The organism is Erysipelotrichaceae bacterium 66202529 (genome assembly GCA_017161075.1).
Lineage (GTDB): Bacteria > Bacillota_I > Bacilli_A > Erysipelotrichales > Erysipelotrichaceae > Clostridium_AQ.
The window spans coordinates 1,787,814-2,018,499 of sequence record CP046174.1 but is presented as its reverse complement, the minus strand read 5'-3'; the positions used below and the strand labels follow the sequence as shown (position 1 = coordinate 2,018,499).

Below are 230,686 nucleotides of genomic sequence, written 5' to 3'. Positions count from 1 at the left end.
AATGGTATAGTTTTTTTCTGTGCGTACAGAATCATTATGCCAGGTGGGGATCACGCTGCATCCGATTTTGGCAACCCCCTGTTTCAAAGTATCCAGGTCTCCTTTTGCAACAAGTTCTAGTATTTTATTTTCATAATAGAAGGCATATTGCTCGGATTCAAAATCCTGAAAAAAAGGTCTCTTTAATGCCTGACTTTTTAATTCCAATTCATTCCGATAAACTTCTATATGAAGCCTTCTGGAATAAATTTCTTCCAGGTCGATATTTAAGATTGCCCCCAGCAGTATGACGAAATCACGAATATCCCCTAATGCGTAGATCGGTAGATTTTCATAGTAAGAAAACCACTCCTTCCCTGTGACAGAGGGCTGCGATTTCATTTTATCTCCTTCCACAAGTTTCTCGATTTCTTCCGACTCCAGATGATTTGTTAAAAACGGACCAAGCGTGATAATAACATCCTTATGCCGGACAAATATAAAGATTTCTTTCAGCCAGCCATACTCATACCAGATAAGATCTCTGCAGTCCGTGTTTTCAGAATGGATACGGGAGAAATCATAAGGGATCTCATACCGGTTCCCGGAACTGTACACTTTGAGCAGCTTGAAACAAAGATCATAGATATGCACAGGTATTTTCGTTGTCACATGGAGTGCTTTTATATTCTGCAATTCTTTTCCTGTAAGTTTCATCAAACTCAATCCTCCTCTATATTGGCGGTTTCTGTCATATGAGGTCAAATCCCGCAAATCACAATAAAAAGACGAAATTTACTTAAGTATAAAATAGCATAATTAAACGATAAAACACATTTAATTGATAAATAATATTAAAAACGCATCAATTATACAATTAAATTGGCCTTTTATACATTTATCAAATATTTTATTTAGAGATGCAGAATCTACAGAATCCTACCATACTTATACATGCCCTTTTCATCCATTTTGATGTACCGCTATAAAGAAAAAGAACGCAGTTTTGCCGATATTTCTTTTCAAATATATCATGATATGTTTTTTATGTATATTTGATTAAAACAGTAGTATAAAACAACCTTTTTTGTAAAAATACTGTCATAATATTGGATATTTTGGTTTTGTATCTTAGAATAGTCCTAATAGTAGTTTCTTTGACACATCATCAGGAAACAGGAAGACTTTTTATAACGGAAGGGGTGAGCTTGCATTCTGCTGTCTTACAGAAAGAACATGCAGTACATATTATGATAAAAAGATATCTGGATTTGAATGTATATGAAGCCTTATTGGAACGATTCCATTTTATTTTCCAGGAATTCGATTCCATTTATATTTCTTTTTCCGGTGGAAAAGACAGTGGACTGCTGCTGTATCTTCTGCTTGATTTTCGGGATTGGAACTATCCGGATAAAACGATTGGAGTATTCCATCAGGATTTTGAAGCCCAGTATTCAGCCACGACAAGATATGTAGAGGAAACCTTCCAGATGCTGGAAAAACGCCCTCATGTAGAATTGTATTGGATCTGCCTTCCTATGGCTACACGTACGGCACTGAGCAGCTATGAAATGTACTGGTACCCTTGGGATGATAAAAAGGCAGACAGCTGGGTACGTCCAATGCCGGAACATGATTATGTGTTCAATTTGACACATAATCCCATGACGACCTATCACTATAAGATGCACCAGGAAGACCTTGCAAGACAATTTGGCAGATGGTATCGCATATCCCATAACAATAAGAAAACGATCTGTCTTCTGGGAATTCGTGCCGATGAATCCTTACAGCGCTACAGCGGTTTTCTTAATAAGAAATACGGCTACAAAGGACAGTGCTGGATCACCCATCAGTTTAAAGATGTCTGGACTGCGTCCCCTCTGTATGACTGGTCGGTCAATGATATCTGGCATGCCTACTATCGCTTTGATTATCCATATAATGAATTATATGATTTATTTTACAAGGCCGGCCTGACGGTTTCCCAGATGCGCGTAGCCTCCCCTTTTCAAGACTATGCCAAGGATTCGCTGAATCTTTATCGGGTCATCGATCCCCAGATATGGACAAAGCTGCTCGGGCGTGTGCAGGGCGCAAATTTTACTTCTATCTATTCAAAAACAAGAGCTATGGGATACCGTAACATCACGCTTCCCGAGGGTCATACGTGGCAATCCTATACCAAATTTTTGCTGGCAACGCTGCCGAAACGCCTGCAGAAAAATTATGTCGATAAGTTTAATAAATCTCTAAAGTTCTGGCATACTGTTGGCGGCGGATTAGAGGAAGAGACCATTCAAGAGCTGATAGAACATGGATACCATATCAAGAGAAACGGCATATCCAACTATACGATATTTAAAAATTCACGCATTATTTTTCTGGATAAGATTCCAGATCATACAGATGATATCAAGTCTACAAAGGATATACCAAGCTGGAAACGGATGTGTTTCTGCATTTTAAAAAACGATCATATCTGCCGTTTCATGGGATTTGGTTTGACACGTGAACAGCAAAAAAAGTTAGATTACTTAAAAGATAAATATAGAACTGTGGAGGAACTAAACGATGACAAAAAGTCCCGTATATGACATACGAGCCGTACCTGTTGAAAAGATTCATCCCAATGATTACAACCCCAATGCAGTAGCACCACCGGAAATGAAACTTCTCTATGACAGTATCAAAGCAGACGGCTATACGATGCCGATTGTATGTTATTATGATAAACCAAACGATGAGTATATCATAGTGGATGGCTTTCATAGATACCGGATCATGAAAGAATATCCAGATATCTATAAGCGGGAACAGGGTCTATTGCCTGTTTCTGTGATCGATAAACCATTAGATCAGAGAATGGCGAGCACCATCCGTCATAACCGTGCAAGAGGTAGTCATGATGTAGATTTAATGAGCAATATCGTCAAAGAACTGCATGAATTCGGACGCTCAGATACATGGATCGCAAAACTTGGAATGGATCGAGATGAGATATTACGTTTGAAACAGATTACTGGGTTGGCTGCTTTATTCAAGGAAGTTGACTTTGGAGAATCCTGGGAACCGATAGAAGATCTTCCTTTTGAATCAGACAATATGGAGAAATAATTCCTGTAGGTATGTGAATATCTAAAAATAGTGTTATCAATATTCATATTGTTTCAAGCATTGTATAAAACGTGTTTTTAATGTAATAATCGGGCCAAATGCAATATAGTATACGGTAAACAGCGAGTTATAATTACAGGTGTAGAAATCAAAAGGAGTGAGCCAAATGTCAGACAAAGGATTTACAGACAAAGTAAAAGGTAAAGTAAAAAAAGCTGTTGGTGATGCAACAGGTGACAATTCTGCGTATTTATGCTTTTTGCAAAAGGTGTACTTTTTGATAGTTCAGGAATATAGCAAAAGATGTGTAAATAGTAAAAAGCGGGTAAGAATGTAGATACGAAACATACTTACAGGAGGAAAAATACTATGAACACATCTTTTATTTCGACAAAGCAGATCAAGGACCTTGTGAATGAACAAAAGTTTACATCAACACAGGACATTATGGAGTGCATGAAAGGCATGTTTGCGGATGTATTAGAACAGACCTTACAGGCTGAAATTGATCAGCATTTAGGCTATGATCGCGCTGAAAGAACGACATGTGAAGGCAAGAAAAACTATCGCAACGGATCTGTAAAACGCACAATGAAAACACAGTTAGGTGAAGTGGATGTGAATGTACCACGTGATCGTAACGGTGAATTTGAACCTCAGATTATTGGAAAATATCAGAGAAATGCCGATGGCATTGAGAAACGCATCCTTTCCTTGTATGCTACTGGAATGTCCACAAGAGATATCAGAGACCAGATCAAAGGACTGTACGATGTAGAGATTTCAGAAGGACTGGTAAGCAAGATCAGCGAGCGCATTCTGCCCGAAGTAACAGAATGGCAAAACAGACCCTTAGAAGCCTTCTATCCATTCATATTTATGGATGCGATCCATTATAAAATCAGAGAAGATCATCAGGTCGTGACTAAGGTTGCATACGTTGTTTTGGGCATCAATAACGAAGGAATGAAGGAAGTTTTAGGATTATGGGTAGGAGCCAGTGAATCTGCGAAATACTGGATGGGAGTGCTGAATGAGTTGAAAAGCAGAGGGGTTAAGGATGTTTCCTTATTCTGCGTAGATAGTCTTACAGGCTTCAGAGAAATTATAGGAGCTGTCTATCCAAAGGCACGTATTCAGCGTTGTATTATCCATCAAATTCGCAACAGCACACGCTTCGTGAGTTATAAGCATATCAAGGAGTTCATGAGAGATTTAAAAACTGTTTACCAAGCAAATACAGAGGAACAGGCACTGAATCAGTTAGCAATTTTCAAGGATAAATGGGGCAAGCAATATCCAACCGCAGTACGTAGCTGGGAAGAGAATTGGGATATACTAAGCACATACTATGATTATCCAGTTGAAATCCGCAAAATCATTTACACGACAAATGCGATTGAAGGATTGAACAGACAGTTCAGAAAAGTCACGAAAACAAAGACGGTTTTCCCAAATGATGACAGTTTGAGAAAGATGCTTTACTTGGCTATTCAGAACCTCAGCAGCAAATGGACACAGAGATGTCGAAACTGGGATATGATTCAAAATCAACTTGCCATTATGGAAGCAGTAGAAGCATAATGAGTAATGATAAAGGCATATAAAAATTAGATAATAGAAATCAAGCCTAAATTTCAGAAAATATCACTTCATTATCAGTAGATCACTTGTCTACGACAAAAAGATGGAATCTTCCATTTTTTTGAAAAATATGTATAATATAAATAGGCTATCTTTGAAAGATAGTGTTGTTATTGCACATACTGTAAATGATTTTAGCTAGTTTAGCGGTACATGCAACCTTGGCGGCTTATGAATTTAACGGGTTCAATTGCTGCCTTTTCTTTTGATAAAACTGATTGATGGGATTTACTTTCTTTAACCTTATATTACATGTGACCGCTAAATACAGTAGACATCGTAATTGCTTGTTTCCCTTCTTTGAGATAGATAAAATGATCACCATCCAGTTGTCCTGATTGACTGATATTTGGATCTAAGCCAAGATAAGCTATCAATGCTTCCCGTGTCTTAAATCACTTTATATCACCTATTTCTGCCAATATTCTAGATGCCAGGTTAGGACCGATTCCATCTATGCTTAAAATATGCTTAAAATATGCTTAAAATAAGATAATATTCATTTATCGTTTCCGCTATCTGAATTATTTTCCGTAGGGTTTTATCCGCATCGTTTCTGATCATCTCAACTTTCTCTAACAGGTCCTGTAATATCTTGACTTCAATATTATCATAATCGCATCCAGGGTATGTTTCATTCGCAAAAATCAAGCTTGAGTTTTTTTAGAATGGATACCTTCTTTTCGTTTTCTGGCAGATTCTAGCGGCGAAATGATATATTGTTTGATATCATTTTTTCAAGAAATCTTTGAAGTGGATGTGTGTATACACCTGTAGCTTCATAAACCACACAGACTTTCTCGCCAACTTTATCAGAAAGAATTTTAATATCTGTTTTTAAACGAGCGAATCCTTCAACATCATGGTTGATTTTATGTACTCCTCCAACTTTCTTATTATTCTTCTCAAAAAGAATATAGTGACTGTTTCCATTGGATACATCAATACTAATTATAGGTCCTTCCATCACTAGTTCCTCCTCACTAATATCATAGAGTTTACTTCCTGTATCTTGTTCCATATAGTTTCGTTGTACATACTGACTGAATCATAAACGATCGTCGTTTTAGATATAAGCTTATTCATAAACAAGAATAGGAAGAATGATGTTTTTTATTACTAACTCAAAGGTTTATAAAGCAAGCACGTCATTTCTTCTCTATCGACTTTATTCTGTTTGTATGCAACAAAAAGATAAAGCCAGGAATAATTATACACCCTGGCTTTCTATCATGAATATCAAATTTATAGTTGATTCTCTTTCCTACAGAAATTATTCTTTCTATTTCATATGGGTTATTCAATTCTATATTAAGCAGGTTGTTTTTCTTCCTGCTTTTATTATACGAAAAATCAGTATAACCCTTGATGAATTGGGCATACTGATAATACATAAACAAATGATGATTAGACAAGATTCGTCATCTACTATCTATACCTGTCGATTTTTACTTACACATAATTCTTCACATTCCTAATAGTTCAGTACAGATCATTGCTGTTTCAACAAGCGATATTTATTAAACATCATTATACTAAAAAGACCGTAATACGAGGATTGTTTTATCCAAATATTACGGTTCCTTTTTGAGATTCGAGACCGTTTGTTGAATCAGCAATCACCTATTCCTAGTTACAGCACCTCAGATCATTGATAAAGCGGGTATCACTTTTCATTTAAATTCATGAAAATCACCACGTTCAATCAAATCTGAAGGATTTAAAAGGAATATTCCTGCTCTGCAAGAATCACTTGCTGCATCTCTCCTTATTTCATAGTCTATCGATCTCTCAATGCTTTCTTTTTCTTCCATACCGCCAGGATAGCGATACATACTACACTCATTTCGAACAGAGAGGTATAGAAGCTTATATTGGTTCGATCTCCTGTTTCTACACTACCTGTATCTTTGTTCTGCTCATCCGTATCCGGTTTATTTATATCTGCTTTGAATTCTTTATCCTTTACGGTGATCGTTATCGTCTTCGTTGTGGACGCTCCTTCACTGTCTGTTACTTTATATGTAACTTCATATGTTCCGGCTTTTGTCATGTCTACTGTATTCTTGGCGATCTCGATCTTAGCAGTGAGGTCGCCATCTTCCTTGTCAGTAGCTGTCACATCCTTCTTTGGATCAAATGTGTCTCCTACTGTAAGTGTTTTATCTTCTGCCTGAATAGTCGGAACTTCATTCAATTTTTCCATTTTTGGATTGACAGTGACTGTGATCGTCTTCGTTGTGGACGCTCCTTCACTGTCTGTTACTTTATATGTAACTTCATATGTTCCGGCTTTTGTCATGTCTACTGTATTCTTGACGATCTCGATCTTAGCTGTAAGGTCGCCATCTTCCTTGTCAGTAGCTGCCACATCCTTCTTTGGATCAAATGTGTCTCCTACTATAAGTGTTTTATCTTCTGCGTTGATTTCAGGGACTTTGTTTAATGGCTCCATCCTTTTCTTCCATGTTGCTACATATGTCGTAGAAGCGCTCACAGTCTCACTGATTTCAGGTGTCCATCCGGTAAAGAGATATCCGGTTCTTTCCGGAGTCCCTTTGAAGGAAGGCGTTTCAGCTCCATAGACCAGATCAGTCGTAATCTGATTTTCAAACACTTCTTCATCCTCTACTCCATCTGTATATGTTACAGTATAACGCGTTTTGACACCTTGTCCTGCCGGAATAGGAAAATAAACTTTTTCCCCATCTGCCAGTGTGATATATGTTTTTCCATTGAGTGGATACCATTTTCCTTCATCGAAATCAATAGCATCTGCATTCAAGGTCACTTTATAAGTTAATCGATACGTATAATATTTTTTATTTCCCTCAGTGGATTCTTCTGCATTCTCAAGCTTCCATGTAAAACCTTCTTCATCTTGTACGATCGATTCGGGTAATCCACTTACTGAAACGAATGGCGCAGAACCATCGAATACAGATAATCCTTTACCGTCAAGACCGCTCGTGATCGTTTCTGTAATCGCCTTAAACGCATCCACCAGATCATCAGAATCATCTGCATCATAAGCATTCTTCATTTCACTGGCAATATTGTTTTTTAAATATGCAGAGACTGTTGGTCCTCCCTGATAGGTCATTTCACGACTCGCACCGTAACAGATCGTATAGACAGTTGATTTGCCTTTGAGTGTTTTTGCTTCAGCAGCAGTAGCGTCGTTGATCGTTTCACTTCCTTTATCTCCGTCACCACCTACATGATATCTGGTGTTGGAGATGGTTACATGTGTATAAAAGATACAATTGATATCAGAGGTACAGTTCTTCAAATAATAAGTTGGTGCACCATCTGTCAGTACGATCGTATTCTTGCTCTCAATATCCTGAATCGCAGTATCATCAAATAGTTGGCTAGCCTGTTTGATACCTGCGTGTAGATTTGTTCCGCCATCCGCATATAATTGATTTATAGCATTATCTGCAGACGCTTTCCCATCTGCAGATGAAACATCCGTCCAATTTAAGATAATATTCGTGTTAGTAGCAAAATTCACGATAGCGAGATAACGTCCACTATCCGGCTCATCTCCTGCATACTTTTTAACGAACTCCTTGGCTGTGTTCTTTGCATTTATCAATCGTTGATAATCTCCCATACTTCCTGATGTATCTATCACGAGGATCGTTGCAGATTTCTTCGTGAGCTTGCTTAGATTTTGTTCTGTTACGACTTCCAAAGTAATATCGTAAGTGTTGTCGTCGTTTTCACTTTTGACAGCTGTTTTGTTAACGGAATGGATACCTTCTGGTAATGCTTGATCCAATTCACCCTCAACCCAAGTATTAGACTCGTTATAATAGCCGTTTTTAACTGTATCAGCATCGTTCATTGCCATTAAATCAGTTGGCAAAAACGATAAGCATAGGATACATGTAAGAAAAATACTAAAAAGTTTACTCATTTTCAATTTTCGCATAATTTCCCTCCTTAAATTTATCAATAAGTAGACTTTTTGAAATAAGTTATAAAAATTATTTATGTATGCCGATATTCTTATTTAAAGATAAAAAAACACTGGTAAAATTTGTAAATTTGTTTTAATATAGATGAAGAGAGGAGGTGTCAAAAGGTCTACTTTATGACACTTTGCTTTTCATCCTATATTCTTTTAAGCGTCTATAAAAGGTTGCTTTACTTATTCCGCATACTTTTAACACCTCCTCTATCGGAAGTTTTTTCTTTTCCCATTCGGAAACGAGTTTTCCAAAATTATCTGGTAATGCTATTTCTGGTCTGCCAAATTTTATTCCTTTTTCTTTGGCAACGGCAATACCCTGAGCCTGTCTTTTCCTTATATTTTCACGCTCATTCTGTGCTACAAATGATAGTATCTGCAACACAAGGTCAGCAATGAAAGTTCCCATCAAATCTTTTCCATTTCGTGTGTCCAGTAAGGGCATATCGAGCACACATATATCGATTCCTTTCTCTTTAGTTAGAATTCTCCATTGTTCCTGTATATCCAGATAATTTCTGCCTAGACGGTCTATACTCAGAATATAAAGTAAATCGCCGTATTTTAATTTTTTAACAAGTCTTTTGTATTGCGGACGTTCAAAACTTTTTCCAGACTGTTTATCTATGAAAATATTACTAGGAACTACGTCTCTATGTGTTAACTCAACTATTTGTCGTTCCTCATTCTGATCTATACTTGAAACTCTTACATATCCATAACTTTGTGCCATACTTCTTGGTCCTCCTTTTTGATGTAGTAATATATGAAACACTAAAAATAAAAAAACACCTCACCATAAAAGTAAAGTGCTTCGTCAATAAATATTATATTGTTTACAAGGAAAGTTTTTTCAAAGGAAAAACAAAAGAAAAAAGCAAAATGTTCCATCAGAAAATAATTTACTTTTAGAAGACATTATAAAAAAGATGATTAAAAAGGTAAATCAGCAATATAAAATCAGATTTCTGTTTTTCAATTTCTTTCCTTTTTATTATACACAATCATAACGCCATTGCATCTCAGATATTCAAGCAGTTTTCGTGTTTTTTTCTTGTAATCGTAGGTTGCTAATTCATCAGCAATTTCGGCTTCAGCACACTTTTCATATCTTATTTAAGTTATTTGCTTTAAACATTCAGTTTCCATTATCATTGTATTCTCTCCTCAACTATCTAAAAACTCCATGTAATGGCCAAATAGACAAAGTGAAGTGTCATGATGAAATATATGTGTGATAAGAGCTCTCCAATTTTTCTTAAAAAGAGGAGCACGAATAAGCCTTTGTGTCATGACCTTCACAAGTGAAAGCAATTAACTGTATTCTAATGATATGCTAAAAAGAAGATGTGTTCTTAATCTCGCTCTCTTTCCGCAAACGCTGAAATATATAAACGGAGATTCCGACTATACCTTTGGGCAATACGGAAAAAAGAGCAAGAAAATAACCCACACATAACATGAAGAATATATGAGCTAAGATATTAAAATATTCAGTTATGGTAGTACATGGGGCACTGTTTAGTCGTTCTTGAGTTTTTGGTAAATTGCTTAAAACACTTCATACACAATCCCTCGTATAATAGCATATAACCATTACCTTCAAACAATGAATACAACCTAATTTTGAAAACTGATTATTTCTTTTTCCATCATTGGATAAGATATGATTTTATCAGAATCTAAATCTTCCTTAAACATATCCACACCTATAATTTGGTGTCCGTTATACGTTGTGTAATAATATATTCCATTATACAAGTCGCAGCAAGAAGAATAGATGGTATATTCATATTCACCTTCACTCACCTCGCAAAGTCCCTTTTGCTGCTCTACTGATCCAAGGATATGAAAGAACTGACTCAAATCATTTTCGTCGCTTGTTGCATTGGATCGAGTAAAGGCAACACGAACAAATCGAGACGGACTTGATAAATCTCCAGGCAATCCAAATGCACCAAATCCGCGTGAATACGGGGCAAGATTTAAATCCTTTGAAAATGTATTTTCTGGTTGCTTATTGGTCAAATACATGTAGTCATTCAACCTAGAAATCTGTTCTTTAAATGGTGGATTGTTGGTTAAAACATGTGTAGGATTATCATATATATGCATACCATCTTTCATACATTCTATAACAATGCTGTCTGTGTCATCGCTAATCATATAATGCAATTGTGCAGGTGGAAGTTTACTGTTGAAGGCGGTATTCACTACATTAGTATGTTCAAGTAATTCCTTGACTTCTTTAATATTCGCACATTGAGACAATACCCATGGAATAAACTCAAAGGATGTAATGTTATCCCTTCCATCTACATGAGCATTAAAATATGTATTTCCGACAAAATTTAATCCTGCCATTCCTACTCCTTTTTCGTTTATGGCATCGTAGTATAATGGATAATCTCCTACAATATATGCCATACCTATTATAGCATAATGTTTTCCTTGTTTATTAGTATGGCGAAACTTAAAATTATAATTTCTGGGCGAAACGGTAATTTTCTCCCCATAGGAAAATTCGTAGTCTAAATTTCTTCCAAAAAATTGTTTAAATCTCAGTGCTGTACACATTGTTGATTCCTCCTTACGCTTAAGCTTAACATATTGAATTAGTACTGCTTACCAGAACTTCAGGGTAGATGAAGTCTAATTGTCTTGGATGCAATAAAATAATAAAACCTCTTTAATATAATGTGATTTTGAAGCCCTAGATTCTTCTTTTCTCAATTCTCCTCAACGTCATTCTGCTTACCATAATCATGTATATCAGCCATACTGACTTATTCTCTTACCATTGAGCGTCTTCCTGAAACACCAGAGGTAATCTAGCTTATGGCTAAGAAGATATGATTAAAAGTAGAGAAAATGGCACAGTCCAGACGGAGCCTGCAATTGTGTCAAAAAATATTTGTGATTTGAATATAAAAATGAAGCAGTTAATATTTCCAAATAACACACCCTATTTTTAAAATATAATGAATTGCTTTTTAATTTTTTTTGTTGTTTCATAAGATAAATCTCCTTTTAGTTCTAATCTCAATTTAAAAGCTGATTTACTACTAACAGGAATTGTTCTCCATAAAAGTTTTAATAACCAAAGGTGTGGTGGCATTAGTATTTACAATATTGTCATTTATATTCAAAGGTAACCAATTACATAAATCAACACTTGAATGGGACAAATATTTTTTGAAAATAGAATCTACTTTCAAAAGTATCTAATTTACTATTTTTACCCTGTCTCAAAGATGATTTGCTTGACATTTTTTCTTAATATTTGTATTATGATGATGTATTCCTTAGAATACACCTACTGGTTAGTTCAATCAAAGCATCCTTGTAGATTCATACGTGGATGCTTTTTTTGTCCTAAAAAGCAAATAAAGGGCGGAGATATATGGAATATAATTTTTCTCTTCATATGTCAAAGAAAGGAACTTTGACATATGAGATAAAAATCATCCTCAGAAAGTGTGTGATATTCTCACACGAAGGAGGAAAAAACTATGAAAGTATTTGGCTATGCCAGAAGAAGTTCGTCAGAAAAAAGTAAATCGAACTACAGCATAGAATCACAAAAACGTGTATGCAATGAGCTTGCTGCAAGAGATAACAGGACGATTGAAAAATGGTATATTGATGAAGGATATTCCGGAACAACCTTAAAGCGTCCTCACATGCAGGAAATGTTGAAGGCCATAGCTGCAGCGAATCAAGAAATAATCATCTATGTCTGGTTAGCATCCAGATTATCCAGAGATGCGAATCATTGCAACTCTCTTCGTTATGTTTTTAGCAAGTACAATGTCACCGTCATCTCTGATAATAGAGATTGGGCTAGTTTAGAAGATATCGAATTACATCCGGATAAGACGATCGGTCCACGAATCATTACACTTTCCGATGAAACAGAAGTGCATCGTGATCGTAAGAGAACACGTATAGGTCTAACCACATCAGCTTACAAAGGTAATTACACAAAAGGAGGAAAGACGCCACCTACCGGATATCTATTTAAGAATAATCCAGGTGAGAATGCTAAAGGAAGAAAAGTAGAAATCGATATTGCATATGTCGAAACGATGCTATATATCCTAACTCAGATTCATGATTACAAAAGATCATTGGACTCACTGGCAATCGAATTAAATTCCAAACAGGCTTGTGGAGTACACTGGTCTTATACAAAAATCTACAGAGCAGTCACGGATCCTATCATATATGGAAGACTCTTGACATCGTATGTTGACATACGAGATCATTCTCCGGCATATTGTTCACAGAAATATTACGAAGAGATACAGAAAATATTGCATGGGAGAAGGAAAGAATATCATTACAAATATCTATTCAAAAATCTAATCAAATGTGAAGACTGTGATTGCTGGTGTAGTGAGATTCCTACGATCCACTATCCGCGCAACGGAAATAGAAAAGGAAGAAGAGTCTATAAATATTATTATTGTCCTAGTTGTAAAAAGAGGATCAACGAACAGATCCTTTTAAATAAAATAATCCATCATATCAATGAAATTCTGGATGAGACTACGAATTTTGAAGTTGTAGAAGGTATCTCCAGAAGGATAGGCAAAATAGGGAAACGATTAAAATTCCTTGACTTTGAATATGAAGAGGGTTACCTCGATGATGATTCTTATATCGCAGAGCGCAAGAAACTGCTATCTAAGAAAAGGAATCTAGATAAGGATATGAAAAGATTGAGAAATAAAGCAATAAAAAAATTCAATGAGTATACATATTTAGAACAAAAACAGATCATCAAAAGATCATTCCTTTGTATTCATTTAGATTTAAATACCAAGACCATCATCAAAATTGAAAAATTAGAGAAGTGAATAACAGAAGGCAGATGCAGATATTGCCATTTTAATTTTTTGAAAAAAAGGTTTACAATTCTATATATAGGGTATAAAATGTAGTTGACCAGAGGTGTCGAGGTCGAGGAGATAATATTTTGTTTTATCATCCGTTCTCCCTCCATGTTACTAATTAAGTCGATATCTATCGGCTTTTTTTATACTTTATATATCTCTGACCACCAGCTTGACCAACAAATGGATAGAAAACATAACTCTAAATGTCCGCAAACAGAAGCATAGCAGCAACGATTCAACAAGCAAACTACTGAATGAGCTCCCTTTTTGAGTCCGTACAGACAACAGGAAAAACTAATCACAAGTCAAATCATTCCCTGTACAAACACATACAGGCTCGATTTGAAAATATTTTGCATCCAATGGAAACAAAGCAAGCAGGCTCACACCTGCTTTTTGTTTTATACCTGCTATTTTCTTCTCATGTTGTCCTTTTGATAAATACGGTACGTAGAACGCCCGGAACGCTTGGCTTCATAAAGCGCGATATCCGCATTCTGATACAACTGCTGAAAGTCTGTTCCATCCTGCGGATAAAAGGCGATCCCCATACTGCAGGATACGGTCCCTCTATCCGGATACATTCTGTTTAGCTTCTCACAAAGTGCTGCGATTCTTGGCTGAACATCCCTTTGCGAGGATATCCCGTTCAGAAACAGCATAAATTCATCCCCGCCCAATCTGCCACTGAAATCATATGCTCGAAGGGATGACGTTAAAATGCGTGCTGTATCCCTAATAACCAGATCTCCAAACTGATGTCCGTATGTATCATTATGCTGTTTAAATTCATCAATATCCAGCAAAATAAAGGCATGGCGCACCACATAGTCTTTCGTCATCAGGCACTCATTAACCTTACGGATGAAGGTCTCCCTTTTCAGTAAACCTGTCATTTCGTCTGTTTCAGCCAGTTTTTGCAGACGCATGGTTTTCTGCTTTTCCCGATCGATATTCAACGTCATCATAAACATTTTTATATGCCCTGTATATGGATCTTCCACCATTCGTACACTGGCGCGTACCCAGTAAACAGCATGCTTACTGCATCTTCTGTATTCAATTTCTGTTTCATTTTGTTCGTCATAAAACAAGGTGAGCAGACGGTTTCTATCAAAAAAATGATAAAACATCTCACGATCTGCCGGATATACAAAATGCTCTGCGATATATAAAACGGTTTCTGTATACCCCTTCAGATTTTCCAGATATTCAGGTGGTGTATCCCCTGCCCCTTCGATTTGCTGATCCATGCTCAGGTCATATTCATAATACCCGATGGTCTTTCCCTCCTGAGCCTGAAAATACTGTTTCCATTTGGAATAGACAAGCTCCTTTTCCCGCTGCTCTGTTATATCCTCACACGAGATAATGGAGCGTTTGGGTTTTCCATAGGTATCATATATCAGCTGATAATTTGCTCGGTACCAGCGAAAGCTGCCATCCCTTCTTCGCTTTTTCACCTCGGAAACACCTTCCGGTACACCATGCATCATCGCTGTATAAAACCGTATAAATTCATCAACACTATTCTCATCAATAATATTAGCGGCAATAATGCTTTGCGGAACTCCATAAACTGTATGAGGAAGATTAAATTCCTCACTCACCTGTTTTGGAAGCGTAAGACGGCGCTCCTCAATATCGAAGGTATACAGCATTTTATCCGTTAACTGAAAAGCCATCCTGCTTTCCTCCATACTCATACGCAGCTCATCCTCCAGCTTCTTATGCACTGCGATATCCATAAGTACACATAGGATACTGTCAGCTCTTGCCGGATCATACGTACAGCGCACCAGCAGCCAGAGCGGCTTCTGTGAGCGGTGCACTCCCTGATACTCCAACTCAAAAAAGCGCTCCTTATGCTCAATATACGTCATAACCTTAGCGTGCACTTCTGAAAAGACAGGCTCCGGTAAAATATAGCTGATTGAATGAAATCCGATGTCGTTTGCTTCCTCACAGGTGTAGCCGTATATATAATAAAAAAACGGATTTGCATACAGCAGAGTAAATTCCTCATCCAGCGCTACCCGGCAGATTCCACAGGCAAGAGAATGAAACATAGCTTGATATTGTTCTAAATTCGGCATACTACCACTCCTTTATGGACAAATCAGTCGAATTATTCCTTTATTCTACCACTATGTGTAAACTTTTTCTATCCCTGATAACTACAGGCTTTCTATGCAGCTATCAAGCAATGTGATTCCTGACGAATTTTCACCTGTTATCTTAATTCATCCTGCGTATACATATGAACGTATGGAAGCTTAAGCTTTCACGTTCACATGGGAGATAATATCGTGAATAACGTGCTGGCTCGTATAACAAAGCAGCTATTTCCAAAGCAAAAAGTGCTGCAGGAAGTGTTAAATCTTCAACAGAATAGGAAAAGACGCAGCTTCATCCAATGTGGAATCCTTTGCGTCTCATCAGTCATACTGTTTATTTTTTTCCTGTATGGAAGTCTTAAAGAGAATATGAATAGATTTCCAATTATCGCAGCATGGTTTTGGCAGCTATGGCAAGCACCTTCGGATTTCTGTTATATGGGGTAACCGGACATATTTTCTTGTCGATTCCAAGCAGACCATAGACAGCCATACGGGCAGCACGTACAGAATATTCCTCTGTAAATACCATATCCTCCGGAATCTCCACAAATTGTGAAATCATAGCGAAGTTTGTAGATCCGCTTGGTATCACCATAGGACGATCACTCATCGCCCTTGGCTGGAACTGGGAATCAATATACGGCATCATGCAAGGAATCACATTAACAACAGACTCCATGATATCCTTTGTACTTTCTTCAAAATGCAAATGATGGATCAATTCCATCAGGATTTCTTCCCCGCTGCATTCCCGCATCGGCTTTTTCACATAATCGCCAATGGCATCCGTGTACAGACCATATCCCCAGAAAATCGTCGTATTAGCATCCTGTGCCTTGAAATGCGGCTGTGCAGCTACAACAATGGACATCAGCCAGCTGGAATCCTTAAAGGTCATCAATGCTCCGCTGCCTGGAATATTGCCAGAGAACTGCTCGATCATCTTCAGCATTTTTGATCCCTTCATCGTGACAGTAAAGCTTTCCCAGTTTGTTTCTTCCGGTTTGCCAAAGAATGGTGTCGGATCACCCAGTACCGGCTTCTTTTCCGCCACTCTGCGCCATAGCTGTGCAGACATCGCCTCCTGCGGCTGATACGGGGCAGGTGTTTTGAAATCACCAAGTGTTGCGCAATCGGTCATGCAGCCATTTGTCATGATACACAGATCATTTTCCTCCAGATGGATAACACGCTGTTTCCCGTTTTCAGTTATATGGATATCGGTAACAGTGACACTGTCCTCCTTAAAGTCAAGATCCTCCACTACCGCACGGATACTGAAGTCAACGCCGAAGCCCTCCAGGTATGCCTTGATTGGCAAAATGACAGATTCATATTGATTATATGGTGTTCTGGTAACTCCCTCCAGCGTTTCAATACGCGGGAATTCCAAAATCATACGATTCATATAACGACGGAATTCAAATGCACTTGACCACTTTTGAAATGCAAAGGTGGTTTGCCACATATACCAGAAATTCGTTGTAAAGAAATGCGGGCTATCCTTGAACCACTGTTCAATCGTAACATTATCCAGCTTTTCCTCCGGTGTCGCAAGCAGCTTTGTCATCAGCAGGCGGTCTGTGTTATTGAATTGCATACTGCGAACATCCTGAATCACGCCATAGCGGTCAACCAATCTTGCCTGTGCATGCGTTGGATGCAGATGATCAAAGTTCAGTATTTCCTCAGTTACGCTTTTTCCAGGCCAGTCAAGGGAAGGAATGGTAGAAAACAAATCCCAGAAATTCTCATAGGTTTCCTCATTCAGCATTCTGCCGCCACGGCATACAAAGCCGTTTTGCAGGGTACCCGCTCCATCATTGCTGCCACCCAGCACATTCATACCTTCCATGATATGGATGTTTTCTCCATGAAAGCCGCCGTCCTGAATGAGATAGGCTGCGGCGGATAAGGATGCCAAACCGCCTCCGATCAGGTAAGCCTGACGTTCTCCTTCCCTTCCATTGCTAACCATGCATTGTGCATTTTGTTCTCTTTTTTTCACCACACTGCGGACAGCCGCAGTTGCCGCAATACCGGCAGCCGCAGCTGCAGCACCGGCTGCAATTTTCTTCGTTTGTTTCTTCATATGATATCCTCCTATGTCTTTCTATTGGATATACGGGTATAAAATGCTTTTCCGTATATGCTATCTGGTTTCAGTATACTGCTTTTTATATTGTATGTATTTATACAGATTTCATACTTTGTCTGATTTTCAAACAAGAAAAAAGCGAAGGGCATTCCCCTCCGCTGTCAGATATTCAATTTTTTACGCATACGCTCTGAATTACCGGCATACATCAGGGCTGTTTCCTTATCGATGCGACCGGCCTCATACAGCTTCATCAGACTTTCATCCATGGTGATCATCCCCTGATCCTTTCCTGCAATCATAGAATTTTCCAGCTGATGAATTTTTCCTTCCCGAATCTGCGTCCGGATTGCAGGATTTACAATCATGATTTCAAAAACAGGCACAATACTGCCGTCTATCGTCGGCACCAGCTGCTCACTGATTACAGCATGAAGCGTCATAGACAGCTGTACACGAATCTGCTGCTGCTGTTCGCTTGGAAACACATCGATCATTCGGTCAATCGTGTTCGCTGCTCCCATCGTATGTAGTGTAGATAAAATCAGATGTCCTGTCTCTGCAGCGGTGACCGCGGTGTTGATCGTTTCCAAATCGCGCATCTCCCCGACCAGAATCACCTCCGGAGCCTCACGCAGTGCGGAACGAAGGGCATTTAGATAATCCTGTGTATCGTGGTAAACCTCACGCTGGGATACAATGCTTTTCTTATGCGCATGCAGGTATTCAATAGGATCTTCAATCGTAATGATATGTACATTGCGGCTTTCATTGATTTTATCAATGATGCAGGCAAGTGTCGTGGACTTTCCACAGCCGGCAGGCCCACTGACTAGAATCATACCCTTTTTCACAGAGGAAAGGGAGGTTATGACCTTTGGTATATTCAATTCCACAGGATCCGGCAATTCAAATCTGACCACGCGCAGTACAGCAGCCTGCGAGTTTCGCTGCAGATAAACGTTGCAGCGAAAGCGCCCGACATCCGGTATGGAAAAAGAGAAGTCATCATCCTTTTTATTCAGAAAGTCCTCATAGGAATTCTGAAGTGCATAGCGATAGATTTCCTGTATCAGCCGTGCGGTATCCTTTGGCATCAGCCGTGTTTCCTGCATGGAGTGTATCTCTCCGTTTATTTTAAACGCATATGGATGTCCTGCCACCAGAAATATATCGGAAGCATTCATAGCGATAGCTTCCTTCAGCATCTGTTCAATCGTTACCATCCGATGCATCTCCCTTCGTTATTGTTTTCCAAGCCCTTATCAGCAGGCTCTTATTCTGCTTTTGCAATCTTAGCTGCAGCTGCTGATCCTCCTGAACCGGTATGTTGACAAGCAGCTCTGCCTGGCTCCATTTCGTTTCCATGTGGTATTCCTCCAGCAGCTTTTCTACCTGTTCCAGCTTCAGAAGCTGCTCCAGACGCAAATCCGCATGCTGACGCATCTCATTCACGAGCAGCTGTGCCCCTGTATCACTTCTTGCATACGCCTCCTGATACAGCTTTTCCCGCTGTGCGATTTTCTCATTCTGCAATGCCCGCGTATAGGATAACACAGATAAGATCATCATGCATAAAACGACAAAAATCATAAAGATGCTGGAAGCACCCAGACCGATCTGTATTCCCCGTTTTTCATTTCTCACTTCTGATTCCCCCTTCCAGAAGGAAGGGCAGACGCACCAGCTCCCTGTCCTTGCGATATATACAAAGCTCACAAAGAGTCATTTGACCATCCTTTGATGGCTGCTTCTGTGCTACGACCACACGGTAATAGCCTGCCTTTTTCGCTACACTGTTCCCATCCTCATCCAGATACAGCGTTTCTTTCTGCAGCTGTTGCAGCACAGCCGTCTCGTTTCTTTGGGCAATCAGATTTTCACCATACTGCAAAGCATTTCTCGTATCTGCAGCTATATCGTTTTTATCCTTTGCCTTACCCAGTACAAACACACAGATTGCACTGGCAATCGTGAAGAAAAAGAGAACAAAAATGAGCTCCATCAGAAACGATACTGATTTGTTTGCATGACTTTCCCGCATAGCGTTTCCTCCTTACTCACTTTTTACCTCCACGACGATACTGCCTGCCTTCCCCTGCAAATCGTGCAGGCTGACATGCAGCAGGCTGTTTTGCATCACTGCCTCAAAATCACGAACATCGAACAAGGCAGTACCTGCACGAAGCATCGGCTCCACTTCCTCACTCATATACAGCTCACAGAGCTTTCCTTCATATGCATAGATATACGTTACTGTTTTTTCCTTATGATTACGCAGCTCAATGGCCGTAGTATTTTCCAGCTTTGTAACACGGATACCGCCATCCTCATCTGCACTTCTGATTTTTGCGCGCACATAGGCAAGTGGTGTATGCTGACGTTCTGTCTGCTCTCCCTGTGCTATGATTGAACGGTAACTGCCTGTCTGAAACAGCAGCACCAGAAATGCACAGATCACAAATACGGTAAACAGCGATAAAGAAAACAGAATATCAATAGAATGTCGTTTCCTCATGGCTGCTCACTCCTTGGATATACATCCATATCCGGCATGATATTGGCTCCGATATACTGATAACGAATCCGATAGGCTGATTCCTGTACATACAGACCGTAATGCTTTTTCAGATATTCTAATGACTGCGGGTATGCACCTTCAATGCTGTAGCACTCCAGTGCCGCCTTCTGGATTGCTTCCTTTGCCCGTTGTGTATCCTCCTTGCCAAGTCCCTGATCTGTGGATGTGAATCCATAGACCAGAATGGATAAAATCCCCAGAAACAGCAACAGCTGCAGACTCAGCATAATTCCTCTTCGCCTCATCATCCAAGAGATGACATAATGCTCATCAGCGGCAGCATTACAGAGAGCAATATGATTCCGACAATCACAGACAGAAGAATTACAATAACAGGTTCAATCGTATTCAGAAAGGTAGAGATACTCGTATCCACATCCTTCTCATATAAGGAGCTGACCTTTTGCATTACCTCATCACTTTTCCCGCTGTGAAATCCGGTAATGATCATGCTTGCATAAACTCCCTGGTACAAGGCGGTATCCTGCAAACACTGTACAAAGCTTTTCCCCTCCTGCATGCCGGTTTGACACGCATCGATTTTATGCTGTGTGGCTGCATCATCCACCACATCCTGCAGATAAGTAAGCGCCTCCTCCATTTCATATCCACTGGTAATGAATAAGGATAATGCATAGGTTATCTTTGCCATCACCATATTATGGTAAAGCCGTCTGGTTATGAATAGACGGGACAGCAACGGCGTTCCCGATGCTTTTCTGGAGGACAGCACCATAACGACGACAGTCAGCAGGAGAACGGTCAATACAATAAAGGACACCAGAGCAAACACCTGTCCAAAGCGCATCATAGAGGCTGCACTTCCCTGCAGAGGAACACCCATATTCATTAAAACCTTCTCAAATATCGGCAACACCTTCCACACGATAATACCGACAACCGCCCACATCATGAGCAGCAGAATGGAGGGATAGGTCAGTGCCTCCTTCAGGGACTGCTTCAAATCACTGTTTCGTTCATAATATAGAGCAAGCTCCTTCATTACACTGTCCAGATGGCCGCTGATTTCACCGATTTCCACCATTTTCTTTGCATAGGTGTCAAAATACGGTTCCCCCTTTAATGCAGCGTGAAAGGAACCGCACTGCGGAAGCTTTTCCAACAGCTTACTGCAGGCTTCCTTCATATGCGGATTTGCAGTATCCTCCGAAATGATTTCCAGCCCCTCCTCGATTGACATGCCTCCCGCAAGTATCATCGACATTTGCGTACAGAAATCAAACATCTCCTCTGAACGTAACGTTGAATGTGTCATAGCATTCCCTCCTCTTAATAGTAATACTTATCTTCGTATTCATCCTTGTAATCAATATCGCTGGATGCAAAGGTTGGATCCATACGGCTCCATTTCTTTTCCTGCAGGAGGATATCCGGAGTAATCCAGCCCTTTCCTTTTATATATACCTCGATCCAGGCATGGTATTCAATGGTTGTATTACCGGTTACCAGACGGGTCGGTATCTGCTGGCTGCGCAGCATGGCAGTAAGCAGCGCTGCATAATCAAAGCAGATTCCCTTTTTGCTTTCCAGTGTTTCATCGACAACGGGAAGCACATAAATATCCTCGACTTCCTTCGCCTTTTTTTCATCATAGCTCACATTATCGACAACATAATGATAGAGTGTTGCGATGCGTTTCAGTACAGTATCATCATCCTTGGTCAATGCAAAGGCTTTTTTTACAGCCGCCGAATGCTGATCATAGTTTACCGTCTGATTCGGATACAGAAACGGTATCTGTTCATTTTCCAGTTTAACATCCAGTGACAGCGTTAAGGTGATCGTATAGGTTTTTCCGGAACGGTTTTCCAGCACCTTTACGAGATACGTACCGCTGCCTAATTCAAAGGGAAAGGTTTCATATTCATTTTCTTTTGTAAAATCATATGCAAGATTTCCAACACCGTCCTTGGTTATCTGTAGCCGCATGCGCTTTTCGGGCTTTCGCAAAAGCTTTGCCTGCAGATATCCGCTGGACGTATTGCTGTAGTCGATCTGTACAAGGCCTGTTGTGTCCACTGCCACCTGGTCTCCCGGACTCTTTGGCAGATGAAGCTCAGACATTGTCGGACTCGGTGATGTTTCATATTCGCTTGGATAATTCTTTTCGTCTTTCATGCCTGAACAACCACTTAATAGTAACAGGGTCATCATCGCGCACAGAAAACGTCTGAAGTTCATAGACATACCTGCTTTCTCCTCATTTCGATAATTATAGCATTGTTTTCATCTGGTGAAAAGTTTTCTTGACAGATTCCTACAATCAAAACAAAAGAATACAAGCTGCAGCCCTATTTAACATTGCCAGGCGATTCTCTGCATATAAAGAGTTTAAAAACACGATTATATAGTATTATTAAAATTCATAGCATTTGCAATGTATCCTGCATATACATACGAGAGCTTTACATGCTTTTCCCTATATTTATATGTTTATATCCTAATCCATCTTATATCCTTTATCAATACCATAATCTTATCATGAAGCTGTTCCTGCGACAAATTCTAATCTTCTATATAAATACCTATTCCTCTTCTCCTTCAATTCATAGGATACAGGGAAAGGAGGCTGATCTATGGCAAAGGTTATTGTTTATGATGTATATACACAGGCACTGGAAACGTTTTTTCTGGAAGAAAACGATCCCATGCCTTATGTATATGACCGCACCATGCTAGTCAGAGAATTCAGAGGATCCTCGCGCTCCAGTGTTCTCTGGACAACGAATGCCGCAATGGAAGCATGGAATGCCACACGCAGAGCCTATGGAGCTCCGATACCATTCCGCTATGCATTCAAGCGTATCTGGGAAGGCGGACACGGAAAACAGTCACAGCATTATGCAGGTGTCTCCTTCGATGTGGGACAGGCGCTGACACAAACAGAGAGAAACAGAATTTGGAATACGGCAAATAATCTGGGTGTATGGGTCTATGTGGAACCTATTTATATGACACCGACCTGGGTACACTTTGACAAGCGGTATGGCACACCGGCATGCAGCGCAGGCTTTCCAGTACTGCGAAACGGCAGTCGCGGTGTTTACGTTTTGATTCTACAGGATGCATTGAATGCATTAGGGTACAGTACCCGTACACTGGACGGTGTGTTTGGCAATAATACCCGTAGTGCTCTAGTAGCTTATCAAAGAGAAAACGGACTCAGTGCGGATGGTGTAGCAGGATGTGGAACCTGGACGAGAATTGTGAATGAGGTAGTAGGAATCGGAAGAACCCCGACAGTTATTGATCCTTAAACAAAAACGTGAGTAGAAATTTACTCACGCTTTTGTACATAAGGCTTTATCATTCAATAATTGAAACATTAAATAAATCAATTGCTTTTCTTTGAATTTTTATTATTTATACAAAACCATATATAAACTATCTGAAAGAGATATTTCCTTCACCACTTAATCCAGATTACTTCCCTGTGAAGCAATAACTTTTTTATACCAGTAAAAGCTGTCTTTGCGGCTTCTTTCAAACGTTCCGTTTCCTTCCTCGTCACAATCAACATAAATAAACCCGTAACGTTTTTTTATCTCCCCTGTACTCGCAGAAACCAGATCAACACAGCCCCACATTGTATATCCCATCAGGTCTATACCATCAAGATTGATTGCATCATCCATAGACTTAATATTTTTGCGCAGATAATCAATGCGATAGGAATCATGTATACGTCCATCCGCATCTTTCTTATCATCCCATCCTAAACCGTTTTCTACGATCCACAATGGTTTATGATAACGGTCATACAAATTATTCAGGGCAATCCGCAGACAATGCGGATCGATCCCCCATCCCCATGCATTTGTTTCAATATATGGATTCTTCACACCTATGAGAAGGTTCCCCCCCTGAGATCCCTCAACATCCTTGTGTGTAGTGAATGCTTTTGAGCCATAGCATGAAAAACTGAGAAAATCTGCAGTATAGTTTTTTATCAGAACGAAATCATCCGGCTCTGTTTCCAATACAATACCCTTTCTTTCATATTCCTTTAATTTAAAAGCAGGATAGCTTCCGCCCACTTGCACATCAGCAAACCAATAGGTCGCATGCATCTTTTCTATTGCTAGCAGTTGATCCTCAGGATCACAGGTATATCCATAAATCAACTGGTAAGCAAGCATCTGTCCGACCATCATTTCCGCGTCTATTTCATGAGCGAGCTTTACTGCCTTTGCACTTGCGACAAATTGATTGTGTGCACCCTGTGCTTTTGCTTGTTCACTGGTATCAAGTAAACCTCCGCCATATAATCCACTCCACTGCATAACATTGATTTCATTAAAGGTAAGCCAATATTTTACCTTTCCCTTATAACGTTCAAATACAGTTTTTGCGTAGCGTTCGAAAAAGTCGATACATTTACGGTTCTTCCAACCGCCATATTGAATGGAGAGCTGCAGCGGTGTTTCATAATGTGATAGTGTAACAAGCGGCTCAATTCCATACTTTTTGCACTCATCAAATACATGATCATAAAACTGCAGCCCCTTTTCATTTGGAGCTTCCTCATCACCGTTAGGGAAAATTCTCGCCCAGTTCATACTCAACCGGAATGTTTTGAATCCCATTTCTCCCATATAGGCGATATCCTCTTTATAATGATGATAGAAATCGGTAGCGACATGACTTGGATAATTTTGTCCGTCAGCAATCACCGGAATAGCACCTTCTGGAAAATAGGTCTCACTCGTCAACCCGTTTCCTGTATATCCAGTTTCCTTCGTTACTGGATTTTCCCAGTAAATACGGCGCGGCTGGGTATGTGTACCGGATGTCACTACGTCTGCCACACTAAGACCTTTTCCATCCTCCAGGCATCCGCCTTCATATTGATTGGCTGCAGTTGCGCCACCCCATAAAAAATCTTTTGGAAAACTCATATTGTATTGCTCCTCTCATTTGTAATATTGTATTCTTAAACTTCATATGCTAACAGTAGGCAGTATCTATAACCATATTATTCTGATTATTAAAACAGCACGGTAATCAATTCATCGCCGTTATTGATATTCTTACTATCTGTCTCAATAACGTCTAATAAATCATTGCTGTTTGTAATGATAACCGGTGTATCTGTACTGAACCCCGCTTTCTGTATCGCATCAATATCGACATCCAACAGGAGCTGGCCTTTTTTCACTTTATCTCCCTGCTTCACATGAGAAATAAATCCCTTACCGTCAAGTTGTACGGTATCAAGTCCGATATGAATCAAAACCTCAACACCGCTGTCCCCGGTTATTCCAATAGCATGTAGAGTATGAAATAAGGTTGTTATTGTACCGTCAATTGGAGCAGTTACTCTACCATTTGCAGGCACGATACAGACACCTTTTCCAAGTGCACCCTGTGCAAACGCACTGTCCTTTACAGATGCAAGAGGCAAAACCTCTCCAGCTATTGGAGAAACAACAACATCCTTATCTGTTTTGAATTTAGAGAAAGCATTTGAGGGTTCCTCAATGACAGGACTCTCATCATTCCAGAAAAAGAAGGTCAGTACAAAGCCGATCACCATAGCTACTGCTATACATATAAAGGAAGCATACATACTGCTAGGATCACCTTCCGGAGAAATATAATTCAAAACACCGAAGAAGCCAAAGCCACCCGTAGTATACCGTTTCCCCTCTAATACCGCAAATATCAGACCACTTACACCTCCACCAATCATAGAGAACAGGAACGGTTTTCTCGCTGGTAAAGAGAAACCATAAATAGCAGGCTCTGTAACACCCATGAAACCGGAAACCACAGCAGATAATGCAAGGCTTTTTTTCTTTTTATCTTTCATCTTGATATACATTGCCGTCATAACTGCCGTCTGTGCAAAGGAGCAGCCAAAGGAAGGAGATAACAGCATATCAAAGCCGTTTGTCGTCAGATTGATTAGCAGCAACGGTGTGAATGCCCAATGCAATCCAAACATAACTAGAATCTGCCAGAAAAATCCGATTACGGCTCCGGAAATAATAGGAGAGAAGTTGTACATTGATGTTACTGCTTCAGATAAAATACTTGTTAATATAGAAACAACAGGCCCAATTACCATTAGACCGATTGGTAAGCTTATAATCAACACAAAGAAAGGCACAAATAATCCCTGCAACATTTCAGGAATAAATTTCTTTGCAAGCTTTTGCAGATATCCGGCAAATGCCGCAATGCAGACTACAGGAATCACTGTACTGGTATAATTACCAGCTACAAATGGAATTCCCAGAAAGTCAATATAGTAATCTCCCAGCATTGGAATAGTGCCCATAATGTCTCCAGCTGCTGCCAGAGTTGATTTCTGAATTGACGGATAACATAATGCTGCACCAATAATTATGCCAACGACTGGATTCAGCTTAAATTTCTTAGCTGCAGAGTACCCCAGCAGGACAGGCAGAAAGTAAAACACCGTATCTCCGATAGCATTTAAAACAGTATAAGTTCCACTATTGGAATAGGCTGTTCCCAACGCAAAGATCAGGATTGCATTGATACCTTTAATAACACCGGCTGCAGATAAAGGTCCCAGTATTGGCTGAAAGCATCCACTGATAATATCAATGAATCTGTTTAGAAAGCCCTTAGTTTCATCTGTATTCTCTGCTGGAGCATCACCATTGATTCCGGCCACCTCGCAGACATCCGCGTACACATTTGGAACATGATTTCCGATAACCACCTGATACTGTCCGGCAGAATGCATGATAGTAACAACACCATCCATGTTTTTAAGCACATCATCATTTGCTTTCGATTCATCCTTCAGCTTAAAACGTAAACGCGTAATACAGTGTGTTACTGAGTTGATGTTACTTTTGCCTCCGACATTCTTTATAATGTCTTTTGCTAATTGTTCATATTTTCCCATGTTTTTTCCTCCATTTTCTTATAAACATTGAATATGAAGGTTTGGCCAACTAAATGTCACCATCCGAATTTGAATATGAAATACTACAATGATTTTAACCTTTTTGTATACGCAATCCTCCTTTTCTTACTCTATAATCATCATCAATTTCTGATGAATAATTACCGTTCATTTTCATATACAACACGTGCAATGTGAATGGTCAGATATAACATTTCCTCATCACTCAGCACATAATCATACTGGTCTATCAGGTACTTCTTAATGGTTTCGACGCAGCCATACGCATTTTTGTATTTCGCCTTTATAACATCCAGCAAATCATCCTCATCATTTTCCTTATATGTCTTATTGGTAACCAGACGCTGTGCAAAAAATTTCAGATGCGTCACAAAACGATAATAGTATACAGATTCTTCGTTAAATTCAAATTTGAAATAATATTTCACGATATTGGATATTTCCTGCATAACCTTAGTAATTGTATACATATCCTCTATCCTATCCGGATTCTCCTCCATCTCAGAATTTACAAAATGAAGGGCGATAAATCCTGCTTCATCATCAGGAAGGCGTATCCCTGTCTGCTTTTGAATCATTTCCAATGCCTGTAGTCCGATACTGAATTCCTCTTTGTAAAAACGTTTGATATCCCAGAGTAATGCATTTTTTACTTCGATTCCTTCTTGATGTCTTGTAATAGACATAAAGATATGATCAGCCAGAGAAATATAAATAGAATCATTGATTTTCTTTCCAATATTCGTTTTAGCAAAGCTGATGATATCCTCAACAAGCAGCATGTAATCCAGAGGAATACTGGCGACAAGCTCCTGAAATTTATTATTCGTGTCTGGATTATGCATCGTGAAAACCTTATCCACTGCTTTCGGATCAATCTCATCCCCACACTTTTTTTTGAAAGCAAGTCCGCGCCCCATAACAACCTGCTCTTTGTCATTGCCGTCCAGTACAACAACAACATTGTTGTTTAGAATTTTATGTATCCTCATTCTGCATCCTCCCTTTCAGGTATATAAAAAACCTATCTACACACCAAATAACAAAGATATCTTCTTTTATTGGTTCTTGTAAATAGGTTTAGCTTGTATTTAAACAATCACTATCCGTTTGATTACAATTTCATCATACACTAACTATTTTTCTTTGTCAACGCTTTCATAGTTTTTTCACATTTTTCGATTATGACTAATTGCTAAAATAAATTTGCAGCATTGCTATATAAGGATGTACACAGCCTGTATGCTTCTTGATTTTCCACCACTATCTCACAACAAAAAAACAGCAGCCACATGAAATGACTACTGTATACTTTATATGCAATATTATAATGGCAAATCCTTCTTAGAAAATCGGACAGCACCATACGCATAGCAGGCAACCGCAATCCCTGCCAGAAGCAGCAGCTTCCATGCGAAGGTGAAATCCACACTGGCTGTGCCAATTGTTGCCAGTGAATCCACATCATATAAACCAACCAGTGTCAGCTTATTGAAAATACTCAATTCTTCTACTCCCATACCGGTATTGACCATATTCTGTGATCCAAACAGTCCAATCATGGATGCCAGAAAGAACCAAACCGCAAGACCGCCGCCAAATGCCATGGATTTTCTGCTCTGTGAAAACAGACAGCTTCCCATATAGCACAGCCCACACACTGCCTCTACCAGGACATACATACCGGCAAACAGTGCAATCATACCGGCGACATTAACCTCATCATAAAACATAAAGGAGGTTCCGATACGGGTCGCACATACAACCGAGAGCATTAAAAATGGAACGACGATCAGGAATACCATCTGCGTAATAGCAACTGCCGAACGCTTGGTCGGTGTTGACAGTACATAGGCCATGGAGCCTCTGTCCACCTGATCGGCAATCAGAGAATTTGCCAGAATGACAATCAGGATAAAAATCGGAAGCAGTCCCATCGCTGTATAATACATCTGGTTCATCATGGATGCCGGATCCATCTCACTCATCTTCTCCACCATATCGGAGGATACCCCCATCATATCCAATGTGATGTTCAGCATTCCGGAAGGCGTCAGCTCCTCCTTATCAAATACACCCTCAGACTGCTTCAAGGCATAGGCATACTCAAACTGCTTTACATATTTATCCATATGGATACCGGATTGTGACAGGCCTTTGATGGCTTCCTCAAAGCCCTTCGTGCTGAGCTTCATATCCGTTTGTTTACTCAGCATTTCAAAGGCGTTCTCATAGGCTGCTTTATTATCCCCCTTCACGAAATCAGCATAGGACAGCTCCTGCTTTGTCATAGTATCATAGGTCGCAAGTGCTCCCAGGTACGTATAAAAGCTTTCCTGATATTCTGTGACATCGACATCACTGCGTTCCGTTGTCATCATACTCATTGCATAATTCATTACATTGCCAAGCAATACCATCACCAGCAGGATGGCAAGACACAATCCCCAATTGGATTTGATGGTCTGCTTCATCAGCGGCTTGGAAAAAAATCGTGCCGTCTTTTTATTTGTTTCCATTACGTGCAAGTCCCTCCTTATATGTGCTCATAAACTGCTCCTGCAAAGAGCGTCGTATTTCCCGAAAATTCGTAACCTCCATACATTTCAGCGTATGGAACAGATCATCCAGCTGGGAAATATCACATTGCATTGTACAGCCCAGCGCATTTCTGCTTTCCGACTGAAAGCGCGGATCGTCAAGAAATCTCTTTTTATCACGTTCCTGCGCAAATTCCACTATAAAGTTCTTGATGGAGGGATGGCGCAAATCGTACAGAGATATGGTATCAATGATATGGCCATCCTTGATCATTGCCACCCTGTCGCATACTGCTTCGATTTCTTCGAATATATGACTGGACATGAATACAGTATGTCCCTTTTGCTTTTCTTCTCGTATCAGATCCAGAAACGCCTCACGCATCAGCGGATCAAGACCGGTTGTTGGCTCATCCAGCACAAGGATATCCTTTTCCCCCATCAGTGCCGCAACGATTGCTGTTTTCTGCTTCATTCCCTTAGACATTTTTTTCAGATTGGCGCTAGGATCCAGCTGCAGTAATTCAATAACGTGATTCATATAGGTAAAATCACGGACACCGAGATATCCTGCCTGAGTTTTTAAAAATTCCGTACCGGATTTCAATGCCGGAAACGCAATTTCTCCGGGTACATAGCTGACGTTGTTCATGATTTCCGCAGATTTCGTCCAGGAATCCAGATTCTCAACCATGGAATGCCCATGATCAGGCTTGATAAAGCCCATCATATTGCGAATGGTAGTTGTCTTTCCGGAGCCGTTGGTTCCGACAAAGCCGAAAACCTCACCTTTGTGCACTTCGATATTGATATCGAATATGCCGCGTCCCTTGCCGTAATCCTTTGTCAGAGAGGTTGTCTTTATAACAATATCCTGCATTACTTCACCCCCTCAAATACCTTATCCTCATGATAAAATTGCATGAAGTAATCCTCCAGCGAAAAAGGAAATTCTGTGAAATCCTTAATATGAAAATTTGAAATATCCGCCAGGAAGGAAGGTATGTCACGATTCTTCAGCTGAATTCTCGCACGCAGCTTATACTTGTTAATAGAGGTAAATTTATAATTATGCGTTGTAAATTCCCGCCACTGTGCTTCATCATCAAAGGAAACGCGATATATCTTGTCACTTTCTCTTTTCAATACCTCCGGATCAAATTCCGAAACGATTTTACCATCACGAATAATAGCAATTCTGTCACATAACGCATCAACCTCGTGAAAAATATGAGAGGATAAAAATATCGTTTTTCCCCGCTTTTTCTCATCAAGAATGTAGTCGATAAAAATTTCCTGCATGATGGGATCCAGGCCGGAGGTCGGCTCATCCAGAATCAGGATAGCAGGATCATGCAAAAAAGCCGTAACGACTGCAAGCTTTCGCCTTGTGCCAAGACTCATCTGCTTTAAGCCGATATGCGGATCCAATTCAAATTTTTTCAGAAGCTTCTGCAAATACGTATCATCCGATAATCCCCGCATCTGCATTTGCATTTTTAAAAACTGCGCTCCGCTCATACCTGTCGGAAAAGCGATTTCCCCAGGCAGATATCCAACCATGCGCTGAAGCTCCGCTGCATATTTCCAGCTGTTTCTACCATCAATCACAGTTGTTCCACTCTGTGGCTTCGAAAAGCCCATCAGATGACGGATGGTCGTGCTTTTTCCTGCGCCGTTGGGCCCGAGAAAGCCATAGCACTCCCCTTCATCCACATGAGCCGATACATCAAATACTCCTCTGCCATATCCATAGTCCTTCGTTAAATGACTGACTTCTATTACTGACATTGTATCACTCCTTTTTATACAACAATATGTTGTATGGCTTTATCATAAAGATTACCACCTGTTTCATCAAGTAACAGATTCTCATAATTTGTAGCTTGATGGATACGACAACACGTTGTATGATAGGATTATAAACACAATCCCTCCATTCATCAAGCAACAATATGGAACAGGATGTAGCATAATCGTGTGTGAGCGTAATTATAAAGTCAGATAAGGGGTAGATGCATGAAAAAACAACCAGAAGTAACTGCTGCGACAAGAAAGAATCTCATAGATGCCTTTTGGACATTATATAAGGAAAAAACGATAGATAAAATAACGATTGCCGAAATCACAAGGCTGTCTGGTAATAACCGGGTTACCTTTTATCATTATTTTAAAGATGTCTATGCTGTTCTAGAGCATATCGAGGATAATCTGATCAAAGATGTGTGCAGTGAGGTAAGGGCTGCCTTAAACGACCATGTATTTCAGGCTGATGCAAGGGAAATCAATTATCTTTATACTGTCAGTATGCCGATTTTCAAACGGCATGCAGAAAAAATATTCACACTGCTTGGAAAAAACGGAGATCCGAGATTCACAAATGAATTCAGAAGAACGATGCGAACCATGCTGATTCAATTCTGGAATCTTCCGCAGGAATTAGAACATCTGGATTATATGATTGAGTTCAGCTATTCTGCCATGATTGGTCTGATGGCCAAGTGGTATGAAAACGGAAATGATCTAACGGATGGTGAATTCTTTAAGCTGGCACAGGGGTTGGTCGCTAACGGTGTACTGGGATATCTGAATCAGGAGGTGCATGACGAAAAAAATAGTTAACTGCCTGTAAGTAAAGCTACTAGCTCCCATACCATCATATGTACATCTTTATCATTCATCATCCTTATATAAATACAGCATAAGTCAGCTAATGAATTCCTGCATAGTGTACAGCTGACTTTTTTACGATTTCAAAACACAGGAAAGCCGTTTATCATAGCTGTCTGTGTTTTTTAGCTGTTTTTGATACACTGCCTTTGTAAGCACATGTAAAGAAATAAGCTGCATGATTTCACACATTTAAAGCCTTACCTTAAAAGGGTTTCAAGGCAATGCTGGATTATGAGTTTTGGCTGTGCTCTGTACTCATTCGGTTATGCTGCAGATACTTCGCATACGCAAAAAAGCTAAACATGTTAAAGTGAATTTTCACCATATGGCTGTCTTTTTTCCAGACCGCATTCGGTTGGTTGTATTTCTTTTTGTTTAAGTGGTTCGTTTGTGTAAATACTAAGGTATGCATACACACAGAAAGGATGAGCATGTATGAATTTGGTTGAAATATTTCTTCGTGTTGTAATAACCATAGCAGTAATGCTGCTTATGGCACGTATAAACGGCCCAAAGCAAATTGCACAGATGAGCTTTTATGATTATGTTTCCGGAATCACTGTCGGCTCCATTGCAGCAACCATCAGTATAAACTCCAGTGTATCCTTTTTCGCTGGCTTATTCGCAATCATTCTGTTTCTTGGAACAAGTCTGCTATTAAATAAAGCTACGCAGGTCAATCTGACTGCAAACACCATATTGACAGGAAAGCCTATTTGTTTAATGGAACAGGGTACTATAAATGAAAAGGGTCTTCGTAAATCAAAGATGACTGTTTCCGAGCTGCTGAGTAATCTGCGCTATTGCGGATATTTTAATATCAATGATGTATATACAGTCTTACTGGAGCCTACCGGTAAATTATCCGTGCAGCCCAAGGAATACGCTAGGAATGTGCGAAAGGAGGATATGCATTCGGTAACCATTGAGCCTGTACAGGTTTATTCTGTAATACTGGATGGTGTAATCCTGCATGAGAATCTAAGCAAGCTGAAAAAGGATGAACGATGGCTTTATAGAGAGCTTGGAAAGCAGAATACCGATGCGTCGGAATTAGAAGATATCCTTCTTGCCGTCCTGGATGAACAAGAGAAGCTGACGGTGTATAAAAAGGAATGCTAGCGTAGCTATAGAGGATTTCAGGGAAGATTTTTCTCGTCATGATCCTGTGCATGAATACTCACACATAATGCTTTACAGTCCTTCCCAATTTCATTCTGAAAAGCTCTATTACCTTATTCTTTATAGCCCCTGATTATATATCCTATAAGGTTTTATTACCTTCACCTATACATTCAGATTGCATAAAAAAACGATACATTCTTTTCTGTAGATTGTATCGTTTCTAAATCCGTATATGCCGATTACCCCCATGAAGAAAGCTGCACCAATAGCTCTTATCATAAACAAGAGCATGGCCTTCTATCACAGATTATGCATAATACTGCAACCTTAGCACAGCAATCATTCCGCAGCTTTACCGGATGGCATATCGACTTTTGCGCCTATTACTATATTACCCTGTATGCAGGCTCCCTGTTCAACACTGATTGAGCCTGCTTCTATATCACCGATAATCTGTGATTCCGAGCTCAGTCGCATAACATCTGATGCGATAACATCACCATGGATACTGCCGCCGTTTTCCAATGAAGCTGTTATAATATTTCCTTCCACCTTGGTCTCCTGAGAGATTTTCAGAGTATTCTTACACTCAACATTCCCATTGATACTCGCCTTTACGACGACAGCTTCCTGACAGATAATATCACCCTCAACGCTGCCATATAATTGGATACTGCGGCTGCACTTGATATTTCCTTTGATACACCCATAAATAATGAGATCATCATCTGTATTCAAATCACCTACCAGCTCTGTATGCTCTCCTACCGTGGAGGCTTTCCATTCATTTTCATTTCCGTCATTCATTTTGTTTTCATCCATAATAGCTTCCGTCTCCCTCTTATTTGTAATATTGCCCAGCCATTTTTCTGCTTTTCGCTGTATTCCTATATCAGATTGATGAATTGATTCTGCATTGTTCAATTCCTCTGCGTGGACTTCGTTATCCTTCCGTTCCTTAATCTGCTGTTCATCAGACTCTGGTCGTTTTGATTCATATTCTTTTTTTTGACGCTGATACCAGTTCACGGACATTCCTCCTTATTTCTTTCTTTTTCTATGACTCATGATACCATTAACCGGATTAAAAATAAATACAAAAAAGTGTGAAAAATGCCTTTTTTTAAGGCTTTTTTCGATATCGTTTTATATATCTTGTCCTTTATAGAATTCCGCTGTTTTTAAGGAAGAAAAACATCTTTACCATCATGTAGGATACCATGATTATTTTATAAATCGTATATTTTTAAAAACTGAAAAAATAAGTAATACTATTTTATGAGTTCTCTCAAAATTTATGATTAGATGTTGCATTCACAGACTACCTTGTATCATAAGGAACAATAGTTCGTACTTCCTCTGTTCAAAAAAGACAAATACTTTTTGCCGTACCAGAAGCTTGTATCAGAAGCTATTCTGCCTGCATTTTCAGAAGTATAAAATATCATTGCCTTTATTTAAGGAAGATGCAGGATACCTTATCACGATATATCAAATATAGCCGTCATTTATGTACACGTTATCAATCGACTGCTCACTGTATGCAGGCTCCTCCCTATAAAATCCCTGCCTTCCTCAATTCTGATAAAAACACGCAGCTCCCACAAAAAAACTGCAAAGAAAAGGACTTCAGACCATCTCCTGAAATCCTGTTTCTTCAATCCCTCATCCTGGCAATGAGTGTTTGCTTATTTTTTATTACTGACATAGACCTGAATACCGTTCTTGAGCGGTGTCAGAAAAAATCCTGTAATCACGCCAAGCAAAAACGCATTCATCAGATATACCGCCTTATGCTGCTTATTCATAAAAGCTCCTCCCATGCAATTATCTACACAATAGCATGATTTTCATGTATACGCAAGCACAACCGCAGCATGTATAAAAATCATTCGCTGCTTCATTTGATAAGGACCCTGTTCCTTTCCTTTGTATATACCTTAAATGCCATATACAGGCAAGTATATACAACCCTACCTCGTAAGATAAAGTGATTTCAAAAAGTCCCGGATAGATTTTCGATATATACAGCATATCGCTGATTTCCTGTTTCATACCGGTAGCGGCCTTTCAAAAGCTGCAGTTCATCTATTTTTTCAAAAAACGAATTTCACACTCCAGCTCATATCCGCTATGTGCCTTCACCGTCTCCTTCACCTGCTGGATCAGCTCCAGAAAATCCTGACTGCTTGCGGCATTTTGATTGATCAGAAAGCCTGCATGCTTTTCTGATACCTGTGCATCCCGGATATGATATCCCATCAACCCGGCATCACGGATCAAAGCAGAGGCATACGCTCCCTGCGGACGCTTAAAGGTGGAGCCTGCACTGTACGCATCAAGTGGCTGCTTTTCCCTTCTGCGGCGCATCAGCTCCTCCATGTGCTGTATGATCTCCGTTTGATTTTTCGGCTGTACCTCAAATACTGCCTCCAATATGATTCCCCCCTGCTCGCTAAAGCGGCTGTGGCGGTATCCCAGCTGCAGCTCAACTGCGCTGCTTGTATGAAGCGCTCCCTGCTCATCCATCCACACAGCCTCACACAGCACATCCCTGGTTTCTTTGCCATATGCCCCGGCATTCATATACACTGCCCCGCCTACACTGCCCGGAATTCCGCAGGCAAACTCCAGACCGCTTAACGCGTGAGCGGCACAAAAAGCACTCACAGCCTTTATAGCTGCACCACTTTGCGCACGCACATGCACTGCATCCTCCAGCACAATGCTGTGAAAATTCGATGATAGAACGATCACCATTCCATCAAAGCCTTCATCCATGGCAAGCACATTACTTCCATTTCCCAGCAGATACCAATCAATGCGATATTGCTTACATACCGCTATACACTGCTGAATCTGCAGGATACTGGAGGGCTCTGCAAGAATCTGTGCCTCCCCGCCTATGTGCAGAGTTGTATATTCCTTTAATGCTATATGTCTGTTTGCTTCAATTCCTACATCACAAAGAAATTGAAAGGCTGTTTCCAGCTTATCCATAATCATCATCCTCTCCCCTCTATTATATGTGGATTCTGATAATGTTAAATAGAAATGCCCGAAAATAAAAAGACTACGATTGTAGTCAGTCTACACGATGGATAGGGGTGCCCTGCAGATAGGCTTCTATATTCTCAGCCACCAGCCGCAACAGCCGCTGTCTGGTCTCCAAACCTCTCCAACCCATATGCGGTGTAACAATGACATTGGACATCGTATAAAGAGGATTTGTGGCATCCATTGGCTCATTCTCCTGAACATCCAAGCCGGCTCCGGCTATACCTCCCGCTTGCAGGGCTGCAATCAGTGCCTGCTCATCGATCAAAGCACCGCGGGCTGTATTGATTAGGAACGCTGATGACTTCATGAGAGCCAGCTTTTCTGCATCCAGCAGATGATGCGTAGACGCATTTAAGGGACAGTGCAAAGAGACATAATCACTTTCCCTCAGCAACTCCTCCAGAGAAACAAAGCTCACATTCTCCGTATCCCTGCGGGCTGTTCTCGTAGAAACCAGAATTTTCATTCCCAGTACGCTTGCAATCCGTATCACTTCCTGACCGATGCTTCCATAACCGATGATCCCGAGCGTTTTATCATTGACCTCCGTGTGATCCACCAGCATATGCTCTGTGAAATTACGGTAATCGTGTTTCTCCAGCATTTGCAGCTGCTTTCGCATAGAGCTGCTCAGATTCAGAAGCAGCATCATAGCAGTATGCGCCACCCGTTTTGTGGAATAAGCCGGCGTATTGCATACCATGATTCCCTTCTGGCGACAGGCCTCCAGATCAATATTGTTATAACCGGTTCCAGCTTCACAAATCAGCCGCACACTGTCAGGGAACTGTTCAAGCAGACTTCGCGGTAATGCAAGCTCCTTTGTGACAACGATTTCACAGCCCTGCACCCGTTCCAGAATTTCATCAGGCCCGCTTTCCTCATAGCATACAGGATTCCCCTGGATACAGCCTGTATCCAGCTTGTGATCGTAATTGATGCAGCCAATATTCAAAATACAAATTTTCCCTTTCATAAAGTATCCCTTTCCTTTCTCTTTTTTACCTCTGACAGGCACAGGTCTTTTTGCGGTAAGCGTTTGTGTTAACACACAAAGGATATCCGGTAAAAGCATCCCTGCAGCCGATAACACATAAATATTTCTGACAGTATTTTATCATATTTCCCCGTGATATCTGTTATTTTTCATAAATTTGTAGTATTCTTATGGTTAAGAGATTACGATTCACGACTTCTTAAGCACTGTAAAAAAGCGATAATGCCTTTAACACTACCGCATCTTCAATGTACGCCAGCTGTTGAATCGTTATCATAACATAAGAGGGATTGCCATGAAAAACTGGATGAAGCATATCGGAAAGTATACACTGCTGATACTTTTTGTTATATGTATGCTGTATTTCAATATCAAAGACCATACTGCAGATATATTGCAGATTTTGCAGCATTTACATCTGTTTGATATCCTCCTGCTCATAGGAATCAGTGCCTCGGTTTATGTCATTGGCGGCATCGGTATCCGTGTTTTATGCAGAAAAGTGAATCCTGATTATTCTGTGACGAGCGGGATATCCAATTCCTTTATTGCTGTATTCCTAATGAATGTCAGTGCCTCGGCCCTGGCAAAGACGGCACAGATGCTGCTGTTCAAGGTAAAAGGCATACAGTGGGAGCAGGGCTGCAGCATTCTTGTCATGGATCAGATTTTATATCAGCTCTCCTATATGGCACTGAGTGCCTGCGCAGTGCTTATCAGCTATGATCATCTGTTTTCCCTGTTTCCTGAAGAAAGCATACTGGCGCTTACCGGCTTTGTGATCAGCATCTTTCCTATCGCTGCAGTTGCCATGCTGTTTTTATGGCCAAGGGTTTTCACATGGCTGATTGCATTTGTCAGCGTTCTCATAGATACCATTCATCTGCCCTTACAAAAAGACAGCATTCAGCATGGCCTGCAGCACTTCAGTGATTCCCTGCAAACTGCAAATGATCTTTATAAGAAGGATTCCCGATTGCTTATGAAGGTGCATCTACTGAATACGGCGAAGCTGACGGTACGGCACTCTCTGCCGCTGCTGATTGCATTCTGTTTGAAGCTTGATATCCATCTGCAGGATATTCCTCTGTTTTTCTCGGCCTCCTTTTTTGTAGATCTGATCTTATCAGCGCTTCCGGTTTATGGTAAGCACGGGGTTGCCGAAACAACCTTCACCCTCGTATTCACACCGTTCGTCGGTGCAGCGGGAGCAGCCAGCATGATGCTTGTATGGAGAGTGGTTACCTTTTACACCAATACGATTCTTGGCGGTATCGTCATGATTCTCTCTCCTGATATCAGCCGCAGCAGTTTAAAGGCACTGAAGAAAACCACGTAAGTCCTCCTTTTATCTGTATAAGGCTGTATAAAGCATCGGCATGCGAAACGCTGTTTCCTGTGACACTCAATTATGGCAAAAACCGCTTTCTTCACGATCAATCTCTGCCCTATCTCATACAATGTCGGCAAGCAGCATACAAAAAGCCTCAAACGAAATCACAGAACGCTGTCTGCTTTTTCACCGGTTAAGCAAAATCACAAACGATAAAGCATTGCATACATAAAACGCCTGTACAAAACTATTGCGACAGGCGTTTTCTATGTATATGGTTTCACTGATACAGCAAAGCCTAGTTATTGATCATCAGCCGTATGATTTCATCATCTGTTTCCTTCATACCGTCTCTTGCCAACTGACCAACCCCCATGATGGTCTCCTCAATATCCCGGCATACAATCCCTTCTCCACGGTAAAACTGCTTACCCTTCTGATACATCATGCAGCCCATAATTCCGGCATCGACTGCAGTTGCAATTTTCGCTGCACAGGAAGGCTTGGCACCATCACAGATCATGCCGGAGGTAATCGCCAGCGCATTTACAATCGTGTGGCAGATATGCTCATAATCGCCTCCTAATAAATACGCAATGCCAGCTCCTGCTCCCGCACCGGCACTCACTGCACCGCAATAGGCAGACAGTCTGCCGATAAACTTTTTCTGATACAATGTGGATAAATTGGAAATCAGGAGGGCCCGAAACAGCTGCTCCTCACTGGAATGCAGCTCCTTTGCATATGCAATCACAGGCAGGGAACAGGTCATCCCCTGATTACCGCTCCCGCTGTTAATAATGACAGGCAGCTCACACCCGCTCATCCTTGCATCACTTCCTGCCGCAGCCAGTGCACGCGCACGAATCTGTACACGGTCTCCGTAGGTGGAAAGCAGTACGGAACCAATATTTGCCCCATAGGAATGTTCCAGCCCTTCCTTGGCAATGGCAGTATTACACGCAATCTGGCGTTCCAGTATAGCTCTGACATCCTTTATGTCAGCCATACTGGCAAATTCATATATTCCCTTCATGGAAAACTGTACAGCATCCGGCAGCTCCTGTGCATCCTCCTGTGCTTCTTCATCAAGAATGCATATGCCATCCTCTACAATGCGAACAATATGAGAATGCTCATTCTGAATACATACAAGAACAGAATGCCCCTTCCCGCTCACCTTTACACCAACCTGCAGGGCACAGCTGCACTGCTCATGATGGACATGAAATGCAGCCCGGTTCAAAAGCTCCTCCATTTCTTTGATCTGTTCCGTGCGGACGTGGGAAATTACCTCCAGTCCCAGATCAGGATCACCTGCAACGATACCGATTGCGGCTGCGCTTTGAATACCCTTGCGCCCTCCGGTATTCGGCACTGTGACACTTTTCACATTTTTGATAATGTTTCCGCTGGCATAAATATCAACCTGCTCCACTTCCCCCTGTAACCGTGCTGCCGCCTGTGCCGCCGCATACGCGATTGCGATCGGCTCTGTGCATCCCATCGCCGGAACAAGCTCTTTTTTCAGCAGATTGACATACGCTGTATATTGTGCATCGTGTCTTTCCATAATTTTTCTCCCTTTTCACGTTTCACGTTGACTTCTTGGTAAATGTATTATATCATCGTCATATAATTATGAAAATTTTATATATTTTATGAGATAGTTAAATTATCTTTATGGGAGGATTTATGGAACTGCGTACATTGCGAACATTTCAACGGGTGGCTCAGCTCAAGAGCTTCTCAAAGGCTGCCGCAGCATTGGGATATACACAGGCAGCCGTCACAATTCAGATTCAGCAGCTGGAAAAGGAGCTGCATACCAGATTGTTTGACCGATTTGGAAAATCCATTTCCCTTACGCAGCAGGGAGATATCTTCTATGCCTATGCGTGCCGTATTTTAGAGGAGAGTGAAAAAGCCAAGCTCGCTTTGCAGGAGGCACAGGAGTTAGCGGGACATTTACGAATCGGTATGACCGAATCCCTTTGCGCATCGTCCTTTCCCAAGCTGCTCCATGCGTTTCATAAAGCGTATCCGCGAATTACTATCAGCGTGGAAACCTCATCACCGGAGATTTTGCTGGATATGATGAATCATAACGAGCTGGATATCGTTTATTTTATTGACCGCCGTCAGTATCATCACGACTGGATCCGTGTTGTGGATGAACCGGAGGAAATTGTGTTTGTATGTCATCCGCAGCATCCTCTCACACAAAAAAAATCCATTCTATTAAAGGATATACTGCAGGAGGAGCTGATTCTTACGGAAAGCGCTGCCAGCTACCGCTATGAACTGGAGCAGTACGCCTTATCCATGAAGCAGCAGGTTCACCCGTATCTGGAAATCGGCAATACGGAATTTATCATAAGGGAGCTGCTGAGTGAACCGGAAATTTCGTTTCTTCCTGCCTTCTGTGTGCGGCCCTATGTGGAGCAGAAGCGTCTGTCCATCCTTCACCCAAAAGACTTCCAGCTTCATGTATACCGGCAGATCGTCTATCACAAAAGTAAATGGCTGACGCCGCATATGAATGCTTTTTTATCCTTTGCGGATACAGAGGGAAGAAGAAAGAAGGCGTAGGCTTTATATTCCCCTTACTATGCAGACTTTTCAAAGCAGGTGCGTATTTCAGATATATCGCTTTCTGAAAGCATATCACTGGAGCAGGCCTCCAACAGCAGCATTGCAAAACAAAGGAGCTGTTCCTTTACACTTCTTAAAAAGTGTTTGAAACAGCTCTTTTTTAGTTTTCAAAATATCTTGGGGACTTCCCTACCGGTATCACTATCTCATCTCCACTGCCTGCACACCGGTAATGATGCCGATGGAATATATCGTATCCACACTTGCTCTTCTTGTCAGAATATTGACCGGCTTACGCAAGCCCTGCAGGATCGGTCCAAACATGGTAAAGCCGCCAAGCTCCACTGCAATTTTATAACCGATATTCCCGGCATCAATATTAGGAAAAATCAAGGTATTCATCTTTCCAGCAATGCTGGAATCCGGTGCTTTCACCTTTGCGACAAGCGGGGATATGGCGGCATCTACCTGAATTTCTCCGTCAACTGCAAAATCCAGCGGCATGCGTTTCAGATGCTCAGCCACAACACGCACCTTGTCAACGCTTGCCCCGCTACCTGAGCCAAAGGTGGAATAGGATAAAATCCCTACCCTTGGTTCAATACCGAACTGCCGTGCTGTACGTGCGCACTGCAAGGTGATTTCCACAAGCTCCTGCACATTCGGATCCACATTCAATGTGCAGTCCCCCATGATATAATGAACATTCTCCTTCTCCAGCAAAACACAGCTGGATACCGTACGCTCTCCTTCCGCTGTCCGAATCAGCTGCAGGGCCGGCCGCATGGTTTGTGCGGTAGTCGCCACAACACCTCCAACCAGGCCGTCGATATAGCCAAGCTCCAGGTACATCGTCGAGAAGTAGTTAACATCCTGCAGCTTTTTTTCACATTCCTCCTGACTCCAGTCACCGCGGCGGATCATCAGCATACGCGCCACCATTTCATGCTTATTCGCAAAGCTCTCGATATCGGCTATTTCCACACCGCTAACATCCACGCCCATTTCCTTCGCATGCCAGAGAATCTCCTTTTTATGTCCAATCAGAACAGGTAATATAAACCCATTTTCCACATGCCGTATGGCTGCCTGTATCACATCGGGGTTGGCTCCCTCCGCAAATCCGATTCTGGGATGCTTTCCCAGCAGATGATGCTCCAGATTCTTCATATTATCATCACACTCAACTTTCCTCTGTAGCTATTCTACCACCTGTGGAATCGCTTTCAAATAAAAACTTTATGAATTTTTTCACAACACGAAATTAAGGATTTCTCTTGCAAGTAGCTGCCGTTGTGTCGTACAATGACCTTAACAAAAAAAAACAGAAAAGAGGTATGTTCATGAACGTGGTATTTCACATTGATGAAGAAAAGCGGTGGCCGCTTGTGCAGGGAAATGTTACGCATATGCTTGCATACTGTGAACAATCAGGTGAAGCATTTCACATCGAAATCGTTGTCAACGGCAGAGCTGTCCGCCAGCTGCGCAAGGAAGCAGCAGTCCAGCTGGAATACAGCGATATCTTTTGTGACTTTATGAAGCGCGGTGTCGTCATTGCCGCCTGCCGTAATGCGATGAAAGGGCAAAAGGTAGAGGAGCAGGAGCTGTTAGACGGTGTTGCCACCGTGGCAAGCGGCGTTGTTGAGCTGGCACTAAAACAGCAGGAGGGATATTCCTACATCAAACCATAATCCGGCACAGGTCGGATTTTTTTATTGAAAGAAATGGAATTTCGTACTATAATAAATACTATTCGTAAAAGGAGGATGCCTATGCTTAAAAAAACAGCAGCCTGGATCAGAGAGCATCCCTATTCTCTGTGTCTTCTGTATTTTATTCCCTATTTAATTTATTTTGAGCTTCTGGAAAACTTTGCGGTTCCCAGATTTATCATACACTGTCCGCTGGACGACTGGATTCCCTTTCATGAGGGCTTTGTAATTCCTTATTTTGCATGGTTCCCCATGCTTGCAGTATCCCTTGGCTATTTTCTGTTTCACTCGCGTAAGGATTTTCTGGACCTGTGCTTTATCATGTTCAGCGGTATGACCATCTGTCTCATAATCTATACCCTGCTTCCCAACGGCCTGCAGCTGCGTCCGGTTGTGGAGCATGACAACCTGCTTGCCAAAATCGCAAGCCTGCTGTATGCCATTGATACGCCGACCAATGTCTGTCCTTCCATTCATGTTTCCAGCACGGTTGCCATCATGATGATCGTACAGCGTTATCAAAATTTTCGCCATCCTGTACTGATCAAAGGCATTACGATATTCACCGGTATTGCCATCTGCCTGTCTACGGTCGTTTTAAAACAGCATTCTGTCATCGATGTAATTCTCGGACTTATTCTGACGCTGCTTTTATATCGTGTCTGCATGCAGACGGACTGGCTGAGATATATGCAAAGAATACCATATAAACGGCTTCTTTACCGCAACGCAAAAGATGCAGAGTAGCCTCACTCTGCATCTTTTTTCATACCCGTATATTATATTTGATATTGCATCTTTCTAGGTGATGCTGGCATCGTAAATGGACTGAATGGATTCCTTTAACAACGCCTCAAATTCCTCATCACTCTGCGTAACACTGAGCCCCTGTGACAGAGCACGGGAGAAGCTGGCAATCAATCCTGGGTTTCTTGCAAGACGCGCGTTTGCTTCATCTCTTGTATAGCCGCCGGATAATGCGACAACACGCAGTACATGCGGATCCTCCATCAGCTCACTGTAGAAACCGTCAACACTTGGAATACTCAGCTTAAACATGATGATTTCATCGTCCTGCAATAACGCCAGATGCTTTTTGATTTCCGCTTTTAACAGGATTTCACAATCTGCCTTATCCGCTGCATTGATATCCACCTCAGGCTCCAGAATCGGAACAAGACCTGTAGCACAAATTCTCTTACCGATTGCAAACTGCTGTTCTACGATTGCACGGATACCATCAGTATTGCTTTCCTTAATGATAGAACGCATTTTCGTACCGAAAATATGGCGTTCCTTTGCTCGTTCAAGCAGTTCATCAAGCTGTGGCATCGGCTTCATAAGCTGTACACCATGTTCCAACGGAGCCAGCCCCTTGTCAACCTTCAGAATAGGGAGAATCTCCTTCTGATTCCACAGATAATCTGCCGTATACTCCCCGTTCACCTTACGATCCATGGTGTTCTCAAACAGAATAGCTGCGAGTATATGCTCGCTTGTAAAGGAAGGGCACGTCATAATTCTGGTTCTCATTTCATGAACCAAATCAAACATTTCTTCATCGTTATGATACGCATCTTCTGCGATACCATACAGTCGAAGTGCTTTGGGTGTACTGCCTCCGCTCTGATCGAGTGCAGCAATAAACCCTTTGCCTGTGTGCATGCGAATACGTTTAGAATCCTTCATGATACTACCTCCTTCCATCTATTGTCATCATACCACTTTTTCAGGAGGAAGGATAGTAAAACATCCTGTATGCAAAGAACCCTTTCAAATACAAAGCAAAAAATTCCGCAAACAAACAGTGTGCAGCTGCTTTTGTGTAAATAATAAGCAGCTGCACACTCGTATGTGTCATAGTATGATCTTACCCTTTGTAATCGGCTGTATGAAGCAGTGCATTAGCATGTGCTATAAGCTCCTTTTTTGGAGGCTGCACATCATGTAATGCATAGGAATATCCCAGCTCCTTCCATTTGTAGGCACCCAGGGAATGATAAGGAAGAATTTCCACGCGTTTTACATTATGCAGCGTTTGAATAAAGGTATCCAGCTGTTTCAAATCCTCATCGCTGTCATTGATACCCGGCACCAGAACATGACGGATCCAGACCGGCTTGTTAATCTTAGACAGATACCTTGCCATATCCAAAATATTCTGATTGCTCTTTCCGGTCAGGGCAATATGCTTTTGTTCATCCAATACCTTGAGATCCAAAAGCAGAAGATCACTGACCTCCATCAGCTTCTGGAATTTCTCAAAGAATATATCCTCTGTGGTAAATGGATTTCCCGCGGTATCAATAACGGTATGGATGCCCTCTTTTTTAGCCTGTTGAAACAAATCCAGCAGAAAATCAATCTGCAGCAGCGGCTCTCCCCCGCTGACGGTAATCCCGCCGTTTTTCCCCCAGTAGCTGCGATAGCGCAGCGCTTTTTTCAGCAGCTGCTCGCTGTCTGTATCCGGTTCCCCGCATTTCCAGGTATCCGGATTATGACAATATTGACAGCGCAGCGCACAGCCCTTTAAAAATATGACAAAGCGTACACCCGGCCCGTCGACAGAGCCGAAGGTTTCAATCGAATGAACAGCACCCTTTACACTCATGCTTTTACCTCCCAAAAGTAGAAAGGTCTGTTTTTAAACAGACCTTATCAATTCATTACAGACTTGCATGGCAGGTTCTGGAAATAACATCCATCTGCTGCTCACGGGTCAGGTCAATAAATTTAACGGCATATCCAGAAACGCGGATCGTGAAATTCGCATATTCCTCTTTTTCCGGATGCTCCATGGCATCCTTCAATTTTTCAATACCGAACACATTAACATTCAGATGGTGAGCACCCTGGTCAAAATAACCATCCAGAACATTCACCAGATTATTTGCGCGTTCATCCTCATCATGTCCCAGTGCATCCGGGTTGATTGTCTGCGTATTGCTGATACCATCAAGCGCATATTCATACGGCAGCTTGGTTACGGAATTTAAAGATGCCAGCAGACCGTTCTGCTCTGCGCCATAGGAAGGATTCGCTCCCGGTGATAACGGCTCTCCGGCCTTACGTCCATCCGGAAGTGCTCCAGTTGCCTTACCGTATACAACGTTTGAGGTAATGGTGAGAATTGAGGTTGTCGGCTCAGAATCACGATAGGTGTGACGCTTTTCGATTTTTTCCATAAAGGTTTTTAACAGCCATACCGCAATATCATCCGCACGGTCATCATCATTTCCATAGCGAGGGAAATCCCCTTCGATTTCATAATCAATAACCAGTCCATCCTCATCACGAATTGTTTTTACCTTGGCATATTTGATTGCTGCTAAAGAATCCACGACATGGGAGAAGCCGGCAATACCGGTTGCGAAGGTTCTGCGCACATCGGTGTCGATCAGTGCCATCAAAGAGCTTTCGTAATAATATTTATCATGCATATACTGAATCAGGTTCAAAATGTTGACATACAGATCAGCCAGCCATTCCATCATGTTGTCATACTTGTGCATAACCTCATCGTAATCCAAATATTCACTTGTGATTGGACGATATTCCGGGCCAACCTGTGCCTTTGTCTTTTCGTCAATACCGCCGTTGATCGCATACAGCAGACATTTTGCAAGGTTTGCGCGTGCTCCGAAGAACTGCATTTCCTTACCGGTCTGGGTTGCACTTACACAGCAGCATACCGCATAGTCATCGCCCCATACCGGACGCATGACATCATCGTTTTCATACTGGACAGAGCTTGTCTCAATAGAGATACGTGCGGAATAGGTCTTGAAGTTTTCCGGTAGATGGGAGGAATACAGCACCGTCAGATTAGGTTCCGGTGCAGGCCCCATGTTTTCCAGTGTATGCAGGAAGCGGAAATCGGATTTAGTAACCATGTGACGTCCATCCATTCCAAGTCCTGCCAAATCCAGCGTAGCCCATACCGGGTCACCGGAGAACAGCTGGTTATAGGAAGGAATACGCGCGAATTTCACCATACGGAATTTCATAGTCATATGGTCAATCAGCTCCTGTGCTTCGCTTTCATTAAGAATGCCTGCTTCCAGATCACGTTCGATATAAATATCCAGGAAGGTGGAAACACGGCCGACACTCATAGCAGCACCGTTTTGTGTTTTAATGGCAGCCAGATAGCCGAAATACAGCCACTGTACCGCTTCCTTTGCATTGTGTGCAGGCCCGCTGATATCAAAGCCGTACAGGGCAGCCATCGCCTTCATACCCTTCAGTGCCTTGATCTGCTCTGCCAGCTCTTCCCGCTGACGGATGATGTCATCGCTCATGACACCACAGCCGCAGTTGGCTTTATCCTTTTGCTTCTGCTCAATCAGATAATCGATACCATACAGCGCAACACGGCGGTAATCACCGACGATTCGCCCGCGGCCATAGGTATCCGGAAGTCCGGTAACGATTTTATTACGTCTGGCAAGACGCATTTCCGGTGTATAGCAATCGAATACAGCATCGTTGTGTGTCTTGTGGTATTCATGGAAGATTTCATGCAGCTTTTCACTTGGCTCATAGCCGTATGTCGTACATGCTTCCTCACTCATTTTGATACCGCCGTATGGCATGAAAGCACGTTTCAGCGGCTTGTCTGTCTGCAGACCGACTACCGCTTCCAGATCCTTTAATTCATCCCTGATATAGCCCGGCCCATAGGAAGTCAAAGAGGAAACGATTTCTGTTTCCATATCAAGAACACCGTTTTTAGCGCGTTCTTCCTTCTGCAGCTTCTGCAGTTCTCCCCACAGCTTGTTTGTTGCTTCCGTAGGCTCTGCCAGAAAAGCCTCATCTCCATCGTATGGCTTGTAGTTGTTCTGAATAAAATCCCGAACATTGATTTCCTCTTTCCAGAGGCGGCCTGTAAAGCCTTCCCATTCTTTGCGTTCATTCATCATAAATCCTGCGTCCTCCTGTTTCATTCTGTTATGAAATGGTTTCGTAAGATAAATCATAGGACTGATTCATCCACAAGAAAAGAGCCGACAGTTGTCCCGAGCTCTTCTGCCCAGACGGTCGGCTCTTATCCATTATACTCCCTGTGGTCAATTCCACTTCCGTCAGTCATATAACTGCCTAAACTGTATCATTTTTTTTGCCGAACGTCAATAGGCATGCATTGAAAAAAAGCTTACAAAAAAGCAGACTGAGAGCTGCTGTACAAAGCAGAAACAGACAGTCTGTAATGAAGTCAGATCTTTGGCTGGTTGTAAGGTTATAAGGAAAACAAAGACACTGCAATCTCTTTGTTAGTTTTATCTAACTCCATATATAGAATACCACAATTTCCAGCTTCTGTCAATACAAACGATTATTTTTTGATCGAAGTGTCCTTCTTGCTTAGGAAGCAGCGATATAACGACTGCACTTCTGAATTCTGCCAGATAGCTCATAATACTGTATCCAGACCAAGCAACTTCTAACTTTGACTCTTCGCTTACAGTACGGAAGCAATCGTTCTGTGCAGGAAGCTCCCTGCAAGCGCGAAGAAAGAAAAAACGAAGAGAAGGCTGTGCTCTCTTCGTCCGTGCTTTACATATCAATACACCGTAAAGCCGCCATCGCTTGCCACGATGCTTCCGGTGATATGTCTTGCCTCATCACTGGCAAAGTACAGAATGGTCGCTGCCTGCTCCTCACTCGTCGCATTGCGATGCTGCAGCGTTTCTGTCTTACCGGCAATCATGGAATTTTTCATAAATTCCTGCGGATCCTTGCCCTGTGCCTTTAGCTCCGCAATCTTAGCATAAATTTTTTCTTTTGCTGCCTCTGTCAGCGGTGTATCCGTACCTGCCGGACAGACAGCATTACATGTGATGTTCCTATTGGCATAATCCATTGCTGTGGACTTTGTCAAACCAACAACACCGTGCTTGCTGGCAACATAAGCAGGGCCGGCTGGTGTCGCACGAATACCGGCTACGGAAGCTGTGTTCACAATACAGCCGCCGTTCTCATTTTGCATCATGTACTTTACTTCCTCGCGTATGCAGTAAAACATCGCTGTCAGGTTGGCATTTACCACACTGAACCAGTCATCATCAGTTAAATCCTCGATTTTCTTAGAATCACCGACAATCCCTGCATTGTTCACCGCAATATCCAAGCGCCCGTATACCTCCATGGTTTTTGCATACAGGGCAAGAATATCCTCTTTTTTAGTCACATCACAGCGAACAAACAATGCTGTTCCTCCATTGTCAGTAATCGTCTTTTCAATCGCTTTTCCGCGATTCTCATTTCTACCGGCGATAACCACTGCTGCACCCTCAGCGCCGGCTCTGATGCATACGGCCTTCCCAATTCCGGAAGTACCTCCTGTTACGACCATAACCTTGTCCTTGAAACGTTGTGTAAACATAGAAAGCTCCTTTCTGTTTTCTTGTCTTAATTATAGCGCTTTCAGTACGAAAAAGCCAGTATTCCCCCGTATTTCAGCGCTTTATAGACTTGCAGGTGAACAATGAAGTCAGTATCCGCTGCTTTATGGAAAACGAAAGTCTTTCGCTGTATAATTTCCTTCCTGCATCAGCAGACAGCACACCCGTATGAGTGCTCCTTATTTTCTATAAGCTATACCGCTATGGGGATGCAACGAATTGTGAACAGACATAGAAAAACAGGAAAGTACAGCTGCGATTGTCTGCACTCTCCTGTTTATTCATATTATTTTTCCAGCTCATTCATGGAAATCGTTGTAAAATTCAACGATTCCAGCACCTTCAATATTGCATTTGCCGTATCAAAGGAGGTAAAGCAGCTGATATTGTTTTCCGCGGATACCCGGCGGATCAGGAAGCCGTCATTGGTTGCCTCTTTGTTTCCGCTCGACATGGTATTGATTACATAATTCACCTTTCCCTTACGGATGACATCCAGCACATTCAGATCACCGCTTTGTGCGATCTTATTGACATTCTTTACGAACAGTCCGTTTTCCTGCAGGAAGCTGGCGGTACCGCTGGTCGCATAAATACCATATCCGATGGCAGAAAAACGCTTCGCTATCGTCAGGCCCTCTTCCTTATCATCATCCGCTATGGTCATCAATACATTCCCGTGATTCGGAATGCGGACACCGCTTGCCAGCAATGCCTTGTACAATGCCTTTTCCAGTGTCACATCACCGCCCAGCGCTTCTCCGGTGGACTTCATTTCTGGCCCCAGCACCGTATCCACACTGCGCAGCTTCGCAAAGGAGAATACCGGAGCCTTCACAAACACACGATCCGCAAATGGACGAATACCTTCCTCATAGCCCTGTTCCGCCAAAGTATCGCCCAGCACACAGCGCGTTGCGATATGACTCATCGGCACCCCTGTGATTTTGCTTAAAAACGGTACAGTACGGGAGCTTCGCGGATTGACCTCCAGCACATAGACCTGCTCAGTGTCAGCCTCTACAATAAACTGGATATTGTACAGACCGATAAAGTGAAAGCCTTTCCCGATGCGGATACCATAGTCAATAATGGTATCGCGTACCTTGTCGGAAATAGTTTGCGGCGGATAGACACTGATGGAATCTCCGGAATGGATACCGGCACGCTCGATATGCTCCATAATGCCCGGTATATATACCTGCTCCCCGTCACAGATCGCATCGATTTCCAATTCCTTGCCAACGATATATTTATCGACCAGAATCGGTGCATCGTGGCTGATTTCCTTTACTGCCGTTGCCATATAGATACGTAAGTCCTCATCGTTGTGTACGATTTCCATCGCACGTCCACCCAATACATAGGATGGGCGCACCAGTACCGGATATCCAATGCGATTCGCAATCTTTACAGCTTCCTCCACCTCAACGGCAGTCTGTCCGGTTGGCTGAGGAATATCCAGCTCATGCAGCATCGCTTCAAAGGCGTGACGATCCTCCGCACGGTCGATATTTTCCAGAGAGGTTCCCAGAATTTTGACACCGCGCTCTACCAGCTGATCAGCCAGGTTGATTGCCGTCTGACCGCCAAATTGCACCACAACGCCCAGCGGCTGCTCCAGATCGACAACATGCATGACATCCTCTATCGTCAGCGGCTCAAAGTAAAGCTTATCGGAAATGGAGAAATCCGTGGATACCGTTTCCGGATTGTTATTGATTACAATCGCCTCATAGCCGCACTCACGCAGGGTCATGACGCAGTGCACCGTCGCATAGTCAAACTCCACACCTTGTCCGATACGGATTGGGCCGGAGCCTAATACGATAATTTTCTTACGGTCACTGCGATAGGATTCATTCTCCTGCTCATAGGTGGAATAGAAATACGGTGTCGCACTTTCAAACTCCGCCGCACACGTATCGACCATTTTGTATACCGGTACAATGCCGTTTGCCTTACGCAGCTCATATACTGCACGCTCATCCATCCCCCACTTACGGGCGATGTAGGAATCCGCGAAGCCGTTTTCCTTGATATGACGTAAAACCTGCACATCCTGCGGATTCTTCATCATTTCCTGTTCCAGTGCAATGATATTTGCGAATTTATGCAGGAAGAAGAAGTCGATTTTGGTAATCTCATGAATGCGCTCTAGGGATTCCTTACGACGGATTAGCTCAGCGATACCAAACATACGCAGATCATCCTTCACTGCAATTTTCTCCCACAGTTCCTCTGTTGTACAGCCATCAATTTCCTTATTGTCAATATGATCGCATTTCATTTCCAGAGAGCGTACCGCCTTCAGAAAGCTTTCCTCAAAGGTTCGTCCGATGGACATAACCTCTCCGGTTGCCTTCATCTGGGTTCCCAAACGGCGATCAGCACGCTCGAATTTATCAAACGGGAAGCGTGCCAGCTTGGTAACGATGTAATCTAGAGAAGGCTCAAAGCAGGCATAGCTTGTTTTTGTGATCGGATTGATAATTTCATCCAGCGTCATACCGACCGCAATTTTCGCAGCCAGCTTGGCAATCGGATAGCCGGTCGCCTTACTTGCCAATGCAGAGGAACGCGATACACGCGGGTTCACCTCAATAATGTAATATTTGAAGCTGTTTGGATCCAGTGCCAGCTGGACATTGCAGCCGCCGCATATCTTCAATGCACGAATGATTTTCAGACTGGCATTGCGCAGCATCTGATGCTCACGGTCGGATAACGTCTGTACCGGTGCGACAACCATGGAATCTCCGGTATGAATACCGACCGGGTCGATATTTTCCATATTGCAGACGACAATGGCGTTATCATTGTAATCACGCATGACCTCATATTCAATTTCCTTAAAGCCGGCAATGCTGCGTTCAATCAGGCACTGGTGCACCGGTGACAGCTTTAACCCGTTGTCCGCAATGACACGCAGCTCCTCCTCATTATCCGCAAAGCCTCCTCCAGTTCCTCCCAGCGTATAGGCCGGGCGAACGACAACCGGATAGCCAATTTCATTCGCAAAGGAAATGGCCTCCTCTACGGTATGTACAATATCGCTTTCCGGTACAGGCTCCTTGATTTCATACATCAGATCACGGAAAAGCTCGCGATCCTCAGCCTTGTTGATCGCATCCAGGTCCGTACCCAGAATTTCCACCTCATACTCCTTTAGTATACCGGAATTGGCAAGCTCTACGACCAGATTTAACCCGGTCTGACCGCCCAGACTTCCCAGGATAGCATCCGGGCGCTCCTTGTATATGATACGACTCGCAAACTCCAGTGTCAGCGGTTCGATGTAAACGCGGTCTGCGATTGCTGTATCCGTCATAATCGTTGCCGGATTGGAGTTGATCAGAATGACCTCATAGCCCTCCTCACGCAGAGACTGGCATGCCTGGCTTCCTGCATAGTCAAATTCAGCGGCCTGTCCGATTACAATCGGTCCGGAACCGATCACGAGTATTTTCTTAATGTCCATACGCTTTGTCATATTATGCAGTCTCCTTTTCCATCAGTTCCATGAACGCATCAAACAGATAGTTCGCATCCTCCGGCCCCGGTGCAGCCTCCGGATGGTACTGCACACTGAAAACCGGATATTGCTTATGGCGGACACCCTCCACACTCTTATCGTTTAATGCCTGGTGTGTCATTTCCAGCTGTGTACCTGCCAGACTTTCCGCCTCGACAGCATAGCCGTGATTCTGAGAGGTGATTTCCACCTTTCCGGTTGCCAGATTTACAACCGGATGATTGCAGCCGCGGTGTCCGAATTTCAGCTTTACGGTATTTGCCCCACATGCCAGTGAAATCAACTGGTGTCCCAGACAGATGCCGAATATCACTACCTGTCCAATCAGCTCACGGATAACCTCGATTGCATCTCCCATATCCTTGGGATCCCCGGGACCGTTGCTCAGCATCACCCCATCCGGATGCAATGCCAGAATAGCCTTCGCGCTTGTATTGTAGGGAACAACGATCAAATCACAGCTTCTTGCGGACAGCTCACGAATGATGCCGTGCTTTGCCCCGAAGTCCATAAGTACGACCTTTTTCCCGCGGGATGGAATCGGGAACGGCTTCTGCGTAGATACTCTGGCAACCTGATCGTGGAGAAAATCCGTTTCCTTCAGCATCGCTACAGCTGCTTCCACATCCGCATCCTCCTCTGCCATAATGGCACGCATCGTTCCACTGCTGCGCAGCTTTCTGGTGATTGCGCGTGTATCCACATGGGAAATACCGGGAATATCCTTTAATTTCAGAAATTCATCCAGTGAAAGATCACAGCGGAAATTGCTTGGCTGTTCACAGTATTCCTTTACCACAAAGCCGAACACCGCTGGGTCCAGACTCTCAAAATCATCACGGTTGATGCCGTAATTGCCAATCATCGGGTAGGTCATCATGACGATCTGTCCGCAATATGATAAATCGGACAGTACCTCCTGATAGCCGCTCATTCCGGTATTGAACACCAGCTCACCTACCTGATAATGATCCGATCCAAAGCCATAGCCTTCATATACACTGCCGTCTTCCAATATCAGTAAACGTTTTTTCATATAGCTCCTCCTGTAAGTCCTTACAAATCCTGTTTCCACCAAAAGGGCATAGAATGCATGCACATCCTACGCCCCTTTGCGTTTGTTTCTTCTCTTATTTTTCCATCCAGGACTCATCCTTTGGATCCTGTTTCCAGGCCTTTAATTTTTCAAGGTCTGCATCCTTTATATACTCGTTTTCCAGCGCTACATCGATCAATACATCGTAATTGCTCAAGGTCTTAAATTCACACTGAATGCTGTTAAATAATTCGGTAGATGCCGGTAACAGATAGGTGAAGATTGCCACAACGCCCAGCACCTGAGCACCAGCCTCGCGCAGGGATTCAATAACATCCTTAACGGAGCCACCGGTAGAGATCAGATCCTCAACCACGACGACCTTTGCGCCCTTTTCAATTTTTCCTTCTATTTTATTTCCTTTGCCATGGCTCTTGTTGGAGCTGCGTACATAGCCAAACGGCTTATCCAGCTTATCCGCAACCATAGCTCCCCATGGAATCCCGGCAGTAGCCGTTCCGACGATTACCTCTGCATCGGCATATTCCTTTTTGATCAGCTCCACAAAGCCGTCTACGACCACACTGCGTTTTTCCGGAAAGGAAAGCACCAGACGGTTGTCACAGTAAATCGGTGACTTGATACCGCTCGCCCATGTAAACGGAGCGTTTGGCTGCAGGGATACCGCCTTGATATCCAGCAGGTTTTTCGCAATAGTTTTTTCGATTTGCATTTAGTTTCCCTCCATTGTCTGTTCAATTTCGTGATAGGTAGCCAGCGGGTCCGCACTCTTGGTGATACTGCGTCCCACAACGATGTAGTCACAGCCCTCCTCTTTGGCGAATGCCGGCGTCGCAACACGCTTCTGGTCATCCTTGGAATCATCGGATAAGCGAATACCCGGTGTTACCGTCAGAAAATCTGCACCGCATGCCTCATGAATTCCTCTTGCCTCATGCACAGAGCATACGACGCCATCCAGACCGCTTTCCTTTGCCAGCTTAGCATAGGAAATCACGACATCCTTTACCTCACCCGGAATCAGAAGCTCTTCATTCATCGCTTCCTGTGATGTACTGGTAAGCTGCGTCACGGCGATACACAGCGGACGCTTTCCGTTTACAGCACCCTCCGCAAGACCCTCCATAGCAGCCTTCATCATGGCACTACCTCCGGCCGCATGCAGATTGACGATATCGACATCCAGCTTTGCCAGATTTTTCATTCCGTTTTTCACGGTGTTTGGAATATCATGCAGCTTCAGATCCAGAAAGATCTTGTGACCGCGGCTCTTGATTTCGCGAATCATTTCAAATCCGAAGGCATAGGTCAGCTCCATTCCGACCTTTACATAAATCGGCTCCTCAAACTTGTCGAGGAAATTCATGACATCTTCTTTTCTGGAAAAATCCAGGGCAACGATTGTTCTGCTCATTAACGAAAGCTCCTTCCAACAGCCTCATGTAAACTGTTATTTCCATATTTCTTCAGGACTTTTGGCAAATCCTCTATTATTTTAACACAACACAGCGGATCAATAAAGTTCTGCATCCCAACTTCTACCGCACTTGCTCCGGCATACAAAAATTCCAGAACATCCTCAGCTCTGGTGATACCGCCAACACCGATGATCGGGATGCTGACAGCCTGTGCCACCTGATAGACCATGCGTATCGCAACTGGCTTGATGGCAGGGCCGCTCAGACCTCCGGTCACATTGGCGAGAATCGGCTTGGCGCTATGGTAATCCAAGCGCATGCCCATCATCGTATTGATGAGGACAAGACCATCCGCTCCCGCTTCCTCAACCGCTTTGGCAATCGCAACGATATCGGTAACATTAGGAGACAGCTTGACATAGACCGGTTTGGTTGCGGCCTCCTTCGCCATGTGGGTAACACGCGCTGCCAGTGCAGGATCTGTTCCCAGACCGATGCCGCCATGCTTGACATTGGGACAACTGATATTCAGCTCGTATGCCTTAACGACATCGCTGCTATTCAGCTTTTCGATGACCTCGACGTATTCTTCCTCACTGGCGCCTGCGACATTGGCGATGATTTCCGTATCAAACTGTGCCAGCCATGGCAGCTCACGTTCCATAATAACATCCACACCCGGATTTTGCAGGCCGATGGCATTCAGCATACCGCTCGGTGTTTCCGCCACGCGCGGTGTCGGGTTACCAAAGCGGTTATGCGGGGTTGCACTCTTGATTGCAATCCCTCCCAAAAGGCTTAAATCATACAGCTCGGCAAACTCACGGCCGAAGCCGAAGCAGCCGCTGGCCGGGATGATTGGATTCTTTAAATGAAGTCCGGGCAATTCTACATGCAGATCCATCAGTATTCCACCTTTCCGATTGGGAAAACAGGCCCTTCCTTACAGATGCGGTGGTACATGTTTTCTTCCTTCTTATCCTTTGCCACGCATGCCATACACGCTCCGATGCCGCAGGCCATACGGCTTTCAAAGGACATATAGCCGCGGGTATAGCTTGCTTCTACTGCCTTCAGCATGGGTCTTGGGCCGCAGCTGTACGTAAAGTCACAGGTGATCTCATGTTCCTTAATTGCATCCATCACCGTTCCCCTTGTACCGTAGCTGCCATCCATCGTCGCTATGAAGACCCTGCAGCCAAGGCGCTGAAATTCATTTTCATAAAATACACTTTCCTGATCATTAAAGCCCAGTACCACATTTACCTCAGCCTGAATGCCTCGATACTGCTTAGCCAGCTCATAGAGCGGTGGTACGCCTACGCCTCCGCCAATGAGCAGGACTTCCTTTTCCTCCTCATGAATCGGATAGCTGCTGCCAAGAGGGCCGAAGATATCAAGGATTCCCTGGGTACGCAGCCGTGTCAGCGCTTCTGTGCCATCGCCCACCACCTTATAAATGATGACAAAGCGTGTGGTATCCTCAATGGAACAGATGCTGATGGGGCGGCGCAGCATAAAGCCCTCCACCTGTATATTCACAAACTGTCCCGGCTTCATATCCCTTGCAAGGGATGCCTGGATTTCCATTCTCCAGGTATCCTTTGCTATTTTTTTATTGCTTAAAACAAGTCCTTTTTCTTCCTGCATCTTACCCCTCCAGTTCATTCATAGATATCGTTGTAAAGGTCTGTGATTCCAGCACGCGCAGGATTGCATTTGCCGTATCCAGCGATGTGAAGCAGCTGATATTGTTCTCAGCGGCAGCACGGCGGATTTCAAACCCATCCCTGCTGACCTCACTGGATATGCTCATCGTATTCACTACATAATTGACACGCCCCTTACGGATCACATCAATGACGTTGTTGTCGGTTTCTTCCTTTACCTTATCCACGGTTTTTACATAGATGCCGTTTTCACACAAATACTGTGCCGTTCCCTTTGTCGCATAGATGCCATAGCCGATGGCAGAGAAGCGCTTCGCAATCTTCAGCCCCTCCTGCTTGTCATCATCCGCAACAGTGATCAGCACATTGCCGTGCAGCGGAATTTTCACACCGCTTGCCAGCAGCGCCTTGTATAAGGCTTTTTCCAGCGTCACATCCCCGCCGAGTGCTTCTCCGGTGGATTTCATCTCCGGACCTAAGGTCGTATCGACACTTCTCAGCTTCGCAAAGGAGAATACCGGTGCCTTGACAAAGACACGCTCCCCTTCCGGATGCACACCTTCCTCATAGCCCTGTTCCGCTAAAGAATCACCAAGGACACAGCGTGTTGCCACATAGGACATCGGCACATTGGTCACCTTGCTTAAGAATGGAACGGTACGGGAGCTTCGCGGATTGACCTCCAGCACATAGACGCGCTCCTCACCACTTTGCTTATCCGTTTCAACGATAAACTGAATGTTGTACAGACCGATGAAGTGGAAGCCTTTTCCAATACGGATGGCATAATCGGTAATTGTATCCTTGACCTTCTGACTTGCCGTTGGAGCAGGATAAACGCTGATGGAGTCACCGGAATGCACGCCCGCACGTTCGATATGCTCCATGATACCAGGAATGTACACATGCTCTCCATCACAGATCGCATCGACCTCCATTTCCTTACCGATGATATATTTATCAACCAGAATCGGTGCATCGTGGCTGATTTCCTTTACTGCCGTTGCCATATAGACACGCAGATCGTCATCGTTGTGTACGATTTCCATCGCACGTCCGCCCAGTACATAGGATGGACGCACCAGTACTGGATATCCGATACGGTTGGCGATGCTCACCGCTTCCTCTACCTCGACTGCAGTTTCCCCCTGCGGCTGCGGGATGTTCAGCTTATGCAGCATTTCCTCAAATTCATGGCGATCCTCTGCACGGTCGATGTTTTCCAGAGAGGTTCCCAGGATTTTAACACCGCGCTCCACCAGCTGATCAGCCAGATTGATGGCCGTCTGTCCACCAAACTGCACCACAACGCCCAGCGGCTGCTCCAGATCGATGACATGCATGACATCCTCGATCGTCAGCGGTTCAAAGTACAGCTTATCGGAAATAGAATAATCTGTTGACACGGTTTCCGGGTTGTTGTTAATAACGATTGCCTCATAGCCGCGTTCACGAATCGTTTTCACACAATGTACTGTCGCATAGTCAAATTCCACACCCTGACCGATACGGATCGGCCCGGATCCTAAAACGATAATTTTGCGGTTGTCACTGCGTACGGACTCATTTTCATGCTCATAGGTGGAATACAGATACGGCGTATGAGAAATATATTCTCCCGCACAGGTATCCACGTTTTTATATACCGGAACGATTGCGTTCTGTTTTCTTGTATTATAAATATCCGCTTCCTCAACACCCCAGCTTCTCGCAATCCAGGAGTCCGCAAAGCCCATTTTCTTGGAAGCCTTCAACACATCCAGATTCATCGGATGCGCTTTGATCTGTGCCTCCTGCTCCACGATATTCTTGAAACGGTTCAGGAAATAGCGATCCATTTTCGTCACATCGAAGATCTTTTCGATATCCGCTCCCTTTCGCAGCAGAGCGGTAATGACATAAATGCGCTCATCATCACACTGAGCAAGCTTCTTCCACAGGGCTTCCTCGCTCATTTCATTGATTTCCTTCTGTTCCAGATGATCCGTCTTCATTTCCAGAGAACGGATTGCCTTTAAAATTGCCTCATCAAAGGTACGCCCGATGGACATAACCTCTCCGGTCGCCTTCATCTGGGTTCCCAGCGTGCGATCTGCCTTCGGGAATTTATCAAAGGCAAAGCGCGGGAATTTCGCAACAACATAGTCAATGCATGGCTCCACACAGGCATAGCTCGTCGTGGTAACCGGATTGATGATTTCATCCAGCGTCAGACCAACAGCAACCTTGGCTGCCAGCTTGGCAATCGGATATCCGGTGGCCTTGGAGGCAAGTGCTGAGGAACGGGATACGCGTGGATTTACCTCGATAACATAGTAGTTAAAGCTGTTAGGATCCAGCGCCAGCTGCACATTGCAGCCGCCGCAGATTTTCAATGCACGTATGATTTTTAATGCAGATGCACGCATGATGCCGCATTCCCGATCGGTTAGCGTCTGCGTAGGCGCCACAACAATGGAGTCTCCGGTATGGATACCAACCGGATCGACATTTTCCATATTGCAGACAACAATGGCATTATCCGCATTGTCACGCATAACCTCATATTCGATTTCCTTATAGCCGGCAATGCTTTGTTCGATCAGACACTGGTGTACCGGTGAAATCTTCAAGCCGTTATCACAAATGGTACGCAGCTCCTCCTCACTGTGGGCAAAGCCTCCCCCGGTTCCTCCCAGGGTGAATGCAGGACGGACAACAACCGGATAGCCGTTGCTTTCGGCAAAGGCCACAGCCTCCTCAATGGTATGTACGATCACACTTTCCGGAACCGGTTCTCCGATTTCATACATCAGCTCACGGAATTTATCACGATCCTCCGCTTTTTCAATCGCATCCAGCGCTGTTCCCAGAATTTCTACCTGATATTCGTCCAGAATTCCGCTTTCTGCCAGCTCGACAACCAGATTTAACCCGGTCTGTCCGCCCAGACTTCCCAGAATCGCATCCGGACGCTCCTTATAAATGACACGGCTCGCAAATTCCAGTGTCAGCGGTTCAATGTAGACACGATCCGCAATCACCGTATCGGTCATGATGGTGGCAGGGTTGGAGTTGATCAGAATAACCTCATAGCCCTCCTCACGCAGTGCCGTACATGCCTGACAGCCGGCATAGTCAAATTCCGCAGCCTGTCCAATGACGATCGGCCCGGAGCCAATCACCATAATTTTCTTAATATCGCTTCTTTTTGGCATTTTACTCAGCACTCCTTTCTTTCATCACCTTGCAGAAATCATCAAATATATAAGTACAGTCGTCTGCACCCGGTGCTGCCTCCGGTTCAAAGGAATAGGAAAACAGCGGATAGGTTTCATGTGTAAAGCCCTCAATAGAACCGTCATTCAATGCCGTATAGGTCGTAATCAGTCCGGTTCCCTCCAGGGAATCCGGCGCTACCTCATAGCCGTGGTTCTGTGCAGTAAATTCAATTTTATTTTTCTTCAGATTGCGAACCGGAGAGGAATTTCCATGATGTCCAACCTTCATTTTCACAACCGTTGCCCCGCAGGCTGCCGCAATCACCTCATGTCCCAGACCGATTCCAAGCATTGGGACACTGCCAAGCAGCTCACGGCAGGTGGCTACTGTTTCCGGAATGTCCTGTGGTGCACCCGGGCCGCCGCTTAACACGATCCCGTCCGGATGAATGGCCAGAATATCCGCAGCACTCATATTATAAGGAACGACGATCAGATCACAGCCACGCATATTAAACTCCCGGATAACTGCGAATTTGGTGCCGATATCCACCATGACGACCTTCTGTCCGCGGGATGGAATCGGAAACGGCTTCACTGTGGAAACAGCCTGTACGCCATCACTTGGCAGCTCGCTTTCCTTCAGCATCGCTACGATTGCATCCACGTCTGCATCCGCATCTGCCATAATTGCCTTACAGGTACCGTGATCTCTGATTTTTCTTGTAATTTCGCGTGTATCAATATCCGCAATACCCGGAATCCCCTTCAGCTTCATGAAAGCATCCAGTGTCATATCACTGCGGAAATTGCTTGGTGTTTCACAGTATTCCTTTACCACAAAGCCAAACATCTTCGGAGAGATGCTTTCAAAATCATCGCGGTTAATACCGCAGTTTCCCATTGCCGGATAGGTCATCATAACGATTTGTCCGTAATAGGACAGATCGGAAATAATCTCCTGATAGCCGCTCATTCCCGTCTGGAAGATCAGCTCTCCCATCTGATATGTATCACCACCAAAGGCGATACCCTCATAAACACTGCCGTCTTCAAGAATCAATAGTCGCTTTTTCATTTCAGCAAGCCCTCCCTGTTATCATATACGCAAATTCCATCCACAAATGTCTTAACAACAAAGCCCTTGCAGGCAACACCGTCAAACGGCGTATTTTTACCCATGGAATAGAATTCCTGTTTGTCTATCTTTTTCACACTGTCCAAATCCACCAGGATAAAGTCTGCGGTATAGCCTTCCTTCAGCTTTCCCTTACGCTCCATACGGAAACGCTTTGTGGCTGCCTCACTCATCCAGGTTACCAGCTGTTCCAGCGTGAAGATTTTCTCCTGCGCAACAAAGCGGGTATACAGCAGTGGAAATGCCGTTTCCAGAGCTACGATCCCAAACGGTGCCTGCTCCATACCTCTGTTTTTTTCTTCCTCGCTGTGCGGTGCATGGTCGTTCGCAATCATATCGATGGTACCATCCAGCAGTCCCTGAATCAATGCCTGACGGTCTTCCTCCCTGCGCAGCGGCGGATTCATTTTATGATTGGGATTCTCAACTGCCGTTTCGTTTAACAGCAGATGGTGTGCTGTTACCTCGCCGCTCACATCTAAGCCTTCCGCCTTGGCCTTTCGCAGTGCCTCCACGCTTTCCTGTGCACTCATATGGCATACGTGATAGCGGCAGCCGGTTTCTGCGGCCAGCTTCAGATCACGCTGTAGCTGTACATATTCACAGGCGCTTGGAATGCCGGTAAGTCCCAGCTCCTTGCTGCGGCTTCCCTCATGCATGCATGCCTTCGGCAGACGGTAACGCATGTCCTCAGTATGAGCAACGATGATACCGTCAACCTCGCGGCATTTACGCATCGCACACTGCATCATGTCCGCCGTTGCCACACCAACACCGTCATCGCTGAATGCTTGGATTCCCATAGCACTCAGTCCCTCCATATCACTCAGCTCCTTACTGGCTTCCGCCTTTGTGATACAGGCATAGGGAAGAACATGTACCAGTGCGTCCTGTTTGATTTTTTCCAGATAGGCACGCATGGTTTCGGTATTATCCGGATAGGGAATGACATTGGGCATAGCCATTATCGTCGTAAAGCCGCCATGTGCTGCGGCCGCTGTACCGCTTTTGATCGTTTCCTTATGTGCGTAGCCTGGCTCACGTAAATGTGCATGGACATCAATCAGCCCGGGAAGCAGTACCTTATGCTCTGCCGCAATGACCTCCTCTGCCAGTGCGGGATCAATATGCTTCGCGATTTTGATAATCTGTGTTTCGTCAAAGAGAACATCCATTGCCTCTGTGGCATTCCCCTTTGTGATGATTTGTGCCTGCTGTATCAGCTTCATATGCGCACCTCTTTCCTTTTGTTTTATGTAGCACTAGCGATCAAAGGTATAGCCGAGTGCGCGTTTGATCACTGCCTTACGCACGAGTACACCATTGCTCATCTGCTTGAATATGCGGCTGTTTGGCGCTTCCACCAGATCACTGTCGATTTCCACTCCGCGATTGACCGGAGCCGGATGCATGATGATCGCATGCGGCTTCATCATCGCTGCACGCGCTTTGGTCAAACCGTAGCGCTTCAGATATTCAGCCTTGCTCATGGCCATGGTTTCCTGATGACGCTCATGCTGTATTCGAAGCATCATGACCGCATCTGCCCACTGTACCGCTTCATCCACGCTTTTATAGTACGCGTCCCGGGCAACCCATTTATCCGGGCCGGAGAATGCAATTTCACCGCCGAGCAGCTCAAGTGCTTCCCGCAGGCTGTTTGCGACACGGGAATGTACAATATCTCCAATGACAGCCACCTTAATACCCTGAAACGTGCCAAATTCCTGATACAATGTAAGCAGATCTAACAGACACTGTGTCGGATGATTCCCGCAGCCATCCCCTGCATTCAGAATTGGAATGGTGATATTTTCAAGCTCCTTGAAATATTCATCCGTACGATGCCGTATGACGACTGCATCATATCCAATGCTTTCAAAGGTTTTAACGGTGTCATACAGGGTCTCCCCTTTTTCCACGCTGCTTCCTTGAGCACTGAAATTCTCAACGCAAGCTCCCAGCTGATGCTCAGCACTCGCAAAGGAAAAATGCGTCCGGGTGCTTGGCTCAAAAAAAAGATTAGCAATCAGCGTCTTACGCGGAAATTGCCAATCTGACTGGGAACTGGAAAAAACAGCAGCATCCTCGAGAATATGAAAAATCTCTTCACTCGTTAAATCGCAGATTCTCAGTAAACTGTTCGTATTCATATGCTCTCCTCCTGCCGGTCCTACAAAAAAAGATCCGTTTTGATACACAAAAGGACCCTTTCTATACACTTCAGGTTTGCTGATTGCCTTCATAACCTCTCTGGATTATCTTAAAGGACCTTTTATCACTCAATATTTTACCATATATCTGTCGTATTGCAAGATTTTTTTACATGACTTATCATGCAGGAAAAGGCTGCCGTTACTATTCACCGATAAAAGATAGCATTTAGGAAAAGCGTTATGAAATGCGCCTTAGAGAAGTCACATTATCTTAAAGCTAAAAATCACCTATATAGAATAGATATCAGATGAATCAAAAGAGCATGATTGCCTGCTTTTATTTATACTATACTGTATTCCCTGATAAAATCTGCATATCTTGAGGCTCTGTTTCATAAACATCTCGTATAAAAACTGCACAAAAAAACTGTTTTCGTTCACATAAAACAGTTTTTTTGTGGCTTTATATGTATTATTTGTTGCCCGTAAGCTGATCCTTTAGTTCCTGCAAGGTATCACAGGTGAATAACAAATTGAATACAAGGTCGAGCTGTTCTGTTGTTAAAGAACATAACCATGTTGAGCAGTCTTCATGATATTTCTTTACCATTTGTCTATTCAACAGCATTCTTTCACCCTCTTTTTGCCCCTGTTCAATTCCATGCTCAACGCCATCCTTGAAACTATCCAAAATGGCATTTTTTTCGCGCTGTTCCTGTATCTGCGTTGCCATCGCTATCGACCAGAGGTCTTCTGCGTCATGAAATTTCTTGTACTTTTCCATTACCTTCTTCACCAGCCTTTCCTCTGTTTTTAGTATACCATCTTTATCATTATTTTTAAACAAATAACACAATTGTTCAAAGTCATTCAGCTTCTCAAATCCTTTGCGCTTAACGATTGCATCTATCTCCGGCAGATAGATGTAAATTCGCTTCATTAAACTGCGCTTACTTTCTACTTCTCCTTCCGCATTTCTCATCTGATAGGCATCAATTAACTTCTTCGTGTGTTCTGCATAGGAATCAAGAAAGATTATTTGATAAACAGGGAGAAGATCATAATACCTATCTCCGCTATCGAGCTGATTCGATAACATTCTGGCTCCGTACAGTTCAAAGCGTTTTAACTCTGATTGCTTTGAATAGGTAGTCTGCATCTCGATGCCGTATTCTCTTCCTTCGCAGTCCTTCACACGGATGTCCAATACCATTTTTTCTTTTTGAGTATAGCAGGATCCAGATTAGGATTTAATACGGTACTCTCCTTAGGATGGATTCCTGTCACTCGTTCAATAATGGTGTTACGGATAAACGCAGCATCTTCATCCTCTGTGCCAAGAGCGAACTTAAAAAAAATATCGTTATCATATTTCAGTCGTTCCTGCACCTCTACCTTCATATCTTTATTCTCTGTTACATCTTTTGTAAGCATATTCTTCACATCCTTTCGTATACAGTCTTATGCTTTACACTACTACATACGTAAGGAAAATGTAAAATTCCTAAAAAATTAGAAAAATTCTTTATATATTTCATAATATGCCGCCTTACCAAAGCCGGAAAATGGAAGGTATGGTAAAATACCCTTCTCTTCGATATCACCTACACAAAAGCCATAATAGAATTAGCAATGCTGAAAGTTCGCTCAGTTCTCATATAAGCTGTATGCTTATCCCTCATTGGAAACCGAGCGCTTTTATAGAAAAGGTTCTGAATTTATTTCCTTTTTTAATAAGGTTGGCTTGTATGAAAAAGGAATGACACAGAATTTGAACAATGGTATACTGGAAACAGAGAGGTGTGTATTATGGCATTCTGGTTATTTATGCTCATTATGAATCTTTTGATTCCTGCGACGATGATTATGTTTGGTTATATATTTCAGAAGCATCCGCCAAAGGATATAAACGGAATTTACGGCTATCGCACAGCACTTTCAATGAAAAATGAGGATACCTGGAAAACAGCGCATCTGGTATGCGGCAAGGTCTGGTTCTCCTGGGGATTTATCAATACGGGAATCGCCCTGATTGGAATGTCTTTTCTATATGGAAAAGATGATACCGCCTGCGGAATTTATGGCGGCCTTCTCTGCATGATTGAGTGTGTGATCCTGTTACTGGCTCTGCTTCCGGTAGAGCGGACAATGCATAAAATGTTTCATAAAGACGGCACACGCAAAATCTGATTGCCAAATATCAAGGATGAGGGAGCCTCGTGCTGGTTATCCTGTATATGCAAAAAAAGCCTTTCTATAACAGAAATGCTTTTTTTAGCAGAAAAGCCATCATACAGCCCGTTTAAACCTTTCTTGTTTAATATCAAAATGATTAAAACGTATTTGTACAGTAAGCGGCTTTATTGCGTTGTATTAGCTCCTGCAGCCGTTTTGGTTATGCTTGAGGCTGTAAACAGCAATATGTGCAGGCTGCCTTATTTACACGAAACTTTCCTGCTGTGTTTCCTCAGGCATACAGCAGTCCCTAGAAAGATACAGCGTAACAGCTGTCCCCTTACCGGGCTTGCTCTGGATTTCCATTCTGCCTTTGCACAGCAGCCGGCAGCGTTCCTCTACGTTTCGGATGCCGATATGCTCCTTTCCTATAGTGTTCAATCTAGCAGTATCAAAGCCAGCGCCATCATCACACACCTGAATCATAATTTCAGTGCTCAGCCTTCGTACACGAAGAAGCACAGTACCTCCGCTTTCCTTTTTCAGAATTCCGTGACATACCGCATTTTCTACAAGCGGCTGTAACAGCAGGGAGGGAATCAGAAACGCATCCGTTTCGATATCATAAACGACTGTAATCAAATGCTCAAACCGCAGCTTTTGCAAGGAAAGATACAACTCAATATGACGTTTCTCCTGTGAAAATGGAATCTTTTCCTCATGGACGAGTGCATTGACATTTTCACGCAAATAGCTTGCCATAACATGAATGCCAAGCTGGGCTTTTTTTGGATCAGCTTCACAAAACTGGGAAATGGCAGTCAGCGAATTGCATAGGAAATGCGGCTGGATAACGGCCAGCATATTATGAAGCTGGCTGTTTAAAAGCGCCAGCTCCTTCTCCTGCATCCTATTTGCTATTTGTGCCTGAATATTCAAATACACAATCAGAGTGGAAACCGTGGTTGCGATATACAGCAGTGCTATTCCATACAAATAAATCTGAATCGCCATAGCGATAATGGGCAAGACAATTTGCATGGAAAGAGAGAAAAATTCGATTTTTGTCATATACTTTCGATAGCATAAAAGAAACCATCCGTTTGCCAGCATGCACAAAATCGCCAGCACCTGGGATAGCCAGAAAAAATCCCCCCGGTGATACCAGTTGTCTGCATCTATAAAATAATACATTCCATTGAATAAAGAAACTATTACAAGCAAAACAGCAGCAGTGACAAGAAGGAAGATCATGCTCAATAGCCGACTGGATATCGTTGCTTTCTTTTTCAGATAGGTATACAGGTAGCAGGAGTACAGAAGCATCAGTACATAGCCAAGTGTAAACACAAAAAAATTAGCCAGTGGGACAATGACACGGGAGCAGCTATCCAGTTGTCCCTTAAAGCCCCATGCGGCTGCATCGCTCAACAGCAAAAAACAGTTGCAGACCAGAATGGCAAGGAACAGCGTGTGACAGCGATCCTTTTCCGTATTTCGGATAATCAGTAGGCTGCAGGCAATCACAAGGGAAAGCAATGCTCCGAAAAGCTCCAGTGATAAGTTGATCAACCGAATCATCTGCATATGCATACCTCCTTACAGGCTTCAGCTATATATCCCTTACGCAGTGGATGCCGGTTATATCCATAGCATTTGATACTACCTATTCTTATATAAGAAGTATAATAAGAAGCAATATGATAAAATCTTAAAGCATATGTTTCCACAGGCTGTTATATCTTTTTGCATACTAGCGACGTACACGCAATTCCTTGCTTTTATATAAGGCAGTGTCAGCTTCTTTTAAAAGCTGTGTGAAATCCCCGCCCTTATCGTGTGTTATAGCATACCCGCAGGATAGAGATAAAACAGAGCCGGTATGTGATGCGGCGTGCGGTATTTTTTTATCAAGAACACGGGCTTTGACCAGCTGCAGGATTCTCTTTACTTCATCCTCACACTGATTTAGAAAAATGATAGAAAATTCATCACCGCCATAACGGTAAGCCCGAATATGACCGCTTTTTTCTATACTTCGCAAAACATTACCCACCTCAATGAGTGCCTGATCCCCCATCTGATGACCGTACATATCATTATATTCCTTAAAATAATCGATATCGAGCATGGCGATGGCAACTATATCCGCCTGCATAAGTATGGGATTTGTCATTGCATTGTTAAAGCAGCGGCGGTTTGAAATCTGTGTAAGATCATCCTGGCTCATCAGTTTTTCCAGCAGCTGATTTTCCTTTTCCAAATCCACCTGTACAGCCTTGCTGCGGTACAGCTCCATTTTTGCTGATAACCCGGCACTATAATCATCCGTTTCCATATCTTCAATCGCCAAAATGATTTTATAAAAATCCCGGTAAGCCTTCCGCTGTTCTTCCTTACTGCAAAATTTTTCATTATATTTGACAATCAGCTTTTGCAGCTCTTTCTTTGATTTCAGATCATCATCCTTATTGATATCAGCCAATATTTCCAGACAGCTTTGCGCATAGCTGCATTCATCCCTATCAAGAAACAAATCACAGATATTCGTTATAATCTGATGCACGAGCAGGCGGTTCTCCACCCTTTTCTGTAAGTCCAGCATACCATCTGCCAGACGGTAACACGATGTGTCCTTTTTCAAATAGCCTACCAGAAATTTACAATATTCATATAACAGCTCCATGCCCTCCACAAATTCCTTTTGGTCTATGGATTGGAAACAGGCAAGATAGCGCTGTACATCCTTCAGCCTTTGCAGCTTGAATGAACAATTACATAAATTTGTTAAGGATACGGCTTTGGAATATGCCGTATTCTTTTTCCCTGCACGAAGCAGGTCATAGCTCCTCTGATAATAGTTAATTGCTTCAATGTAATTATGCTTTAAATCAAAGCAGGTCGCTATATTGTTATAGGCTGTTGCCATCAAAATAACATCATCGAGCTTGACAGCGGTATCAAGACATTTCAAATAATAATCCAGGGCTGTTATTTCATCATAAATAGAATTACAGAGCATGCCATAGAAATTATAAATTCGTACGAGAAGCTCATCATAATGCATGGCCTCACTCAGTAATTTTGCATGGGAAAGATAAGCGATGCATTCCTTGTTATGTCTAATAGCAAGATAATAATCAGCTAAAAAGGTATATGAAAATGCAAGTGCAGAATGATCATTTTTCAGCTTTGCTTTTTCTGTGAGTGTAAAGCATAATTCCTGTTCCTTCTCCAGATTTATCATACGTACGCGCAGGATTTCATCCTGAAGCTGCTGTACGCTCCACGCATTGTATTTGTAATCCGCCATACCTTGCACCTCTGCTTATTTATTATCTATATTATTACACTGACGCTGTTATCTGACAAGCTATTTATCTGCAATTTTACATATACGCATATAGTTTAAAAAACGGCTTTTCCTTCACCGTTTACGCATTCCACGATTTTTGAACACTTCCTATCTATACCTGCATATGTATTTACAAAAGTTTGATACAAATAAATACAAATAGCAGATAGCTTCTCCATAAGGCAGCTAAGAGGCCTGTTCCATATGCTGCTGCAGTAGCATGCCGGTCATTCGTTCACTTACCGTAAGAAATTGCTCCAGCCGTCGCTGTACACTGCGATCCCTCACGAGCAGAAGATGCAGAATTTCCTGCCGCTGCAGCGCATCCTGAAAATCAAAAAGAATCTGGCAGGCGCCGTGATAGCCCTTTAACGCCGCTGCATCATACAGCTTTGTACGGCAGGCCACTGCCATAAACATCAGAGAAGCATCGAGACAATGCTGCATGCTTTCACATACATCATTTAACAATTTCTTTGCCCTGGGACTTCTCAGATATGGATTGCGCTGAAATACAGACAAGGCATCCATCTGCTGCAGACATCCCTTCAGCTCCAGCACATAAAGCCGCAGCAGCTGTGCCTGCTTTTCAGCTGTTTCCATGCTGCAGCATCCTTTTCAGTATATTTTCGACAATTGTAGCATTGCGGTATTGCAGAAGATATTTCTTCTCCAGTGTCGTATCTCTGCTTTGAAAGCGCAGCGTAACACTGGGAATCTCATGCTCAATATCAATCCTCATATGAATCCGGATATGTGCACGCAGCTGTTCCCTGCCATCAATGGTAAGTGTATCCTTTTGAATTGTAATGTGAAAATTACGGTCACGTTCTTCCCATAAGCGCAGCTGCTCAACAATCTCAGGAAACAGAAGCACCTCGCATTGCAGAAAAGGATATGAGGAAAAGCGCTCCTTCATTATGCGAAACAGCTTTTCCCGCTGTTTTCTTGCGACCTCCTGCTGCTTGGCAAGCTTACGCTCCACAATCCCGCAAACAGCCTCTGTATCCGGCTTTCGCTTCATGGACGCCTGATGAATCAGCATCAGATCTCGTGCATCCGTCAGTGCATTATGCTCCACCGTTCCCTCAATGAGATACGCCGTTTTTAAATCATCCAGAGAGAGCGTAGACGAAACAATGACCTGCTGATAGATCACCTGTGCGGATATCTGCTTTTGTAAATCAATCATATTCTGAAACAGAGTCGGATCACAATGATACCGTTCACATTCCTGCAGCAGTGTTCTTCGATCATCCGGTCCAAAGCTATATACCTTAAAATCATCCCCATGAAATGGCTGCAGCCATTTCATAAATGCAGCCAATACCGCAGGAAAGCTCTCAGCCGCGCGGATATCACGATCGCGTAAATGTGTCATTTTCCGTACAACGCTTGTTAAACGGTGAAAATTCTGCGGACAGACCAGAGAATAAAAGGTTTCCTCATGCTCCTCCCATTTTAAAACAGCTCCCAGAGATACGACCATCTGACAATGCCTTCCATTTATTTTCACTGCATCAAATTCCGTATCCATATATATATGCACCATATTTCAATACCTCGTTCGTTTCTAGTATGAACAGCCTGTGCCAGATGCTATGCAATCTGGAAAATATAAAATTTCAGATAAGCGGTCTCCGGAACATTCCACAAAATAGGATGATCACAGCACTGCTGTCTGGCCTCCACCTGGCGCAGCTCCACCCCTGCTACAGCTGCTGATTCATGCAGCATGCTCTTAAACAAGCCCTCATTCATAAAATGTGAGCATGAGCAGGTTGCCAGATAACCGCCTCTTGGCAGCAGCTTCATAGCTGCCGTATTGATTTGACGATAGCCCTTAACCGCATGGGATATGGTTTCTCTGGATTTGGTAAAAGCCGGGGGATCCAAAATAATCATATCGTAGATACGCGGCTGCTTTTTCAGCTCCTTTAACAGCTCAAATACATCGGCGGTTTCAAAGGACATGCGCTCTTCTAAATGATTCCGTTTCGCATGCTCCTGTGCCATGTCAATAGCCGTCTGTGAAATATCCACGGCATGCACATGTTTGGCGCCTCCCCTTGCGGCATTCAGCGCAAAGCTGCCTGTATGGGTAAAGCAATCCAGGACATGCTTTCCCTTTGCGATGCGTGCGATTGCTGCCCGGTTATATTTCTGATCCAGAAAAAAGCCTGTTTTCTGACCATTTTCCACATCTACATCATAACGGATACCGTTTTCCAAAATCGAAGTCACACAGCTGTTGGGATGCTCTGGCAAGGTGGAATGCGTATACCATCCCTTATATTCCGCAAGTCCCTCCAACTTTCGAATCGCCACATCGTTTCGTTCATAAATGCCTCGTATATCTACGCCGTAATCCTCCTTCAGTATGCCTACCAGCATCGGCAACAGCAAATCCTTACGCTGCTCAATGCCATAGGAGAGAATCTGTACGACGAGCAGATCATGAAAGCGGTCGACGGTCAAGCCTGGAAAATGATCCGCTTCTCCAAATATCAGCCGGCAGGAATCAAAATCCTCCTCCATGACTGTTGCACGATAGCTGATTGCATGCTGCAGACGACGGTAAAAGAAATCCGCATCAAAATTGTCATTGGCATTGCGGGAAATCAGACGGATGCGGATACGGGATGAAGCATTGTAAAATCCGCTTCCCTGATAACTGCCCTTTTCTGAAAACACATCCACAATGTCTCCGTTTTGTATATCACGCTCCTGAGCCAAAACTTCCCCTTCATATACCCAAGGATGTCCGCTCTGCAGTTTTTTTGTTCCTTTTTTGGTTATGGTAACCTGTTTCCATTCACGTATTGTTTTCATATGTATATCTTCCATTTCCTATGATTCCACTATCTCTGCACAAATGCGCATTCCTCGCAAATTCATATGGACATATTATAGCAAACGCATGATGAATACGCAAACAAAGAACGCCATGCACAGCCTGTACATGACGCACGAGAAAGGATAACGGCACACAGTACACAATCCATATGATGTCCATGCCATCCCTGCAGGAACGCCACAGGCTGCACTGCACCTTACTCATTTTGCAAAGTTACGACAATCAGCTGAGGATGGTTATTGATACGCTGCGGGGCACGGCTGTTTCCCAGACCGCGGGATACGATCATGGTACAGCCCTGCTGCTCATAGGCACCGTCGGTATAGGAGGGCAGGATTCCCTGATCCGGCGCATACAATCCTCCAAGCCCGGGCACCACGATCTGGCCGCCATGCGCATGTCCGCAGAAGGCAAGACTTACCTGCTCCTGTGCATAGGCCGCAAAATATTCCGGACGATGGGACAGAAGGATGGAAAACGGGGTTTCCACACTCTGCATGAGATTATGCAGATTCTGCAGGAAGCGCTCCGACTCATAGGGATAAAATTTTTTATCCTTCAGCCCGACAAGCGAAATCGTCTGTGCATTGCGTGACAGCTCCAGCTTACTGTTTTCCAACACCTGCACTCCCTGATCCAGCAAAAGCTGTTTCAAATAGGGATATACGCTGGATACGGCTTCATGATTTCCCGGCACATAATAGACAGGCGCAAGCTTCACTGCCTGTTCAATCAGCTGCTGCACTGGCTTCAGATGCTCCTTGGTCGTGCGGCAGCGGTCAATCAGATCACCTGTAATAACGATTCCATCCGCCGCACTCATACGAAGCTGCCGTATCAGCTTTTTCTGACGAAAGCCAAACCGTGCGGCATGCAAATCGGATATATGCAGGATACGGTAGCCTGCAAAGGAAGCAGGCAGCAGGGCATTGCGTACTGTCACATGACATACATCCAGACAGTGGTTTTCATAATGGGAAAGCCACGCAGCCCCCAGCGCTGCTCCTGCTGCGGCTGTTGCACATCGTTTTTTATTCATATCATTCCCTCCTTGCCTGATTTACGGTATAATACGTATGGTGATAAATATGACAAAGCAGATAGCCTTCATCGGCTCCAGTGTTGCCGATGTAATTATAAAGCTCCCCCATCTTCCAAAACATCAGGAGGATATCAATATCGGGACACAGACGCTTTCACTGGGCGGGTGTGCCTTTAATGCGGCCTGGATGTGCCGCCTGCTCCATACCGAACCGCTTTTGTTTTCTCCAATCGGAACCGGTATTTACGGAGACTTTGTCCGCAAACAGTATAAAAAGCACGGCATCACGATTCTGCTGGAAGCAGAAGAAGAAAACGGCTGCTGTTACTGTCTGGTAGAGCCAAACGGAGAACGCACCTTCCTCAGCTATCATGGTGCGGAATACCGGTTCCAAAAGGAATGGTTTTCCCTGCTGGATTCCTATGATATCACGACCGTTTATGTATGCGGTCTGGAGCTGGAGGAGCCCAGTGGCATCCATATTCTAAACTACCTGTGTACCCATAAAGGCCTGCGCATATATTTCGCACCAGGCCCGCGCTTTGCGAAGCTTTTAACCACACATATAGACACGCTTTTTTCCCTGCACTGTATTTTGCATTTAAACGAGGAGGAAGCCTGCACCTTCACCGGGTGTCAAACTGCTGCACAGGCAGCGAAGGCTTTGTACGACCGCACGCAGAACACCGTTATCATCACACTCGGAGCAAACGGCTGTCTTTGGTACGACGGGGCACACTGCACACACATTCCATCACAACGCGCTGCGGTCGTATGCGATACGATAGGTGCAGGCGATGCCCATATCGGCAGCATCATCGCTTTGCGCAATCTGGGCTATTCCTGGCCGGATACATTGCAGCTCGCCAACCGCATTGCTTCCCATATCGTTACCCTTCCTGGAGCACTCATGACACAAGAGGAGCTTGCTTCCCTATCCCTCTTCTGAAACGCTGCTTAGCTTTCCAGTCGTGGAATCCATCATAAATCCATAAATACGGACATCCTCTGGTATCAGCGGATGTTTTTTCAACAGCTCTACACTTTTTTGTACGCTGACGACGCCATCATCGAAGCCCTCCAGCCAGCGTTCAAAATCAATTCCGCAATAACGCAGAGAGGCAATGGCACTCTCTGGAATACCGCGCTTACGCATATCCTGCAGCAGTGCCTCACTATCCATGTGCTGAACACCGCAATCTGTATGTCCAATGACCAGAATTTCCTCAACACCCAGCTCATAAACAGCAATCAAAAGACTTCGCACCACGCTGCCAAAAGGGTGTGTGATAACTCCACCGGCATTCTTAATAATCTTAGCATCGCCGTTGCGGATTCCCAGCGCTGCCGGCAGCAGTTCAATCAGCCGGGTATCCATACATGTCACGATTGCCATACGGCGGTCGGGATATTTGCTTGTCTGGTATGGCTCATAACGCTTATTCTCAACAAATTCCGTATTGTATTTCAGAAGTTCTTCAATCATATAGCTTCTCCTTTTTTTCATGTGGAGAAATTATACCATGAAATCGTCGAGGAATTGTGTGAGACTGTGTTTTCTAAAAAACCAGACAAGCCAGGAGAACAAGGACAGTACTGCAGCAATAAAAAGGATGGCAAAGGTATAGCTCTCCTGCTGCTTTACGACCGGTTCCAGATGCAGGGTCAGCACATAGTCACGATTATAGTTATAAGGAGTGATGGCAAAGGTGACATCCTCTCGCAGGCGGTATCTCGTTTCATCCTCATCCAAATGCAGCCGGTACGCTCCAATGGACAAATCTTTTAATTCCACCGTTTTCTTATCGCTTTTTATATTGCGCAGCTTTTTTTCCTGTGCATCCAGCAGCTGCATGGTTACATTTGGTATCACTTCATCGTTTTCTGTACGAATGCGCAGCTTCACTGTCCCCCGCATTCGTTTATTCACCACCTTCCAGCTTTGCTTTTCCTTTTGTGTTCCATCGTATACAAAGCTGATCCGCTTCTTAGTTTTCTGATAGCCGTAGTCAGCCTCTGTCTGAATCAGCTGGTATTCTCCATATGCAAGATCGTGCAATATAATATTTCCCGCTTTATCACTGATGAGCTCCTGCTTCAGCTCCCCATAGCTGTATAGCTGAAACTGTGCGCCCTGTAAAGGTCTGCCAGTATCATCCTGTACCTGGACAACGCCCTGCACGGCTTCTTCCTTCCCCTGCAGAGGCACCAGGAAAGCCGACATACATAACCCACATAGGATACATTCTCGGATCATCCGCTTCACCTCACTCTATCCTATGTGTGTATGCATTCCTTTAGCCCGTATTTCCTTCGACAAAAACTGCAAGGTATACAAAAAAAGCAGCACGATTTCTCATGCCGCCCTTATAATGCTTATGCAGGAAACGATATTGTCATTTCTGTCAATCGGTTTGTACTGCGCTTTTATCCAGCATTGCTTGCAGTAATGCCAGCACCTCTCGATTTGTTTTTTCTCTTGCTTCAACGATCTCATAAATCGCCCTAGTGCGCAGCTCACAAGTATGCTCATCCAGATCCTGCGGTATTTTCTCAATGGCAGAAAATGCTTCCTGCAGATGCTCCTTCTGATGTAAAATCTGATCGATACGATTCAATACTTCTTCCTTCTGTATAGTCTCCATCATCCAGTCCTCCAATTTTTCCGGCAGTGGCCGCAGACAGATTTTGGATGCTGTCAAAAACTGCGCCCTGCCTTTTTTTACCAGTCCTCTTGCACGGCGTTCATAAGTGTTATGCATGAAAACACCGCATGCATCAACGACCTCTATTCTTTTCATAGTTATTTTCCTTTGTACCTTCGTCTTTTTGTGATGGGTGTCTCCCCCTGTACAGCTTAACCATACGGCAAATGCTTTGATAATGCAAGCTTTTTCTTCCCTGGATGTCTAGAAATGCTTCCTGAGCAGGGCTTCTGCTTGAAAATCACTGCAAAAAGCACATTGCGGATGAGGAAAGCAGCCTCGCATATGATCTTTGCAAGCGATAGCTTCACCTGTTTTACATCTGCATTTTTTGCATAGACAATGCATTCAAAAATACGTTTATCCTGTATACGAATGAATTTTTCCATACGAAAATAATTCAGGGCACTTACACTGTATAACAGAAATATGACAACAGCTGTCATACGATATCACAAACCCGAAAATTTAGCTTATCGTGAAAAAAAACGCAGAGCATTCCTTGCGTTTCTCACACAGGAATGGAGATATGCTGTATTTATAAAATGAAAAAGAAGGAAGCTTTGTAGAGCGTTCCTTCCTTGTTCATCCTGTCTGCTTGTACCGTAAGGGAGGAAATTGCCTTCCTTACGCATACGGTTTTGGTCATTATTTAAAATATTTCTTTACCAGCTCATCCATCTTTCCATTATCCTTCATGGTCTGAATAGCTGTATTGAATTCGTCCTTCAGCTTGTTATCTTTTTGAAAAATCATAGCATTTCCAGCCAGCTCAGCTCCTGCTTCAAATTTATAAAAGGTTAAATCGCTGTTGTCGGCAGCCAGCTCCTCAGCAACTGCTTTTTCAACTACCATGGCATCAATAACACCCTTTTTCATTTCCAGAACCATATCGGAATATGCTTTTCTCTTATCCAGCTTCAGCTTATATTCATCCTGTAAGGAATTCAGAATAGACTCCTGAATCGTACCCATCTGCGTACCGATTTTCTTTCCCTTGATATCTTCTGTTTTTTTCATGCCGCTGTCCTTCATCGTCAGCACGTAGTTCTGTGCATCCTCACCTGCGTAGTATACCTCAGAGAAATCCACCTGCTCTGCACGTTCCTCCGTATAGGTGATTCCCGCAATACCGATATCTGCCTTGCCCTGCTTAACAGAAGGAACGATACCGTCAAAATCAACATCCTCCCATTTTACTGTATAGCCGGCCAGTTTAGCCGCCTCATTCATCACATCAATATCAAAACCGTACAGATTTCCCTTTTCATCCACCATTTCGTATGGCTTGTAGCCGGAATTCGTATACACCGTCAGTTCCTTTTTCTCGGTATTGCCGCCTTCCTTGTTTCCATCATCCTTGCTGCCGCAGCCCGCAAGTCCTGCCATCATAACGACAGCCATCATCCCAGTAATAAGCTTTTTCATTTTCTATTTCCTCTCTTTCCTTTACTATATCATTTTTGACAGAAATTCCTTCGCACGCGCCGTTTTCGGCTCCTCGAAGAAGTCTGCTGCCTTACTGCATTCTTCAATGTTGCCCTTATCCATATAGATTACATAATCTGCCACCTTCTTGGCAAAGTTCATCTCATGCGTAACAACAATCATGGTAATACCCGTATGATTCAAATCCTGCAAAACCTTCAGCACCTCTCCGGTCATTTCCGGATCCAGCGCACTGGTCGGTTCATCGAACAGGAGAACATCCGGCTCCATCGCCAATGCCCTTGCAATGGCACAGCGCTGCTTTTCTCCACCGGAGAGCTGATGCGGATATGCATCGATACGATGCCCCAGCCCCACCTTTTCCAACAGCTGTATCCCTTTTTGCCTTGCTTCCTCTACCGGCATTTTTTTTACCTTACGAAGGGCATAGGTCACATTATCAATCGCCTTCATGTGATCAAACAGGTTGAAGTTCTGAAACACCATTCCGATTTTCTCACGTACGCTGGCTAAATCCGTTTTCGGATCATTGATCTTTGTATCATTATAATAGATATCACCACTAGTCGGCACCTCCAGCATATTCAGACAACGAATCAGCGTAGACTTCCCACCGCCGCTGCTTCCGATAATGGCATAGGTCTTTCCATCCTCAAAGGTGAAATTGACATCGAACAGAACCTTTACACTGTCACCATAATTTTTATATAAATGCTCAATCCTAATCATATTTCAGCTTCCTTTCTATCATTTTACCAATCAGAGATAAAATCTTATTCATAATATAGTAAACAAGGAACACAATCAGCAGCGGTTCAAAATCCGCATAGGTCTGATTCTTGACCGCATAGAACCAGTACATCATATCATGCAGTCCCAATACGGAAACGATGGATGTTTCCTTTGTCAGCGTGATAAATTCATTGATCACCGCCGGCAGCACATTGCGAAACGCCTGGGGAATGATGATGTCCTTTGCGATGTCTGTTCCCGAAACACCAAGTGCCTTAGCTGCCTCAATCTGCCCCTTGTCAATACCATCGATACCCGCACGCATAATTTCAGACATATACGCTCCGGAGTTCAAGGAGAACACCAGGATTGCCGCCACCCAGTTGTTGATATTTAAGCCGATCAGACCAGGAATACCGAAATAGATCACAAACATCTGTACATAGACCGGCGTTCCACGAAACAGATCGATATATGCCGCAACGATGGCATTGAACACCTTGTTCATCCTTCTCAGAAATACGGTTGCCAGTCCAATCAGCGTTCCAAAGAATGCTGATGCCAGAGACAAATATAGAATGACCGGCACACCGCTTAGAAGCAGCTGCCAGAACCTTTGAATAATCGTTATATTAAAACTCATAAAATCTCCTTCCTCTCTATAAAAATAAAATCGTCCTTCAAAAATAAAGGACGATTGCTCGCGGTACCACCTTACTTCCGCTCGTTATATATAAACGAACGACGCTTTCCCTGTAACGTCAGGTCATACGGAACTGCCTCATGCATATCTGCGTTCGACAATTCAACTCCCAGACACGTTCCATTTCTCATCACTCTCCTGCTTTCACCGTTATGCAGGCTCTCTTTGCAGTGCTTGAAATGTACTACTTCTGTTCTCAGTTGTTGTTAATATAGTATTATTATACACGGAAGCGAACAGATTGCAACACTTTTCTGTAAATTTCCTGAAAAATATTTCAAACACTTGTTTCAAAGTATTTTCAACAGAAATATGATGAAAGATATGTTTGCTGGGCGAGTATATAGGGCCTTTTCCCGAATCCCCATATACTGTAGGGAAAGGAGATGTAATAACATGATTTCAAAAGCGGCATTAAAACCGGGAAATATCGGAATTGGCGTAAATAAACAACAGGCATATTTGAATATGATGCAGGAAAAGGGATTTATCACAACCAGAAACCTGCAGGATGGTGTATACGGAACAAGAACAGAACAGGCTGTTCGGGAATGGCAGAAATATGCAAATCTTCCAATTGATGGTGAAATCGGCAATGATACTTGGGATTCCATCGTGAATAAGCTGCGTGATTTGCAGATTACCACCAATATTCCTGTCGCAAGCAATACCTTTTATCTCAGCTCCGGAGCACAGGGCATTTCCGTATTTAAAATGCAGGAATATCTAAATGAGATCGCTGCATCCAACAAATGTCTGCGTCCGATCCCGGTGGATGGCATGTATGGCTCAAGAACGACAACGATGGTACAGCAGTTCCAGTATTTATATGACCTCAATATCGACGGTGTGATCGGAAAGGCTACCTGGGATGCTATCGTAAATGAACGAAACAAGCTGTAAATAAAAAAAAACGGAAGGGATATCTGATTCCTTCCATTTTCTACATAGTTCCTTCTAACTGATACAGGGATGTTTTCTATCCGCGCATTTCCATGCACCGATTCCAGTAAAAAAAACGCATACAGATAATTCCTCTATATACGTATGATCAATATGTTGATCAGGAAAAGCGGATGGGACGGTCAAATTCCAGAACAGTCTCCTCAACATATTTCTCTATGGCATTCAGCTGATTTTTCTGAAAGATATCCGGCATTCTGCGCTTCTGCAGCAGATACGTCAGCATTCCCAGCATCAAAGCCTCCAGAGCCGCAATCACGATATAGATTTTAAGAACAAGCACCAGAACCAGAAAAACGATCAGAAACAGAACACCTACAATCAGCAGCAGACGGCGGTTAATGCCCCTGTAGGTATCCTCCAGAAAATCCGTATACCGCTCAATGAAGGAATCCATGTCAGCATCACAGGAGAAACCCTGTATATCGAGGAAGCGTGGACGTTTTTTTCTGGGATTTTGTATACATTCCCGTATAGAACGCATGCGCATAGCACAATAGCGCGCCGCATTCTTATTCTCCTGCTCCTCATAGCTGATTCCCTTCATATACATGAGCTTCATATAGGCAGCATCATCCAGGTCTTCCTTGTGCAGCCGGATCAGCCTGTTCAGCCGTGTCTGCAGTTCAACACCCTGATGCTGAGACAGAATAAGAAAATCCTGCCATACTGCCTCCAGCTCCTCATCAAAGAGCGTTCCGCTCATTATTTCATCCATAGTTTGTACTCCTTTTATATCGCTGTCGTGGCAGGAAACCGCTTCTCTGCCATGGTTAGCGCTTTTCACAGGCTGGCAGATCAGATGGCAGCTTCATAACAGCCTCCTGCACAATCCCCTGCCTTGCGCATAGTTTATACACGTATGCTATAAACCTTTTCCCTATTATATCATATCTGCCATAAATTGCTGCAGGAAATATCCAGTCCTGGCGAAGTTTATGCGGATGCCTTATCTTCCTGCAGCTCGCTGGTACGTACCCGTTCGATATGCAGAGCAAGATATCCGATTTCTGTTTCCGGAACATCCTTTTGATAAACCTTTCGCAGCTCCTCACAGATTTTCTGTGCGGTGTGATACGCATATGGAAACTGTTTGGATACATAATCACCGACATCGATCTGCAGCTCTTCATTCCCCTGCAGACGCAGCATCAGAAATTTCATATGATTCATGAGACGTGTATAGGACATGGAATTGGTATTGATCGTGATGTTGTAATCCCGCTCCACCTCCTCAATGCTGTCACGTATTATGACCGCGGTCTGCATAGCCTCTGAGACCTTATCCTCACCTCTGGCAGAATGGACATGCAGTGTGATATAGCCAACCTCTCCTTCATTAATGGTATAGCCGCACATTTCCTCAATGATCGCCTTCCCCTGTAAAGCAACCTCATATTCCTCTTTATAAAGCAATGCGATTTCACTGGCAAAGGGATTGGATATATCCATATCCGCCTTCATACGCTCGATGGAAAAAGCAATGTGATCCGCAAGCGGCAGCAATATATTCTTATCCACCTCATGAAACCGTATTTGCGCCAGCTTTAAAATTTTCCCGGCAACCTCAATAAACAACGGATTTACGCCCTGAATGATTTCCATTGCATCCCCATGATCATTGGTTTCCGTAAAGCGATACACCTCCACGCCTGCTCCACATGCTATAGAATCGCCGTTCTTTTTTCCAAACCCGATGCCTTTGCCAAGAAAAATCATGGAGGTGCCGGTCTCATCCTGCACCAGCACACTGTTATTGTTTAATGCCTTCATAACCGTATACATGAAAAACCCCCTTCCTGAACCTAAAGCTATAAGCCCTCACCAGTAGTATGGCGAGAGAGATAATCCTCCAAATCAGATTTTATGATTGTGACGCGCGGGCCGTATATAATCTGCAGACCGCGGCTTTTCTTATAAATCCCGGCTGCTCCGCTAGCTTTGAGCAGAATATCATCCGTAAGTGCTGTATCCTTCATCGTTACATGAAGCCGTGTTGCGCAGCAATCCAGACCGATGATATTATCCTTTCCGCCAAGTCCTGCACAAATCAGCGAGGACAGCGCATCCGATGAATTCACGGTTTTTTCTGCTTTCTTATCCGCATCCTTTTTCTCTGCCATATCCTTTTTCGTGAACAGCTTCACTTCTTCACTTTCCAATTCCCTTCCCGGTGTTTTATAATCAAATTTTATGATCAGATAATGAAACAGCAGATAGTAGACGGCAAAATAAAATATACCGACAATAACGATCATGATCCAGTTGGTTTTGGCATTTCCCTGTAAAACACCGAACAATACCATATCGATCAAGCCGCCGGAAAAGGTCAGTCCAACACCGACTTTCAGAATATGCATCAGCATGAAAGCAAGGCCTGCCAGAAGGCAGTGCAGGACATAGAGCAATGGTGCTGCGAATAGAAAGGTATATTCCAGCGGCTCTGTTATACCTGTCAGCATACTGGTCAATGCAGCAGATAACAGAAGGCCGCCAACAATTTTTTGTTTTTCAGGACGGGCACAGCGATACATAGCAAGCGCAGCACCCGGCAGTCCGAAAATCATCAGGGGAAATTTCCCTGCCATGAAGCGTGTCGCCTCCACACTGAAGCTTACTGTGTTTGGATCTGCAAGCTGGGCAAAAAATATATTCTGCGCTCCCTGCACGCTGACACCGGCAACCTCCATAGTTCCTCCCACTGCCGTCTGCCAGAATGGCAGATAGAACACGTGATGAAGACCAAACGGAATCAACGAGCGTTCGATAACCCCATAAAGAAATGTACCATAATAACCGGAGCTGCGGACAAGCTCTCCCAGCGCATAGATTCCCCCCTGAACCATTGGCCATATGTAAAACATCAGAATACCGACAAGCAAGTACACGATAGAACAGATGATAGGGACAAAGCGTGTCCCGCCAAAAAAGCTCAGAATCCGCGGCAGACGTATTTTGTAAAAACGATTGTGCAGAGCCGCAGTCCCTAATCCGACAATCACTCCGCCAAACATCCCCATCTGCAACGAAGTGATGCCTACAACCGATGTCACCGAACCCTGCGGCAGTCTTTGTGCCATGCCACTGATATCAAGCATGGTGCCAATGGAGGTATGCATGATAAAAAAGCTGATTGCTGCTGCAAGCACAGCAACTTCTTTTTCCTTTTTTGCCATTCCAAGGGCAACGCCCATGGCAAAGATCAGCGGCAGATTTGTAAATATGCTGTTGCCGGCATTGCTCATCACCTTTAAGACCGCATGTAAAAATGTACCCTCGCCTAAAAGCCACTGCAACCCATAAGCCGCTATCATATTGGAATTACTTAACGATTCCCCGATTCCCAGCAACAGCCCGGCAACCGGTAAAATGGCGATTGGCAGCATAAAGCTTCTCCCCACCCGCTGCAGCACATTGAGTATACGATCCTTCATATAACCTGTATGAACACATAAGAACGCGTTCATACACTCCTTTCCTTGTTAGATAAACCATATATAATATGGTAACAATTTCAAGGGATATTGTAAAGAAAAATCAAATTCTGATTTCCTGTAAAGCCTGTATATGTGTTACCAAATTTATGCGTCCTACACGGAAAAAGGGCAACAACATATTTGTTGAACCCCTTTTCTATAGCTATCGCATATTGTTAACAGGAAGCATGATCCCCCTTCTTTTTACGAAATATGTGTGTTACATTCCGTTTCATTACATCGAAGAAGCTTAGCGAGCGTACGATACGCTCCTCCTCCACATAGACTCTCACTGCCCGCAGCAGAGCCTTGTTGTTTCGTGAGGAGAAGGATAAGGTACCGCTGCTTTTCGTCATAATGGCAAAGCGTGAAATTCTGCGGCCCTTAAATAGTACAGAGGCAACAACCCGATCCACTTCCTCCCAGGGAATCTGAATATGATCCTTCACGTTTCGTTCATTGTAGAACTCAAACGCTCTATCTCCAACCATGATGCTTCCATAGCTGGTTAAGCCCAGATAGGATACCCCCTTGATTGTGTAATCCACCTTTGTATTTCTTGATTGTACCATAACGCTTTTCCTCCCTTGCTTGTCTGCTTCCAACCATATGCGTGTATATTTGTTACATCACGCCGCCAAGACGTGCCAGAATACCTACGATAAACAATGCGACGATGATAACGATCGGAGATACCTTTTTCCTTAACAGCCAGCAGCACAGCAGCGTTAACAGCAGAGCTGCCAGACCCGGAATCAGCTGATCCAGATTCTGCTGCAGAGTCGTTACCTTTTCCATATGCAAGCCGGTACTGCCTAGGGCATCATACTGTGTAATGGCTTCACGCACACCGTCAATTCCACTAGACAGGCTTCCCCATTCAATGTAAGCACCCTTTGCTTGTGTAACCGTAGATACAACCGGTGTAAAGGATATGCTTACCCAGCGCTGAACAAGAGAACCGATGATAAACATACCCAGGATAGAGGCTCCGCTTGTAATTTTTCCTAGCAGACCGCCGGATAAATCCTGTACGATGGAGGTTCCCACCTTATAGCCGAATTCCTGTGTATACCAGATAAATGCCCAGCGGATCACATTCCATGCCACAAAGAACAGCAACGGCCCAATGATATTGCCGGATAATGCTAAGGATGCTCCCAGTGCCCCCAGAATTGGACGCAGGGTAAACCAGAACACGGGATCACCGACACCGGCCAGCGGCCCCATCATACCGACCTTAACACCCTGTATAGCAGCATCATCCACTGCGATTCCGTTGGCACGCTCTTCCTCAAGCGCCAGCGTAACACCCATAACAGGTGCCGATACATATGGATGTGTATTATAGAATTCCATATGACGCTTCAACGCGGCAATCTGGTCTTCCTTATTCGGATACAGCTTTTTAATAGCCGGGATAATAGAATAGCACCAGCCGCCATTTTGCATACGCTCATAATTCCAGGAACCCTGAAGGAACTGATGACGCCATGCAACTGACAAACGATCTTTTTTAGATAATGTAATTTTTTCCATGTTTTCTTCCTCCTTCAAGATTAGTAGTCATTTAAGATATCACCAAGCGGATCTCCGGTGTTACTGCTTCCACCACCGTCTTGTGAACCATGCTCCTTCAGGCTCAGATACACCAGAGCGATAACAACACCGATGACACCAAGTGCAATCAGTGTCAGCTGATTCAAGGCAGCCAATACAAAGCCTAAAGCGAAGAACGGCCAGGTTTCTTTTGTAGCCATCATATTGATAACCATTGCATAACCTACAGCAGCTACCATGCCTCCACCAACAGCCATACCACCGGACAGCCAGTCCGGCATCTGATTCAATACACCGGTTACAACACTTGGCGATACAACACATAAAGCAGCAGCAGGAATCGCGATACGAACACCCTGCAGCAGGATAGCAAGCACCTGCCAGATTTCCATAGAGCGGATATTTCCCTTTTCAGCAGCGGCATCCATAAAGTGAACCATCGGAATTGCAATGGTACGGCAGATCATTGTTAAGAACAGCCCTGCAACAGACAGCGGTACAGCAACAGCAATGGATGTGGAAATAGCGGTATTTACATCGGTTGCGCCTCCCTGTAATCCCAGTACCATGATGATTGCGGATGCGACAGAGGCAAGTGCAGCATCGGGAGCAATCGCTGCTCCGACGTTTGCCCAGCCCAGGGCCATCATCTGCAGGGAGCCTCCTAATATGATGCCTTCCTTCATATGTCCGCTGACAATACCGATCAGCGTACAGGCTACCAGTGGCTGATGGAACTGAAATTCATCCAATACACCTTCCATACCAGCCAGCAGAGCAACAAGAACGATTAGTAAAATTGTTATAATTGACATTATGCTTTCCTCCTGTTCATCAAGCCAGTTCTGCTTTGGCTTTCTTTATAATATCTTCCATATTCTCTTTGGAATCATTCGGTACCTTGCGTACATCAAAACGGATTCCCTTCGCCTTTAGCTTTTCAAAGGTTTTTACATCCTCTTTTCCTAAAGACAATACCTTGCTTACAGCAATTTTCCCTACGGAATGTGCCATAGAGCCGATATTCAGCTCCTTTACATCAACGCCGCCCTCAATGGCACGCAGTGCATCCTGCGGTGTTTCAAACAGCAGCATTGCTTTTGTATCTCCAAAGCGCGGATCCTTTGCGACCTGGATCATTTTATCAACCGGAACGACATTTGCCTTTACTCCCGGAGGAGCCGCCTGTTCAATCAGATTTTTACGCAGCGCATCCTTTGCCACACCATCGGACACAACGATGATACGCGTCGGCTTTACCGTCTTTGTCCATGCGGTGGCAACCTGTCCATGCAAGAGTCTGGAATCAATACGTGCCAGCACGTATTCGATATGTCCATCGCCAAGAATCGTACCCTCCGGTATCGCTCCCTGCTGCTTTGGCGCTTCAGCTACAGGCTGTTCTTCGACAGGCTCCAGCTGTTCAGGTAACAGCCTGACGCCTTCCTTTGCCACACGGAATATGTGTGCAGCAATTTCATGTGCTGTTTCCATAGACATTCTTGAAGCAAATGCTTCAATTAGCATCGGCAGATTCAAGCCTGTTACAACAGCCCACTGCGCTTCATGTCCATGGAACAATCCGCTTGTCTGATTGAATGGTGTCCCGCCCCAAAGATCTACAAGAAATAAAACCTGTTCAGGATTTTCAAATGTAGTGAGTGCTTCTTCCATTTTTGCCCGGATATCATCAGGCCCTTCGCTAGGCTGCAGTGTAACTGCTTTTACATCCTGCTGTACTCCGAAAATCATTTCACCGGACTGCAGGATGCCTTTCGCGAAGTCACCGTGACTTGCCAGAATAATTCCTACCATTTTTTCTCCTACCTTTCTGTTTGAATCGTTCGTAATGCAAAAAAACAGGCATAACTTTTCAAAAGGATAGACCTCGCCCTATGGCAAGTCTTCTTTTCGAATAGTTAATGCCTGTCATTTATAACAGTAACACACCACGAATATTCATTTTTTACAGGGATATGATATCATTGAAATCGCTTACTGTCAAATCTTTTTCACAAAATTATACGATGTGTCTGATTTCCATATGTAAAGTTTTTTTCATAACATTATACTATGTGATGGTTTTGTTTGTAATTATTCAAAAAAACGGCAAATAATACAAAGTGTTTTATGTAATCATATTGAGTGGAAAAGGTCATAAAACAAATACAGCCAGTCTTTACCCAAGACACTTTTCCTAATGCACTTCCTAAATGCTGTTATCAATGAAAATTACTATACAGTATCCAAAGAAGGTACGATTTACAGTCCTTTGAAAAATAGAGAGGTATCAGCATATGAAAGAAAATATTGCAATATGACAGCTACAGGGGCTTGTAAGCTAATCCTTGATATAAATCACATAGATATAAGTGAGAGTAATCTAAACAAGATACAATATACAGCACTTCCTCTAATAGGGACATCGTACAGCAGACCGTTATGAAATCAGGCAATATGTAGTATTCCTTTCTGATTGATGGTATCAATGTATTCAGTCTGACATTGCTTTTTTGCGTGCTGTCCTTATGCTCCCTGCATCCTCGTAGCTTTATTTCTTCTGATAGCGGATTAAAATTTTTCAGGGTAGTTACAAAGAAGCAAGAGCTGTGATTTTGTATGTGCAAAAAGCTGTGAAGCCGCCTCCTGCAATGTGGTCATCATCCCGCTTCACAGCGTTCCTTCGAAAAAGCAAAAACGCTCTCCTTTCAGAGAACGTCTCTTTTCTAAATGTTTTGCTTTTCTCCCTGCTTGTATGCTTCATACAGCCCGTGTCCGTGTGTGCAGCTTTTGGAACAGCCACTGCATCCTCCGCTGCAGGAATCATCCTTGCGAATAGAGCGTACAGCGAACACGATGAGTACAAGCAGAAGCAGCGATATGATAAGTGTAGCCATGATGGCTCAACTCCTTTCCTTACAGCCTATGCGTTGGCATTTGCTTTCACCGAGGCAACCTGTCGTTTAGATTCCGGACGAAACAGCAGGACAAGCAGCACCAGCAGAACAAGCAGTGCAATCACTGTACCAATCGTGAAGACTCCAGTTGTGAAGAAGGTCGCGAACTGGAAAATCATGAAGGCAACCGCATAAGCAAAGATACACTGGTATGCAACTGCGAAAATCGTCCATTTTGCATTGTTCATTTCCCGCTTGATTGCTCCAATCGCCGCAAAGCAGGGCGCACACAGCAGATTGAATACAAGGAAGGAATACGCAGCAGCTACGGTAAAGCCTGCGGCCAGTGTTCCCCAAATCTGGGCACCATCCTCTGCCACTTCACCAAATCCATACAGAATCCCAAAGGTCGCAACAACATTTTCCTTTGCGACCAGACCCGTAATTGCCGCAACGGATGCCTGCCATTCTCCCCAGCCAAGCGGCGCAAACAGCGGTGCAATGGCAGAGCCCAGATTTGCAAGAAAGCTTTCATTCAGCTGGCTTTCCTCCAGCATAGTGAAGCTGCCATCTACCATGCCGAAATTAGAGGTAAACCAGATAAAAATCGTAGACAGCAGGATAATGCTTCCCGCCTTCTTGATAAAGCTCCATCCTCTTTCCCACATACTGCGAAGAACGTTCAATGCTTTGGGAATATGATATGCAGGAAGCTCCATAACAAAGGGAGAAGGATCTCCTGCGAACAGGCGTGTTTTCTTTAACATGATACCGGAACAGATGACCGCCGCAATACCGACAAAATATGCACTTGGTGCGACCCAGCTTGCTCCCTGAAATAACGCCCCGGCAATCAGAGCGATGATGGGAAGCTTAGCACTGCATGGAATAAAGGTTGTCGTCATAATCGTCATACGGCGATCCTTTTCACTTTCAATCGTACGGCTTGCCATAATGCCCGGCACACCGCATCCGGTACCGATCAGCATCGGGATAAAGGATTTTCCGGATAAGCCAAATTTACGAAAGACACGATCCATGATGAAGGCGATGCGTGCCATATAGCCGCAATCCTCCAGAATAGCCAGAAACAGAAAGAGCACAAGCATTTGCGGAACAAAGCCAAGAACTGCTCCTATCCCAGCAATGATACCATCGACAATCAAAGAAACCAGCCACCCTGCGGTTCCAATGCCTTCCAGAAAGGAAGTCACGGCAGGAGGAATGATATCTCCAAACAGCACATCATTTGTCCAGTCGGTAACATACGTACCAACCGTTGTTACCGATACGTAGTATACAAGATACATGACAACTGCAAAAATCGGCAGTGCCAGCCAGCGATTGGTTACGATATGATCAATACGGTCAGATATACGCATGCCGCTATGTCTTTTCACATATGTTTGCTTGATGATGCCGGCAAGGTATGCATAACGTTCATTTGTGATAATGCTTTCTGCATCATCGTCATAAGCAGCCTCCAGCTCCTTACGCAGTTTTGCTACAACCGCATTGTCCTGACCATTCAGCGGTGCTGCCGTCAGGACTTTTTCATCAGCCTCCAAATACTTTACGGCATACCAGAAGGTGCTTGCACCCTTTTCCTGAATCGATGGAAGCTCAGCAATCCGTGTCAGGGCATCCTTCAACATCCCGCTGTATATATTGACATATGGAACAGCCTCATCTTTCAGCATACCTACCGCTTTTTCAATCAACTCATCCAGCCCGCGGTTCTTCAATGCGGAGACCTCAATTACCGGAATATGCAGCAGCCTTGATAATTGTCCGGTATCAATTTCTGTAGTTTCCTGCTGAATCAAATCCATCATATTCAATGCTGCAATCACCGGAATCCCTGTCTCCTGCAGCTGTGTTGTCAGATACAGATTGCGTTCCAGGTTGGTCGCATCTATAATATTGATAATCAGATCGGGCCGCTCCTCAATCAGATAATTCCTTGCCACAACTTCATCCAGAGAATATGGAGACAAGGAATAAATTCCTGGAAGATCTGTAAGAATGATATCCTTATGTCCCTTCAGCTTTCCTTCCTTTTTTTCCACTGTGACACCCGGCCAGTTTCCAACATACTGATTACTGCCTGTCAATGCGTTAAACATCGTTGTTTTACCACAGTTTGGGTTTCCAGCCAATGCAATTCTTCTCATAAGTTCCCTCCTTTGTTAGTTTACACTAACTCAATTCTTAAAAAAAATATATCCTATTCCACTTCAATCAGTGCTGCATCTGCCTTACGGATGCTTAGTTCATAGCCGCGCACAGTTAACTCGATGGGATCTCCCAGCGGCGCAACCTTGCGTACATAAATTTCCGTATTTTTTGTCAGTCCCATATCCATCAGCTTTTTCTTGACGGATCCGGTAGAATTCAGCTTACGGATCGTCACACTGTTTCCGGGTTTTACTTCTTTTAATATCATACGTTTCCCTCCTATTTCACATGAATGCGGTTGGACAGACTTCGATCCAATGCAATGCGTGTATCCTTCACATGGATGATGACATTCCCGCTCAGCTCGTTCACTACACTTACATCAGCGCCTTCTACAAAGCCCAGGGATGCAAGCTGACTGCGAACCTCGTCTTTGCCGTTTACCTTTGCAATTTGAAAGTTTTTTCCAACCGGTGCACTTGTCAGTACCATATGTCAGCCTCCTTTGTTAGTTTATACTAACCTTTTGTATCCAAATATTAGCACAGGCTAACACCCATTGTCAACAATTATTTCCATGTATGCCCTTTCAGTTTTTCCTTTGTCAAGAAATATGCCTGAAAAGAGAACACCAAACGTGTAAAACAGCTATTATGCATTAAAAATCACGCAAGCAAGGATATATCGCCAGACAGCTTTGCTGTATGGATTGATAAGCAGCTCCTTTCAAAAACATTACTGTGCCCTCCTACCGTCTTTTCAGCATCACAAGATTATAAATACGCCGGACGCAGCTAAAAGGACAGATGTGACTGTATGAGGCAATCACACAATGATGAAAAATACTAGCCATTTGTTTTCTATTCGAGGTTTAGAAGTATACTGAAAAAGCTGCTTTATCATTGCCTTTATATTTTCGCACTTCGCAAACAAAGATTTATTATGTATGCTTTAAAATCTTTTCTGAAACATTCCAATACTATAATTATATCACATTTCTATAGTTGGATATAGCCTTATAATTTAGAGGCATATGTATTACACTTTACTTAGATATTAAGCTAGCTGGCGATATCAAAAGGAGGAAACAGTATGCAACCTACATTAACTGACAAACCATCATATTCAGGAGTTTCCTATTCATTCGGCAATCAGACAAAGAGCAGCGATGTAAATTTCATAGATATAGGGTGTAAACCATACGATATCCAGATTTTAAAGCCGTTCCCCTTAAATTATGTATATGGAAACAGAATATAATAGTATAAAGTTTGATTTTGAAAATAAAACTTTTCAAATTTTAAATGGAACAAAGGGCACTTTTTCTCTAAATCATATTGAAAGATGTGCAGTGTTAAATGAAAAAGCAAATAAAAAAGGGAAACAGGAACCATTCTTAGCTCTTATGCCTGAAAAAGGCTTGCCAACCGGAATACTGTCAACACCCTATTTATTTGTCGGAATTAGAATCATTATGAAAGATGGCTCTAAACTAGCTGTATATATTTCAGAAAACAAAACACAGGTCGGTACAGAGCAATATGAGAAGGATAGAGAAAAAGCAAAGGAAATCGTATATCTATTAAATAAGAAATAATTAAAAAAAGGATGTCATTCTCCTGTTTACAAGGTCTGACATCCTTTTCATAGTTTCTGAAGGCTTCTATTCCTCTTCCTGAACGGCAAAAAACTGATTGGTCGCTGCTGCGATTTCCGTAGCCAGATCACGCTGCTGGAAATTTTCTTTTCCACTGTCGCATAACGGGCACAGATAATCGTCCGCTTCTTTTGTGAAATCTTCACCGTCATAGGTATATCCACAAATACTGCACATCCATGTCATATCATATGTCCTCACTTTCTCTGTGCTTTATTATACACAAGAACGTTCATTATGTCATTTATTTTGCCAGCTTAGATTGCAGAAAAGCCCTGTTTCAGATCCTCCAGTATATCATCAATATGCTCTGTGCCAATAGAAAGGCGAATTGTTTGCGGTGTGATTCCGACAGCCGCAAGCTCTTTTTCGCTCATCTGGGAATGTGTGGTTGAGGCTGGATGAATGACTAATGATTTTACATCAGCGACATTTGCGAGCAGAGAGAAAACCGTCAGCGATTCGGTAAAGGTCTTTGCCTGTTCCTCACTTCCGTTCAATTCAAAGGTAAAGATAGAGGCACCGCCATTTGGATAATAGGATTCATACAATTCCTTTTCTCTGCCCTGTGCGAGTGATGGATGATGTATACGGCCTACCATAGGCTGCTTCTTAAGAAATTCAACGACCTTTACTACATTTTCCACATGCCGCTCAACGCGCAGGGAAAGGGTTTCCAGCCCCTGCAGAAGTAAAAAGGAATTAAACGGAGACAGGCATGCCCCCTGATCACGCATCAGTGTGGTGCGAATTTTCATGATATAGGCGATGTTGCCGCATGCCTGTGCAAAGACGATGCCATGATAGGACGGATTCGGCTTGGATAGGCCTGGAAATTTTTCATTCTGTGACCAGTCAAAATGACCGCCGTCTACAATGACACCCCCCATTACCGTTCCATGCCCGCCAATAAACTTGGTTGCGGAATGGACAACGATATCTGCCCCATGCTCTAGCGGACGAAACAGAAACGGAGTCGCAAAGGTATTATCCACGATCACCGGTATGCCATGACGGTGAGCAATGGCAGAAACAGCCTCCAGGTCAATGATATCCGCATTCGGATTCCCCAGAGCTTCCAGATATACAGCCTTCGTATTTTCCTGAATCGCTGCTTCAAAATTATTGGGATTGTGTCCATCCACAAAGGTTGTTGTGATCCCGCTGTCCCTTAATGTATTAGCAAACAGATTATAGGTTCCTCCATACACCGTGGAGGAGGATACAATATGGTCTCCACATGCTGCGATATTACGGATTGCATAATCAATTGCCGCAGAACCGGAAGCGGTAGCCAAGGCTGCTGCGCCCTGTTCCAAAGCTGCCATACGCTGCTCAAATACATCCGATGTCGGATTCATCAGACGACTGTAGATATTGCCCCCCCTCTTGTAAGGCAAAACGCTGGGCAGCCTGCCGGGAATCCTTAAAAACATAGGAGGTTGTGGCATAAATCGGCACAGCTCTGGCATCGGTAGTGGGGTCTGCCTGTTCCTGTCCGGCATGCAGCTGCAGGGTTTCAAACTTATATGCTTTCTCTTTCATTTAGGTTCCTCTCTTTCAAACCCTATTAAATCAGTAGGTTTAGTGAGATTATACGGGTGTTTTGCCTTATTGTCAATATACTTTCATACATTTTTGAAAATAATTATCATACGATTGTAAATAATTTCATACAAAATAAGCGCACGTTTAACAGCATACCGCCCCATACGAATCCGGCACCGATCTGTCCGACTGCCAGCAGCTTGGAGAAAAATACAACAGAACGAATTGCATAGTGTAAAGTGACATGCAATCACCTGCAAAGCAGCATACAGATTGTCTTTTTACAGGTTAGCGTATTTCGCAAAGGAAAAGGAAAGCGCCCGTTTATCCTCTGTGGATAGAAGACTGCTTTCCTTTGCTTGATTTAGGATAGTACCTGTCGCAAGGTAATATCGTATCTGGCATTATGTGTAATGTGGCGATTGTTTACATCACTTTCTGATCTTTTCATTTAACTGCCTTATGGTCATACCGTGTATAGGATAGCACCATCCAGCTGCTTTCCAGTATTGGCACATATGAAATATCCCAGTCCAACTATACTACCTGCATTCTTTTTATTCCGTGCGAAGTGCTGTCACCGGATCCTCCAGTGCTGCTTTCTTAGATGGAATCAGACCACCGAGCAGCGTCAGAATCACACTCAAAACGATTAGGATGATACCGCCGGCAATCGGCAGTGCCGCACTCACCTCTACATTGCCTGCAAGATGATGTATCAGCATATTTCCCGGAATGAGCAGCAGTAGGGTAATGATAATACCCAGAAGTCCTGCCAGCAACCCGATGATAAACGTCTCGGCATTGAATACCTGAGAGATATTTTTCTTGGAAGCACCGATCGCGCGCAGGATTCCGATTTCCTTCTTACGCTCCAGTACGCTGATATACGTGATAACACCAATCATGATGGAGGATACGACTAGGGAGATTGCCACAAAGGCAATCAGCACATAGCTGATAACGTTAATGATATCTGTAACAGACGACATCAGTGTTCCAACATAATCGGTGTAGGAAATAACCTTATCCTCATCCACCTTTTTCATATCAGCGTTGTAGCCGTCCAAAACGTCAATCACCTTCTGCTTGCTTTCAAAATCCTTTGGATAAATACTGATACCACCTGGCTTATCCAGATCGGCATATCCCAGATTTTTCAGATTTCCGTCATAGGAGGAAACCTCACTCGTCATTAACGACATCATCAGCTCGGATAATTCTTCTTCATTCATATTCATTTTGATTGCCTTTGCGAATGCACTGGCATCAATCTGTATAGCATCCTGCATATTGGCCGCAAACTTACTCATCTGGCCTTGCAGCTGTCTGCCAAGCTCCTGCTGCAGCTGCTTCGTAAAGGATGATGCGTACTGTGTCATCATCGCTTCCATCTGCTTTTGCAGCTGTGTCTGAAACTGCTGTGTCAGTCCGCTTTCCTGCAGAACATTCATCAGCTCTCCCTGAATGAGCTGCTGTGCAGGCTGTGTCTGTACATAGGCAATCATGTATTCATTCATTTTGGTTGGATCCAGCAATGCATTGTTCATGAGATATTTCTGGAAATCCGTTTGCAGTGTGGCGGCCAGTTTCTGCAGCTGTTCTTCTGAAATCGTAACCTTCATCCCGGCTAGAACAGATTGGAAATCAAGCTGTGGGAGCTGTGACATATCCAATTTGATATTGCTTAAATCAAGCTGTGACATATCCATATTCAGCTTGCTCTGATCAAAAGAGAATGCCTGCTTCAGCATATCCGCATCAACTGTGAATAAAGAATTCATATCAAATTTACTGTGTTCTTTGTCTGTAAAGGACTTTCCGGTAAACACATCCGTATTAGGCTTTGCAAGCTGCTTTTTTACAATATCGCTGTCCTTCGCCTGATTGATCACGTGCATGGTCAAATCAGCTGGATAGGCAATACCCGCCTTCAGCATTGTTGCAGTTGCGGACTCTACCGGCTGAACAACACCGACGATTCGAATATCCTCTCCGTTGTTGACCAGCTTTTTCATATAGCTCTTATCGTCTGTCTTATCCTTATAAACATTATATTTCTCATCGTATTGATAATAATCCTTTGCATTTACAAGCTTAAACTGCTTACCGACAATTTCATCATAGGAATAGGAACGGCTTTCATCGGGAACCTTGACCTTTTCATCCTTCGAAAACTGTTCCACCATCTGATCCAGCTCCTTATAATCACGCAAACCCAGTGTATACAGCATAAAATCATTGATATTTCCGTTTTTTGTTAAAACAAGCACACATTCCTTGTAGCCTTTTGGCCATCTTCCCGCTTTGATATCATATTGATTTTCATACAGCTTCGCATTGCTTGGCATCTGGTAGAAGACATCTGTACTCATCATGGCGGACATCATGCTGTTGGTGTTGCTGGAGGAGCCAAATCCCAGCGAGGAAAAAGACGTATCCGGATGTACCTGACGGATCGTACCCGCATCCGTACGGTAAATCTGCGGTGCTACGGTGTACGTATATTCTATGGAATTTGTATTGCTTTCAATATCCGTCTTTCCACTGTCCAGATAGTGCTTTAAGGAGGTCAGATCGTTGGATCCGATCTTGGAGAACATATTGGTGATCATCTGAGATACATGAATCTTTGTCTCATCCTTCTCCCCCTGCTTCTGATTGGGGTTTCCATCCGTCATCATGGAGGTGATATCAAACCCTGTGCTTTGTATTTGCAGCGGATATTCCGATAAAGTATCCTCCTCTATGGATTGGATGTACTGATTGACTCCGTTGGATAGGGAGAGAATCAGCGCTATTCCTATAATACCAATAGAGCCCGCAAAGGAGGTCAGGATCGTTCGTGCCTTTTTCGTACGCAGATTATTAAAGCTCAAAAGCAAGGAGGTTGTAAAGGACATGGAAGATTTTCCCATATTTTCATGCTTTGGCTGTTCCAGCTCCTCCTCCCTCACCTCGTAGGGATCAGAATCACTGCGGATACGACCGTCACGCAGCTCCACGATACGTGTCGCATAGTCCTGTGCCAGCTCCGGATTGTGTGTTACCATGACGACAAGGCGATCCTTGGCAACCTCCTTCAACAGGTTCATGACCTGTACACTCGTATCGCTGTCCAGTGCACCTGTAGGCTCATCCGCCAACAGGATATCCGGATCATTCACCAAAGCACGGGCGATGGCAACACGCTGCATCTGTCCCCCGGACATCTGGTTTGGCTTTTTATGTCCTTGTTCTCCCAGACCTACCTCTTCCAGCGCCTGTTTAGCCTTCTGTCTTCGCTCTGCTTTCGATATACCGGAAATCGTTAAAGCAAGCTCAACATTTGCCAGAATCGTCTGATGCGGAATCAGATTATAGCTTTGGAATACAAAGCCGATCGTATGATTACGATAGGAATCCCAGTCTCTGTCCCTGTATTTTTTCGTCGATATCCCGTTGATAATCAAATCACCCTCATCATAACGGTCGAGCCCTCCGATGATATTTAAAAGCGTTGTCTTTCCGGAACCACTCGGCCCCAGTATGGCCACAAATTCATTGTCCCGCAAATTCAGACTCACACCGTCAAGTGCCTTCTGTATTAAACTGCCTGTCTTATACTGCTTGTGTATATTTTTTATCTGAAGCATACTACGAATCTTCCTTTCTGTCTGTTTTCTTTAATCGCCTAACATCCATCAGTATATAAAATAACCGGCACCGACATTCCCCTGGACTAGGTGTCTGCCCGATTGTTCTGTGGTACCCAATAAATACATTCTGTATGGATAAGAGGCTGCTCTATCTCAATCCTTACTGCTATCTGTTCAACAGCATTGTTTATTCTTCATGCAGCCGGGCGAGCTCCTTTCGGTATTGTTCCAGATATAAGCCTGCCTGATTCAAAAACACCCGGATGATTTCCGTATCGTGCTCACTGTAGTCCGATATAATTTCACTGATACCCTCATACATCTTTTTACGCAGCACACACTGTTCCCGATTCACCTGTTCCCCCTGCGGTGTCAGCTCCAGATAGATATCCTTGGCATTTGTTTTGCTTTTTATCTTGCGTATTAGATGCTTTTTCTCCAGCTTGGCAGCCATCTGTGAAACTGCCCCCTTGGTAATTCCCAGCACCTCTCCGATTTCCGACATTTTTATGCCCTTATGAGATGCAATGGCATCCATAAAAAATAAGCCTGCGGAATTTGTTGTAATATTCCCCTGAAAGGTAATCGGGGTGATTCTGATCTGGTTCATTTTACAAGAAATGCTGTAAAATTCATCCATAAACGCATTGATATCTTCTCTTTTCATATACATTTCCTCTTTAGATTTTAGTTTAACGCTAAACTATTGCCGTGTCAAGGAAACTTAGCGGGAAGCTGCTGTTTATAACAAAACTGTTATTATACATGGCTTGAAACCAATCAGAAAAATGAAGATAACACCTGTTTCCTGCTGCTTTCTTACTGCATTGTAAAAATCGTAAAGGATTAGGCATATCGTATATAAACACTCTTTGATCAGGTAGAGGAGGATCAGAGTATTCATGATCTATACCGCATCGAATACCTGCGGCAGCATATCGCACAGGTAAAGGAATGTATTCTTGACGGCGTGTCTGTTCTTGGTTATCTAAGCTGGGGGCCGATCGATATTGTATCCTCCTCCAGTGCGGAAATGAGCAAGCGCTATGGATATATTTATGTAGATTTGAATGACTGGGGAGAAGGCAGCGGCAAACGTTTAAAAAAGGATTCCTTCTTCTGGTACGCACGTGTCATAGAGACCAACGGGGATGCTTTATAGCGTGTACAGCAGGCAGATACTGCAGCAGAAATGTCTGCTGTATGAAGCATGATGTATGGACATATGGTTTCCTTATGAAAAAAAATCAGTATGCATGAAATTTACATACTGATTTTTTAAGTGTTTCATGAATTGGAGCAGTACAGTACCTTATCGAAGAAAAACTGATGATTTACGATTTAACGGATGCTTTCCAGCTATTTTCCTGTGCTTACAGAAAACAGGAATATAGCTGCGTTTGAATAAAGCTACAGGATAGCAGTGTCCTGCTTTCATATAATCTGTCCAACAGCAGGGCTTCGCTGGACAGATCATGTACGCATTTACCTCTCAGCATACGGCGGCATAGCTTTGTGTGAATTCCTCTACGCCTGCTTTTAACCGTCGCAGACCTTCCAGCAGCTGCTCTTTGGAACATGCAATATTCATGCGGATAAAGTCCTCTCCGGCTGTTCCGTAAGCCGATCCTTTGGATACCAGAAGTCCCTGCTCTGCACGCAGATAGTCACAGAGCGTATCGACAAAGGGATGCAGAATCGTGCAGTCGATCCACAGCAGATAGGTTGCTTCCGCTTCAACAGGATGTAGCTGCGGTATATGCTTTTCCAGAAAATGCTGTGCTGTCTTTCGATTCGCCCAGAGGTATCTTCGCAGGCTCTCCAGCCATTCCTCACCCTCCTGAAACGCTGCTGTAACAGCCTCACAGGCGAACACATTCGGCTCCGCCACCTCATCGTTGTTCAGTCCTCTCCAAACCTTATGACGGAGTGCTTCATTTGCGATGACAACACAGGCTGCCTGCAGCCCAGCAAGATTGAATGCCTTACTTGCGGATAAGCAGGTGATGCTGTTTTCCCGACACGCCTCATTTACTGAGGCAAACGGTATATAAGCCTTCCCCGGTACGCATAGATCACAGTGAATCTCATCACTGACAACCGTCACATGATGTTTGACACACAACGCATTGATTTTTGCTAGCTCCTCCCTGCTCCAGAGCTTGCCGATTGGATTATGCGGATTACATATAATCATCAGGGTTGTTTGTAAAGCCGCGAGCTTTTGTTTTAAATCGGCATAGTCGATATGATAATCGCCGTTTTCATACACCAAATTACTGGTGATCACCTTACGTCCATTGTTGCGGATGGAATTGTAAAATATGTTATATACAGGGGCCAGTATCAGCACCTGCTCAGCCGGTGCTGTCAGTCTTCTGATAATGGAAGAAACTGCCGGAACCACTCCGCTGCTGAACAGCATCCATTCCCTTTGCATATCAAAGCCGTACCGTCTGCTCCACCAGCTTTGGTATGCCATATAATACGTTTCCGGTATATCACTGTAGCCATAGATTCCAAAAGCCGCCTTTTTCTGTACAGCCTCGCGTATACAGGGAGCCGTTTGGAAATCCATATCGGCCACCCACATTGCCAGCTCACCCTCCTTTACGTTCCATTTCAAAGAATTTGTGTTTCGCCGGTCAATCAGCCGGTCAAACTCATACTTCATGCCACCAGCTCCCGTACACTGATCTGGGTTCTGGAGGGATCCACATATTCCTCTTCGAAAATAATCTGCTTGATTTCCTCTGCCCGTATAATCCCCTCATATGGATTCGTAATACTGTCCACGGAAGAAACGATATCCGCTTTCACGCTGGAGTATTCAAAGGCCAGTGTCGTATTTAACAGCTTACAATTTTCAAGAATAACATTGTCCATATAGCACATCCCCTGCAGACTGTCGATTGTACAATTCACAAAACGGATATTTTTAGAATTCCAGCCCAGATATTCGCCAACGATTAAAGAGTCATATACCGTGACATTTTCACAGTTCCAAAAGGCATCCTTGGATAACAGCTTAGCGTTGCGGATTTCCATGCTTTTAGCTCCGTCAAATGCGTAATTTCCGGATAATGTAAAATCGCAGATACGAATATTTTCAGAGTTCATCGCAAAATAATTCCCATTGGCACTCATATGCTTTATTGTGATATCCTTACAGCTCCACAGGGTTTCTTCCGCATTGGGAAGCTGTACATTCACTAGCGTAACTCCCTCACATCTGCGAAAGGTCTTCGGTGCCTGGATAAAGCAGTCCTGCATGGTTATATTTTTCGTATACCAGATACCGGAGCGTGCGGTATCCAGCAGGGTTGTATGCTCACAGAAAATATCCTTACTGTACCATAACGGATACTTCCATTTGAATATGCTGTTTGTCAGCCTGATGTTTCTGCTTTCCTTTAACGGCGATTCACCATCGGCAAACGTACAATCCCATATCTCCTGATCCTGTGCATGAAATAACGCTCGTTCTCCTGTTAAATATTGTTGTTTGATTTGTTTCATCATGATTCCTCCTGATCCTATACCATTTTTCCCATTTCATAGGCTGTCTGCAAATGGGAAGAAAGCTTCAATACCGCATGCTCCTGTTCAACACCGGTTCCGTAGACAACTCCCTGCAGACTTGCCTTTTCAAAACAATCGATCCATCCGCACATACCCTTTACCACGTTATCCATAGCAGCTTTTTCCCGCTCTGCGGCTGTTGTGATGAGATAGACGGTACGAAATGCATATTCCAGTGGAAACAGCGGATTGGTACGATCCAACAGGGTTTTCAGTTGTCCGCACATTTCATAGAAATATACAGGTGTTGCAAAAACGATAACATCGGCGGCAGACATCTTCGCTATGATTTCATCTGCATCATCCTTTATCACACAATGTCCGCTCCTGCTTTTCTGACACGCCAGACAGCCGTTACAAAAATGCAACGCCTTATCCCGCAGGGTAAGCTTTTCTACGAGATGTCCATTTTCTCTGGCTCCTTTTATAAATGCATCTGCCAACAGCTCAGAATTACTTCCTGTTCGCAAGCTGGCAGATATCACAAGCACATGTTTTCGAATGATTCTTCGCCTCTTTTCTATATCTACAGTATAAATGGCAATATCTAAAATGTTAAATACCTATATCACATACGTAATCATAACCAAAAGGCATTGTTTAAGCTGCAGATAGTTGTCACTTTTCTAATTTTATATCTCACATCTGTTTACCTTCCACTTTATCACCCTACAGACAATATCCGCTTGCTTTTCAGCTTTCCTGCGCTGATTGTCTATGCTACAATGATGACAAGGAAACAAAAGGAGATGGTATCATGGAGCTCAGAGTACTGCAATACTTTCTTGCAATCGCACGGGAGCAAAGTATTTCAGGTGCGGCAGATTATCTGCATATTTCACAGCCCACCCTGTCCAGACAAATCAAAGACATGGAGGAGGAGTTAGGAAAGCAGCTATTTATACGCGGCAGCCGGAAAATTACATTAACAGAGGAAGGAATGATCCTGCGTAAGCGCGCCGAGGAAATTCTTGGTCTGGTCAAAAAAACAGAGGATGAGATTGCATTAAGCGCTGATATCAGCGAGGGTGATATCTATATTGGAGCTGGAGAAACGCACGCAGTACAATATCTGGCGCAGGGCGCCAGGCAACTGCAGGCAAGCTATCCGAATATTCGCTTTCATATTGCAAGCGGTGATACTACGGATGTATTGGAGGAGCTGGATAAGGGCTTGCTTGACTTCGGCTTATTGTTTGGCTTCGTAGATACGTCTAAATATGAGCATCTGGAATTTCCTGTTAAAGATACGTATGGCATTCTTATGAGAAAGGACAGTACATTAGCAAAAAAAGACATAATTACAGCAGAGGATTTATGGGATCAGCCACTGATCTGTAACCGAAACGCTACCAGACATGAGAATGAAATTTTCAAATGGCTGAAAAAGGGACATACAGAAATACAGCTGACGGCTACCTATAATCTTCTGTATAATGCAGCAATTCTGGTAGAAGCCGGTATTGGCTATGCATTCGCTCTGGATAAGATTGCCAATGTTTCACCAGATTCCCCACTCTGCTTTAAGCCACTGTATCCCTGTCTGGAAGCCCGCATGTATCTGATATGGAAAAAATACTGCGGAAAAATATCTGATAACTATGCAGTCCCTGTTATCCGCTGAATAAGATGGATGCATCCGCATATACAATACAGCTTTCATGAGGTAGCTGAAAAAAGAGATTTCAAAGAATGACGGTATGCAGGAAGTACCCTCATGCTAGAAATCTCTTTTTTTCATGAAATACATGGATGCCGCCTGCTTTTCATTGCAGCTGCTTCCTTTTTTATTGATAAGAACAGGTTATTTGTTTACTGATTGCTACCAGAGCCCTTGCAAATCCTGTAGGTTTTTCCTAATTCTCATTCAGAGACTCTTTTTGTCATGTTTCAGCTTTCGCATCACAGCCGCACATTTCAAACAGCAGATAGTCTATGCAGCTGACACTTTTCTCACGGATGTGAATTTCAGATAACAGCAATGCCCGTTGTGCCTTTAGGATGCGCTTTCTCTCACAAATAGAAGCCTCACCCGATTCCTCCAGCTTCAAATAGCCAGTGATTCCTGGCAGATCCAACCCGATTTTACGCAAGGACAGCACGTGACTCAGCTTCTGAATATCACCGTTTTGAAAATCCCGTTCCCCATTTCTACAGCCTACATCATCAAATATGCCGGCCTGTTCCATAGCCGCAAGCTCCTCCAATGCCACTCCATAGGTACTGCTTACCTCTTTTCGATTCATAGCTTCCTCCTAAACTGCAAAATAATGCAGATATATATGATATACCTACATTTTAGATTCTGTTCATCCTATTGTCTAATACTCCTTTTCTATCTTTCCATATGCTTGAAAAGCATGCTTCAGACAGGTGATAAAGGCAGCGGCAGCCGGTGAAAATAACTGGTGCTTTTTCCATACAAGAACACAGCCGGTTTCCAACGAAGGTGAAAGCGGCCGGAAGCAAATCGGATTTTCAGGATATTCTGCAATCAGATGCTGCAGGGTTATCAGATAGCCCAGTCCATCCTCTACCATCATGGCAGCATTGTTTACCAGATTGATGGACGCAACCTCCTGCACACTTTCATACACATCCTGAAACCAGTTTTCTATTTCATTATGTACCTGTGGACGCTTCGATGCGATGATGGTCTTTCCTCTTAAATCTTCAGCAGTGATAACCGCCTTTTCTGCCAGTGGGTCAGCTTTGGGTAACACAACACCCCAGCAATCCTTATCGGGTAAGCGGAGAAACTCATAATCACTGATATCCACCGGCTCCAGCAGCAGACCGATATCCAGCAGTCCACTATTGATACGCTCCTTAATATCATCCGCATGCGCACTGAAAAGCTCGAATGTAACTGCCGGATACTGCTCATGAAACTGCTTTATAATACGGCTGAGTTCATGAAACTGGCGTGTTTCTCCACTTCCAATAAAAATCCTTCCCGCCACATGCTCATTGCTTTCCTTCATTTCCTGTTCTGTTTTGGCTGCCAGTGCAACCAACTCCTCTGCTCGTTTTTTAAGAAGCATTCCCTCACTCGTCAGGGCGATTTTCCCCTTACCGCGAACAAACAGCGTTTTACCAAATTCATCCTCCAGCTGCATCAGTTGTCTGGACAGGGTGGGCTGTGTAATGTGCAGTGCTTCGGCTGCCCTTGTAATATTCTGTTCCCTGGCAACCATCAGAAAATATTGCAACACTCTTAGCTCCATAATATCTCCTTTCCAGCAGCATTCCTAGCTATACCGCTACTGTATTACTTGCTTTTCCTTTGAAAAAAGTAAAAGGCACTGGCATCAGGGAATGCAATCCTGATGCTGTTCATCTTTATAGGCATCCTTTTCTGTATCGTATCCACATAGTATAAAAGCGTGGTGTTTTTACAGAGGCTGATGCAGGGATTTCCTCATTTTCTTAGCTTTTCCTATATGCTTTCTATCCTATTATACAGCATAAGCTGCAGCCCCGGTGTACCATTTTGTATAGAAGAACTGATCATCACCAGCTCTTTTAATCATTATACATTCCACTTTGATACGATTGCAACAATAGAAAAGCAGCAGTCTGATCCCAGTCCTTTTATTACTGCGTTGTGGATACTTCTTCTATGATCTGTATAGCATTCAGTGTTCTTGGAAAGCCGATATACGGCTGACATTGTGTGATTGCCTCAATCAGTGTGGCTCTTGTATTTCCTGCCTGCAGATTGGCTTTGGCATGTGCACGTAATTGATTTTCACATCCGCCCAGTGATGCAATCGTACAAAATGTCAAAAGCTCACGCTGCCTCATATCCAACCCCTTTCTTGTATAGAAATCACCAAAGCAATGCGCGGATAAATACCTTTGCATATGCTTGAGATCAATCGCAGCAGCATCATGTCCCCCCTGTATTGCATCCTGAGAAAAAACAGAGCATTGTGCATCAAAGCCCTTTTGAAAACGGGTTTCCTCTGTCACCGTGCTTCCTATCTCAGGTTCCTCAGGATTCGTCAGCTCCTGCAAAGACTGATGAACATAGTTCAATGCCTGATGTGCCTTCAGCAGCCCTGCATAGGGAATAATCTGATAGATTACTTCCAGGATGAGCTGTGGTGCGGTACCGGTTTCCAGCAATGCTTTCACATGATCCGTGATCAGCTCCTCAGCGTTATTTGCGGCCATAACAGCGAGGGTGATATATTCCCGCATCGTAAAATCCAGGGTACCGTGGCCATATACATCCGCAAAAAGATGCGGCTTCATAATTTGCTGCATTTCCGGATCCTCCTGCAAAAAGGATACCTTAGGAAAATGTGCCTTTTCCATTTGTTTTGCTTTCTCTATTCTGTTCATGTTATCACCTCTGTTTTCATTGTAAGTTTCTACGCATGGAATGTCCAATACCCTGTCAGAATCGTACAGCATGCTTAAAAGGCATGCATGTAAGAAAAAGCTGTAAAGAATGTATGCCGTTTATGTATTGTTTATTCACAATCTATCATAACCTTACAAGATTCATAAACATATTAAAAAGATTGTCTATGTACTAAATATTGTTCAGTAACTGGAAACACATTATAGAATAGAGATATCCTAATGGAACCATAGAATTATACTCCTAAATAAAATGCCCCAACTAGGGGCAATTTTTACATTCGTCTTTTATATCCCGTACACGAATTAACGGATCATATTTGAATGCTGGTCTTTTGTATCCCGCAAGCCAGCTAGCGGATAATATTTGAACATTGCTGTTCATTTAATAGTATCCGGAAATAGATAAATATTCATCTATTTCTTACAACTATATTTAAACGAATTTTGATATTTAAGTCAAGAGTGATAATTTTTTTTGATCTTCCTTTACGGGCAAATACAGTCGAGCTTCATTTATATTATCGTGAATGGAATACGCTTTAAGAGCGGTGCAATAGAGAAAAGTAGAGTAATTCATGATGATTTACTCTACTCTTATTCTTATTAACCGTCTTCAGGGTTTAGAAAACCTCAATGTCTTTATTTGAGATTTACAAGCTTCCCCAGCTTATTTTAGAAACCCTTAATATTGTATACTATAAGTATTGCGTAGTATCTTTGAGTATCTACTCAACACCAATTTTATAACACTTTCCCTCTAGTTCACTGAAATGCAAATAATGCGATAAACAGGCTATTTTTTGTATATACGCGTTCACTCTAGTTGACTGATTTTGAGAGTATCAAATGGTTTTAAGCTCTAAATAAGCTCCCAAAGATGAAAAAAACTTTTTAATTCACACTACAAATATAAAGATATTTTTCACCTATCAATTTTTATCATTTTTTTAGTAGAAATATCAATAAAGAATCACCAAAACAGTTTGTAATTTCTATTCTACACATATACTATATTTTTTAATCAGAAGCTTCACTTTCTGTTTCTTCAGATTTGTTTTTTTCTTCTCTTAATTTTATTGATTTTTCATTTACCCCTGTAATTACCTTATTTATTAAATCAATTGTATAATTAAATAATCTTATAGTATCTGCCGTTTCTTCACTTTCTCCTTCAATTTTCTCAAGAGGTTGTAAATAATCATTATCTATATTGTAATCTAGTAAATCATATATATTTTGTGCATTAACAGTTTTTATATTTTTATCAATAATTATTTGGTGATCATTATTACTAATTTTAATATTCTTATCATTTGTTATTTCTATTTTAATTGTTACTTTATTTATCATATCTTTTCCACCTTCTCCTAATCACTTCTACTCCCCCATCCAAAATATTTGCTACCTCATTCAAAATATTAATTTCCTTATCCATATATTCAAGTGAGCCATAAGCTATTTTGAGATTGTTGTCCACATCATTCTTTAAAATTATAACATTATCCACATCTAAATTTACAACTAATTCTGGCTTGTGCGTAATAAATAGGACTTGCTTTGATTCAGACATTTCTCTCAAAATTGTAATTAGTTGTGTTAAAAATTATATCAAAAATAATATTCTTAAAATTGAAAATGTTATACTACTAGATAATGATGATATTTCCACAGGTAATTCACCTGGGAAAAATGCGTTAATATATCTTGATGTTTTTTCAAAAGATAGTACAATAAAATTCTATATGGTTGATCAACCGGGTGATGATGTTTCTCAAAATAAAATTTAACACAAATTATATATGTCTTTTTGACTATCTTTTTATATCTTCTCAAATGTCCGCAAAGCCTTATTTTATCGGCTCTACGGGCATTTTGCTTTTGTGGTAAACCTCACATATCTAGGTCTATCTTCTTATATTTTCGCTATCAAGCGTGGTTAAAATCGTGGTAAATACTTCTATGCGATTAGACGCTGAACCTCTGATTTTGCGGTATCTATGGACGCATGAGCGTACCAGTTCATTGTGATACTGATATTTGAATGCCCCATGATATACTGTAAATCTTTCGGGTTCATGTTCTTGCTTGCCAGCCTTGTGCAGAATGTATGGCGTAGCGTATGCGGTGTGATATGTGGCAAAGGGTTATCCCTATGGTACTTGTTGTATTTCTTTACCATACGGACAAAAAGCATATTGTAATCAATCGCAACTTTGGGCTTGCCTTTCTGATTGACAAATAGAAAGTTGCCCCGTCCGTCTATCACAAATGGTTCTGCCTTTGGGCGTTTCTTCATCATTCGTTGAAATGCCTGTATCGTTTCTTTGCTTAATGGCACTTGCCTTGTTCCGCTTTTTGTCTTAGGCGTTTCAATATAATAGCCTTGTTCCTTGCTCTTTAGTAACTGGTGGTCGATAACCACAACCTCATGGATAAAATCAACATCCATGATTGTCAGTCCGCATAGTTCCGAAATACGAAGTCCTGTTTTTAACAGTATCAGCACATCATCATAATACTTGTGATACACGTTGTCCGTCCTGATGAATGACAGTAGGGCTTGTTCCTGTTCCTCTGTCAATGCGACTTTCTCTTTGGTATCATTTTCTAGGACTTCACTTAACTTGAAATCAAAAGGGTTTTTCCTTACACAATCGTCTTGTATGGCGATATAGAATGACGCTTTTAACGAGCGTTTATGGTTGTTAATGGTATTGTAGGAAAAGCCTTTCTCTTTCATGCGTAACGCCCATTCTTTAGCGTCAGAGGGTTTGATTGTATCAATGCTCCTAGCACCTAACTTGTCCTCTTTCAATAACCGCATAAGTTGTTCCCGTTGTTTCTGTGTGCTTTTCTTCACATTTGCCCTCTGTGCGTTCTGTTTGGCGTAGAGTTGGCAAAGCGTCATTTTCTTGCCTGTGCTGTCGATACCGTCCTCAATATCCCGTCTTATCTGCTGTTCCAGTTCACGAAGTGAGGGTTTTTCCCGTTTTCCCTTTGGTGTCGGGTCTGTGGGTGTCAATCTCCAAGCATACACATATTTTGTGTTTCCAAATGCGTCCACATATTTATATAAGTATTTTCCGTCTGTTCGTTGGCTCTCTCCAGTATGCAGGATACGACCTTTGTTATCCCGTCTTTTTTCTTTCATGGTGTCTGCTCCTTTCCTTGTTGGAAAGAGCCTTGATATGACTTGTGTTCATCATAACACATACAAGGCTCATTTGCATTAGATTGCGTCCAATTTATCAATAACCTGTTCAAACTGTCGGCGTTTAATCTGTATGCGGTTGCCATTCATAATGAGCCAGCCAGCGTCCTTGTTTTCCTCTGCCAATCGTCTTAACTTGTTTTCTCCGATACGGAAATATTTTGACGCTTCTTCAATGGTAAGGGTGTATTTTTCCCATACGGGAATATCGTTGTTATTCATCAGATACCCCCTTTCCCATGTTTCGTGTCATATTGGATATAAGGGATAAGGTCGGTGCGGTTTATCCTCTGTAAATGGGCGGTTAATTTACTGGAAAGGGAATTACTGTATCTTGCCTTATCAAGCATAGTTCCCACTTTTTCCAGTCCACCTAATGCGTCATGTTCTTCCAAGAAGTAAAAACTTTTGACAGCGGAAATCACGCCACCCTCTGTGAGCCATTGCTGTGTTTCTTCAAGGGAATTTTGCTGTTTTGGTACTTGCAGTTTTAAGACTTCCACAGCCCCTAAAAAGCGTTCCCAAAACCGACAAGTTTTCCACCTGCTCTTATTACTTTCGTTTCTGTTTGGTACGACAAAGCGTAGGTTGTTTGCCAATAGCCCGAAAGCCAGTTCTCCCAGTTCCAGCGGTCTGTCCTTGAATGTCATGGCAAAAGCATGAGCCTTATCATCACGCAGTTGCATTTCTGTCCGTTTCCAACTGCCGACTTCATCAAGTGTCTTATTATGTTTTGAACAGACTTCCTTATCCTTGTCATAAAAGCGGTAGGACAATCCCGATTTCCCAGCACCGATATAAACGGTCTTTGCGGTGTCGAAATCATCAAACTTGCTTTCGTCAAAGTGGTAGCCCTCACTATTCGAGATAAATTCCTCTTTTTCGCATTTCTTCTTTATCTGCTCTATGGTAAAAAATGGCTTTTCGTTCTTATCATCAATGGCAATATCCAGTCTAGTGAAATGGAAGTTATCCAGTCCATATCTTCGCTCACAATGTTTGAACATATCTCCAAAGGTATAATTCCTACTGTCGAGAATACGGAAAATATCATCACAACCTCTGCCAGTCATAACAAGATAACAGCCTAGCCCTTGTGGGTTGTCCTCTGTCTTTCTTGCGTCCCACGATACATAAATATCTCCAATCTGCCAGCGTGCTTGATAAGTCTTGAATTTAATGCTTGCCGGATAGACATTGAAAATATCAGTCGGTAAACCTAAAATGTGCATGATGACATCTTCGGCGGTTGCAGTATCGAATACAATACTGATGTAATCAATCTTAACGGATAAATTTTTGTGTGTAGTTATAGTGCATTACTCCTTTCGTACTTCCCGTTTTTTTGCGGGGTAAAAATCGTGTTTTTTCCTTTATTTATCACAGTTTCTAGGTACTATGACATGTATGCGCAGGGCGGTGTTACATATACGCCCTTTACGAACGCCTAAAGGCGTTCCCTTTCTTCCTGTGTCTGATCCGTTCTTAACGCTCACGAGCCTTGTAAGGCTCGTGGCTAAACGGAACAGCCCCAGTCAGAAACTTTATTTTCTGTCTGATAGTCCATGCTCATTCATGCTATCAAAATGAAAATACATCTTTTCTATGCTTACTCAAGCACGTGATTGACCCTAGCGTGCTTAATCACTCTATCTAACACGATAATAACGCCATTAGAATTACTTGTCAAGAAGTTTTTGTTGACTTTTTGATATGTATTAAGTATGATATGCTTATAAATACCAAGAAAAGCAATGAAAGGAGCGGTTATACTAAGTTATGGAGCATTATGAAAAGAAAATCAGTTTCTTAGGAGAGAACATACAAACCATAAGAAAACACAGAGGAATGAAACAGCAGGAACTTGCGGACAAAATCGGTATCAATATGCAGAGCCTTTCCAAGATTGAACGTGGCGTGAATTATCCTACCTTTGATACGCTGGAAAAGATAATGGACGTGCTGAGTGTAACACCCAATGAATTATTATCGGGAGAATGGAAGTATATTGACCACACAGAACCTTACATCATGGATATTGTCAAACGGGAACAAGACTTTAATGTTTCCTTAGATTATCTGTCTGAAAATGAGTTTTTCAATGATGAAAAAGAATGTAGATTTTACAAGGCATATAAACTCATACAGTATATCCATAACTACATTACCAATGAGGTTACGGAGTTGGAAGAACTTATGGAAATCAAACAGTTGATACAGCGTCAAAAAATAGAACGTATGATGAAAGTACATAAGGAAATGCGAGGGTTAGACCGATACAGAGAACAACCGAAAGAGTATAAATACCACAACCCTTATGATGATTGGATATTCCGTCAACTTGCAGATATTGACAACAGAAAAAACATTCCTAATACTTCTCCACAAGTAGACTTTAATGAGGGAGATTATGAAGATTATCTAAAGGCGAAATGGAACAGAGGTCTTTAATTTCCTCTTGCATGGAAGATACAGCAAACAAAAAGCCCAGTAAAGAGTGCAAAGCACCACCAATGGTGGCAAGGCTCTTGACAGGGCTTTTTCTTTTCTGCACGTGAAAAAATGTTGACAAATAAAAGAGCATTAGTTATTCTAAGATTAGCTTAGACTAACTAATGTAAATCTAGGAAAGGAGGAGTTAAATGCAAAATAGAAATTTTAGAAAAATCGTGATATTAGTATGTATATGTTTACTTTCAACACCAATAGCAACTATTATTTCCGATTGTATAGACGTAACTACCACTGAATACGCTATAAGCAGAATTTCTAATTACTCATGGAGCATTAGATTTGCATGTCTTATGTTATCTATGTATTTTATTTTTGACAGAAAGGGGAACTAATCTATGAAGAAAATAGTATCGTTATTGTTAGCAACGGCTGTAATATTAACTAGCAACACTTTAAGTGTTCATGCAGAGACAAAACAAGAAAATTTACCTGATAGTGAAGTTGTTGAAGAATTTAATGTCTTTAATACAGATGTTATCGAAACAACTGAAGAAATACCTGATATTCAAACAAGAAGTCATATTACATATAAAGTGACAAAATTAAATCGGACAAGCGAAATAGGAGCGTACACAGGACAATCTGTTTCGGGAGAACCTGGTGTAACTATTTCTTTAAGTCAAATGAAAGCAACTTCTTTTTCAGCAAGTTCAAATGTTGCATGGAATGTAAAAGGAAAAGCACAAGCCACATTAGGTTTTAATTTCAGCAAGAGTTATACAATAGGGCATTCGGGTTCACGAAAAGTCCCTAGCACACACAATGGTAGGAAAGTTAAAAGAGCCGAACTGAAAGCTTATAGATTGTATGACAAACATACTTTTAAAGTAACGTGGACAAGTATTCATGTAAAACAACCTCAATATTACGGTACATATTGGGCAAAAAAACCAAGTGGTTACCATTATAAAATGGTATATTATTACAAATAAACAAATGTGTTCTGAAATTGATTTCGTCGAAACAGTGAAAAGAAGACTAGATATTTAAGTAATCTAGTCTTCTTTTCTTAGTTTTATATCATATCAAGGCTCGGTCAATCGTGGTAAATTCGTGGTAAAATGGTTATTTTTCTATACTTTAAAATGATTGAAAGTATAGTGTTTATATGGATAATCAAAAATTATATATATAATTTAAAATAATCTTTATAAACTGTTTTTATATCTACTCCATCTTTTTGAAAAGCTTCAATCTCTGTTTTCTTACAATTTGATTCGAAGTTATCTATATCAATTTCATTTAAACATTCAATACTTTCTTTTCTACTAAAGGGAAACATCAATAATTTCTCCATAATACTATTAGTGATATTTGGAGTAAGCACTCTTGTTACAAAATGATAATTACCTATAGGATTATCTTCCTCCTTTATTTCAAAATCTTCAAACTTATTTAATACAGAAGGTATTTTCTTGTTTTCTATCTCTATAACATCTAAAATTTTATTGGTCATATAGGTAATATTAGTTTTGAATATACTCAACTTATTTTCTTGTGCTTCAGCAGTAGTTTTTATCTCTTCTTCAAATTTACTTGTCGCAGAATTGACTACTGCTACAATTGATTCAGTTATATACTCTTTAAATTTCAAATTTTTATATTTTACGATCATTTTTAATAAGTTTTGGTTTGTTTGAATAAGATATTCTTTGTCGTTATTCTCTAGAAGTTCCTCTTCTAATAAAATTTCTATTTTTGTTTGAGCTAGCTCAATGGCTGAAATTAAATTACTATAATCTATAGCAGAATAATTCAAATCAGAAATAATTCTTAAATTATAATTTTTATCATCAATTTCTGCTGGTATATCTAATGAATAATTTAATTTTAAAAATTTATCCTTTTTATCTTGATTGAATTCTATAAGTTTTATGACTTTATCAATAAATATTTGAAACTTAGAATTATAAACATCAGTATTCAACTCTTTGAACTTATTTGTAAAAAACGTAACATCTTTTAGACTAGATCCCGATTGAAATCTGTTTCTAATCTCTCCTTGTCTATCAAATCTAATTCCACTTTTTATATCCTCATCAAACGGTGTGATTTTCATTTTCTTAACTTCAGCAAAATGCTTATAGCCACTTTTTTTTGATGCTGGAGTAATACTCTTTAAAGATGGATTATATAGGTACTCAAAAAATAAGCTTTTTCCCACTGAGTTATCTCCAATAACTACATTTATACCTGATGATAATTCTATTTTTTCTTTAACACCATTTATTTCTACATCAAGCTTATCAATATACGGAACTGGAATACTTGAATATGCGGTACTTAAACGTCTAGGCTCTGTCAATGCCATTACTAACCCCTTAAAGCTAGGTAAACTTTTCATAAAAGTATATTTCATTATACTCTTATCATTTTGTTTTTGTGCTGGATACACAGTCCAATCATGACAGTCGGTCCCTGTTATATATCTTAAATTTTTCAATTCTTTTTCTTTTCTATAACTATTAAGTATGCCTTCTATTTTACCACTTCTAAATTCTACAGCATCAAAATAATCATAACTAATTATTTTATCAAACGCTTCTTCTCCAATGCCAGATAAATTTTCATTATGATTTTCAACATAAATTCCACTTTTTTGATGTGCAATAATAATTACATTTAAATCTATTTTACATAAAATTTCCTTAAAAGTTGACTCTTTGAAAGCATTTTTTTTGTTATTATCAAAATTATATTGATTGAGTACAAATTCAATATTAGCTACTTTATTCTCATCTAAATCATCGAATATACTGACCACATGAATTCTTTGCCCTAATAAATCTACATCAAATTCAATTCCTGGTAAAACTTTAACAAGGGTTTTACATTTATCCATATTACTTTTTATAGTATTATATAGCAGATAACTAAAAGCATTATGATCAGTTATAGCAATCATATTAACGTTTTCTTTTTCTAGTTTTTCCATTAATATAGGAATGTTTTCAATTGTATTATTAGAAACTAATTTTTTATCCTTCTTACTATATATACTATGAATATGCAAATCTAATTTAATAAGATCTTTAACTATTTTCTCCATATTTCCTCCATTCCCACATAGTATTATGTTTCTTTAATTATACATCTTTTCTAATCTAATGTCCCATTTTCTGTAAACATTTTTTCTAATGTTTTTCTATAATGTAAATATACTTTATTACCACAGTTATAAGTAACTGCCGTACCTTCCTTAACCATTCTTCTTACCACATACTCTGCTAAACCTGTCGCATCACAAAATTCTTTAATAGACATGATAGGTTTAACTTTGGGTGATGATTGAATATCTTTCTTAATTTCATTTAAAGATAAGTCTAACTCTTTTAATTTATCAACAATTTCTTTTAATAATTCAGTTTCCATTATTAACAACTCCTCTCTATAATTAGTCCTGCTTTTACTTAAAAGCAGGAGGCAAATAAAATGACAATTGAAAAAAGAATAAGAAAAAACGGTATAAGTTTTAAAATCATAGCTTATGCTGGTTATTACATTGATGATAATGGTAAGAGAAAGCAAAAACGGATCAGCAAAACCTTTTACCCACCAGAAAATATGTCTGAGCAAAAGGCATATAAGAAAGCTCTTCTCATTGAAGAAAAACTACAAAATCATATCAATACTATCAGATATGTCCCTAATGAATTAACTTTTAAAATTTATGGGAAATGTATTTGAAAAACTATATGAAATTAAATCAAAAAATCACTACTCAAGCGGCTACAATTAATATTGTAGAATTTCATATTCTTCCCTATTTTCAAGATGTGAAGCTTTCCCAAATCAACCCACTAATCATTCAAAAATTTTTAATTCATTGTAGTAAAAAGAAAAGTGGAAATCATACATTAACGACTTCCTATCTAAAGACTATTAAGATTAAACTTCATTCAATCCTACAATATGCTGTTGAATTAGATTGGATTAATAAAAATCCTTGTAGTAAATGTAAAATAAATTCTAAAAAGTATCCAAAGGAGAAATATATTTTCTCTATTCAAAGCATTAAAGAACTTTATTCTTATCTAAAAGATGAGAATATTTATGATGACATTATCAAGTTTCAACTTCTCACTGGACTACGCATTGGCGAAACACTAGCTATCACAATAAATGATATCAACTTTAATGAAAACTAAGTCGATATTAACAAATCTGTTTCAAGAGTAAATAAAGAATTTATCGTTGGCACTCCTAAAAGCAATAATTCCTATCGAAGAATCTATATTAATAAATCACTGAAAGAAATCATTAATCGTAATTTGAAATCAAACCTTTTATTTTCAATCAATGATACTTATGTTCATTATGCCAATGTTCGCTCTAGACTAAAGACTATTCTCAAGAATACTCCTTATCAAAGTTTAACAACTCATGATTTAAGACATATCCATTCATCATTACTACTTCACAATAAAGTGGATCTAAAAAGCATATCGACACACCTTGGTCATAGTAGTATTAGAATAACATCAGATATCTATTTACACACAACTCATGAAGCGAGCGAACAGTTATCTTTAAACATTGAAAATATATTTAATAGCCTTAATAACAAACCCCTAAATAAGCACCAAAAATAAATTTAAAGTATAATCAAGGATATTTCATCAAACTACAAGATGCAAAAAAGCTCGAATCTATCGAGCTTTTTCGTATTCTATTGTATTATTGAGTATTGCGTAGTATCTTTGAGTATCTACTCAACACCCAAAATGAAGCTGTATACCGGCTGATTTCCGTTATTCACTTCCACTTCTACATCGTATTTATCCTCAATGTAGGAGGCAATTTCCTGGGCCTCTGCTTCTGTGATATCCTCACCATAAATCAAGGTTACAATTTCACTTTCCTCATCCACCATATTATCGATCAGATGGCGGGTTGTATCAAATTTATCCGGATTGGACACGATGATATCCTTTTCCAGAATACCCATATAATCCCCTTCACGGATTTCCATACCCTCAAAGGTCGTATCCTTGATAGCATAGGTTACCTGTCCAGTTTTCACAAGTGCAATCGCATCATTCATTTCGGACAGATTCATATCGAAATCCACTTCCGGATTGAACATAATACATGCGCTCAGTCCCTGTGGAATCGTCTTGGTCGGAATAACCTCCACATGCTGATCCTCACATACCGTAGCTGCCTGCTGTGCCGCAAGTACGATATTGGAATTGTTAGGCAGAATAAAGATATGCTCTGCATTCACCTTTTCGATGGCCTGTACGAAATCCTCGGTAGAAGGATTCATCGTCTGTCCGCCACTGATAACATAATCAGCACGAAGCTCTGTAAACATTTCCTTTAAGCCGTCTCCCGCCGCAACTGTGATAATTGCATATTTACTCTTTGGAAGCTGTGGTTCCTCTTCCTTTTCAACTGCAGCATTCATCATGATATTCTCATGCTGCTCCTGCATATTTTCCACCTTCAGCTTGACAAATTCACCATACCGCTGTCCCATATTCAAGGCATCTCCCGGTGTCAGTGTGTGGACGTGTACCTTTACGATATCATCATCCTGAACACAGACGATGGAATTTCCGATGCTTGCCAGAGAATCACGCAGAGATTCTTCTTTGAAATTTTTCATGCCGCGCTCGGATAGGCGGACAATGAACTCTGTACAATATCCAAATTCTTCGCTTTCCATAGAGGCCTGCACACCCTCGCTGGACTCAGAAGTCTCTTCCCTTTGAATTACGACACCCTTCATTGCGGAAAGGAAGCCCTCAAAAATGGTTACCAGCCCAGCACCGCCGCTGTCCACAACGCCAACTTCCTTCAACACAGGCAACAGCTCCGGTGTGCGGATCAAGGATTCCTTTGCTTCCTCCACCATCTTCTCCATGACCTGTGTCACGGTTACATCCTGTGTGGATGTCGCATATGCATACGTATAATCAGCAGCCTCACGTACAACGGTCAGAATGGTTCCTTCCACCGGACGCATAACTGCCTTATATGCTACGCGGGAGCCCTGTACCAGCGCATTCGCCAGCTGAAATCCATTGATTTCCTTCATGCCCTCCACGCCCTGATAAAGACCGCGGAAAATCTGTGAGGTGATAACACCGGAATTACCGCGTGCTCCCATCAGCAGTCCCTTGGACAATACCTTGGCAATTTCACAGACATCATCACTCGGACAAGCCAGCGCATCCTGCACACCGGCATTGAATGTCAAAGACATATTGGTTCCCGTATCACCATCCGGTACCGGGAACACGTTTAAAGCATCGATTTCACTGAATTTGTTAGACAGCAGATTCGCTCCGCTGGCCAGCATATCCTTAAATAAACTTCCGTTAATTGTCTCCATATGCATAACCCTACTTCATAACCTTTACATCCTGCACATAGACATTCACTTTTTTGAACTCCAGTTCCAGGGATTTTTCAAGCATATATTTCACACGTTGCTGCACTTCGTAAACAATCTCGCTGATTTTTACTCCATGAGACACTACGATGTACAGATCCAGCTCCAGATGATCCTCCTTCTGGCGAACCATAACACCTTTTGCGTAATTTTCTTTCTTTAACAGTTCTGCAATGCCGTCCTTCAGAAATTTCTGAGAAGCCATACCGACTACCCCATAGCATTCTGTCACAACACCGCCTGCCAATGAAGCAATGGCATCAATGGAAATTTCAATATTTCCATACTGTGTACTTTTAGAGATTGACATAATATTCCTCCTTACATCTTATTTATTATACCAAAAACCGCGTGGATTTCCAAGAATATTCCTTCTTTTCTTGCACCTTATTCTTTTTTACTGCAATTTTCGTTATGTATGGAATGGGTGGCGGCATCCGGCCATAAACAGACATTGCTTTTTTTCAGACGCTTCAGCGTTCCCAAATAATCATTTAAAAGCGGCATGGATTCATAGGATGTGAATATCGTATTCCCATCCTGCATAATGATTTTCACCATGTGCTTATCATAGGACGTTTCATACGGCACCATTTCCGAGATCATCGCTACAATGGATGCATCCACCTTCTGCTTACCGCCAAAGCTCTTGGCAAGCTTTTTCCGCTCCGCTGCAGAAAAACCGTCCACCAGCGGATAGTGAACAATCGTATCCAGCATAGCACTGCCAATCTCCATACTGCTGCCATCGTTCACCAATGCATAGTTTTTCCCGTTATCGATATAATATCCGACAATGCTTTTTTCTTTAATTTCAATGGATATCGTTCCATCCATTCCCTTATGTACTACAGCATCCTCAATCAATCCATCCTTTTCTAGCTTCCATTCCAGATAGATGCGCGGGATGATGATATAGCGGCTGTCATAGGTCAGCCCTGCCTTTTGAAGAACCATCTGCTTGGTATAGAAGGAGTTTCCTTTTACATCCAGTGATTTCACCTTTGAAAAATCACTGACAAAGTACAATGTGGCAAGTATTCCCGCAAGCAGAAGAATCAACAGGCGTTTCTTCCGTTTTTTCTTCCTGCGTTTTTTTTTCTTATTCTGAAGGGCTAAATACTTTGCTTCGACATCATCATAAAGAAGGTCGTTTATATCTTCCAATTAAACCGCTCTACTTCCGTAATCAGTTCCACACCGAAACGCTTTCGTACTTCCTTCTGAATGACTTCTACCAGCTGTATGACATCCTCTGCCCTTGCATTGTCTTCATTAACGATAAAATTTGCATGCTTTTCCGATACCATGGCACCGCCGACCCTTGTGCCGCGCATACCGATTTCTTCAATCAGCTGCCATGCCTGATAATCCTTCGGATTGCGGAACATACTGCCGGCACATGGCTTATCCAGCGGCTGAGAGGACATGCGGCGTTTACGTCGGGAATCCATCAGATCGCGTATTTCCTTCTGATCGCCCTTTTCCAGCTGCAGCCGTGCACCCAAAATGATCCAGTCACGATGGCTCTGGAAAATGGAATGACGGTATGCGTATTCCAGCTCCTCGGCACGCATAACGACGATGGAGCGCTCCTTCAGCACATAAACCTCTTTGAGGATTTGTGAGATATCGCTTTTATACGCTCCGGCATTCATAAAGACAGCGCCTCCCAGCGTCCCCGGAATACCACTGGCAAATTCCAGACCGCTGAAGGAATTTTTCATTGCCTCATGGGCAAGCATGATGATACTCGCACCCGCCTGGACAAGACAGGAGCCTTCCTCTTCAAAGAAAAAATCAGTAAAATAGCGATCAAGACAAAGGATCGCCCCTTCATAATCATCATCGCTGCAAAGAATGTTGCTGCCCTTTCCAAAAATTCTGTGCGGGATAGCTTCCTCGTTTAAAATATCCAGTATCCGAAGCAGGCACAGCTCATCCTTTGGATATATAAAATATTTGCACGTCCCGCCAATGCGAAAGGTTGTGCGCTTTGACAGCGGCACCCGGCATTCCACATCGCCATAGGACTGTAATTTCGTTTCTATATTCATTTATGTTCACCTTTTCATTTCATCACACCAGTTCAGTATATCCTCACTTGCATGCGGTTTTCCAAGCGCCAGCGCTGCACTGTGCATGGAGGCACGCAGCACATCATCCGACATAATTCTGTCGATCTGCGATGACAGCACCTCTGCATTCAAATCCTTTTCCTCAATCATGACAGCCGCCTTGTTATCAACGAGTACACTGGCATTGTAAAACTGATGGTTATGGGCAACGTATGGACTCGGGACTAATATACTCGGCGTTCCAAGTGCAGTGATTTCCGCTGCTGTCGTTGCACCGGCACGACAGACAATCAGATCAACCTGTGCCATAATATCCAACTGCTTTACATAATCGACGACCTTCACATGCGGAGCATGGATCTGTTTTCGCATTTTCTCGTAATTGTTTTTTCCAGTTACAAACAGAATCTGATACGTATCACGCACAGCCGGCAATGCATCCTTCATGATGGCATTGACCGATGTGGAGCCAAGCGATCCCATAACAACCAGGATCAGCGGCTTGTTCAGTGTCAGACCAAGCGATAAAAAGTAGTCCCTGTCAAATACGGCATGGACTGCATTGCTTGCGCGGGGATTTCCAAGCAGCCTGGTTTTTTCTCTGCCGAATTCCTCAAAGCATTTTTCATAACAAATCACGATCGCATCCATATATTTTGCGACCATTTTATTAGAAACTCCGACAATGGAGTTTTGTTCATGGATCATGGTAGCTACATGCTTGTGGTGTGCTGCCAGCATAACGGGCGCACTCACATAGCCTCCAAAACCAATCGCGATATCCGGTTTAAATTCATCAATGATTCTGCAGGCTTTCCGGTAACAGCTCATCATCAGCAGCAGTGCCTTGCACTTGTTGAAGACATTTCCTGTCAGTCCGCTGGCATGCAGACCCTGAAAGGCGTAACCATGGGATGGCACTTCACTGGCCTCCATTCGATCATCGTTTCCTACAAACAATATTTCAATATCCCCATAGCGTTTTTTTGCGGCATCCGCAAGCGCGAGGGCAGGATAGATATGACCTCCGGTTCCTCCAGTGGCAATCAGCATTCTCATGTAATCACTCCTTGTTTTTTATTATACCATAGGAAGGCATTGAACTGTGCAGTAAATTTCACGTTTTTCAGCTTTCATTTGCAATACTCATCAACAGCCCCATACTGCCCATCATTACAATCAAAGAGCTTCCCCCATAGGAAATAAAGGGCAGTGTGATCCCGGTAACCGGAAATAAGCCGACAACGACTCCCAGATTGATCATCACCTGAATAGCGAACAGTGAAATCAAACCGATAGCAATATAGCACAGATATGGATCCGCACAGCCCTTCGCAATTTTCACTCCCTGATAGATGACCATCAGAAACAGAGTAATCAGCAAGCAGCAGCCGATAAAGCCAAATTCCTCCGCAAAGATTGCAAAGATGAAATCCGTCTGCGGCTCCGGCAGATAGAAATGCTTCTGCATGCTGTTATCAAAGCCGACACCCAGAATTCCTCCCGGGGAAATGGCAAACAGCGACTGAATAATCTGAAAGCCAGCACCAAGGGGATCCTTCCATGGATCGATGAAGGAGGTGATACGGGCCAGACGGTAGGGAGCGGATATAATCAAGCCGCCCAGTCCGGCAGCACCCAGCATCCCCACTCTTACAAAATAGGAAAGCGGAGAATCGGCAGCCAGTACCATGACAACGATGGAACAGACCATGACCATGCCGCTTCCGAAATCGGGCTGCAGCAGAATCAGACCGAAGCCCAGCATTACCAGAAAGGCCGGAAACAGCAAATCCCGCTTAAAGGTCTTGATACGGTATCGTTTTGCCAGAAAATCCGCAACATAAATAATGATGGCAATTTTGAAAAACTCAGATGGCTGTATCAGAAAGGAGCCGATACCAAACCAGCTGCGGCTTCCGTTTCGCTGTATGCCAAGCCCTGGAATCAGCACCAGAATCAGTGCAATCACACACAGAACAAACAGCTTCTTTCCATATTTACGCAGCTTGATCAGTGAAATGCGGCTTGCCGCATACATGACAAATACACCAATCAGTGCAAATACCGCCTGTCTGCTCATAAAATAGGACGCATCCTGAAACTTTGCGGCCGCCCATACACGAGAGGAGCTTCCTACCATGATAACGCCGATGACTACCAGCAGCAGAATCAGCATCGTGAGGGTTCTGCATTTTCTGGAAAACATAACTACCACCTCTGACACAGTGTATGCGAACAGGAAATAAAGTAGTACCTGATGAAGCAGTCTGAAAAGGATTGCAATATCGTACATTTGCTATACACTGCCATACAAAGTGAACTATAATTTTGAAGAACAGCCTTATAAAAAGCATAGGGCATCAGCTCCCCTACCCGCGCACAAGGCAGTATGTAGCACTTTAAGCTGACTGCAGCCATAATGTTAATGAAGATGTTAATAAACAAACAAAGCAACATCTAAATAAAACAAATAGATGTTGCTTTGCTTTTGCTTTTAACTTAAGGACATTGCTATTCTGCCGGCTTTTCTTTGTATTTGCCCTCCAGAATATCATCCTCGATATGCACCTTGCGAAGATTGACAGTGCCAAAGACACAGGATACATCCACACTAAGATCCTGGGAGCCCTCCGGATGATGCTCCACCCTTGTATTTCCGAATATATTTTCACTTTTCACACGGTAATGTATCTGATCACTGACAAGCAGATCGATACTTCCAAACACCGCCTCCAGCTTTACATAGCTGCATTCACGCAAATCCGCATCCGCCAGATCAATCACCTGCGAACCGAATACACTTTCCGCCTTCACAGAATACACAATTCCCTTTGCATGCACCCGCTTGTTTCCAAAATAGGTCGCAGAGCGCAGATCACGCCGGGTATCCTCCTCATAAAGCAGTGAGTCCCCATGCCTCAGCTTTAAAAAACTGTCACCGATGATCATACGGCAGCCAAGCAAAATCAAAGCGACTGCCACGATCATCCCCCATGTCAGACGAAAGCTGATCCAGTCATTCGCACTGCACAGCAGATATGCTCCCAGTAAAAATACAAGGCTGTTTCCGAAATGCAGGCCATCCTCAAAGAAGCTGAACACTGCCGGCACAAGCAGAAACAGTGTCCACCAGCCAGGGAAAAAGACAGAGAAATCCCACCAGTCCATAGCAGCACCCAGATATCCGATTCCCACTGCCAGAAACAGCAGTCCGATGATTTTTGATTTGATATGCATTTGCATAAAGCATACTCCTTTTCCTGCCGCCTTTTCGCAGCATATGTTCATTTATGTCATTACTTCTTTATTTTTTATACGTACCATTCCATTTCACAAGTCTGGCATGCAGCAGATAACGCAGCTCACTTGGCTGTCCGTTTCGCTCATAGGAACAGGTGCTTAAAGATACGATACGATCACTGCCCTTCACCATAATGTCGCGCTTGAAATCCGATAAGCCCTTTACCATATCCACATAGGCGGTAAAATCCGCATCATCCGCATACTGTATACGGTAGGAATCACTGGTCGCTGTAGTAGAATACATACTGAAGATTTCACAGCGGTAATTCTGCTGCTCTGTAAAGATATACAAGTATGGATGCTTTTCAAAAAACTCCTGCTCCTTAAAATTCTCCAACTCCGCAAACATGGTGCCGTGCTTGACATTATGACCGTAAATGATCGTGTTGCGGTCTTGAAAGGAATTGTTCGCATTGGCATCCATAAAAATAGCCCCTGCATAATTTTCCTTCTTCTCAAAGGTATGGTTCAGATAATAGGAATTATCACTTCCCTGTACGATCGGATAGGAAATATCCGTATCCGGTATTAAAATCCATCCGACAACCTCCGGATTTTTCTCCTTTAGCGCCTTCCAGTCGATTGTGAATGCTTCCTTTTCCGGATTTTTCGGTACCTTCGCAATCTGTTGCACTGCATCCTTTTCCTTTCCCTCCTGATAGTTCAGGTAATAAATACTGACCAGCTTATACGCGGAAAACAGAAATACGACAAGAGCGATCAGGAATAGAATATCATATATGATTTTTTTTGTCTTTGACATGGGCTTCTTCATATTGCTTCCTCCGTTGCTGCACTCATTTTATCATAGATTATACAAAATTACTATCCATACGGAATTTGTTTGACAAGCAAAGAAAACTGTCCTATACTTCATTTAGACAGTTATCGAAATGAAAGAGGTGATGCTATGGGATTTCAGGAAACCTTTAAGGCGCTGTCCGATCCAACGCGCAGAGAAATTATAAATCTGTTAAAGGATGGCAAGCTTCGCGCCGGAGATATCGTAGCGCATTTTCCAAGCACGAATGCCACAATTTCCCATCATCTCTCCATTTTGAAAAAGGCAGATCTGATTACGGATGAAAAGAAGGGAAAATACATTTATTATGAGCTGAATACCAGTGTGATTGATGAAATCATCGGCTGGATCACGTCCCTGAAAGGAGAAGATGTATGAAAAAACAGACAATCGCTGTAAGCGTCATTATCCTGATAACGCTTATACTGTGTATCGCGGCACTGCCCGTTCTGCCTGCACAGATTCCGATTCACTGGGATGCCTCGGGAAGAATCGACAACTGGTGTGATAAAGCATTTCTGCTTCTGTTCCCTGTCCTTCAAGCGGCAATAGCGCTCGGCATGAAGCAGGTGCAGCGCATCGATCCTCACCGTGACAACTACAAGCGCTTTGCATCCACCTGTCATGTATTTGTTATGGTGCTCATCCTGCTCGTATTCGGTTTGTGTCTGCTTACTGTCATATCCGCATGGAATCCAAATGCCTTGAATGTCCCGATGGCGATTACGCTGGGTGTTGGACTGCTGTTTGCTGTTATGGGAAATCTGATGCCAAAGCTTCGTCAAAATTACTTTATCGGCATCAAAACCCCCTGGGCGCTGGAGGATGAGGAAAACTGGCGAAAAACGCACCGCATGGCAGGCCGTTTGTGGTTTGGTGCCGGCATTGTCATGATGCTGTTCAGCCTGCTTCCAAAGGAGCTGCTGATGCTAGCTGTATTGTGCATAGCCGTTACGATTGCAGGCTTGCCCTATGTGTATTCATATTCGCTGTTTCGCAACAAGCGGACGAAAGGAGAAAAAAATGATTGAAATTAAGCATGTAACAAAAATATACGGGGGTACCCACAAGGCTGTGGATGATATTTCCCTAACGATACCAACCGGTGAAATCATCGGCTTTATCGGCCCCAATGGAGCCGGTAAAACAACAACGATCAAAATGATTACCGGTGTACTCAATCCAGATGAAGGAGAAATTCTGATCAATGGAAAAAATATTGTCAGGGAGCCGCTGGAAGCAAAAAAGGAATTCGGTATCGTGCCGGACAATGCCGATATCTTCCTTCGTTTAAAGGGGCTTGAGTACTTGAATTTCATGGGGGATATTTATGAGGTTGAAAGCAATGTGCGCAGACAGCGCATTCAGGAACTTGCGGAAACCTTTGAAATGAAGGATGCCCTAAATGACCGTATGCTATCCTATTCTCATGGAATGCGTCAGAAAATCGTCATTATGGGAGTGCTGCTTTCCGATCCGAATGTATGGATTCTGGATGAGCCGATGACCGGGCTTGATCCACAATCATCCTTTTCCCTAAAGGAAATGATGAAAGAGCATGCACGTAAGGGAAATACTGTATTCTTCTCCACCCATGTACTGGAGGTGGCAGAGCGTTTATGCGACAAGGTCGCGATCATTGATAAGGGACGCATCGTGTTCTTTGGCACACTGGAGGAGCTGAAGCAGCTGCATCCGCAGTGCGATTCTCTGGAAGCACTCTTTATGGAGGTTATCGCCCATGCATAAATATCTCTCTCTGACACGGGTACTGCTAAAGAACTCTTTGGGGATGATGAGCGATGGAAAATCCAGGAAGGCGCTGAATACCGTATTGTATATTGTTCTTGCAATCTGTATGATTCCATTGAGCTTTACGCTGTACATGATGTTTGATGCCGCTATGACACAGCTGCTTCCCCTGCAGCAGGAGGGAGCTGTTCTGGCACTGGGCTTTCATATCTCCTCCCTTGTGACCTTTTTGTTTTCGATTTTCCTGATTCCCTCTATATTTTATTTCAGTAAGGACTCTGAAACACTGCTCGCACTCCCCTTACCTCCACAAACGATTTTAAGTGCTAAATTCAGTGTGTGCCTGGTATATGAGTATGCCTTTACCCTCATTGTATGCGTGCCGCTTTTTCTGGCCTATGCCAATCATGCACAGATCAGTATCGTCTATATCCTGTTTGCAATCCTGCTCTTCATGAGCCTGCCAATCTATCCGCTTGTGCTTTCCAGCATCATCACCATGCTGCTGATGCGCTTTGTCCCATTTTTCAAAAACCGTGACCGTTTCAATATGATCGCCGGAATCCTTTCCATCGTATTCGCCTTCAGCTTCAGCTTTCTGATGAATTCGTCCACGATGACAAATGATCCCAATGCGCTGATCACTATGCTCGTACAGGGGCATAATTCCATGATTTCTCTGTTTTCTAGGATTTTCCCTGCGATTCCCTTTGCGGCGAATGCTGTGATTGACGGTGATGCTGTTTCCCTAGTCATCTATCTGCTTATCACGGCGGCTGCACTTGGCGTACTGGTCCTACTGGGAAGATGGCTGTACTTCAAGGGTGCTATCGGCTTCAGTGAAACCAAGAGCTCACGCAAGGCGCTTTCCGCAAAGGATTACAGCCGTGTCCTGCGGCACAGTAAGGTGCGTACCTATCTGATCAAGGAAATGCGTTTACTCATCCGTACGCCGGTATATGCCTTAAACTGTATTGGAATGTGCCTGCTGATGCCCATCATGCTACTCGTTATTTTCCTGACAACGGATACAGACACACTGCTGCAGCAGCTCCCGGATATCACACCGTATCTTGACGGTAAGCTGCCCTATGCAATCCTGGCAGGTATGGCAATCGGATTTCTTTTCAGCAATCTGAATCTGATATCCGCAACCGCCATATCCCGTGAGGGAACGAATCTTTCCTTTATGAAATATATTCCCATGACCTTGAAGGAACAGCTTCATGCCAAGGTTCTCAGCGGTATCCTCATGTCAGTTGTCAGCATGCTGCTTACCATGCTTTGCATCTATTATCTGCTGCCGATATTCCCGCTCTTCTGGTATCTGCTCGCTGCCGCTTCCTCCCTTATTACTATCGTTCTTGGCAATTATGCGAGTCTGGCGCTGGATATCCTTCACCCCAAGCTGGTATGGGAACAGGAGGCCGCCGCGGTAAAGCAGAATATGTCCGGCATCGTGTCCATGCTGGCAGGCATGGCGATGATGGTTGTGACGGCTGCCTTGCTCTTTGTGCTTCCATCTGATTTTTTACCTGCAGGTACTGCAGGCATGGTAATTGTATGTTTGGCTTTAGATGTGGTATTCTATATGCGACTTGATCATTTCGCAAAAAAGCGCTTTGATCAGCTATAGGAGTGAATATTATGAAAAAAATTATCATTTATTTTGGTGATCAGACAGATAAGCAGGCGGTTGTGGAACAGGTGCTTGATCAGCTTAATGCCGATTACCGCGTACTTCAGGATCATGAGCTGGGACAGCGGGTAGGTACACTGCTCGGCCTTGACGGGTTCACAAAAACTCCTGCCACCACCAACACACATCACAGCATTGACCTCATGCTGTTTGAAGAAGCAGCGGATGAGGATATTCTGCAGCTGAATACGCTGCTGCAGGCGGCTGGAACGGAAATGAAGCGCAAGGCGATGCTGACCGAACATAACAGGCACTGGAGATTCCATGACCTGTTAACGGAAATTGAACGGGAGCACACTTATTTTCAAATGGTTGATGCCATCCGCACGCTGCTCGTACAAAGTAGTGAGCTCATCATCGAAGATTACACACCAGCCTCATGGAGCGCCTATGAAAAGGCTTTTTATCAGGCATATGACTGTATAAACAAGGAGTGCAGTCTGGAAGAGATAAGTACAGCTTATCATGCATTGTCCGATGCTAAAAAACAGTTACAGCGAAACGAATAAGAAATATAGAAAAGAGCAGCCTGTTATGTAGGTTCACAAGACTTACACCGGGCTGCTTTTTATCTGATGCGTATCCTTCAGCTATGCAATGCACAGGGGAAAGTGGAGAAGATTGTTAGTCTGTTTTCAGTTGACGCCTATCCTGCACGCTCAGTTGCTTTGCATTTGCATAATACGCTTACCGGTATCCGTCCCGTCATATATCCATACAGAAGGGCGGTATTGTTTTTTTGTATATGCTGCGTTATCCCTGCACATAGCTAACCGTAAGGCTGCATTTCGCGAGCTGTTCGTTTGTTCATGCTTCCTTTTATAAAAACTGCTTTACCAAACAACTGCATATTGTCTCACTACCCTGAAAATGTCGACGTATCCCATATCGTTCAGTTGTACTGAAAACAATCATATGGTCTTATACAGCATACCGATACTATAGATACTAAAAAAATCTGTATCCACACGGAAATCATGTGGTATACAGACTTTTTTTAAACCTCCTCAAACTGAGAATTGTAAAGCTGTGTATAGAAGCCGTCCGCTTTCATTAAATCTTCATGGTTACCGGCCTCGACAATGTCTCCATCCTTCATGACCAGAATCAGATCTGCATCACGAATCGTAGACAGACGGTGTGCGATAACAAAGCTGGTACGGTTTTCCATCAGTCTCTCCATACCCTTCTGAATCAGTACCTCAGTACGGGTATCAACAGAGGATGTTGCCTCATCCAGAATCAGCACCTTAGGGTCGGCAAGGAAGGCACGTGCTATTGTCAGCAGCTGCTTCTGTCCCTGTGAGATATTGCTGGACTCCTCATTGATCATCGTATCATAGCCATGATCCAGTGTACGGATGAAGTGATCGACATACGCAGCATCTGCAGCCGCGATGACCTCCTCATCGGTGGCATGTAAACGGCCGTAGCGCAGATTTTCCATAACAGTACCGTTGAACAGCCAGGCATCCTGCAATACCATACCGAATAAGGCACGCAAATCACTTCTTCGCATATCGGTTGTCTTGATACCGTCAATATAAATGCTGCCACTGTTCAGCTCATAGAACCGCATGAGCAGCTTAACGATTGTCGTTTTACCGGCACCGGTAGGCCCGACAATGGCAATTTTCTTACCCGGCTTGATATACATGGAGAAATCATTGATGATGATTTTATCCGGTGTATAGCCGAAATGTACGTTTTCAAAGGTAACCTGTCCCTTGATATTCGTTTTGCCCTCTGCATCGAAGACCTCAACAGGCGTTGCTGTTTCCTTGATTTCTTCCTCCTCAGCAAGAAATTCAAAGACACGCTCCGCTGCTGCTGCAGTGGACTGCAAAACATTCATGGTCTGTGCAACCTGGGAAATCGGGTTGTTGAAGTTACGGACATACATAATAAAGGATTGAATATCTCCAATTTCAATGATTCCATTCATTGCCAGATATCCACCAAGGATACAGACACCGACATATCCGATATTTCCAACGAACATCGCAATCGGCTGCATCAGACCGCTCAGAAACTGAGATTTCCATGCGGATTCGTACAGCTCATCATTATATTGCCCAAACTGGGCGATACTTTTTTCTTCCCCGTTGAAGGCTTTCATGACGATATGACCACTGTACATTTCTTCAATATGTCCATTGACATTTCCCAAGGAGCGCTGCTGCTTCGCAAAATATTTCTGGGAATGCTTAACAACCGTTGTCACCAGGAATAAAGACAATGGAATAACAACCAGCGCCATCAGGGTCATCTGCCAGCTGATGGACAGCATCATAACAAGGAAGCCGATGATTTGGACGATCGAGGTGATCATCTGTGCCAGTGACTGGCTCAGTGTCTGCTGTACCGTATCGATATCATTTGAGAAGCGTGACAGCACCTCTCCATGAGACTGCTTATCAAAATAGGAGAATGGCAATACATCGATTTTTGCGGCCATGGTTTTACGCAGATTGAAGGATACCTTCTGTGCGACGCCTGCCATCATCCAGTTCTGAATGAAGTTGCATAAGGTGGATACCACATAGATAGCAACCAGAAACAGCAGTATTTCCGCAATACGGTCAAAATTGATCGTTCCAGAGCCTGCAATTTTTGCAGTAAATCCGCTTACTAGCTCGGTCGTTGCCTTTCCAAGAATTTTTGGCCCGACGACCATAAAAATCACAGATAGAACAGCAAACAGCATGGATACAATAATATTTAGATAATACGGACGCATATAAGCAATCAGCTGCTTCATGGTTCCCTTAAAATTTTTCGCTTTTTCTGTGGGAGCTCCCGGGCCTCTGCGCCCCATCGGCCCTCTTTTCGGTGCATGTGAAGAACGGCTTTCCTTACTCATTTTCCAGTTCCTCCTTTGATAATTGGCTGTATGCGATTTCCTTGTAGACATCGCATGTCTTCATCAGTTCCTCATGGGTACCGATGCCGGCAACCTGTCCCTTATCCAGCACGACAATGCGTTCTGCATGCATGATACTGGATATACGCTGAGCCACCAGCAGTACCGTGCTTCTGGTTTCCTGACACAGCTCATTCAGTGCCTTTCTCAATCTGGCATCCGTCTTGAAGTCCAGTGCTGAGAAGGTATCATCAAAGATATAGATTTCCGGTTTTTTAATCAGAGCTCTGGCAATGGATAAACGCTGCCGCTGACCGCCGGACACATTGGTACCGCCCTGGGCGATCGGTGTTTCAAAGCGCTCAGGCTTTTCATCGATAAAATCAATAGCCTGTGCAATGGATGCAGCCTCTTCCATTTCCGCCTGTGTCGCATCCTCCTTCGCATACAGCAGATTGGTCGCAATCGTTCCGGTAAACAAAGACCCCTTCTGCGGTACGTAACCGATTTTTTCACGCAGTGTGTGCTGGGATACCTTACGGATATCTACACCATCCACGATGATCTCCCCCTCGGTTACATCGAAGAACCTTGGGACCAGATTGATAATCGTAGACTTTCCGCTGCCGGTACTTCCGATAAAGGCAGTGGTTTCTCCCGGCTTTGCAGTAAAGCTGATATTGTGAAGAACATCCTCCTCAGCACCCGGATAGCGGAAGCTGACATTTTTAAATTCGATATATCCGCGTTTTGTCCCGTCAAATTCCAATGCCTGCTGCGGATCATTGATACTGGTATCCGTATGCAGCACTTCCATAACACGGATAGCTGCAGCGCTTGCTCTTGGCAGCATGATGGAAATCATCGTAATCATCATAAATGCCATGATGATCTGCATGGAATACTGGATAAACGCCATCATATCGCCGACCTGCAATGCACCGGAATCAATCTGATGGGAACCAACCCATACGATCAGAATTGACGCACAGTTCATAATCAGCATAACGGTCGGCATCAGACATGCCATAGCACGTGACGTAAACAGGTTCGTTTTCAAAATATCGCCATTTGCATTTTCAAACTTTTCACTTTCACATTTCTGATTGTTGAAGGCGCGGATAACCGGCATACCGTCAATAATTTCACGTACGACAGAATTCAGCTTGTCCATCAGCTTCTGCAGCTTTTTGAACTTCGGCATGACGAAGGCAAAGGCCACCATCATCACACTCAGAATCAGGACAACGACTAAAGCGATGATCCATGTCATGGACACATTGGCATTTACCACCTTGATTACAGCTCCGATACCGATAATCGGCGCATAGATAACGATACGCATGATCATAACCAGAGCCATCTGAATCTGCTGGACATCATTGGTCGTACGGGTAATCAGCGTATTCGTAGAAAATTTATTAAACTCCGCACTGGAGAAATGTTCAACCTTGTTGAATACATCCTTACGCAGGTTTCTGGATACACCTGCCGCAACACGGCTTGCCAGGAAGCCGACCGCTACGGCTGCTGCTGCAGAGCCCAGTGCGACCGCAAGCATCATAAGACCGTGCTGAATTAGATAGCTATACTGTATGGCATCCACATCGACACCGATCGCCTTATATTCACTACGAACATAGGCGGCATTCGCTGTATCCGCTGTATCACTGCCCATAGCATCTGTCACCTTGTTCATCTGCTGCTTCATATCCTGAAGCTTTTCAGAAGGCATGGTTTCCAATACGGTAAAAATATCCATTCCCTTCGGCAGACTGCTCAGCAGCTTCATCATTTCCTTTTGCTCATCTGACAGCTGCTTACTGGAGGCTGTTTTTCCGCTTTTAGCCTCTGCCATGCTCTGCTCCAGACCCATGACAGTTGTTTCCGCCTTGCGCAGCGCTTCCTTGATATTGTCTCTTGTAGCACTGTCTACATCCTTTAACTCATAGACAGTTTCTTTTTTCAGAATCGGATATGCTTCCTTCTGATCCGCAGTTGCCTGCGCACTTGTGATTCTTGTATAATTATCTGTAAAAACCTTTTGTTCCTTTTCATCCATGAACAGAACCAGCTTTTTCACTTCGCTTTCACGAATTACATTCGGGACACCATCTTCCACACCACCGGAGACGATACCGACATCCACAATACTGGACATATAGTCCGGCATGGCCAGCTCACACATCGCCTGTGTAAACAGCAATGCAACAATCGCCAGAACCGATAGGAAAAACGGCTTCAGATATTTACCTAATTTCGTCATTTCTGTTCTCCTTCCTCAAGCTTTTCTTTGCGTTTGTGGGAATGTGCCAGTGCCTTTTCCAAAATACGGACAAGTGCGTTGGCATCCTCCTCACCGAGTTCCTCAATGAATTCAACAAGACGCTGTGTCATAAAGGCTTCACAGTTCTTCATCATCTGCCGGGCTTCCTCGCTTACCTGAATATAGACGCTTCTGCGATCCGTATCCAAAAGAATCCGTTCCACCCACCCTTTTTTCTCAAACTGTTTGATAATTTGCGAAATAGCAGCAGGCGTCACCTGAAAATAATCACTGAGATCACTCATTTTCACCAGATTGCCGTCATTGAGCTTCATAATGGCATCCAGCACCATAATATCCCGGTGCTTCATTTTTGGATGATCCTCTTTTTTCAGCAGACTGTCTCTACGAAACATGTAGAACAGATGTGTAACCTTCCGGACGATATCCATCTCATCCATTGTATCACCTCTTCAATTAGTTAAGTAACTTAATAATTAACTACCTTAACTATTATATTCAAAAACGTATCCGTGTCAACTACAATGCAGCACTTCACATAAAGTTCACAATGTTTGCGTTTTCAGAAAACGAAACACAAAAAAAAGGATTTCACGGAATCCTTTTAGTTATCGTATTGTGCCTGCATAGCAGCCTCTGCTTTTTCAATGGTTTTCAAGAAGCCCTGTGCTTTTTCCACATAATATATCTTGTTTCCATGCTGAACCACATAGCTGAAACAGCTTTTTGCCTCATCCAGATCCTTCTGCACAAAGCCGATCAGCCCGAGATAGTATTTGAAATCCACACGCTGGAATTCAAATCCTGCCGTTGGCATCGCTTTCTCAAAAAAGCTGCGGGAGCTTTCAAAATTCTGATCCATTAAATCCAGCTTATTCTGAATCCCCTCCAGACACTGTGCCTTGATCATCTGCATCGGCCCGTTGTTCACTCTTGCGCCGGCCTTTTCACATTCATCGTAATGGAATTTCACCATACTGCGATCTCCCAGCTGATAATATGCATAGGCCATTAAGGAGTGATAAGCAAAGATAAAGTTGCCTCTGCCCTGCGCACTGGTTGCCAGTACATCAATGGCAAGATGGGGATCATTCAGATAGACCATACACTGTGCCAGATGCTGCGGCATCGGAAAGCTCTTCTTTCGTCTTCCTTTTTTCGCATAGGCAAAGATTGCCGTTGCACAGGCTTCCGGATTACACTGATCATACAGCAGTGATATGATCGGCTGCATGGACTGGTTCTTACGCTTGGTAAGCTGAAAGAACAAAATGGAATACAGCATCATCGCTATAAAGACCACAAAGAAATCCTGTACATATAAAATAACGAGCAGAACAGCGATCAGTCCTGTGAAATACAGCAAATTCATTTTCAGATTGAAGCTCCATGCCTTCTTTCCCAGTTCTTCATATGCATCCAGATACTGGTGATGCAGCCGGTAAACACGCTCCACCTCAGCCACACTGGTGACATTTTCCTTTGCGAACTCCCTGCGCTTTCCCCTGTTGGGAATCGTCAGCATACCGAAGATACAAACAGCGATTGCCGGTATGACGGTAAGTGCCCCGATCATTTCAATGATGGTAAAGCCTCCTGCAAAGAACAGGAAGAACATCAGAATAAACGGAATATTGAAGCGCTGCATCACATAGGTCAGCAGCATAAGTCCGTTTGCCAGACCGGAAATCGTCAGACCTCCGATCAGATAATACATATACTCTGCCTTGATCAGTTCACCCGCCATTTCCGCAGGAACCGACTGCCGCAGCAGAGAAGTGAGATATTCTCTTTGATAGCCCATCAGGCCGAATAGAACCGCACCGGCCACAAAGCTGACCAGTATAACCATTACATGCTTTTTACATTGATATTTCCACATACAATTACCTCTTTTAGATACTGTAACATACTATATCATAAACAGAAGAAAAGGAAAAGAAATTTCCCTTTCCTTTCCATAAGTTTTGTATCATTTTATTCACTTTTGATCTCTCTGCCGTTCATCATCGGTGCACATATCAATATAATCACCACAGAAATAACAAAGTTCATCGCCAAGGAAAGGAGTGTCATCTGCTGTAAAATTTCCAGTGTGAAATCCCCTTTGCTTAAAAAATAAATCGTTAAGCCGATGCCCGGAGCGGCAGCTATGACCATAATCAGCATACGCAGCATATTTTCCATAAGCGGATTGTTGCGGCTTTTTAGAATACGTACCGACAGTACACTGGCTGACAGAAACAGGGTTGCATAGCCCAGCAGCATGATGAAATACTGGATAACGCTTGCGATATCGCTTTGATAAATGAGGGCTGCCACCACAATGGCACCGCTCATCGGCAAAAGCATCTTCAAAAAGGTCGGCAGCAGAACACAGAGCAGCTTTTTGAGCGGATGATCGGGAATCAGATAAATCTGATAGTTGTTCATATCACGCATAAAGTCCGAATTCTGTACAATCGTAAACAGCCAGAACATCATCATATACATAAAAAAGCCAAAGCCCATATCCATAAGCAGGGTGATAACGAGATAAATTCCGATAGTCAGAATATCCGTCCAGCGGATGTAATCGTTTGTCTTACGCAGCAGCAAAATGTTTTTAGAGAAAATCGCCATCGCTCCGCTACGAAATACCGCCTTGACCTCATGAATTTTACGTTCACTCATTCCATCCCGTTTACCGGCACGTACATCCTTGTATAAGGCAGTAAATTCTTCCGCATCCTGCATGGCGCGTTCCACAAATTCCCCCTTGTAGCTGCAAAGCATACCATAGGCAAGCCCGCAGACTACCAGCAGCAGAGCAATCCCCAGTGCCAGCATTCCCCAGGAAGCAGCGATATAGGAAACCAGAATCATTTTGATCCAGCCAAACAGCGGTACCCAGTAAAACAGCTCCGTATTCAGAAACAGCGTTCCACTGCCTGCCAGCTGTCCCTGATTCTGCACGATTACCATGCCATATACTGCCACGACCATCAGCACATAGAACACTGCGGCAATCTGTGGAATATGACGATAGCTATCCTTTTGAATAGATAACAGATACACATAATAGTAAACGACCAGAAAGACAAAATATACCAGAGAAAAGCAAAGGAAGGCCAGCAGCAGAAACGGAAAGGATAATTCAATCGTGCTTCCCAGAAGAATCACCATCAGCAGGGAAATCGCTCCGCACAGAAAAGAGGATGCAATGTTTTGCAGCATCAGAAACCGCATGATCTGCACACGCGTAAACGGCCCGCTGAACATATAGAAAGCATCCGCCTCCATAAACAGCGCCTTGCGCTTCTGCAGCAGCATGACGCCAACCATCAGTGCGGTAAAGCCAACACCGATCATGATCGCCATATTGGCATCGGTAATGTTCTGCATGGATAATGCAATTTCCGGTTTGGATAAGCTCATGACGATCAGACCGCCATACAGCATAATCATCAGGATGGCAAAGACGGCACTTCCCTTTTTGGAAAATACATGCCGGATATTCGCCTTCAGCCTGGTCAGATACAGCTTATACAGTATGCTCATGTTCATCACCTTCCACAGACGCAAAGAAGATTTCCTTGATCGTTTGCTCCTTCAGCTCCGCTTTTCGTACATGGGCTACGATTTTCCCGTGATCCATGATATAGGCGCTATCCCAAATTGCCTCAATCACATCGATGATATGCGTAGAAATCAGTATTGCCACTCCCTCCTGCTTCAGCCGCACAAACAGCTGCAGGGTTTCTTCAATACTTGTTGGGTCCAGACCAACCATTGGCTCATCCACCAGCAGGGTTTTTGGAGAAATGATCAGAGCCAACAGCATACTGACCTTCTGCTTCATCCCCTTGGACAGCTCACGCACCGCTTTTTTTCGCTTATCCTCCAGCTTGAACAGAGCAATATATGTATCCGCCAGCGCACGGTAATTCTCACAGCGGTACGCCTTGCCGATAAACTCCACATGCTCATCGATTGTCAACAGATCATACAGTACCGGGGCCTCCGGGATATAGCCGAAGCTTTTTTTAGCCTCCAGAGAATCATTCTCATACCCATTGATTTTGATATCCCCCTTATACTGCAGCAGATTGGTAATACTTTTTATCGTCGTTGACTTACCCGCACCATTGGGTCCCAGCAGAATGGTAACTTCCCCATCCTCTGCTTTCAACGATACATCATCCACGGCCTTAAATTTCCCGTACAGCTTTGTCAAATTATTTACCTCGATCATAACACACCCTCATCTTTCTTTTTTATACGAATTTCTTTTTTATCACGAAATGCCCGATACTGAAAACACATCCATAAAACCCCTTCTATCACACAAACAACGCCGAGTATCAGCAGCAGTCTGCGTATGCCGCTTCCCAAGTCAAGCATACGGATACACAGCAGGACGATACCAGCCGCAAAGATCACTGCCCCCTGGCGGAAGGTCAGATTCACGATGCGAAGACGCTTCTTCTTCATACGCAATGTAATGCCCACCACCATCAAAAGTCCTACCGTGCTCATTATGGAGCCAAGCATGAGGACTGCCGCATAAAAAGCAGTATGCCGCAGCCAGAGCAGGGACAGCAGACACAGGCAGCCGACCAGCAGCATTCCGGCAAACACATACAGTGTCGGCCGGTATTCCTCCATCCTGGTTTCCACCTCACTGTGCAGGGGCACACAGCCCTCCTCTGCCCAGAAGAAATATACCTCTTTGCTATCCGGGTTCAGAATGTGCCAGCCTCCCTCCTCAAACAGACGGAAATAGGCTTCCTTTTCATCCTCCGCCAGCTTCTGCATGGTATAGCTGTAAATCCGGTTTACCGGCTCCTCCTTATGCAGGATATAAAACAGACCGTGAAATTCCCGAAACACCCAGCCCTCTTTGGCATACTGATGCAGCATTTCCATATCCTCGCAATCGGAAAAAGCCAGACCGCCGCACATCACCCGTTTTCTATCCTTCATATCCGTTCTCCTTTAAAATTCGCAAGCCGTCCTCCACCATGTGCCTTCTGCGTTTTATCTCATGCAGCAGCACTGCTCTGCCGGTATCGGTAATCTGATATTTTTTCGTCCGGTCCGCATCGACAGAGGTCTGCAGGATCCACTCCGCCTTACACAGCTTTTTCAAAAGTGTATATAAGGTTCCCGGCCCCATCGTAATACTGTGATTGCTGAGCTCCTCGATATATTTCATGATGGCATAGCCATGACGCTCCTTCATCAGAGACAGCAGAATGTAATACATGGCATCCGTCAGCTGCTCCGTCTCCAGCGTATTGCTTTTTGACATATTCTTAACCTCCATAATGGATATATCCATTTTAGATATATCTATTACAGATATAATATAGCATACCCTATGTATATCGTCAATATATTTTGATACTCAAACTGCATGAAGGGGGGAAATAGTCCTATGCACAGCGCTTTGTAAAAGAGTAAAGCAGCAGCCCCTGAGTGGAAAGGCTTCCATAGTTGTTCCATTTGCTTCCTATTCCAATAACCCCCAGCTTAATCACACAGTCATGCTCAAACTGTAATAGCAGCAAATAGCTGCCCGCCCTCCTTCCTTCGGCGCAACGCAGGGCCAGACCTCTGTACTCTGCAATATTCCCCCTGCAATACTCAAAATCAGCAATATGATCAGCTTCATAAGCATACTCACCTCAATTTCGATACAGTATTTCATAAGGTATACGATTAGAAATCACGGGAAAGGTTACGAAAACAAACAAAAAGCTGATGATTTTTAAGGAAATTACAGAAAAAAACACTGTACAAAAACGTATACGTTTATGTACAGTATCCAGGATTATTGTAAAACAAATGGGAACAGATTACAAGTATATGTGTAATTCTTATACGGTTCTTATAAAGCTGCACCTTGTAAACAGGAAAGCCAAATGCTCTCCATGCGGTAAGCCTTTCCTTTATCCGCACGAACAGCAACAAAAAAGGCCCAAGGAAAGCACAAAACAGCTTATCCCTCAGACCTTTACTGTTTAATAAAACAGACAATGTTTTTCGCGTTTATCCTTTGCGGCCAGCCCGATGAATGTTGCTCCGGCCGGTACATCTGTTAAAACAACTGCATTCGCTCCCACCTTAGCATCATCATCGATTGTGATATTGCCAAGACATTTTGCCCCTGCCCCGATCATTACACGATTGCCAAGGGTTGGATGCCGTTTGGCATGCTGCTTACCGGTTCCGCCGAGTGTCACACCATGATAAAGCTGGCAGTCATCCCCAATCACAGCAGTTTCACCAATCACAACTCCCATGCCATGATCGATCAAAAGCCCTCTTCCGATGGTTGCCCCCGGATGAATCTCAATCCCTGTCCAGTGACGCGCAATATTTGAATTCAGCCGCGCCAGAAAAAACAGATGGTGCTTATACAGAAAATGAGACACCCGATGAAAGGCAAGCGCACGGATATGGGGATATAGTAACAATATCTCCAGCTTGGAATGCGCTGCAGGATCATTTTGCAGGGAGCGGTTTAAATTGTGATTGATATCCTTCAATACACGAAGCATACTAATCAAAGTCCAATACGGAAAGATATTTCTCTCCGCCGTCCGGTGCAACCGTAACGATTTTCTTTCCAGGATAACGCAGTGATAAACGTTTTGCCAAAGCGATGTTGGCACCGGAGCTGATACCTACCAGAATTCCGGTTTCACGGACAAAGCGCACAGTTTCAAAAACAGCCTCTTGATCCGAAATCAAAAGAATGTCGTCCGCCAGTTCACGATCGAAGTTGGCAGGCACAAAGTTTGCGCCAATCCCCTGAATTTTATGAGGCCCCGCTTCCCTGCCGCTAAGAATTGCACTTTTTTCCGGTTCTCCTGCCATGCATAGGATTGCAGGATCATGTTCCTTTAACCGTTTTGCGATACCGCTGAACGTACCTCCGGTACCGATGCAGGCAACAAATAGATCTACATCCGGCAGCTGCTCCAGAATTTCCCTGCCTGTTGTTTCATAATGCGCATTGATATTATCCGGATTATCAAACTGTGACAGGGAACGATAATTGTCGTGCTCCTTCATCAGGCGTTCCATTTCCTCCATAGCGCCCTGCATTCCCTTTGCGCCCGGAGTTAAAACAAGCGTTGCCCCATAGGCCCTTACCAGCTGCCGGCGTTCCATGCTCATCGTATCCGGCATGATGATCGTTACCGGTATGTGATACACAGCCCCCAGCATAGCAAGCGCTACACCGGTATTCCCACTGGTTGCCTCCACGAGTACGCTGTCCTTGGTGATCTCGCCCTTTTCCATGGCACCCTGCAGCATCCTGAGCACAGCACGATCCTTAACACTTCCTCCGATATTGTATTTTTCCAGCTTCACATAGATATCCGTATTTTCTATATGATATAATGGTGTATTTCCAATCAGCTTTACTGTTTCCTTCATCAACATGTCCTCCTTATAAAGTCTAACCATTCTTCTGTGAACCAAAGCCTGTGCAACATCGTTCACGAAGCAGGACGCTTTCGCATTTGAATGTATTCCAGAATAAGCTTCCTGCAGTGTATGCCTTCATCTGCGACAACCTCCTTATCTGCTATAGTATATTCCTTTTGATATGGAAAAGACACTATGACGCTTTTATGCTCTTTATTATCCCATAAATGAGCAAAAAAAGAAACAGTATAACGTTTTTTTCTGAAAATAAATGAAACACTATAAAATCTCCCTCCTTTACAGAAGAATCGTGTAAGGAGCGAATAGGGACAAGCTTGCGGCTAGCTTCACTGCCTATCTCTGAAGGGCAAATTCAAACGGATGGATATAAAACATACCTTTTATGATAACGGTGATATTGTTATAGAGCTTCAACCAGAAACAGTTATGTTCATGGATGTTATAAGGCTCACTCTTCCTGCACCTGTCTGCCTCTGTATCTTTTTTATGAAGCAATACAGGGACTTTCTCGCATAAAAAAACCGCCTGTATTCTAAGCGGCTTTCCATATTGTATTTTATTTCTTTTTCGTTTTGCTTTTGGTGCTTTTGGAATCCTTGGCATTGGCCATTTTCGGTGCTTTCGGATCGGGATCGTCAAAATAGCGTCCAGGCTTGGATAAGTCGAAATACAAACGGCTGTCCTCACTCATACCAAAGCTCTTATTGCTGCCATCATCGGTGATTTTATTCAACGCCTCGCAGAACAGAGCATTGTGTGCTTCCTCACGCTCCAGCAGGAACATAATCGTTTCCTTAACATATTTGTCATCAATCTGACGATACAAATACTCGTATACGACCTTGGCACGCTGTTCACTGGCGATATCCGCAAGCAGATCAGCTGCCAGGTCTCCCGTTACAGTAACATAATCAGCAGTCCAAGGGTTTCCGCTGGAATTCACCAGTGCCGGATTCAGACCGAACGTCACCATGCTTTCGATTTCGCCAACCTTTACCTGCTTGTAATCTACATCTCCGCCATTCAACAGGTTTATGGTTTCTGCGACCATTTCCATGTGACTTAGCTCCTCTGTTCCGATATCCAGAAATAAATCCTTAAAAACCGGATCCTGTGCACGGAAGCTCTGGGACAGATACTGCATAGCTGCCTTCAGCTCCCCGTTGTTTCCACCTAACTGCTCCTGCATCAATACAGCGTATTGTGGATTTGGACGTTCTACCTTAACCGGATGTAATAACTTTTTCTTGTGTTCAAACATATTCTCACTCCTTTGTCACCATTAGTATGGAAGGGAGTGCTTCAGTTATACGTGATTTTCAAACATCATGTTCCTTATATTCCTGAGCGAGCGCTGCATAGTGCTCTGCATTTTCCAGAATCTCGTCGATCTGCTCCTTACGGACGTTGCGAATCACCCTGGCAGGGCTGCCTACGGCAAGACTGTTTTCAGGGATCATCTGTCCTTCCTTCACCAGTGCTCCTGCTCCGATGATGCTATGCGAGCCAATGCATGCTCCGTTTAGTATGATGGCCCCCATACCTACCAATACCTCATCTGCAATATGACAGCCGTGAAGTACAGCATTATGCCCTATGGTAACACGCTTACCAATCGTAAGCACATGCTGGGGATCGGTATGCAGAGTACAATTATCCTGCACATTGCTGTTCTCTCCAATATGGATATGATCCTTGTCCCCGCGAACGACGGTATGAAACCAGACAGAGCTTCCCTTTTCCAATGCTACATCACCTATGACGGTGGCATTGCTGGATACATAGGCTTCCTTATCTATGGAAGGTCTTTTATTTTTATACGCTATGATCATAAACACACCTGCTTTCCTGAATACCTATACTATATCACAGGTTTCCCATTTTGTTTACGGAGAATGCACTGTGTTGTCAATCGCTGTTATCGCACGAAAAAGGTGAAAAAAACAGAAACAGCTGTAGGCAGCTTATTTCTGTTCCTGATCCTTTTTATAATCCTCATAAAAGCTGGAAAAAGCCGAGCAGCTGGAGCAATCGCTGTGACAGGAGCCGCAGGCAGAGTCTTTTCCCTTTTTAGGTCTTGTCAGATAAACGATTCCTGCCAGTATTATAAGCAATACTGCAATAACAATAATATCCGCAATATTCATGCTATCACATCCTGTTCCCTATTAGTATATGCGCTTAACAGGTTGTTGTCCACTCAAAAGAATATACGCCCAATCTGAAATACCAGGAATGCGACAATATACGCCGTCAGCGTTTGATATGCAACTGTGGCAAGCGCCTGTTTCAATGAACCCAGCTCCCGTCTGGTAGCCGCAAAGGCTGCAACACAGGGCATATACAAAACGGTGAAACACAAATAAGCAAACGCAGATACCGGTGTGAAGATTGTCTGCAGAGCAGCACTCAGCCCTGCATCGCTGCTTGTCTGCGTCAGCACACTCAGGGTGGATACGACACTTTCCTTAGCCGTAATACCCGTCACAAGCGCCGTACTTGCCCGCCAGTCCGCAAAGCCAATCGGTGCGAATATATGAGAAATCCAGGAGCCGATACTGGCAAGCATGGAATCTGCGGAATCTGCCACTGCAGTAAAGGAAAAATCATAGCTCTGTAAAAACCAGATCACGATACTTGCTACGAAAATAATGGTAAACGCTTTGCGCAGAAAATCCTTTGCCTTCTCCCACATATGCAGGATAACGCTTTTCGCACTTGGAATGCGATAAGAGGGCAGCTCCATTACAAAGGGCACGCTGTCTCCCTTACATATCGTATTTTTCAACAGGAGGGCAGATAAAATAGCGACAAGAACTCCAATCAGATACACACTGATCAAAATCAGTGCCGTATCATCCGGAAAGAATGCGGCTGTTATCATACCGTAGATTGGCAGCTTTGCACTGCAGGACATAAACGGCGTTACCACGATCGTCATTTTCCGGTCACGTTCACTGCTTAGCGTACGAGCGGACATGATAGCGGGAACACTGCATCCAAAGCCGATCAGCATTGGGACAAAGCTCCTGCCCGACAATCCAATCTTTCGCAGCAGCTTATCCATAACGAAGGCAACACGTGCCATATAGCCGCTATCCTCCAATAATGACAGAAAGAAGAACAGCGTAACAATAACCGGAAGGAAGGACAATACGCTTCCCACACCGTTGCAGATTCCGTCAATGATCAGTGCCTGCAGCCAGTCACTGACCTGTATGGAGGCCAGAAGCTGAGCAAGCTGTTCGGTTGCCACCGCAATTCCATCCTCCAGCAATGTCTGCAGCGTACCTCCGATTGGCCCAAAGGTCAGATAAAAAATACACAGCATGATCAGTATAAATATCGGAATACCGAAATATTTATGGGTCAGAAGCTTGTCAATTTTCTCACTGCGCACCTGTGCTGTGGATTCATGCACCTTGACAACGCAATCTGCCACCAGCTCCTCAATATAGGAATAGCGCATATCCGCAAGTGCCGCCTCGCGGTCTGTCTGCAGCGCATCCTCCATGCTTTTGACTATTTTTTCTATGATGTCGATATCGTCCTGATGCAAATGCAGCTCCTGCTGCATCGGTTCATCGCCTTCCACCAGCTTAGTAGAAGCAAAACGCATAGGCACCTTCGCATTCCTTGCATGATCCTCTATGATATGAGCAATCGAGTGAATGGCACGATGTACCTCACCCGTACAGAAATCCAGATTCACCGCCTGTTTTTCCTCTCGAATCTGTTTCTTTACAACGCGAATCAGATCGTCAATGCCCTCATTTTTACTGGCAGAGATCGGTACGACAGGACAGCGCAGGTGTCGGCTCAGCTTCTCTACATCAATGCTGTTTCCGCTGGCAGTCACCTCATCCATCATATTCAGCGCAATCACCATAGGCTTTTGCAGCTCCATCAGCTGCAAAGACAAATAGAGGTTTCGTTCAATATTCGTGGCATCCACGATATTGATGATAATATCCGGATTCTCCTTCAGAATAAAGTCTCTTGTCACTACCTCCTCACTCGTATAGGGTGACAGGGAATAAATACCCGGCAAATCCACCAGAGAAGCCTCCTTAAAGGATTTGATTTGCCCCATTTTCTTTTCAACCGTTACACCGGGAAAATTACCCACATGCTGATTGCTGCCTGTAAGACGGTTGAACAGTGTCGTTTTCCCACAGTTCTGATTTCCGGCTAATGCGATCAGTACATCCTTCATTTCACAGCCTCCGTATCCACTTCAATTTTTGCAGCATCCTCCAGCCGCAGCGTCAGTACATAGCCCCGCAGGTTTAATTCCATGGGATCCCCCATAGGCGCAACCTTATTTACGTAAATATTTGTACGCGGCGTAAGTCCCATATCCAGCAGACGTCTGCGAAGCGCTCCCTCTCCTCCGACTGCACGGATGATACCACCCTGCCCCGGTTTTATGTTATCCAATGTTGTCATAAGCATACCCAACTTTCCAAATGTTACCCTTGGTTAATATCCATATATATCATACTCTAAATCTTTACTTTGTCAATCCTTATCGTGTAAATTTTCACAAATATACTGCTTTTGCACTACGATTTACTGGCAGGTCTTATCTGTTTCTTTACCTAGAACAATTTGAATATGGGGCTTATGTAACACAGCCTATACGATCAGTTTCTCTCAAATGCTGATATTTCTCCATGTTTCAAAGGGCTGTGAATAAGAACGCTTTTCCTCATATGGAAAGCATACGGATTGCCGCTATTTCCTGCCGCATATTCCTGCATGCTATCAAAATGGAATTTAAGCGACTCTGCTAGTTGAACAAAAAAAGAACCCGTTTCTTTATAGAAGCAGATTCCTGTATGTTTTAAAATTGTGTACTAGCCTATCTGCACATATATACGCCCGGACAGCAGCCGCCTCCAAGACACATATTGCATAAAATCAACTGACAGCAAAAATTGGATCCGCCGCCGCTGAAGGGACTCTGCATGCCCTGATAGCGTGCTCTGCCGTTTTGCATCTGTGCATACAGCTGGCGGTACTGCTGGTTGGAAGGATCCATCTGACATGCCCGCTCTGCCGCATCCATTGCGGCTATCTGATTTCCAATGCTGTAGTTGCTGATTGCATACAGATAGTACCACGATGCATCCCGGTTCTGAATACCGTTTAGTATATTGATTGCTTCCTGAAAGCGGCCCATGTTAATATAGCTGACCGCTGCCTGATATTCATTGGAAAATGACTGCTGATAGCTGCTTTGCTGCTGATAGCCGTTGAAGCTCTGCCAGGAAGCATTGCCGTTCTTTTTATAGTCCAGTGCCTGCTGATATGCATTCTGAATCTGTTTGAATTTTTCTTCCGCATTGGGCTCCTTATTCACATCCGGATGATATTTCTTTGCAAGCTGCCGATAAGCGCGCTTGATATCATCCTCGCTGGCATCCCTTGACACCCCTAATATCTTAAACGGATCATCCATCTTTTTCACCTGTTCTTTTCTTTCTTACCATTTCATATTTTGTCCAGATTCCCGCATACAGGATATTGCGCAATATATCCGCATGCTGCAGAATTGGCAGCGTTTCAAACGCATCCGCACTATTGGAAATCATCAGCTCCAGTATGGTTTTTACACGCTCATCAAACCCATCCCGTTCGCATTCCTCCAGAAACGGATTGAACTGTCCCTGCTTTCTATCTTCCTCCACATCATCATAAGCATCCATGATGTAAATGAATCTTCCCAGATAATCTCCCAGCCGGTACAGCACATCATACCATTCATCCTGCTTATACGTTACAATCTCCGCCATCATGATGCCACTTTGTGCGGACAGCTGGTCCAGATCACGGCTCTGTTCCTTTTCAAGCTGAGCAGTTTTCTCCAATGCCTGACGAATGCTTTTTATCTTATCCGGATAGGCTTGCTCCATACGCCGCATTTGCCTCTTTAATAGGTGCAGCATCGTCTTTGCCTGCAGACGGTGTTCATCCTTCCAGTCATCCTCGCATTTCAGATAGGTCAGAATAATTGTCATATCTGCCGCATAGCGGATGTACGCATTATCACGCTTCACATGACAATGTAATGGATGAACAACACAGCGCTCTGTGACTATTTGATCTTTCGGCTCATACAGTGCAGTGAGTAAAATTGCCAGGAAGGTCAGATCGAAATTCAATGTCAGCTGTCCTCTGCGTCCGAAATCCTCATGCAGAGCTTTGCATAATCCGCAGTAAAAAGACTGATAGGTATCAAAATCCTTAATTTTTAGTTCTGGTTTATTGACGACTATATATCCAAACATACCCTTTTCCCTGCCTTGACAAAAAACTTCATGTGATAAGTTTACCCTTATTGAAGGGAAATTTCAAGAGAAGGAAGAAAGATAACATAAAAACACATGATTACGATCAGCTCCTTTGTTAAGAAAAAGGAACAACCTTGAAATTGTTCCTTTGCTTCCTTTATTCGATGATACATGTATGCTTCTTTGTTTCTTTATCGTAATTGATCCCTACCATAATGATATTATTCTTATATTTTGCTAAAGAAGCAGGATCAACATAGGGTTTATCCTTTAACAAGGTTCTAAAAAAATCTAAATATGTTTCATAATCTTCTTTTTTTTGAGGTACGAAAGATACAGTCCCATTCATCAATGATAAAGACAAAGCTAGCTTTTGTCATAGCGTAAATATCAGATAGAATGAAAAACAGATAGTCCTTCTATGGGAACATCAAATTCTTGTTCCAGCTCCTTTGCCACCTTTATTGTAATAAGCTTAACTAAATCAGCACAAGATTTTGAGCCTGTTAAAAAGTCCTGCATATTCAAATAAATCATTATGCTTGTTCAGATGTTCCCAATAGGAATCAGATTGTGCAATGTTTAGGGAATTAAATATCGATGAGGAATCTGCACCCTTTGAATAATAGGCAGCCAGCATACAGGAATCCGTCGATTTTCCAAAACGTCTAGGGCGTGAAACACATAATTTTGATTCATTACTACAAATGATCTCATTTGTTTTTTCAATCAACAAAGATTTATCAACATATATCTTATTCTTTAATTTGTTTGAAAAGGTCATTGTTTGGATTTATGTAAGTTCCCATAGCGCAAGCCCTCCTTTTGGATGTCATTTCCCATTATACCATTTAGTCTTAACATTTCATCCATGTTTATAAATGTTTTAAACATCAAACAAAGCAGGCATATTCTTCTTAGGCAATCCTGTTTTTATCGTTCCTTTATCATAACATAGTTTGTAAGAACAACTCCGCTTCTCTCTACCTCCTGCTCCTTTACAACCCTGTAGCCTCTTTTTTCAAAGAAAGGTCTGGCTGTAATAGAAGCATGTGTCGTTATATTCCCTTCAACAAAGCGCTCGAGTCGGTCACAAATAGCTGTAGCAATACCGTGCCCCTGAAAGCTCACATGAACATATAAGTGGTCAAGATAACCTGTTTTATCCATATCACCAAAGCCTACGATACGATCATTTTCAACAGCAACAATACTATAATGCTTTTGTAGTAACAGGTTCCATCTGTCCGAATCCACCTGTCTTGTTGCCCATACATTTAACTGTTCCTCTGTATAATCTTTTGCATTCACAATATGTACCGTATTATAAAACAATTCTGTCAGCTCTTTGCAGTCTGCCTGCTGATACCTTCTAAGCTCCACACCTTGTCCTCCGATCTTTTTTTGCATTTTATCTTTTCCAAATCACTTGATATTCCAAAGGATACTACAATATAGTTTTCAATCGATCCGATCAATCCTTTTATATTCTTCAGCTGCCAAAATAGCAGTTCTCACTTCTCCAAAATGATTTTCCAGAGTACATCAGAAGTAAAGCTATACACTGTTTCCTCACAGTTTTCGATTTATTTACGAAGATAAACCAAATCTGTTATTCCGTTGTAGGTTTGCGTTTTATACGGTTTCAGTCTTATTTCTTTTTCAGCCCTTTTGAATAAGCGAATACCCCCACCCAAAATAGCTGGAAGCATAGAAATATAGTATTTGCCAATCATACCTCATTGACTAGTTGCTGAACAAGGTGCACTCCTCCACAACTTATACAAACATAGATTTTATCCTATTTACATCAAGTTCTTATCAATATAATCAAAATATGGTCTTTTATTAACTTCTTCCATATTATTTTTGTACCAGCCAAATGATTCTTTTAATCCTGTGGATATTGGTTTTACATTCGGCATGAGTTTATATAATTCTGAAACATCAAGCTGATATTCATATTCATAAAAACTAAAGTAATTTTTTTGCTCAATATCTTTATACACATTGACAAATTCTGCCTGACTTCCAACAACCTGATAACAAAGCTCAACCCATCTACGAATAGATAGCATGTCTTTATTTCCGACATTAAAAATATGCCGAGAGAGTTTGATTTCTATAAGGACATCAATAAATCTACATAAATCATGAACATGAAAAAATTGCAATTTCATCTCACCGGCTTTAGGCAAATAAAACGTTCTGCCAGCTAAAGCACAATCAAATACAAATGCTTCCCTATATACATTATTCATCGGTCCATATAAATATGGCGGTCTAAGAATATATGCATTTGGATTCCTTTCTAATAAAGCTTCTTCCGCTTCTATTTTATCAGTTCCGTATTTCCCCCAATATTTATTAACCGCTAATGCAGCAGCTTCATTGAAAGGCTGCGGATTTTTTTCTGAATACACAGCACTTGAACTAATGAGAATATAATCATCATAACTGCCTAATGCATCAAGTAATTTTGTGACTTCATCAGAAGTATATGCAGTATCGATTACGATATCAAAATGATAATTCTGTAGCTGATTAGTTAAATTGTGTCTATCAGCTTGAATAAGCGTTACACCTTTGGGCTGTATTTTATTATTTCTGTTAAGCACATAAACATCATACTTATTTTTAACATAATACTCTGCAATATCTGCTGACGAAAACAGTTCCACCCGTCACAAGCACTTTTCGAGCTGAATTCATTATATCAATTCCCTTCATGGCTTTAATAACTTTTAATTTTGACTTTTTTAATTTCTTCTGGAAACTGAAAACTGTCTACATCTTTCTGAATGTGTATACATCAACAGATACGATTTTCTGACCGCCCCAGTTCTTCTCCTTTATCGTATAATCCTCTTTGACAAATCCATTATTTAATAATATTTTCGATGAATATACATTTTCTGGCATAACAAAGGCGTTAAGTGTTGTAATACCAATTTCGTCCACTAAATAATCAACCATTAGCTTTAAAGTATTTGTTGCTATCCTCTTATTCCAATAACCTTCATTTACTCTATAGCCGATTGTGATCTTGTTTTCTCTTTTTTTGTAATCAAACATTTCTGCTAAACCCACCAGTTTATTAGGGTTATCCTTTAAATAAACGCCTGCAATTATGAGCTTTTTCTTTTCAAAATCCCTTTTACCCAAATTTTTAATTGCAGTTCCTAATACTTTCTTGCTTTTCTTATATAAAAATGGAGGTATAAACCTATATACATTATCATTATTGCTAATCTCTGCGAGCGCTTCAACATCATTTACTTCCATTTTTTTTATAATCACTTTATCATTTTCCAAATATGGAAATTTCTCAAATAGTTCTCTCATCATATCCTCCTAAATTTTAAGTTATTGATACCTAATCACCGTTTTAACCTCAATGGCTTTTTCTCTTGTTGTATGCATTTCTAATTACTGAAATGTACCATCTGGTCCTGCCTTTAAACATACAAAGAAACTGAATTTCATCTATTCAAAGGTATTTAAAATAAAAGCAAAGCTCATATTCCATTTCTCATATTTTTTCTGATTTTAACAGCTTGGATTTATCACTATAGCCATTGAATATATGCTGTCTTATCTAAGCTGTTATAGCCAGCCTTATGATAAAATTTTAAAGTTGTCTCATCTTTTGCGCCTGTTAGTAACATCATTTTATAACAATTGGATTTTTCTGCAATCTCTTTAGAATAATGCAGACATTCTGTAGCATACCCCTTACCTCTATAGTCACTATGTGTAACTACATTTTCAATAAATGCATATGGTCTAACATTCCTTGTCAAATTTGGAATAACTACACATACACATGATGAAACTATTCTACCATCAATTTCATTAACGACAATATGATGGTTTTTATCGTTCATAATGGATTGCCATGTTTTCTTCAAATCCTCTGTCATTTCAGGAACGGATTCCTCGTGTAAATGTATATACAAATGCAATAAATTATTTAATTCATACTCATAAATATCTCTAACCATAACATCTCCATATTTGTGCAGTACTATTTTTCTTTCATACTGTCACTAAATTGCTTTAAAACAAGTTTAACTTCATCTGAAAGCTTATCATAGGCAATATGATCAATAGCACCTTGCAATGCGTATAGATGAACTAAGCAAACGTTTGGATATCGTTCTTTTAATTGAGAATATACTTCTTTACTTCCTAGTCTAATTAAGTCTTCCGCTGAAACAACACCGATTGAGAAAAGCTTTGCTTTCATTTCTTTTCCAATGTTTAACATACTATCTAAACTTCTCATCAAATATCTCCTTTTCGAATTTTTGTTTTTCTTCTAGATATACTGGAATATCACGCTTCATATAAAAGTTTACAACTTCAACGTTTTCTACCTTCACTTTATTTCCGAGACGAAATCCACATCTTCTAGTATAAAATTTTATAATCTGTTCTTTATCAACAGGCGTAATCAGGGTAATTTGCTTCCAGTCTGGTAAAACAGATAATATATATCGAAATAACTGCGTGTCTATTCCCATTCCCTGATATTTAGGGATAACACACAGACAGCCAAGATGATAGTATCCTTTTGTTTTTTCAGAAACTGAAATTATCCCTACAGGAATTGTACCATATATCACAATATATTTGATAGAATCTTCAATAGAAGCTTCCATTTCTTCTTTTGTTTTCCCATAACCAGGACATTATCCAATAAAATCATTATAAAATGAAGCATTATAAATAACGATCAATAAATTCACATCTTCTTTTATCGCTTTTCTATAAGCTAGTTCCATTTTTTACCTGATAATTTTCCTTTTCACTACTACTTTTTTAACTAATTACGAGATTAAAGTCCTGCAAATATTCATTTGTATACTGGCATTTCTCATATCATCTTACTCTGCGGTATGGTTTGAAGATTCCTTATTCCAATAAAGAGCGTACTTATACAGCCCCAGAAGCTCTAACTTACCTATTTCATTTTTTCTTGGCACTCACTACATTCCCTGTCATGTATAGAAATTATACCGCCACATTTAAGGCAAGTGTATTTAATTTTCTGTTGCTCCATAAACTTATCTAATCCATATTCTTTTACGAAAGCACTATGTTCCATGAGGCTAGCTTGATATCTCTTGTTATAGCTTTTCTCAAGATTTTTTATTAGTTTACATGGATAATTTAAGCACTCATAACAATAGGATAATTTTTTTCTTTGACACAAGCTTTGATTTTGCATTTGCGACAATGCTCTGGTTTTCCAAGGTCACTATTTAAACACCCAGCACATGGCTTTTTATGATAGCAATGCTTATAACAAGTTTTACAATTCATTCCACAAGGGGCAAACATGCTAGTATCAATTTTCCCTGTTGGCATTTTCATGATCCTATGCTCCTTTCATTTGTTTAGATTCTTACAAGTCTCATTTTGCAGTATGACAAACTGGAATTTCCTTTATTTCCCTAATGCTCCAGAATATAAACACAACAAACGTTTCTAATATAACCATAATAAAATACGGAAATATATTTCCGCTGTTATCGGCAGGGTTTATTGCCACTATATGGATAAATAAATTCCATCCATAATGGTAAGTCATTGCTGACACTATATTATTCCTTGTCGTACACATTAAAAAACTATAAATATAGCTTTCAATAATACAGCTTATAAAAAACAACAGAACCGGCACCTGTATACTCCCCTGAATAAAGTAATGATAATGCCATAAGCACCATATCATTCCTACAATACCGGGAACAATTCTTTTATTGATACCAATCTTTATCAGCAATGGTTCCAAATATCCACGCCATCCTATTTCCTCTGCAAAAAGCGCCCAAATAATCATCACCAACTGAACAACTGAAATACTCTTTAATCCTAAATCTGCTTTAAACAAAACACAAAAAATCAGCTTTGCCAAAAACATTGTCGCGGAAGCAACAATAAGTGGGAGAAGGATGGCCCTTTGTAGATATTCTTTTCCAAACATTGTTTTCAAAAACTTATTTCCCTTTTTGTTAAAAAGTAATGTTACAATCGCTGATAATGTTGGAGCGGCAGCTTGTATTCCAAAAAGAACAAAGGAAACGGATTTGTTTCTTATTATTTTTTGAGCAAAAACAGATATAAAAGGGAGCAAAAATGCGATAAGTAAAAATGAAATTAAGTTCTTATAATCTTTCCTCATCATACACCTCCACATTTCATATCTTAACTTATGCTGTATTCCAATGCCTCAAATTCTAATTTTCCAGTTTAACAAATTGAAATTTATCTTATAAATCAAAGTACCTATTTTTTTATTAACTTTTTAAGTTCTTTATCAAAGTCCGATATTATATGTTGATTTTTATTAAAATCATCATATTCTAATATAGCTTTCATGTCTGCTTGACTCTTTGAAATGGAGCCTTTACCCTGTAATATATCATATTTTCTAAAAGATAAGAATTCATTAATACTTATCGCAAAATCATTCATAGTAAATGTAGTTCTTCAATATAATCAAAATATCCAGTGACAGTACGTTCTAATTGTCTTATTTGTTTTTCACTTAAATAGTTCTTAGCAATCGTAACATCACTTTTTAAAATACGTCCATCAGGAGAATTTTTCCATGTTGTTAATCCCATATTTTCCTCATTATGATCGGCCTTTGAAAAAATAATCTCTGCGGCAGTCTGACCAGTAATAGCATAATGAAACTTATTTTGAACCATTGCATAGAAATCACGAGTAGTTGGTGACTCACTATCATAATCTATGCTACATTCAGCATAGATATCGGTGATTTGTTGCCATATTCTTCTTTCACTCGCACGAATTGAACGTACTCTTTCAAGAAGTTCTCTAAAATAGTCTTTGCCAAACGCTGTTTCACCTTGTTTCAATCTTTCATCATCTAACACAAATCCTTTTATCATATATTCCTTTAAAACGCTTGTTGCCCATATTCTAAAATTTGTAGCTCGTTTTGAATTAATTCGGTATCCAACTGATATGATAGCATCTAGATTATAAAATCGTGTTAGTTTTTTTTGTTGCCTGTTACTCATTGCTCCATGTTGAGTGGTTATTTCCATTTTGGAAATAACCACTTTTTCATCTAATTCTTGCTCATCAAATATGTTCTTTAAGTGTTTACTTATTGCAGGAATACCAACTCCAAATAATTCTGACATTCCTTTTTGAGTCAACCAAATTGTCTCATCTTTTATTAGCGCATTTACTGACATTTCATCGTTAGGAATTTTATAAATTAAAAACTGGAATCCATTTTTCATTATATACTTCTCCTTTTAAATAACTATTAAAAAAATAATTGAAATTCTATTTCTGCTCATACAATACTTGTAATCTTTCTTAATCGTATATTATAAATTCTAATTTACCTCTATACAAACTTTAATACTACTTTTATTTATTTACATGGTAGACCATATATAAATATTCTGAAAAACCTCTTTGCTTCGAATATTTCACTTTTTCACGTCTAACTTCTTTGAAGTCTTTTTTTCTATAACACGCTATTGCTTTCTTGTTGATATTTGTTACAGAAAGAAGATATGAAGAATATTCATAATTATTAAACACATAATCAATTAAAGAACTTGCTATGCCTTTATGTTGATAATCTTTACACACACCAATTATATCTATATATGCCATTCCCTTATCTAATGGAATTTGTTTCTCCATATCATTTTTCATAGCCATGCCTACCATATATCCTTTAAAAAAGCCGAATTCTTTTTGAAAATCTTTTATAGGTATATGAAATGCTCTAACTTCATCAGTCACCAAAGCTATAAAAGCAACAACCCTTTCATCACATACTGCTACAATATAATTATTTAGAATATGTCCATTTCTTAATGCTCTTGTCATTTTTTCAATATCTGTAGAAAGTTGTTTCCAATCCTCTGAAAAAGCATCTGCATAAATAAAGGCTATATCATTTCTATCTAATTCTGTTGCTTTTCTTATCTCCATAAACTCCTCCATGAATTCTAATTTATTTCCAGATAAACTGGAACTTATTCAATCCTGACCTCTACGTCCTCAACATCAACATAAACAGTTATATCTGCATCGGTATCATTACACCTATTTTGAACCATTCTTCCTTTACCGCATCAAATTCAACGGGCATTCCAGGAGTTAGATATGTTGCTTCATATCCAGTTTCTATCATTTCATTAACTGGCTGTAAAATCACCGACGTATTTCCCGATCCTTCACCAGAAGAGATAGTAATATTATTTCCTGTTGCCTATAGTTCTTTGTCCGAGTAAATGAAATCCTCTGAACTTCCAGCAGGTACAGTAATGTTTATCCTGTGAGTATCATTCTTTCCACAACCTACGAAAGCAGAAGTAAAAAACAATACTAAAATAAATGTTATCGACTTTTTCATATGTACCTCCTGTAAAATTCCGAATAGTCTAATGTAAATTTTTATCAATATATGCTCTGATTATATCCCAAAACCCATCATAATCATTATGTAAGGCAATTTGGTTAAATATAGCATCGTACTCCTCATCGTAACTATCTCTATTTGTATTATATAATTCTTTCGCCCTTTTTAAAATGCTGGCTTCCTGTTGAGCACCACATCGTTCAAGTGCAGCTACAATTTCCGTATATCTGCTGCTTAAATTTCCACTTATAATGTCATCTAAGCCATCCATTTGTAAGGCAGTATCATAATCAATAATTAAAATCACATCTGCCACGAACGATGGATACTTATTTAAAATTTTGTAAACCTCTGGCTCTGCATAAATATTTGACATAGCTTGTAAAAAGTCATCTCCTGTTAAATGTTGCTCATATGCTTTATCAATAAAATTCATATTTCCCCTCCTCTAATTTTACCATGCCTAATTATTTCTAAAAACTAGAATTTGACGCACCATAGATTATCCTCATTTTACATACTACATCTGAAATGCCGTTATCCAAAAACATATTCCGACAATAAGTGAAAGCGGAGTCATAGCATATTTTTCTTTCTTACTTTTTGAAACCATGTTCATAATCGTATTCAAAGATAGATAAGCGGCAAAGAAGAAACAAATATATTTAGTAACCTTAAAAGACAACCACAAGGAAATAAAACCTCCTGCTTGCAAAACAATTATTATTGCAAAAATTTGGACAGCAAACGAAATGACTGCCATAACTCTAAATTTTTTTGGTAAGATTTTATGCTGTCCACCCATTGTAAATTCACCCAAAGGTAAACCACACGCAACAAGAACTGTCATAGTTGCTATAACTCCAAATAATACTGCACCTAATATTGAAAACATAAATCAATATCCTCCCTTCGCAAAAACACAGAATTTTTGTGTTCACAAATTCTAATTTCCTAGTTCAAAAAACTGGAATTTGTAAATCAAACAATATTCTCCCCTAAGATTATTTTAGGCATTGTCGTTAAACATCTAGTCCATCGTTTGTAAAATTTTTCTATCCCAAGTTTAGATACTCTCGCATGAGCTTCTTCATTTTCCAATACCCAATATAGGACATATGTTACTTTACCTACATTTCTTGTAAGACGAACAGGTAGTTCTCCCTCTTTAACGGCATTGAAATCTTTTTGTCGGTGAGTACGTTTTATATAGTGTACATCAATAACACCATCTTGCTTCAAGTAAAATTCCGCTACTTCTTTCATCAATTCTTCAATTTCATCTAGCTTGGTCAGTTTTGCCTCATATATGCATATTTCATTAAACATAAAATACCTCCACAAATTTATATTCGTTTATTTCGCTTTAGACATACTTATTTCAAAAAAATAAATAAACCGATTTGTATCAATTTTGTCTGGTCATTGTGATTTCCAATAACACTCCAGAATACCTGTACGTCCATTCGCTTATCCTCAGCAACTTCTTTATTTATTGTTTATAAAATAAAATATTATTAACCCGTTCAGTTATATATATTTCATTTCCCACTATTTTAAGTCCATAACTCTCAATGATCTCTTTATCATGTTTCTTTAATAATTCATCAAATCCGTAAGCTGTGGCTTTTTTCTTTGGAAATCGAATTGTGCTATCAAAAGATTTCTTGAATCGCAGCCCATATTTACCGCATATTTGTAACCATTCCTCTTTTGTATAAAACTTAATGTGACCATCTTTTTTTAACTGCATGTACCCATCAACAAAGCGGCTGGTATCACTGATGTTAGGTGTAGGGTCTGAAATAAACAAGAAGCCATCTGATTTAATGACACGGCTAATTTCAGAAATACTTTTTTGTATATCTGGAAAATGATGTAATGCATATCTTGAAATAACCATGTCAAACTCATTATCAGCAAATGGAAAATCAACACCGTCATAAGTTATAAAGCTAATGTTTTGGATGTTTTCTTCTTTTGCCTTAAAACGATTGACTTCTAATGCTTTTTCAACAATATCCAGTCCAACGATAAAACTATTTGGATATTTTTTTGCTATAGGGAAAGACAGATAGCCACTTCCTGTACCTAAATCTAAAAGCTTCATATTCGCTTTAAATGGTAAAAAATCGAGAATATTATTCAAATGATTTCCGTCTTGTGTCTGTTTATCGTAATACTCCCTTGAAGAGAAGCTATCCTCAAATCCTTGCTTCGTGGCCATAATACTGTTTTCTACATTCATAATATTTATGTCCTCTTTTCGTCTACAAATTCTACAGCATACATATCCCTTACAATGTCTTGAGGCTTCACATTATCAGATATAAAGTAATGAAATCGATTTAGTTATCCAGAAGTGCCTAAACACTCCCATATAATAAATAATAATTCACTAACATTTTTATAATGCATTCCAAATCACAAAGAATATCAAAATGTTTCCTATTGAATTTTTTGTTTTTTCTTTTACAACAATGGATCCATACATCAGGATAAAGGTTGCCATAGCTTCGAGTATTGTAGCCATGTCAAAGCCAAGCATTCCATGAATTAAAATAGCAATCAAAGCACTTAGTAAAGCGCCGACATTCAATAATCCTTTTGGCTTTTTTAAGGAATTCACCTTCTGCGATAAAATCACATAAAAGAGACTCTCACCAAAGCCCCACACAAGCATTACAAGTAAATATAAAATGATATTTTGAGGGATGGGTGTCTGTAATATATCATTGGTTAAGAACATTCCTTGAAACGGAAAGAATCCATGCAGCTCCTTATTCCAGAATAGAAATAATACTGTTGGAATTGCACATACCAAACATCCAATAATAGAAAGTATCGAATGCTTTTTAACTACCCCATATGTAGACAGACTTTCATGGTTTTTTATAAAAACAATGATTATACCTAAACATGACATTCCAAACTGAATTGCGAATACAGGTAAAAAACGTAACCATATAGAAAGCTCTGCATTTTTACCATATTCCATAATTGAATTCTCAAATATGATATATAGTGCTGCGAAGAGAGTACTACATATCATAATAATTACAATATCCTTTTTTGTCCTTTTTTCCAAAGATGTCCCTCCTCAAATTCTGATTTATAAATTAGATATGCTCGACAATAACGATTTCATTCCCATCAATATCATGTAAACGAACTTCATAAGTTCCCCAGTCATATCTAACAGGATCAGACAATGTAATTCCTTTTTCCTTCAAACCTTTCATAGTTACATCCAGATTATCTGTTTGAAAAACAAAGGATTGAAATCCAGTCGGCTGTGTATCAAATACCTCACAATCCCATATACAAAGCAATGGTGCATGTTCTATAAATCCAAGATAGACTCCATTGGATTCATCAACATCCGTCTTAATATATGGTATTTCTAATACTCTTCTATAAAATTCAATCATTGCTTTTGCCTGCTTAGAAAAAACATTTGTACAATAGTATCCATTTATCATCATGTCACCTCATAATATAAAGACATTATACAGAGAAACTACAGCACTTGCAATACTCCTGAGGCCTTGCAATGCTTCTGCAGCTGTAATCAAAAGAGCGATTTAGATGATATACCTGTTGAAAAACAGGATAGCTGACAGAAAACAAACAGTGACACGCAGGTATGCTGTTGCCTAACTGAGTTGCTTCCCGCTTCGATCTGAAAACAAAAAAAGCATTCTCCCTATACGTTAAGAAGAATGCTTTTCACAGGTAAATTAAGCCTTTACTTTAACACAGGTACCATCCGGCCCCGGTGTTGTATTCAGATATTCAGCAATGGCTGCTTTCTGATCCGGTTTACAAGGCTTGCAGGTGCCGACAACAGTGACTTCACCTTCCACCAGTGCCTCGGCAAGTCCACTGCAGCCCGCATACCCGCAGCTGCCGCAGTTATAGTTCGGCAGCATGCTGCTGACCTTTTCAATACGCTCATCGACTTCAACACTTAAAAATCTATCGGCAATTCCAAGTCCCAGACCAAGAATTGCTCCCAGAACAAGCATCATAATGATTGCAGTTACCATATGACTACCCCTTTCTATTCCTCATGTGCAGGGTTGTTGCAGCAGGAATGATCATGACAGCCCTTGCACTGTGCTTTTAAATCCTCACATCCCTTGGGAAGCGGTGTTTTATGATTGAAATAAAACACCAGCGCATAAACAGCACCGAGTGCCCCCAGATACAGGACGGGAAGTAATGCCTTCATATTAAACCAGACCCATCAGTCCGCTGAAGGCAAGTGCCATGATTGCTGCAACGATCAGGGCAATCGGATTTCCTTTCCAGGAAAGCGGAGTATCACAGGCATCCAGACGCTCACGAATCGTAGAGAAGATGTACAGTACCATCGTAAATCCGACCGGAATAGCAATGGAATATGTCAGCATCTCTGCGAAGTTGTAGCCGCTGGTGATGTTGTTCAAGGTTACATTCAATACGACACAGTTTGTCGTAATCAGCGGCAGGTATACACCCAGCGCCTTATATAGAGAAGGACTCAGCTTCTTGATAATCATTTCGACCAGCTGTACCAGTGCGGCAATGACCAGAATGAAGGTGATCAAATCCATATACTGAAGTCCCAGCGGATCCAGTACTGTGTAATACAGGCCATAGGTTACCAGAGACGCAGCTACGATAACAAAGGTAACGGCAGCACCCATACCGATGGCAGAGCTGCTCTTTTTGGATACCCCCATGAATGGGCACATACCTAGGAACTGATTCAGGACGACGTTGTTAATGAACACAAACGTAATCAGCATAACAAATAAATTGCTCCAGTTCATCGTTTATTTCGCCTCCTTTTCCAGTTTTTTCGCTTTATTCTGCTGGTGAGACTTATATGCAGCCAGTCCGGCAGCCAGACATGCAAACGTACAGAATGCACCAAACGGCTGAGAGAACATGGAAATCGCAAAGTCCTCCGGAATAATACGAATGGAGAAGATATTCTGAGCGGCATCGAACGGATTGTCAAAGGACAGAATACCCGTTGCAATAATCTGACGGATTGCGGACATCAGGATGATGGATACGGTATATCCAAGCCCCATGCCAAGACCGTCAAGCGCAGAATCAAATACCCCGTTCTTACTTGCAAAGGCTTCTGCACGTCCCAGAATAATACAGTTTACAACAATCAATGGGATAAACACTCCCAATGCGGAATCCAGACTTGGCGCATATGCCTTAATCAGCATCTGGATGATTTTAACAAGTGTCGCAATAATAACGATATACACCGGAATTCGGATTTCTGACGGTGTAATGTTACGAATCAGCGATATGATCACATTGGACATGATCAATACAACGATAACAGCAACTCCCATACCGATGGCATTGTTCAGCGTGGTCGTGATGGCCAGGGTGGAACAAAGTCCCAGATATAGAGAGAATACAGGATTTTCACGGATGAATCCTGCTGTAAAATTTTCTTTACGGTTCATTCTTCATCCACCTCCTATTTCAGATTCTCAGCCTGATATTTGGCTGCTTCGCGAATTCCCTCGATAACCGGCTTACTGGAAACCGTAGCTCCGGTAATCGTATCATCAAGAATCTCTTCACCGGTTGCATCCTTCCCCTTTAAAGAATCACGAAATGGCTGTTCCGTAACCTTGGAACCAAGCCCCTGTGTATCTCCGTTAGAAATAGCAACATAGTCATATACGCTTCCATCCTTATTCAGGGCAACCAGATAGCTGGTACCGTCCTTATAGCCGGTTACCTTCATTTTGAAGATATAGCCCTTTCCTTCCACCTTGAAGATTTTCTCAATGGTTTTGGAAGCATTGTCTTTTACTTTTACAAATGCATCATCACTCACATCCGGATAGATTTCCTTCAGTGTCTCCTTTTCCGCAGCCAGCTCATTGGCAGCGATGACAGGAGCTGTCATATTGTTGGCAAACGCCAGTGCTCCTCCGGCAAGGGCAGCAATCAGAGCTAAGAAAACAGTCAGATGTATGATCTTTTTCATATTCTTACCTCCTAATATCCCAGAGCCTTACGCACTTCTTCAACGGCACGCACCGTCGATTTGGAAGAGAACGTAGCTTCTGTTACCACATCGTTTTTTTCAACCTCAACATCCTTTTTCAGATCCTGTCCGATAAACTGATCCAGGAAGGCAGGGTTATCAATTTTGTCCCCCTGATATTCCGTATCATTGATTTCTGTCGGTACCACAGAAACGATTTTATCATCCTTTACTGTGATATCAAATTTGTTGTAGATATTTGGATCCTCGGTAGATGCATATCCCTGTGCTTCCACATGGAAGGTTGTAGAGCCATCGCTGTTTTCAGTTTTTCCATTCAGCCTGGCTTCAAATTTATTAACGTCCTTATCTGCTGTATTCAGCATAACAGCAGGTGCAGGCTCTTTTGCTTCAATAACGCTTCCGGCAAGCAGGACGCTTCCCATACCGATAACAGCAATCACACTGAAGATGATGGTCGCTTTTTTACGCAGCGCCAGCTGTTTTCCTTCCAGCCCTTTTTCAATCATCGGAGTCAGCATATTCATCATCAGAATGGAATACAGACAGCCTTCCGGCAGATTTGCTTTTACACGAATCAGTACAGTGATGATGGCAGCACCCAGTGCAAAGATACAGCGTCCCTGTGCACTTGTTGGAGAGGTCACCGGATCAGTCAGCATAAAGACTGCACCAAAGACAACGCCACCCGTTAAAACATGCACCAGCGGATACCATATAAAGCCTGGAATACCGTCATAGCTGCCAACACCGCGCAGCAGGGCAATACCGGCTGCCAGAACGAAGATGCTCCCCAGATATACCGCAGGAACCCTCCAGTCAATGACGTGGCGGATGGACAGCACAATACCAACCAGCAGAATGATAATGGCACTCGTTTCACCGATTGCCCCCGGATACCATCCGGTAAGCAGTGTGCCAAGACCACCGATTTCACTCATCATGTCCTTGATCATTTCCGGATTTGTCACCAGCCAGTTAAAATCAGAGGCAATCACAGTCGTCGGCGTTGCAGAGGTGATCACATCGGTTGTCGCTCCCATGAAGGTCGCAAAGACAATCGCTCTGCCGACTGCCGCAGGATTGAAGATATTGTTTCCAAAGCCCCCAAACAAGAGCTTTGCAAAAAAGATTGCGAAGAAGGTGGAAACACCCAGCGCATAAGGACGGATGCTGATCGGACACATCAGTGTCAGGATAATCGCTGTGATCCAGCCAAAGGATCCTCCCATAAATTTCTTAATATACGGAAGATCGAATTTCTGATCCTTCTTCATAAAGAATGCCCAGGCAAGCTCTGTTACAAATGCAACAAGCAGGGATACCGCAAGCAGCTTGACAGCCTGCAGCATGTGCTCAAAGCCCCATGCCTGATTATAATAAATAAGTGAAAACGCAAACACCACGAGTAACCCGAGCATCAGCTCCAGCATGATCTGCTGTGTGCTCTGCTTCTGACGTAAGTTCGGTGATGCATGGAATGTAAATTTCATTGTATACCCTCCCTTACTTCTTAGCCAGCATCAGCTGACGCTTTGCACGGCGGACATTTTCCGTCACATCCAGACGGGACGGACAGATATATGTACACAGACCGCACTCAATACAATCCATGGCACATAGCTTCTCCATGGCTTTCTTATCGTTCGTTTTTACCGCCTGGGCAATGCGCACCGGCTGTAAGCCTGCCGGGCAGTGATCCGAGCATTTTCCGCAGCGCAGACAGGCAATGCTGTCAAACGGCTTATTCTCCAGAATGGTCAATGCATTCATATTGCGGTCGATGACGAATTTATCATTGACGATCGTTTTCCCCATCATCGGCCCCCCGGCGATCAGTGTCACATCCTCACAGGTGTAGCCGCCGCATGCCGCAATGACCTCGGATGCAGGAACACCGACAGGTACCTGTACATTGACAGGATTTTTTACTGCATTTCCGGAAACCGTCAGCGTCTTGCTTACGATTGGCGTTCCTGTTAACAGAGCCTCTCCGAAGGCAATCGCCGTTGTCGCATTATTGACAATGGCACCGACCTCACCCGGCAGCTTTTCATATTCCGCATGCATGATTTCACGCACCAGAACACGCTCCCAGCCCATTGGGTATACATCCGGTACAGCCGCAACGCTGAAGCCCTCCATACCCTTGATTGCTTCCTCGACAAACTGAATCAGATCCGGATGCGTCTTTTTAATGGCAATCACAGCCTCCGGTGCCATTGCCATCTTCTTCATGGCTGCCACACCGGTGACAAATTCTTCCCTGTGTGCCTGAATCATCTTATAATCCGCAGTGATAAACGGTTCACATTCCACCGCATTGATGATCAGCTTTTTTACATCCTTTGCAAATTTGTACTTGATGTATGCAGGGAATCCCGCACCACCCAGACCGATGATTCCCGCATTCATCATGAAATCAATCAGTGCTGTACGATCCGCATGCTGATAATCCAGCGGCTCAAATGAGCGTATGCGCTCATATAGTCCGTCGTTTTCAATGACGAGATGCTCCACCGGCTTCAGGGAAGAATGCATGAGCTTCTGCGTACCTGCTACAGTACCGGAAACACTTGCAAAAATAGGAACAACATTACGTTCATTGCACTGGGCAACTTTCGTACCAATGGAAACATGGTCACCTTCCTTAACCAGGATTTCCAGATTCACAGAAGGCCCGCAGATTAAAGGAATATATACCTTGCTGCCGGCTTTCACTTCCATGATGTCTACATGGTCGCTAAGTTCCTTATGTCCCGGAATGTGCTGACGCATGGGTCCTTTAAACAATGACATCACAGTCACCTTACCTTTCTCTTACTTCTTCCATATCATATGTGAATGTGTTAACACATTTTACATACCGGTTTTATTATAGCATTTTCATACCATGATAAAAAGCGGAAATTTAACATTTTCTTAGGGTTTTGTCCTGTAATTTGCTTCCCTTTTTGTGCAATTTCCTTACATTTGGATAGTTTTGTAAAAATGATAAATTGTTACTGAAAGGGAATGCTTTGCCCATACAGAAAATGATAATGTTTTCTTATGCATCCCGGTTTAAATTCATGAAAATAATGGTATAATGTCAAACGGTGATACTATGAAAAAAATACTGGGACTGCTGCTCAGTGCAATGCTTTTGAGTGGATGTCAGGGCAAAGCCCTCAGCAAATATACGATGACGGCAACGGATATCGGTTTTGATACCGTGGTCAGCTTTACTGCGTATACGGAAAATGAGACTGCCTTCAACCAATACAGTCAGGAATTAAAAAAACAGTTCCGCTATTACGACCGGCTGTTCGACAAATACAACAGCTATGACGGGGTAAACAATATTAAAACAATCAACGACAATGCCGGAAAGCAGGCAGTCAAGGTGGAGCCGGTCATCATTGACCTGTTGAAGCTGTCCAAAGCCTACGATACCATCAGCGATCATCGCTTTGATATCACAATGGGCAGTGTTCTCAATATATGGCACGATTACCGCGAGGCGGGTACGCTTGCTAATCAGAAGGATGAGGAAAGCAGTATCCCTTCCATGAAGGAGCTGAAGGAGGCACAACGCCACAGCGGCTGGAAGCATGTGCAAATCGACGAAAAGAAAAGCACGGTATATATTGATGATGCAAGGGTTTCTCTGGATGTCGGAGGAGTTGCGAAGGGCTATGCCGTGGAGCTGATTGCCGAGCAGCTGCAAAAGGACGGACTGCAGCACGCCATACTCAACGGCGGCGGCAATATCCGTCTGATTGGAGATAAGCCAGAGGATGAAGCCTGGTCTGTCGGTATTCAGATTCCCAATCTGAAGGCACAGGCTACGGACTCTCTGATTTCTGTAAAATCAAAAGGAAATACCTCCTTTGTGACCAGCGGCGATTACCAGCGCTACTATACCTATAAGGGACAGATCATGCATCATATCATTGATCCCCTCACCCTGATGCCGGCCCGACACAGCCGTGCCGTAACAGTGATTACCGATAACAGCGGAATAGCGGATATTCTTTCCACCACCCTGTATACCATGAGTCACGCGGACGGGGTCAAGCTGCTCGATAAGCTGAATAAGGAAGAAGGCATACGGGCAAATGCCATTTGGGTATATGACGATATTCAGAAGCCGGAGGATGGCACCGAGGCAATCAGCGTGAAGGGCTATCAGATCGTCTTCAGTGACGGCTTGAAGGATAAAATTAAAAAAAGCTGACGCAACAGCACTTATACAATCAGGAAGTCATACCTCTATGAACAGCGCATAGAGGTGGACTTCCTTTTTTGTCATGCCACGTTACCTCTTATATGCTATCATCCATATCAAAACATAACAATTACAGCACAAAACCTCTCCTCTGTCCAAGACAGGATACAAAACATTTGCTCTTTAAAAAATAATATAAACATAATCTATATCGAATAGACCTCTCCTTTGTACAGGATAAACTAAAAAAAGCCCTCCTATGTTTCAACGCTTTCTATACGTTGTCTCTCATAGAGGGTTTTCTCTTAACCACAGCCGTCCTGCAGATGCTCACGGTAATAATTCAATGCCTCAACACGGTTTGTCACCTGCAGCTTACCGTATATATTCAAGATATGCGTCTTTACCGTTGCCAGTGATATATAAAGATGCTCTGCAATCACCTTATTGCTGTTTCCCTGGGCCAGCTCCTGTAATACCTCAAGCTCACGCTCACTCAAAACGGGATCTTGCAGAGGGATATCCAGACTTCTCCAAAAGACACGCTCCTTATCACTCGCCCTTTTCAAACAATCTCTCAACAGGGAAGAAGCTCCATGCCAGTTTTCCCTCATATACAAAAACGGCAGCCGTATTTCCTGCTCGGCAGCATACGTGAGCGCCTCAATGAACAGATTTTTGATCACCTGCTCCCTTTGTGACAGTCTGCACAGCTTGATTATGCAGGCTTCAATCAGAGAATAACGGCATTGGATTCTGCGCGTTTCCTGTAAAATCTGATTCAGCAGCTGCACCGCTTCCTCCTGCCTTCCCTGATCGCACAGCAGCATTCCATACAGCAGCTGAGCTTCAAAATCATCCGGTCGCTCCTGCTCATATGCCTGCTGGAAGGTCAAAAAAATTGCATGCTCCGGCTTCCATACGTACAAAATCTTTAACAGCGATGCCATTAACAGAACATTTTCATACAGCCGGTCGCCAAGCAGCACATCCAGCAATTCCAATCCCCGCTCATCCCGCATGGCACAATATAGCTGGGCTCTGGTATAGCTTCCTGCACGCCGGATACTGAACAATCCGCGTGTATTTGTCTCATCACATCGCCGCAGTGCTACTTCACTCTCTTTTATTTTCAACTGCTTCATATAAATACCGGCTATACCGACATAATAGGATGGTTTCTGAAAGGAAAGCTCCTGCAGCAGCCTTTGTAATTTATCATAGGCAAGCAGTGCCTGCTTGAACTCCCCCAGCGCCTCATGAATCTGGGAACGGATGAGATACAGCATACTTCCGGTATAGATGTTGTGTGTAGCCTCATAAATGCTCTCAATCAGTTTTAGATACTGCCGACAGCCTTTCATATCATGCAGCATCGCCATTAAAAAGGCATCCTTTAACAGTAAAAAGCTTTTGGTGACATCCGACAGCGGCAGTGCCATCAATTCGTCCAGCGGCATCAGTGTCATTGTCTCATTCATATAATCCCCGTTCATGATCGGCAGCGTGCATTGAAACGCCAAGAACGTTGGGTCCTCATTCATGGCTTCACAGATCAGCGGGTACATACGGCGGCAGGCTTCCTCCTCGAAATTGGCATAATAGTAAAAGAAATACTGATAGGCATAATCTGCTCTGCTGCAGATCACATCCAGCGGAATCCGGGAAAGGTAATACAAGACCCGGTGATCCTGCGGTGTCTGGGAAAGGATCTCCATCGCTGCTTCATACTCCTCACAGGCAAGATAATGATGGACACAATCGGCATACAGCTCCATTGTGCGATATGCCTGTGCTGCCTGAATATGCAGCTGCTTTTCCTTGCTTGGCTCCTCCAGCAACCGTCTGCGCAGATAATCCTTCAGGATATCATGAAAGCAATAGCGCTGTGCGTCCTCATCCAGCGTAACCAGTATGAAATGCTGTTCCACGATCGCACGCAGGCAGGCATCTGTATCCATATGGTGCAGATAGACGGCAAGAAAGGCACGGTCAAAGGAATCCAGTATACTGAGAGCGAAAAGAAACTCCTGTTCCTGCGTACACAGCGGCTCAAATATTTCCTTCGTGATATACGTATACAAAAGCTCATCATTGCGCATGTGAAGGATATCCTGCTGTTTATTTACACCAGCCATAGATAGCAGCTGCAGACCTCCCACCCATCCGGAAGCAATTTTGCACATATGCCGTAAAAGTGTATCCTCTGCCTGCAGCTTCAGTGTGCATGTTAAAAACTGCAGCTCCTCATCCTCACGAAACAGCAGCTCCTCCTGATTAAGTATTACAAGGGCATTCTCCATAGCCAGATCGGACAGATACATATCCGGCAGCTCTCTGCCGCACAGAATTACACGGGTAGAATCATTTAGATGATGCAGAAACCAGGAAAGAGCATTGCATAAGGAGCTATCAAGCAGTACATGCACATTATCCAATACAAGCACATGGTCACTGCATGCGGATAACAGCTCCACCAGCTCATACAGCCAGTCAATCCCCTTCCCTGCAAGCAAAGCCTTTTTCATACTCGCATAGTCCTCATGTAAGAGCACGGGTGACAAAGCCTCCAGCAAATAGCCGAAAAACAGTTCTATATGATTGCATTCCGCATCCAGACTCAGCCACAGCACCTGTTTTTTACGCTGTGAGAAATAGGTGGTCAAAAGTGTTGTTTTCCCACTGCCGGCCTGTGCACGGATACAGATCAGGCGATGCTGTAAGCCCTCATCCAGCCGCTGAAACAAAGCCTCTCTCAGCACGGCATTCTCTCTTGGCTTCGGCATACAGAGATTACTGGATAACAGTCTTTCTCTATTCACAGGCATCATCCCCCTTTTCCTCTATGATACAACGCTGAGAGATGCATTGCAATCAGTTACCTGCTGTTTTACGGACATGCTGTACAACCAGCGCTGCCAGAAACAATACAGACGCCCATAAAAGGACAACACCCGCATATACAAATGCCTCATGCTGCAAGCCACCTTCCAGTGATTCACTCATCTGTAAAATCGCCTTGGTCGGCAAGACGGATGCAATCGCATCAAGAATCCCTCCCTGCTTTGTGACCTCATAAAAACCGCCGGATAAAATGGATGCCAGCACAGCGAGTGCACTGCCCAGCATATTCGCTGTATCCTTGCGGGAAAACAGCGTGTACAGAAAGAATGCAAATCCTGTCGCACACAGGGAAAGCACACCGAGCAGCCCTGCATACACCGGCAAGGAAAAGCCAATATCAACACCTGCCAGAGCGCACAGGGCAAGCGTACCCAGAGCAGGCAGCATCACAGCAGCAATCGTGAACAGCAGCATACCACCAAGATATGCAGAAAAGGAAACCGGGGATAAGAGAATGCGTTCCATACGGTGACACTCCCTGTCCTCTCCATACTGCATCATATATACAAGCGATTGCATAATGGCAAACATCATCACAAAGCCGATCACCGTAGATCCGATCCCACGCTGTTTTTTTGTTGAAGATGCTCCATGCTGTCCTTGTAATGCCTGCCTCAGCTCCTTTTGAAAGCCTTTGGACTTCACGGATGTGATGGAAAGACTGCCATCCTTACGCACAGAAACAAAGGCATCCTGTTCCTGTGCAACAAGACGTGACATAGCGATTGGCTCATTCACATACGTAACGCGCAGCTGCGCATTGCTTTTCCATGGTCTTGTATCACTTTGTACGGCAATGCTTCCCAGCGACGTATTCAGCGATGACAGGTACAGCGCCACAAGAATACTGGCGATGCTTAACACAAGATATACGACAGCACTTCCCTTTTCTCTTTTTAACCGGATAAAGGCCTGCTTCATAACCGTTATCATAGGATACAATCCTCCTCTCTGAACAGCTTTCTACAAAGCCTTAGCAGTACCGCACTTCCCAATAGCAATGCCAAAATCACCAATACAGCATGGATGGTGATATCATCATACACCGCCTGAAAGGCTGCTGTTATCACCCATTTCATAAAGGACAGACGGCTGAGAAAGGCTGCGGCAGCGCCATAGCGGTCAAGGGAAAAGAACACGCCTCCCAGTACACCCAAAATCGGCAGCACAATCGTTATGACCTGATTGGCGAGATGCTCACTGTTAAACAGCAGACACATGAGCACACCGAATATACAGGAAAAAAGCTCCAGAGATACCAGCATACCAATCAATACCAATACGTTATCCACATGCAGAGAGAGCACCAGGACACAAAGTGCAGCTGTTCCCAGATGCAGAATGCTGGAAAACAGCCACGATGCAATGATTTTACTGCGATACAGCAAATGGGAATCAAGGGGTGCATACAGGATACGCATATTCCCGGCACGCAGCTTTTCCTCCATAAAGCTGTTTGCCGCAATCGTAGCGGAATTAGCAGCGCAGTACACAAAAAAGGTCACAAAATAGTAATCATAGGAGGTGACTGCCTCCCCAAACAACTCTCTACTCAGGTATCCCATGACAACAATGAGCAAAAAGGGAAACAGTGTGCTGTAAAACACCCACATCGGATTGATGAACAGATTCACCAGATCCTGCTTCAGCAGATACCATCGTTCCATAAGCTCCTCCTAATCCCGCAGACGGCGTCCGGTCAGTTCCAGAAATACCGTCTCCAGATTGATGCTTTCACAATACAGTCTGCGAATCACCAGCTGCTGCTTTAAGGCTGCCCGTATGATTTCGTCCAGATTCTCGACATTCTTCAGTGTGGAAATGCGTAGCTGTGTATCCTGTTGCACGATTTCCTGCACCCCTTCAATGCTGTAAAAGGCATCCAGATCATGCGACTGCAGATTCTCTACTTCCATAACATAGGTCTGTTTCGCATCCAGATGCTCCTTCAGCTCCTCCTTGGTTCCCTGTGCAATCAGTGCTCCCTGATCCATGATAAGGATGCGTGTGGATATTTCCTCCACCTCCTCCATGTAATGGGTCGTATACAAAATGGTCATCCCGTTATCACGCAGCGTGCGGATAGAGGATAGGATATGATTTCTTGACTGCGGATCGATTCCGACTGTCGGCTCATCCATGATAACCAGCTTTGGATGATGCGCAATGGCACAGGCGATATTCAATCTCCGCTTCATACCACCGGAAAACCGCTTCACCTTTTCATCTGCGCGATCCTGCAGCCCGGCAAGCTCCAGCGCCTCATTGATCCGTTCCTTTCGCAATGCACCGCGCAAGCCGTACAGCGATGCAAAAAAGCGTAGATTCTCACGCGCACTCAAATCCTCATACAATGCGATATCCTGCGGTACAAACCCGATTTCATGCAGGAATTTCCTGCGGCAGGTATGCAGGCTTTTCCCCTCATAAAAAAGCGTATCCTTTTCATATGGATACATACCGCCAATCATACGAATCGTCGTACTCTTGCCCGCACCGTTTGGACCCAGCAGGCAAAGGATTTCTCCTCTTTGTACATCAAATGATAAATCATCCACCGCCTTGCGCTCCTGGAAGCTTTTCTGCAGATGGCGTATGCTTAATATTTCATTCATAGACTCCTCCTCGTCCGTTTTAGGACACCCCTATTGTATAAGAAGGCGCAAAAAAAGGAATCAGCCGAACGGTTGATTCCAGGTATGATTATTTAACTTCTCTTGTCCATCCATTGGTATCCTCTACATCTCCCCATTGAATACCCGTCAGTGTATCGTACAGCTTCTGTGTCAGCGTACCGGTTTTAAAATCGTTTATAACTGTGATTTCCCCCTTGTAATTTAATTCACCGATTGGAGAGATAACCGCAGCCGTTCCCGTACCGAAGGCTTCCTCCAGCTTCCCGGTTTTTCCTGCCTCCATCAGCTCATCAATCGCAAGGTGGCGTTCCTCCACCTCATAGCCCCAGGATTTCAATAGCTGTAAAATGGAATCTCTGGTAACGCCTGGAAGAACGGTTCCATCACATGGTGCCGTTACGATTTTATTTTCAATTTTAAACATGACATTCATCGTGCCGACCTCTTCCACGTATTTGCGCTCCACGCCATCCAGCCAGAGCACCTGTGTGTAGCCCAGCTTTTCCGCTTTCACCTGTGCAGCGATGCTTGCGGCATAATTACCACCGCATTTCGTAAAGCCGGTTCCTCCCTTGGTAGCACGTACAAATTCATCCTCAACGTAAATCTTCACCGGATTGACACCCTCCGGATAATACGCACCGACCGGAGACAGCAGAATCATAAATTTATAGGCATTGCTTGGATGTACACCGACCGCAGCCTCTGTGGCAAACATAAACGGACGGATATACAGGGAAGTTCCCTCCGCTGTTGGAATCCAGTCCTTTTCGTAATTGACAATCGCGGATACTGCCTCAACAAACATATCCTCATCCATTTCCGGCATACACAGACGGCGATTGGAATTCGCAAAACGGCGGGCGTTCATTTCCGGACGGAACAGCAGCACCCTTCCATCCTTTGTCTTATACGCCTTCAAGCCCTCAAAGGTTTCCTGCGCATAATGTAAAACCAGACTTGCAGGATCCATACAGATTGGCGCATACGGCTCTATTTTGGCATTGCACCAGCCATCCGCTGCTGTCCAATCCATGGTAAACATGTAGTCGGTAAATATTTTTCCAAACCCCAGATCACTGTTCCAATCCGGTTTTTCTTTTCTCGTTGCTGTTTCTATACGTTCGATATTCATAATTTGATCCTCCCTAATGATAGCTTCTATGTTTCATAGGTTACACCTTTTTTCCACATTCGTCAACTACATTTTTCATGTTTTTACATTTTCTCTCATTTTTATTTCAAAGAACAGGAAATCATACGATCTGACGCAATCGCTTTATGCCTTTAAAGCTATACGCCTATATCGCAAAGTGAATCAGCTCAGTATAAGTTCAGAATCATACCCATGATGTTGAAGCTTTCCTTTCATATTGCAGAGTGAATCGCTGCTCACGCCTGTATGATATCTGCTTAAAAGAACAGCCATGAAAAAGACACCGCTTTGGAAAAGTGCTCCATCTGCGATGCCTTTTGGTATCAATCAAACATTATGCCTTTTTTCTCATATCCTCTAGCTGCTTTTCAACGATTGCATACTGGGAACGATAGCCTTCCAGCTTTTCACGCTCTGCGTCAACCTTTGCCTGTGGTGCCTTGTTTACGAAATTTGGATTGCTCAGCATACCTTCTCCGCGCTTGATTTCCTGTTTTAGGCGCTTGATTTCCCTGCTCAGCTTTTCAATTTCCTCCGCGACATTCAGTATAGCTGCCAGTGGTACATTCAGCGTACCATGCAGAATCGGACGTACTGCCATTTCCTCGTTCTGCTCATCCGCATCAATCCAAGTCGCATGACACATCTTTTGTAAAATAGCATTGATATACGCAACACTTGACAAAGCAGTTCCATGCTCATCACGAATGATAACATCAATATCCATGGATGGCTTCAGATTGTAATCCACACGTAAACTGCGGACAGCTTCAATCATCGTGATCAGCTGACGGATCGCTGTCATTTCCTCATCACTCATAGCTACCTCAACAGCGCGCGGCCATACCTCCAGATTGATGCTCTCCTCTGTATGTGGAATTGATAGATAAATCTCCTCTGTAACAAACGGCATGAATGGCTGCAGCATGCGTACGATACCGCTCAGTACCGTTACCAGCGTAGACTGTGCTGCCTTACGCACCGTATCATCATCACTGGAAAGACCTGCCTTGCTAAGCTCAATATACCAGCTGCAGAAATCATCCCATATGAAGCTGTACAGCTCATTACCAACGAGTGCATATTCATATTTTTCCATATTGGCAGTAACACTTTCCAATACCTCATTGAAACGCTTCAAAATCCATTTATCAATCATGGAGGCATTGCTTAAATCTATATCCGACACTTCCATATCCTCCGGAATCTGCATCAGAACAAACCGGCTCGCATTCCAGATTTTATTGATAAAGTTTGCACTTGCCGCAACCTTTTCATCGATATAGCGCAAATCCTGCCCCGGTGTGGAATTTGTCGTAAGGAAGAAGCGCAGCGCATCTACCCCGTGTTCCGCGATAACATCCATCGGATCTATACCGTTCCCCAGCGATTTGCTCATTTTCCGTCCCTGTGCATCCCGTACCAGACCATGAATCAGAACATCCTTAAACGGACGGCTGTTCATGCAATAGCGCGTCTGAAATGCCATACGGGCAACCCAGAAGAAAATAATATCATAGCCGGTCACAAGGACATCATTCGGGAAATAGCGTTTTAAGTCCGCTGTTTCCTGCGGCCAGCCCAGTGTAGAGAACGGCCATAGTGCACTTGAGAACCAGGTATCCAGAACATCCTCATCCTGTACCCAGTTATCAATATCCGCAGGTGCCTGCATACCTACATAAATCTCACCGGTTTCCTTATGATACCAGGCAGGGATACGGTGCCCCCACCACAGCTGACGGGAGATACACCAGTCCTCAATATTTTCCAGCCACTGATGGAAGGTCTTTTCAAAGCGTTGTGGATAGAAATGTATTTTCTGATCCTCTGTTTCCTGATTTTTCAAAACCTCCTCTGCCAGCGGCTCCATTTTCACAAACCACTGCTTGGACAGATACGGTTCTACGATAACTCCGGTTCTTTCGGAATGTCCGACCTGATGCATATGCTGTTCAATATGATCCACAACCCCGTCCTTTTCAAAGTCGGCAACCAGTGCCTTACGGCAGTCGAAACGATCCATACCGGCATATTTATGTGCCAGCTCATTCATCGTTCCATCCGGATGCATACAGATCGGCATAGGAAGCTTGTATTTTTTCGCCAGCGCAAAGTCATTGGGATCATGTGCAGGCGTACATTTCATAACCGCCGTACCAAAGGACATATCAATGTAATCATCCGCCATGATCGGCAGCTCTTCCCCGTTGGCAGGATTGATGACATGCATACCGATGATATCCGTATAGCGCGCATCATCCGGATGTACAAAAACCGCCTGATCCGCGAACATTGTTTCCGGACGGGTGGTTGCGATAACAAGCTCCTTCCCGGTTTCTACAACTTTGTATTTAAAGTAATACATCGCACCTTCGATTTCCTTATGAATTACCTCAATATTGGACAATGCCGTTTTCGCCTGCGGATCCCAGTTGATAATACGCTCCCCCTGATAAATCAGACCGTCGTGATACAAATCCACGAATACCTTGCGTACTGCCTCACTCAGTCCCTCATCCAGCGTAAAGCGCTCTCTTGTATAATCCAGAGACAATCCCATTTTCGCCCACTGCTTACGAATGGTAGCCGCATACTCCTCCTTCCATTCCCAGGCACGATCCAGAAACTTCTCACGTCCGATATCATAACGGGAAATCCCTTCATTTTTTAAACGCTCATCCACCTTAGCCTGTGTCGCAATACCGGCATGATCCATACCCGGCAGCCAAAGCATATCATAGCCCTGCATCCGCTTGTAGCGGGATACGATATCCTGCAGCGTAGTATCCCAGGCATGTCCCAGATGCAGCTTTCCGGTTACATTGGGTGGCGGTATTACAATGCAGAAGGGATCCTTACTCTTATCCCCTGCTGTAAAATAGCCGTGTTCAATCCAACTTTTGTAGTGATCCATCTCAACCTGAAGATGATCATATTTTGCTTCTAATGTCTTTCTCATAGCTCACTTCTCCTTTTATTTTCCTGTAAGGAATTCATCCTTTAAAATGCTCATCAATCGCATATCGTGATATTCCCCATCACTCAGCATCGTTAACCTGCGAAGGATTCCCTCCTCCATAAAGCCGCAGTGCCTTAAAACCGCTGCACTTGCCGTATGCTCCACAGCCACATAGGCCTCGATACGCCGCAGCCCGACATGTACAAAGCCGGCTTGTACCAGTGCATATACAGCCTCCCGCATCAAGCCCTGATTCCAATAGTCCGCATGCAGCAGATAACCGATTTGACCGATATCCTCATCAAGCGTGTGAATATCCAGATTTCCAATCACCTTGTCAGCCTGCTTATGCACCATAACCCAGGGTGTCGGAACCCCGCGCTTTTCCCAGGTCAGGAAATAGCCGTGTATGCTGTTCAGGGTTTCTTCTATATCCGTGTGAGGCTGCAGGGTCAGATAACGCATGACTCGTGGATCGCTGTAATATGCAAACATATCACAAGCATCACTCTCCTCCACAGGACGAAGCAGCAGCTGCTCTGTTTCCAAACAGGGCATATCCAAACGCATACCATCACCTCCCGAATATAAAAAAAGCGCCCTCCAAAGGACGTTATTCACGTGGTACCACCTTATTTCACACAGCCATGCCATGCCTTGACCACGTTAACGCCGTGTTTCACGAGTATTCCTACTCTGCTTTCAGAATACCTGCTCCAAGACTACCTTCCTGCAGCTCCAGCACCTTCTTCCACCAACCGAAAGCTCTCTTTGCCTGAAATCTGCCATACTCCTTCTCTTCTAACGCATTTACTTCCTTATTATAAACAAAAGACTGCCGGTTTTCAACCTCTTTTCTCATTTTTAAAGAGGTTCGACAGTCTGCTGGTTCCTATTTATTCAAATTCTATCAAGATTACAGAACAGGCACGATAATTACAGCAGCCCATACGAGAAGTGTACAGGGATAGACTGCTGTAACGATGGAACGCCGTTTTCCTTTATATAATCTTCCTGCATCGCCGTATTGTCACGCAGCAGCAATAAGCTGCAGCTTATACAGAAGGTAAGATGATCAGTGTACGTTCGGTTACGTCCTTATTGTTATTAACACAGCGAAGCGCTTCCTCAGTCACATCATAGCGCTGTGCGATCGTCCCATAGGAATCATTTCCCCGGGCAACGACCATACGGTAGGATGTATACGTAGTTTCATCGTCTTCAAACAAATCTTCGAATTCAGACATAGCGGCATCCTGTTCTTCCGGTTCGCTTTCTACTTCCCCATCCGCAGCCTGTGATTCTGTAGAAGCAGGTGCAGAGAGCTGTTCCAATGCATGCAGGGTATTGTCAGTTTCACCAGTCTGTTGAGCTGCTTCTACCGGTGCGTTCACTGCCTGCTGTACGGGTGCTTTTGTATACTCCTGTGGCACACTTGCTTCTGTATAGGTCTGCGGTGCGGCTTTTGCCTGCTCCTGCAGTCCATGGATTCCCATAAGGATCGTAAGATGCAAGCCATTGTCTGCTGGTACTGCCTGATATTCCTGAATATCCAGATAAAACCGATCCTGTGACAGCTTGTGATTTGGCGCCAGCACATCCATTTCCAGAATTTCCTGGTATTCCTGTAGCGCTCCTTCTTCATTGATATAGCTTCCCTGCACTGTTAAAGGCCCAACAGCACGGATTCCTTCGGCTTCTTTTTGGTATTCCAGAGATTCCCGAATCTGCAGGGAACGCGGCTCTTTGACCTGATCTGCGAATTGCAGCTCTTTTTCTATTTTCATTGTTTTCATAGCGTAGCCTCCTACCATTATGTATGCGCCGCAAGAAGAAAGTATGCCTGCATATTCCCATGTGTTTGTTGTATGGCATCCATGTTTAAGTGTGCGTGTTGTAAACAGATTCCTAAAAAAGCAGAGGACTGACGATTCCCGACAGAAGGGCTCAATGCTTTACATACGCAGATGCTTTCCATGGCACAGACAGAGCTGTAAAGGATATACGCTGAAGCTGGATAGGCGGATGCAATATAAAAGTAACACCCTGCTTCAAAATATTAGGCATCTTATTGGGCGTCTTTTATAAGGAATATACGATAAAAGCCTGCAGGATTCCTTATCCGCTATTCCCTGCTGTTTATAGTCACATATTTCAAGCTGAATGCTGCATATGCCTGTACTTGATTCAGGTAGCTTATTTTCCTGGCGTTCCTCTGTCCACAACAGATAAAATATGGTAGAATAAACAGGAAAGAAATGAGGATGACAACATGATTACCATTGAAAGAACAAGTGTAATGAATTTTGAGAATGCCATTCGCGGGGCACGCAATCCGTTGAACAGCTGGAATCGTATGGACAGCTTTTATGATGAACAGGGAAAATTTGTCATGGGGCCCAATGATTTGAATCTGGCACAGCGTTTGACTAAGGCAGGCAGCGATCACCGTAAATTCATCCGTCAGATTTTTGTCTCTGTGGATTTCACCGCGCCTCTCTACTGGTGGAAGGAATATGATACCTATAAGGTCGCAACCGTAGCGAATTCCACCTCTACCATGCATAAAATCGCAAGCAAACCGTTTACGCTGGATGATTTTTCCCATGAATATATGAATGAGAAAGCATTACAGGCTTTACAGCATACGATTACCATTCTGGAGGAGCTGCGGCAGGAGTACCTGCAGACGAAGGATAAGGAAATCTGGTACAGCATGATTCAGCTATTGCCAAGCAGCTACCATCAGCTGCGCACCTGTACCCTGAATTATGAAACCCTTATGAATATTTATTATGCAAGAAGATCACACAAGCTAAAGGAATGGCATACCGTCTGTGCTTGGATCGCTTCCCTTCCTTACGCAGAAGAGCTGATTCTTGCTGTAGAAGAAAAATAAAACAGAAAAGACAGAAGTGAGTCTTCGACCAACGTCGCGGATTTCAGCCTCTGTCTTTTTTATGCGATGAACACAGAGAGAAGCAAGTACTTGTAGAGGCTGTAAAGTCCTTGGAGGTTACAACCCGTATCGGTACATAGTACGTTAAAAAGGAATGGTTCAGGTCATAGCAGTTCATTCACGGATACAATCAGCGAACAGGCTCAGATCACCGTATCTACCCGTTACGGAAACCGATGATTACAAGCCACATAATGTAATTGAATAATCCATATCCATACCTTGCAATCGTGCGGTTCTATGCGATTATTGTCCCTTTCGGTAATCATAGACCTGTTTCAAAATACCAAATAGTATAAAAAGGGAAATCGCTATCATCGTGAGACCCTTAAAAAAGCCCTCAGCTCTCATTATGGCAACCCCCACCAGAAAGCAGCCGATGATTATAAATCCAAAAAACAGAACCAGCACCAGTATAAGCGGTATCCGGATCCAGAGAGAAACCTTCTTATTCTGGGCAGTATACACGGTTCCCTCCATTACAAGCTCCATAATAAACTCTAAAAGCATATCCATAGCTTCTCCTCCTTCAGTTATCATATCCTTCCTGCATGTGTATGCAGTTATTCTCTGTATCGATTACAAGATGCTGTAATGTGGGACATACTTTACCACATTACGCGGCAATGCGCCTGGCTGTACACAACCTGCTTATGATATCACGGCAGCCCAAAACCCTGTTTCTGCATGTTATACTGCCTTCCTATCTGGTACATAGAGCTTTACCAGCTGATCAACAGATGGGTTTCCCATGAAAGCTGTTAAGCACTTTAATCATCGTATAAAACGATTTCAGCATTCCTTACTGCCGTTTACGGCTCCATTCCATTATAGCATAGGTTTTCCTTCCGCTATAGAGGATGCTTTACGGAAACAAAAAAAGCTGTATGAACGATGCATCAGCACCTGCTACAGCTTTTTTATGCTTTATTGATAATCAAAGTTTCTGCTTCCCACAGCTGTCCTGTTTTCAGAAGCTGCTTCAGGAAGTAAACAGCGGAATGAGATAATTCCAGATTTCCTCCATCCCCTGCTTTTCTACTGCAGAGAACGGAAATAACGGCTCATCCGCATTCAGCATCAGCGTCTTACGGATTTGCGCAAAGTGATGGGCGCGCTTGGTCGGGGGCACCTTATCACATTTGGTTGCCACAACTGCAACCGGAATTTCATAATAACGGGCAAATTCCAGCATCGTCATATCATCGTCCGTCGGCTTATGTCTGGCATCCACCAGAATTACAACGCCCTTTTTCTGCGTCCGTTCAGAGAAATAATCCTCCATCATCTGCCCGAATTTGATCAGCTGTGTTTTGGAGATATTCGCATAGCCGTAGCCAGGAACATCCACAAACATATACTTATCATCCAGATTGAAAAAGTTCAGCAATCTGGTCTTGCCTGGCGTATTGCCGACATAGGCCAGCTTCTTGCGTCCGCACATGGCATTGATGAAGCTGCTCTTACCGACATTGCTTCTTCCTGCCAGAACGATTTCCGGAAGCGTTGTATCCGGCCATGATTTTTTATCCGGTGCGGAAATGACCAGCTCCGCTTTCTGAAATTGTATCATGTTATTTTACCAGGGCAACATCCAGTACCTGGGATACACGCTCCACCGGTACGAAGTTGACACTTTCCTTTACCGTTGCCGGTACATCATCCAAATCCTTGACATTAGCCTTTGGAATGACGATTGTCGTAATTCCACAACGGTGTGCAGCCATGGATTTTTCCTTCAAACCGCCGATTGGCAGGACATTCCCACGCAGTGTCACCTCTCCTGTCATCGCCAGGTTGGCTTTGACAGGTGTATCACTCAGAGAAGATACCAGCGCTGTTGTAAGCGTTACGCCGGCACTCGGGCCATCCTTTGGCACAGCCCCTTCCGGTACGTGGATATGAATATCGTTCTTTTCAAACACTTCCGGCTTAATTTTATACTTCTTGGCATTGGCACGCACATAATCGTAGGCAATGGATGCGGATTCCTTCATGACATCGCCAAGCTGACCGGTGATGACCAGCTTTCCCTTACCTTCGAAATGATTGACCTCAACCTGCAGCACATCACCGCCGAAGGAGGTGTATGCCAATCCGGTAACCGTACCAATCTGATCCTTGGTTTCCCGCTTGCCATATTCGAATTTCTCGTGACCGAGCCATTCCTTCACAAGCTTTTTGGTAACCTTGATACTGCGCTTACTGTCCTTCAGAATTGCCAGCACACTCTTACGGCATACGGTCGCAATCACACGCTCCAGCTGACGGACTCCGCTCTCTCTTGTATAATAACGAATCAGGAAGCTGATCATATCATCATCAATTTTCAGCTGAGAAGCCTTTAGACCATTTTCCTTGATCTGCTTCGGCACCAGGTGACGCTTGGCAATTTCCACCTTCTCCAGCTCAGTATAGGAGCTAAGCTCAATGATTTCTAGACGGTCACGCAATGCGTTTGGAATATTTTCAAGATAGTTAGCCGTTGCGATAAAGAGCACCTTGCTTAAATCATAGGGCTCCTCAATATAATGATCGGAGAACAGGGAATTCTGCTCCGGATCCAGTACCTCCAGCATGGCGCTGGCAGGATCACCCTTATAATCACTTGCCATCTTGTCGATTTCATCGATCAGGAAGACCGGGTTCACCGTACCTGCTTTCTTCATTGCCTGTATAAATCTTCCCGGCATACTTCCCAGATAGGTTCGGCGGTGTCCTCTGATTTCAGATTCATCCTTGACACCACCCAGCGATATTTTCACAAATTTACGATCCAGCGCTCTTGCGACGGATTTCGCCAGGGATGTTTTACCGACTCCAGGAGGGCCGACCAGACAGATGATCGGAGCACGCAGTGAATTTGTCATCTGCTTAACAGCCAGATATTCCAGAATGCGCTCCTTGATTTTTTCCAGACCATAATGATCTGCATCCAGTATTTCACTTGCCAGATTCAAATCCTCATTATCCTTGGATTCCTGCCACCATGGCAGATCCATCATCCAGTCGATATAGGTTTTGATAACACCTGTTTCTCCACTTGCGGCAGGCAGCATCTCATAACGGGACAGCTCATCTCTGATTTTTTCCTTAATGCTTTCCGGGTATGGATTTTCATCCAGACGCTTGCGGATTGCATCCACGTCCTTATCCGTATCCGGAACATCACCAAGCTCCTCCTTGATTGCCCGCATCTTCTCCCGCAGATAGTATTCCTTCTGACTCTCTTCAATTCTTGTTTTTACTTTATCATTGATTTTATTCTCAATCTGTGACAGTTCCTTTTCACTCTCGATTTCCTGAAGAATCAGGTACAGACGGTCATTTACACCACGTGTTTCCAGCAGCTCCTGGCGCTTTTCCAGTGTGAATGGAAACAGCTGAGCAATCTGGTCGGAAAGTACCGGCGCGGAAACACCCTTCGCCAGCTCATTGATCATCTCTTTTGGAATGGTCTGGGAAACCGCCTCAATTTCTTCAAACTGCTTGGCGATTTTTCTTACCAGCGCTACCTCCTCCATCGGATCCTGTGCGATATCTGTTTTGATTTCCGCCGTTACACTCATCAGCGTATCATCATTGATAATCGTATGCAGCTCCACACGCTGTATACCTCTGAATTTCACACGCAGATAACCATCCATTCTGCGGATATGTTTGATCTGACAAAGAGTACCATAGGAATATACGTCATTCACATCAGGTTCTTCCAGAGCCAGATCACGCTGTGCAACCAGGACGACCTGGCTTTCGTATTTTTCCTGTGCTTCCTCTACTGCACGCGTAGATTTTTCTCTACCCACATCGATAATGACTTCCTGATTTGGAAACACTACAACACCGCGCGTACAGACCAGTGGAAGCTGTACAATTGGATTTGCATCATTCTCATTCATGATTCCTACACTCCTTTCCATAGGCAAAAAAGACGCGCTCCAGCGTCTTTTGCAGCACGATTACTTGCCGGTTGCTTCCTTGACAAGCTCTAATGCTTTGCGGATACGTAAATCATACGATACCGCATCGTTGGAAATCAACTGTTTTACCTGCTCAATAGGCATATTGTACATATTGGCGATATTTTCCAGCTCACTGTTGATATCCTCTTCACTTATTTCGATTTTTTCTTCCGCTGCAATAGCTTCCAGAACTAAACGCACTTTTACTTTATTAAAGGCATCCTTGCCCATTTCCTCACGGATCATTTCATCTGTCTGACCAGTTACCTGCTTGAACTGCTCCAGACCGAAGCCCTGAGACTGCAGACGCTGTTCAAAGTCACGAACAAGACTGTCAGTTTCTTCATCGATCATAACCTGAGGGATTTCTACCTCGGCATTATCCGTAATCGCTGTCAGAATTTCATTTTCAAATTTCTGCTCTGCCTGGTTTTTCTTGCTTTCCTCCAGGTTTTTACGGGAATATTCCTTGAATGCTTCCAGTGTCTCCACATTTTCAATCTCTGCCTGCTTTACCAGCTCATCATTAGCCTCTGGGAGAACCTTGGCTTTGATTTCGTGTACAGTCACCTTGAAGACAACCGGCTGACCTGCAAGCTCCTCTGCCTGATATTCTTCAGGGAAGGTTACGTTGATGTCCTTTGTTTCCTCGATCCCCATACCGAGAACCTGTTCTTCAAAGCCAGGAATAAAGCTTCCGCTTCCGATAACCAGCGGGTATGCTTCTCCCTTACCGCCATCAAAAGCAACGCCTTCCTTGAAGCCTTCAAAGTCAATAACGGCAGTATCTCCGTTTTCAACCTTGCCTTCTTCTTTAACAACCAGATCCGCAAAACGCTCCTGCAGACGTGTGATTTCCTCTTCAACATCTGCATCGCTTACTTCAACAGCTTCCTTTGTGATATCCAGACCCTTGTATTCGCCCAGCTTCACTTCCGGTTTTACAGTTACGTTGAATTTGAACGTTACCTTATCCTCATCGATGCTTTCGATATCCAGTGCCGGACGGGAAATCACCCACAAATCGTGTTCCTTGATACCTGCACTCAATGCATCTCCTGCAACCTCATCGATTGCTTCCATCAATATATTCTGAGAGCTGATCTGTTTTCTCACCAGCTTTTCAGGAGCCTGACCCGGACGGAATCCCGGCAGGTTTACCTTTTTTGCCAGTTTCTTGAATGCCTTTTTCTGAGCATCCTTCCAGGTATCACCTTCGACAGTCGCTGTTAATTCACCTGTTGATTTTTCTTTTAATTCCCATGTTGAACTCATTGTTCATACCTCCTACGTATCAATCTCTTTGCATACAGCATTACATTTCATGCTTCCTTAATAATAATTCATAACCCCTGTATTGTGCAAGACCTTTTTCTTTCTCAAAGAGCAGCCATGCTTCCTGTTCCTCATAGGCATGGAACACATAGGCAGCCACCGCAGCAGCCAGAGGCAGCGCCTCATCCTCTTCGATGTTGAACGGCAGACGCAGATACGCCTCTTTCACCAGGGTCTCCACACACATCATCGTAAATGTCGGATTGTCATTCTCAAACCAGTCCTTCAGGTGGTTCACCGCCACCAACGCACCATCACTCTCCATAGGAGCATCTATGCTGCAAGGAGAGAAGGTAACCTCAAGACCGTCGATATCCACACTGACCTCATCGGTGATGTTCTGTTCCATCATAGCTTCAATCATCAGCGAACGAACCAGATAGTGCGGCTTCTGAGAAAGATAGTCCGTAACAGCATCCATGTGATTACGAATATTACTTTTCTTCAATTGTTCAATCGCAAGAAACGCTTCCTCCAGAGAACCCTTCAGCAGAGTTTCAATGTCCTCTTCCCGAACTGCGGTGTCTTTCCATTTACACTCGCTGCGACACTGGTTATAGTATGCGATCAATGGTTCCTCATATTCTCTTGGAATATATGGCATGGAGAGTTCCTCATCCAGAATGGTATATGCCTCAGCATACTGCGCATCCTCTATCAGTGCTTCCACCTTTTTCAGAATATCCTCATAATAAGTATCCATGGCTTCTCCTTTACGACTAAACATACACTAATATAGCATAATCGGCCGTTTTTATCAATTATAAAGTAGCTTCAGAACCTATTTTCGTAACATTTCCTTACACTTTCACATAATCCTGACAAATTCTTTGAAATCAGGCTTTCTTTTCCCGCTTTTTGTGTTCTGAAAAAACAGATGCTGCTGTACTGCCAATATGCTTCGCTGTATGATAAGCAGGCATTTTCATACATCTGGGAAAGCTTGTGCAGCTGCGCATGGCTTTATGATTTATCTGTGAATGCAAATATGCTATACACACCGTCCCCTTTTTTTGTAAAATAGCAGACTACCCCTGCAGTTTTCTTCATATCTTTCCTATATATTATATATTTCATAGCTTAGAGGCATCGTTTGGAATTGTATACATGTTAACTGCTGCTAAAAAACCATCACATGGATGGTTTCATATACAGGTATTAACGCTTAAAGGTTTTATTGCAGGCTTCCTGCTGTGAACCAGATTATCACGCCTTTTCACTCATAAAGCCGGCACTTTGCACGGCCATGCTGCTTCGCTTTATATAAAGCATCATCACTTTCTCTTATCAAATCATCTATTTTCATGAGAGGATCGTTTGTATAGGATATGCCAATGCTGGCAGAAAGCTTCTGATAACAATCCTGCGTTTCAAATTGCTTTTGCAGCTGTTGAATCAACCGGTTTCCCTGTTCCAACAGCTCCTGTCCACTCATAATATCAAGCTTGGATACCAGAAATTCATCGCCTCCAAGACGCGCTATCAAATCATTGGGAAACATTTTTTTCAGAACCTCGGCACTGATCCGCAAAGCCTCATCACCAACCTGGTGTCCATATGTGTCATTGACGGCTTTAAAATGATCCAGGTCTACATACAGTATGGATACCTGCTGATACTTGCGAAGATCTGTGTAATATTCATAAAAATACCTGCGGTTATATAGACCCGTCAGATAATCAGTATTGGAGTTATTGCTTAGCTGCTGCTCTAACAGATATTCTTCTGTCATGTCACGGTAAATACACAGCACTCCGACCTCACTTTTGAAAATATCATATATGATTTCATGGCTTAATTCAAGGATTCGCCGGTCTTCCTCAAAGGTTAAGATGCTCTTGCCGTTCGCTTCCTTTTTTATTTTGCGGCTGCCTGTCACGATGCTGCGAAACCAGACATCATACTGCAAGCCAATGATTTTCTCTCTGGAGGTATCAAAAAATTCTTCAAATTTATCATTTACATTAAGAACAGCTCCATCCTTGTCACGTATCAGTATTGCATACGGCATACTGTTTAGAAGGATTTCCATTTCCGTGCTCATGTTTTCCAGATCAGTAATATCATGACCGATTCCAACACTGCCCATAAGCTTCCCATCAGGGGTAAACAGCGGAGATTTATAGGTACGAAACTGACGCAGACCATGCGGGCTCTTTACCAGCTCGTTAAATTGACATGTTTTCTTTTCTCTGCGTACGATATCCTCTGTTGCCGCACAGTCATCCACATCTACATCCCATACGGAGCAATGATCCTTTCCCTCGATATCAGCTCTGCTTTTCCCTACCGTATGACAAAATGCCCTGTTTACTTTCAAATGCAAACCGCTGTTATCCTTAAACCATACCAGATCGGGCATGCTGTCAATCAATGTATTCAGATACGTATCTAACAGCCAAGCCGTTGTCTGCTGCCTTCGTGCCTCGTATATGCAGTGAATACGTTTCACAATATAATCTTTTTGCGCAGCTTGTGAAATGACCTCATCCGCAGTCTCATAGCAGTCCTCACATACCTCATTTGCCGCATCCTTGATATACAGCAGGTATGCATTTTTCTTCATCCGTTCACAGTATGGCTGCAGCCTGCGTATCGGTAAAGCACACAAAATAATATCACTGTCATCCCATGAATCCTGAACGTTTGATGAGGTATGAATATGACAGTTTCTACACTGATGCGCAGCGAGTCCCTGCTCCAGGTATTTCTGAATATCTAAAGTATTGGATAAAACAGTTATGTTCACATGTTCACGATACATAGTTTTCTTCCTTTCCTATGGATTGAAGCTATGAAGTACAAGTTTCTTTGTATCTAATAATTATATTCCTTTTACGTGAACAAATCCACAATTTAAAAGAAATCTGTGCTTTTTTACAGGGAAGAAAATATTTACCTTTTATTGTGCAGTTTTCTGATTATGGAAGCAGAAAGCGTGCGTGCAATTATAAAAGATCAGAAGAATTGCCGTTACAGTTTGTAGTCCTGCCAGAAAATATTGGATTCTTATGCTGTTAATGCCCTATTTCAATCATGCAGAATACACAGCTGTATCTCAGAGAAAGCAAGGGGTTACCTTGTTTAAAACGGTAGTATTTAAGACAGCAAAAAAGAATTCGTTATGCGGATATATCGTAGACATTGCGGATATCAAGGCTTGTACTCTATGAATGATGTATGCTGAATGTATGCCAGGCTTCAAAACAATATAAAAAAACCCGATGATTTCGGGTGTTTTTTTTCGAATGGCGTCCACAGCAGGATTCGAACCTGCGACCGCACGCTTAGAAGGCGTGTGCTCTATCCAGCTGAGCTATGTAGACATCTTAGCGCCTAATAATAATACCAAACTTTCTTTCAGATTTCAACAGTTATTTTGCTTTTTTTGTAAAACGCACGAAAGAATCCTCAAACAGAATCTATTTCATCATGCAGATATGCAAACAGACTTTCTCTGTGAAATAGTAAAGCGCTATATCATTCATATAAGTATGGCTGAAATTATTATCCATATACATCACACCCGATATCGCGAATCATTGAATTCGCTTTCCTGTTTTATTGTCCACCTTTCTATCATGCACCTCCTGCAAAAGCCTTATACCAGTTAGTGCATAAAAAACAGGTGGTACACCATATCTGTGCATCACCTGTTTATAAACGATTATTCCGTTTCGATCAATCCATAGCCGCCATCATGACGCTTGTAAACAACGGCGATTTCCTTTGTTTCATCATCACGGTAAATGAAGAAGCTATGATTTAGCATTTCCATACGCATGATTGCTTCATCTAGCTCCATCATATCAGGAACCAGTGATTTTGTACGTACCAGCTCATTATCGCTGTCGTCAAATTCTTCTTCAATCTCCTCCTCTTCAATGAAAGCATATGCCAGTTTCTCTTTATTTTTTCTTGTCAGTCTAGTTTTCTGACGACGAATCTGATCTTCTAATTTATCAATCGCCAAATCGATGGCTGCATACAGATCATCCTGTACAACCTCTGCACGTAAGACTGCAAATTTTGTAGGGATCGTAACCTCGATTTTTTGTTTATTCGGATACACCCGCACCACCACATTAGCGACCACGTTTTCATCAATTATGAAATACTTTTCAAGATGATTCAGCTTTTTCTCGATTTTTTCAGCAATCGCTGGAGTTACTGTAATGTTTTTTCCGTAGATCTGGACTTTCATATAAAATCCCTCCTTGTTTGTATATCTTTATTATACGCAAAAAAATTAGATTTAACAGACTACCATTTTGAATGTATTTGTGATAGACTAATACTGTAAGGGCGATGATACATATCGTCTTTTTTCATAAAGCTTCATTTTCACATTTTTCATAAAAAAGCAAGGAAAATGACCTGTATTTTTAAAAGGAGAACATGATGGAAGAACTTATCAAACTACTAAAGGAAGAAAGTCTCACCTGTATCGTAGAACAGCAGCATCAGCTTTATCGTGAGCATGCGAGCGGTATCCTGCCTATTCTGCATATGCTGGATCAAAAGCATTTACAGGGTGCTCATCTGGCAGATAAAGTCATTGGCAAGGCTGCAGCATTACTGATGGTTCGAGGTGGTGTGACACGTGTGCATGCGCTCATTCTGTCCTCTCATGCCTTACAGATATTCCAGCGATATGATGTTTCAATCACTTATGATGAGCTGGTTCCTTATATCATAAACAGAGCCAGAACGGGAATGTGTCCCATGGAGGCGTGTGTCATGGAATGCGATGATCCTGTATTGGCAGAGCAGTTGCTTCGCAGAAAAGTCGCACAGATGCAAAAAAAGCAGAATGCCTAGCCTGAATACCTGCATGCTTTCAAGAACATATCTATCAATGAAATATATCAAAAAAAGAAGAAGGAAGGCTCCTGTAAAATTTCTGAGGATTCCTTTTTCTTTCATTTTTTTATATCTCTCATTTCCCTATAACTAAAGCATAGCCCTACCTTGAGCGCTGCTTTCTATCCATGTTCCTATGTCAGATAGTATGAGCTTGCCACCGCTTCTTACGAATGCCTTACAGCACCTCTTTCAGCTTCTCAACAGCATTGCCGAAGGCAATTTTTTGTATCTCCTCCTCTTTAAAATGCTGACGCTTCATTTCCGCAATCAGCCGCTGACTTTTTGAACAATCATCCAATCCAATCGTATGAAGCTCCTCACAGCCTTCATAAAAATCCATATAATCAAGTCCCAGTGCAAGTGCTTCTATACCAGCCAGCTTCTGAATATAGCGCATATGCTCCACCAGATGTGCTATATCACGTTTTGCAGGATCGGGATGAACAAACGCAGGTGCACTATTTATCCCGATGATGCCGCCCCGTTCCACAATCGCTTGTATCTGCTCATCCCACAGATTGCGCGGATGATCACAGATTGCACGGGCATTGGAGTGTGTGGCAATCACCAATGCCTGCGGCTGCGCCAGGATATCCCAGAAGGTTTTTTCATTCGCATGCGATACATCCACCAGCATATTGCAGTCAATCATCGTCTGTAATGCCTCCTGTCCAAGCGGATGCAGACCGTGTGCAGGATTTCCTTTCACCCCGGTTGCCAGCATATTCTCCTCATTCCAGCAAAACGAAGCGATGCGCACTCCCTGCTCATACATCCAGCGTATTTTTTCTGCCGCATGGTCTTTGATACCGCACATGCCCTCAACCGTTAAAACTGCCTTGATATGTCCGTTCTCCTTCAGATCCTCTTTGGATACGACCAGATCAATTTGATCACAGCTTTCAATTTCCCTTTTCAATGATAAAATCATATCCTGCATATATTCCCATGTTTCACTGCCTTCAAAAAACGATGCCATCCCCACGTAAGAAACCTCACCGGCAAGAAACTTCTGTACATGGAAGCGATTCAGGATATCGGATTCCTTATTTTTTTTCTGCATGACATCGTAGCCGATATCCGCATGTAAATCAAACAGCTTCATAAGCACTCTCCTCTCTCAATCAGTATATGCATGCCTGTATGTATTTGCCTTATAGAAAAAGCATGCCGCTTGCTTATACAAGAGCATGCCCTGCTTTTTTCGATCCTATACACTCAATCATAGATTACATCAAAATACTTCATTTCCTGTTTACCAGCCATACCGGTATCATAGGCGGCATCCTGCAGAATTGCAAGCACAGCTTGAACGTCCGCACCATATTCGATACAGCCATATGCCTTGTCCACGACCTGAACGGCTGTATCTGTCGCTTCATGAAACATATCAAGGAAGGATGCATTGGAGGTAATCGTATCATCACAAGGATGTCTCCAAGTCGCATGCTCCTCATTTAATACATCGAAGCGCTCATCAATCGCGGGACGAACAACGTTTCCGCTGATGGCCCAGGGCTTGCGGGTAACAGCCTCCATACCTCTCAGGATAGGATACTTGATATTGTTGGGATCATACAGCAGCTTTTGTACATCATACCACGAATTCAGCGTTTCCCTTAGATCATGCACCTTCACATCCTGATGATAGACCTTACGCGCCACCGGTACATAGATGCGCGCTATCGCTTTTAAAATATCCTCATCATACTCGCAAATCTCATAGCAGGGATAATCCTTAATACTCAGCCCGCGGTATTTTTCCAGCATCATGGTATCCATCATAGACTCAAAGCGATGGTGCAATCCGGCACTGACACCCCGGCAGCTTCCCGTACGGTAAAAGATATACGGATGCGTTGTTTTATCCAGCGCCCAGTGACACAGATGGCCAAACAGATACACGCTCATACGCTCCTTCACATCCTCATGCTTCTGTGCCCGGATGCATTCGATAGCCGTTTCATAAAACTGATTGATGCTGTGGGCATGCATGGCGCTGCCAAGACGGTTCAGCGCATGGCTTTTATAGGATTCCCAAGGCTTTATATGGGAAAAGAATAGAAAATCCGGACCGTTGCTTCCGATGTAAAAAATCTGTGGATGACGCTCTATCATGGAACGGATATCATGCTTGTTCATTTTTTTCAGCACTTCCTCCGCAAAAATCTTATGTGTAATAATATTTGGCATAAAACCCTCCTCGTGCTTGCTTCACGTTTTCAATACACCTCTATTATAGCACAGGCAGCCTTTGATAACGCAAAAGAAAGCGTTGCTTTTCGCTTTCTTTCTACAATTCCTGTGCTGTTTCGAGCTGTGGAACACGGTTGACAATTTCCATAAACTGATCGCCGGTTATCGTTTCTCGTTCATACAAGAATTTTGCCAGCTCATGCAGCTTGTCCTTGTTTTCTTCCAATATGCGCCTTGCCTCATCATAAGCCTGCTGGATAAGCCTTCTGACCTCCTCATCCACGCGGGCTGCCGTCTGATCGCTGCAGGCAAGAGAGGTATCACCGCCCAGATATTTATTATTTACCGTTTCCAGTGCGATCATGCCAAAGGTCTCACTCATGCCGAGACGGGTGATCATGCTGCGGGCAATTCTGGTCGCCTGTTCAATATCATTGGAGGCACCGCTGGTTATGGAATGAAAAATCAAATCCTCAGCAGCACGCCCACCGCAGCAGGTCATAATTTTGGTAAAGGCCTCTTCCTTTGTAATCAGATTGCTTTCCTCATCCGGAACCTGTAGTGTATAGCCCAGCGCACCGCTGGTTCGCGGTACAATGGTGATTTTTGTTACCGGCATGCTGTTTTTGGCTTTTGCGGCAACCAGAGCATGTCCGATTTCATGATATGATACGATCAGCTTTTCCTTGGTGGATATCACGGCATTCTTTCGTTCATATCCTGCAATCACCGTTTCCACGCTATCCTCCAGATCCTTCTGGATAACCTGATTACGATTATCCTTTACCGCAAGCAGTGCCGCTTCATTGATAATATTGGCAAGCTCTGCGCCACTGGCACCGGCTGTTGCTCTGGCAATCGCTCTGAAATCAATGTTCTTTCCCATTTTAACATCCTTCGCATGTACAAGCAGTATCGCCTCACGTCCGGCCAGATCGGGCAGGTCTACAGGAATACGGCGGTCAAAGCGTCCCGGACGAAGCAGTGCCTGATCCAGTGATTCCGGGCGGTTGGTTGCCGCAAGAATAATGACACCCGTGCTTCCATCAAAGCCATCCATTTCCGCAAGCAGCTGATTCAATGTCTGCTCACGCTCATCATTCCCTCCGACACCGGCGCCATCCCGCTTTTTTCCTATGGTGTCAATCTCATCAATAAAGACGATACACGGTGCTTTTTCGCGGGCCTGCTTAAACAAATCACGTACCCTGGCTGCACCGCGGCCTACAAACATTTCCACAAATTCCGACCCGCTGATAGAGAAGAACGGAACATTTGCCTCCCCTGCAACTGCCTTAGCCAGCAATGTTTTTCCGGTTCCCGGAGGACCGACCAGCAATGCCCCCTTTGGCATTTGCGCTCCTATTTTTTTATACCGCTCTGGGCTTTTCAGAAATTCCACCATCTCCTGCAGAGCAGCCTTTGCTTCCTCCTGTCCGGCAACATCAAGAAAGGTTTTTCCGGTCTGTGATTTTACATAAATTTTAGCATCGCTTTTTCCAAAGCTGCCAAGACCGCCGCCTCCCCCAAAGCTCATAGCATCTCCGCCCATTTTTTTCTGCATTCTCTTAAACATATGATTTCCCAGCCAGAACAGCAAAATGATTGGCAAAATACCGGTAATCAGAAATGACAGCCATGGATTCATTTCCTTTGTATGTACCCTGGTAAACGTCGCTCCTGCATCATACAGCCGCTGCGACAAAGCAGTATCTGTTTCCATCGTTTCTGTCTGATAAATTGTCTTATCATCCTTTTTCAGTGTATAGCTGATACTCTGATCACCGATTTCCACCTTATCGATATGCTTCTCCACCGTCTGCCTGATAAAGGTATTGTAGCTGACATCCTTGATCCGGTTCTGTTCCATTGCGGAAAAAATCAGGTTTCCGGCAACGATAATAACCAATATCAGCAGATAATAAAAATATAAGGGTTTCTTTTGTTTATTCATGCTCACACCTCCTGATGCATGTATCCAGCAATATGACTGCATGCAGAATCTCAGTAATTTGCTCTCTGGATATGTCGTGAAACAGAGAATCCACAAGCCTTGTTTTCATCTCGTCTGAAATCGTATTCAACGCTTCCTGCTGCAGGGATACATAAACGATACGTTCATCCTGCGTACTGCGTCTTCGCTGTACCAGCCCACGCTTTACCATTCGTTTGACGACACCGCTGACATTGGATGGCTTCATCATCATCCTTTGGGCAAGCTCACTGATTGTCACTTCATCCTCCTGCAGCTCCAGCATGATCAGACATTGAACACCTGTGAGCTGATAGGCACTGCAGAATTCATTCATCCGGCTCATAAGACTTGCATAGATACTGCGAAACATCCGCAGTATCATTTCCTCTTCACTCATATGCTCCCTCCTGATTACTTCATATGTAAAATATTTATTCATACTATAATACGAAAAAGAGCAGCTGGTCAACCACTCCCTGTGCAAGTCCATAATTCTATTTAATCCTCCCATAATTCACATAAAGATGTGGGCGAAACCACCATGCCGTTTTCCCTATTGCACATAACGTAAAGTAGGGGGTGATTATATCGCAACAGGTACTTTACAGATCCATACCACATGTGGTCTTGGACTATTCAATATTCCAAATGCCATGATCCGCATCACATTGAAGCATGGCGATGTGCTGGTCTATGAGGATTTCTTTATGACAAAGGAAGATGGAAGAACAGCGGATATTCCATTGTATGTGGATGAATCGCAGATTGCCGGCTATGAAATCGATATCCGTGCAAAGCAATTCTGTTCCCGCCACGTTGTCCTGCCTCTGTACCCTGGTGTGCACAGCGAGCTGCTCGTCTGTATGTTGCCGGAAGCAAAGACACCTTGTAAAGCTATAGCGCCCGTATGCTGTAAGCTGCACGAAAGCCGTACATCCACTGTTTCCCTTGACGCCTTTCTCTATGCCCTGCGCTACCTGAATCCTACCTTGCCGGCAGAACTGCTCCGCCGGCGCGCAGAGGATATCTGGAAGCAGCTGTCAAAGGAGACAGGTCAGGATCCTATGCCCTCCTGCCTGCTGCTTCATCAGCGTGTGTGTACGCTTGCCGAAGATATTTTTAGGAAGCACACCACTCCTGCGCCGGATGCTGCTGCATCCTCTTCCCTGACGCAGGAACAAAGCAGGCAATGGCTACGGTTTATAACCTCGTGTATTCCCATATGTGAAAAAGCAGATAGCCATACCGCTACAGATATACTATGCAGACAGCTTCATGTTTCCAATATGCAGGCTGATAACGCAGCAGCTGATGATAAAATTTTCAGGAGGCAGGCTGCACTGCAGGCTCTTGTGAACAGTTTACCCAAAGAACCTGCCCAGCTTACACCATGGGAGGCATGGGAAGCACTACTGCAAAGTACAAAGGGCTGTTATCAAATCCTAAAGCTGTTTTACGGAGAGTGTCAGCTGCTGGAATGGCTTACAGAAATACAAAAGGACAAAACAGCCTTATCGGCACCAGAATGGAAGCAGCTACTGAAAAAGGAAGCGGAAGGTCTCTGCCATATGCTGCAGGATCAGGATATTCTGAAGCGTGAGCCCCCTATTTCAACATGTTCGGATATTCGCATGCAGTTGCAGGCAGTATTAAAAGCCTATCACTGCAAGCAGGATGATACTTCCTTTTCAAAAAATGTATGTGAATTTCAAAGACTGCTCGGACTTCCCATAGATGGCAGACTGCATGATCGTGACTGCAGACTGTTACAGGAAATCAGCAGTGAGCTTAACATTCCTCCCATATAAGCGCGAACTTATAAACACAAAATGATAGCAGTGGAGAAGGAACACGATCATAACGATGTTCCTTCTTTTGCTGTACAACGATACACCTAGCTATCTATTATGAGGACAATATCCTGTTGTTGCCTGGTGATTAGGTATAAAGCACATACCGGCATCCATACGATACAATGCTTTGTATAACTACAGCATCATAGTACATCAGGTAGAAACAGACATCCTGCAGCAATCGTAAAGCTGTGGCAGAAGGAGGATAAATCCAGGTCTTAAGACTGCCCTGCTTTTACACGAGCTGACGGTTATGCCCTTTATGATACATACGTCTTTTTATTTCATTCAGCATATCACAGGGAATAACAAATCTGAAACAGCTGTCATTTGCTTGGCCGTCATAAGCCTCTGATAAGAAAAAAGCGAGAAACCCTGTGCTCATCCGGTTATCAATTCAGTTTTTCAATTTAATTTATCAATTTAATTTTCAGCTTAATCGTGAATCAATGCTATCTGTACACAGAAATTTTATATATGAATCAGTATCTATATGTATTACAGAATGCATAAGCAAACAAAAAGCCGAATCCTACGAAACGATCATGAGGATTCGGCATCTTTCAGACTGTGTTAAATACTTTTATCAGGAAAACTGGTTTACAGCAATGTAGATACCAGGCTCCATACCGGTGGTGCAAGAAAGACGGTAAGGATACCGCAGACACCAATGGCTAGTGAACTCATAGCGCCCTCCACATGTCCCAGCTGCAAAGCCTTGCTCGTACCGATGGCATGTGCACTGCAGCCCAATGCAATACCGCGTGCAATCGGATGCTCAATACGAAATATACGAAAAACGAATTCTGCCACAACTGCCCCGATGATTCCGGTAACCAGAATAGCCAGTACGGTAATGGCCTGAATACCGCCAAGCTCTGAACTAAGCTCCATTCCGATCGGTGTGGTGATGGACTTGGGAACCAGACTGGCAATTATTTGCGGCTCCATCTGTACGATCCATGCACACAGCAATGTAGATACCAGTCCAACCGCAATCCCGCAAACGATTCCCACCATAATTGGAAGAAAATAATTTTTCAGGCTCTGTACCTGCTGATACAAAGGAACAGCCAAAACGACAGTTGCCGGTCCAAGAAACAGCGAAATGATATCTCCGCCCAGCTGATATGTTGTTAAGCTGATTCCACTCAGCATAAGCAATGCAATGACGAGAATAATCGCAATTAGCAGCGGATTGAGAAAAAGCAGCTTTGTTTTCTTCTGCAGCCACAATCCAACTTCAAAGGCCGCCAGTGACAACAAAATTCCAAACATCGGATTTTCAAGCAGCGCCTTCATGATTTGGATTTCCTTTCCATCATATGCTGTATGATACGTCCGCTGCAACCCATCGTTATCACTGTTGTCACAAGACAGATCAGCAGCATCCATCCCCATAAGCCCTCCATTGCGGAAAAGCTGGCCATGAGTGCAACTCCGGCAGGAAGAAAGAAAAACGGCAAATGACCAAGCAGAAAATCAGATACAGTAGCGATCTGTTCCAGCTTTACCACATGTTGCTGCAGCAGTATAAACAAAAGAATCATACCGACCAGACTGCCGGGAAGGGGCAGAGACAGTGTTTTACTAATCAATTCTCCCGCATAGTACAATCCGAAAATCACCAGCACCTCGCGAAATATCTTCATGAGCGTTTCCCCTTTCGCCCGACAGAATAGCCTCCTGCTTTCTTCATTTGTCCCGGCTTATGAATATCCTTACGATTTTTCCCCTGATAGCCGCTGACCGGCTTCCCTTTGCGATACGGAATCAGGCATTTTGGAGAATTCCCAACCAGATCCATACGGTTTGCCGTTTTCAAAGCCTTATAAACAAGCTCATAATTTTGTGGATAGGTAAACTGCATCAAAGCACGCTGCATCGCTTTTTCCTCATAGGTTTTTGCCACGTACACTGGACGCATCGTTTTTGGATCCAACCCGGTATAGTACATACATGTCGCCGGTGTTCCCGGCGTCGGATAAAAGTCCTGTACCTGCTTTGGGGTGTAATGTATCTTTTTCAGATAGCAGGCAAGCTCGATGGCAGCATTCAGATCACTACCTGGATGTGAGCTCATCAGATAAGGTACAATGTACTGATTCATATGAAATTCTTCATTTTTCTGTTTGAATTTATCAACAAATTTCAGATACAGCTCTTTTCTCGGCTTCCCCATCTTATCCAGCACAGCCGCATTGATATGCTCGGGAGCCACCTTTAACTGTCCGCTGATATGATGCTGCACCAGCTCGTCAAAAAACTCATCATTTTTATCATACATCAGATAATCATAACGGATACCGGAGCGGATAAACACCTTTTTCACCCTCGGCAAAGAACGAACTGCACGCAGGATTTCCAGGTAGCGGGAGTGATCGACCTTCAGATTAGAGCAGCCCTTTGGAAACAGGCATTCCCGGTTTTTACAGGCGCCAAATTCACGCTGCTTGTCACAGGCCTCTCTGGAAAAATTGGCAGTAGGGCCGCCGACATCATGGATATATCCCTTAAAATTCGGCATTTCTGTAATCCGCTTCGCCTCATCCACGATGGAATCCTTGCTTCTGGTGGATATCACACGTCCCTGATGATGCGTGATGGCGCAGAAGGCGCAGGAGCCGAAACAGCCACGGTTGCTGACAATGGAAAACTGCACTTCTTCAATGGCAGGTATGTAGGTATAACGGGGATGATAGGTTCGCTCATACGGCAGAGAATACGTAAAGTCCATTTCCTGCTGTGTCAGCGGCAGCGGCGGCTGATTTTGCACGACATACCAGCCATCATAGGGCTCCACCAGCACACTCGCCGCAATGGCATCAATGTTTTCATGCTGTACGTGAAAGCTTTTTGCATAGGTGCGCTTGTCTGCACATACCTCGTCATAGGATGGCAGCAGTAAATAATCACTCAGATATTCCAGTGATTTTGTTTTCCAGCAGGTACCGCGGATATAACAGAGATCCTCTGCACGCAGACCGCTGTTTAAAGCATCGGCAACTTCAACGATGGTATTTTCTCCCATTCCATACATTAAAAGATCTGCCTGAGAATCAATCAGAATACTCCTGCGTACACGGTCATCCCAGTAATCATAATGAGACAGACGGCGCAGACTTGCTTCAATACCGCCAATCAGTACCGGCTTATGCGGAAACAAGCGCTTGAGAATCTGTGTATAGACAATAGTCGGACGATCGGGACGCTTTCCCATAACCCCCTCATCACTATAGGAATCCTTATCCCTTCTGCGTTTATTCACGGAATAATGATTGACCATGGAATCAATATTTCCAGCAGAAACAAGGAAGCCAAGACGCGGTTCACCAAATTGTGTGAATTCCTCATCGTTATGCCAGTCCGGCTGCGGCAGAATCGCACAGCTATAGCCATATGCCTGCAAAGTTCTCGTTATAATAGCACAGCCGAAGGAAGGATGATCCACATAGGCATCTCCACTCACATATACAAAATCTACGCTCTCAAATCCCTGTTCCAGCATTTCCTCTCTGGTTGTTGGTAAAAAAGCCATAACAATACACACTCCTCACTTGCGTTATAATCTTACCATACTTTTACGACGGTTCCCATGGGATTTCCATGTTTTTCACGATGTTTTATAAGATAGCCCTTACACCATGTCCCCTGCACAAAAAAAGGCAGTTGCGGAAACCACCTTTCAGGAATAGAAGTCAGATTGCTAGGTTTTGGTTGTAAAGTTATAGAGGATAAGACTGAACAGTATGTGAGTAGAAGCATTCTGCAATCTTGTTAGTTAAATCTAACTTCTTCTCTTATAGAATACAGCATAAGTTAGCCGTTGTCAACTGTTTTTATATTATCTCCCCTATAGCAGTCAATGCTTTATAAACGCAGCTAATCGGTAAGCATACATCAGTAAAAAAATGTTAGAAGCGACACACATATCAAAAGCATAAAATGCTTCACATACTTTATGAAGAGTATGGACTATGTGAAACAACGCATTATTATAATATATAAGCTCAGGCTCTTTCAGATGTTTTTATGATTCGGCAATGAAACAGAACTCCCCTTTTTCTGCAGTGATGTGTAACGTTGTTTTATAAAAAGTTGTTTCCGTATGCTTCTATATAGCATTTGAAGTATGGATAATAAAAAGACGGCCGAGGAACCGTCTTTTATCATTAGAAGTCAGATCAATCATTATGAGTTGGTTGTAAAGTTATAGAGGAAATAAGAATACAGTACGTGAGAAAGGAGCGTACTACAATCTTGTTAGTTTTATCTAACTTCTCCTACATTATATGCAATTTGTTAGCCTTTGTCAACTTGTTTTATCATTTTTTTATTTGTTTTCTTGTTATATCATGATTTGTCTTTTCATATCATGTTGGTTATTTGGATCTTTTTGCTTCTTATATTCTAATTACACCGACTCCTTCTAGCCTCACATACAAATATGAAGTAGCATGCACATTGCTTTGAACAGCGACATAAAGCCTTTCACAAATACACGGCTCTCTTGTTGACGTAAAAACACCTCCTGATTGTTTGCCTGAATAACTGCATGGCAGACGGCAGAAAGGCTCTTTGTAGGAGTATCATTTCAGCATATGCTTCTTATAGAGAAGCCAGACACAGATACCTGCCGATCCTAGAGCAAGAAGAATGACAAACGGATAACCGTATTTCCAGTGAAGCTCTGGCATACCGGTAAAATTCATACCATACCAGCCGACAATCAGAGTCAGTGGAAGAAAGACAACCGTCACGATCGTAAAAATATACATCAAACGGTTCAGACGGATATCCACCTGTGCCTGATAGGATTCGCGAACCTGAACACTGTAATCCCGAAGCTGCAGAGTATGCTGCAGCAGACGTTCAACTCTGTCAGAGCATATGCGCAGATGGTGAAGATGTTCTCTGACAAACAAATCGTTCTCATCCTCCAGCAATTCCTCACATACATCACGAAGCTGTCCATCATATTGCAGCAGATAGCGGATTTTGTTGCGTATAGCGGTGATTCTCTGGTTAAAGCTTTGCAATTCATTGTTTAAAACATCATTATCCAGTTCCTCTATCAAATCCTCCAGCAGGTCATGCTCTGCCTTGTGCGATTTCAGCAGCTCCTCAAAAAGCAGGGACAGGATATGCTCGACACTGAGCTGTGACTTTGGCAGCTCCTGAAGCAGCGAAATATACTTACGCAGCTGCTCATAATCCTGTGTAATCAGAAACACTTCCCTTTGACGACAGTATATGCCAATTTCCGCACCAGCTTCCTCATTCCCGGTTTTTAAAGGATGAATAAAGCCAAAGCAATAACCGTAATAGCTGTCCATTTTATGCAATGTGCGGCTTTGGTCCATATGAAGCAGTTCAAAGAGAGTTGCCTGTGAAAAGCCAAATTCATTCGATACGGATGTCCATTCCTTTGGTGTATAGATGCCGAACAGAAACTGCGCTTCTGCTTTGTTTTTGATAGTTATTTCCTGTTTCTTATACAAATCATACAGCATGTTCCCACTTCCTTTTGCTTATTGTATCACAGAGATATCCGGAAAAGAAAATATGTTGTCCTAAAACCCATATTCCAGTTAATGAATAGCAATCCTTTGACTACTACAGGAAGCAAACAGGAGTTAACACTTATTCGGTTGTAAATAACAAAAAACGAAGAAATAACTTCCTATCAAGAAATTTAATCTTATTTCTTATACCATTTGCATGCTTATGCTTGCACTGCTTTTCGATTCAGACAGCGTGTGAATGTTTGACCGCCTATCAATCAAATCCCATCTTCAACTATACGTCCAAAGGGCTATACATGAAAGCGCGCGGTATTCGTAAGGAATGACATTAAAATCCCCTAGCCTCTAGGAAGGAAGCCACGATATTATGAGCTACTTTAATCGGCAGACAGGTTTACGCAAGAATCAAAAGCAAGGCTGCACTGCCGTTTGATCAATTTCCTATAAAAAAAAGATTCATCTTTCAATCGCGTTACGCAGATGAATCATGAAGGAGTATGCCGCCTAGGATTGCTGCTATTCCTATACCCTGCAGCAGTGAGGCCGGCTCCTGCAGGATCATTACAGACAGAAGCAGCGCCACACAGGGATCCAGATAACTGCCGATTGCAGCATGAGAGCTGGATAACGCGTGCAGAGATGTAAAATACAATACATAGGCAATACCGGTATGAAGTATTCCGATACAGAGAATCCACGGCCAGGAAGCAAGAGGAATCCGGCTGATTTCAGGTACTCTGCCTTCCATAAGCAGATAGATAAGCAGGATTCCTGATGAAAACAGTAATTGTAAAAACGTAAAATACAGGCCGTCTATTTCCTGAAAGCAGCGATTGGTAAGCAAAACACCTGCATAGCATACAGCTGCCAAAGCCGCAAAGACGATCCCCTTCATTTGCATCCCGCCATAGGCTATCCGCGTGATAAAAAGCAGACCAATCATCGTCAGAGCGATTCCCATGACATCACGCCGTCCTATCCTTTCATGAAACAGCAAAACAGCCGCGACCAGCGCCAATAAGGGAGCCGTATAGTAAATTACGGTTGCGATGGAAATCGTTGTATACTCATAGGCTTCAAACAAAAACACCCAGTTGAAGCCTAGAAACAAAGCCGATAACAGTACATAGCATACTTGTCTGCGATGGATTTTTTGTACCCTTTGCTTTTGAAACAGTAGGATCCCTCCAAGAAATGCTGCCCCAATCAGTGTCCGCAAGCAGGCAAGCACCTCACTTGTAACCTCTGCCTGACGGACAAACAGCCCCAGTGTACCAAACAAAAACATGGCAGACAGATAGGCTGCCATAGGGTGTTTACTCACGTATCATATCCTCCAGAGCATGATAAACAATATATTCGGCATAGGTATCCATAGAGCAATACTGCTCCAGCTGCCGATAAAGCTCCTGTTTCTTTTCACCATCCGCACTACAGTATTCTCTCCATTTTTCAACCGCATCCATACCATAGGAAATATCCAGATCCTCATAATGATAATCGGAAAAGATAGGAACCAGCTTTTTCAACGAGTAATAGCCAGCCATTCGCGTATCATATACATTTCCTGTAGAAAACGGCAGTGACAGATCAATCATCCGCTCCCAGACAGCACGAAGCTGTTCCTCATATTGCGGAAACTGCTGTGCCAGTTGTACCAGACGAAGCTTTTCAGCACCTTCCATATTATAGACAAGAATACTGCCGCTTTTTGGTATCTCCCTGAGCAGATGCTCGATAAATTCCTTGCGGCAATCCCCTTCTCCAATATATCCCGCATGACGCAGCTGTCCGTGTTCCTCTACGTGCAGGCTGTATTGAAATACCAGAACATCAAAGGGCTTCATCCCTTTATAGGGTGGAAACGCATATGTCTCCCATTCAAAATCCAAATAGGAAACCGGTTCCTGAATATGCGCTTTTTTCCAGCAGCGCAAGGCCCCCTTATCCACATACAGACCATTGTTGCGTGCTGCCATGATTTGTGCATACTGATGCCGTGTTCCTTCTATGCGATTGATATCCGCTTCCTGCAAGGATGTAATTCCTTCCTGATGCATAGCATACTTGTGTGCTGCCTGTACAAGATTAAGAATAGAATCATCCGGCAGCTCCTCAGGAAAGCAATCCGCATAATACATGCACTTTCCTCCGCGTGTACAAATCTGACTGCGTTTGATAGGTACCTCTTCCATTTGCTCACAGGTATGCAGCTTCTCCAGAATTGCGTCCAGATCCACTGTCTGCTGCTTCAAAAGCTCCTGAATCGTTTTATGCGCCTTATTTTTACTATTATATAAATACGCATCAATCTGCAGCAGCTGATGGACATCCAGCTCACTGCCCCGTACGTAGTCTGCACGTAAGTGAATGGCATATACCTCATCAACAGAAACCCCCAGCTTATCCAGTACCGCCAGATTCTGTGCTATTTTTACTGCCTCCTGCTCTTTGGGATAACAGCTGCGATAGGTAAAATAAAGTATCCGTTTGCCGTTTTCCTGAATCAAAAACGGTATGTTGATTCTTAAATCCTTATAAACAAAACGCGCATGAATCAGCACACGCTTTGTCGAAAGGGCGTCCAGTGCCAGATCACCGCTGTCATTCGCCTGCCCGGCAAAAACATCCTCATCACGAATCATCAGCAGCTGTTTTACCAGCTCGCTCATGCTTTCATTATAATTTACAAACGGCACAAATTCTTTTTTCTTACGCCGTGAGAGCCAGAAGGCCCTGGGACAGCGTTCATATTTTTTTATATCTGTAAGATGCAGCATCCATATCAACTCACTCTCTAGGTAAAATTATAGCAGATGTAAGGAAAATTAGGAATATAAAGAGAGCATATCTTTTGCAATCGCCTGAATTTCCTGCTTCAGGTCTTGCGGTGCTAAAAGTCTGCACTGATTTCCCAGCGATAACAGGAAGTTTCGGGCACTGATTCTTCCTTCCATAATCGTAACCAGATACAGCGTCTGTTCATCAACCCATTCCATTACCGGTGATATACCGGGCTTCTTCTCGCTGATGAGCCGAGCACTTTCCCCGTAAACATATAGCTTTAGCTCAATGACTTCATCCTTCATCAGTCCTGTTTTTCCAATATAATCATGAATATGAAAATCGGCATCCCGGACAAATCGCCGTCTGGTCAGCTGCACGTTTCGCATACGCTCCTCACTGAATTTAAAATTTCGATAATCTCTTGCCTTTAAGGAATAGGCAAGACAGTAATAGCTCCCCTTGACATTGATAATCTCATAGGGGTGAATCACAATGGTTTCAAAGCTTTCGGCATGCAGACTCTTATATTGCAATTCAACGGATAAAGACGCATCTCTTGCCTGCTCACAAATGCGAATCATGGATTTCATCGCTTTGGATACATCTGCATTTTCTTCCACATACACGCCGCTTTCTCTCACCTGCAGTGTTGTCGTTGCCAGAAATTTATCAATTCCTCTGCAAAATGCCGGATATGGCAGAAAGTCACGATGGCTTTCCAGATACCGTCTGGACTCCTGAAGGGCACGCAGTTCTTCCTCATATAAGCCCGCCACCGGCAGCAGAGAGCCTGATTTTAACTGATAGCCGCCATATTTACCGGTTGTCCCCTCAATTACATAGCCCGCTTCCTCCAGCTCCTTTCGATATTCCAGTATATTACGCACATTGGTATCCAGCTCAGCCGCAAGCTGTTCCCGTGTCATAAATCCACGGGATCTCAATAATTGCAGCATACGGATACAGGCAGCACATCGTTTCATCGCTTCTTCCTTTCTATGCTCTTGCAGGCAGGTTGTAATCCAGTGGACAATACCGGGACGGGTATGGCCCAAAAGCTTCCTTGACCTCTTCCTCCTTTGGAACGATCCCCAAAAATGCAAGTGGAAATATCATTTCTCCAATGCAGCGATCCAAAGCGAAGCCAAGAGCCTCCTCCACCTGTACAGCACCTGCCTTAATCAGCAGCATCACAATCTTTTCATTTCTTGTAAACACAGCATGTATCAGAATGGGATATCCATTGAATATCCAGTTTGGATCCGCTCCCATGCGTAATGCGCGTCGCAGTCCTCTGACATCCTCATTCCATACAGCATTCAACATTATTGTTGCCAGTCTTCTTTCACGTTTCATAAGGCACATCCTTTCTTGATGTCTTTATGATATGCCTCATTGTTACATTATACATGTAACAATATAAGAAATCTATAGAAAAAAACAGATTTTCCAGGTATCCATTTAAAGAATGCAGTTTCTTTGTAAATTCACGAAAACAAGACATGAAAAGACTGATTCGCCGCCTAAACCATTAAAGAAACAGAAAAAAAAGCAGATTCGCCGGAATCCACTTTTTAACTTGTCGGTTAATCCTCCATACCGTTTTGTGTATTGTTGGAATTGCTATTGCTATTTTGTTCGTTGGCATTCTTGGTGGTACCCGGATTGGATGGATCTGTTACACCGTTTGATCCGGTATTACTGCCTGCTGTTCCGCTATACGTATAGCTCGGGAAGGCGCTCACATAATCATTCCAGTTCTGGTTGGCGTCATACAGAAATAAGAAATCACCATTTACCTTTGCTCCATATTCCTGCTCCTTGTTATCGATGCTGACCTTAACCCTTCCGTTGTCCTTTGCTTCCTTCAATACCTTTTTCATATTGTCATCATCGGATTTCACGCGGTACAGATAGGCAGTGCTGCCATTGTAGTCAAAGCTTCTGCCCTCATATGCTGCAAAATCGATATCTGTGATTGCCTTGGAATTTTCAAATTTCAGCCCTTGCTCCTTGAAATAATTCATTACATTATCAATGCTGTCCTCTGTTTTATTTTTGGCATCCTTGACGCTTTTTTCCGCAGCTTCCTTTGTTTGATTGGTTTTTGTATTTGCATCCTTTTTGTCATTCGTGCCGCAGCCGCTCAGCAATGCTGTTAAAAGTGCTATGCATGCTGCTTTTTGTATTTGTTTATTCATATTCCAGCCTCCTGTCATAGGTAGTATGTCTCATCCTTTTTGTTTTATACCTCATAGGTTTTCAGAAGGAGAATCGCATCATATAAAGAATACTGTGCTGTCCGCTCACATGCACGAAGCATCGTATCCAACAGCTGCTCCAACGTTTTTTTATCATCTTCGTAAGCTGCGATACTTTTCTGCAAGAGCAGCCGTGTGCGCTGTTCCCATTCCACACCTTGTAAAATATACTGTACAATTCGTTGTATAGCTGCCTTTCCATGCTGTCTTCGCCCGATATCCTCAGCAACATGATAGAAATCTAGACTACAGATGCTGGATTTCTTATGTATCAGTTTATCCCATGCTTCATACAGCTGCCTGCTTTCCAGTAGAAACAAGAGCTTATATCGGCTCCATTCCCGATCAGGATATATCAGATTGCCATGCAGAAGATTTTCGCATTTGATTGCAGAAATATTTTTATCCTTCACCTCCAGCATAAGATCCATGTCAATTCCTTCCTGCTCCTGTACAAAGTCCAGAAAGGTATCCGTGTCAATATGCATAGCATGTGCACCAATGCGTTTTTTCTTGTCCTGCTGACAGAAATGGACCTTCATGATGCCATCCGCTGATGTCCAGGTTTTTGCGACAAGCTGCAGCCATTCACGCTGTGTATGTTTTGCTTCAGGAGGAAGAATAGCATGATGCAGATTATCAAATACAACCGGAATATGTAGCTGTCCGGATAACTGCAGTACATCCTCTATGGTATAATAGCGATCATCATTCTCGATAATCAAATGTTTTTTTATTATTGGATCCAGCGTCTGATAAACCTGCGCAAATCTTTGCATCGCCTGTGCCTTGTCGCCATATACGCCTCCGATATGCAATACCATTTTATGTGTCGCATCCAGCCCCATTGCCTCTAGTATGGAAGCATGATAAAAGAGCTCGTCAATACTGCGTGCCACAACGTCCTCCCGCAGCGAATTGATAACACAGTATTGTCCCGGATGCATGGAAACACGCAGACCGTTTTCCCTGATATATGCGCCGATTGTAGAAAATTCCTGCGCATATTCATCTAACCATGGCACAGTGTTTACCGGACTGCTGCCAAAGGGAATCATATCCGAGGACAGGCGGTACATGCGGATATTTTGCGATACGTTGTATGCAAGCAGCTGCTGCAGTGTTGTCAAATTAGCAGTAATAATGCTGCGCAGACGTTCCTTAGTAGCGAATTTCTGAATACATGTTTCAAAATGAAATCTTGGATCAAGACAGATACAGGCATAGCCGATGTTCATAAATTCAGCTCCTTCCACCTGCTTTTAGTGTAACCGGAATAAGCAGGAATATCATTATGGAAAGCGTATTTGATGATGATCATGAACAACAGGAAACGGTATCAATCTTTTTGCTCAGTAATTTTTATTGAGGATATTTCGTTTTTGAAGGCATTCTGAGTAAACAAAAAAAACTATGCCCCAAATAATAGGACATAGAATCATTACTGTATATGCATAGAGACCTGCTTTCCACGATGTGCCAATCCAATAAGAATGATAGTATCAATCCCTGCAGCATAGTGTTTCTCATACATTTGATTACATGCAGATTCTGCCAGCTGCTGTAGATCTACCTTCTGATCTTTTGTAAATTTCAATTCAAACATAAGAGATGGTTGATTAACATGTTTACTTTGCAGAAAGATATCGTAGCGACCTTCTCCCTGCTCTCTATTACTGACTATATCATAGTAATTTCGCAGCCACATACACATTCCAAGTAACAGCATGTGATAAGAATTTTCTCTCTGCAAGTCATGATAGCTTGTATTCGTTAATAAAACTTTTTGATATTCCTGCAGGAATACTACCCAATCATTTTTCTGTAATGCATGAAACATCGTAAACATCGTATTTTCACTGATCTGTAAATAAGCTGCAGTCAGAGATTGAAATTCACGTACAACCTCCTGATTGGGTATCCGTAGCCTGTAAACACCTTTAAGCAGATCGACTTCTTCTGCCACAGTCAGATATCCAGCATTTACAAACAATCCCCATAAACTACTCGTTTCCTTTAACTCATAAAATGAAGTTTCAAAATTCACCATAGCTGTAACTGTATCATTTTCTATAAGTTTCTCATAGCCTTCCTGAAAAACTTTATCGCATGATTTCATAGCATTTTTGATCATTGTATTGGAACTCGTATTCACCCAGTAAGGAATCAGTTGCCTTCTATCCAAATAATTTATGATTGACCATGGATTATAGATGTCTGTGCCTCCCATATTATATCCATCATACATCTGCTTTATCTCATCCGTAAACGGAATATCATAGGCCTGTAATGCAGCTTTAACTTCTTCCTCTGTAAAGCCGAAATATTGTGCATAGCGACTGTCATTTACGGTACAGACCAGCAAATTGTTTAAATCAGAGAATATATTTTCTTTCGCAACCCTCTGTATTCCTGTAAGCATGGCATATTGCAAATCATTACTTGTTTTTAATGAGGTATGCAGCATGGACGCTAGACTATTGCGAAGCTCCTCGTAAAAGTCAAGTGCATGCGCTTCAATAAATGGGGTATCGTACTCATCTATAAAAAGCATAACTCTTTTTCCATAAGATTGATGGCATTTTGTCATCAGAAAACTGATTGCATTAACAACAGTATGCAAAGAATTATCCTGTAAATCAGAAAGTCCGCTCATAATGATATCAAATTCCGGTTTTTCAAACATGTCAATATTGGCAAGAACATTCTTATTTTTCTTATATTCTTTTAAAAGCTGAAGCTTCATTTGCATTACTATATTGTTTTTATCCCCTTTTGCATCAGCGAAGGAAAGAAAAATTGTTGGATATGAATTGATGACATCCGCATATTCCGTCTGCATAATTGCAGTATTCTTAAATATGTCTCTGGAATCTTTTGTAATATCAAAAAAATCCGCAAGCATACTCATATTGATTGTCTTTCCAAATCTCCTTGGCCGTGTAATCAGCGTTACCGTGGTTTTCCGCTCCAGAAATTCGGCTATCATCATACTCTTGTCAACTGTATAATACTCCTCTTCCCGCAACTTCTGATAACTATTTACGCCAATCGGTATTGCTTTTTTCATACAAACACCTGCCTTCTTTCCACATTATATATGATTTTTACCAGTATGACCATATCCAATCAAAATTCTTCTAAATAAATACGATGGGAGCTGCTCTCATAAAATAAGATAACACGCATTGAAACACATCAGCCAGATAAATACAAGTCGAATAGTTTTTTTCATTCTTCCCCAACTATCCAGCCTATCCCTGTTTCCAACAATCAATACATGCATTTTACCCTTGTCATTTACCAGTGCAGACGGTATGATAATAGCAGATTAAGGAGGATAGCATCATGGAAAAAAAGTATCTGTTTTTTGATATTGACGGGACACTCACAGATAATGCGACAAAGCAAATCGTCCCCAGTGCGCAGGAGGCACTGAACCGCCTGCAGGATGCCGGTCATTTCGTTGCCATTGCGACAGGCAGGGCACACTATAAAGCAAGGGGCTTTATGGAAGCTGTCGGGTTACACAATATGGTCTGCTGCGGAGGTAATGGTCTTGTGATCAGGGATGAGCTGGTTATGAATACACCGCTGGAACGTGATAAGGCAATCGCTGTATACAAGGAGGCGCGCAGTCTTGGCTATGGGGTATTGGTCATGCTGGATGATTCCATTGATGTATATGATGTGGACGACCGTTTCCGTCAGCAATGTGGAGAGCGCAAGGAGCCAACCAATTATATCATCGATCCAGCCTTTGATATTGATAAGGTAAAAGACATTTACAAGCTGTATGTCTCTATTCCAAAAGAGGAAGAGCAGCGTCTGACAAAGAAGGATACACTAGGGAATCTTCGCTTTGTCGAAGCGTATCTGATGTTTCAGCACGACCGCAAAAAAGAGGGGATCCTGGATATGATGGAGCGCCTTGGCGGTTCTATAAAGGATGTTGTCGTATTTGGTGATGATTATAACGACCTGGTGATGTTCGATGATGCATGGTTCAGCATCGCTATGGGAAATGCATGTGATGCATTAAAAGATAAAGCAGATTATGTTACAGAGCGCAATGTGGAGGATGGAATCTACAAGGCCTGTGTAAAATTTGGATGGATCCAGCCATAAGCACTCGATTTCATACTTTACAGCATATCTTTTGTCAAACAAAAAGGAAGCTTCAAATTATGATGTATATATCAAAGTTTGAAGTCTCCTTTTTTTCGTTTGTTAATACTTTTTGTATGCAGCTGTTACCGCTCACTGCTCTACAAAAATGGAAGCATACTAGAAGTATCTGCTTTTACCACCGTTTATAAAGCATAGGATTTCAATCCTTTTAAGAAGCAAAGACCGTTTTCCCTTCTATTCTCACCAATTCCTCTATTCCAGCTTATCCAGCAGCTTCAGCATGGTATGCACAGCATCCGCAAATTCCTGTATTTCCTGAGCACTTAGCTTCTGCTGCATTTGCTCATACAGCGCACCGGCATCCAGTGCATTCTCCTGCAAAAACTGTTCACCACGCTTTGTTACGCCAATATAAACGCTTCTGCGGTCATTGGGATTCTCCTTGCGCTCCACTAAATCATATTGATACAGACTGTCAATGATATGGGTAGCCTGCTGCTTACTCAAACGAAGTGCCTTTGCCAGCTCTTTCATCCTTAACTGCCCGCAGCTTTTCAGCGTCATTAAACAAAAGTAGGTCTCATAGCTAATCTGTTTGGATTTCTGTTGTCTTCGAATGCTGCGTTCCACCTTATAATGCCAGTGCGGCAGAAGCCGGATCAGCTCCTGCATGAAATTTTGGTCATTCATATGTTATCCTCCTCATTTGGTATTGACTTATTTTCAAAAACAGATAAAATACAATTAGTACATAATTATGTACTATCTATATTTATTTACCTTATAAATCCATGATAGCTTACGGATAGCCAAAAAGCAAGAAAACATGAGAAAAAGGAGTGGTGTTATGCTGAAAATCAGAAAATCATTTATAAAAGAAGCACTCTATAATGCGTTCAGATTTGCAATTAACGTAGGCTTTGTTTTTATTTTTCAAATGATGTTTCATGTGGAGAATACGTTGACAGCGGTGGCTCTTGGCGTTGGATTTACCATGCTGCCAACATGTGAGCTCGGTATCCGACCGACTGCGATGAGTCTGATCGCTTTGCTTTTGTATATCGGTGGAGGAATTGCAGCTCAGAGTGCATTGCTGCATCCTGTCGCTGCCTTTCTTGTAAATTTCTGCTTTCTTGTTCTGCTCCTTGTCCTCATAAGTGAGCCGATGGAAATGAAAGCGAATATTTCCTTTCTGCTGTGCTTTGTATTTTCACAATCAACAGCTGTACCATGGTCAAAGCTGAGCGGGCGGATTGTCTGCGTCTGCTTTGGCGCTGTTCTTGTCAGTCTCTGCATTCTGATAAACTGGAAAAGGAAAGGAATCGGCAAAAATGGCTGTACCTTAAAACAGCAGTTCCAGCGCAGTAAACGGCACCGTAGCTATATTTTGCGCATGTCACTGGGAATCTCCATTGCCATGCTTACCGCCTCCGTGTTACACCTGTCCAAGCCGCTGTGGATCAGTATTGTCGTCATGTCGCTGACACAGCTGGAATTCTCTGAAACACTGGAGCGCATCCGGCACCGCTTCATCGGCACCCTGGCAGGTGTTGTTCTGTTTTTTATCTTCTTCCAGCTTCTGATTCCTCAGCAGTATGCCATGCTTGTCATCATGGTTCTGGGATATATCGGCTTCTTTTTGCCGGAGTATAAATACAAGCAGGTCATCAATGCGATATCTGCACTGAATGCCTCGCTGGTTATTCTGGACACCAAAACAGCCATTGAAAACAGAATATTCTGTTTGCTGCTCGGTATTGTAATCGTCATTTTAATTTATATGCTTGCATACATAGCAAGAGCAGCATTGCATATGCAGCGTTGGAGTGTGGAAACTGCAATGGCGGATGACCATCCACTGAACAGGGATACCGCAATATCGCATTACCATCTCACTACACTGCTGCATTCAGCAGCACCGAAATAAGATTCCAACGACAGAAAAACAGCCGTTCAAAGAATGTGTAATATTCCCTGAACAGCTGTTCTTTTTTGTACTACTATGTGATTCGCTGTATATATTAGTGCATATGGCACTGCTTTGTATCAACGGCGGATTTCATAAGACGATATGCTGCATATAGCAAACCTGCCGCAAGCAGGATACCTGCTGCACTGATGACAATATCCAAGGTACTCAACATATCCATCACCTTCCTTACACCTACAGTTTACCAGTGCTTCGGTTAAGGTGCTGTTAGCAGATTTTCTATAATATAAAGATGCTGCTAAGAGGCTTATTCAACCTTGTAGCCGTCTAGCTCCAGATTGACTAATAATACATTTACACGATTTTCTCCTAAGATGCCGAAGGTTTTTCCTGTTGTATATTTATCAATTAGCTTACGTACACTGCTTTCCGGTATTTTTCGAACACGGGCAATGCGTTCTACCTGAAATTCAGCAGCCTTTGGACTGATTTCCGGATCCACACCGCTGCCGGATGCTGTTAATAAATCCTCGGGAATATCCTTTCCCCTCGTTTCAGGATCAAATTCATTCCACCACTTCACATATTCGGCAACTGTCTGCTTCTGTTCCTCTGATACCGCACTCTGATTTGTCGGAGCTCCACTGTTAGGACGTCCGATCAGATACTTCGGCTCTGTCCAGGACTGTCCAATCAGAGCGGATCCCACCGTCTGTGTTTTTCCGTCCTTTGTTACCGTAAGCACACTGCCATTTGCCTGCTCTGGAAATATCAGTTGTGAGGCTGCTGTCATAATAAGTGGATAAACCAGACCGCAAAGCAGGGTAAGCACCAGAATACAGATAAGTGCCGCAAGCCATGTCTTTCTTTTTTTCATGTGTGTATGCTCCTTTCTATGCGATGCCGCAAGCTGTCAATACCATATCAATGAGCTTAATTACGATGAAGGGCAGAACAATACCACCGGCACCGTAAATCATTAAATTGTGCTTCAACTGCTTATCTGCCGGCATTTCCCGATATCGCACGCCACGCAAAGACAGTGGTATCAAAGCGATAATGATAAAAGCATTGTAAATCACCGCAGAAAGTATGGCCGTAGACGAGCTTGTAAGCTGCATGATATTCAATGCGGACAGGCTCGGAAAGATTCCCATAAACAGTACAGGGATAATTGCAAAATATTTTGCCACATCATTAGCAATGGAAAATGTTGTCAGAGCCCCACGCGTCATTAACAGCTGTTTTCCGATTCGCACTACCTCAATCAGCTTTGTTGGACTGGAATCCAGATCTACCATATTTCCAGCCTCCTTCGCTGCCTGTGTTCCGGAATTCATAGCCACCGCAACATCTGCCTGTGCCAGTGCCGGTGCATCATTGGTACCGTCTCCAGTCATCGCAACCAGATGTCCGCTTTTCTGATAATCACGAATCAGCTTTAGCTTGGTTTCCGGTGTAGCCTCTGCCACAAAATCATCCACACCGGCTTCAGCGGCAATAGCAGCTGCCGTCATCGGGTTATCACCTGTAATCATGATGGTTTTAATACCACCCTTACGCAGGGCTTCAAAGTTTTCCTGAATACCGTCCTTTACAATATCCTTCAGATAAATCACACCCAAAACGGTATGGTTTTTTGCGACTACAAGCGGTGTGCCTCCCCTTTCCGCAATCATTTTTACAAGCTCTTCACATTGTACAGGATATTTCTTTCCTGCTTGTTCCACATATCTGCGAATTGCATCCGCTGCACCCTTACGGATTTCCATATCACCGTCATAATTGACACCTGACATTCTGGTTTTCGCTGAAAATTCAATAAATTCCGCATGCAGCTGCTGCATATTGTGTTCCCGGATATTGAATTTTTCCTTAGCGAGTACAACAATGCTTCTTCCCTCCGCAGTTTCATCCGCAAGAGAGGAAAGCTGTGCGGCCTGTGCGAGTTCTGCTTCCGCAACACCGTGAATTGGCAGAAATTCGGTTGCCTGCCGGTTCCCCAGTGTAATCGTTCCGGTTTTATCCAAAAGCAATACATCAACATCTCCTGCCGCTTCGATGGCACGACCGCTCATCGCCAGTACATTTGCCTGATTTAAACGGGACATGCCGGCAATTCCGATGCTGGAAAGCAGAGCACCAATCGTGGTTGGCGCCAGACACACCAGCAATGCAATGATATTGGTCAGGGATACCGCATTCCCCTGTCCCACCATTTCCTTTACAAACTGTGAGGCTGGAAGCAGGGTGGCACAAACGATCAGAAAGATAATCGTCAGTGTTACCAGCAAAATCTGTAGTGCGATTTCATTCGGTGTTTTCTGACGTGCAGCCCCCTCCACCATGGCAATCATTTTATCCAGAAAGGACTCTCCGCTCGCAGCTGTTACACGCAGAACGATCCAGTCACTGACAACGGTGGTTCCTCCAGTTACCGCACTGCGGTCTCCGCCGGATTCCCGAATTACCGGTGCACTTTCTCCGGTAATTGCGGATTCATCCACAGATGCGATTCCTTCGATAACCTCTCCGTCCATCGGTATCATTTCCCCGCTGCGTACCAGACAAATATCATCAATATGCAGCTCACTGGATGCCACATCGGTAAAATGTTCCTTATCCTGCGGGTTCAACAGACGATGTGCAGTTACCTGCTTTCTCGATTTTTTCAGACTTTCTGCCTGTGCGCGTCCTCGCCCCTCTGCAATGGCTTCCGCAAAGTTCGCAAAAAGAACGGTAAACCACAAAATCAAGGCAATCGTAAAGACATACCAGGAGGGCTCATCCTGTATTCCGCCAAGCCCGATAAAGAATAATATCGTAGTAAAGATTGCGCCGATATAAACGATAAACATCACCGGATTGTGAATCTGGGTTTTCGGTGAAAGCTTCTTAACCGACTGCACAAGAGAGTCCCTGTAGACTGCCTGTTGATTTACTTGTTTCATATCAATCACCTTCCCTTTCAACCTAAGACATGCAGCTGCGTAAAGAATTCAGCAATCGGCCCTAAAGCAAGCACAGGCAGGAAGGTAAGCGCACCGACAATGAGTACGATGACGATCAGGAATCCGATAAACAGCGGCGATGTTGTTGCCAGTGTACCAGAGCTTGCCGGTATATATTTCTTACTGGCAAGACTCTGTGCCAGATAAATTACGGCAATCATCGGTACAAAGCGTACAATCAGCATTACCGTACCGCCCATAACGTTTGTCAGCACCGTATTGGCATTAAAGCCGGCGAAGGCACTGCCGTTGTTTCCTGCCATGGATGTATAGGCATATAATATTTCAGAGAAGCCATGACTGCCTGTATTGCTCAGCCATCCGCCATCTGCCTGCAGCAGCTGCGCCTGCGGGAAGAAGGTGGTAATCGCCGTTCCTAACAACAGACACAGCGGCGGAGTCAAAATAACAAGGCAGACCATTTTCATATCAAAGGCACCGATTTTCTTACCGATATATTCCGGTGTCCGTCCCACCATCAGTCCGGCCATAAAGACAGTTAGTAAAGCAAAGGCAATCATACCGTACAGACCACAGCCGACACCACCGAATACAACCTCCCCTAACTGCATCAAAAACATGGTAATCATGCCGCCAAGCGGTGTTAGTGAATCATGCATAGCATTGACAGAGCCATTACTTGCCGAAGTTGTTGCGGCCGCCCATAAAGAGCTGGCACCAACACCAAAGCGTGTCTCCTTACCCTCCATACTGCCGCCAAGACTGGCAACACTGTCCCAGCTTGGAGCACCGAAGATTTCCGCACAGGTCAAGCCGGCCAGTGCTGCAATGAAAATCACCGTCATGACAATGAGAATTGTCTTTCCCTGCTTTGTATCCTTTACTGCTTTTCCAAAGGTAAAGCACAGAGCTGCAGGAATCAAAAGCAGACTGAGTGCTTCAATAAAATTAGATAGCGGTGTTGCATTCTCATACGGAAATGCTGAATTCACACCGAAGAAGCCTCCGCCATTGGTTCCCAGCTGCTTAATCGCAATCTGACTTGCAGCCGGCCCCAGTGGCAGTACGCCTTCTGTTCCCTCCAGCGTTGTAAAGGATGCATACGGATCCAGGGTCTGTACAACTCCCTGGCTAACCAGCAGCAAACATACGACAATGGACAGCGGCAGCAGAATATACAGCGTAATTTTCACAAGATCACTCCAAAAGTTGCCCAGCTTCTTTGTTTCTCTACGCACGAAGCCGCGGCACAGAACAAACAAAACGGCGATTCCGGTTGCTGCAGAAACGAAATTCTGTACGGTAAGAGCGGCCATCTGCGTTAGATAGGACAGGGTTGTCTCTCCGGAATATGCCTGCCAGTTTGTATTAGAGACAAAGCTTGCTGCTGTATTGTAAGCCAGATGCACGCTGGTATTTCCCAAGTGCTCCGGATTCAGCGGCAGCCATGCCTGTACAAGATGCAGACCCATCACGATCAGCAGACCAAACAAAGAGAACCACAGAACACTTGCCGCATACTTTTTTGCATGCATTTCCTGTGTTTCATCGATTCCCATCACACGATAAATCAGCCGCTCCAGCGGTTTCAGGATCCTTGTCAAAAAAACAGGATCCCCCTTATAAATTTTGTAAATATAACAGCCCAGCGGATATCCGATGGCAATAAGCGCCATAACATATACGATATCCTGTAAGATCAATGCGCTGCTCATATACTTTCACCCTTGAAGAGCACGTAAAACAAATATGCTAACAGGACAATGGCAACGCCATAAAATACGATAACGATCATTTCCATATCCAATACCTTCCTTTCTTAACGAGTCTCATTATAGCGAATCCTGTATGAAGCAGGTGTGAAAGAAATACTGCTAATTGTTAAGAAATTATAAGTATTTTTTTGTAAGCGATTGTATAGAATTCTGTGGACGCATCGGCTATGCTGTTATCCCCCTTTCCGACGTTTTTCTTCCCTTTCACTTTCCTTTTTGAAACAGTAAAGCAGTCATATTATGATGGTAAAAGAAATCAGCTTTTAACCCCTGCATGATTTCTGCATACAAGGAAACAGCAACGTAAAAATTTGCTGTACCTGTAGCACGAAAAAAGCAGATATCCATAATTAGAATATCTGCATTTCCTATACAATATATACTATTCATCCACAAAACGATATCCAACACCGACCTCCGTCAGAATATAGCGGGGATGCGAACTGTCCTTTTCAATCTTTCTTCGAATATTGGCCATGAACACACGCAGAGACTGCGAGTCCTCACAGGAGCTGTAGCCCCATATATTGCGAATTATAAAGCTGTGTGTAAGCACCTTTCCGGCATTCTCAATCAGCAGTACAAGAAGTTTAAATTCAATCGGTGTCAAATGAATTTCCTTTTCATCGATAGATACCTTATATTTTTCAAAATCAACACGCAGACCATCCAGTATAAAAATCTTTTCTTTAACGACCTGTGGTGTTTTTTTACGTAAAGCCACACGCACCCTGGCTAGCAGTTCATTGATATGAAATGGTTTCGTTACATAGTCATCGGCACCAAGATCCAGCGCCTCAACCTTTTCCTTTTCTTGTCCGCGGGCGGATACAACCAGAATCGGCACCTCACTCTGTGTACGTATCTGTGACAGTACCTCACTGCCGTCAATATCCGGCAATCCAAGATCCAGCAAAATCAAATCCGGATTATCTGTCATAAACAAAGATATGCCCTCAATACCGTTGCGTGCCTCTATAACCTTATATCCGTTTTTTTCAAGCGACAGACTCAGAAAGCGAATTATGCTGGCATCATCCTCAATCAATAGTATTTTATCATTCATGTACATCGTTCCTTTCTTCTGCAAGCCTCAGCTTAAAACCAAACACAGCACCAGCTGCGTCTTTTCGATTATAGGCGAATATTTCACCATGATGTGCTTCTATTATACTTTTGCATATCGTCAGCCCCAGACCGATTCCCCTTTTGGAATCACTGCACTCACTCTTGGTTGTGACAAAGCTTTCAAACAGATGATCCTGTATGCTTTCATCAATTCCATCCCCCTGATCGATCACTTCGAATACAGCATTATTCTGTTCCCGGTAACAGCGTATATCGATAACAGAATCGTCCGGTGTATGCTTAATAGCATTGTCAATCAGATTGACAAGCACCTGTATCATCAGCCGTCCATCCATTTCCACAAGCAGAACATCCCTGGGAAGCCTCACCTTCAGCGTATGGCTTCCCTTTCTGCTTTCACAGCGGGATACCGCTTCACAGAGTATATCATCCACAACTTCCTTATTCTGCTTCAGCAGCAGCTTTCCGTCCTGAATCCTTGTCATATTCAACAGATTTTCCACAAGCTGATTCAGCCATAACGCATCACTGCTGATGGATTTAACAAGGTTATAAATCGTTTCATCGTCCAGCTCGGCATAATTTTCACAAATTAGTGTGCTGCTCCCGGCAATTCCGGTCAGCGGAGTGCGCAGATCATGAGAGATACTGCGTAATAAATTATTCCGCAGCTTTTCCTTCTCAATTTCAATCCTGCTTTGTTCCTGCTCCTTATACAGCTGTTCCCTTTCCACAGCCATAACCATCTGCGATATCAGTGTATGAATGAACAGCTGCTGCTCCTCATTCAGCCTTTCCTCTTCATAAAGCGCATATACGCCTAGAAGCTGATTGTTACAGTACATGGGATGATAGGTCCACGGCTGATCCTCATAAAAAGCGGTTCCCTGCCCACAGCTACATTCCTTTTCCATACACCATTTCGCCATGTTATCATCCGGCTCTATTTCCGGTTTTCGATCTTCTTTAATCCTTTGAAGACCTTTTTCTCCTTTATAATACGCTGTGCAGACCGTCTGCTGAACAGTATAGAGTGCATGCATGGTATAACTGAGAATCGTATCCGTACCATTCATGGTCAGATAGGCTTTTGTTATTTCATATAGGGCATTGGTCTGTTTGGCAATCCGTCTTGCCTGCTGGGCATGCTGCTGCAGCTTATTGACCAGAGAACCTGTCACAAAGGATACTATCAGAAATACAACGATGGTAATAATATAGTTAAAATCATCAATCTCTAAAGAATATGTTGGATTGGTGAACAGATAATTGAAGGTCAGAATACTCAGGATGCTGGAGGCGATCCCCCAGAGAAAGCTTTTGGTTTCTACAACAATCAGTAAGACTGCAATCAGATAAATCAGCATGATATTTTCCGTACGGATTTCTATATCATCAAATACAAAGGATACAAGCGTACAAAGAAACAGTATCACTGCTGTAATGCATAAGCTTTTCAATGTATGACTGGTTTTCATCAAACTCCTCTTTTCCTATCAGATTATAACAGATTCTATACTGTTTTTCTATGCTTCCAGCAGGATCGTATATCCCTGCCAATTCTTACACCGGCCAGCAATACGACATAAATTTCCAGCCGTCCGATAAACATACCGATCGTACCTGTCCATAAAACAAGAGAAGTCGCATCATAGGTCATAATACCGGCAGATAATCCAACCGTACCCAATGCACTGGAAAATTCAAACATACTGTATTCCAAAGAATGTCCGTAACAGCAAAGAATAAAGCTGCCTAATACAAAAATCGACAGATATAAAAGCACGTACAGAGCCGTTCTGGAAATTTCAGTGCTGCTGATGGCTTCCTTCCTATCCACCCGGCTTATTTTATGAGAACGGATCACATTTTTTGATAGCAGCAGACGTTCCATATTCCAATAGATACCTTTGCATAAAACATACACTCGATACTGCTTGATACCGCCGGCAGTAGAGCCCATTCCGCCACCGATCAGCTGCAGGACAATCATCATCAGCAGCACAGAGGATGTCAGTCTGATAAAGCTGTCCACAGTCTGAAAGCCGGTTGTTGTAAGTGCAGAAACCACTTGAAACAAAGCTGTACGAAGGGCCTCTGGCAATGTTAGATTAAGCGCGTAAGCTAACAGCACACCCACAACCGGTGTTATCAAAGCAATTATCACAAAGGAAAAGCGGATTTCACAATACTGAAAAAAATTATGAAGCTTTCCACGGATCAGAAACAAATGTGCCAGAAAATTGATATTCCCCAGAATCATCAGTACAATCGTTATCAGCTCTATCGGTACACTGTTATAGTACCCAATGCTTTGTGCGTGGGATGAAAAGCCGCCGGTTGATAAAGCACCAATGGAATGTATGATGGCATCAAAGGGTGACATACCAAACAAAACATATAAAACGACACCGGAAAGGATATAACACAAATAAATCGTTATGATGCTGCGCGCAGATTTCAGCAGATTGGGTAAAAGCCTGTCACTATGCCCCTCTGCCGCATACAGACGCATGCCGTATGTATCAGATAGAACAGACAGCATGATCAATACCAGTCCGATTCCGCCAAAGAACAGAACCGTGCTGCGGTGCATCAGAAACAGATGGGAGGTATGCTCCACATCAACGACACTCAGTCCTGTAGTACTCCATGCACTCGTCATCTCGAAAACTGCCTGTGTGAAATTGTACTTTCCACTGAGCATAAGAGGCAAGGCACAAATGACGATTGCCAGTATCCAGCAGCTCACAACAATCACAGCATCCTGATTACGCTTCAGCTGTCCCTTTTCCTTTCCTCGTATATTGTAGAAGAGAAGATACCCTGTCATAATACTTAAAATTCCAGGTAATATGAAATATCTGGCTTCCAATGCTTCTGCAGGATAAAACAGCAGCGTATACAGCGGAAGAAGTACAATTCCACCGATAATCATCAATAAAACGCCAATATATCCAATCATCAGCGGAAATCCAATAACCGCACTCGGTGCCAGAACGGATCCTGTTTTCATAATGCTGCCTTTTTTCTGGCAAACATATCCAGTACCTGATCCTGCATAGCAGGATGTGATAGCATCAAAAGCTTGTCATATTCCTGCAGGGTTGTTTCTCCATTCGGAACAATCATCTCCGCATTGCGTAAGATGCAGCATACAATCACATTTGACGGCATCGTAAGCTCCTTCAGCTTTTTATTCAGTACTGTGCATTCTTTTGTCAACAGCAGCTCTGTCATCACAATATTCTCATGCTCGATTGACAGAAAATTTACCAGATTTTCTATCGTGCTTGCCTGCTCAATGATTTTAGAAATCGTGTACGTTGCTGATATGGCTGTATTGACACCAAGCTTTTTGAAAATAGAAACATTTTTTGGATTTGCCACGGTCGCAACAACCTTTTTCACATGAAATATTTTTTTTGCAGTCTGACAGATTGCCAGGTTATCCGGATCGCTTGGTCGTAGAGCAATCAGAATATCGGCATTCTCAATTTCAGCTTCCTCCAGCATATATTGTTTACACGGGTTTTCTGCGATAACCGGAATATTATATTTTTCAGACAGATATCTGCAATACGCTTCTTCATCATTGATAACCGTCACCTCATGCTTTTTTTCCAGTAGAGATCCAATCAAAAAATCCGCCTTGTTCCGCCCGCCGGCTACAATGATTTTCATATAAGCTGTTCCTCCTTTAAGGCGATATGACTGATATGCTCAAATTCCCGGATAGACAGCCGTGCGGGATAAATAGCTTTAATGGAGGTCTGTTCCAGAAGCCGTTCTTTATTCGGATCATTCAAGCGGATATATACCTGATCGATATGATAAATCGTATTGGCAATTTGTGCAATCATACAGTTCACATTATCATTATCCGTAGCTACAAGAACAATATTACAGTGCCGGATATCACAGGTTTCCAGTACATTCAAATCAGAAGCATCCCCGGCAATTTCAAACCCTCCAAAGCTGTCACAAAGCCGTTGAAACGCAGATTCCTGTTTATCTATTACAATAACATCATATCCGGATTCACTTAATGCAGATGCTAAACAGGCACCAAATCTGCCACAGCCGGCTACAAGCACCTTCTGATCTCTCACATGATTCCTAATAAACATATTTATACACCTCTTACCTTGTCTTCCTCCCCCCTATATAGTAGCAGTTTACATATAAAGAAAGTGTAATCAAACACATCCGCATGTTAAGAAGGTATTAAGATAGCATAAAGAACATAGTGGATTGTATAAAGGATATAAAGATTGTGCAGTAATTATGTTAAGACCGCAAATCAGCTTCAGAATGCAGCTCTCCTTTATACAAAGCTTACAGATGATTCTTTGCACGCAATTTTATCCAAGTATTCATATCCTATGCCTTTTCAAAGCGATTCTCCATGAATTTCAGCAGGAGCATTTCCTGCATTCCAGCACAGATCGAGGAATTATAAACAATACGTAACAGGAAGTATTTCTGTAATACCGCACAATATTGCAATGCACAGGACGCAAAGACTGCGCTTGCACTGCTTATATGACCGCGAAAGGCTTGATGCGTATAGAATTAACAAACAAGTCAATTTAGTAGATGAAAACGGTAATCTCACTATAGCTAAAGATTACCGTTTCTTTTTATTTAAACCTCATTATAAGATGAACGTTCCTGAAGTTAGACAGGGGCTGCCCTTTAAACGATCATTCCTATGACCTTTTTAAGAAAAAAATGAACTGCCCTAGGATACTAGCCTTATTGCAGTCCATCTTATTTATAATGATTTTAATACATATAAATCACAGCAGCTCCTGTGGATCCACATACGGCAGCTGCAAGGCAGCGCTTACTCCCTTATACGTAACATGTCCCTTGCATGTATTCAAGCCGGCAAGGAAACCCTCATCCTCCTGCAGTGCAGCAACGCCCTTTTCCGCAAGCTTCAGGATATACGGCAGGGTCGCATTGGATAAGGCCATGGTAGAGGTACGCGGAACAGCTCCCGGCATGTTTGCCACGGAATAATGCATAACGCCATATCGTTCAAAATACGGATTATCATGTGTTGTGATATGGTCACTTGTTTCAATGCAGCCACCCTGATCGATTGCGACATCGACAATGGCACTTCCTGCCTTCATCGTTTTTACCATGTCCTCCGTCACGATTTTTGGAGCCTTTGCCCCCGGCACCAAAACAGCACCGATGACAAGATCGGCTGTGCGCAACGCTCTGCGCAGATTGTATTCGTTATTATAGGCTGTATGAATCGTTCCACCGGATATGTCATCAATGTAGCCCATGCGATCCGCACTGATATCAAAAATTGTAACGATGGCACCGAGTCCGCAGGCAATCTTAGCTGCATTTAATCCAACCGTGCCTCCGCCGATGATAACAACCTCAGCTGGGAATACACCTGGAACACCTCCCAGCAGAAGGCCGCGTCCGCCATTGTTTTTCTGCAGCATGGTCGCACCAACCTGTACCGCCATACGTCCGGCAACCTCACTCATCGGTGTTAACAGCGGCAGACCGCCTTTTCTATCTCTAACAGTTTCATATGCAATAGCTGTAGTCTTTGATTCTAACAATGCCTTTGCGAAGGCCTCATCATTTGCGATATGCAGATACGTAAATACCATCTGATCCTCACGCAAATAGTGATACTCCTTTGGCAGATATTCCTTTACCTTTACAATGAGATCCGCCTCAGCAAACACCTCATCAACGCCTCTTATCTGAGCCCCTGCAGCTTCGTATTCCTGATCTGAAAAGCCGCTGCCCGCTCCGGCATTCGTCTCCACATAAACCTCATGTCCCGCCTTGCATAAGGCAAATACTCCGGCAGGTGTACAGGATACACGGTTTTCATTGTTTTTTATTTCCTTAGGGATTCCAATCTTCATAATGCTTCACACTCCTTATGTGCTTCATTATACCACTTTTTGGAAACGGATTCCACGCTTTGAAATGGCACTTTCTGTCCATTCCGCTTCGATAAGTATAAAACAGCTGACCCGACTGCTGTTTCTTTTTTCCTATGATTCGTACGCATAACGCTCTGACATACCATCATTTTTCAGCTGAGCACCTTTATGATCAGGGAGAATAGCAGCAGCCAAAGCGCCAAAACAGGTAAAGCAAAATACCATCTCGTTTCCATCCTCTGTAGCTTCATTTCAGCGGCACGCAGGCGGTTTCGCTCCCAGATATCTTCAGGAATGAGCCGTATTGCCAGCAATATCAATGCCGGCAGTAAAATCACATCATCCAGCAATCCCAAAACAGGGATTACATCCGGCACCAAATCAATAGGAGAAAGAGCATACAGGATCGTACATCCTACAACTAGTCTCGCAGCCAGAGGCGTATCCTGATCCTTCCACACCAAATAGATAACCGGTATGTCCTGCTTTAGCTGCTGCGCTCTTTTTTTTAGACGAATTCCCAATGCTTCCTTCACCAAAGCAATCCTCCCATCGTTATGTAAGATGCAGTTTCATGAAACGCGTGTCTACACCTGCACTGTACGCTTGCAATCCCCACAAAGTCTATCCTTGTAGCCGTATGCTTTAAAAGTCCGGAAAATTAAACAGAATATCATTCGGCATCTTCACCTCATGCTTTTCACAAAACGTACGGATAAATTCGTTCGATGGCTTTTTATGCTTTTTGTAATCTGCTTCCAATTCTTTTTTTATTTCTTCCCGCTTGGCATATGCTTTATCCTCTTCCACATAGACAATACCGTACAGGATTCCATAGGATATAAAGATTTCATATGGTCCCTGTTGTGATGAAAACAGGCTCACTTCTACCACATTATCAAATACCTCATCAATTTCCAGATAGGTATTCGAGTAATGTCTTTGTTTTTCTGTAAAAGAATCTGTTACGTTTATCCATTCCATCATAGTAGCTGTACCTTCCTTTTTTATTTTCTTATATGTTTTTCTAGTAGCATGCTTCCTTGTAGGATGCAGCGACAGCGAACATCCAAAAAACGCTTCGGCACTATTTACCCGCCTGGTTCCTTTTTTCGCTGTTGCAGTATGCATTGACCTCGTCAATGAAGAGACGCACCTTTTCCGCACTCACGACCTCATAATCCGATGCATGCGGCTGCGATGCATAGGCAAAGCTGACATTCGCTTGCATTGTTGTAGGATCCTGCTTCCAATCCTTACAAGAGGAATGCAGCTGCCGGATGCCGGTTTCCTTTAGGAATTGCACTGCGTTTCCCGCATGCAGACCACTTCCTGCAAGCAGCTCAATCTGCTCTTTGTATTGCTGCTGCAGCTGTTTCAACAGGGCAGCACCCTCCATCGCCTTCGCACGCTGTCCGCTTGTAAGAATACGGTCAACGCCAAGTGAAATCAGTGCTTCGATTGCCGCATATGGATCCGGAGTACAGTCAAATGCCCTATGAAAGACAGCAAGCCTTCCTTTCTCATGAGCGAGCTCGACGAGCCGTCTTGTTTGCTCCACATCTATCGTAGCATCGCTTCGCAAGCAGCCGAATACGATACCATCAGCACCATGCGCAAGCAAATCGGATGCCTCCATGCACAAAGCTGTAAAATCCTCTGTTTCATAACAGAAACCGCCACCGCGCGGCCGTACCATCGTCATTACCTGCAAATCAGTATGCTGCTTCACCAGCCGCAGACAGCTGATGCTCGGTGTCAGTCCCCCCATATGCAGGGCACTGTTCAATTCTATACGGACAGCACCTCCCTTTGCGGCCTGCAACGCATCATAATAGCTGCCGCAACAGATTTCAGTTTCTATATTCATGTGCTTTTCCCTCCTGTTCTACATCAATTTTTTATTACGCTTCCATGGTCCCGTCCGGACAAAATGATAGGCAGTGTCATCGGATGCCTGGGCGTCAAAGCGATACCCCAGTCTGCAAAAGCCTTTCACCGCTTCAAAGGATTGGATATTTTCCTCCGCAAGCCAGCGTACCATTTCTCCTCTGGCCATTTTCACATACACACCCTTTTCCCGCCGTTTTCCATCTTCCTCCTCCAAAAAATACACCGTAACACAATGCACCTGCTCGTCCAGATGCTTTTTAATGAGCTTTCCATACTGCTTACTGGATAAATCCAGCAGCTCTTTGTCCTCACGAATCAGCTCATCATACGGCTGTTTCCCCCAAAACTCATAAAGACTTGTACAAAAATCCGTATGAACGGGACTGTCCAGCTCCAGGCGATAAGGGACAACCGCATCAAAGGGACGCAATATACCATATAGTCCAGATAGGATGCGCAGATGCTTTCTGGCATAGGCGAAATATTCATCTGAAAACAGATCCGGCGCCATATAGCTGTATTGAATGCCGTCAAAGCTGAGCAATGCCGGAACACCGGAGGATGTCAGCTCCATGTGCTGATAGCTGTCATAAGTCCACTGAGCAATGGCGGTATTGCAGCCCAGCATAGACTGTAGCTCCTTGCAGGTTTTTGTTTTCAAATACCCGATCAGCTGTCTGCTCTGATTCAAAAACACCGGCTCCTGCTCTGCATCCATAAAATCAATGCTTCCCCGCATACGCTTGGCAGGTGCGATTATAATCATCATTTGTATCACCAAGAACAAGATATCATATTCTGCAGGAAAAGACAAAGAAAACCTTACCAATCCCATATCTTTCTGCAGGATACAGACAATTCGTAATTACGCTGAAAAAGATACAGCCTTTCAAAGGCGATTCCCTATCCTGTTTTGTGCGCTGCCAATGGTTAGGCTGTATGTCCGTTTCCATCAGAAAGGTCGCTCTTTCATATTGAAAGCTGTACTGTTTCTTTTTCATTTATCGTATCCATTCCTCTCAGATTTTATTATTACAGAAAAAAGCCGGAAATACGCCCTTGCATACACTGTGTCTTTCTAGCTTTATATATTCAGTATCAGAAAAGCTTTTACCTCACGCTTTCGCTGTCTCTGCGTAAGCAAAGACATTGTCGCAGTTGAATGAAATTCACTATGCACAGATACAAGGTTGAGGCAAATTCCACTCCCTCCCACGATACGTTGAAGCCCCGATAAAAATAGATATCCAAAGGATGAGAACGGAAAAACTGCGTATACAAGAAACTGTATACGCAGCATGCTTACATATCCTGATGTGTGATCTGAACGATATAATCACCATCTTTTACATCCACAGTGAGAATATCATCCTTGCCGGCATTGCCTTCAATCATTCTGCGAGCAATGAGGGTTTCAATATTGCGCTGAATATAACGCTTCATCGGACGGGCACCATACAGTGGATCCACGCCCTGTGTGGCAATGGCTCTGTATACGGCATCACTGACCTGCAGCGTGATATCCTTGTGTGCAAGACGCTGTGTAAGCTCATCCATGAACTTATGTGCAATCTTGCCAAGCATATCATCATTCAACGCATTAAAGACGACGATTTCATCAATACGATTAATAAACTCCGGTTTAAAATATTTTTTTACCTCATTCATATAATTGGCATCCCGATCCACGCCGTCAAAAGCAAACTGACTGCCCAGATTGCTGGTCATAATCAGCAGGGTGTTCTTAAAGTCCACTGTTACACCCTTGGAATCGGTGATGCGTCCATCATCCAAAATCTGCAAAAGTACATTGAACACATCCGGATGTGCCTTTTCTACCTCATCGAACAGAATAATGGAATACGGATTGCGGCGTACAGCCTCGCTCAACTGGCCGCCCTCATCATAGCCGACATATCCTGGAGGCGCTCCAATCAAACGGGAAACGCTGTGCTTCTCCATATACTCACTCATATCGATGCGGACAATATGGCTTTCACTATCGAACAGCTGCTCTGCCAGTGCTTTGGCAACCTCTGTTTTACCAACACCGGTCGGCCCAAGGAACAGGAAGCTGCCAATCGGACGATGCTCATCCTGTATCTGTGCCTTACTGCGCAGAATAGCATCACTGACAAGCTCCAGTGCGGTATCCTGTCCGATGACACGCTTCTGCAATGCATCCTTCAGATGCAAAAGCTTCTGCCGTTCGCTTTCAACCAGACGGCTGACCTCTACCCCTGTCCAGCGGGATACGATCTTCGCAATCAGCTCCTCGTTGACGGTTTCCTGAATCAGAGCATCCTCCTTTTGCTTATCGGACTGTTCCCGAATCAGCTTTTCCAGATGCGGTATGGTTGCATATTGCAGCTTGGCAGCATCCTCATAGCGCGCTTCATTCTGTGCCTGTTCTAAATCCAGCTTTGCCTTTTCCAGACGTACCTTGGCATCCTTGCTTTCCTCCAGCTCCGCCTTCTCGTCCTCCCATTTAGTATACAGGGAATCCTTTTCCGTTTGCAGCTCAGAGAGCTCCTTGCGGATATCCTCCAGACGCTCCTTTGCCTTACGGTCCTCCTCTTTCTTCAAAGCGGTTTCCTCAATCTGCAGCTGCATGATTTTTCGCTGCAGCTCATCCAGCTCCTGCGGCATGGATTCCATTTCCACCCGTAGTGTTGCACAGGCTTCATCTATTAGATCAATCGCCTTGTCCGGCAGAAACCGGTCGGTAATATAACGATTGGACATCGTAGCGGCCGCAAGAATTGCCTCATCCAGAATCTTGACACCATGGTAGGATTCATAGCGGTCTTTTAATCCACGCAAAATGGAAATCGTATCCTCAACGCTTGGCTCCTGTACCATGACACGCTGGAAACGGCGTTCCAATGCAGCATCCTTTTCAATATACTGGCGGTATTCGTTAAAGGTGGTTGCCCCGATACAGCGCAGCTCACCACGGGCAAGCATCGGCTTCAGCATATTTCCGGCATCCATGCTGCCCTCGGTTTTCCCGGCACCGACCAGATTGTGAATCTCATCGATAAACAGAATAATATTGCCCTCTGCCTGCTTGACCTCCTCTAAAATGGATTTTAAGCGTTCTTCAAACTCACCGCGGTATTTTGCGCCGGCAATCAGAGAGCCCATATCCAGCTCGATCAGTTTCTTTTCCTTCAAGGACTGCGGCACATCACCCTTCATAATTCGCCATGCAATTCCTTCCACGACTGCGGTTTTACCAACACCAGGCTCACCGATCAGTACCGGATTGTTTTTTGTTTTACGGGATAATATCTGAATAACACGGCGGATTTCATCATCACGTCCGATAATCGGGTCGATTTTTCCGTTTTTCACATCCTCAACCAGATCCCGTCCGTATTTGCTCAACGCCTCGAGATTGGATTCCGCATTCGCAGAATCCATTTTCTTACCGCCTCTTCGCTTCAGCTCCTCATCCTTGCAGGTCTTTTCATCCAGATGAAACTCCTTGACCAGCTGTTTGGAAATATAGGATTTATTAAACATCAAAGCAATCCAGACACTGGCTACACTCAGATAGGTTTCCTGGACACTGGCACTCCACTGCTCGGCCTTAGAGAAGGCCTGTGCCACCTCATTGGATAGCTGTGGATTGACATTGCTGCTGGTAGCCACTCTGTTCATTTCCTGGTCAATGATGGATAAAGCTCTTGTTTTATCTATATTCAGGCGTTTGAATAAGCCATCCAGAACATCATGCTCAAAAATGGCTTTCAGCATCTGAATGGTATCCACCGTTGTATGCTGATACGACTTGCAGATTTCCACTGCCTGCATGATGATCTCCTGCAGCTTTTCACTCATTTTATCAAAGTTCATACGATCACGCTCCTTTTTAGCACTCTCACTCTTTGATTGCTAATGATATTATAGCACAGTTTTTAGCACTGTCAACACTTGAGTGCTAAATAATCAAAAAAAGTATAGCGATTTGCTAGGATATAAAAGTGCAGATCAAATATACACGCTGCCTGTTGCATTTTATGTGCAGTGCTGTATACAGAAAGAAGAAGCTCTACAGTCTCATACCTCCGATTTCATCCGTATTACATATTCTCTTTTTAAAGCTGTCATTAGCAATGGATACAGGAAGAACATACGTAGCGCGCTGAGAGCAGGAGCATAACCGAACAGAGTACGACAAGCAAGACACAGCTCTATTCAAAAGCATGCAAACTAAATACCGTTTTCTATCCAGGCATATAAAAAACGAATTTCTCCGGCTGTCTCTGCACCGTCAAAATCCGTTGTCCCTTGTCATCGATAACCTGTGAGCATATTATTCAGGAATATGCAGCATATTCGCTGCCAGATAATCGAGAATTTCTTTCATATTTAAAACATATATGCTTTTGTCCTCCTGCTGACACAGCATTTCAATTTTCAGATATTCGCTTCCGCCATCATACGGGATGCTTTTTGTCAGCTTTGCCTCATACACAAAAAACGGTACATCGTTCATACGCAGAATCAGCTGATATTTATCCACATGAAGCAGCAGCATACATGCCCTTTTTAATGGCATCCTTTTGTTACAGAGACGGGAAAAGGACAAAACAGGATAAACGATTCCCTTATAATTGCAGAGTCCAGCAAATGCAGGATGCATACACGGTACCGGCGTAACCCTTTGTTCATCAAAGGTTTCCTGTATGATATGGACAGGAATGCCGTATATATTCTCAAAGGCATGAAAGCATAACAGATCACTCATGACATACACCTCTCATATAACAGACAATCCAATAAATATTCCGTATTCAGGGTCAGACAGATGCTGCCATCTCCCAGCAGACTGCAGCCGGATATCCCACTGCCCTTTTTAAACTGTGTATGCAGAAGCATAGGAAGCGGCTTATCCACGATATGCTGATAACCGATGATCCTGTCAACCAAAAGACAGGCCTCCCGTGTAGAGGAGCGCACATACATAAGGATATTCCCTGGTGCAGAAGATGGCTCCATATGAAAGAACCTCGATAAGGGAAGAATCGGCAATACCTTATCCTCATAAACATAGACACTATGACCGTTCTCTGTTTTTAAATGCGTATCATCCTCTTGATAAGGAAAGAAATGAAGGACATGATGTGCCGGGATGGAAAAGGTATTTGCGCTGCAGCGAAACAGCATGCTTTCAATCACGGTTAGCGTCAATGGAAAATGCAGAGAGAATACGGTTCCGCTATGCAGCGTACTCTGTATGCTTACATGTCCCTTAAAATGATCAACCATAGTTTTCACAACATCCATACCGACTCCCCTGCCGGAAAATTCATTGGCTGTTTGGTTGGTAGAGAAGCCCGGTAAAAGAATCAGGTTCAGCAGCTCCTCCCGTGTATAGCTGTGACCTTCCTTCAGCAGCTTCTTTTCCTGTGCCTTTTTCCGAATTTGTTCCACATCGATTCCCTGCCCGTCATCACGTACATGAATAACGATTTCTCCGTTGACATTTTCCACTGTCATGGTAATGCTTCCCGTTTTCGGCTTATGTGCCGCAATACGCTGTGCTTCAGCTTCGATACCATGATCAACTGCATTTCGCAACAGATGCATCAGCGGCTCAAACAGGTTATCGACAATTTCCTTATCCAGCTCGATGTCCTCTCCGAAAATCTGAAAGGATACATCCTTATGCTCCTTATGAGCGATATCACGCACAACACGATGCAGCTTAGCAACGATTTGTGAAATCGGGACAAGTCTTGCGGCCATGACAATTTCTTCCATATCGAGCAGCACCTTGTGAAAGCTGTTCTCAAACAGGGACAGCAATTCCTTTTGCCCCAGCTCCTCCAGCCTGCTCACCATGGCAGATTCCGCAATCATCAGCTCTCCCGTCAGGTTTTGCAGCTGGTTGAGCTTTTCCACCTGGACAGAAATAATCGAGGTACTCTCTGCCGTATGCGGATTCACAGCCCCTGCTTCCTTCCTTTGCGGCTGTCCGCAATTCAAGTCGTATTCCTCTTTTTCTATGATTTCGCAGGATTCCACAAACAGCGCTCTGTGCAGCAGCTTTAAAACACTCTGCAGCTCTGCAGCCTCTATATGAAGATAAAAGCCTTTTTCCTTTATGAACTTCGCAGTGCCTGCATCCTGTTCCAGCTCCTGGGGATAATAGGAAAGACTGCGGCATTTTCCACGAATCTGTGAAGCTATCATATAGGCCCGGATATTTTCCATTCTGGAATCCTTCTCAAAACGCAGCCGGATATACGCCTGCGTTATAGCCTCCTCGTTTTGATTAGAATCAGATGCTGACAATTCTTTCAATGAAGCAGCTGTATGCATGGGTTCCTCTGCAATTTCTGCAATAGCCGGTTTCGCATTCTGTATGGTACTGATGAGCTGCTTAGTCTGTTGCACATAGGAGGATGTATCGCCCGGCTGATAGTCTTCCTCCTGCATTACTCTGAGCTGCTCATGCATATAATCAGAAACGGCGTAAAGAAGTGCAAAGGTCTGCTGCTCGTGGCCAGCCATAAGCGCTGCATCCTCACGAAATAAGGAAAACAAATCCTCAACCGCATGCATCAGGTCTGCAATCGCCTGCAGATTCATCATAGAGGAGGAGCTTTTTGTCGTATGCATGATACGGAAAACAGAGTGAATATCCTCTGAGGTAAAAACAGCCCTGCTTTCTGTCCGCATTAAAATCGTATCCAGCTGGTCAAACAGCGAATTGCTTTCATACAGATATACCTCCAGCATCGCTCTTTGATCTTCATCAAATATACGCATGATATTCACCTGCCCTGTATGCCATCGTACCAAAGACAGCAGTTTTTCCCGCTCCGCTTTCCTTTATACAGCGCTGCATCCGCATGCTCTACATTCTGCACAAAGCTCAGCTGCGGATCATATCGCTGCAAACCTATGGAAATCGTGCAGTGAAATGCTTTCTGCTTGGAATAAAACGGGAAATTTTCTATATCTTTGCGAATGCGTTCATTCAGCTGATAGCCCTCCTCACAGCCGGTCTGAAAAAGGACAAGCAGAAATTCCTCCCCGCCCCAGCGGATTGCCGTCATTCGGGAGGAAGAGCTCTCCATGATATTAGCGATTCCAATCAGTACCATATCGCCAATCTCATGTCCGTATACATCATTGATCTGTTTAAAATTATCCACATCACACATGGACAAAACGATATCGTAAGGCTCTCTTAGAAACCTTGGCTTCAGCTGTTCCTCGATATACCGGCGGTTATACAGCCCCGTTAGCGGATCGCGATAGGCCAGGGTATTCAGCTTCCGCATACTGTCTGCCATTTCCTCATTCATCCGCCGCAAATCATCCTTCATCCGCTTTTCCTGTAAATGCACCTGTATACGTGATTTTAAAATTTCATTGTGAAAGGGCTTTTTGAT

General features: G+C 43.0%; 209 protein-coding genes, 1 tRNA gene, 9 pseudogenes and 2 other annotated features (2 of these 221 only partly in view). Of the genes and pseudogenes, 35 read left to right on the top strand and 184 right to left on the bottom strand.

All coding sequences use genetic code 11. The annotated features are described in order from the left end of the window. A protein-coding gene (locus tag GKZ87_09525) for a YSIRK-targeted surface antigen transcriptional regulator (GenBank protein ID QSI27934.1) crosses the window boundary here: on the bottom strand, positions 1-696 show its 5' portion. Its footprint begins 549 nt before the window's first position; only the first 696 of its 1,245 coding nucleotides appear in the window; the start codon lies at positions 694-696; its stop codon lies off the left edge, out of view. Between the two features lie 533 nt (positions 697-1,229). On the opposite strand from GKZ87_09525, the gene GKZ87_09520 reads away from it, so the two are divergent. From GKZ87_09520 to GKZ87_09510, 3 genes are all read left to right on the top strand, one after another. Beyond that, positions 1,230-2,579 (top strand): DUF3440 domain-containing protein, encoded by a 1,350-nt coding sequence (locus GKZ87_09520; GenBank protein QSI25697.1) that lies wholly within the window; start codon positions 1,230-1,232, stop codon positions 2,577-2,579. After that, positions 2,557-3,099, top strand: coding sequence for a chromosome partitioning protein ParB (locus tag GKZ87_09515; protein QSI25696.1), 543 nt, complete (start codon positions 2,557-2,559; stop codon positions 3,097-3,099). Before GKZ87_09520 ends, GKZ87_09515 begins: the two co-directional genes overlap by 23 nt. Before the next feature lie 369 nt (positions 3,100-3,468). Next, positions 3,469-4,683 (top strand): IS256 family transposase, encoded by a 1,215-nt coding sequence (locus GKZ87_09510; GenBank protein ID QSI25695.1) that lies wholly within the window; start codon positions 3,469-3,471, stop codon positions 4,681-4,683. Positions 4,684-5,138: 455 nt separating this feature from the next. Here GKZ87_09510 and GKZ87_09505 read toward each other — a convergent pair whose 3' ends face one another. The 6 genes and pseudogenes from GKZ87_09505 to GKZ87_09480 all read right to left on the bottom strand — a co-directional run bounded on the left by GKZ87_09505 (position 5,139) and on the right by GKZ87_09480 (position 11,299). Next, positions 5,139-5,210: a transposase gene (locus GKZ87_09505; protein ID QSI27933.1), complete on the bottom strand. Its 72-nt coding sequence runs from the start codon at positions 5,208-5,210 to the stop codon at positions 5,139-5,141. A gap of 233 nt (positions 5,211-5,443) precedes the next feature. Then, complete coding sequence (locus GKZ87_09500) at positions 5,444-5,764, bottom strand: hypothetical protein (GenBank protein ID QSI25694.1); 321 nt, start codon at positions 5,762-5,764, stop codon at positions 5,444-5,446. 652 nt (positions 5,765-6,416) lie between these two features. Beyond that, positions 6,417-6,557: a hypothetical protein gene (locus tag GKZ87_09495; GenBank protein ID QSI25693.1), complete on the bottom strand. Its 141-nt coding sequence runs from the start codon at positions 6,555-6,557 to the stop codon at positions 6,417-6,419. A 323-nt stretch (positions 6,558-6,880) separates the two neighbouring features. Next, positions 6,881-8,683 (bottom strand): annotated as a pseudogene (locus GKZ87_09490) (VWA domain-containing protein). Between the two features lie 160 nt (positions 8,684-8,843). Next, the gene (locus GKZ87_09485; GenBank protein ID QSI25692.1) at positions 8,844-9,455 is read right to left on the bottom strand and encodes a recombinase family protein; all 612 of its coding nucleotides are present in this window, start codon (positions 9,453-9,455) and stop codon (positions 8,844-8,846) included. An 887-nt stretch (positions 9,456-10,342) separates the two neighbouring features. Beyond that, positions 10,343-11,299, bottom strand: a complete 957-nt coding sequence (locus GKZ87_09480) for a linear amide C-N hydrolase (GenBank protein QSI25691.1) — start codon at positions 11,297-11,299, stop codon at positions 10,343-10,345. Between the two features lie 935 nt (positions 11,300-12,234). Here GKZ87_09480 and GKZ87_09475 point away from each other — a divergent pair. Next, positions 12,235-13,584, top strand: coding sequence for a resolvase (locus tag GKZ87_09475; protein ID QSI25690.1), 1,350 nt, complete (start codon positions 12,235-12,237; stop codon positions 13,582-13,584). Between the two features lie 449 nt (positions 13,585-14,033). On the opposite strand, the gene GKZ87_09470 is transcribed toward GKZ87_09475, so the two are convergent. The 9 genes from GKZ87_09470 to GKZ87_09430 form a co-directional block, all read right to left on the bottom strand. Further along, a complete protein-coding gene (locus GKZ87_09470) occupies positions 14,034-15,719 on the bottom strand; it encodes a diguanylate cyclase (protein QSI25689.1) in 1,686 nt (561 codons plus the stop codon). Positions 15,720-16,125: 406 nt separating this feature from the next. Beyond that, the gene (locus GKZ87_09465) at positions 16,126-17,835 is read right to left on the bottom strand and encodes an oleate hydratase (GenBank protein ID QSI25688.1); all 1,710 of its coding nucleotides are present in this window, start codon (positions 17,833-17,835) and stop codon (positions 16,126-16,128) included. A gap of 167 nt (positions 17,836-18,002) precedes the next feature. Next, complete coding sequence (locus GKZ87_09460) at positions 18,003-19,067, bottom strand: PilT/PilU family type 4a pilus ATPase (protein QSI25687.1); 1,065 nt, start codon at positions 19,065-19,067, stop codon at positions 18,003-18,005. Next, positions 19,054-19,488 carry a hypothetical protein gene (locus GKZ87_09455; protein QSI25686.1) on the bottom strand — a complete coding sequence of 145 codons (435 nt, stop codon included), beginning with the start codon at positions 19,486-19,488 and terminating at the stop codon, positions 19,054-19,056. Before GKZ87_09455 ends, GKZ87_09460 begins: the two co-directional genes overlap by 14 nt. Further along, positions 19,478-19,885, bottom strand: a complete 408-nt coding sequence (locus tag GKZ87_09450; protein ID QSI25685.1) for a hypothetical protein — start codon at positions 19,883-19,885, stop codon at positions 19,478-19,480. The genes GKZ87_09455 and GKZ87_09450 overlap by 11 nt, the downstream gene beginning before the upstream one ends. Before the next feature lie 12 nt (positions 19,886-19,897). Then, positions 19,898-20,359 (bottom strand): DUF4860 domain-containing protein, encoded by a 462-nt coding sequence (locus GKZ87_09445; protein QSI25684.1) that lies wholly within the window; start codon positions 20,357-20,359, stop codon positions 19,898-19,900. Then, on the bottom strand, positions 20,356-20,670 hold the full coding sequence (locus tag GKZ87_09440; GenBank protein QSI25683.1) for a hypothetical protein: 315 nt from the start codon (positions 20,668-20,670) through the stop codon (positions 20,356-20,358). Before GKZ87_09440 ends, GKZ87_09445 begins: the two co-directional genes overlap by 4 nt. Continuing rightward, entirely contained in the window at positions 20,667-21,698 is a 1,032-nt protein-coding gene (locus tag GKZ87_09435; protein QSI25682.1) for a type II secretion system F family protein, read from the bottom strand. Before GKZ87_09435 ends, GKZ87_09440 begins: the two co-directional genes overlap by 4 nt. A gap of 14 nt (positions 21,699-21,712) precedes the next feature. Beyond that, on the bottom strand, positions 21,713-22,630 hold the full coding sequence (locus GKZ87_09430; GenBank protein QSI25681.1) for a transglutaminase domain-containing protein: 918 nt from the start codon (positions 22,628-22,630) through the stop codon (positions 21,713-21,715). A 389-nt stretch (positions 22,631-23,019) separates the two neighbouring features. Between GKZ87_09430 and GKZ87_09425 the strand changes: the two genes are divergently transcribed. Beyond that, positions 23,020-23,700, top strand: a complete 681-nt coding sequence (locus tag GKZ87_09425) for a peptidoglycan-binding protein (GenBank protein QSI25680.1) — start codon at positions 23,020-23,022, stop codon at positions 23,698-23,700. Between the two features lie 156 nt (positions 23,701-23,856). Here the strand turns inward: GKZ87_09425 and GKZ87_09420 are convergent, their stop codons facing one another. From GKZ87_09420 to GKZ87_09390, 7 genes are all read right to left on the bottom strand, one after another. Next, positions 23,857-25,341, bottom strand: a complete 1,485-nt coding sequence (locus GKZ87_09420; protein QSI25679.1) for a family 1 glycosylhydrolase — start codon at positions 25,339-25,341, stop codon at positions 23,857-23,859. Between the two features lie 89 nt (positions 25,342-25,430). Continuing rightward, positions 25,431-27,326, bottom strand: coding sequence for a PTS beta-glucoside transporter subunit IIABC (locus tag GKZ87_09415; GenBank protein QSI25678.1), 1,896 nt, complete (start codon positions 27,324-27,326; stop codon positions 25,431-25,433). Between the two features lie 161 nt (positions 27,327-27,487). Next, positions 27,488-28,339, bottom strand: a complete 852-nt coding sequence (locus tag GKZ87_09410; protein QSI25677.1) for a PRD domain-containing protein — start codon at positions 28,337-28,339, stop codon at positions 27,488-27,490. 196 nt (positions 28,340-28,535) lie between these two features. Continuing rightward, entirely contained in the window at positions 28,536-28,601 is a 66-nt protein-coding gene (locus GKZ87_09405) for a hypothetical protein (protein ID QSI27932.1), read from the bottom strand. Positions 28,602-28,672: 71 nt separating this feature from the next. After that, positions 28,673-29,866, bottom strand: a complete 1,194-nt coding sequence (locus GKZ87_09400) for an ABC transporter permease subunit (GenBank protein QSI25676.1) — start codon at positions 29,864-29,866, stop codon at positions 28,673-28,675. After that, a complete protein-coding gene (locus GKZ87_09395) occupies positions 29,853-30,767 on the bottom strand; it encodes an ATP-binding cassette domain-containing protein (protein QSI25675.1) in 915 nt (304 codons plus the stop codon). The genes GKZ87_09400 and GKZ87_09395 overlap by 14 nt, the downstream gene beginning before the upstream one ends. Next, the gene (locus tag GKZ87_09390) at positions 30,767-31,678 is read right to left on the bottom strand and encodes an ATP-binding cassette domain-containing protein (GenBank protein ID QSI25674.1); all 912 of its coding nucleotides are present in this window, start codon (positions 31,676-31,678) and stop codon (positions 30,767-30,769) included. The genes GKZ87_09395 and GKZ87_09390 overlap by 1 nt, the downstream gene beginning before the upstream one ends. 228 nt (positions 31,679-31,906) lie before the next feature. Here GKZ87_09390 and GKZ87_09385 point away from each other — a divergent pair, with 228 nt between their 5' ends. Next, on the top strand, positions 31,907-32,509 hold the full coding sequence (locus GKZ87_09385) for a TetR/AcrR family transcriptional regulator (GenBank protein ID QSI25673.1): 603 nt from the start codon (positions 31,907-31,909) through the stop codon (positions 32,507-32,509). 486 nt (positions 32,510-32,995) lie between these two features. Continuing rightward, positions 32,996-33,682 carry a DUF421 domain-containing protein gene (locus GKZ87_09380; protein ID QSI25672.1) on the top strand — a complete coding sequence of 229 codons (687 nt, stop codon included), beginning with the start codon at positions 32,996-32,998 and terminating at the stop codon, positions 33,680-33,682. A 342-nt stretch (positions 33,683-34,024) separates the two neighbouring features. On the opposite strand, the gene GKZ87_09375 is transcribed toward GKZ87_09380, so the two are convergent. The 3 genes from GKZ87_09375 to GKZ87_09365 form a co-directional block, all read right to left on the bottom strand. Continuing rightward, a complete protein-coding gene (locus GKZ87_09375; GenBank protein QSI27931.1) occupies positions 34,025-34,609 on the bottom strand; it encodes a polymer-forming cytoskeletal protein in 585 nt (194 codons plus the stop codon). Between the two features lie 1,164 nt (positions 34,610-35,773). Next, positions 35,774-36,694 (bottom strand): UDP-N-acetylmuramate dehydrogenase, encoded by a 921-nt coding sequence (murB, locus tag GKZ87_09370; GenBank protein ID QSI25671.1) that lies wholly within the window; start codon positions 36,692-36,694, stop codon positions 35,774-35,776. Positions 36,695-36,770: 76 nt separating this feature from the next. Beyond that, positions 36,771-37,721, bottom strand: a complete 951-nt coding sequence (locus tag GKZ87_09365; protein QSI25670.1) for a D-2-hydroxyacid dehydrogenase — start codon at positions 37,719-37,721, stop codon at positions 36,771-36,773. 316 nt (positions 37,722-38,037) lie between these two features. Between GKZ87_09365 and GKZ87_09360 the strand changes: the two genes are divergently transcribed. Then, positions 38,038-39,081 (top strand): flippase-like domain-containing protein, encoded by a 1,044-nt coding sequence (locus GKZ87_09360; GenBank protein QSI25669.1) that lies wholly within the window; start codon positions 38,038-38,040, stop codon positions 39,079-39,081. A 292-nt stretch (positions 39,082-39,373) separates the two neighbouring features. On the opposite strand, the gene GKZ87_09355 is transcribed toward GKZ87_09360, so the two are convergent. Continuing rightward, positions 39,374-40,648, bottom strand: a complete 1,275-nt coding sequence (locus tag GKZ87_09355; protein ID QSI25668.1) for a serine dehydratase subunit alpha family protein — start codon at positions 40,646-40,648, stop codon at positions 39,374-39,376. 122 nt (positions 40,649-40,770) lie between these two features. On the opposite strand from GKZ87_09355, the gene GKZ87_09350 reads away from it, so the two are divergent. After that, positions 40,771-41,667, top strand: a complete 897-nt coding sequence (locus GKZ87_09350) for a LysR family transcriptional regulator (GenBank protein ID QSI25667.1) — start codon at positions 40,771-40,773, stop codon at positions 41,665-41,667. Between the two features lie 204 nt (positions 41,668-41,871). Here the strand turns inward: GKZ87_09350 and GKZ87_09345 are convergent, their stop codons facing one another. Further along, positions 41,872-42,840, bottom strand: a complete 969-nt coding sequence (locus GKZ87_09345) for a phosphotransacetylase (protein QSI25666.1) — start codon at positions 42,838-42,840, stop codon at positions 41,872-41,874. A 173-nt stretch (positions 42,841-43,013) separates the two neighbouring features. Between GKZ87_09345 and GKZ87_09340 the strand changes: the two genes are divergently transcribed. Together GKZ87_09340 and GKZ87_09335 are read left to right on the top strand one after the other, a co-directional pair. Continuing rightward, entirely contained in the window at positions 43,014-43,364 is a 351-nt protein-coding gene (locus tag GKZ87_09340; protein QSI25665.1) for a hypothetical protein, read from the top strand. An 81-nt stretch (positions 43,365-43,445) separates the two neighbouring features. Further along, positions 43,446-44,132 (top strand): phosphatase PAP2 family protein, encoded by a 687-nt coding sequence (locus GKZ87_09335; GenBank protein ID QSI25664.1) that lies wholly within the window; start codon positions 43,446-43,448, stop codon positions 44,130-44,132. Positions 44,133-44,186: 54 nt separating this feature from the next. On the opposite strand, the gene GKZ87_09330 is transcribed toward GKZ87_09335, so the two are convergent. The 16 genes from GKZ87_09330 to GKZ87_09255 all read right to left on the bottom strand — a co-directional run bounded on the left by GKZ87_09330 (position 44,187) and on the right by GKZ87_09255 (position 65,364). Then, positions 44,187-45,074 carry a fructose bisphosphate aldolase gene (locus GKZ87_09330; GenBank protein ID QSI25663.1) on the bottom strand — a complete coding sequence of 296 codons (888 nt, stop codon included), beginning with the start codon at positions 45,072-45,074 and terminating at the stop codon, positions 44,187-44,189. Between the two features lie 181 nt (positions 45,075-45,255). After that, complete coding sequence (pflA, locus tag GKZ87_09325; GenBank protein ID QSI25662.1) at positions 45,256-45,996, bottom strand: pyruvate formate lyase-activating protein; 741 nt, start codon at positions 45,994-45,996, stop codon at positions 45,256-45,258. Positions 45,997-46,051: 55 nt separating this feature from the next. Continuing rightward, positions 46,052-48,307 (bottom strand): formate C-acetyltransferase, encoded by a 2,256-nt coding sequence (pflB, locus tag GKZ87_09320; GenBank protein ID QSI25661.1) that lies wholly within the window; start codon positions 48,305-48,307, stop codon positions 46,052-46,054. A 641-nt stretch (positions 48,308-48,948) separates the two neighbouring features. Then, entirely contained in the window at positions 48,949-49,770 is an 822-nt protein-coding gene (locus tag GKZ87_09315) for an SDR family oxidoreductase (GenBank protein QSI25660.1), read from the bottom strand. A gap of 305 nt (positions 49,771-50,075) precedes the next feature. After that, positions 50,076-53,282, bottom strand: coding sequence for a carbamoyl-phosphate synthase large subunit (gene carB, locus GKZ87_09310; GenBank protein QSI25659.1), 3,207 nt, complete (start codon positions 53,280-53,282; stop codon positions 50,076-50,078). A gap of 1 nt (position 53,283) precedes the next feature. Then, a complete protein-coding gene (gene carA, locus GKZ87_09305) occupies positions 53,284-54,360 on the bottom strand; it encodes a glutamine-hydrolyzing carbamoyl-phosphate synthase small subunit (protein ID QSI25658.1) in 1,077 nt (358 codons plus the stop codon). A 94-nt stretch (positions 54,361-54,454) separates the two neighbouring features. Then, positions 54,455-55,093, bottom strand: a complete 639-nt coding sequence (locus tag GKZ87_09300) for an orotate phosphoribosyltransferase (protein QSI25657.1) — start codon at positions 55,091-55,093, stop codon at positions 54,455-54,457. Then, the gene (gene pyrF / locus GKZ87_09295) at positions 55,094-55,795 is read right to left on the bottom strand and encodes an orotidine-5'-phosphate decarboxylase (GenBank protein ID QSI25656.1); all 702 of its coding nucleotides are present in this window, start codon (positions 55,793-55,795) and stop codon (positions 55,094-55,096) included. Next, on the bottom strand, positions 55,795-56,703 hold the full coding sequence (locus tag GKZ87_09290) for a dihydroorotate dehydrogenase (protein ID QSI25655.1): 909 nt from the start codon (positions 56,701-56,703) through the stop codon (positions 55,795-55,797). Before GKZ87_09290 ends, pyrF begins: the two co-directional genes overlap by 1 nt. Further along, positions 56,703-57,449 (bottom strand): dihydroorotate dehydrogenase electron transfer subunit, encoded by a 747-nt coding sequence (locus GKZ87_09285; protein ID QSI25654.1) that lies wholly within the window; start codon positions 57,447-57,449, stop codon positions 56,703-56,705. Before GKZ87_09285 ends, GKZ87_09290 begins: the two co-directional genes overlap by 1 nt. A gap of 1 nt (position 57,450) precedes the next feature. Beyond that, positions 57,451-60,666: a carbamoyl-phosphate synthase large subunit gene (gene carB, locus GKZ87_09280; GenBank protein QSI25653.1), complete on the bottom strand. Its 3,216-nt coding sequence runs from the start codon at positions 60,664-60,666 to the stop codon at positions 57,451-57,453. Between the two features lies 1 nt (position 60,667). After that, positions 60,668-61,747, bottom strand: a complete 1,080-nt coding sequence (carA, locus tag GKZ87_09275) for a glutamine-hydrolyzing carbamoyl-phosphate synthase small subunit (protein ID QSI25652.1) — start codon at positions 61,745-61,747, stop codon at positions 60,668-60,670. Then, a complete protein-coding gene (locus GKZ87_09270; GenBank protein QSI25651.1) occupies positions 61,744-63,036 on the bottom strand; it encodes an amidohydrolase family protein in 1,293 nt (430 codons plus the stop codon). The genes carA (GKZ87_09275) and GKZ87_09270 overlap by 4 nt, the downstream gene beginning before the upstream one ends. Positions 63,037-63,069: 33 nt before the next feature. After that, on the bottom strand, positions 63,070-63,960 hold the full coding sequence (locus tag GKZ87_09265) for an aspartate carbamoyltransferase catalytic subunit (GenBank protein QSI25650.1): 891 nt from the start codon (positions 63,958-63,960) through the stop codon (positions 63,070-63,072). A gap of 475 nt (positions 63,961-64,435) precedes the next feature. After that, entirely contained in the window at positions 64,436-65,176 is a 741-nt protein-coding gene (locus GKZ87_09260) for a hypothetical protein (protein ID QSI25649.1), read from the bottom strand. Next, complete coding sequence (locus GKZ87_09255) at positions 65,155-65,364, bottom strand: hypothetical protein (protein ID QSI27930.1); 210 nt, start codon at positions 65,362-65,364, stop codon at positions 65,155-65,157. Before GKZ87_09255 ends, GKZ87_09260 begins: the two co-directional genes overlap by 22 nt. A gap of 408 nt (positions 65,365-65,772) precedes the next feature. On the opposite strand from GKZ87_09255, the gene GKZ87_09250 reads away from it, so the two are divergent. Then, a complete protein-coding gene (locus GKZ87_09250; protein QSI25648.1) occupies positions 65,773-66,153 on the top strand; it encodes a hypothetical protein in 381 nt (126 codons plus the stop codon). A 249-nt stretch (positions 66,154-66,402) separates the two neighbouring features. Here the strand turns inward: GKZ87_09250 and GKZ87_09245 are convergent, their stop codons facing one another. The 6 genes from GKZ87_09245 to GKZ87_09220 form a co-directional block, all read right to left on the bottom strand. Then, complete coding sequence (locus GKZ87_09245) at positions 66,403-67,731, bottom strand: sensor histidine kinase (GenBank protein ID QSI25647.1); 1,329 nt, start codon at positions 67,729-67,731, stop codon at positions 66,403-66,405. Between the two features lie 160 nt (positions 67,732-67,891). Next, positions 67,892-69,460 (bottom strand): diguanylate cyclase, encoded by a 1,569-nt coding sequence (locus GKZ87_09240; protein ID QSI25646.1) that lies wholly within the window; start codon positions 69,458-69,460, stop codon positions 67,892-67,894. Between the two features lie 219 nt (positions 69,461-69,679). Then, positions 69,680-70,096 (bottom strand): hypothetical protein, encoded by a 417-nt coding sequence (locus GKZ87_09235; GenBank protein ID QSI25645.1) that lies wholly within the window; start codon positions 70,094-70,096, stop codon positions 69,680-69,682. Then, a complete protein-coding gene (locus GKZ87_09230) occupies positions 70,083-71,045 on the bottom strand; it encodes an exonuclease (protein ID QSI25644.1) in 963 nt (320 codons plus the stop codon). Before GKZ87_09230 ends, GKZ87_09235 begins: the two co-directional genes overlap by 14 nt. A 47-nt stretch (positions 71,046-71,092) precedes the next feature. Continuing rightward, a complete protein-coding gene (locus GKZ87_09225; GenBank protein ID QSI25643.1) occupies positions 71,093-72,325 on the bottom strand; it encodes a methyltransferase domain-containing protein in 1,233 nt (410 codons plus the stop codon). A 221-nt stretch (positions 72,326-72,546) separates the two neighbouring features. Continuing rightward, positions 72,547-73,389: a metallophosphoesterase gene (locus GKZ87_09220; protein QSI25642.1), complete on the bottom strand. Its 843-nt coding sequence runs from the start codon at positions 73,387-73,389 to the stop codon at positions 72,547-72,549. A 49-nt stretch (positions 73,390-73,438) separates the two neighbouring features. Here GKZ87_09220 and GKZ87_09215 point away from each other — a divergent pair, with 49 nt between their 5' ends. Further along, entirely contained in the window at positions 73,439-74,341 is a 903-nt protein-coding gene (locus GKZ87_09215) for a ribokinase (protein QSI25641.1), read from the top strand. On the opposite strand, the gene GKZ87_09210 is transcribed toward GKZ87_09215, so the two are convergent. The 7 genes from GKZ87_09210 to GKZ87_09180 all read right to left on the bottom strand — a co-directional run bounded on the left by GKZ87_09210 (position 74,327) and on the right by GKZ87_09180 (position 78,921). Then, positions 74,327-74,878, bottom strand: a complete 552-nt coding sequence (locus tag GKZ87_09210; protein ID QSI25640.1) for a carbonic anhydrase — start codon at positions 74,876-74,878, stop codon at positions 74,327-74,329. The two genes, GKZ87_09215 and GKZ87_09210, sit on opposite strands and share 15 nt — an antisense overlap. Positions 74,879-74,908: 30 nt before the next feature. Next, positions 74,909-75,649: a cell surface protein gene (locus tag GKZ87_09205; protein QSI25639.1), complete on the bottom strand. Its 741-nt coding sequence runs from the start codon at positions 75,647-75,649 to the stop codon at positions 74,909-74,911. A 148-nt stretch (positions 75,650-75,797) separates the two neighbouring features. After that, complete coding sequence (locus GKZ87_09200; protein QSI25638.1) at positions 75,798-76,193, bottom strand: hypothetical protein; 396 nt, start codon at positions 76,191-76,193, stop codon at positions 75,798-75,800. A 56-nt stretch (positions 76,194-76,249) separates the two neighbouring features. Then, complete coding sequence (locus tag GKZ87_09195) at positions 76,250-76,486, bottom strand: hypothetical protein (GenBank protein ID QSI25637.1); 237 nt, start codon at positions 76,484-76,486, stop codon at positions 76,250-76,252. Between the two features lie 259 nt (positions 76,487-76,745). Further along, positions 76,746-77,525, bottom strand: a complete 780-nt coding sequence (locus GKZ87_09190) for a transporter substrate-binding domain-containing protein (GenBank protein ID QSI25636.1) — start codon at positions 77,523-77,525, stop codon at positions 76,746-76,748. Positions 77,526-77,549: 24 nt separating this feature from the next. Next, complete coding sequence (locus tag GKZ87_09185) at positions 77,550-78,275, bottom strand: ATP-binding cassette domain-containing protein (protein QSI25635.1); 726 nt, start codon at positions 78,273-78,275, stop codon at positions 77,550-77,552. After that, complete coding sequence (locus GKZ87_09180; protein ID QSI25634.1) at positions 78,268-78,921, bottom strand: ABC transporter permease subunit; 654 nt, start codon at positions 78,919-78,921, stop codon at positions 78,268-78,270. Before GKZ87_09180 ends, GKZ87_09185 begins: the two co-directional genes overlap by 8 nt. A 43-nt stretch (positions 78,922-78,964) precedes the next feature. Further along, positions 78,965-79,188, bottom strand: a binding site (T-box leader). Between the two features lie 189 nt (positions 79,189-79,377). On the opposite strand from GKZ87_09180, the gene GKZ87_09175 reads away from it, so the two are divergent. Next, positions 79,378-79,884 carry a peptidoglycan-binding protein gene (locus GKZ87_09175; GenBank protein QSI25633.1) on the top strand — a complete coding sequence of 169 codons (507 nt, stop codon included), beginning with the start codon at positions 79,378-79,380 and terminating at the stop codon, positions 79,882-79,884. 160 nt (positions 79,885-80,044) lie between these two features. Here GKZ87_09175 and GKZ87_09170 read toward each other — a convergent pair whose 3' ends face one another. From GKZ87_09170 to GKZ87_09120, 11 genes are all read right to left on the bottom strand, one after another. Further along, on the bottom strand, positions 80,045-80,662 hold the full coding sequence (locus GKZ87_09170) for a hypothetical protein (protein QSI25632.1): 618 nt from the start codon (positions 80,660-80,662) through the stop codon (positions 80,045-80,047). A gap of 218 nt (positions 80,663-80,880) precedes the next feature. Next, positions 80,881-81,729, bottom strand: a complete 849-nt coding sequence (locus GKZ87_09165) for a PRD domain-containing protein (protein ID QSI25631.1) — start codon at positions 81,727-81,729, stop codon at positions 80,881-80,883. Positions 81,730-81,755: 26 nt separating this feature from the next. Beyond that, positions 81,756-83,378 (bottom strand): PTS glucose transporter subunit IIB, encoded by a 1,623-nt coding sequence (locus GKZ87_09160; GenBank protein ID QSI27929.1) that lies wholly within the window; start codon positions 83,376-83,378, stop codon positions 81,756-81,758. Between the two features lie 218 nt (positions 83,379-83,596). After that, complete coding sequence (locus tag GKZ87_09155) at positions 83,597-83,992, bottom strand: DUF956 family protein (protein QSI25630.1); 396 nt, start codon at positions 83,990-83,992, stop codon at positions 83,597-83,599. A gap of 52 nt (positions 83,993-84,044) precedes the next feature. Continuing rightward, complete coding sequence (locus tag GKZ87_09150) at positions 84,045-84,959, bottom strand: PTS mannose family transporter subunit IID (protein ID QSI25629.1); 915 nt, start codon at positions 84,957-84,959, stop codon at positions 84,045-84,047. A gap of 20 nt (positions 84,960-84,979) precedes the next feature. Next, positions 84,980-85,795 carry a mannose/fructose/sorbose family PTS transporter subunit IIC gene (locus GKZ87_09145; GenBank protein QSI25628.1) on the bottom strand — a complete coding sequence of 272 codons (816 nt, stop codon included), beginning with the start codon at positions 85,793-85,795 and terminating at the stop codon, positions 84,980-84,982. Positions 85,796-85,814: 19 nt separating this feature from the next. Then, complete coding sequence (gene manX, locus GKZ87_09140; protein ID QSI25627.1) at positions 85,815-86,795, bottom strand: PTS mannose transporter subunit IIAB; 981 nt, start codon at positions 86,793-86,795, stop codon at positions 85,815-85,817. Positions 86,796-87,706: 911 nt separating this feature from the next. Further along, a complete protein-coding gene (locus GKZ87_09135; protein QSI25626.1) occupies positions 87,707-87,877 on the bottom strand; it encodes a FeoB-associated Cys-rich membrane protein in 171 nt (56 codons plus the stop codon). A 26-nt stretch (positions 87,878-87,903) separates the two neighbouring features. Continuing rightward, entirely contained in the window at positions 87,904-90,051 is a 2,148-nt protein-coding gene (gene feoB / locus GKZ87_09130) for a ferrous iron transport protein B (GenBank protein QSI25625.1), read from the bottom strand. Positions 90,052-90,104: 53 nt separating this feature from the next. Continuing rightward, the gene (locus GKZ87_09125) at positions 90,105-90,323 is read right to left on the bottom strand and encodes a ferrous iron transport protein A (protein ID QSI25624.1); all 219 of its coding nucleotides are present in this window, start codon (positions 90,321-90,323) and stop codon (positions 90,105-90,107) included. Between the two features lie 11 nt (positions 90,324-90,334). Continuing rightward, a complete protein-coding gene (locus GKZ87_09120; protein QSI25623.1) occupies positions 90,335-90,547 on the bottom strand; it encodes a ferrous iron transport protein A in 213 nt (70 codons plus the stop codon). A gap of 751 nt (positions 90,548-91,298) precedes the next feature. On the opposite strand from GKZ87_09120, the gene GKZ87_09115 reads away from it, so the two are divergent. Beyond that, a complete protein-coding gene (locus tag GKZ87_09115) occupies positions 91,299-91,652 on the top strand; it encodes a hypothetical protein (protein QSI25622.1) in 354 nt (117 codons plus the stop codon). A 66-nt stretch (positions 91,653-91,718) separates the two neighbouring features. Here the strand turns inward: GKZ87_09115 and GKZ87_09110 are convergent, their stop codons facing one another. The 5 genes and pseudogenes from GKZ87_09110 to GKZ87_09090 all read right to left on the bottom strand — a co-directional run bounded on the left by GKZ87_09110 (position 91,719) and on the right by GKZ87_09090 (position 97,571). Continuing rightward, complete coding sequence (locus GKZ87_09110) at positions 91,719-91,898, bottom strand: rubredoxin/rubrerythrin (protein QSI25621.1); 180 nt, start codon at positions 91,896-91,898, stop codon at positions 91,719-91,721. A 71-nt stretch (positions 91,899-91,969) separates the two neighbouring features. Beyond that, positions 91,970-93,257, bottom strand: a pseudogene (locus tag GKZ87_09105) (aminotransferase class I/II-fold pyridoxal phosphate-dependent enzyme). Positions 93,258-93,363: 106 nt separating this feature from the next. Next, positions 93,364-93,510 carry a hypothetical protein gene (locus tag GKZ87_09100; protein QSI25620.1) on the bottom strand — a complete coding sequence of 49 codons (147 nt, stop codon included), beginning with the start codon at positions 93,508-93,510 and terminating at the stop codon, positions 93,364-93,366. A 307-nt stretch (positions 93,511-93,817) separates the two neighbouring features. Continuing rightward, entirely contained in the window at positions 93,818-96,895 is a 3,078-nt protein-coding gene (locus GKZ87_09095) for an ATP-binding cassette domain-containing protein (protein QSI25619.1), read from the bottom strand. A 190-nt stretch (positions 96,896-97,085) separates the two neighbouring features. Next, positions 97,086-97,571, bottom strand: a complete 486-nt coding sequence (locus GKZ87_09090; GenBank protein ID QSI25618.1) for a MarR family transcriptional regulator — start codon at positions 97,569-97,571, stop codon at positions 97,086-97,088. A 201-nt stretch (positions 97,572-97,772) separates the two neighbouring features. On the opposite strand from GKZ87_09090, the pseudogene GKZ87_09085 reads away from it, so the two are divergent. Then, a pseudogene (locus tag GKZ87_09085) lies at positions 97,773-98,060 on the top strand (family 1 glycosylhydrolase). A 330-nt stretch (positions 98,061-98,390) separates the two neighbouring features. Here GKZ87_09085 and GKZ87_09080 read toward each other — a convergent pair. From GKZ87_09080 to GKZ87_09070, 3 genes are read right to left on the bottom strand one after another with little or no spacing between them, the layout of a single operon-like run. Beyond that, on the bottom strand, positions 98,391-99,572 hold the full coding sequence (locus GKZ87_09080) for a putative C-S lyase (protein QSI25617.1): 1,182 nt from the start codon (positions 99,570-99,572) through the stop codon (positions 98,391-98,393). Next, positions 99,569-100,417 (bottom strand): DUF3737 family protein, encoded by an 849-nt coding sequence (locus GKZ87_09075; protein ID QSI27928.1) that lies wholly within the window; start codon positions 100,415-100,417, stop codon positions 99,569-99,571. Before GKZ87_09075 ends, GKZ87_09080 begins: the two co-directional genes overlap by 4 nt. A gap of 17 nt (positions 100,418-100,434) precedes the next feature. Beyond that, the gene (locus GKZ87_09070) at positions 100,435-100,986 is read right to left on the bottom strand and encodes a flavodoxin family protein (GenBank protein ID QSI25616.1); all 552 of its coding nucleotides are present in this window, start codon (positions 100,984-100,986) and stop codon (positions 100,435-100,437) included. Between the two features lie 251 nt (positions 100,987-101,237). Here GKZ87_09070 and GKZ87_09065 point away from each other — a divergent pair, with 251 nt between their 5' ends. Continuing rightward, positions 101,238-102,104 carry a LysR family transcriptional regulator gene (locus GKZ87_09065; protein QSI25615.1) on the top strand — a complete coding sequence of 289 codons (867 nt, stop codon included), beginning with the start codon at positions 101,238-101,240 and terminating at the stop codon, positions 102,102-102,104. 259 nt (positions 102,105-102,363) lie between these two features. Here the strand turns inward: GKZ87_09065 and GKZ87_09060 are convergent, their stop codons facing one another. The 5 genes from GKZ87_09060 to GKZ87_09040 form a co-directional block, all read right to left on the bottom strand. Then, positions 102,364-102,726: a MerR family transcriptional regulator gene (locus GKZ87_09060; protein QSI25614.1), complete on the bottom strand. Its 363-nt coding sequence runs from the start codon at positions 102,724-102,726 to the stop codon at positions 102,364-102,366. A 75-nt stretch (positions 102,727-102,801) separates the two neighbouring features. Beyond that, positions 102,802-103,707 (bottom strand): LysR family transcriptional regulator, encoded by a 906-nt coding sequence (locus GKZ87_09055; protein QSI25613.1) that lies wholly within the window; start codon positions 103,705-103,707, stop codon positions 102,802-102,804. A 370-nt stretch (positions 103,708-104,077) separates the two neighbouring features. Further along, complete coding sequence (locus GKZ87_09050) at positions 104,078-104,830, bottom strand: 4-carboxymuconolactone decarboxylase (GenBank protein QSI25612.1); 753 nt, start codon at positions 104,828-104,830, stop codon at positions 104,078-104,080. A 1,041-nt stretch (positions 104,831-105,871) separates the two neighbouring features. Beyond that, positions 105,872-106,204, bottom strand: a complete 333-nt coding sequence (locus GKZ87_09045) for a hypothetical protein (protein QSI25611.1) — start codon at positions 106,202-106,204, stop codon at positions 105,872-105,874. Next, positions 106,194-106,424, bottom strand: a complete 231-nt coding sequence (locus GKZ87_09040; protein ID QSI25610.1) for a hypothetical protein — start codon at positions 106,422-106,424, stop codon at positions 106,194-106,196. The genes GKZ87_09045 and GKZ87_09040 overlap by 11 nt, the downstream gene beginning before the upstream one ends. A 216-nt stretch (positions 106,425-106,640) precedes the next feature. Between GKZ87_09040 and GKZ87_09035 the strand changes: the two are divergent. Beyond that, a pseudogene (locus tag GKZ87_09035) lies at positions 106,641-106,805 on the top strand (cobalamin-binding domain-containing protein). 6 nt (positions 106,806-106,811) lie between these two features. On the opposite strand, the gene GKZ87_09030 reads toward GKZ87_09035, so the two are convergent. From GKZ87_09030 to GKZ87_09020, 3 genes are all read right to left on the bottom strand, one after another. After that, on the bottom strand, positions 106,812-108,005 hold the full coding sequence (locus tag GKZ87_09030) for a tyrosine-type recombinase/integrase (GenBank protein ID QSI25609.1): 1,194 nt from the start codon (positions 108,003-108,005) through the stop codon (positions 106,812-106,814). A 78-nt stretch (positions 108,006-108,083) separates the two neighbouring features. Then, the gene (locus GKZ87_09025; GenBank protein ID QSI25608.1) at positions 108,084-108,287 is read right to left on the bottom strand and encodes an excisionase; all 204 of its coding nucleotides are present in this window, start codon (positions 108,285-108,287) and stop codon (positions 108,084-108,086) included. Beyond that, positions 108,287-109,297, bottom strand: a complete 1,011-nt coding sequence (locus tag GKZ87_09020) for a replication initiation factor domain-containing protein (protein QSI25607.1) — start codon at positions 109,295-109,297, stop codon at positions 108,287-108,289. The genes GKZ87_09025 and GKZ87_09020 overlap by 1 nt, the downstream gene beginning before the upstream one ends. A 547-nt stretch (positions 109,298-109,844) precedes the next feature. Here GKZ87_09020 and GKZ87_09015 point away from each other — a divergent pair. The 3 genes from GKZ87_09015 to GKZ87_09005 all read left to right on the top strand — a co-directional run bounded on the left by GKZ87_09015 (position 109,845) and on the right by GKZ87_09005 (position 111,511). Further along, complete coding sequence (locus GKZ87_09015; protein ID QSI25606.1) at positions 109,845-110,516, top strand: helix-turn-helix domain-containing protein; 672 nt, start codon at positions 109,845-109,847, stop codon at positions 110,514-110,516. Positions 110,517-110,707: 191 nt separating this feature from the next. Further along, positions 110,708-110,911, top strand: coding sequence for a hypothetical protein (locus tag GKZ87_09010; GenBank protein QSI25605.1), 204 nt, complete (start codon positions 110,708-110,710; stop codon positions 110,909-110,911). Positions 110,912-110,914: 3 nt separating this feature from the next. Then, the gene (locus GKZ87_09005; protein ID QSI25604.1) at positions 110,915-111,511 is read left to right on the top strand and encodes a hypothetical protein; all 597 of its coding nucleotides are present in this window, start codon (positions 110,915-110,917) and stop codon (positions 111,509-111,511) included. Between the two features lie 191 nt (positions 111,512-111,702). Here GKZ87_09005 and GKZ87_09000 read toward each other — a convergent pair whose 3' ends face one another. Both GKZ87_09000 and GKZ87_08995 read right to left on the bottom strand, forming a co-directional pair. Next, a complete protein-coding gene (locus tag GKZ87_09000) occupies positions 111,703-113,628 on the bottom strand; it encodes a hypothetical protein (protein QSI25603.1) in 1,926 nt (641 codons plus the stop codon). Between the two features lie 50 nt (positions 113,629-113,678). Then, a complete protein-coding gene (locus GKZ87_08995; GenBank protein QSI25602.1) occupies positions 113,679-113,951 on the bottom strand; it encodes a hypothetical protein in 273 nt (90 codons plus the stop codon). Between the two features lie 60 nt (positions 113,952-114,011). Here GKZ87_08995 and GKZ87_08990 point away from each other — a divergent pair, with 60 nt between their 5' ends. From GKZ87_08990 to GKZ87_08980, 3 genes are read left to right on the top strand one after another with little or no spacing between them, the layout of a single operon-like run. Then, positions 114,012-114,266 carry a hypothetical protein gene (locus GKZ87_08990; protein QSI25601.1) on the top strand — a complete coding sequence of 85 codons (255 nt, stop codon included), beginning with the start codon at positions 114,012-114,014 and terminating at the stop codon, positions 114,264-114,266. Beyond that, a complete protein-coding gene (locus tag GKZ87_08985) occupies positions 114,257-114,727 on the top strand; it encodes a hypothetical protein (protein ID QSI25600.1) in 471 nt (156 codons plus the stop codon). Before GKZ87_08990 ends, GKZ87_08985 begins: the two co-directional genes overlap by 10 nt. A 6-nt stretch (positions 114,728-114,733) precedes the next feature. Beyond that, entirely contained in the window at positions 114,734-115,171 is a 438-nt protein-coding gene (locus GKZ87_08980) for a tyrosine-type recombinase/integrase (GenBank protein QSI27927.1), read from the top strand. Between the two features lie 116 nt (positions 115,172-115,287). Here the strand turns inward: GKZ87_08980 and GKZ87_08975 are convergent, their stop codons facing one another. The 8 genes from GKZ87_08975 to srtB form a co-directional block, all read right to left on the bottom strand. Continuing rightward, positions 115,288-116,919, bottom strand: a complete 1,632-nt coding sequence (locus GKZ87_08975) for a DAK2 domain-containing protein (protein QSI25599.1) — start codon at positions 116,917-116,919, stop codon at positions 115,288-115,290. A 10-nt stretch (positions 116,920-116,929) separates the two neighbouring features. Beyond that, positions 116,930-117,289, bottom strand: coding sequence for an Asp23/Gls24 family envelope stress response protein (locus tag GKZ87_08970; protein QSI25598.1), 360 nt, complete (start codon positions 117,287-117,289; stop codon positions 116,930-116,932). 77 nt (positions 117,290-117,366) lie between these two features. Further along, positions 117,367-118,146, bottom strand: coding sequence for an FtsQ-type POTRA domain-containing protein (locus GKZ87_08965; protein QSI25597.1), 780 nt, complete (start codon positions 118,144-118,146; stop codon positions 117,367-117,369). Beyond that, a complete protein-coding gene (murB, locus tag GKZ87_08960; protein QSI25596.1) occupies positions 118,134-119,036 on the bottom strand; it encodes a UDP-N-acetylmuramate dehydrogenase in 903 nt (300 codons plus the stop codon). Before murB (GKZ87_08960) ends, GKZ87_08965 begins: the two co-directional genes overlap by 13 nt. Positions 119,037-119,042: 6 nt before the next feature. After that, on the bottom strand, positions 119,043-120,116 hold the full coding sequence (murG, locus tag GKZ87_08955; GenBank protein QSI25595.1) for an undecaprenyldiphospho-muramoylpentapeptide beta-N-acetylglucosaminyltransferase: 1,074 nt from the start codon (positions 120,114-120,116) through the stop codon (positions 119,043-119,045). Positions 120,117-120,183: 67 nt separating this feature from the next. After that, positions 120,184-121,266 carry a putative lipid II flippase FtsW gene (gene ftsW, locus GKZ87_08950; GenBank protein QSI25594.1) on the bottom strand — a complete coding sequence of 361 codons (1,083 nt, stop codon included), beginning with the start codon at positions 121,264-121,266 and terminating at the stop codon, positions 120,184-120,186. A 305-nt stretch (positions 121,267-121,571) separates the two neighbouring features. Continuing rightward, positions 121,572-122,297, bottom strand: coding sequence for a hypothetical protein (locus GKZ87_08945; protein ID QSI27926.1), 726 nt, complete (start codon positions 122,295-122,297; stop codon positions 121,572-121,574). A gap of 67 nt (positions 122,298-122,364) precedes the next feature. Beyond that, positions 122,365-123,138 carry a class B sortase gene (gene srtB, locus GKZ87_08940; protein ID QSI25593.1) on the bottom strand — a complete coding sequence of 258 codons (774 nt, stop codon included), beginning with the start codon at positions 123,136-123,138 and terminating at the stop codon, positions 122,365-122,367. 135 nt (positions 123,139-123,273) lie between these two features. On the opposite strand from srtB, the gene GKZ87_08935 reads away from it, so the two are divergent. From GKZ87_08935 to GKZ87_08915, 5 genes are read left to right on the top strand one after another with little or no spacing between them, the layout of a single operon-like run. Beyond that, a complete protein-coding gene (locus tag GKZ87_08935; GenBank protein QSI25592.1) occupies positions 123,274-123,543 on the top strand; it encodes an autorepressor SdpR family transcription factor in 270 nt (89 codons plus the stop codon). Next, the gene (locus tag GKZ87_08930) at positions 123,540-124,196 is read left to right on the top strand and encodes a DUF1648 domain-containing protein (protein ID QSI25591.1); all 657 of its coding nucleotides are present in this window, start codon (positions 123,540-123,542) and stop codon (positions 124,194-124,196) included. Before GKZ87_08935 ends, GKZ87_08930 begins: the two co-directional genes overlap by 4 nt. Beyond that, positions 124,189-124,914 (top strand): ATP-binding cassette domain-containing protein, encoded by a 726-nt coding sequence (locus GKZ87_08925; GenBank protein QSI25590.1) that lies wholly within the window; start codon positions 124,189-124,191, stop codon positions 124,912-124,914. The genes GKZ87_08930 and GKZ87_08925 overlap by 8 nt, the downstream gene beginning before the upstream one ends. Next, complete coding sequence (locus GKZ87_08920; GenBank protein ID QSI25589.1) at positions 124,907-126,553, top strand: hypothetical protein; 1,647 nt, start codon at positions 124,907-124,909, stop codon at positions 126,551-126,553. The genes GKZ87_08925 and GKZ87_08920 overlap by 8 nt, the downstream gene beginning before the upstream one ends. Positions 126,554-126,564: 11 nt before the next feature. Further along, complete coding sequence (locus tag GKZ87_08915; GenBank protein ID QSI25588.1) at positions 126,565-127,125, top strand: DUF3783 domain-containing protein; 561 nt, start codon at positions 126,565-126,567, stop codon at positions 127,123-127,125. 488 nt (positions 127,126-127,613) lie between these two features. Here GKZ87_08915 and GKZ87_08910 read toward each other — a convergent pair whose 3' ends face one another. The 41 genes and pseudogenes from GKZ87_08910 to GKZ87_08710 form a co-directional block, all read right to left on the bottom strand. After that, positions 127,614-129,479, bottom strand: coding sequence for an ATP-binding cassette domain-containing protein (locus tag GKZ87_08910; GenBank protein ID QSI25587.1), 1,866 nt, complete (start codon positions 129,477-129,479; stop codon positions 127,614-127,616). Next, on the bottom strand, positions 129,472-131,745 hold the full coding sequence (locus GKZ87_08905) for an ATP-binding cassette domain-containing protein (protein QSI25586.1): 2,274 nt from the start codon (positions 131,743-131,745) through the stop codon (positions 129,472-129,474). Before GKZ87_08905 ends, GKZ87_08910 begins: the two co-directional genes overlap by 8 nt. After that, a complete protein-coding gene (locus tag GKZ87_08900; GenBank protein QSI25585.1) occupies positions 131,742-132,206 on the bottom strand; it encodes a MarR family transcriptional regulator in 465 nt (154 codons plus the stop codon). Before GKZ87_08900 ends, GKZ87_08905 begins: the two co-directional genes overlap by 4 nt. A 164-nt stretch (positions 132,207-132,370) precedes the next feature. Continuing rightward, entirely contained in the window at positions 132,371-133,648 is a 1,278-nt protein-coding gene (locus GKZ87_08895) for a hypothetical protein (GenBank protein ID QSI25584.1), read from the bottom strand. 95 nt (positions 133,649-133,743) lie between these two features. Then, positions 133,744-135,330, bottom strand: a complete 1,587-nt coding sequence (locus GKZ87_08890; GenBank protein ID QSI25583.1) for a hypothetical protein — start codon at positions 135,328-135,330, stop codon at positions 133,744-133,746. After that, positions 135,290-136,000, bottom strand: a complete 711-nt coding sequence (locus GKZ87_08885; GenBank protein ID QSI25582.1) for an ATP-binding cassette domain-containing protein — start codon at positions 135,998-136,000, stop codon at positions 135,290-135,292. The genes GKZ87_08890 and GKZ87_08885 overlap by 41 nt, the downstream gene beginning before the upstream one ends. Beyond that, on the bottom strand, positions 135,997-136,731 hold the full coding sequence (locus GKZ87_08880; protein ID QSI25581.1) for a DUF2812 domain-containing protein: 735 nt from the start codon (positions 136,729-136,731) through the stop codon (positions 135,997-135,999). Before GKZ87_08880 ends, GKZ87_08885 begins: the two co-directional genes overlap by 4 nt. Continuing rightward, entirely contained in the window at positions 136,721-137,059 is a 339-nt protein-coding gene (locus GKZ87_08875; protein ID QSI25580.1) for a PadR family transcriptional regulator, read from the bottom strand. Before GKZ87_08875 ends, GKZ87_08880 begins: the two co-directional genes overlap by 11 nt. 712 nt (positions 137,060-137,771) lie before the next feature. Then, on the bottom strand, positions 137,772-138,311 hold the full coding sequence (gene cysE, locus GKZ87_08870; protein QSI25579.1) for a serine O-acetyltransferase: 540 nt from the start codon (positions 138,309-138,311) through the stop codon (positions 137,772-137,774). A gap of 1 nt (position 138,312) precedes the next feature. After that, positions 138,313-139,197 carry a pyridoxal-phosphate dependent enzyme gene (locus GKZ87_08865; GenBank protein QSI25578.1) on the bottom strand — a complete coding sequence of 295 codons (885 nt, stop codon included), beginning with the start codon at positions 139,195-139,197 and terminating at the stop codon, positions 138,313-138,315. Positions 139,198-139,765: 568 nt separating this feature from the next. Further along, positions 139,766-140,470, bottom strand: a complete 705-nt coding sequence (locus tag GKZ87_08860) for a manganese catalase family protein (protein QSI25577.1) — start codon at positions 140,468-140,470, stop codon at positions 139,766-139,768. Positions 140,471-140,528: 58 nt separating this feature from the next. Continuing rightward, on the bottom strand, positions 140,529-141,041 hold the full coding sequence (locus GKZ87_08855; protein QSI25576.1) for a gamma carbonic anhydrase family protein: 513 nt from the start codon (positions 141,039-141,041) through the stop codon (positions 140,529-140,531). Positions 141,042-141,173: 132 nt separating this feature from the next. Further along, complete coding sequence (locus GKZ87_08850) at positions 141,174-141,356, bottom strand: FeoB-associated Cys-rich membrane protein (protein QSI25575.1); 183 nt, start codon at positions 141,354-141,356, stop codon at positions 141,174-141,176. A gap of 53 nt (positions 141,357-141,409) precedes the next feature. Continuing rightward, on the bottom strand, positions 141,410-143,425 hold the full coding sequence (gene feoB / locus GKZ87_08845; GenBank protein ID QSI25574.1) for a ferrous iron transport protein B: 2,016 nt from the start codon (positions 143,423-143,425) through the stop codon (positions 141,410-141,412). After that, positions 143,422-143,658, bottom strand: coding sequence for a ferrous iron transport protein A (locus GKZ87_08840; GenBank protein ID QSI25573.1), 237 nt, complete (start codon positions 143,656-143,658; stop codon positions 143,422-143,424). Before GKZ87_08840 ends, feoB (GKZ87_08845) begins: the two co-directional genes overlap by 4 nt. 415 nt (positions 143,659-144,073) lie before the next feature. Beyond that, entirely contained in the window at positions 144,074-144,673 is a 600-nt protein-coding gene (locus GKZ87_08835; GenBank protein ID QSI27925.1) for a DnaJ domain-containing protein, read from the bottom strand. Further along, complete coding sequence (locus GKZ87_08830; GenBank protein ID QSI25572.1) at positions 144,666-145,502, bottom strand: hypothetical protein; 837 nt, start codon at positions 145,500-145,502, stop codon at positions 144,666-144,668. The genes GKZ87_08835 and GKZ87_08830 overlap by 8 nt, the downstream gene beginning before the upstream one ends. A 487-nt stretch (positions 145,503-145,989) precedes the next feature. After that, positions 145,990-146,289, bottom strand: a complete 300-nt coding sequence (locus GKZ87_08825) for an AAA family ATPase (protein QSI25571.1) — start codon at positions 146,287-146,289, stop codon at positions 145,990-145,992. Between the two features lie 149 nt (positions 146,290-146,438). Beyond that, on the bottom strand, positions 146,439-146,888 hold the full coding sequence (locus GKZ87_08820; protein ID QSI25570.1) for a GNAT family N-acetyltransferase: 450 nt from the start codon (positions 146,886-146,888) through the stop codon (positions 146,439-146,441). 422 nt (positions 146,889-147,310) lie between these two features. Next, a pseudogene (locus GKZ87_08815) lies at positions 147,311-148,235 on the bottom strand (NAD-dependent epimerase/dehydratase family protein). Positions 148,236-148,292: 57 nt separating this feature from the next. Next, entirely contained in the window at positions 148,293-148,853 is a 561-nt protein-coding gene (locus GKZ87_08810) for a GNAT family N-acetyltransferase (protein QSI25569.1), read from the bottom strand. Positions 148,854-149,074: 221 nt separating this feature from the next. Then, on the bottom strand, positions 149,075-149,509 hold the full coding sequence (locus tag GKZ87_08805) for a GNAT family N-acetyltransferase (protein ID QSI25568.1): 435 nt from the start codon (positions 149,507-149,509) through the stop codon (positions 149,075-149,077). Positions 149,510-149,532: 23 nt separating this feature from the next. After that, positions 149,533-149,793 carry a hypothetical protein gene (locus tag GKZ87_08800; protein QSI25567.1) on the bottom strand — a complete coding sequence of 87 codons (261 nt, stop codon included), beginning with the start codon at positions 149,791-149,793 and terminating at the stop codon, positions 149,533-149,535. Continuing rightward, positions 149,777-150,292: pseudogene (locus GKZ87_08795) on the bottom strand (GNAT family N-acetyltransferase). The gene GKZ87_08800 and the pseudogene GKZ87_08795 overlap by 17 nt, the downstream one beginning before the upstream one ends. Positions 150,293-150,471: 179 nt before the next feature. Then, positions 150,472-150,884: pseudogene (locus tag GKZ87_08790) on the bottom strand (DUF3795 domain-containing protein). Between the two features lie 40 nt (positions 150,885-150,924). Continuing rightward, positions 150,925-151,710, bottom strand: coding sequence for a CPBP family intramembrane metalloprotease (locus tag GKZ87_08785; protein QSI25566.1), 786 nt, complete (start codon positions 151,708-151,710; stop codon positions 150,925-150,927). Between the two features lie 89 nt (positions 151,711-151,799). After that, positions 151,800-152,791, bottom strand: a pseudogene (locus GKZ87_08780) (cell filamentation protein Fic). Between the two features lie 133 nt (positions 152,792-152,924). Beyond that, entirely contained in the window at positions 152,925-153,500 is a 576-nt protein-coding gene (locus GKZ87_08775) for a GNAT family N-acetyltransferase (protein ID QSI25565.1), read from the bottom strand. 44 nt (positions 153,501-153,544) lie between these two features. Continuing rightward, a pseudogene (locus GKZ87_08770) lies at positions 153,545-153,924 on the bottom strand (hypothetical protein). Between the two features lie 28 nt (positions 153,925-153,952). Further along, the gene (locus GKZ87_08765) at positions 153,953-154,366 is read right to left on the bottom strand and encodes a hypothetical protein (protein QSI25564.1); all 414 of its coding nucleotides are present in this window, start codon (positions 154,364-154,366) and stop codon (positions 153,953-153,955) included. 84 nt (positions 154,367-154,450) lie between these two features. Further along, positions 154,451-154,825: a hypothetical protein gene (locus GKZ87_08760; GenBank protein ID QSI25563.1), complete on the bottom strand. Its 375-nt coding sequence runs from the start codon at positions 154,823-154,825 to the stop codon at positions 154,451-154,453. An 86-nt stretch (positions 154,826-154,911) separates the two neighbouring features. Then, positions 154,912-155,259, bottom strand: a complete 348-nt coding sequence (locus GKZ87_08755) for a hypothetical protein (GenBank protein ID QSI25562.1) — start codon at positions 155,257-155,259, stop codon at positions 154,912-154,914. A 163-nt stretch (positions 155,260-155,422) separates the two neighbouring features. Continuing rightward, positions 155,423-156,178, bottom strand: coding sequence for a methyltransferase domain-containing protein (locus GKZ87_08750; protein QSI25561.1), 756 nt, complete (start codon positions 156,176-156,178; stop codon positions 155,423-155,425). 159 nt (positions 156,179-156,337) lie between these two features. Next, positions 156,338-157,018 (bottom strand): hypothetical protein, encoded by a 681-nt coding sequence (locus tag GKZ87_08745; protein ID QSI25560.1) that lies wholly within the window; start codon positions 157,016-157,018, stop codon positions 156,338-156,340. A gap of 31 nt (positions 157,019-157,049) precedes the next feature. Beyond that, positions 157,050-157,412: a glyoxalase/bleomycin resistance/dioxygenase family protein gene (locus GKZ87_08740; GenBank protein QSI27924.1), complete on the bottom strand. Its 363-nt coding sequence runs from the start codon at positions 157,410-157,412 to the stop codon at positions 157,050-157,052. Between the two features lie 258 nt (positions 157,413-157,670). Next, complete coding sequence (locus GKZ87_08735; GenBank protein QSI25559.1) at positions 157,671-157,979, bottom strand: electron transporter RnfB; 309 nt, start codon at positions 157,977-157,979, stop codon at positions 157,671-157,673. A gap of 186 nt (positions 157,980-158,165) precedes the next feature. After that, entirely contained in the window at positions 158,166-158,747 is a 582-nt protein-coding gene (locus GKZ87_08730) for an RnfABCDGE type electron transport complex subunit A (GenBank protein QSI25558.1), read from the bottom strand. Positions 158,748-158,750: 3 nt separating this feature from the next. After that, complete coding sequence (locus GKZ87_08725; protein QSI25557.1) at positions 158,751-159,410, bottom strand: RnfABCDGE type electron transport complex subunit E; 660 nt, start codon at positions 159,408-159,410, stop codon at positions 158,751-158,753. Positions 159,411-159,424: 14 nt separating this feature from the next. Next, on the bottom strand, positions 159,425-159,943 hold the full coding sequence (locus tag GKZ87_08720) for an FMN-binding protein (GenBank protein QSI25556.1): 519 nt from the start codon (positions 159,941-159,943) through the stop codon (positions 159,425-159,427). A gap of 11 nt (positions 159,944-159,954) precedes the next feature. Continuing rightward, on the bottom strand, positions 159,955-161,457 hold the full coding sequence (locus GKZ87_08715; GenBank protein ID QSI25555.1) for an NADH:quinone oxidoreductase: 1,503 nt from the start codon (positions 161,455-161,457) through the stop codon (positions 159,955-159,957). A gap of 13 nt (positions 161,458-161,470) precedes the next feature. Beyond that, the gene (locus GKZ87_08710; protein ID QSI25554.1) at positions 161,471-162,763 is read right to left on the bottom strand and encodes an RnfABCDGE type electron transport complex subunit C; all 1,293 of its coding nucleotides are present in this window, start codon (positions 162,761-162,763) and stop codon (positions 161,471-161,473) included. 289 nt (positions 162,764-163,052) lie between these two features. On the opposite strand from GKZ87_08710, the gene GKZ87_08705 reads away from it, so the two are divergent. Next, a complete protein-coding gene (locus GKZ87_08705; protein QSI25553.1) occupies positions 163,053-164,183 on the top strand; it encodes an FAD:protein FMN transferase in 1,131 nt (376 codons plus the stop codon). Between the two features lie 296 nt (positions 164,184-164,479). Here GKZ87_08705 and GKZ87_08700 read toward each other — a convergent pair whose 3' ends face one another. From GKZ87_08700 to GKZ87_08665, 8 genes are all read right to left on the bottom strand, one after another. Next, positions 164,480-167,005, bottom strand: coding sequence for an AAA family ATPase (locus tag GKZ87_08700; GenBank protein ID QSI25552.1), 2,526 nt, complete (start codon positions 167,003-167,005; stop codon positions 164,480-164,482). Between the two features lie 43 nt (positions 167,006-167,048). Continuing rightward, a complete protein-coding gene (locus tag GKZ87_08695; GenBank protein QSI27923.1) occupies positions 167,049-167,798 on the bottom strand; it encodes a hypothetical protein in 750 nt (249 codons plus the stop codon). Positions 167,799-168,007: 209 nt separating this feature from the next. Further along, on the bottom strand, positions 168,008-168,745 hold the full coding sequence (locus tag GKZ87_08690) for an ABC transporter permease (GenBank protein ID QSI25551.1): 738 nt from the start codon (positions 168,743-168,745) through the stop codon (positions 168,008-168,010). Positions 168,746-168,754: 9 nt separating this feature from the next. Beyond that, positions 168,755-169,693 carry an ATP-binding cassette domain-containing protein gene (locus tag GKZ87_08685; GenBank protein ID QSI25550.1) on the bottom strand — a complete coding sequence of 313 codons (939 nt, stop codon included), beginning with the start codon at positions 169,691-169,693 and terminating at the stop codon, positions 168,755-168,757. Between the two features lie 88 nt (positions 169,694-169,781). Beyond that, a complete protein-coding gene (locus GKZ87_08680) occupies positions 169,782-170,849 on the bottom strand; it encodes a branched-chain amino acid aminotransferase (GenBank protein QSI25549.1) in 1,068 nt (355 codons plus the stop codon). Between the two features lie 355 nt (positions 170,850-171,204). Beyond that, on the bottom strand, positions 171,205-173,832 hold the full coding sequence (locus GKZ87_08675) for a valine--tRNA ligase (protein ID QSI25548.1): 2,628 nt from the start codon (positions 173,830-173,832) through the stop codon (positions 171,205-171,207). A gap of 15 nt (positions 173,833-173,847) precedes the next feature. Further along, a complete protein-coding gene (locus tag GKZ87_08670) occupies positions 173,848-174,402 on the bottom strand; it encodes a GNAT family N-acetyltransferase (protein ID QSI25547.1) in 555 nt (184 codons plus the stop codon). A 33-nt stretch (positions 174,403-174,435) separates the two neighbouring features. Beyond that, positions 174,436-174,646, bottom strand: a binding site (T-box leader). A gap of 241 nt (positions 174,647-174,887) precedes the next feature. Further along, positions 174,888-175,628 (bottom strand): stage VI sporulation protein D, encoded by a 741-nt coding sequence (locus tag GKZ87_08665; GenBank protein ID QSI25546.1) that lies wholly within the window; start codon positions 175,626-175,628, stop codon positions 174,888-174,890. Positions 175,629-176,104: 476 nt separating this feature from the next. Here GKZ87_08665 and GKZ87_08660 point away from each other — a divergent pair, with 476 nt between their 5' ends. Next, on the top strand, positions 176,105-176,731 hold the full coding sequence (locus GKZ87_08660; protein QSI25545.1) for a hypothetical protein: 627 nt from the start codon (positions 176,105-176,107) through the stop codon (positions 176,729-176,731). 306 nt (positions 176,732-177,037) lie between these two features. Here the strand turns inward: GKZ87_08660 and GKZ87_08655 are convergent, their stop codons facing one another. The 8 genes from GKZ87_08655 to raiA form a co-directional block, all read right to left on the bottom strand. Beyond that, positions 177,038-177,307, bottom strand: a complete 270-nt coding sequence (locus GKZ87_08655; GenBank protein QSI25544.1) for a hypothetical protein — start codon at positions 177,305-177,307, stop codon at positions 177,038-177,040. Positions 177,308-177,773: 466 nt separating this feature from the next. Next, on the bottom strand, positions 177,774-178,364 hold the full coding sequence (locus GKZ87_08650) for a YihA family ribosome biogenesis GTP-binding protein (GenBank protein ID QSI25543.1): 591 nt from the start codon (positions 178,362-178,364) through the stop codon (positions 177,774-177,776). A gap of 1 nt (position 178,365) precedes the next feature. After that, a complete protein-coding gene (lon, locus tag GKZ87_08645) occupies positions 178,366-180,690 on the bottom strand; it encodes an endopeptidase La (GenBank protein QSI25542.1) in 2,325 nt (774 codons plus the stop codon). A gap of 60 nt (positions 180,691-180,750) precedes the next feature. Then, the gene (locus GKZ87_08640) at positions 180,751-182,028 is read right to left on the bottom strand and encodes a trigger factor (GenBank protein ID QSI25541.1); all 1,278 of its coding nucleotides are present in this window, start codon (positions 182,026-182,028) and stop codon (positions 180,751-180,753) included. Between the two features lie 40 nt (positions 182,029-182,068). Beyond that, the gene (locus GKZ87_08635; GenBank protein ID QSI25540.1) at positions 182,069-182,791 is read right to left on the bottom strand and encodes a DUF3196 domain-containing protein; all 723 of its coding nucleotides are present in this window, start codon (positions 182,789-182,791) and stop codon (positions 182,069-182,071) included. Between the two features lie 513 nt (positions 182,792-183,304). Then, positions 183,305-184,852 (bottom strand): diguanylate cyclase, encoded by a 1,548-nt coding sequence (locus tag GKZ87_08630; protein QSI25539.1) that lies wholly within the window; start codon positions 184,850-184,852, stop codon positions 183,305-183,307. A gap of 485 nt (positions 184,853-185,337) precedes the next feature. Continuing rightward, positions 185,338-185,414 (bottom strand) — tRNA-Arg (locus tag GKZ87_08625). A gap of 341 nt (positions 185,415-185,755) precedes the next feature. Continuing rightward, on the bottom strand, positions 185,756-186,292 hold the full coding sequence (gene raiA, locus GKZ87_08620; protein QSI25538.1) for a ribosome-associated translation inhibitor RaiA: 537 nt from the start codon (positions 186,290-186,292) through the stop codon (positions 185,756-185,758). Between the two features lie 197 nt (positions 186,293-186,489). Between raiA and GKZ87_08615 the strand changes: the two genes are divergently transcribed. After that, a complete protein-coding gene (locus GKZ87_08615) occupies positions 186,490-186,909 on the top strand; it encodes a DUF1893 domain-containing protein (GenBank protein QSI27922.1) in 420 nt (139 codons plus the stop codon). Positions 186,910-187,129: 220 nt separating this feature from the next. Here the strand turns inward: GKZ87_08615 and GKZ87_08610 are convergent, their stop codons facing one another. The 4 genes from GKZ87_08610 to GKZ87_08595 all read right to left on the bottom strand — a co-directional run bounded on the left by GKZ87_08610 (position 187,130) and on the right by GKZ87_08595 (position 191,636). Beyond that, a complete protein-coding gene (locus GKZ87_08610) occupies positions 187,130-188,059 on the bottom strand; it encodes a peptidase (GenBank protein ID QSI25537.1) in 930 nt (309 codons plus the stop codon). Positions 188,060-188,172: 113 nt separating this feature from the next. After that, the gene (locus tag GKZ87_08605; protein ID QSI25536.1) at positions 188,173-189,147 is read right to left on the bottom strand and encodes a hypothetical protein; all 975 of its coding nucleotides are present in this window, start codon (positions 189,145-189,147) and stop codon (positions 188,173-188,175) included. 100 nt (positions 189,148-189,247) lie between these two features. After that, on the bottom strand, positions 189,248-191,104 hold the full coding sequence (gene hflB / locus GKZ87_08600; protein QSI25535.1) for an ATP-dependent zinc metalloprotease FtsH: 1,857 nt from the start codon (positions 191,102-191,104) through the stop codon (positions 189,248-189,250). After that, positions 191,097-191,636 (bottom strand): MarR family transcriptional regulator, encoded by a 540-nt coding sequence (locus tag GKZ87_08595; protein ID QSI25534.1) that lies wholly within the window; start codon positions 191,634-191,636, stop codon positions 191,097-191,099. Before GKZ87_08595 ends, hflB begins: the two co-directional genes overlap by 8 nt. 157 nt (positions 191,637-191,793) lie before the next feature. Here GKZ87_08595 and GKZ87_08590 point away from each other — a divergent pair, with 157 nt between their 5' ends. Then, a complete protein-coding gene (locus GKZ87_08590) occupies positions 191,794-192,933 on the top strand; it encodes a hypothetical protein (protein QSI27921.1) in 1,140 nt (379 codons plus the stop codon). Positions 192,934-193,578: 645 nt separating this feature from the next. Here GKZ87_08590 and GKZ87_08585 read toward each other — a convergent pair. The 11 genes from GKZ87_08585 to GKZ87_08535 form a co-directional block, all read right to left on the bottom strand. Beyond that, on the bottom strand, positions 193,579-194,280 hold the full coding sequence (locus tag GKZ87_08585) for an LrgB family protein (GenBank protein ID QSI25533.1): 702 nt from the start codon (positions 194,278-194,280) through the stop codon (positions 193,579-193,581). Beyond that, positions 194,277-194,630: a CidA/LrgA family protein gene (locus GKZ87_08580; GenBank protein QSI25532.1), complete on the bottom strand. Its 354-nt coding sequence runs from the start codon at positions 194,628-194,630 to the stop codon at positions 194,277-194,279. The genes GKZ87_08585 and GKZ87_08580 overlap by 4 nt, the downstream gene beginning before the upstream one ends. After that, positions 194,627-196,516, bottom strand: a complete 1,890-nt coding sequence (locus tag GKZ87_08575) for a YgiQ family radical SAM protein (GenBank protein QSI25531.1) — start codon at positions 196,514-196,516, stop codon at positions 194,627-194,629. Before GKZ87_08575 ends, GKZ87_08580 begins: the two co-directional genes overlap by 4 nt. A gap of 1,051 nt (positions 196,517-197,567) precedes the next feature. Beyond that, the gene (locus GKZ87_08570) at positions 197,568-198,491 is read right to left on the bottom strand and encodes a magnesium transporter (GenBank protein QSI25530.1); all 924 of its coding nucleotides are present in this window, start codon (positions 198,489-198,491) and stop codon (positions 197,568-197,570) included. A gap of 484 nt (positions 198,492-198,975) precedes the next feature. Continuing rightward, positions 198,976-199,827, bottom strand: a complete 852-nt coding sequence (locus tag GKZ87_08565; protein ID QSI25529.1) for an EamA family transporter — start codon at positions 199,825-199,827, stop codon at positions 198,976-198,978. After that, the gene (locus tag GKZ87_08560) at positions 199,820-201,283 is read right to left on the bottom strand and encodes a DUF2779 domain-containing protein (protein ID QSI25528.1); all 1,464 of its coding nucleotides are present in this window, start codon (positions 201,281-201,283) and stop codon (positions 199,820-199,822) included. Before GKZ87_08560 ends, GKZ87_08565 begins: the two co-directional genes overlap by 8 nt. 48 nt (positions 201,284-201,331) lie before the next feature. Continuing rightward, the gene (locus tag GKZ87_08555) at positions 201,332-202,273 is read right to left on the bottom strand and encodes a WYL domain-containing protein (GenBank protein ID QSI25527.1); all 942 of its coding nucleotides are present in this window, start codon (positions 202,271-202,273) and stop codon (positions 201,332-201,334) included. 13 nt (positions 202,274-202,286) lie between these two features. Further along, complete coding sequence (locus tag GKZ87_08550) at positions 202,287-202,646, bottom strand: hypothetical protein (protein ID QSI25526.1); 360 nt, start codon at positions 202,644-202,646, stop codon at positions 202,287-202,289. Positions 202,647-202,876: 230 nt separating this feature from the next. After that, on the bottom strand, positions 202,877-203,491 hold the full coding sequence (locus tag GKZ87_08545; protein ID QSI25525.1) for a hypothetical protein: 615 nt from the start codon (positions 203,489-203,491) through the stop codon (positions 202,877-202,879). Between the two features lie 44 nt (positions 203,492-203,535). Next, positions 203,536-204,789 carry a UV DNA damage repair endonuclease UvsE gene (gene uvsE / locus GKZ87_08540; GenBank protein ID QSI25524.1) on the bottom strand — a complete coding sequence of 418 codons (1,254 nt, stop codon included), beginning with the start codon at positions 204,787-204,789 and terminating at the stop codon, positions 203,536-203,538. Between the two features lie 203 nt (positions 204,790-204,992). Continuing rightward, positions 204,993-206,621 (bottom strand): AAA family ATPase, encoded by a 1,629-nt coding sequence (locus tag GKZ87_08535; GenBank protein QSI25523.1) that lies wholly within the window; start codon positions 206,619-206,621, stop codon positions 204,993-204,995. 278 nt (positions 206,622-206,899) lie between these two features. On the opposite strand from GKZ87_08535, the gene GKZ87_08530 reads away from it, so the two are divergent. Continuing rightward, the gene (locus GKZ87_08530) at positions 206,900-207,679 is read left to right on the top strand and encodes an HAD hydrolase family protein (protein ID QSI25522.1); all 780 of its coding nucleotides are present in this window, start codon (positions 206,900-206,902) and stop codon (positions 207,677-207,679) included. A gap of 255 nt (positions 207,680-207,934) precedes the next feature. On the opposite strand, the gene GKZ87_08525 is transcribed toward GKZ87_08530, so the two are convergent. Continuing rightward, positions 207,935-208,372: a MarR family transcriptional regulator gene (locus tag GKZ87_08525; protein ID QSI25521.1), complete on the bottom strand. Its 438-nt coding sequence runs from the start codon at positions 208,370-208,372 to the stop codon at positions 207,935-207,937. Positions 208,373-208,529: 157 nt separating this feature from the next. Here GKZ87_08525 and GKZ87_08520 point away from each other — a divergent pair, with 157 nt between their 5' ends. Further along, a complete protein-coding gene (locus tag GKZ87_08520; protein ID QSI25520.1) occupies positions 208,530-209,609 on the top strand; it encodes an FUSC family protein in 1,080 nt (359 codons plus the stop codon). Between the two features lie 310 nt (positions 209,610-209,919). On the opposite strand, the gene GKZ87_08515 is transcribed toward GKZ87_08520, so the two are convergent. From GKZ87_08515 to GKZ87_08435, 17 genes are all read right to left on the bottom strand, one after another. Continuing rightward, a complete protein-coding gene (locus GKZ87_08515) occupies positions 209,920-210,489 on the bottom strand; it encodes a potassium-transporting ATPase subunit C (protein QSI25519.1) in 570 nt (189 codons plus the stop codon). Positions 210,490-210,505: 16 nt separating this feature from the next. After that, a complete protein-coding gene (gene kdpB / locus GKZ87_08510) occupies positions 210,506-212,563 on the bottom strand; it encodes a potassium-transporting ATPase subunit KdpB (protein ID QSI25518.1) in 2,058 nt (685 codons plus the stop codon). A gap of 17 nt (positions 212,564-212,580) precedes the next feature. Then, positions 212,581-214,299, bottom strand: coding sequence for a potassium-transporting ATPase subunit KdpA (kdpA, locus tag GKZ87_08505; protein QSI25517.1), 1,719 nt, complete (start codon positions 214,297-214,299; stop codon positions 212,581-212,583). 442 nt (positions 214,300-214,741) lie between these two features. Then, positions 214,742-215,425, bottom strand: a complete 684-nt coding sequence (locus tag GKZ87_08500) for a response regulator (GenBank protein QSI25516.1) — start codon at positions 215,423-215,425, stop codon at positions 214,742-214,744. Beyond that, complete coding sequence (locus GKZ87_08495) at positions 215,418-216,926, bottom strand: DUF4118 domain-containing protein (protein ID QSI25515.1); 1,509 nt, start codon at positions 216,924-216,926, stop codon at positions 215,418-215,420. The genes GKZ87_08500 and GKZ87_08495 overlap by 8 nt, the downstream gene beginning before the upstream one ends. Positions 216,927-216,961: 35 nt before the next feature. Beyond that, entirely contained in the window at positions 216,962-218,464 is a 1,503-nt protein-coding gene (locus GKZ87_08490; GenBank protein ID QSI25514.1) for a TrkH family potassium uptake protein, read from the bottom strand. Further along, complete coding sequence (locus tag GKZ87_08485) at positions 218,461-219,132, bottom strand: TrkA family potassium uptake protein (GenBank protein ID QSI25513.1); 672 nt, start codon at positions 219,130-219,132, stop codon at positions 218,461-218,463. Before GKZ87_08485 ends, GKZ87_08490 begins: the two co-directional genes overlap by 4 nt. Beyond that, positions 219,129-219,578, bottom strand: coding sequence for a TrkA family potassium uptake protein (locus GKZ87_08480; protein ID QSI25512.1), 450 nt, complete (start codon positions 219,576-219,578; stop codon positions 219,129-219,131). Before GKZ87_08480 ends, GKZ87_08485 begins: the two co-directional genes overlap by 4 nt. Before the next feature lie 672 nt (positions 219,579-220,250). Then, on the bottom strand, positions 220,251-221,360 hold the full coding sequence (gene ald, locus GKZ87_08475) for an alanine dehydrogenase (protein QSI25511.1): 1,110 nt from the start codon (positions 221,358-221,360) through the stop codon (positions 220,251-220,253). A 173-nt stretch (positions 221,361-221,533) separates the two neighbouring features. After that, complete coding sequence (locus tag GKZ87_08470) at positions 221,534-221,899, bottom strand: DUF1232 domain-containing protein (GenBank protein QSI27920.1); 366 nt, start codon at positions 221,897-221,899, stop codon at positions 221,534-221,536. A 127-nt stretch (positions 221,900-222,026) separates the two neighbouring features. Further along, complete coding sequence (locus tag GKZ87_08465) at positions 222,027-222,368, bottom strand: hypothetical protein (GenBank protein ID QSI25510.1); 342 nt, start codon at positions 222,366-222,368, stop codon at positions 222,027-222,029. A gap of 100 nt (positions 222,369-222,468) precedes the next feature. Then, the gene (locus GKZ87_08460) at positions 222,469-223,251 is read right to left on the bottom strand and encodes a copper homeostasis protein CutC (GenBank protein ID QSI25509.1); all 783 of its coding nucleotides are present in this window, start codon (positions 223,249-223,251) and stop codon (positions 222,469-222,471) included. An 18-nt stretch (positions 223,252-223,269) separates the two neighbouring features. Beyond that, complete coding sequence (yaaA, locus tag GKZ87_08455) at positions 223,270-224,043, bottom strand: peroxide stress protein YaaA (protein ID QSI25508.1); 774 nt, start codon at positions 224,041-224,043, stop codon at positions 223,270-223,272. A 533-nt stretch (positions 224,044-224,576) separates the two neighbouring features. Further along, a complete protein-coding gene (locus GKZ87_08450) occupies positions 224,577-227,135 on the bottom strand; it encodes an AAA domain-containing protein (protein QSI25507.1) in 2,559 nt (852 codons plus the stop codon). Positions 227,136-227,595: 460 nt separating this feature from the next. Continuing rightward, positions 227,596-228,030: a hypothetical protein gene (locus GKZ87_08445; GenBank protein ID QSI25506.1), complete on the bottom strand. Its 435-nt coding sequence runs from the start codon at positions 228,028-228,030 to the stop codon at positions 227,596-227,598. Continuing rightward, on the bottom strand, positions 228,027-230,057 hold the full coding sequence (locus GKZ87_08440) for a chemotaxis protein CheA (protein ID QSI25505.1): 2,031 nt from the start codon (positions 230,055-230,057) through the stop codon (positions 228,027-228,029). The genes GKZ87_08445 and GKZ87_08440 overlap by 4 nt, the downstream gene beginning before the upstream one ends. Positions 230,058-230,062: 5 nt before the next feature. Continuing rightward, positions 230,063-230,686: the 3' portion of a diguanylate cyclase gene (locus GKZ87_08435; protein QSI25504.1), read on the bottom strand. The gene runs 309 nt beyond the window's last position; only the last 624 of its 933 coding nucleotides appear in the window; its start codon lies off the right edge, out of view; its stop codon occupies positions 230,063-230,065.

What these genes read in the sequence shown, in the direction of transcription:
- GKZ87_08875 (QSI25580.1), bottom strand. Translation starts at nt 137,059, where the DNA reads ATGTCAAAAAGCAATACGCTGGAGACGGAGCAGCTGACGGATGCCATG.
- GKZ87_08585 (QSI25533.1), bottom strand. Translation starts at nt 194,280, where the DNA reads ATGAAGGCGCTGCTTGAAAATCCGATGTTTGGAATTTTGTTGTCACTG.
- GKZ87_08720 (QSI25556.1), bottom strand. Translation starts at nt 159,943, where the DNA reads ATGAAAAAGATCATACATCTGACTGTTTTCTTAGCTCTGATTGCTGCC.
- GKZ87_08760 (QSI25563.1), bottom strand. Translation starts at nt 154,825, where the DNA reads ATGTTTTCAATATTAGGTGCAGTATTATTTGGAGTTATAGCAACTATG.
- GKZ87_08670 (QSI25547.1), bottom strand. Translation starts at nt 174,402, where the DNA reads ATGCGTTTGGATATGCCCTGTTTGGAAACAGAGCAGCTGCTGCTTCGT.
- GKZ87_09480 (QSI25691.1), bottom strand. Translation starts at nt 11,299, where the DNA reads ATGTGTACAGCACTGAGATTTAAACAATTTTTTGGAAGAAATTTAGAC.
- GKZ87_09235 (QSI25645.1), bottom strand. Translation starts at nt 70,096, where the DNA reads ATGGAAACAGCTGAAAAGCAGGCACAGCTGCTGCGGCTTTATGTGCTG.
- GKZ87_08930 (QSI25591.1), top strand. Translation starts at nt 123,540, where the DNA reads ATGAAAAAACAGACAATCGCTGTAAGCGTCATTATCCTGATAACGCTT.
- GKZ87_08865 (QSI25578.1), bottom strand. Translation starts at nt 139,197, where the DNA reads ATGAAGGAAACAGTAAAGCTGATTGGAAATACACCATTATATCATATA.
- GKZ87_08905 (QSI25586.1), bottom strand. Translation starts at nt 131,745, where the DNA reads ATGACGAAATTAGGTAAATATCTGAAGCCGTTTTTCCTATCGGTTCTG.
- GKZ87_09095 (QSI25619.1), bottom strand. Translation starts at nt 96,895, where the DNA reads ATGCTTCAGATAAAAAATATACACAAGCAGTATAAGACAGGCAGTTTA.
- GKZ87_09230 (QSI25644.1), bottom strand. Translation starts at nt 71,045, where the DNA reads ATGGTGCATATATATATGGATACGGAATTTGATGCAGTGAAAATAAAT.
- GKZ87_08685 (QSI25550.1), bottom strand. Translation starts at nt 169,693, where the DNA reads ATGAATGAAATATTAAGCATACGCCATCTGCAGAAAAGCTTCCAGGAG.
- GKZ87_09250 (QSI25648.1), top strand. Translation starts at nt 65,773, where the DNA reads ATGGCATTCTGGTTATTTATGCTCATTATGAATCTTTTGATTCCTGCG.
- carA (QSI25652.1), bottom strand. Translation starts at nt 61,747, where the DNA reads ATGAAAAAGCGACTATTGATTCTTGAAGACGGCAGTGTTTATGAGGGT.
- GKZ87_09210 (QSI25640.1), bottom strand. Translation starts at nt 74,878, where the DNA reads ATGATTGAAGAACTTCTGAAATACAATACGGAATTTGTTGAGAATAAG.
- GKZ87_08910 (QSI25587.1), bottom strand. Translation starts at nt 129,479, where the DNA reads ATGAGTAAGGAAAGCCGTTCTTCACATGCACCGAAAAGAGGGCCGATG.
- feoB (QSI25574.1), bottom strand. Translation starts at nt 143,425, where the DNA reads ATGAAGGATGTACTGATCGCATTAGCCGGAAATCAGAACTGTGGGAAA.
- GKZ87_08750 (QSI25561.1), bottom strand. Translation starts at nt 156,178, where the DNA reads ATGAATGTAGAAAACAGTATTATGGCCACGAAGCAAGGATTTGAGGAT.
- GKZ87_08440 (QSI25505.1), bottom strand. Translation starts at nt 230,057, where the DNA reads ATGCGTATATTTGATGAAGATCAAAGAGCGATGCTGGAGGTATATCTG.
- GKZ87_08535 (QSI25523.1), bottom strand. Translation starts at nt 206,621, where the DNA reads ATGAAAAAAGCAATACCGATTGGCGTAAATAGTTATCAGAAGTTGCGG.
- GKZ87_09225 (QSI25643.1), bottom strand. Translation starts at nt 72,325, where the DNA reads ATGAAAACAATACGTGAATGGAAACAGGTTACCATAACCAAAAAAGGA.
- murB (QSI25671.1), bottom strand. Translation starts at nt 36,694, where the DNA reads ATGATGATTATGGATAAGCTGGAAACAGCCTTTCAATTTCTTTGTGAT.
- uvsE (QSI25524.1), bottom strand. Translation starts at nt 204,789, where the DNA reads ATGAACATCGGCTATGCCTGTATCTGTCTTGATCCAAGATTTCATTTT.
- GKZ87_08635 (QSI25540.1), bottom strand. Translation starts at nt 182,791, where the DNA reads ATGGATACTTATTATGAGGATATTCTGAAAAAGGTGGAAGCACTGATA.
- GKZ87_09285 (QSI25654.1), bottom strand. Translation starts at nt 57,449, where the DNA reads ATGCAGGAAGAAAAAGGACTTGTTTTAAGCAATAAAAAAATAGCAAAG.
- GKZ87_08920 (QSI25589.1), top strand. Translation starts at nt 124,907, where the DNA reads ATGCATAAATATCTCTCTCTGACACGGGTACTGCTAAAGAACTCTTTG.
- GKZ87_08755 (QSI25562.1), bottom strand. Translation starts at nt 155,259, where the DNA reads ATGTTTAATGAAATATGCATATATGAGGCAAAACTGACCAAGCTAGAT.
- cysE (QSI25579.1), bottom strand. Translation starts at nt 138,311, where the DNA reads ATGCTTCGTGTATTGAAGGATATCAATCACAATTTAAACCGCTCCCTG.
- GKZ87_08995 (QSI25602.1), bottom strand. Translation starts at nt 113,951, where the DNA reads ATGGAAACTGAATTATTAAAAGAAATTGTTGATAAATTAAAAGAGTTA.
- GKZ87_09425 (QSI25680.1), top strand. Translation starts at nt 23,020, where the DNA reads ATGGCAAAGGTTATTGTTTATGATGTATATACACAGGCACTGGAAACG.
- GKZ87_09430 (QSI25681.1), bottom strand. Translation starts at nt 22,630, where the DNA reads ATGTCTATGAACTTCAGACGTTTTCTGTGCGCGATGATGACCCTGTTA.
- GKZ87_08990 (QSI25601.1), top strand. Translation starts at nt 114,012, where the DNA reads ATGACAATTGAAAAAAGAATAAGAAAAAACGGTATAAGTTTTAAAATC.
- GKZ87_09190 (QSI25636.1), bottom strand. Translation starts at nt 77,525, where the DNA reads ATGAAAAAGCTTATTACTGGGATGATGGCTGTCGTTATGATGGCAGGA.
- carB (QSI25659.1), bottom strand. Translation starts at nt 53,282, where the DNA reads ATGACAAAGCGTATGGACATTAAGAAAATACTCGTGATCGGTTCCGGA.
- GKZ87_08850 (QSI25575.1), bottom strand. Translation starts at nt 141,356, where the DNA reads ATGAATATTGCGGATATTATTGTTATTGCAGTATTGCTTATAATACTG.
- GKZ87_09445 (QSI25684.1), bottom strand. Translation starts at nt 20,359, where the DNA reads ATGAGGAAACGACATTCTATTGATATTCTGTTTTCTTTATCGCTGTTT.
- GKZ87_08895 (QSI25584.1), bottom strand. Translation starts at nt 133,648, where the DNA reads ATGTGGAAATATCAATGTAAAAAGCATGTAATGGTTATACTGGTCAGC.
- GKZ87_09160 (QSI27929.1), bottom strand. Translation starts at nt 83,378, where the DNA reads ATGAAGGATCGTATACTCAATGTGCTGCAGCGGGTGGGGAGAAGCTTT.
- GKZ87_09260 (QSI25649.1), bottom strand. Translation starts at nt 65,176, where the DNA reads ATGGTATTGGACATCCGTGTGAAGGACTGCGAAGGAAGAGAATACGGC.
- GKZ87_09175 (QSI25633.1), top strand. Translation starts at nt 79,378, where the DNA reads ATGATTTCAAAAGCGGCATTAAAACCGGGAAATATCGGAATTGGCGTA.
- GKZ87_09315 (QSI25660.1), bottom strand. Translation starts at nt 49,770, where the DNA reads ATGTTTACACAACGTTTCAAGGACAAGGTTATGGTCGTAACAGGAGGT.
- GKZ87_08785 (QSI25566.1), bottom strand. Translation starts at nt 151,710, where the DNA reads ATGTGGAGGTGTATGATGAGGAAAGATTATAAGAACTTAATTTCATTT.
- GKZ87_09330 (QSI25663.1), bottom strand. Translation starts at nt 45,074, where the DNA reads ATGAAGGATTCTAAACGTATTCGCATGCACACAGGCAAAGGGTTTATT.
- GKZ87_08945 (QSI27926.1), bottom strand. Translation starts at nt 122,297, where the DNA reads ATGCATATCAAATCAAAAATCATCGGACTGCTGTTTCTGGCAGTGGGA.
- GKZ87_08935 (QSI25592.1), top strand. Translation starts at nt 123,274, where the DNA reads ATGGGATTTCAGGAAACCTTTAAGGCGCTGTCCGATCCAACGCGCAGA.
- GKZ87_08630 (QSI25539.1), bottom strand. Translation starts at nt 184,852, where the DNA reads ATGTATCGTGAACATGTGAACATAACTGTTTTATCCAATACTTTAGAT.
- GKZ87_08705 (QSI25553.1), top strand. Translation starts at nt 163,053, where the DNA reads ATGTCAAACGGTGATACTATGAAAAAAATACTGGGACTGCTGCTCAGT.
- GKZ87_08525 (QSI25521.1), bottom strand. Translation starts at nt 208,372, where the DNA reads ATGAATGACCAAAATTTCATGCAGGAGCTGATCCGGCTTCTGCCGCAC.
- GKZ87_09340 (QSI25665.1), top strand. Translation starts at nt 43,014, where the DNA reads ATGAACGTGGTATTTCACATTGATGAAGAAAAGCGGTGGCCGCTTGTG.
- GKZ87_08595 (QSI25534.1), bottom strand. Translation starts at nt 191,636, where the DNA reads ATGGGAGGATTAAATAGAATTATGGACTTGCACAGGGAGTGGTTGACC.
- GKZ87_08610 (QSI25537.1), bottom strand. Translation starts at nt 188,059, where the DNA reads ATGAAGCTGTTTGATTTACATGCGGATATCGGCTACGATGTCATGCAG.
- GKZ87_08580 (QSI25532.1), bottom strand. Translation starts at nt 194,630, where the DNA reads ATGAAGATATTTCGCGAGGTGCTGGTGATTTTCGGATTGTACTATGCG.
- GKZ87_09395 (QSI25675.1), bottom strand. Translation starts at nt 30,767, where the DNA reads ATGCAGGATATTGTTATAAAGACAACCTCTCTGACAAAGGATTACGGC.
- GKZ87_08660 (QSI25545.1), top strand. Translation starts at nt 176,105, where the DNA reads ATGATTACCATTGAAAGAACAAGTGTAATGAATTTTGAGAATGCCATT.
- GKZ87_09460 (QSI25687.1), bottom strand. Translation starts at nt 19,067, where the DNA reads ATGGTAACGATTGAACAGATGCTGAAGGAAGCTATCGCTATGAATGCT.
- GKZ87_08985 (QSI25600.1), top strand. Translation starts at nt 114,257, where the DNA reads ATGTATTTGAAAAACTATATGAAATTAAATCAAAAAATCACTACTCAA.
- ald (QSI25511.1), bottom strand. Translation starts at nt 221,360, where the DNA reads ATGAAGATTGGAATCCCTAAGGAAATAAAAAACAATGAAAACCGTGTA.
- GKZ87_08925 (QSI25590.1), top strand. Translation starts at nt 124,189, where the DNA reads ATGATTGAAATTAAGCATGTAACAAAAATATACGGGGGTACCCACAAG.
- GKZ87_09255 (QSI27930.1), bottom strand. Translation starts at nt 65,364, where the DNA reads ATGAAGGTAGAGGTGCAGGAACGACTGAAATATGATAACGATATTTTT.
- GKZ87_09010 (QSI25605.1), top strand. Translation starts at nt 110,708, where the DNA reads ATGCAAAATAGAAATTTTAGAAAAATCGTGATATTAGTATGTATATGT.
- GKZ87_08465 (QSI25510.1), bottom strand. Translation starts at nt 222,368, where the DNA reads ATGATGGAATGGATAAACGTAACAGATTCTTTTACAGAAAAACAAAGA.
- GKZ87_09290 (QSI25655.1), bottom strand. Translation starts at nt 56,703, where the DNA reads ATGGATCTGCATGTAGAATTGCCCGGACTTCATTTAAAGAATCCAATC.
- GKZ87_09450 (QSI25685.1), bottom strand. Translation starts at nt 19,885, where the DNA reads ATGCGGGAAAGTCATGCAAACAAATCAGTATCGTTTCTGATGGAGCTC.
- GKZ87_09025 (QSI25608.1), bottom strand. Translation starts at nt 108,287, where the DNA reads ATGAATAACAACGATATTCCCGTATGGGAAAAATACACCCTTACCATT.
- GKZ87_09415 (QSI25678.1), bottom strand. Translation starts at nt 27,326, where the DNA reads ATGGGAAAATATGAACAATTAGCAAAAGACATTATAAAGAATGTCGGA.
- GKZ87_08655 (QSI25544.1), bottom strand. Translation starts at nt 177,307, where the DNA reads ATGGATATGCTTTTAGAGTTTATTATGGAGCTTGTAATGGAGGGAACC.
- GKZ87_09345 (QSI25666.1), bottom strand. Translation starts at nt 42,840, where the DNA reads ATGAAGAATCTGGAGCATCATCTGCTGGGAAAGCATCCCAGAATCGGA.
- GKZ87_09515 (QSI25696.1), top strand. Translation starts at nt 2,557, where the DNA reads ATGACAAAAAGTCCCGTATATGACATACGAGCCGTACCTGTTGAAAAG.
- pflB (QSI25661.1), bottom strand. Translation starts at nt 48,307, where the DNA reads ATGATGAATGAACGCAAAGAATGGGAAGGCTTTACAGGCCGCCTCTGG.
- GKZ87_09380 (QSI25672.1), top strand. Translation starts at nt 32,996, where the DNA reads ATGAATTTGGTTGAAATATTTCTTCGTGTTGTAATAACCATAGCAGTA.
- GKZ87_09115 (QSI25622.1), top strand. Translation starts at nt 91,299, where the DNA reads ATGGAAACAGAATATAATAGTATAAAGTTTGATTTTGAAAATAAAACT.
- GKZ87_09360 (QSI25669.1), top strand. Translation starts at nt 38,038, where the DNA reads ATGAAAAACTGGATGAAGCATATCGGAAAGTATACACTGCTGATACTT.
- GKZ87_09015 (QSI25606.1), top strand. Translation starts at nt 109,845, where the DNA reads ATGGAGCATTATGAAAAGAAAATCAGTTTCTTAGGAGAGAACATACAA.
- GKZ87_09055 (QSI25613.1), bottom strand. Translation starts at nt 103,707, where the DNA reads ATGGAGCTAAGAGTGTTGCAATATTTTCTGATGGTTGCCAGGGAACAG.
- GKZ87_09110 (QSI25621.1), bottom strand. Translation starts at nt 91,898, where the DNA reads ATGACATGGATGTGCAGTATTTGTGGATATACCTATGACGGTGAAGAT.
- murG (QSI25595.1), bottom strand. Translation starts at nt 120,116, where the DNA reads ATGAGAATGCTGATTGCCACTGGAGGAACCGGAGGTCATATCTATCCT.
- GKZ87_09355 (QSI25668.1), bottom strand. Translation starts at nt 40,648, where the DNA reads ATGGAAAGACACGATGCACAATATACAGCGTATGTCAATCTGCTGAAA.
- GKZ87_08725 (QSI25557.1), bottom strand. Translation starts at nt 159,410, where the DNA reads ATGAACCGTAAAGAAAATTTTACAGCAGGATTCATCCGTGAAAATCCT.
- GKZ87_08880 (QSI25581.1), bottom strand. Translation starts at nt 136,731, where the DNA reads ATGAAGGATAGAAAACGGGTGATGTGCGGCGGTCTGGCTTTTTCCGAT.
- GKZ87_09050 (QSI25612.1), bottom strand. Translation starts at nt 104,830, where the DNA reads ATGAACAGAATAGAGAAAGCAAAACAAATGGAAAAGGCACATTTTCCT.
- lon (QSI25542.1), bottom strand. Translation starts at nt 180,690, where the DNA reads ATGAATGAGAATGATGCAAATCCAATTGTACAGCTTCCACTGGTCTGT.
- GKZ87_09090 (QSI25618.1), bottom strand. Translation starts at nt 97,571, where the DNA reads ATGTATATGAAAAGAGAAGATATCAATGCGTTTATGGATGAATTTTAC.
- GKZ87_08495 (QSI25515.1), bottom strand. Translation starts at nt 216,926, where the DNA reads ATGAAAACCAGTCATACATTGAAAAGCTTATGCATTACAGCAGTGATA.
- GKZ87_09495 (QSI25693.1), bottom strand. Translation starts at nt 6,557, where the DNA reads ATGGAAGAAAAAGAAAGCATTGAGAGATCGATAGACTATGAAATAAGG.
- GKZ87_08480 (QSI25512.1), bottom strand. Translation starts at nt 219,578, where the DNA reads ATGTTTATTAGGAATCATGTGAGAGATCAGAAGGTGCTTGTAGCCGGC.
- GKZ87_09520 (QSI25697.1), top strand. Translation starts at nt 1,230, where the DNA reads ATGATAAAAAGATATCTGGATTTGAATGTATATGAAGCCTTATTGGAA.
- GKZ87_08575 (QSI25531.1), bottom strand. Translation starts at nt 196,516, where the DNA reads ATGGCTTTTTTACCAACAACCAGAGAGGAAATGCTGGAACAGGGATTT.
- GKZ87_08550 (QSI25526.1), bottom strand. Translation starts at nt 202,646, where the DNA reads ATGAAACGTGAAAGAAGACTGGCAACAATAATGTTGAATGCTGTATGG.
- GKZ87_08460 (QSI25509.1), bottom strand. Translation starts at nt 223,251, where the DNA reads ATGAATATAGAAACTGAAATCTGTTGCGGCAGCTATTATGATGCGTTG.
- GKZ87_08810 (QSI25569.1), bottom strand. Translation starts at nt 148,853, where the DNA reads ATGATGAGAGAACTATTTGAGAAATTTCCATATTTGGAAAATGATAAA.
- GKZ87_08530 (QSI25522.1), top strand. Translation starts at nt 206,900, where the DNA reads ATGGAAAAAAAGTATCTGTTTTTTGATATTGACGGGACACTCACAGAT.
- GKZ87_09465 (QSI25688.1), bottom strand. Translation starts at nt 17,835, where the DNA reads ATGAAGAAACAAACGAAGAAAATTGCAGCCGGTGCTGCAGCTGCGGCT.
- GKZ87_09350 (QSI25667.1), top strand. Translation starts at nt 40,771, where the DNA reads ATGGAACTGCGTACATTGCGAACATTTCAACGGGTGGCTCAGCTCAAG.
- GKZ87_09410 (QSI25677.1), bottom strand. Translation starts at nt 28,339, where the DNA reads ATGAGGATACATAAAATTCTAAACAACAATGTTGTTGTTGTACTGGAC.
- GKZ87_09265 (QSI25650.1), bottom strand. Translation starts at nt 63,960, where the DNA reads ATGAATACGAACAGTTTACTGAGAATCTGCGATTTAACGAGTGAAGAG.
- kdpA (QSI25517.1), bottom strand. Translation starts at nt 214,299, where the DNA reads ATGAGCAGCGCATTGATCTTACAGGATATCGTATATGTTATGGCGCTT.
- murB (QSI25596.1), bottom strand. Translation starts at nt 119,036, where the DNA reads ATGAATATAGAAACGAAATTACAGTCCTATGGCGATGTGGAATGCCGG.
- kdpB (QSI25518.1), bottom strand. Translation starts at nt 212,563, where the DNA reads ATGAAACAAGTAAATCAACAGGCAGTCTACAGGGACTCTCTTGTGCAG.
- GKZ87_09030 (QSI25609.1), bottom strand. Translation starts at nt 108,005, where the DNA reads ATGAAAGAAAAAAGACGGGATAACAAAGGTCGTATCCTGCATACTGGA.
- GKZ87_09150 (QSI25629.1), bottom strand. Translation starts at nt 84,959, where the DNA reads ATGGAAAAAATTACATTATCTAAAAAAGATCGTTTGTCAGTTGCATGG.
- pflA (QSI25662.1), bottom strand. Translation starts at nt 45,996, where the DNA reads ATGAGTGTAAAGGGTGCTGTTCATTCGATTGAAACCTTCGGCTCTGTC.
- GKZ87_08830 (QSI25572.1), bottom strand. Translation starts at nt 145,502, where the DNA reads ATGTTTGGATATATAGTCGTCAATAAACCAGAACTAAAAATTAAGGAT.
- srtB (QSI25593.1), bottom strand. Translation starts at nt 123,138, where the DNA reads ATGAAGAAGCCCATGTCAAAGACAAAAAAAATCATATATGATATTCTA.
- GKZ87_09365 (QSI25670.1), bottom strand. Translation starts at nt 37,721, where the DNA reads ATGAAAGGGAAAATTTGTATTTTGAATATTGGCTGCATCAATTACGAT.
- GKZ87_08450 (QSI25507.1), bottom strand. Translation starts at nt 227,135, where the DNA reads ATGAACTTTGATAAAATGAGTGAAAAGCTGCAGGAGATCATCATGCAG.
- raiA (QSI25538.1), bottom strand. Translation starts at nt 186,292, where the DNA reads ATGAAAGTCCAGATCTACGGAAAAAACATTACAGTAACTCCAGCGATT.
- GKZ87_09245 (QSI25647.1), bottom strand. Translation starts at nt 67,731, where the DNA reads ATGCATATGCAGATGATTCGGTTGATCAACTTATCACTGGAGCTTTTC.
- pyrF (QSI25656.1), bottom strand. Translation starts at nt 55,795, where the DNA reads ATGAGCAGAACAATCGTTGCCCTGGATTTTTCCAGAAAAGAAGATGTC.
- GKZ87_09200 (QSI25638.1), bottom strand. Translation starts at nt 76,193, where the DNA reads ATGAAAAGAATAGAGGTCGTTGATGCATGCGGTGTTTTCATGCATAAC.
- GKZ87_09510 (QSI25695.1), top strand. Translation starts at nt 3,469, where the DNA reads ATGAACACATCTTTTATTTCGACAAAGCAGATCAAGGACCTTGTGAAT.
- GKZ87_09390 (QSI25674.1), bottom strand. Translation starts at nt 31,678, where the DNA reads ATGTCAGTAATAGAAGTCAGTCATTTAACGAAGGACTATGGATATGGC.
- GKZ87_08710 (QSI25554.1), bottom strand. Translation starts at nt 162,763, where the DNA reads ATGTCATTGTTTAAAGGACCCATGCGTCAGCACATTCCGGGACATAAG.
- GKZ87_08765 (QSI25564.1), bottom strand. Translation starts at nt 154,366, where the DNA reads ATGAATTTTATTGATAAAGCATATGAGCAACATTTAACAGGAGATGAC.
- GKZ87_09500 (QSI25694.1), bottom strand. Translation starts at nt 5,764, where the DNA reads ATGGAACAAGATACAGGAAGTAAACTCTATGATATTAGTGAGGAGGAA.
- GKZ87_08520 (QSI25520.1), top strand. Translation starts at nt 208,530, where the DNA reads ATGCTGAAAATCAGAAAATCATTTATAAAAGAAGCACTCTATAATGCG.
- GKZ87_09060 (QSI25614.1), bottom strand. Translation starts at nt 102,726, where the DNA reads ATGAATCGAAAAGAGGTAAGCAGTACCTATGGAGTGGCATTGGAGGAG.
- GKZ87_09485 (QSI25692.1), bottom strand. Translation starts at nt 9,455, where the DNA reads ATGGCACAAAGTTATGGATATGTAAGAGTTTCAAGTATAGATCAGAAT.
- GKZ87_09440 (QSI25683.1), bottom strand. Translation starts at nt 20,670, where the DNA reads ATGATGAGGCGAAGAGGAATTATGCTGAGTCTGCAGCTGTTGCTGTTT.
- GKZ87_09075 (QSI27928.1), bottom strand. Translation starts at nt 100,417, where the DNA reads ATGAAACAAATCAAACAACAATATTTAACAGGAGAACGAGCGTTATTT.
- GKZ87_08570 (QSI25530.1), bottom strand. Translation starts at nt 198,491, where the DNA reads ATGCTGTATGATTTGTATAAGAAACAGGAAATAACTATCAAAAACAAA.
- GKZ87_08605 (QSI25536.1), bottom strand. Translation starts at nt 189,147, where the DNA reads ATGCCAAATATTATTACACATAAGATTTTTGCGGAGGAAGTGCTGAAA.
- GKZ87_08805 (QSI25568.1), bottom strand. Translation starts at nt 149,509, where the DNA reads ATGGTTAGAGATATTTATGAGTATGAATTAAATAATTTATTGCATTTG.
- GKZ87_08835 (QSI27925.1), bottom strand. Translation starts at nt 144,673, where the DNA reads ATGGATGATCCGTTTAAGATATTAGGGGTGTCAAGGGATGCCAGCGAG.
- GKZ87_08665 (QSI25546.1), bottom strand. Translation starts at nt 175,628, where the DNA reads ATGAAAACAATGAAAATAGAAAAAGAGCTGCAATTCGCAGATCAGGTC.
- GKZ87_08615 (QSI27922.1), top strand. Translation starts at nt 186,490, where the DNA reads ATGGAAGAACTTATCAAACTACTAAAGGAAGAAAGTCTCACCTGTATC.
- GKZ87_08485 (QSI25513.1), bottom strand. Translation starts at nt 219,132, where the DNA reads ATGAAAATCATTGTAGCCGGCGGGCGGAACAAGGCGGATTTTTTGATT.
- GKZ87_09005 (QSI25604.1), top strand. Translation starts at nt 110,915, where the DNA reads ATGAAGAAAATAGTATCGTTATTGTTAGCAACGGCTGTAATATTAACT.
- GKZ87_08650 (QSI25543.1), bottom strand. Translation starts at nt 178,364, where the DNA reads ATGATACAATTTCAGAAAGCGGAGCTGGTCATTTCCGCACCGGATAAA.
- GKZ87_09080 (QSI25617.1), bottom strand. Translation starts at nt 99,572, where the DNA reads ATGAAGTATGAGTTTGACCGGCTGATTGACCGGCGAAACACAAATTCT.
- GKZ87_08915 (QSI25588.1), top strand. Translation starts at nt 126,565, where the DNA reads ATGAAAAAAATTATCATTTATTTTGGTGATCAGACAGATAAGCAGGCG.
- GKZ87_09470 (QSI25689.1), bottom strand. Translation starts at nt 15,719, where the DNA reads ATGCCGAATTTAGAACAATATCAAGCTATGTTTCATTCTCTTGCCTGT.
- feoB (QSI25625.1), bottom strand. Translation starts at nt 90,051, where the DNA reads ATGAGAAGAATTGCATTGGCTGGAAACCCAAACTGTGGTAAAACAACG.
- GKZ87_09000 (QSI25603.1), bottom strand. Translation starts at nt 113,628, where the DNA reads ATGGAGAAAATAGTTAAAGATCTTATTAAATTAGATTTGCATATTCAT.
- GKZ87_08775 (QSI25565.1), bottom strand. Translation starts at nt 153,500, where the DNA reads ATGGAGATAAGAAAAGCAACAGAATTAGATAGAAATGATATAGCCTTT.
- GKZ87_09270 (QSI25651.1), bottom strand. Translation starts at nt 63,036, where the DNA reads ATGAAGCTGATACAGCAGGCACAAATCATCACAAAGGGGAATGCCACA.
- GKZ87_08560 (QSI25528.1), bottom strand. Translation starts at nt 201,283, where the DNA reads ATGCTGCATCTTACAGATATAAAAAAATATGAACGCTGTCCCAGGGCC.
- GKZ87_08860 (QSI25577.1), bottom strand. Translation starts at nt 140,470, where the DNA reads ATGTTTGAACACAAGAAAAAGTTATTACATCCGGTTAAGGTAGAACGT.
- GKZ87_08695 (QSI27923.1), bottom strand. Translation starts at nt 167,798, where the DNA reads ATGTCACGTCTTGTTGCACAGGAACAGGATGCCTTTGTTTCTGTGCGT.
- GKZ87_09165 (QSI25631.1), bottom strand. Translation starts at nt 81,729, where the DNA reads ATGTATACGGTTATGAAGGCATTAAACAATAACAGTGTGCTGGTGCAG.
- manX (QSI25627.1), bottom strand. Translation starts at nt 86,795, where the DNA reads ATGGTAGGAATTATTCTGGCAAGTCACGGTGACTTCGCGAAAGGCATC.
- GKZ87_09185 (QSI25635.1), bottom strand. Translation starts at nt 78,275, where the DNA reads ATGATTAGGATTGAGCATTTATATAAAAATTATGGTGACAGTGTAAAG.
- GKZ87_08555 (QSI25527.1), bottom strand. Translation starts at nt 202,273, where the DNA reads ATGAAACGATGTGCTGCCTGTATCCGTATGCTGCAATTATTGAGATCC.
- GKZ87_08735 (QSI25559.1), bottom strand. Translation starts at nt 157,979, where the DNA reads ATGGTAACTGCAATCATTATGATGCTTGTTCTGGGAGCAATTCTTGGT.
- GKZ87_09205 (QSI25639.1), bottom strand. Translation starts at nt 75,649, where the DNA reads ATGATCCGAGAATGTATCCTATGTGGGTTATGTATGTCGGCTTTCCTG.
- GKZ87_08680 (QSI25549.1), bottom strand. Translation starts at nt 170,849, where the DNA reads ATGAATATCGAACGTATAGAAACAGCAACGAGAAAAGAAAAACCGGAT.
- GKZ87_08740 (QSI27924.1), bottom strand. Translation starts at nt 157,412, where the DNA reads ATGATAAATGGATACTATTGTACAAATGTTTTTTCTAAGCAGGCAAAA.
- GKZ87_08500 (QSI25516.1), bottom strand. Translation starts at nt 215,425, where the DNA reads ATGAATGATAAAATACTATTGATTGAGGATGATGCCAGCATAATTCGC.
- GKZ87_08885 (QSI25582.1), bottom strand. Translation starts at nt 136,000, where the DNA reads ATGATCGAGGTAAATAATTTGACAAAGCTGTACGGGAAATTTAAGGCC.
- GKZ87_09180 (QSI25634.1), bottom strand. Translation starts at nt 78,921, where the DNA reads ATGAGTTTTAATATAACGATTATTCAAAGGTTCTGGCAGCTGCTTCTA.
- GKZ87_08840 (QSI25573.1), bottom strand. Translation starts at nt 143,658, where the DNA reads ATGACAACATTGGATAACATAAAACCGGGGCAGGGTGGTATCATCCGT.
- GKZ87_09385 (QSI25673.1), top strand. Translation starts at nt 31,907, where the DNA reads ATGAAAAAACAACCAGAAGTAACTGCTGCGACAAGAAAGAATCTCATA.
- GKZ87_09170 (QSI25632.1), bottom strand. Translation starts at nt 80,662, where the DNA reads ATGGATGAAATAATGAGCGGAACGCTCTTTGATGAGGAGCTGGAGGCA.
- GKZ87_09195 (QSI25637.1), bottom strand. Translation starts at nt 76,486, where the DNA reads ATGGAAAAATTCATTCGTATACAGGATAAACGTATTTTTGAATGCATT.
- GKZ87_09300 (QSI25657.1), bottom strand. Translation starts at nt 55,093, where the DNA reads ATGCAAATCGAAAAAACTATTGCGAAAAACCTGCTGGATATCAAGGCG.
- GKZ87_08445 (QSI25506.1), bottom strand. Translation starts at nt 228,030, where the DNA reads ATGAGTGATCTGTTATGCTTTCATGCCTTTGAGAATATATACGGCATT.
- GKZ87_09020 (QSI25607.1), bottom strand. Translation starts at nt 109,297, where the DNA reads ATGCACATTTTAGGTTTACCGACTGATATTTTCAATGTCTATCCGGCA.
- GKZ87_08730 (QSI25558.1), bottom strand. Translation starts at nt 158,747, where the DNA reads ATGAACTGGAGCAATTTATTTGTTATGCTGATTACGTTTGTGTTCATT.
- carA (QSI25658.1), bottom strand. Translation starts at nt 54,360, where the DNA reads ATGAAAAAACGTTTACTGATATTGGAAGACGGCAGTGTATATGAAGGC.
- GKZ87_08970 (QSI25598.1), bottom strand. Translation starts at nt 117,289, where the DNA reads ATGTCAATCTCTAAAAGTACACAGTATGGAAATATTGAAATTTCCATT.
- GKZ87_08545 (QSI25525.1), bottom strand. Translation starts at nt 203,491, where the DNA reads ATGAATAAACAAATACAAAAAGCAGCATGCATAGCACTTTTAACAGCA.
- GKZ87_09420 (QSI25679.1), bottom strand. Translation starts at nt 25,341, where the DNA reads ATGAGTTTTCCAAAAGATTTTTTATGGGGTGGCGCAACTGCAGCCAAT.
- yaaA (QSI25508.1), bottom strand. Translation starts at nt 224,043, where the DNA reads ATGATGATTATAATCGCACCTGCCAAGCGTATGCGGGGAAGCATTGAT.
- GKZ87_08515 (QSI25519.1), bottom strand. Translation starts at nt 210,489, where the DNA reads ATGAAAAAAAGAAAGACATGGCTTGCGGCACTTATCTGTATTCTGGTG.
- GKZ87_09120 (QSI25623.1), bottom strand. Translation starts at nt 90,547, where the DNA reads ATGGTACTGACAAGTGCACCGGTTGGAAAAAACTTTCAAATTGCAAAG.
- GKZ87_08975 (QSI25599.1), bottom strand. Translation starts at nt 116,919, where the DNA reads ATGGAGACAATTAACGGAAGTTTATTTAAGGATATGCTGGCCAGCGGA.
- ftsW (QSI25594.1), bottom strand. Translation starts at nt 121,266, where the DNA reads ATGTTTTCCAGAAAATGCAGAACCCTCACGATGCTGATTCTGCTGCTG.
- GKZ87_09220 (QSI25642.1), bottom strand. Translation starts at nt 73,389, where the DNA reads ATGAATAAAAAACGATGTGCAACAGCCGCAGCAGGAGCAGCGCTGGGG.
- GKZ87_09435 (QSI25682.1), bottom strand. Translation starts at nt 21,698, where the DNA reads ATGACACATTCAACGTTACGTTCAGAGGAGATGTTTGATTTCTGTACG.
- GKZ87_08700 (QSI25552.1), bottom strand. Translation starts at nt 167,005, where the DNA reads ATGATGCCTGTGAATAGAGAAAGACTGTTATCCAGTAATCTCTGTATG.
- GKZ87_08825 (QSI25571.1), bottom strand. Translation starts at nt 146,289, where the DNA reads ATGACCTTTTCAAACAAATTAAAGAATAAGATATATGTTGATAAATCT.
- GKZ87_09125 (QSI25624.1), bottom strand. Translation starts at nt 90,323, where the DNA reads ATGATATTAAAAGAAGTAAAACCCGGAAACAGTGTGACGATCCGTAAG.
- hflB (QSI25535.1), bottom strand. Translation starts at nt 191,104, where the DNA reads ATGAATAAACAAAAGAAACCCTTATATTTTTATTATCTGCTGATATTG.
- GKZ87_08855 (QSI25576.1), bottom strand. Translation starts at nt 141,041, where the DNA reads ATGATCATAGCGTATAAAAATAAAAGACCTTCCATAGATAAGGAAGCC.
- GKZ87_09335 (QSI25664.1), top strand. Translation starts at nt 43,446, where the DNA reads ATGCTTAAAAAAACAGCAGCCTGGATCAGAGAGCATCCCTATTCTCTG.
- GKZ87_09065 (QSI25615.1), top strand. Translation starts at nt 101,238, where the DNA reads ATGGAGCTCAGAGTACTGCAATACTTTCTTGCAATCGCACGGGAGCAA.
- GKZ87_09475 (QSI25690.1), top strand. Translation starts at nt 12,235, where the DNA reads ATGAAAGTATTTGGCTATGCCAGAAGAAGTTCGTCAGAAAAAAGTAAA.
- GKZ87_09040 (QSI25610.1), bottom strand. Translation starts at nt 106,424, where the DNA reads ATGTCTGAATCAAAGCAAGTCCTATTTATTACGCACAAGCCAGAATTA.
- GKZ87_08690 (QSI25551.1), bottom strand. Translation starts at nt 168,745, where the DNA reads ATGGAACGATGGTATCTGCTGAAGCAGGATCTGGTGAATCTGTTCATC.
- GKZ87_09400 (QSI25676.1), bottom strand. Translation starts at nt 29,866, where the DNA reads ATGGAAACAAATAAAAAGACGGCACGATTTTTTTCCAAGCCGCTGATG.
- GKZ87_08675 (QSI25548.1), bottom strand. Translation starts at nt 173,832, where the DNA reads ATGAGAAAGACATTAGAAGCAAAATATGATCATCTTCAGGTTGAGATG.
- GKZ87_08490 (QSI25514.1), bottom strand. Translation starts at nt 218,464, where the DNA reads ATGAAAACAGGATCCGTTCTGGCACCGAGTGCGGTTATTGGATTTCCG.
- GKZ87_09215 (QSI25641.1), top strand. Translation starts at nt 73,439, where the DNA reads ATGACAAAGCAGATAGCCTTCATCGGCTCCAGTGTTGCCGATGTAATT.
- carB (QSI25653.1), bottom strand. Translation starts at nt 60,666, where the DNA reads ATGCCAAAAAGAAGCGATATTAAGAAAATTATGGTGATTGGCTCCGGG.
- GKZ87_08900 (QSI25585.1), bottom strand. Translation starts at nt 132,206, where the DNA reads ATGGATGAGATGGATATCGTCCGGAAGGTTACACATCTGTTCTACATG.
- GKZ87_08640 (QSI25541.1), bottom strand. Translation starts at nt 182,028, where the DNA reads ATGAGTTCAACATGGGAATTAAAAGAAAAATCAACAGGTGAATTAACA.
- GKZ87_08800 (QSI25567.1), bottom strand. Translation starts at nt 149,793, where the DNA reads ATGAGAAGTTTAGATAGTATGTTAAACATTGGAAAAGAAATGAAAGCA.
- GKZ87_08715 (QSI25555.1), bottom strand. Translation starts at nt 161,457, where the DNA reads ATGAAATTTACATTCCATGCATCACCGAACTTACGTCAGAAGCAGAGC.
- GKZ87_09045 (QSI25611.1), bottom strand. Translation starts at nt 106,204, where the DNA reads ATGATAAATAAAGTAACAATTAAAATAGAAATAACAAATGATAAGAAT.
- GKZ87_09155 (QSI25630.1), bottom strand. Translation starts at nt 83,992, where the DNA reads ATGGTACAATCAAGAAATACAAAGGTGGATTACACAATCAAGGGGGTA.
- GKZ87_09145 (QSI25628.1), bottom strand. Translation starts at nt 85,795, where the DNA reads ATGTCAATTATAACAATTTTACTAATCGTTCTTGTTGCTCTGCTGGCT.
- GKZ87_09135 (QSI25626.1), bottom strand. Translation starts at nt 87,877, where the DNA reads ATGGCTACACTTATCATATCGCTGCTTCTGCTTGTACTCATCGTGTTC.